The organism is uncultured Kordia sp. (assembly GCF_947496985.1).
GTDB lineage: Bacteria > Bacteroidota > Bacteroidia > Flavobacteriales > Flavobacteriaceae > Kordia.
On sequence record NZ_CANMEZ010000011.1, the window covers coordinates 1 to 167,926 of the forward strand.

A 167,926-nucleotide genomic window follows, 5' to 3' on the forward strand; every position below is an offset into this window, starting at 1 on the left:
TAAATCCTAAATAAACAACAACTCCTAAATAAACTCTACATTCCAATTATGAACTACTATATATTGTAATCAAAATCGCTATTACATATGTTTTGAGTTTCTAAAAAGGGAAATAAAGCTACTATTTTTTATTGAACCGTGCAACTATTTCTTTTTCTGATCTTTAGCAGACCATTTATCTGTTAATTCTAGGTATGAGAATGGTAATGCAGAAGCTTGCCGCTCCAATTGTTTTTTAGAAAAAGCACGTTGTAGTATGTCTTCTATTAGATAATCTTCATGATTTGACTCTGGTTTAAACTCTCTTTTGAGCGATATATCAAATAAATTTGCAGTCGTATTGTACCAAAATGCTTTCCAACCACTTCGTAAACGCTTTATTAAGTTAAATGCAGTGTCTCCTGTTTGACGGTGAATTAACTTTATGAGTATTTGCCCTTCCGTCTTCGTTAGTTTTTTGAGTTTTGCAGAAAGTTCACCTTCTATAAACTTCTGCACTCTTTTAGTGTATCGTCTTCGTTTCGATTTTGAATCTATTTTATTTAATCTTTCATTTAATACTACTAAACGTTCAGCCGCCATTTTTGCATATGGATATACTTTTAATGTTTTCCTCCTTAATATAAGGTATCGAATGCGTTCTTCTTTTGACGTGAATTTTAGTTTATTGAATAGAATGACTTCTTCAAGATCGATGTGTGAGCGTGGAATTGAATCTCCTTCTATTAGAAACTTTTTTGTAGTAGTTGTATCTTGCGGCATTATTTGCGCATTTCCAGCATACGATATAAGTACTATTAGTATTAGGTAGACTTTTTTCATCTAGTAAAGATTCTTCAATTTTTATTCCAAAAATAACAATTCGTTCTATTATAACTATTAAATCTATTTTAATATTATTATTTTCGTTTGAATTAAATTAAAATTATGGCAAAAAAGAAGATTATTAATAAAAAGTCTATGGCTTTTTTAGAAAAATATTTGAATAATCCAGCTCCTACAGGTTATGAATGGAATGGACAAAAGATTTGGATGGATTATTTGAAACCTTATGTTGATGAGTTTATTACAGATTCATACGGAACTGCCGTTGGTGTTATTAATCCAAAAGCAAAGTATAAAGTTGTTATTGAAGGGCATGCTGATGAAATTTCATGGTATGTAAATTATATTACAGATAATGGTTTATTGTATGTAATTAGAAATGGAGGAAGTGATCATCAGATTGCACCTTCTAAATGGGTTAATATTCATACGAAGAAAGGTATTGTAAAAGGTGTTTTTGGTTGGCCAGCTATTCATACTAGAAATAGAGCTAAGGAAGAACCTCCAAAGATGGATAATATTTTTATTGATGTTGGATGCAGTACAAAGAAAGAAGTTGAAGAACTCGGCGTGCATGTTGGTTGCGTGATTACGTATCCGGATGAGTTTCATGTGTTAAATAAAGATAAGTTTGTTTGTAGAGCTATTGATAATAGAGCTGGTGGATTTATGATTGCTGAAGTTGCACGTTTATTACATGAAAATAAAGTGAAGCTTCCGTTTGGATTGTATGTTACAAATTCTGTGCAGGAAGAAATTGGATTACGCGGAGCGGAAATGATTACAGAAACGATTCAACCAGATGTTGCTATTGTTACAGATGTTTGTCATGATACAACAACTCCTATGATTAATAAGAAAACACAAGGAGAAACTAAAATGGGCGACGGACCTGTGATTTCATATGCGCCAGCCGTTCAGAATAAGTTGAGAGAACGTATTATTGATACTGCTGAAAAGAACAAAATCCCTTTTCAACGTATGGCTTCAAGTCGATCTACAGGAACAGACACAGATGCTTTTGCTTATAGTAATGGTGGTGTTCCTTCTGCATTAATCTCACTTCCACTACGTTATATGCATACAACTGTGGAAACTGTACATAAGAATGATGTCGAGAATGTGATTCGTTTGATTTACGAAACATTACTTACTATTAAAGAAGGAGAAACGTTTAGCTATTTTGAATAAATCGGTTCTTTTTCCAGATTATAGAATTTAGATCGCTTTGGAGATAGATTATATAGAAATAAAACCATTTATCAACACATATAATAGAAGGAAGACAATTAAACCGAACTTGATTCAATATCTAGTTCGGTTTTTCTATAAGAATTGAAAAGTAGTTTGATGAAATGTTGGATCAAATCCAATAAGACGCTTTTCAAATAACGTACTATTTTCTACAAAAAGAACTCCTCTTCATATTACTACAAAAGAGAAGTTCTAACTAAAAAAACTAAATAATGTTTCTCTACCCTAAGCTACGCATCAGCAATTCTAATTTAATTGTAAATTTATTTTTAGATAGATCGTTATCACCTTTACCTCATCATTATAATAATCGTATGATGTATGAAAAAATGTCCTTTTATTAAACTCATCAATCTTTTATGAATTACCAACACGTAGCTAGGGATTAATATCCAGCATTTTGTTGTGTATCGGGGCATGCATTGATTTGATTTTGCGGAATTGGAAATACCAATTCGTCCGCATCAAAAGAAAAACCTTCAATTGCAAATTGCCTTCTTTTGAAGTCATGCAAATATTGTCCTTCAAAAGCTAATTCAGCGATTCTTTCTGTCAATATATTATTCATTGTCGCTTGTACACTAGGCAGACCTACTCTGTTTCTGACGGCATCTAAATCTTGTTGTGGTGTTGCTCCCACAGAGGTTCCTTCTTCTAAATTAGCTTCTGCTCTAATCAATAATAATTCTGGCAAACGCATCAATTGAACATTTCCAAATTGATTGTACCATTTAGTAGTATATCCATCTATGATCATAGCAACATTCGGGTTTGCATTTACCCCTCTATTTTGAGAAGTCAAAAAGCTGGTAAACCCATCCGTTACTCTTACATCTCCTCTACCACCTTGTATACTTGGTGCCCAAAAAGTATTCATTCCGTTAGCTCCATCTATTTCTGAAACTTGTATAGAGAAAATATCTTCTGATGTATTTGCATCTTGTGCAAAAGCAAATCGATACGTAGGAACCATACTTGCTCCTGAATTATTGATAGCTTCGTTAGCCGCATCTCGAGCACCTTCATAGTTTCCTGTTTGAAGATATACTCTTGCCAATACTGCATTCACCGTTGCTTTGTTTGCGTAGATTCCATTACTTGAAGGCACTAAAGCACTTGCCGCAATTAAATCTGCTATAACTCTATCATATACTTGTTGTACAGTACTTCTCGATTCACAATTTGATGAGATATCACCACCATTAAAAGGACTTGCCTCTGTTTTTAATACAATACCAAGGTTTGAACTTGCATTTCCATCGCTATATGGTTTTGCAAATAGTTTTACCAATTCAAAGTGAATTAATGCTCTTGCAAATAATGCTTCTCCTTCTACTCTATCGCTGTTTGCATCGTTTACAAAATCAATAGCTTCTAATACTAAATTTGCTCTGTTTATAGTACTATATCCAGTATTGAATATATTATTGATTCTACTATTTGTTGTAAGTATTTGTTTGTTTATAATTTGTTGCGGATCATTAAATGTTCCGCCAAATGTTATTTTCCCGTCTGCACCTAAGAGTTCTGACACAAAGATTAAATCGCCGCCAAGCAAACGTGTACTTGACATTGTATTGTAAACTCCATTGAGTGCTCCAATTACCTTTTCATTACTGTTTAATGCGTTACTTGCATTAAGCGTGTTTAAAGGCTCAACATCCACATAGTCTTCACATGAAAATGATAGGTATGCAATGATGATTACGATATATTTTATATATTTATTTTTCATCTGTTTATTTTTTAAAATCCAACTTTTACTCCTAATGTTACTGTTTTCGCTTGTGGTGCTGAATAGAAATCTACACCTTGAAATATATTATTTCCATTCGCCAAAAAGTCTGTACTTACTTCTGGATCCCATCCATCATATTTTGTAAATGTTAATAGATTTTGTCCAGTTATATAGATTCGTAAATCTGTTAGCTTAATTTTTTCTAATAGTTTCGGACCAAAATTATATCCTAATGAAATGTTTTTCAATCGTATGTATGAACCATCTTGCAAAAATCTACTTGATGCCGCTGTTCCATTTCCTCGTAATAATCTTGGTTGCGGAACATCTGTATTTGGATTTTCTGGTGTCCAATAGTTTAATTCACTTGCTAATTGATTGTCTATGAAACTACCTCCAACCATAAATCCGTCAGCCGCTTTGTGTATTTTGTTTCCTTGAACTACATTGAATAAAAAGCTTACATCAATGTTTTTATATCGTAATTGATTTGTGATTCCTGCAATCCAATCTGGATTTGGACTTCCTAATACTTTGAAGTTTGCTGCATTCGGATTGTTTGTCGTTCCGCCTGTTCCGTCATTTAAGTAATACAGTGCATCTCCATTAGCTGGATCAACACCTGCATATTCTCTTCCATAGAATACACCAATTGGTTCTCCTTCTATCAAAGCATTCATATAACTATCATTCGTACTTAAAATTGGTTGTCCATTGATCAATTTTGTCACTCTGTTTTCATTTTTTGAAAAATTGACATTCGTTTCCCACGAAAAGTCTTTACTATCTACATTTACGGTGTTTAGCGTAATTTCCAATCCTTTGTTTTCCATGTTTCCAACATTTGCAGAGAATCCTGTAAAACCAGAAGTTGCATCGATAGGTCTCCTTTGAATTAAATCTTTTGTTTGTTTTTTGTAATAGTTCAATTCAAGATTAATTCTATTATCAAAAAAACCTAGTTCTAATCCAACATCAAAAGTTGCTGTTGTTTCCCAAGACAAATCGTTGTTTGCTAACTGCGTTGGGGACAATCCTGCTAATTTATTGTAAGCTACTGGCGAGAATAGAGCCAAACTAGGAAAACCATTAAAGTTGTTACCGTTGATTCCGTAACTACTTCTTAGCTTCATGAAGCTGATAATTTTTGAATCTTTTAGAAATGATTCTTCTGAAATTTTCCAAGCTGCAGAAACTGCTGGAAAAAATACGCCGCCATCAAATGCCGAACTTTCATCATACCTTCCTGTAAAACCTACAATATATTTATTGTTCAATTTATAGGTTGCTCTACCAAAGTATGAGTAGAAACCATTATTGGCTGTAGAACCCAAAACGCCAGTAGGAACAGCGCCAGTCCCCGTTTGGTCTAACCCTGAAATAAACCCTGTAGCCGTTCCTCCAGCAATTTCTGTTCTAGTTTTTTGTGCTTCTGTTCCAATAACTACATTGATGTCATGCATTTCATTAAACTTTTTATCTATGGTTGCATAGATTTTTGGGGAGAAGGTTTGAAACTTTGTGATCCTTGTTGAACCAAATCCTCCAGTAACTCCATTTCCTTGTGTATTTGCATTTTGAAATACAAATGCTCTTGTTGATCCTCTATCTAAACCGAGTTCTCCTCGAATATTTAGCCAATCCGTAAATTTATAATCTGCATATAAGTTTGCTAAAATTCTATCTGAAGTTGTATTTCTGGTAGAATTGGCATCTTCTATTAGCGCACTATAATATCCATTCACGATACTTCCTACTTGATCATAGCTAATTAAGTTTCCATCTTCATCTCTTATTGGCGAAATTGGTGCTTGTGCCACTAACTGAATTGGCGTTGCAAATGCATTATCTCCTGCTACACTATTGGTTTCCAATCTACTTAGTGTAGTACTAATTCCAACACTAGCACGCTCATTCACATCGTGTTCAAAGTTTAGAATTCCGTTGAGTTTTTTTAAATCGTTTCCAATCAAAATACCTTCTTGATGATCGTATGATAAGTTTGTGTAGAATCTACTTTTTTCACTTCCGCCAGAAGCGCCAACATTAAACTGCACCAACTTTGCATTTCTAAAAGCTAAGTCTTGCCAATCAGTATTTACATCTTGCCCTTGCGCTAAATCTCCAAGAATGATATCTGAAAATAAATTTCCTGTGTCTTCCCCAAATCTATTAATAGCTGCAACTCTGAAAAAATCTCGATATTGTTCAGCATTCATGAAATCTCTAAGATTTGTAGGTTCACTAAAACCATTTTGAAAATCAACTCTGAATTGTGTTTTTCCTTGTTTTCCTTTTTTTGTTGTGATAAGAATTACGCCATTCGCACCACGCGAACCGTAAATCGCAGTTGCTGCAGCATCTTTTAACACTTCAATTGATTCAATATTATTAAAATTGATATCTCTGGTTCCACCAGCAATTACCAAACCATCTACAACATATAAAGGTTCGTTGTTTCCTCCAATAGAGTTAGTACCACGAATTCTCACTTTAATAGCACCATCAATTTTACCGCTTTGACTTTCAATAAAAACACCTGAAGCTTTACCAGATAATGCTTCTTGCAGAGAAGCTACCGGAGTATTGTCCAATTCTTCCGATTTTATCTTGGTAATAGCTCCTGTGTTGTCTACTTTGCTCGTTTTTCCATATCCAACAACTAATACTTCATTGAGCAAAGTAGCATCTTCTTCCATGGTAATATTTATAATCAACGTATCCGCTATTATTTTTTCTTGATTTTTAAATCCTATATACGAAAACACTAATACATCACTTTTTTTACAACTGATGGTATAGTTTCCGTCAAAATCTGTTTGTGTTCCGGTAGTTGTTCCTTTGACAATAATGGTAACTCCTAATAATGGTGTTCCTTTGTCATCTACAATGTTACCTGTAACCTTTTTTTCCTGAGCTAATACTATATTGATATGAAACAGTAATAGTAAAAGCATTGTAATGTGTTTCTTTTTCATTGAAATAATTTTTTTAGTTTATACTCCTTTAAATGCTAAAAAAAGTGCTCATGAAATTGATACATTGTTAATGCAATTTTTATACGTGTAGGGAATACAGTTTTAGAGAGAGTATACAGAAATCACGTTACTTTTTTTGCTATAATAAAAGAACTATACATTTCTATTTTTTCAGGGAATCCCTATAGATATTAACGCTTCCGAAGAAGGCTTACCTTTTATTTACACATACATGCTTGATTTGTGATAGCAGCTGTGAAAAGAATAGTATTGATACTGTATTTTTAAATACGGTTGTTGATTTTGATATGAAGTAAGATTCATATAGTTTTAACTTTTCCAAGCTTATACTATATATTATAGGTTTACATATAAAGGAAATGACAAAGGTTCTTGTTGTATGATCACTAATTACAAAACAACTAATGAAAATAATAATTGGAATTTTAATTGGCTTATTATTAGTAAGCTCATGCACAAACAGTAATGAAAAATCAAAATCCTCACAAATGAGTACTTCTAAAATTGTGTTCACAGATTCTTTAGGAAATAAAATATCAAAAGAAGAATTAGCTAAATCAACTGGTTCTTTTAATTATGCGGTTCTCGGAATTGGAAGTATTTCTAAATCTGCGAAATTATTACACAATACTGCAAGACAACATGGACAAAACGGCGAGTATGAAAAAGCTATTACTACTTTAAAATTAGCCAGAAAAGAAGCTCCAGATTGGGCATATTCTGTATATGATTTGGCATATACGTATTTACTAAAAGACGATTTTGAAAAAGCTCTTACATATTATCGTTTAACTGATAGTTTGGCTCCTGAAGGTTTTTATACTTCTAAAGTAGCACTACATACACTAGAAAAAGAGAAGAAAGGAGATTTTAAACAAGGACTTTATAAAATGTATATGTCACTTGAATGGATTACAGATCCTAAAGAAAAGTTACAAATGACAGAATTATTAGTTTCTAACTTCCCAACATTTGCTCCTGGTTGGAAAGATTATTCATCTCTCTTAGAAGGTGAAAAAAGAAAAAAAGCTATCGAAAAAGGATTGTCGTTAAATCCTGACGTGGAAACAAAAGGAATTTTGTTAATCAACAAAGCACTAACAATAGCAAATGAAGAAAATAAGGAACAAGCAATTAAAATATTGACGAACCTTATTTTCGATTCAACTACTACTCTCGGAAATAGAGAACTTGCAAAATTTGCACTTAATACTATTTCTAAAGAATAATTTTTCTTAAAAATTATGCCACGCGAACTGATTTAAGGTATTGCGAAGGCGTTTGTGCAAAATGCTTTTTGAATGATTTGTTAAACGTTACTTTGTTATTAAAACCAACTTCATAGGCAACATCAATAATATTTAAGTTGTGATGTATATCATTTCTCAATATTTGAGATGCTTCCATAATTCTATATTGATTGATTAATTCAAAGAAATTCAATTGAAAATGTTCATTAATGACTTGCGAAGTATTATGTCGCGTCGTATTCAACATTTTAGAAAGTCGTTCTAAATTAATGTCGTTCATTTTATAGATTTTCTGATCATTCAATAAATACAACAATTGTTCTTTAAGTTCATACGATAAACTCTTTGTCAATCCTGAGTTTTTGTATTTGCTATATACTTTCTTGATATAGCTATTTGTAATAATTTTTGGCTGTACATATGCCATATAACCTATATATAACATAGTTGAAATCATTACCAATATTTGAATATGGTATAAAAACTCATGATTATTTTCTCTTGGAATCACTTTTACAACCATTAATCCATATATAGAATAGAATAATATATATGCACATATTAGTATAACTAAATTTCGTTGCCACCTTTTTACACGTTGACTGATTTTTGGTTTCTTTCGAATCTTTTTCATGTATATGTTAACAGCAACACACACATATATAATAAGTGATGTAAGTTTTACTACAAACAATGGTTTCAAAAATGATTCATATACCACAGTACTTGTTCCTAAAGCTATTTTTAATTTTTCTTCTCCAGGAAGTGTCAACAAAGGCATTAAAAAAACAATAACAACAATTGTTGGTATCAAATGCAATAAATGTTTTTTACGAAACACATATTTACTCGTGATACTTTTAAAATAGAAATAAATTAAAGGTCCATACATATATGAAAATATGGTTGACATAAACAAAACATGCGGATATCTGTAATTGAAATTCGATTTATGCAGAAACAAATGAAGTGTAAAAAAGGAATGTATAAAGATAAACGCGCTCATAAACATGATCGCTGTCTTATTTTTATTCCGTTTAAAATTCATAAGAATCGCAATAAAAAATCCAATTAAAGCAGAAAACAAATACAGCAAATTGAATTTCGAAAAGTTCAAACAATACTTTTTGGCTATTTTTTCAAATGGCGCAGCATGTTGTAATGCGACAAATTCACTGTCATGGATAAAGTTAAAATCGTAACTTGTCTTAATATACTTATCTGTATAAAAAGACGCTTTTTCCACTTCATGATTTTGCGCATGTTGGATCGCTAGCTCTTTATAAATAGGAATGCTATCTATAAGACTAGTACTTTCTTTTAAATTAGCTTCATCATTAGAATAGGGAAACTCCTTTGATGTAGCATTTGACAATTTTGTAAACTCCGTTTGATGGTTAGGGTTATCTAGGTTGTGTCCAAAGACACACACATCAGGGTTGAAAAAAATAAGAACAAATACCATCAAACGTGTTATTTGATTTAATTCTTTCATAGCAATACGGTTTACTTAAAGATACAAATTAATTCCAGAAATTTAGATTTTTTTGGTATCTCCCGATAAAGCTTTACCCATTTTTAGATGATTTATGACACTCATTATTAAGTTATTTCCTATTATAATTATGTTAATTGCAATATATTTTTTGATGTAGTCTAAAGGTGAAATAAAAAATAAGCGCTTTATTTTCAAATTTTTAAACGGCATTTATAAATACTATACTGCTATTTATAAATCACGATTGTATCCTTTTTTAATCACAATTCTTTTTTGATAGCTTTAAACTCAGTTATTAACTATAAACTATATATTATTATGAAAAAAAGAGACTTAAAAGGATTGAAATTAAATAAAAAATTAATCTCAAATCTTAACGAAGATCAAATTATTGGTGGTTTATTTACTGCTGGTTGTAGCGATGGATGTACACCCTTTCAAACCGCTTGGAATTGTACACGTACAGAATGTTCTGATGATTGCGGCGGCGGTATTTCTTTTATAGGAATTTGTGTTACCACAAAGAAATAAATTACATTCCTTATTATTTTATATAACATAATTTACGAAAAAGAGTGATATTATAATGTCACTCTTTTTTACTCATAAAAATGTCCCTCCTTAGAAAGAAAACAATCATAATCTACTATTTTACAAATACTTAAAACAACTCACACTATCTATTCTTTTTCTTACAATTCATAAATACCGATTACGATTCTTTTTATTTAACTCAATCATTCTATAGCTTTAATATATTATTAACTATAAACTATATATCATGAAAAAAAGAGATTTAAACGGGTTAAAATTAAACAAGAAGTCAATTTCTAATCTTAATCCAGGTTTAATAATTGGTGGTAAGTTTACTGCTGGTTGTAGTGATGGATGTACTCCTTTTCAAACTGCTTGGAACTGTACACGTACAGAGTGTTCTGATGATTGCGGTAACGGTGCTTCGTTCATAGGTACATGTATCACAACAAACAATGATTTACAGCAACCACAGGATTAATCTCCTCATAACTAACTCAAAAACGAAAGCGATACACATGTATCGCTTTTTTAGATTCTATCGATATTACTTCTAAACGTTATTTATAAATACGATACCATTATTTGTAAATCACGACTATATAGACTTTTTTCAAGTGTTGGTTTTCAATAGTTTTACTCTGTTTTATTAACCTAAACACAAATATATTATGAAAAAAAAGAATTTAGATGGATTGAAGTTAAACAAGAAATTAATTTCTAACCTTAATGAAGATTTAATTGTAGGAGGTTTATTCACAGCTGGTTGTAGTGACGGATGTACACCTTTTCAAACTGCATGGAATTGTACACGTACAGAATGTTCTGATGATTGTGGTGGAGGAGTTTCTTATATGCCAATTTGCCATATAGATAAAAAATAGTATTTTTTTAAAAGCCAAGCGACATGAAAATGTCGCTTTTTTTATGCTTTCTTTTTTAATTGTACTTGCGGTGTTGGAATAGATTTTTCAAAAGGTACAATCTTAGTTCGCATACTTGCCTTGTCATTGAAATGACGCGATATTTCATAAACTGTGTTTGTATATCCTTTTATACCGTTATGATAGAATATTTTAATGGATTTGCAATTGTCGTGTTCAAAAACATGATTTAACAAGGTTCGGTCTGAAAGTCCGCAGGAATGTCCAAAGATATAAATTTCGTAACCTTCAATACTTCCTTCTGAAAAACGAATTAAATCTTGATAGTTAGCTGTTTTTAGGTATTGAAAAGATTTGATGTGTTCAAAATAAGCATTGTTGTTTAACTCTTCTATTTCCTGATAATTCTTGTCCATTTCGTCCCCGAAACCAAAAATGATAGGATTTTCAACACTTTCCAGTTCTCCATGAATGTAATTCACCTCAGGATTCCCTAAATGATGTATGATTTCTGGCTGAATGAGATAATCTTCAATATTTGTTGTATAATTAAAATTTAGGAAAACTGTTTTTTCAGGAAAATCACTGTATTTTGACTTACCAAAAATTTCTTTCTTATATCTAGTAGTCTTGGTTAAAAAAATGTTTAGAAACTCTTCGCTTGGCATGAAATTATATTTTTCTTCAACCTCTTTCTTTAAATAAGATTCTAAAATTGATTTTAATGTTTCAAAGTCTTTGTTTAATTCTTCAATAGCGTTTTTATCATTTCCTTTGTAACATTCTTTCAAAAGTCGATAATATTCAGCTTCAATATCTATCCAATTGTTTTTATTAAAATCTCTAACTAAACAAGATAATAATTCACTTTTATACATATAAGGAACTATATCTGCTCTTAAATTAATATAACTAAACAACTCTTCAATACTATCTATTTCATCAATAGACTCTTCCCATTTGTCATGAAAATAATTTGTCTTTATAACTGACATCAAACCAGAAGCATCGTGCTTTTTCTTAAAAACATCTTTTAAGTAATGCAACATAAAATCCTGATAACGCGTTGGCAAACCATGTGCTAAATCAAAACCATTTCCGAGAATTATAAGTCTGTTCATGAATATTTATTCTTTTTCTTGACTATAAAAAATCCTGCTGTAAGAAGCAGGATTTTTTATAGTCAATATTATTTAAAGGGTTATCCTTTTATTTTCTTTGGTTTTACCGTTCCGTATTTATCAAATAAATACACTAGTGATGTCATAGTTGCTGCACCTAATTCTAATTCACGTTTGTTAACCGCGTCAAATGTATCATTTGCTGCATGATGATGATCAAAATAACGTTGTGAATCTGGTCGTAAACCAGCCAATACTATTTGATCATCTTTTAGCGGACCAATATCTGCGCCACTTCCTCCTTTTTCAAAGTAATGAATTAAATACGGTTTGAATAGCTTTCTCCAACTTTCTACCATCGCAAAGTTTTCATCTGAACAATCAAATGAAAAGCCTCTTGGCGTAAATCCACCAGCGTCACTTTCTAACGCAAAAATGTGTTTCTCTCCTTTTTCTTTGGCTACTTCAGCATATTTATTTCCACCACGTAATCCGTTTTCTTCATTCATAAATAGCACAACTCTAATCGTACGCTTTGGTCTGTATCCACTTTCTTTTAGTAATCGTAATACTTCCATGCTTTGTACAACTCCAGCTCCATCATCATGAGAGCCATCACCTAAATCCCAAGAGTCTAAATGTCCACCTACGATCATAATTTCTTTTGGAAATTCGCTTCCTGTAATTTCTCCAACTACATTATATGATTGTACATCATCGAATTGCTGACAATGTTGCGAAAAATTGAATCTTGTTTTCGGATTTTTCTTTAGTAGCATACTTAACAACTCTGCTCCATTCGTACTAATAGCAGCTGCAGGAATTCTATCTTTCACAGCCAAATCCTTATAACTCATCGATCCTGTATGTGGTAAATCGTCTAAACGTAAACTCATAGAACGTACTAAAACACCAGCAGCTCCAAACTTTGCAGCTTCAAAAGCACCTGCATAACGTTGATCTACACAACCGCCATATGCTTTAAATGTACTAATGAGTTCTGCTTGCATTGGTCGATTAAAAAATACAATTTTTCCTTTTATTTTTTCAGTGCCAAGTGCTTCTAGTTCTTTTATGCCCTGTACTTCTATAATATCAGCCGTTAATCCACCATCTTTTGTTGCTACAGATCCGCCTAATGCGCAGATAGGAACCTCTATTTTTTTCTCTCCATTAATGATAAAAGCTTCTTCGGCTTTTCCACGAACCCATTTTGGAACCATTACTGGTTGCAACCAAACTTTGTCCAATCCTAAAGCTTCAAGTTCTGCTTTTGTGTATTGTACAGCTTTTTCCGCATTTTCAGATCCTGACAATCTTCCACCAATTTTATTTGATAAATGATCCAGCCATTCATAGCTTTTCCCATTGGTTAGTGATTGTGTATATACTTCTCTAAGCTGTTTTTCATCTGCATTTTGTGCAAAACCAATAGCTGTTGCCAAGAATAGTAATAATGATAGTTTTTTCATTTCGGGTAATGTTAGGTATTGGATAATTATTCAGATTCTAGTTGTTTTTTATACGCTTCAAGATTTGCTTGGATGTCATCGTCCAATTCTGGTTCATCAATATCTGAGTATTCTTTTAAGGTATCATAAATTGTTTTTGCAACTATGTAACGTGCTGTTGGTTTATCATCTGCTGGAATTGCATACCAAGGTGCATGTGGTTTGCTTGTTCTGTTTAATGCATCTTCGTAACATTCTTGATATTTGTCCCAAAGTTTACGTTCTTTTAGATCGCCAGGTGAGAATTTCCAATTCTTTTCTTTCAATTCTAAACGACGTAAGAGTCTATTTTTTTGTTCTTCTTTTGATATATTAAGGAAAAATTTGAAAATAATCGTTCCGTTATCAGCAATATGCTTTTCAAAATTATTGATTTGTTCAAAGCGTTTCGACCAAAATTCATCATTTATAGCATCAACATTGTCAACTCCAGGAATATTTTCTCCCATAATATAATAAGGATGTACACGTGTTACCAATACATTTTCATAATGTGTTCTATTAAATATTGAAAATTTCCCTCTTGCTGGTAACGCAATATAATGTCTCCATAAATAATCGTGTTTTAATTCTAATTCCGTTGGTACTTTAAAACTATGTACTACAATTCCGCGTGTATTGAAATCCTTAAATACTTCACGAATCAAGCTATCTTTTCCTGCCGTGTCCATTCCTTGTAAACAAACCAATACACTATATTTTCCATGTGCATACAAGGTATCTTGTAATTTCCCTAAATCTTCACGAATATCTTCCAGTTCTTTTTTGATTTCTTTTTTAGATTCTCCAAGATCAAATTTCGTACTCGTTTCACTTAATTTTATAGATTCTGTGACTTTAAAAGTGTTTGTATCAAAATGCTTCATGCGTTACTATTTTTCTTTGAATGCTAAATATACGGATTGTCGCTCACTTTTTTTGTAGTTTAGCCGCTTCAAATTATCAGTATTGCCACATGAAGTGTAAAAATTTAATTTTCGTATTGTGTTTATGTTTGAGTTCTATTGCTTTCGCGCAAAGCGATCAAGATTCAATTCCTGCATTTGCTAAAAATGGAATTTCAAAACCAAGTATTGTTTCTACCAATCCGTTCGGAATTTTCATTTCACGTTTAAATCATAACTTTAAATTGAAAGCTTCTAAACGTACCGAAGTTAGTGTCAATTTAGAAAGTGGAAATGTTTGGGGACCTAATGTAAAAACGTTTATTCCTGCTGATGAAGCGTTTCGTGAACAAATGCGCGGAATTGCGTGGTTTAGTCGTCAATTTTATTTTGATGAAGAAACAATGGAAGCTGAATCCTTTGAGATTGAAACGGATGGAGTTATTAAAGGTTTACGTGCAAACATTACGATTCCGACAACTAAAAATCAAGAATTAGTAGTTGGATTCAGAGCTTTTATGTTAACGAATGGAAAGTTTCCTTTTTCTACATTTACTAATGATAAATTTATTGAGTTTTTCCATGATAATATTGCTGGTGGAAGCGATCCTTTTGATAGAAAAGTTTTCGGATTGGACAAAGCTAGTATTAATTACACCGATAGAAACGGACGAAGATTGAATGCTGGAAATGGTGATTTTTTAACTGCCGGAATTGAAACACATTATTATTATTACCCAACATTTTTAAATGATAAGAAGATTTACATGAATCTTGGAGCGCATTTAGGAACAAATCTTTCTAAATATAATATGTCTATGGATGTTGGTGTGTCTGTAGCAGGTGTGAAACAGTTTGATATTAACGATCGAAATTTTATTCTTTTCGGATTGGGAACGAATGTTCTTCGTAAAAACGCTGTTGATTTACAAAATGATAATCTTGATTTTGGCACGAATGATTTTATAGGAAGTTTAGAATCGGATATTGAATATACGTTTATATCAAAAGGAAAAACCTATCATTCTTTTGGTTTGAGTTTTTATATTCAAACTAGTTTACATCAAAAAGATGAAGATGAGTATAATGTATATATTCGAGATGATGAAGCGTTTAATTCTTGGGGACATGGAACGCGTCATTTGTATAAAAACAATGATTATTGGAGTTTGATTTATACATTTACTCGAAAAATTTCTACTTCAATTTATATTCAACAAGATTTTACCGTAAATAATAACCCTGATTTACAAACAGGTGTGAGCGTTAAGTTTGGAATTTGATATTTTTTAGAATTACAGATAACATTCGATTTTTAAATAAAAAAGCCAGCTATACAAGCTGGCTTTCATGTTATTTTGAAGCAAAGAGTTTTACATCTTCTTCTGTAACTTCTTTACCTCCAAGAATAATAAGTCGCTCAATAACATTTCGGAGTTCCCTAATGTTTCCTGTCCAATCATATTCTTGCAAAAGTTTAATCGCTTTGTCTGAAAATTTCTTTGCTACTGTTCCTTGTGCTGTCGCAATCTTTTTGGCAAAATAGTTTACCAATAAAGGAATGTCTTCTCTTCTATCATTTAATGCAGGTACTTTTATTAAGATCACTGCTAATCTATGATATAAATCCTCACGGAATTTTCCATCTGCAATTTCCTTTTTCAAGTCTTTATTTGTTGCTGCAACTACACGAACGTTTACTTTTATATCTTTATCACTTCCAACACGTTGCACTTTACTTTCTTGTAATGCACGTAACACTTTCGCTTGCGCTGAAAGGCTCATATCTCCTATTTCATCTAAGAAAATTGTTCCGCCATTGGCAGCTTCAAATTTTCCAGCTCTATCTTTGTTTGCACTTGTAAATGCACCTTTTACATGTCCAAAAAGTTCACTTTCAATCAATTCACTTGGAATTGCTGCGCAGTTTACTTCTATCATTGGTCCTTTACTACGATCACTTTTTTGGTGCAACCAATGTGAAACTAATTCTTTTCCAGTTCCGTTTGGTCCTGTAATCAATACACGTGCGTCTGTTGCTGCTACTTTTTCAATCATGTCTTTGATTTGTTGAATCGCATCAGATTCACCAATCATTTCATAATTTTTACTGACTTTCTTTTTCAATCGTTTGTTTTCAACAACCAATTCTTTTTTGTCAAGCGCGTTTCGTACCGTATTTAGCAATCTATTTAAATCTGGTGGTTTTGATATGTAATCAAAAGCTCCTAAACGCATCGTATTTACGGCTGTATCTAAATCTCCATGACCAGAAATCATCACAAAAGGTGTTTCAGGCTTTATTTTTTTAGCGGCTTCTAATACTTCAACGCCATCCATTTTTGGCATTTTTATGTCACACAATACCAAATCATAGTCTTCTTTTTTGACCAATTCTATACCAACTAATCCATCTTCCGCTTCTGATACTTGATAGGTATCATTTTCTTCCGATAGTATTTTTACTAATACTCTTCGGATTGCCGACTCATCTTCTATTACTAATATTTTAGGCATATTATTCTATTTTTGAATTATAAACATGTACATCACGTTGCGGAAATGGAATGCTTATATTGTTTTCGTTAAAGGTTTTATATACTTTATAACGCAATTTGCTTTGTACTTCTGGTAGATGAAAACTATCACCTATATAAAAATGCAATTTAAATTTTAGTGCGCTATCACCAAAATCTGTAAAAAATACTGTAGGTTTTGGTTCATTTAATATTGCAGGCTCTTGCATAACAATTCCGAGCAATAATGCTTTTACTAAATCAACATCCGTACCATACGCAACTCCAATGTCGATTGATTCACGCGTCATGACATCATTTTGTGTCCAATTGTATAGTATTTCTGACAAAAATTTATGATTTGGAATGACTAAAATTTTCTCATCCTGTGTAACTGCTTTTGTAGTACGCAATCCAACTTTGGTTATTTTACCAATTTTTCCGCTTATTTGAATGATATCATTAACCGTAATTGTTCGATCTATTAAAATAAAAATTCCAGAAATAATATCTTGAAACAACTTTTGCATTCCCAAACCTAAACCAACAAATAATGCTGTAGAAGCTGCTAGTATGGCTGTAATTTGCACACCTGTCGCGTCAAGCGAAGTAATAATAACAATAGAAAATATAAAGTACTTCAGAAATGTAAAGACCGTTTTGAAACGTGCTTTTCCTTCATCCTCAAGATTTCTTGTTACAATAATACGGCTATAGCGTAAAAATAAATGCGTAGCAATTAGTACTGAAATTAATACAACAACAGCGCGTACCGTAACTTTTACTTCGTCACGATTAATTAAGATATAATCTAAAAAAGAATTTATATATTCCATTTTACTAGTACTTCAACCACTTGAATATTTCTTTGTAGCTTGGTTTTTTACCGTACATTAAAATTCCGACACGGTATATTTTTGATGCAAACCAAACGGTTCCAGTAAAGGTAATATATAATATGAGAACTGAAATCAATTGTTGCCAAATTGGCACTCCAAACGGAATTCGCATCAACATTACAACTGGTGATGTAAATGGAATGTATGAAAATACCGTTGCTACAGTTCCATGCGGATCTTCTAATACGGTAAAACCTCCAACATATACAGCCAATACTAATGGCATTATGATTGGCATCATAAATTGTTGTGTATCTGTTTCATTGTCTACTGCAGCACCAATAGCTGCATATAATGAACTGTATAATAAATATCCACCGATAAAAAATATGAAGAAAGCTACAACTAAGTTCCCTAAAGGCAAGCTTTGAAATATTTCAGCAATTTTCACTTGAGTAGAGATGTCTCCAGCATCTGCTAATAATGCTTGTTGCTCTATTGCTTGCGCTTGCGCTCCCATTAAATCAATACCAAAAACAGCTGAAAAAACTAGGATGGCAATTCCTCCTAAAGTAACCCACATTAAAAACTGTGTGACACCAGCTAAAGAAGTTCCAATGATTTTACCCATTAAAAGTTGTACTGGTTTTACCGAAGAAATGATTACTTCAATGATTCGATTTGTTTTTTCTTCAATCACACTTCGCATAATCATATTTCCGTAAATGATGATAAACATGAAGAGTAAATATCCTGCTGCCAATCCAAAACCAAGCTTGGAATAGTTTACGTATTTTGAAGAACGTTCACCTGTAAAGCTTTCTTGTACAATAGTTACGTCCATCTTAGATTTATCAACTAATTCTACATCTACACCGTTGCTTACAAAAGCATCTCCTGTTAGTTTTTTACTTAGTTTTCGCTCCAAGCGAGAAATAAAAGTAACCGAAGGAGAATCTTCAGAATAAAACTTTATATGAGTAGAAATATCTTCTATAGCTTCCTTCTTTTCTATATACAACAAACCGTATTCTTCCGCGGCTTCTACTTGCTTTTTTGCTTCTTCTAAAGTAATTCCCTCAAGAATGTTATATTTTGTATTAGAATCTTCATCAACGTTTTCAGTAAACACCTTAGCTATACTTCCTGTTTCGTCTAAGATAGAAATAGTACGTTCGGTATTACTGTTTAATTGTGTTAGGTAGAAGATCAATGTTCCGAGTCCAATCATGATTAATGGACTTAGAAAGGTCATGATGATGAATGACTTGTTTCTAACTTTCGTTAAATATTCTCGTTTGATAATTAGTGGTAAGTGATTCATAGCCTAATTATTGTTTTCTACAGTTTGAATAAAAATATCGTTTACACTTGGAATAACTTCTACAAAGTGATTCACGTTTCCTTTTGATGTTAGAAAGGATAGAAGATTGTTAGAAGTATCACCATTTTTAAGCTTGATATTTACTTTTAAATCGTCATCAATTGATTTGAAGCTTGCGTCTGTTAGTTCAAACTTTTCATTTAATGTTTTTCGAAGTTGCGCATTGTCTGAAGCAGCAACTCCTACTTGATATGTATTGCTTTTATATTGACGTTTTACATCAATGAGTTTTCCGTCTAATACTTTATTAGATTTATGAATTAACGCAATATGATCGCACATTTCCTCTACGGATTCCATTCGGTGTGTTGAGAAAATAACCGTTGCACCTTCATCACGAAGTTGTAAAATTTCATCTTTAATTCTATTTGCATTGATTGGATCAAAGCCACTAAATGGTTCGTCAAAAATTAACAATTTTGGTTGATGTAACACCGTTACTACAAATTGTATTTTTTGCGCCATTCCTTTGGAAAGTTCTTGAATTTTCTTGTTCCACCAATCTGTGATTTCAAATTTTTCAAACCAATATTCCAAACGTTTTTTAGCTTCAGATTTACTCAATCCTTTTAATTGTGCTAAATACAAGGCTTGTTCTCCCACTTTCATCGATTTGTACAAACCACGTTCTTCGGGCATATAACCAATATCTTTGATGTGAAATTGTTGCAATGCTTCGCCGTCTAGTAATACTTCACCTGCATCAGGCGCAGTAATTTGATTGATTATTCTAATTAGTGATGTTTTTCCTGCTCCATTTGGACCTAGAAGTCCAAAAATACTTCCTTTAGGAACATCAATAGAAACATTGTTTAAAGCAGTATAATCGCCATATTTTTTTACGACTTCTTTGGCTTGTAAAATTGAACTCATGAAAGTTTTTTTATATAAGTAAGGTACTTGTATATTTTGTTACAATAAATGTTTTAAAATATTAATGTGTGTAACGACTGGAATTTTGTTTTTTAGTGAAATTAGTACAACTATATTTTGAAAATTTCATTAAAATAATGCAAATCCAAGTTGTATTAAATGCAAAACCCACCCTTAATAGGTATCAAGGATGGGAAAAAATTGCTATGAAAAAGAAAAAATTACCGGTCAGTTACGACCAGTAACTTATCAAAGATAGTTTTTTTTTCGTAATACCAAAAGAATTACGAAAACATGTCTTTTACTTTTTCAAAAAATGATTTATCACTTTTTTCTGGACTAGGCACAAAATTTTCCTCTTTTGCCATTTTCTCAAAGAAGTTTCTTTGTTCTTTTGTCAATGTTTTCGGGGTCCATACGTTGATATGAACTAACAAGTCTCCTTTTCCATATCCATTAATACTTGGAATTCCTTTTCCGCGCAAGCGTAATATTTTTCCAGACTGAACTCCAGATTCTACTTTGATTCTGACTTTTCCAGTCACGGTATCGATCTCTTTTGAGCTTCCAAGTGCTGCTTCAGAGAAACTGATGTATAAATCGTAGTGTAAATTATCTCCTTCACGTTTTAATGCTTCGTGTTCTTTTTCTTCAATGGCTACTAATAAGTCTCCAGAGATTCCATTTCCAGGTGCTTCATTTCCTTTTCCTGCAACTTTTAGTTGCATACCTTCCTCTACTCCAGCTGGAATTTTGATCACTACTGTTTCTTCCGAAACTTTTAAACCATGCGAATCTGCATCTGCAGGCTTTTTACTAATTGTTTGTCCTGTTCCTCCACAAGTGCTACATGTAGTTGAAGTTTGCATTCTACCAAGTATTGTGTTTGTAATTCGTGTCATTTGACCAGAACCATTACAAGTTTCACAAGTTTTATAACTTACACCAGGCGCTTGTACTTTTCTTCTAACTTTTACTTTCTTTTCAACACCATTTGCAATTTCTTCTAACGAAAGTTTTACACGAATTCTTAGATTGCTTCCTTTTACACGTCTTTGTCTTCCGCCGCCTGCGCCACCAAATCCACTGAATCCGCCGCCGCCGCCGCCGCCGAAAGCGCCACCAAAGATATCACCAAATTGACTAAAGATGTCGTCCATATTCATACCGCCACCAAAACCGCCGCCGCCGAAGCCACCGCCGCCTTCAAAAGCTGCATGTCCGTACTGATCATAACGTGCTTTTTTGTTGTCATCACTTAGTACTTCATAGGCTTCAGCTGCTTTTTTAAACATTTCTTCAGCGTCCTTATCGTCAGGATTTTTATCAGGATGATATTGAATCGCTTTTTTACGATATGCTTTTTTTATTTCTGCAGCGGAAGCACCTTTGCTTATACCTAATATTTCGTAATAATCTTGTTTCATTTTACTTAGCTTGTTTCAAAAGATTGCGCGTTGTAGTCAACAACTTGTTGTCTTTTTTAAATTATTGTCCAACAACTACTTTAGGATAACGAATTACTTTATCACCTAACGTATACCCTTTTTCAAGAACGTCAATGATTTTTCCTTTCATGTCATCTGTTGGTGCAGGAATTTGCGTTACAGCTTCATGATCTTCTGCATCAAACTTATCTCCTGCTTTTACTTGAACTTCTCCTAAACCTTTTGCTTTTAGTGTTTCTCTTAATTTATTGCTAATTAATTCAACACCTTTTTTCACGTCTTCAGCATCTGTTTTAGCAATTTCTGCCAAAGCTCTGTCAAAATCGTCTAAAACTGGCAACATGGCAACTACCACATCCTTACTTGCAGTTTTGAATAACTCTACACGTTCTTTACTTGTTCTTTTTTTATAGTTTTCAAACTCAGCAAATAGACGTAAAAATTTATCTTTTTCTTTTGCTAAATCTTCTTTTAGTTGTTCTTCAACAGATACTTCTTCTGTTGCTGCCGTAGTGTCTTCAACAGTTGTTTCTTCTACCTTTGCAGTTTCTGGCTGTACAACTTCTTGCTCTTTTTCTACTGTATTATCCTTTTTTTTGCTCATGATGATATGTCCAAAAAATTTTTATTATTTTCTCTTAATGGTTTGCAAAAGTACTGCCAATTATGGAAAAATGTCAAAATGTCACCAAAAATATTTTTATTTATTTAGTCTATTTAAATTCAAGACATTTTAGTAGTTTTACATTTCGATTTTAATCTATAAAAACCAATAGTAATGAGAAAGAAATTTTTAAGCCTACTAGTTTTGGTAGCCGTAACAACATTTGCTGTTTCTTGTAAAGGAGAAAAGAAGAATGAAACTGATGCAGAAGCTGCAAAAACAGAGAAGACAACAACAGTTGAAGCTGTAAAATATAAAGTTGATACTGCAAAAGCAATTGTTACTTGGAAAGGTTCAAAAGTAATTGGCGGTGGTCATGACGGAACGATGAATGTTTCTTCTGGTACGTTTGCTTTGAAAGATGGCAAATTAGAGAGTGGTAATTTTATTATTGATATTGCATCATTGAAAGTGTTAGATATTCCTGCTGAAGCAGAAGGAAATGCGAATTTAAAAACACACTTATTAGGACCTGATTTTTTTGATACTGAACAACATGCAAGTGCTGCTTTTTCAATAACTAACGTAAGCGAGAAAGAAGGTAAAACAATGATTGAAGGGAATTTGACATTGAAAGGTGTAAAGAAGAATATTTCGTTCCCTGCTACAGTTTCTCAAAACGGAAATGAAGCAACAATCAAAAGTGAAGTGTTCACTATTAATAGAGCTGATTTCGGCATGACGTACGGATCATCATCTTTGGCAGATACTGTAAAAGATAGAGCTATTAGTGATGATGTAGAGTTGTCTGTAGATTTGACAGCTACTAAATAAGACTTTTTAATATGTATATTGAGATAAACCGGCTTAGTGCCGGTTTATTTTTTGAGTAAGTTTTCTAAAGCAAGATTGAGTTGTTTGTATTTGAATACAAATCCTGTTTTTTCTATTTTTTCTGCGCTTACTTGTTGACTTGAAAATAGTAATGTACTCATTTCACCTAAAATTAATTTCATAACGAATTTTGGCACATTTGGTAAAAAAAATGGTTTTTTGAGAACAGTAGCAATTTCTTTTGTGAGTAATTTATTTGTGGTTGGATTTGGTCCAACTGCATTGAAAACACCAGTTATTTTTTGTGTTACGATATGAAGGTACATGTTAATCATATCATCTATATGAATCCATGATTGCCATTGTTTTCCTGAGCCAATTGCAGCGCCAACTCCAAATTTTACAGGTTTAGCCATTTCTGCTAAAGCGCCTCCTTCATCAGAAAAAACAAGTCCTGTTCGCAATATAGTAACAGGAATTTCAAGTGATTTGAATTGATTTGCGTGTAATTCCCATTGTTTTACAACTTTTCCTAAGAAATCTGTTGCTTCTTTTTCAGTGTCTTCTGTATAGTTTTCTGTGAGTGAATCTGGATAAATTGCAATTCCAGAAGCTGAAACATATTGTTTTATGGTATGATTTTCCATGTTTCGAAGCGATTTGAACAATATGTTAGCCGTATCTACACGACTGCTCATGATTTCTTCTTTGTACGCTTCTGACCAACGCTTTGCAATATTAGCGCCTGATAAATTTATGATGACATCTACATCTTTTAAACACGCTGTATCAATTTCTCCTTCAGCTGGATTCCAATGGAACCCTTTTTTAAATTTTGATTGTTCTATTTTACTTTTACGTGTTGTTAAGTAATGTACTGTATGATTTTCCTGTATACATAATTCGGTTAATGCAGAGCCGATTAATCCAGTTGCGCCACAAATAAGTATTTTCATAGGAATTCTTTTCTTTTTCGATGTAAAAATACGCTAAAAAGAATACAATTAAGAAGTTAGGTATCCTTTAGGTTCTTAAATATTAGTTAATTTTGTTGCTCGTAGCATTTCTCGTTTTCCTGGCGGGCCTGGTAAACGCTCTACTTTGAAGCCAACTTCTTGCATAGCACGTCGTACACTTCCTTTAGCTGCATAGGTTACTAAGACACTTTTGTTCTGCATGGCTTTATACATTTTTTGAAAGATTGTAACTGTCCACAATTCTGGTTGTACACGTGCGCCAAACGCATCAAAATAGATTAGATTGAATTTTTCTTTATCATTTATTTGATCAAAGAACTGTTCACGTTTCGTCAATTTGAAATTTTCAGAAAGTACGGTTTTCTTTCCCCAATCGCACACATGCATTTTTTCAAAAATAGCCTTCTCATCTTCAGCTTTGAGCTCGTTTGTGTAATTGAGCTGATTTATTTCTGCGGAAGTGACAGGATATGCTTCTACGCCGTGATAGTTGATGTAAAAGTTATGTTTTTTTGCTTCTAAATAAGTGATAAAAGCATTCAATCCTGTACCAAATCCTATTTCGAGAATATGAATTTGATCAGGATTGAACGTATTTTGTATATAATGTAAGCCTGTTTTTATAAAAACATGAACGGCTTCTTGTATAGCACCATGCGTAGAATGGTATTGTTCATTCCATTCTTCCAGATGAATCGTAGTTGATCCATCTCCTGTGGTGATAATTTTTCGTTTCAAGCTTAGTTTTTCAATAACACACCATCCGCTACAAATGAAAGTGTCTTTTTTGGTTCTGTAATTTCAGCAATTTCTTCAGCTGATTTTCCAGCATCTTCTGCATAATGTTTTAATTCATCTACAGAAGTTTCTTGAACAAATGCTTTTCCGTTTACAATTACTTCGCCTTTCGCGTCAAGTGGCATAAAGAATCCGTAATCTTTAAATTTTACCATTACTTCTTTTTCTTCGCCCAAATCTAAACGCATCCAGCATCCTTTTTTAGAGCATACAGAGTTGATATTTGAAGTAAATTTAACATCTAACGTATCTCCTACTTTTAGATTGTTATATTTTTCATTGATTTGACCAATGGTTAATACGTTTTCAGCGTCAATTTTATCTCCAAAAGAAGCATACGCCATATCTTTACCTTTTACTTCTTTCGTTTCTTCAGCTGTTTTTTCGTTATTCTTTGCGTCTTTACATGCTACAAAAGCCAATAGGATTAATCCTAAAAATACAATTTTCTTCATTTTTATTAAATATTTCTTAAAATTATTACTGTTTTATTATGAATCTTTAATTTTACGAACGAATTTTTGTTGAAAACTAAGATTCTTTTAAAGCTAATTATTCGTAACTTTGCACAAAATTAAGAATTATATGATGAGTGACCTTTCTATTGATATAAAAATTTCCAAAGTTTCTGAGTCTAAAGTCAAAAATATAGATTTTGACAACCTAGCATTTGGGAAAGTATTCACCGATCATATGTTTGTATGTGATTATGTAGATGGCGTATGGCAAACACCAGAAATTATGCCATATCAACCACTTACTATTGCACCTTCTGCACGTGTTTTTCATTATGGACAAGCCGTTTTTGAAGGCATGAAAGCTTTTAAGGATGAAGATGATCAGATTTGGTTGTTTCGCCCGGAAGATAATTACGAACGTATTAATAAGTCTTCGCATCGTATGGCAATTCCTGATTTCCCAAAAGATTTTTTCTTTGAAGGATTGACACAGTTATTACGATTAGAGAAAGATTGGATTCAGAAAGGAAAAGGAAATTCATTATATATTCGTCCATTTGTGATTGCTACAGAAGAAGCGATTTCTGCTTCTCCATCAAATTCATATAAGTTTATGATTATTTGTTCGCCTGCACAATCGTATTATGCTGGTGAAGTGAAGGTATTGTTTGCAGAAAAGTTTAGTAGAGCTGCTGATGGAGGTGTTGGATATGCAAAAGCTGCTGGAAATTATGGAGCACAGTTTTACCCAACAAGTTTAGCACATGCAAAAGGATATCAGCAAATTATTTGGACAGATGCCAGTACGCATGAGTATTTAGAAGAAGCTGGAACAATGAATATTTTCTTTAGAGTTGGAGATACTCTGATAACTGCTCCTAATAATGATCGTATTTTGGATGGAATTACGCGAAAGAGTGTGATTCAATTAGCAGAAGATAATAATATTAAAGTTGAAGTTCGCCGTGTTACAGTTGCTGAAATTAAAGAAGCTGCTCGAAATGGAGAATTGAAAGAAATTTTTGGAGCAGGAACTGCTGCCGTAATTAATCCGATTGCAGGATTTGAACATTCAGGAGATGCGTTTGAGCTACCAAAATTAGAAGACTCGTATGCTTCTTTCTTTAAAGAGAAATTAATGGACATTCAATATAATGTTTCTAAAGACCCACATGGTTGGAGATATAAAGTTTAGCATTTCGACTTTGCTCAATGCTCAAATTAATAAAACAAAAAAGTGATTCGTAATTGAATCACTTTTTTGTTTGTCGTATTTCGTCATGCTGAACTTGATTCAGCAACTCATTCTTATATTTTTCAGTTTGTTGTGTAATCTTGAATAGAATTAAAGATGATGTAACGTTAAACCAAATACTAAATTATTTTTTATCTAATATGTTTGCAATGTTTGGTTTGAAGTAGTTTGGACCTTTGAGTACTTTTCCATCTTCACGATAGATTGGTTTTCCATCTGCGCCTAGTTTACTCATATTACTACGTTGAATTTCTTCAAAAACTTCTACTATTTTATCTTGCATTCCGTGCTCTATGATTGTTCCACATAAAATATACAACATATCACCTAACGCATCTGCAACTTCTACTAAGTCATTATTTTGAGCTGCTTCTAAATATTCTTCGTTTTCTTCTTTCATTAGATTAAAACGCAGCATATTTCTGTTTTCTCCTATGTCAGCAGTTGGTGTATCTTTCATTCCTAACCCAAATGCAGTGTGGAATTCTGTAACGGCTTCTATTCTTCTTTTCAAATCGTATCTATTTTAATTGTTTGTGTATTCAAATTCTGATTCGAAATATAGTTGAATATTTAAATCGTTTTTGAGCGATTGACATTTTATTTTGAAACTTTTATTAACAAGTTTCAAGGTTTAATTCGTAATTTTGTCAAAAATAAATCTACGTTATGTTTAGTTCAGGTCAGTTAATTTTTGCCGCTTTTTTTGTGATTGTTTTTACTGTAATTATGATCTATTCATATAGAAAGGATATTAAACTCCATAAACGTCACTACAAAGGAAGTTTACGCATTTTAGCTGTTTTTATACTCTTCATTATCACTATTGTAGTGATTAAGAAATTTATTGTTTCTTAATACTCTCCGTTTTATTTCTCACATTTTTTCGTAAATTGTAGGAAAACTAACTACAAACCACCATAATATAAATACGCATATTACCGTTTTTACAGTAATAGGGTTCCCAAATCATTAAAATTTATATTCGGCGCACATAGTTTGTTTGTAATTTTTAGAACCCGAACATATGATTACAGTCGCTATTGCAGAAGACCATCAAGCACTTATTGATGGTATTATGTCGTATTTAGAATACGAAGAAGATATCAATATTATTGGACATGCCAATGATGGAGAAGCTCTTTTAAAAATTGTCCGACGCAAACAACCCAATATTGTAATTTGTGACATCCGAATGCCAAAAATGGATGGTATTATTGCTACTTCTCTCATTAAGAAAGAGTTTCCACATATTAAAGTATTGGCATTTACGATGTATGACCAAGCGGAAGCCATTCGGCAAATGTTGGATGCAGGTGCTACAGGTTATATTTTAAAAAATTCGCCTTTGAAAGTAGTTTTGGAAGCGATTCGTACCTTATATGACAACAAATCGTATTATGATGCGAAGTTGAATATTGAGCAAGTTTCCAAGAATAGTTCGAAATCTATTTTATCACGACGCGAAAAGGAAATTTTGGCACTCATTGCACAACGAAAGACTTCACAAGAAATTGCAGATTTACTATTTATTTCAAAATCCACGATAGATACACACCGTAAAAACATGATTCAAAAGCTCAATTTAAAAGGTGCGAATGAGTTATTGGGTTATGCTATAGAGCAAAAATATGCTTTTTAAGGTTGTGGATTGTAAGAATCCCTATGTGTAGGTATGTTTTGGTTTTAGGAATTTTGAGAGGTTTGTAGTATAAATGTAAAATTGATATTATGAGTTATTATCCTAGAGAAATAGTCGATTGTTATTTAGAAAAAAAACATGAAGATTTATTAAATGTACCTAATGCAGAATCAATATATGTTGCATCCGTGCCAAAAGATTTGGCAAATAATAAATTTTACATTGAAAGAGGCATTTATTATAATGATAATACAATGAGTCGCAATAAAATTCTTCTACAAGATAATTTAGTCTTAAAAGAATGTATAAAAAAATACAATAAAACAGGCATTAGAAAAGAAAAAATTGTCATAGATGAAATTGAAAAAATCAATATAGAAAAGAAAGATACAGGTCTATTTCGACTTCAAAACTCCAAGAAGATAAGACCTATAGTTGGAGGAATAGAAATTGGTCACAGACACGACAGAAGTGGGACTTTGGGGGCTATAATACTTTGTGAAGGAACTGGAAGCAGAAAATATATTTTGTCAAATTATCATGTTATGATGTCTAGCGAAGATTTTGTTCAAGATAAATTACTTTTCCAACCATCGCTTTCATCACACGAAACTAGGTATGTAAATTATTGTAATATAATTGCAAAGGTTAGTTATGGTCATTTTGGTAAATATGCAGATGTTGCTTTGGCAGAAATTATTAACAATACTCGAAGTGCAAGAGGAATTATTAACTATAAAAAAACAATTAATGGAATTGGTGCTCCATATCTTAATCAAGAAGTTTTTTTATACGGCGCATCTTCAGGTTTTAATAAAGGAAATATAAGATCTACTAATACTTTTGTAAAGTTTAGAACACCATGGAAGGGCAATAATTTTTACACACTTAAGAATCAAATTCTAACAAATAACATGAGTAGAGATGGTGATTCAGGCAGTTTATTAATAGATAACGAAAATAATAAAGCAGTTGGTCTTTTGATTGGAGGTGATGGTAAAAGTTTTTCAATATATAATAACTTTAAATATATTTTCAATCAAGATTATGAAAATATGCCTAATATAAAATTTAAAAAATTCATTTAAACAAAGTAATAGTTATGAGTAAAGTATTTATTGATATAGAAAATGAAGGTACATACATATTGTCAGATGTAGTTTGTACTTCAGGAGGTTTTGAAGTTATAGGAACATTCAATGATTGGCAAGAAGTAAATGGTCAATATTTTGCAAACTCTATAAATTTAGGATTAGTTAATGTTAGAAGAGATAATTTGTTACATATTTCAAAAGCCAATTACTGTATACAAAAGAAAAGATTTGAAATACATGTTGAAACTGTTTATGATGCTAGAAATATAAACCATAAACTAAATTATAAAAAAGCAGGAGTAGAAGAGTTTAAATTTCCTGAAGGTATAGAAACTGAAGTAATAGTAGTAATTTTAATATATAATTCTGATATAGCTGTTAAGGAGGTTGTGTATGAAGTTTGTGGAACTTTAGCTAGGGAATGTTTAAAGTTTCCTAGACCAAAAGACGCATGCAACAACTTAGCTTCTTTAAAACGTAATGAAGGAAAGATTATTAATGAAATTGAAATAGATTGCGATAGTCCAGGTTTTGATCCAAAACGTAAAAAAGGAAATATACTCGTAGGTGGATAAAAAAACTCTAAAACATAACACAAAACAAATTTTATTACTAGTTAGTTTTTTACTAACTAGTTTTTTGCATTCTCAAAATATTGATTTTGAAAATGCTCTATCATTTTATGAAATAGAAAAATATCAAGAAAGTTTAAATGAATTAAACAAAATTGATACATTAAATATTTCTGATTATGATAAAGCCACTTGGTATTTTTATTATGCTGATGTACAATCTATTCTAGATAAACATGATAAAGCTTATCAATATAGTCGTAAAGCCGAACAAATTTTTGAATCTCTTAATGAACGAGAGGATGCTATTGATACAAAATTCCTAATTTTAAGTATCGTAGATCATCAAAATTCTTTAGGATATGATGAGCAACCAATAATTGATGATATTTTATCGTATGCTGTAGAAGAAAATGATTCAATTACATTAATGAAAATTTATTTTAGAATAGGTCACACTTTCACTCTAAATGACAATCGAGAGAAGGCTATTCATTATTATCGTACAATTCTTAAAAACACAAATGATAGCTTAAATATTGCATATGCCAATATGAACGTGGGAACTGTTTATTCAACTATAACACCTACAAATCAAGATTCTTCGTTATATTATTCAAAAAAAGCAATTACCACTTTAATCAAACAAAATGACTTAGAAATCCTAGCAGCTAACTACAATAATCAGGCTGAAGCATATTATTACAAAAAAGAATATAGGAAAGCCATTCAATATCTTTTAAAAGCTGATTCAATTAATTTGAATAAAAACGATAAAAAAACGAGAATCATTTTTTATGAACATTTAGCAAAAAATTATGATAGCATAAGAGATTATCAAAAAGCAATGTTGTATTACAGAAAAAAGATGAAGCTTTCGGATAGCATTAATGACTTGAGTCAAAATTTGAATATCATAGATATAAATGAAAAATATAAAAGCGTAGAATTAAAAGCGGAAGCTACAAAGAAAAACACGCAACTCATAATTTCTTTAATAGTTCTCGCCTTAGTTATCATCTCCGCATATCTCCTCCAAAAAAATACACGTAAGAAACAATTGCTTGCTGAACAAGCGAAAGATTTAGAAGCTCAAAAAGTGACTAACTTATTAAAAGAACAAGAACTTGCAAGTATAGATGCTATGATTGCAGGACAGGAAAAAGAGCGACAACGGATTGCAGAAGATTTACACGATGATTTGGGTGGATTGATGGCAACGATTAATTTACATCTAGAAAATATCGGTTCTGAAAATAATCCGAAAGCATTGGATAAAACGAAAACTTTACTTGGCGAAGCCTATGAAAAAATTCGAAGTATTTCACATATAAAAAATGCCGGCGTAATGGCTAGCAAAGGTTTATTGCTTGCTGTAAATGATATGGCGGCGAAAGTTAACGCATCCAACCAAATTCATATTGAAGTGATTGATTATGGGCTGAATGAACGCCTTGAAAATTCCCTAGAATTATCATTATTCCGAATGATTCAAGAATTGATTACGAATATTATCAAACATGCGGAAGCCACAAGAGCCACGATTCAATTGACACAACATTCGCAAGATCTAAATATTATTGTGGAAGACAATGGAAAAGGTTTTGACTCCAAGAATATAGAAGCAACTGGAATTGGTTTAGCAAATATTGAAAAACGCGTAATTCATCTAAACGGAAAACTTACTATTGACAGTACCTTGAAAAAAGGAACAACTATTTTGATTGATATTCCACTAGACAAGTAATTAAACTTCCAATGAAGTAAATTCAAAAGTAGTTCCGTTAAATAATCCTTTATCGCTTAGTTTTAACGACGGAATTACTAATAATGCCATAAACGATAACGTCATATACGGTGCGCGTAAAGTACTTCCCATTTGTTTGGCTAATTTATCCAACTCTGCGTACTCCTCACCTATTTCCCAACCTGTTTTTGCGCTCATAATTCCTGCAACAGGTAAGGAAACTACTTTTTCAGTTGTGCTTGAAACGGCACAAATTCCACCTTTGTTTTCAATCAGAAGGTTTACTGCTTTGCAGATGGCTTCATCGGAAACTCCAACCGCAATTATATTATGTGAATCATGCCCAACAGACGAAGCAATTGCACCTTCTTTCAATCCAAAATTCTTGATAAACGCCATTGCTGGTGCATCATCATTGTAACGATTGACAACTGTCATTTTGAGAATATCTTTTTCAGTATTTGAAACCAAATTTCCATCTTGAATCAAATTATCAAGAATCAACTCGTTTGTAACCAATTCACCATCTAATGCTTCAATGACACGAATTTGACTTTTTGTTGCTTTTACCTGAAAATCAATGATTTCTTTTTTAGATGTATTGAAATTATTCAGAATTTCGAATGGAACACTTTCTATGTGCGAATTTCCATTTGAAGCAACACAAATTCCATTGATGTACGTTTCTAATACTTTGAAATTTTTCAAATCTTCTAATACTATAAAATCAGCAACATCATTTATTTGTAATTGCCCAACATCTAAATTATAATGCTTTACAGGGTTTATACAAGCAGTCTGCAATACTTTAAACACATCAACTCCTTTTGCTACAGCACGTGCGCATAATTCGTTAATATGTCCCACTAATAAATCATCAGGATGTTTGTCATCTGAACAAAACATCATTTCATTATAATGTTCATCCAACAGAGGAATTAACGCCTCAAAGTTTTTGGCGGCACTTCCTTCACGAATGATCACTTTCATACCCTTTTGCAATTTTTCTAATGCTTCATCATAGGTAAAACATTCATGATCTGTAGAAATTCCTGCGGAAATATATTTTGAAACATCATCTCCTCGTAAACCTGGCGCATGTCCGTCCACTGGTTTATTAAAATGTTTTGCCCAAGCTATTTTTTTCATCACTTCAGCAGCATCAAATAATACTCCTGGATAGTTCATCATTTCTGCCAAATACTTTATTTCTGGCTTCGCCAATAATTCTTTTATATCATCCGAATCAATGATAGCTCCTGCAGATTCAAAACTCGTTGCAGGCACACAAGAAGGTGCGCCAAAGTTGAACTTAAATGGAACTTTTTTTCCATTTTCAATCATAAACTCTACACCTGCTTTTCCCAATACATTGGCAATTTCGTGTGGATCAGAAACCGTTGCTACTGTTCCGTGTAATACTGCCAAACGTGCAAACTCAGAAGGCACTAACATCGAACTTTCTATATGGATATGTGCATCTACAAAACCAGGAATGATATAGTTTTCTGCATTGTGATCTTTTTCTACAATACTTATAATTTTTCCAGCTTCAACGTGAATTTCTCCTTTGTAGATTTTTTTATTTGCAATATCTACGATGTTTCCTTGCTTGATCATGAGTTTATGTGGTATAAAAAAGGATGCACGAATGCACCCTTTTAAATTATATGTAAATATAGTTCTAAATTTTATTTCTTGTCAGTTAAGAAACTATAATTCTTAGTATAGTATAACATTTGATTGTCAAATGCAGCTGGTTGCTGAATTTTGATTGCTGTAATTTCTCCTTCTTCGTTTGTTTCAGGTGTTAATACAGGATTTGCAAATCCACTATATGGAGCTGATTTAAAAGCTTCATTACGCTTTAAAACCTCAGCATGAATCTTTTGATCTACTTTTACTCCGTATCCTTCTACTAAAGCACGAGCAGCTTCAAAATCTCCTTCTGATTTGATACGTTGTGTCTCACGTAATAATTGTCCGAATAATTCACGAAGTTTTACATAATCATTGATATTGAAATATGTTTTTCCATCACGAGTTACCTTTTCAATTACGTTATCTTTTGCTCCTTTTTCAAAAACCCAAGCAGAGACCCATTGTCTGTTTACCATGTGATCTTCTTCTACATCATCACCAAGATTTAAACGAATTAATTGTGTCATTAAACCATTTCTGATATAACCATCATAGGCAGCTTTCCCTACACCTTCAGTATCTTCTACTAATCCAAGTTCTTTTAGTTTTGGGTCCATTAAATAGTATAATCCAACTAAATCTGCTCTTCCTTCTTCCATTGTAGAAGCGTAGTTTTTCAATGTTTCTTTTGGCTGACCAACTCCTTTATTGATTTGTCCAGAAGCATGACCTATTACTTCGTGTAAAGCTGTGTGTAATTTATCAGCTAATTTTCCGTATTTCTCTTCTAATTGATATTCTTCATCATCATGCACAAACTCTTTTAATCTTCCAGATCCACCTGCTTGTGCATATGCATTGATTACATTCCCTAAAGAAACTGATTTTGAACCATGCTCTTGACGAATCCAGTTGTTGTTTGGTAAGTTTACACCAATTGGCGTACTTGGTGAAGCATCTCCAGCTTCTCCTGCTACGTTTACTGTTTTATAAGAAACTCCTACTACACTATCTTTTTTATGACTTTCTACTAATGGTGAATTGTCTTCAAACCATTGTGCATTTTCAGATAATACTGCCATTTTTTTAGACATGTCAAAATCTTTGATTTGTACAATTGTTTCATACGAACCTCTGTATCCTTTTGGATCGTTGTATACTTCAATAAATCCATTGATCCAATCAATATTTCCTTCTGTAGAAGTTGACCAAGAAATACAATATTTATCCCATGTATCTAAACTTCCTGTTTTGTAATATTCAATTAATAAACCTAAAGTTTCTGCTTGCTTTTCGTTTTCGGCAACACCTTTTGCTTTTTCCAACCAATAAATGATTTTATCAATAGCAGCTCCGTACATTCCGCCAGATTTCCATACTTTCTCTACTAGTTTTCCGTTTTCACGAACTAACTTAGAGTTTAATCCTGCTTCTACTGGTTGTCCTTCAGGGCCTTTGTATGCTGTTTTGTAAAACTCTTCTACATCTGCACTTGTAATATCTGGACCGTAAAAGTTAACTGCAGATACTAATACATTATCTACACCGTCTTTTTTGTTTACTTTTTTATTGTCTTTATCATTAAAGATTACCTCTAAAGCTTCGCCTTTTAGCGTTGTTTTTGTGTCTGCTAATATAGTCTCTAAGTATCCTTTTGAAAATTCAGGTGTTAACTTATCATTTGAGTAATGATGGTGAATTCCGTTTGAAAACCAAACACGTTTTATATATGTTTCAAAAGCTTTCCAATCGTCAGATTCTTTATCGCCTTCATAGTTTGCGTATACATTTTCTAGCGCTTCTCTAATCGTTAAATTATGACGATAGTTTTGATCCCACATAATATCTCTACCTGAAAGCCCGGCTTGCGTTAAGTAGTATACTAATTTTTGTTCCTTCAAAGTCAATTCATCAAATCCAGGAATTTCGTAACGTAATACTTTTACATCTGCAAATTGTTCTACTTGGAAATCCATTTTTCCGTTTTCGGCTACTTCTATAAATTTCGGTTCATAAGGATCTACCTTAACTTCTGCTGCTTTTTCTGCACAAGAAAATAACATTCCAGCTGCTAAAACTACTCCTGCAATTGATTTTAATTTCATTTGTTCGTTTTTATTGTTTTTGTTTTGGTCTGATGTTACATTCATCATCTCTTCAAAATACATGAGAGCATTTTAGTAATGAATGTTTCACTTGTTTTTTTATTTGATTTTAGAAATATGAAAAAGAAAACGCTTTTTTAATGTAAAATCGCTATTCTCTTGCCACAAATGTAATCAATTCACTAAAACATTAAAAATTTGTACATTAGCAATACTAACTAAACAACCCGAACAATATGAAAATTTTAAAATACTCACTGTTATTACTACTTGTAGTGTTAGTTGCTGGTGCTATATACGTAGCTACTAGACCAAGTGATTATGACGTAGTCAGAAGCAAAGTTATTAAAGCTCCTATACATATGGTCTTTAATAATGTAAATGATTTTAAAAACTGGGAAAAATGGGGACCTTGGCATGAAACAGATACTACTATTGTGGTAACCTATAATGAACAAACCTCAGGAGTTGGCGCTAATTATTCTTGGACAAGTAAAGATGGACCTGGAAAAATGAAAACTGTCAGCTTAACACAGAATAAATCCATAGAACAAGTTTTACAGTTTGCTGATTATTCTCCAACAGACGTTTATTGGAATTTTGAAGAAGTTCCAGAAGGAACCAAAGTGAGTTGGGGAATGAAAAACGATAAGACTGAATTTGTTTTTAAAATATTTGCCATATTAGGTGGTGGAATGGACAAAATGCTTGGTGATATGGAAGTAATAGGACTTGACAATATTGAACGCGAAGTATTAGCTGAATTGGAAAAAAATCCTCCTCAAACGTTTCGTTTAGGTGAAGTTTCTCAACAAGATGCAACAGCAAAACAATTTATTGGTTATTATCAAGAAATGAGTACTGAAGCAAGCTTAGAGGAAATGTCTAAGTTATTTATGCAAAACATGCCAAAAGCAGGTCAGTACGCTGCAGTAAATAAATTAGAAAATTATGTACCTGGATCATTGTATACGAAATGGGATGAAGAAACTAAAGAAGCTGAGTTTTATATTGGACTTCTAGTTGATAGCCAAGATGCATTACCCAAAGCAGATGGAATGATTACTACACCAATGTCAGCCGGAAAGATTGTAAAGATTTCAAAATTTGGTCAGTATGGAGTTGGAGATATGGAAGCGCATGGAAAGATTGCTAAATATATGGCTGAAAACAACTTGGTTCCTGTGGGACATGTATGGGAGTTATATGTAAATGATCCTATGTCTGTAAAACCTTCAGCTATACAAACTGATATTTACTATGCTGTAAAAACAGCTGAGTAAAAGAATATTTTTTTAAGAAGATTGTCTAAATGATCAGAATGATTACTTTTAGACAATCTTTTTTAGTTAGACCAAATTGAAAACAGTGTGTGATTGCACAAAACAAACAAATGAAACAGCTTTTTTTAGTTTTTATTGGTGGCGGATTCGGAAGTGCTTTGCGATTTCTATTAGGAAAATATCTCAATAGTACTACAACAGGAATTCCTTATGGAACCTTTGCTGCAAATATTTTAGGAAGCTTACTCATAGGAATTATTTTAGGAATGGCTGTAAAAAATGAAGCTATAAGTCAGCAACACACTTTATTACTTGCCACAGGTTTTTGTGGCGGATTCACTACGTTTTCCACATTTGCCTATGAGAATCATGTTTTTTTAAAATCGGGTGATTTTATGACATTCTTTCTTTATACAATTGCAAGCTTTATTGTAGGCTTTTCAGCTGTATTTTTAGGAATGTATGTTGTAAAATATTTTTAATGCTTTTTATATGCTTTTACTCCTGCATTAATTTCTGTAGCTAAGAAATTTACTCTTGGCGGAATTGGGCAGGAATAACGATCGTTGTATGCGCAATAAGGATTGTATGCATTATTAAAGTTAATTTCAATAGTATTTCCTGATGGGATTTTCAAATCGATATAACGTCCACCTCCATAACTGGCAAACCCATTAGTTTCATCTGTAAAAGGAAGAAACAAGTAATCTTTATATTCAGGATCTTTCTCTGGATCTTGACTTTGATATATTTCTAACGAAAATTCTTTTCCATTAATCGTAAATGTTGCAATTCCATAACATCTATACATTGGTGTTCGTGTCGTAGAAGTTGCCATTTTGAACGCTTTTGCTTCTGGTGTCAGTTTAAAACTTGCAGTTACTTTTAGTTTTTCATTTACAGGAAAAAACTCCAAAGCTTTAAATGTTTTTAAATCTTTTTTTGTCAATGGTGATGTAGATGCATCTTTATAAAAAGCATTCAATTCTTGTTGAAATTCTGTTTTTCCAATAATCTCTTTTTTACCTTGTGAACAACTCACATTAAACATCAATACACAAAGAACTACAACTATTTTTTTCATTTATTCGATTTAAATTGATTAAAACCTATTCCATTCAAAAATACAATTTGTTCTTAAAAATTATAGCATTTTTATTTTTTGTCTACATTTTTTATGTAGCTTTGAATTCAAATACGACAAAAATGAGAATTACCACAGTAAATAAGTACGTACAAAGATCTTCTTGGATAAGGAGCTCGGACGCTTATATATTGTGCTGATATAGATATCACGAATAACAATTTTAAAAGTCCGACTTCACCGTCGGACTTTTTTATTTTTGGTCTAACTCAACATTGAAACGCTAGCATTCATACTCAATATTGCAAGTTGGACTAACTCCGCTGAAGAGCAGAGTATAACAATAATACTTTTTGACTTTTAGTTAAAACAACCAATATTAATCAACCAAAAAACACGAATCATGAAAAAAATGTACTTAAATTACATTGATTCATTCAAAGGATTATCAAAAGAAATATGGTTTCTAGCGCTCATTTCACTTGTAAATAGAGCAGGAACTATGGTAATTCCATTTTTATCAAAATATTTAAAAGAATCTTTACACTTTAGCTTTGAAGACGTCGGTTGGATAATGGCTTTCTTCGGTATTGGCTCTGTATTAGGATCATACATTGGAGGAAGATTGACCGATAAGATTGGCTTTTATAAAGTAATGATTATTAGCTTATTCCTAACTGGTTTTGCTTTTATTGGATTGCAATTTGTAACCACTTTTTGGGGATTATGTATTGCGATTATGGGAATCATGACAGTTGCAGATACATTTCGTCCAGCTATTTTTGTTTCACTCAAAGCGTATAGTAAGCCTGAAAATCAAACACGCTCATTAGCATTAATTCGTTTGGCAATCAATTTAGGAATGGCAATTGGACCAACTTTAGCAGGTTGGATTATATGGAAACAAGGATATAACATGCTATTCTGGATTGATGGTATTACTTGTATTTCTGCGATTATTTTATTTAGATTTTTAGTAAAAGAACGCACTCATAAAAAGAAAAAAGAAGCTACTGAAAACACTGAAGTTACCAAAAATGTTGTCTATCAAGATACAAGTTACTGGATTTTTATTGCGATTTGTTTCATGATGGGAATGATATTTTTTCAATTGATGACAACAATGCCGTTATATCATAAAGATCAATTTAACTTAACTGAGTTTGACACTGGTTTGATCATGTGTATTAATGTGGTAATTATTGTAATTGTAGAAATGCCATTCATCAATTATTTAGAACAAAAAAGCTATAAAGACACTAAGCTTATTTTATACGCTTCTATATTGTTTGCATTGAGTTTCTTTGTTTTATACCAAAACTTCTGGATTGGAATATTAATTGTGAATATTGTGATCATTACTGTTGGTGAAATGATCGGTTTTCCATATACCAATTCATTTGCTGTAAAAAGGGCCAAAGAAGGATATGAAGGAAGTTATATGGCTTTGTATGCGATGGCGTTTTCTATAGCACATATTTTTAGTCCGAAAATCGGATTAGATATTGTAGCCGCATATGGGTATCAAATAAACTGGTTAATTACTGGTTTCTATGGAATTATCGCTATATTTTTAGCCATTTGGTTGCATAAAAGAACTCAAAAAGGGTTATAATATAAATTTGAAACTAAATACAACAACATGAATTTAAATCAAGTTACAATTTCGTCCACAGATGTTGCCCAAGCAACTAAATTTTATACAACTCTAGGATTGCGTCTTATTGTAGACGCACTTCCTAGATATGTTCGGTTTGAATGTCCTGATGGCGATGCTACATTTTCTATCCATCAAGTGGAAAAAATGTCTGAAAGTCATAATGTGACGTTGTATTTTGAAAATGATGACTTGGACGAAACCGTGACAAAATTACAAGCCAAAGGAATTAACTTTACAAGTTTGCCCGAAGATAAATCATGGAATTGGCGTGAAGCACATTTAAATGATTTAGATGGAAACAAATTAATTCTATTTAAAGCTGGTGAAGATAGAAAAAATCCGCCGTGGCGAGTTGAAGGATAATGGTTATGAGTTATGAGTAGCTATATTTTTCTTTCAAAACGCTTCTTACTTCTTTTAAACGCAGTATTCTCCCAAGTAGAATCAAAACCATTCCAAAAAACTCTAATGATAAAGTTCCCATCACGATAAATAAGTACATCCATATCTTCAAATCTAAAAAAGATGTTATTATTATCATTATCGCTTTGTAGAAACTTCTTATGTTCATCCATGGCTTGTCGTATTTTATTTAAAAATAACTTAGCCTTTTTGCTGTTCAGGTCTTTAAATGCGTATCCCTTGTATGCAGTTCCTTCATTAGTCCAATAGTTTCCATAAAAACCTAGAATCAATCCTTCTTTCCCTAAATCTTCACTTTTATAAATAAGTGTTGTTAATTCTCCTGATTTAGATGCTGCTAAAGGTTCAACAGTAAACTTTTTAACAGCTTCACTTACACCTAAAACTTCCTGAAAAAGAAATGCTTTACACCTAAAAAGAGAGATATCCTTGCTCCATTCTTTTGCCACAAAGAAATTCTGAGATCCTTGCCTTATTTGCGAAAAAGATGTTGTTACAATAAGTAAGAAAATTAAAGTTGTAATTATTTTTTTCATGATTCTTTTATTAGATATAAAATTTATAAAAAAGTTAACTCTGAAAGTTCATCTGTAAGTTATCACTGTTATGAGAAGCTGAATCAAGTTCAGCTTGACGCAGATTTCTAAAAGAGTTTTCTTAGTAGTTAACTTTCTAACAATCCAAGAGCGAAGCGATACCAAGAGTCCAGCAAGTCTATTTCAACACTGAAAACTCTATTGCAGAATCATTAAATATTGTATGTGTTTGATTTTTGAAATCTTCTTCTGTCGCTTTGTAAATGTTTGGGACAAAGGTTTGTGGATTTAAATCAATTAATGGAAACCATGTGCTTTGTACCTGAATTTGTAATTTGTGTCCTTTTTTAAAGGTATGATATACATCTTGCAATTTGATATTTACAGCCGTTTTTTGATTTGGCACAAAAGGTTCTGGATTTTCAAAACTATTACGAAAACGACCACGCATTACTTCACTACGTACCATTAAATGATAGTTGCTCATCGCTAAATGATCTTGCATGCCTTCCTTTTGCTCTTCTGTATCATGTGGATGCACATCTACTACTTTTACAATCCAATCGGCATCAGTTCCTGTGGTGGCAACTTTTAACTTTGCCATAATATCACCTGCAAGTGTAAAATCTTCTGTTAATACTTCTGTTTCATAGATTAATACATCTGGACGGCGTGCTGCAAAACGCTGATCATCAGTCATATATTTTCTTGGTGTAAATACCGTTTTAATATCTTCCGAATATGGAACAGGTCGTTTTAAATCACTTATAAATACTTCTTTTGAACTTCCTTTTTTCTCAACAGATAATTCTTGATTCGCATTTAAATACATTTCTTGTTTTGTACTATTTGCTGGTGGCCAATTTTCAAAACTACTCCACGCTTTCTTTCCTGTATCAAAAACATATGCTTCTGGCAATCCTGAATTTTTACTTCCATCACCTTTTAAGAAATGATTGAAAAACTTCGTTTCTATATCACGTTGAAAGTTTAACGAAATTGAATCGCCAAAGTAATAGTTTCCAACAAAGTTTTTCTCTCTAGTACTCGCCCATCTTCCGTGATCCCAAGGACCAAAAACCATTGTATTATAAGCATTTGGATTATTTTTCTCTATTGCTTTGTACGTTTCAAAAGGCCCGTATAAATCTTCCGCATCAAAGAAACCTCCAACAATCATTGTGGCTACTGATGATTTTGAATGCTTTAAGTTCTGAATTAAACCTTTTGGTTTCCAAACGCTGTCATAGTTTGGGTGGTCTATAATTTCTTTCCAAAATACATCATCAACTTGATCTGATTTAGAAGTGATTACATTATCTAATTTTTCATACTCAAAATAACTATTCAAATTACTTAATGGTCCAGCATCTAAAAAGAACTGGTATTGATCTTTCGTCCCTAAATCTGGTAATTTATACCAAGCTGAATCTTTCGGTACATCTTTCATCGTTCCAAATAAAGAAACCGCTCTAAAATAACTTAGTAAAAAAGCTCCATTATGATGAAAATCGTCAAAAAAGAAATCTCCAATACATGCCTGTGGAGATGCCGCTTTTAAAGCTGGATGCGCATCTATTGTAGAATAAGTGGCATAAAATCCAGGATATGAAATTCCCCAAGTTCCTACATTCCCATTATTATTTTCTACATTATTTACTAGCCATTCAATTGTATCATATGTATCTGAAGATTCATCAATTTGTGTATTATCTGTTTTGTTTGGAATGTATGCGCGCATATTATCATATATACCTTCACTCATCCAACGTCCACGCACATCTTGATATACAATAATGTTTCCTTCTTTCATCAAATGTGTATTCGGACCAATTTTTTTCCTAAACTCATTTTCTCCATATGGTCTACAACTATACGGAGTTCGCATCATTAAAATTGGATATTTTTGGCTTTTGTCTTTCGGCGAATAGATGGTTGTATGCAATTTGATTCCATCACGCATTTCTATCGTAACTTCCTGTTTGTCGTAGTTATCTTTTACATATGTATCTTCTACTTCAGTTACTTCTGTCGTTGTTGTTTTTTCGTTTTTTGAACAGGAACTTACTAGGAATGCTAGTAATAAGGTGAGTTTAAAAAAGGTCTTCATTGATTGTAGTTCGTAATTTTTAATGTCTAAATTTACAAAATATTAATCGCTATTATATTACAATGAAAAGAATCCTGCTTATTTTAACGTTTGCACTGTGTATTGTTAGTTGTGAAACGAAAGTTTCGAAAGAAATGGAAAATAATTCCCAAACTGAACAAAAAGAAAACACACCTAAAAAGCAATTTCCAAAGCTTGAAGCTAATCGTTATAATGTTGGTTTCTTAATTATGGATGGTGTATTTAATACAGAATTAACAGCGCCGTTTGATATTTTTCAACATACTATTTTTCGTAAAAATATTAAAGCGATGAATGTATTTACTGTTGCAAATACAGATGAAGCTGTTACTACTTTTGAAGGCATGCGTATTCTTCCTGATTATAATTATTTGAATGATTCTTTACCTAAGATTGATATTTTAGTAGTACCAAGTGCTGAACATCATTTAGACACAGATTTGGAAGATGAAAAAATGATTTCTTTTGTACAGAAAGTTGCTAAAAACGCTGAATTTGTCACTTCTCATTGTGATGGAGCTTTTGTTTTGGCCAAAGCTGGATTGTTAGATAATGTAGCTTCTACAACATTTCCAAGTGATATTCCAAAGATGCGTGAAATGTTTCCAAACTTAGATATTAGAGATAATACCTTGTTTGTTCATGATGGAAAGTATATTACGTCTGCTGGTGGCGCAAAAAGTTTTGAAGCTGCTTTATACTTGTGCCAACATTTATACGGAAAAGAAATTACAAAAAGTTTAGCTGGTGGATTAGTTATTGATTGGACACTGGATGGTTATCCGCATACAATAATTGAGAAGTAGTTCTTGTAAATTATGAGTTAAAACTATCATTTTTCATTCAAAATTTACAACTATATTAGTTACAAACTTTACATTGTTTTTTGTCTTTGACTTCTCCCGTAAGGAAACCTTTATCATTGAGTTTATAATCGCAACAGTCCATATAACCTTGTACAATAAGTTTTCTACCACGCTGTATTTGCGATTTCACAGTTGCTAAAGGTAAATTGAGTTGAGAAGCTATTTCTGCTTGCTTCATTCCTTTAATATCAGAAAGTAATAATGGATTCCTATATTTCTTGGGTAAATTTTTAATGATTCCGGGTAAACAATCTTTTTCTGAATGCTTGTATTCTTCTTCTCCTATAATTGTTTCTTCTTTCTCTAAAGGAATCTCTTTGTTCGATTTTCTAAAATAATCTAATACTGTATTTCGGCTTACACTTAATAACCACGATTTCACCTTTTGTTTCTCCTGAATAGTATCCAATTTTGTATGCACTTTGATAAATACTTCTTGCACTAAATCATCTGTAATCTGAGCATCTTTTACTTTACTCATAATCAAGCGTTGCACATCATTAGCGTATGTTTTCCAGATTTCTGTTGTGGTCATACTTTTTATTTTTTTAAAAGCCTACATAGAAAACTATCTAGGCTTTTTATCATATTTAACAATTACAATTTGTGCATTCACAGTTTTCACAAGTACATTCATTACATTGTCCTTTTTTACAACTTGTGCAATTACACGTACAGTTTTTATGATTTTCCATATCTTATATTTTTTAAAGTTCATCCAGTAGACGTATAATCATCTAAAAAGATGCATGTTTTTTATAAAATCATAAATAAATCACACTACAAAAAACGTATCTACATGAAAATCAACAAATAAAACTCATTAAAAACAACTACGTATAATTCCTTATTTATAGGTATTTTTTACTTTTTTGAGAAAAACCGTAATTTTTCTTACAAATCAATAAATATATTAGCTTAATTTTTTAACAGAATTTAATGACTAATTATACATTATTGTTTTTGTATTTGAAAAAAATGAATATTCATTTAGATCAAAAAGAGTTTACTTTTCAGCTAGAATCACATCCCGATTTTCCATCTTTGCTAGCTGTTAGTGATACACTTCATTTGTTCCAAATTGATAATGCAGCTTTGCATGTAGATTCAAGTGAAATAACATCGCTGCCAAACAATTTCATCACAAAACTCAAAGATACAAAAGAAGATTCTTTGATTTATGTAGAAACATATAATTCAAATCATTCATATACTGTATATCAAAATACTAAAAAGATTACTTTTTCAAAAGAAGCTTTTTTGAAAAAATGGAATGGTATTGTTTTTTTGGTTGAAGAAAATACAAAGCTTCAGAAAACATTACATCATTTTAAATTTACATATATTTTAGCAATTGTATGTTTTCTATCATTCTTATTACTTCTTAAACATTATTTTTCAACACTAGAATCACTTCTATTTTTAATATTTCCTTTTACTGGATTATTATTTTCTGTAATTGCATTAAAAGATGTTTTTAACCTAAAACATACAATTATAGATGCTTTTTGTTATAGTTCAAATTCACAACAATGTACTTCTGTTGTTAATTCTGCACATTGGAAATTTTTAGAAAAAATAAATTTTAGCGATTTGAGTATTACTTTTTTTAGTTTTCAAATTGTACTCTTCTTCATTTTAGGGTTTACAGACAATATAACTACCTTTTTTTACTTGCAAAAAATCATACTGTTTGCTTCTCTTCCTGTTTTAACACTTTCTATATACTATCAAAAATTTATTATTAAAAAATGGTGTTCTGTATGTATTTCTATTAGTGTAATTATAATGGTTGAAATAGTTTTCGTTTTAGCATTTTATCCTACATATAGTATAGAAACTAGCATATCAGATTATTATTTAACTGCCTTTATAGCATTATCTATCTTACTCTCATGGAAATTTATAAAAAGTACATTAAGCACGATTAATTATTTAAAAACTGCTGAACTCAAAGCCACACGATTTAAGAAAAATTATCCTCTTTTTAAAAACACCCTTATTTCCAATCCGATTACTGTATTACCTCAAACCGCCTTAATTTTTGGGAACAGAGAAGCAAAATTCACATTAGATTTTATCACAAATCCTTATTGTGGTTTTTGTAAAGCTCCATATTTTATGCTGAAAGACGTATTACAAAGGCATGAACGAGATATTCGCATTCGTTTTTTCTTCAATTTTGATTTAAAAAAGAATCCTTCAGAAGCTTCACAACTGGTACAACATTTAATTTATATACACCAACAGTTTGGAAACCTAGCATTCTTTACTGCTTTAGAAAATTGGTACAAATATAGTGATCTTAAAAGCTGGTTACAGCAATATTCATACACCTATAATTCTTCCGAAATTGATCAAACAATCCATAATCACCGAGCAAACTTCATTAAACAGAAACTTACGTTTACCCCTTTTTTAGGAATAAATGGATATCGATTTCCAGAGATGTATTCCATTATGGAACTCAATTATTTTATTGAAGAATTACTACATGATAATACTATACAATTAGCGTAACGTCGAAAAGCTATTAATAGAGTAGACACAATTATTTAATTATTTTTATTATGAAAATCAACCTTAAAAACTCTAAAAACCAATTAAGTAGAGATGAGATGAGAACTGTAATTGCAGGGCATTCTTTTTCAGGTGGAACATCACAAGTTTTATGTAATGATGGAACTGAGCATGAAGTTGAAAGCTGCGATAAAATGGAGGAAGCATGCAGCTCCAATGGTGGTGCAAAAATTTGTTCTGGAAGCTAAAATAATTATGAAAATTTAGCAATCATATTTTATAAAAAGAGTAGTTCTATGCAATTACTCTTTTTGTAAAATACTAATGTACAACAACATACACTTACGGTTAACCGTAATGATTATATAAATTAATATCTTACTTTCACGAAAGTTTTTAACTACAGACCTCATGTTAAAAAAGTTTATCATTCCTGCTATTCTGATAGTAGCAGCCTATTTTATGTTATCCAATACATTTTCATTTGATCCAAAAGATGTTGGTTCTTCAACGTTTGGTATTTCAAACTCGTCAAAAATTCAGATCCAATCCAATTCTCTTGAAAATAAAGAAACGCTCTTTGAAAAAAAGTTGGGTTCCGATTCAGAAAACAGCCTTACGAATACTATTGTTATTCAAGGAAAATCTGATGATTCTACTTTCGTAAAATATTTGAACCCTATAAATAATACATACCTATTTGGTAAAAAGCATTTGGATTCTGATAGAAAAGTATCAAATAGTTTATTAAAACTCGATCTTTATAATATAAATCAACCTTTATTAATGGAGTTTTCTACTAGTGATAGTAAAAAGAATTTTTATAGAGCTTATATATTTGTTTCGCCAAATGATACAATAAATTTTGAATTTAAAAATGAAGAGCTTGTTTTTACAGGTAAAAACGCTGCACAGAATAATTTTTACACTGAATTAGAGAAAAACACCAATCAATACGCAATGTCTCCCTACAAAGGAGACATTTTTATTTACAAAGAAAAAATAAAATCTATATTCAAAGAGAAAAAGAGATTTTTTAAAAAATATACCTCTTTAAATGATGTTTCTGCTAAATTTATTTCTACTGTAACAAAACATCTTGAATTTGAATATTTAAATAATTTAATTAATCCCCGAAATGTAAAAGCAACTACTCTTGATATATATTTTAACGAACCTGACGTCTTACTCAATTTAGTACAACAAGAGTCTGTTAAAAAAGATATGTTATTTAACTTGACTAATTATTTTGACAATATTTCTATAGATAAATTTAAAGACTCTACTGCATTAAGAAATAGCCATTTTTTTAAAAATAATATCAATGCCTTTATTCGCAATTATTTCAATTCCTCAGACTATCCAGCATATTCTAAAGAAACAATGATTGAAGAAGAAGCTTTCATAGTTCAAAATTTTGAAGGAGATATAAGAAATTATGCCATTGGACGCATGATTTGGGATTATTATAATAAAGGATTTGCGTATAGTTCTGAAAATATAAAATTCATGGTTTCAATGATTGATAAATATGCTGAAACTTTCAAAAAGGACTCATATAAAGAGAAAATGAAAGATATTAAAAAAGATATTTTAACTTATGATTTTAAGCTATCTGAATCTGCTTTGAATGCTAAAATGGTGAATCATTTAGGAGATACATTAACATTACAAGATATTTTTAATCGTTCCAAAAAACGTATAAAAGTAGTTGATTTTTGGGCGAGTTGGTGTTCTCCATGTGTGAAACAAATTCAAGAAAGTAAACCATTTAAAGATCGTCTTTCGGTTGAAAATAATGTAGAATGGATTTACCTTTCTATTGATACAGATCGTGAAAAATGGTTAAAAAAAGGCAACGATTTAAGCAATTATTTACATTTTAGAAATTCTTATTTATTGGTAAAAGGTAAAAGGTCTCCGCTTGCAAAAGCATTAAATGTACATCAGATTCCACGATATGTAGTGTTTGACAAACAACATAGGGTTATGGTAAATAGTGCGCCAAGTCCGTCCGATGAAACCGTTTTTGAACGTATTATTGATCATACGCAAATAGCTGCTCCTATTCAGTAGTTTCTTTTTTGTTTTTAATTGCATTTTTATAACGAATCAACTCTTCTTTTACTTTCGGTGCCAATATGAACAATCCGATCATGTTTGGAACCAACATTGAAAATACCATTGCATCAGCAAAGTCTACAACAGCTTGTAAACTTGCAGCTGCACCAATAACAACAAATATGCAAAAGATAATTTTGTAAATGTACGCTGCCTTTTTACTTCTTCCAAAAAGATACGACCATGCTTGATGTCCGTAATATGACCATGAAATCATAGAAGAAAATGCAAATAGTATTACAGCTACTGTTAAGACATATGGAAACCATGAAATTCCGCTTTCTAAAGCATTTGATGTTAACACAGCACCTTGTTCATAAGATACTTCTGTTCCTGGACTAATTTGTCCTGTTATGATTAACACCAATGCTGTCATGGTACAAACTACAACTGTATCAATGAATGGTTCCAATAAAGCAACTAAACCTTCACTGGCAGCGTATTTTGTTTTTACTGCCGAATGCGCAATGGAAGACGAGCCAATTCCTGCTTCGTTAGAAAAAGCTGCACGTTTGAATCCTTGAATCATTACGCCAATGAATCCACCTGCAACACCTTCGTAACTGAATGCGCCTGAAAATATTTCTCCAAATGCCGCTGGAATACTTTGGTAGTTAATTCCTAAGATAACTATAATTGCAAAAACGTATAGCGCAACCATCATAGGAACAACTTTATCAGTGACTTTTGCTATTTTTTTGATACCACCAATAATTACAATTCCTACACAGATTGCCATGATGATTCCAAATACCCAACCTTTTCCGTGTAAAATACTTTCTTCTCCTCCGGTTACATATTCAAATAATTGAAATGCCTGATTTACCTGAAACATGTTTCCTCCTCCAAACGAACCACCAATACACATAATTGCAAATACAACTGCTAATACTTTACCTAAACGTTGTAGCCCTTTTTCTGCTAATCCTTTTCGTAAATAATACATTGGGCCACCATACACAACACCATTTTCATCTACTTCTCTGTATTTTACGCCAAGTGTACATTCTACAAATTTGGAAGCCATTCCCAAAAATCCAACAAGAATCATCCAAAATGTTGCACCTGGTCCACCAATAGATAATGCAATGGCTACTCCGGCAATATTTCCCAATCCGACAGTAGCAGACAAAGCTGCTGTTAGTGCCTGAAAGTGTGAAACTTCACCTTCGCTTCCTTCAACTCTAATCGTATCTGGTTGATCATCATTTTCAGTTGTAGAAACTGACTCAGAAACTTCTATTTTGTGATTTTCTTCTAAATCATCATATTTTCCTTTAACAACATTAATTGCCGTAAAAAATCCTCTAATATTAATAAACTTAAAATAACCTGTGAAGTAACTTGCACCAATAATCAGCACGATTAAAACCCATGGAATTCCTACTTCATTGGTAACTGGTATTTCTGCAAAAATGGCATCGGTAAACCAACTTGTTGCATTTTTGAAATTTTCATTAATACGCGTATCTAATGTTGATGGTTCCTGTTGCGCATAACTAATGATTGGAAGTAAAAAAGTTAGACTTACTAATCGTACTGATTTCATCTGTTCGTGTTTTTGATTACTTCACGAAGATGAAATTTAAAAGTGTTTCAGAAAAGGTTACGCATTACTGTTTCTAGTGTTTTCAATAGTTAAGCATATGCTTAAGTATACTATTTAGATAAGTAAATACAATACTTGGACAGCTTATATCAATAAGTCTTTAATGGCTTGACCTTTAAAAACAGCACCAAAATATCCACCATCTTCCGATTCGTAAGAAAGCTCATGAGTAATACCATCATCTTGAAAAAAGCCAATGTATTTCAATCTGAAATCTGTTATTTTCAGGTCTTGTATTTTTTTCATATCTGAAGGTATTCCTGAAAGTAGTTCAACAATTTGAATCTTAATACTTTCTTCGTCTTTTAGTATTGACTGAGCAGTTTCTAGTTGGCTTTGAAATGGTCCTTTTGCATTTCCTAATAACATTAGAATTAATTCAGAGTTTTGTGTGGTAAATTCGATTTCTCCAGTCCAAATAATTTCTTTTGAACTGTTATTTCTGACACGTGCTTTAAATGTACCTAGTTGTGTGTTTACTGTTACTTTTTTCCCAAATAATAAGTTTCCTAATCCGAACATTACGGCATTGTATATTTTTTGAAGTTAATTTTGTTGGCTTATGCACATTCAATCGTTGCAAACTTCAACAAGTCATTTTCTATAGCGTACGAAATTAGTTGTTCTTTTCCTCCTGAACCACTTATTTTAAGTATTTTCTTGATTTGATAAATATGTGCCTGAAAACCATCAACACTGATATGCATAGCTTCTGCAATTTCTGTGTATGATTTTTTAGCGCCACAAACACCTAGGTTTGCCAATACTTCTTTTTGGCGATCTGATAATTCTGTTTTGGAAGCTTCTTTTAGTTTGGTGATTTTTTTCTTATTTCTATTTAGCTTTTTTGTCAACGATTGAATCGTATCTATATGACTTTCATTCGCTATTTTTAGCTTCTCATTTTCAGACTGTAGCGTATTACGTTCTGTTTCAAGTAACATAAATTCGGAATGCTGCTGTTCTTTCTCTGAAAGGAATTTCCAACTGTATAAAAGAATTGAGAATAGTAAGATGAAAATAAATTTGAACGAAATCGCCGCGATAATTCCGATCAAACTCCAGTTTGATAAACTTATATATTCATTAACCATTTCATGCGGAATGATTCGGTGAGAAACTGCAATAATTATTAATATAAATAATGAAAAACACGGTAAATACATGAATTTCATGTTTCTACTCGTAAATGCTTTGTTTAATTCATATAGCAATGATAAGGCAACTACTAATGAAATTGGAATATCTATCAACCAAATGAAACTGTTGTTAATGTCTTGATTATTAAATGAAGTAGCAATAAACACAAAAGCAATCATGCTAAAAATTCCACAGAATAACATAATAAATTCTTTGACAGAAAAACGCTGTACAATACGTACAATCATATTTCGTTCTTTTTGATGTTCTATAGAAGGCAATGATAGTAAAATGAATAACGAATTGATTAAAGAAATACACACACTCCAATAAACCAACCATTTAGAGTTTTTAGGAAATTCCGAGTAATTTTCTAAGATTAAAGTAATTAAAGCTCCTATTCCCCAAGAAAAAATTGCCAAACCAAACCATTTTATACCACTAATAGTATTCATGTTTTGCTGCTTTTGTTCCTTGTCATAAATTCGTTGAATCACAAAAGCAGTTACCAAACAAACAATGGCTGTAACTGTAGATTCTATGTGTGGGTACATGCGGTTTTAATTGATTGATGTTTTAAAGGTAAGTATTTTTGTGTAATTTTTGATGCAATTATGAACTCTCTAGTTCTTTCTGAAATTTGTATTGTATTTTTGTACGATGTCTGACGAAAATCTTCCCATATCAACTAATTTGGAAACCATTGATTTGCAACTACAGTTAGAACAGTTGCAAAAAGAGTTTGCTATTGCTGATCAAAAAGTACGTGAATTTGAAATCCTTTTGTATAAACATTTAGGAGACGATATTATTGAAGTACAAGAATTGACATCGGTATATAAAGAATTAAAACGTACCAAGAAACAGAAACGTCAGTTACAAAAGCAACGCGGGAAGAATTATGTAGCGCCAAAAGGGTTAAAAGTAACTGAAGATACTTTGCATACAAAAATTGTAACAGATGATTTACAAGAACGAAAACGTTTGTATAGAGAAGCCATGTTTCATGTACATCCTGATAAATTTTCTATAAATTCAATAGAAATTGATTTAGCTACAGAAGTTACAACAAAACTGATTCAAATTTATAAAGAAGGTGACTTAAAAGCATTGCAAGCATATCATGCGCACATTTTTAGTGATGTATCTTTTTCAGAACTTACTAAAACAGCTAACGTTCAAATTCAAACGAATCCGCAAACATATATTTTAGCAGAAATTGAAACTACCAAAGAACAATTAAATCAACTAAAAAACAAGTCAACTTATATAGTTCTAATGACCTACGAAAATCCGTATACGTTTATTGACGAATTGAAATTGTATTATAAAGACAAGCTTGCCAAACTTCGAAAGCGTACTAGAAAAGCATTCAAATAAAGAAATCATCTTTTTTTCATGATTTAAGATACAACATAAAAAGGAACGCTTTAAAACGTTCCTTTTACTTTTATAATTCTATTACTTTTTTAACAGAAAGGATGTGTTTCACAACCTTCTGTAAATATTTCAAGACAACGAACACAAGCACTTATACCTGTTGGCTCTAAACAGCCAGGATTTCTGGACTCACATTCTTCTTTTGATTCACATCTTGTAAAATTGTCTGAATATTCACAAAGATTTGTTTCAAATCCTCCTTTAATAGATGTACTGTAATCTAATTTTGAAATTGTTTTTTTACTTAATGATAAGATTTTCATTTTTTGCTTTTTCATAAAAATATAGTTTTAATTAATAATGAAACTAACTTAAAAAATGATTTATAAGAAAAGGTATGTTTACACACATACATGTATGATTGTTCACTTTAGTACATTATTAAAATACAGGAAAAAGATATCTATTTAAAAAAGTTAATTATAATTTTTAAGATATTACTTACAATTAAACTTATAATATCATGTTAAAAATCACTCATTTTGCTTTTCTATTGGTACTAATGTACCCAAACGTACGATTAGCAATAAATTCTAAGTACCTTTAATAGAAAAAAAATTGATGTTATTTTCTTTCTTAGACCTAGTACTATTCACTGGAATTGTTCAAGGAATATTCCTTATTTTTTCTTTACAGTTTATTTTTCGAAAAAACCGAGTCGCCAATAGAATACTAACTGTTATTATTGGATTAGCCACTTTTATTTTTGCAGGTAAAATGGCGCTTTTTCAAATCACAGTTGAATGGATTTGGCGTCCTGCATTACTTTCCGATTGTTCTATTTATTTATTTGGACCATTATTGTATATGTATTTTAGAGCGTTGGTTTTTAAAGAGAGTCCTAAAAACATATTAACTTTTAAACACTGCATTCCTTCATTATTATTGTTTCTTTTTTTCTGTTGGACATTAACATTAACTATGGAAGAGTATACAATGATGACTTATTCAATAGGCATGCAAATCACCTATTTAATAATGGAACTTACGGGTTTAATTTCATTAATAGTATACACTACATTATCTTATAAAATAATGCAGAAAATTAAGAAATCTGAAAAGTATTTTTCTGTTTATGAAAGTAAAATAACTCGTTACATGCAATTTATTTTAATAGGATTCTGTATTATTATTTTATTTTGGGCATTTGGAATTTTTAGAACATACATTATGCATAGTTATGATTCATATATTATTTATAAACTTGTTTGGATTAGTATGTCTACTTTTCTTTTTATTGTAGGATATTTTAGCTTTACGCAACCTGAAGTTATTCGGCTTCCTGTTGAAAAAATGAGCTCTAAAAAAGATAGATTAAACAAAAAAGAAATTGAGGAGATTACCAACAAATTACAATTTCTAATAGCAGAAAAACAAATTTATATGCGTTCTGATTTGAGTTTAAAAATACTTGCTAAGAAAGTAGATACATCTGCAAATAATCTTTCCTGGTTGCTAAATTCAGTGTATGGAAAAACCTTTTATGAATTTATTAATGAATATAGAGTAAAAGCTTTTTTAGAAAAAGTAAAAGAAGGTGAGCATAAGAAACAAACGATTTTAGGAATTGCGATGGATGCTGGTTTTAATTCGAAATCTACATTTAACAAATCGTTCAAAATGATGATGAATGATACACCTTCACGATATATTGAGAAGAATTTTTCTTAATATTATCTTGAATTCCCCATTGATTTTGTACTTTGATTTAAAGTTACAGAATTCATTAAGAGTATTATATGTACTTAAATTTGAAAAACGAAATGTATTTTTTACATTTATATAAATCTCTATTACTTCATCAGTTTTAACCTTTTTTAATAAAACCCGACTTATGAAAAAATTATACAATATTGCCTATATATTATTTATTTGCACTGTAATTTCTAGTTGTTCGAGTAGTAAAGTAACTTCTGATCAGAATGAACTGAGCGCATTACAAACGCTTATGACAGGTTCTTTTGACAGTAGTGAGCAAGCAGCGAACGACGAAAGTTATTATAGTATTTCATTGCATATGTATCCTATTTGGAAATCAAAAGATGGATATTGGTTGTATGTAGAACAAGCGCTTAGTACGAATCAATTAAAACCGTATCGTCAACGTGTATATCAGTTAGAAAAACTAGAAGACGGTTCGTTTTCAAGTAAAGTATATACATTAGCAAACCCTAAAGATTTCATTGGAAAATGGAAAACTCCTGCATTCTTTGATCAATTTGATCTTTCTTTGTTAAAAGAGCGTGAAGGTTGTGCCGTTATTTTAAAGAAAGAAGGAAATATGTATACAGGAAGTACGAATGAAAAAGATTGTAAAAGCACGATGCGTGGCGCAAGTTATGCAACTTCAGAAGTAACGATAAAAGCAAATGTAATTGAAAGTTGGGATCGTGGTTTTGATTCTAACGACGAGCATGTTTGGGGAGCTGAGAAAGCTGGATACGTTTTTAAACGCTTATAATAATTTCCTTTGTAAAATAAAAAATCCGTTGATTTTAATCAACGGATTTTTTATATCTATGCTTCATTTATTCTGCTGCTCTTGAAGGACAAATAAAGAACATTGTAAATGGGCAAGCGTCTCCTAAACAGGTTTGTGGCCAAGCTAATGGTGCATCATGTGCATCTTGCATTCCACCTTTAATATTTTCTAATTTAGATATTTGAGCTTTTTTAAATATTAGTTTTTTCAAAGTTTGTTTTTTCATGATTGGTATTTTTTAAAATTAATTTATAGTAGTTTTTTATTGTAAAATTGGAATAATTACATTCTTGCTGGACAAATAAGAAACAATGTATTTGCACAGATAAGTCCGATACATGTTTGTGCATGCACTCCACCTTTTACGTTTTCTAATTTAGAAATTTGTGCTTTCTTTAATGCCAGTTTTTTTAATGTTTGTTTTTTCATAAGTATAGTTTTAAAGATTATTTAATTTTCATTTGATGATGTAAAATAATCTCAAAAAAATAGTCTTTACAAGAAACGTATATCTGTATTTATAAATTCGTATTGATAATTTTTAGCATTAAAAAAGTGCCACATGAAGCATATAACTTCCTGTGACACTTTCGCTTAGTATCAGATTACCAAATTATTTTAAAACAATTCGCCTTATTGTTTTGTTGTTGTTGTGTAAAACTCTCATGAAGTATAATCCTGCTTGATAGTTTGTTAAATTAAGCGATTGATCGTTTTCATTTAATTGATTAAATGTAGTCTGATAAATAACTCTTCCAGTCATGTCAAATATGTCTATATGCACATTTGTTAGGTTTGAATTTGATTTTATGTTTACAATTCCGTCCGTTATTGTTGGTGAAATCATTATTCCTAATGTATTGTTTTCGTTTGTTGGAACACTTAATGTTCCACTTAGGTTGGTTGATGTTGGATAGAATACTGAGAAGGAATTTGTAGTGAATTGAATGTAATAATCATTCAGATATGAAGTTCCTCCCGAGTTGATAAAATCGCCTCCTGAAACATATCCAGCCGTACACGTATTTCCGTTAACTTTCATTAATTCTAAACCATTGATTGTTGTTAGATTGTCATCTGCAAGAATTAAATCATCAACCTCATCACCTAACATATACAAACGTACATTCACGTTACTTGAAGGTGCATTTGTTGTACTGATAGAGACTTCTCTCCGTGAATACGGTTGCCCTGAGAAGTCTCGTGTATCAGCATTGTCAATGAATAATGTTGTTGTTATTGTGCCTAAATTGTTTCCGTTTGCGTTTATCGCTGCTACAATGTTTCCGCCAACATTTAAGATTGGAACCCATTCGTTCGTATTTGCTTGTGCATTTGATATTTCTACAGTCGGAATATTTTCACATATTCCTGCTGTTCCTGTTGCTACAATTGGCGCACCTTCTAGACAGAAAGTGACTTCTGAAAAATTTGAATCTATTCTAGAAACTTGCAAGTAATAGATGTTTCCAAATACAACTGGAATAACACCATCGTTAGTAATACAGGCAACTTCTGTTCCGCCACAAGCGTCATATACTGCAAAGTTGTTAAAAACAGAATTACTCGTAAGTGAAATGTTTCCTGTCAATGGTGCTTCAAACGTGTACCAAGCGTCCAACCAGTCTTGTGTAGCATTCTGGCAACTTCCTACCGTAGTTGCAAAACTCGTTGACCCGCGTAACTCTAGCGTCACGTTTTCTGTGCTACATTCGCCAATTGCCGCTACTTGAATCATTTCTGCGGAAGCGCAATCATCATTAGCAATTGTTTCATATGCTGTGATGATAAAACTATCTGCATCGGCAAAATCACTTGTACTTACTACCCGAAGTGTATATGTACCTGCGGTGAGTCCTGTAATTATTTTTTCGCTATAAAAACAATCTATTTCCGTTGGAATGTCTCCACAACTATCATATAAGGTGAAGCCGTCAGCAAAGTTGACACCCGTAATTGTGAGATTTCCATTGACTGGCATATTGAATTCATACCATACATCAAGATTTTCTAACGTTCCGTTATCACAACTACTTGTAAGACTTTGTGTGGCAGCAGCATTGTTATAATTGATTGTTGTTGGTGTTGTAATATCATTCATAATTACAGTTGCGTTTGCACATTGGTCATTTGCTATCGTTTCAAACGCTTGAATTATAAAACTATCATCTCCTGCAAAACTGGCTGTACTTACCACACGTAGTATGTATGTTCCTGCTGCTAAGTTGTATGTGAAATTGTCATTGTAAAAGCAATCGAGTTCAGTAGGAACGCTTCCACAATTATCATACAGTGTAAAACCATCTGCAAAGTTTACTCCTGAAATTCTAAGGTTTCCAGTAACTGGCATTGTAAATTGATACCAAATGTCTAAATAATCTTCTGTTGTACTTGTATCACAACTACTTTCTAAACTTTGTGTTGCGTTGGCGTTATTGAAATTGATGGTTGTTGCCGTTGTTATATCATCCATGATGACTTCGGCATTAGCACATTCATCATTAGCTACAGTTTCAAAAGCCTGAATAACAAAGCTGTCAGTTCCTGCATTGCTGTCTGTACTTGTTACGCGAAGTGTATATGTTCCTGCTGTTAAACCAAATGTAAAATTATCATCGTAAAAACAATCCAATTCTGTGGGAACGCTTCCGCAATTGTCATATAGTGTAAAACCATCTGCGAAATTTACTCCTGAGATTCGTAAATTTCCGTTTACTGGCATCGTGAATTGATACCATAAATCAAGATAATCATTACTACCTGTATCACAACTACTTACTAAGCTTTCCGTTGCTGCTGCATTGTTAAAATTAATCGTTCTTGCAGTTGTAATATCATCCATGATGACTTCGGCATTAGCGCATTCATCATTGGCAGCCGTTTCAAATGCTTGAATTCGAAAACTATCGGTTCCTGCATTAGTATCTGTACTTACAGCACGTAATATATACGTTCCTGCTGCAAGATTATATGTAAAATGGTCATCATAGAAACAATCCAATTCTGTAGGAACACTTCCGCAATTGTCATATAATGTAAATCCGTCTGAGAAATTCACTCCAGTAATTCGCAAATTCCCTGTTACTGGCATTGTGAATTCATACCATAAATCAAGATATTCATCGCTACTTGTATCACAACTACTTACTAAACTTTGAGTAGCTTCGGCGTTGTTAAAGAAAATGGTTCTTAAGGTTGTAATATCATCTGTGATGACTTCGGCATTTACACATTCGTCATTTGCAGCTGCTTCAAATGCTTGAATCATAAAACTATCGACTCCTGCATTTGATGTAGTACTTACGGCTCTTAGTTTATAGGTTGATCCATTTGTAAGCCCATAAAAAAATCCGTCATCGTAAAAACAATCTATTTCTGAACCTCCGCATGTAGTGTATAATGAGAATCCGTCTGCAAAATTCACACTTGTAATTCGAATGTTTCCGTTGACTGGCATGGTAAATTCAAACCAAACATCAGGATACGTGGTTGCGGCTGTATCACAACTACTGAGTAGACTTTGTGTTGCCATTCCATTATCAAAATTTACAGTTGTTGTTCCTGCGGTAGTTATCGTAATAACCTCTGCATCAACACAATCGTTGTTTACTGGCACTTGTGCATAATTTTGATATGTAGTGAAAAAAATCACTAGGAATAGTAGTTTTGCCCTCATGTATTTACCCCTTATTAGTTTTACGGATATGAAAATACTTCCTTTTGAGTAAGCACATAAAAAAAATGTATAAACCGACACGATTTATACATTTTTGGTATGATATACTTTCTGTTTAGATGAACTACATATTTCTTCGATATTGTCCTCCAACTTCAAACAATGAAGCTGTTATTTCACCTAACGAACATACTTTACATACGTCCATTAAAGCTTCAAATATGTTTTCGTTATTCACAGCTTTTAGTTGTAAGTTATGAAGTAACTCTTTTGTATCATGTGCATTGTGAAGGTTTTCTAATATTTTGATTTGATATTGTTTTTCTTCTTCCGTTGCTCGAATGACTTCTTTTGGCACTACCGTTGGCGAACCTTTACTGCTTAAGAATGTGTTTACACCAATAATTGGAAATTGTCCGTTATGTTTCAACGTTTCGTAGTATAAACTTTCTTCTTGAATTTTAGAACGTTGATACATAGTTTCCATTGCTCCTAAAACACCTCCACGTTCTGTGATACGATCAAATTCTAATAAAACAGCTTCTTCTACTAAGTCTGTTAATTCTTCTATGATAAACGAACCTTGAATTGGATTTTCGTTTTTCGCTAATCCTAATTCTTTGTTGATAATCAACTGAATCGCCATTGCTCTACGAACTGATTCTTCCGTTGGTGTTGTAATTGCTTCATCATATGCGTTTGTGTGCAATGAGTTACAGTTGTCATAGATTGCATATAATGCTTGTAACGTGGTACGAATATCGTTGAAGTCAATTTCTTGTGCATGTAAACTACGTCCAGAAGTTTGAATGTGATATTTCAACATTTGCGCTCTCGAGTTTGCCCCGTATTTATGTTTCAAGGCTTTCGCCCAGATTTTACGTGCTACACGTCCAATTACTGCATATTCAGGATCAATTCCATTTGAGAAGAAGAATGATAAGTTTGGACCAAATTTATTGATGTCCATTCCTCTACTTAAATAGTATTCTACGTATGTAAATCCATTAGATAACGTTAATGCTAACTGTGTAATTGGGTTTGCGCCTGCTTCCGCGATATGATATCCAGAAATAGAAACCGAATAGAAGTTACGTACATTATTTTCAATGAAATACTCTTGTACATCTCCCATTAATCGTAATGCAAATTCTGTTGAGAAGATACATGTATTTTGTGCTTGATCTTCTTTTAAGATATCTGCCTGAACTGTTCCGCGTACTTGTGCTATGGTTTTTACTTTGATGTCATTATAGATGTCTGCTGGCAATACTTGATCACCTGTAACTCCTAATAGCATTAAACCTAAACCGTCGTTTCCTTCTGGCAAGTCTCCATTATACTGTGGACGTTCTTTTCCTTTATAAATTTCAGCAATTTTTGCTTCAACTTCTGCTTCAAGCTCATTTTCTTTAATGTAAATTTCACATTGCTGATCAATGGCAGCATTCATAAAGAAACCTAATAACATTGGTGCAGGACCATTTATGGTCATACTTACCGATGTCATTTTATGTGCTAAATCGAAACCAGAGTATAATTTTTTCGCATCATCTAAACAGCAGATAGAAACTCCTGCATTTCCAATTTTACCATAAATATCTGGTCGTAGATCCGGATCGTTTCCGTACAACGTTACACTATCAAACGCCGTAGATAAACGTTTTGCTGGCATTCCTTGACTTACATAATGGAAACGTTTGTTGGTACGTTCTGGTCCGCCTTCCCCTGCAAACATACGTGCTGGATCTTCTCCTGTACGTTTGAAAGGATATAATCCTGACGTATATGGAAATTCTCCTGGAACGTTTTCTTGCAAACACCATTTTAAGATGTCTCCCCAAGCTTGATACTTTGGCAATGCTACTTTTGGTATTTGTAGATGTGATAAAGATTCAGTGTGTGTATTAATTTTGATCTCTTTGTCACGAACTTTAAACGTGTAGATCGGGTTTTTATATTTGTTTACTTTCTCGTTCCAACCGTTGATAATTTCCCAGTTGTATGGATCAAGATTTAGCTTAACGCGATCAAACTCTTTTAGTAATAATTTTACCAAATCGATATCTGCTTCTTCGTCTAATCGTTCTAAAATGATGTTTTCATCTAAACCTGTTTTAGACATAAACTTCATTTCAATTTCGTTCGATTTTACATTCGAGATAGAACCGATGGTTTTGTAGATTCCGTATAGTTTTTGAGCAACTTCAACTTGTGCTTCTGCTTTTTTGTCGTAGGCTCTGTTGTTTTCTGCTATTTCAGATAAGTAACGTGTTCTTGATGGTGGAATTACGAATATTTTTTCGCTCATTTCACCAGAAATTTTAGAAGTCGACTGTAAATCTGCTTCTGTTTTTTCCACTAATTTATCCATTACCGCTTTGTACAAGGTATTCATTCCTGGATCATTGAACTGAGAAGCAATGGTTCCGTATACTGGTAATTGATCTTGTGGAATGTCCCAAAGATTGTTGTTACGCATGTATTGTTTTTTTACATCGCGCAAAGCGTCTAACGAACCTCTTTTGTCAAATTTGTTGATGGCAACTAAATCCGCAAAATCGAGCATGTCAATTTTTTCCAATTGCGTAGCTGCTCCAAATTCTGGTGTCATTACGTATAAAGCGACATCACTGTGTTCCATGATTTCTGTGTCTGATTGTCCAATTCCTGATGTTTCAAGAATAATTAAATCGTACTCAGCTGCTTTTAATACTTGAACCGCTTCATTTACATATTTTGATAAGGCTAAGTTTGATTGACGTGTTGCTAAACTACGCATGTATACTCTTGGCGAGTTAATCGCGTTCATACGAATACGATCTCCTAGTAAAGCACCACCAGTTTTACGTTTTGATGGATCAACTGAGATTAATCCGATCGTTTTTTCTGGAAAATCAATTAAAAATCGACGAACCAATTCGTCCACTAAACTTGATTTACCAGCTCCACCAGTTCCTGTAATTCCTAATACTGGTGTTGTTGATGTTTTATTTTTTTCGTGAATTGTATCTAGAGCATCTTTAGCAACTTCTGGAAAGTTTTCTGCTGAAGAAATCACACGTGCAATTGCTTTTGGATTTTTTTCGTGTAATAAGTTTACTTCTCCGTTTAGTGAATCGCCAATAGCATAATCAGATTTTTGTACTAAATCATTAATCATTCCTTGTAATCCCATCTCACGTCCATCATCTGGAGAATAGATACGTGTAATTCCATACTCCATTAAATCTTTAATTTCTTCTGGAAGGATTACACCGCCACCGCCACCAAATATTTTGATGTGTCCAGCGCCTTTTTCTTGTAACAAATCGTACATATATTTAAAGTACTCATTGTGTCCACCTTGATACGAAGTCATTGCAATAGCATTTGCATCTTCTTGAATAGCTGTATTTACAACTTCTTCCACACTTCTATCGTGTCCTAAGTGAATGACCTCAACACCAGTTGACTGAATAATTCGTCGCATGATATTGATAGCGGCATCGTGTCCGTCAAAGAGTGATGCAGCAGTTACGATTCGTACTTTATAGGTTGGTTTGTAGGGTTGCGCTTGTTCCATCTGTAATGAAGTCTATATTTTAGGCGTGCAATTTACGGAATATTCAAAAAAATCGAACATTTTTTAAGAAATATATAAGAAATGAAGGTTTTGAAATTTTAGAGTCCAACACGCATTCCTTCTTCTGCAAATTGGAAACCTTTGTTTTTCAAACTATCTTTTAATGAATTTGATTCTTGCAAAGCAGGATTGGAATGATTGAAGTGAATGAAAATAACTTTATTTTTTGTCGCTTTATCTTCGTTTTCAAACAGTTTTGCAGTTTCTACAATAAACGGATGTGGCACTTCGTTCATGGGTCTTGGAATTTCTCCATTTTTGAAAAATGTAGCGTCCAAAAAAGCATAATCTACTTTTTTGACTTCTTCCACAATATCTTTTTCCCAAAGTTGCCATTTGTTAATGTCTGGAATGAACAACGCTGATTTATGTTTTCCTTTAATTTTATAACCAACCGTTTCTGAGAATTCGTCACGATGTGGTACTAGAAATGGCGTGATTTCGATTCCATTTGTCAAATCTACAGAAGTATTATGCTGTAATTCTTTTAGCTTTATATTTTCTAAAGCAACTAGTTGATTCCAAGGTCCATTTGTTTCTAAGAATGTTTTCATTTTTGGCATTGTATAGACAGGAACTTGTTTTGCTCCCATAGCTTCTCTTCCAAAATACATGAGTCCTGTGTAATGCCCGATATGTGCATGTGTGAGAAATACGCCATCTATTACACTTCCTGTTTCAAGCTGATTGGAAAGGTTTTGAACTTGCTGTGTGATATCAGGTGTAGCATCAAATAACCATTTTTTCTTCGATTCGAGATCTAGTAAACCCAAACAAGAAATCAACTTCTTTTCTACTTTTCCTTCATGATAAAGTTGACAACATGATTTTGTACAATTGATTTGCGGATAGCCAGCATCTTGTGCAGTCCCTAATATTGTAAGGTATTGTGTGTACGTTTTATTATTGGAAACAGCTTTCTTTTCTTGTTGACAATTTATAAAGAAAAGTGGAATAAGGAATAGCCAAACTTTTTTCATCTGCTTAATTTTTAGAAAGATATTACTTTTTTAATATTTTCCAGTTACATGATCATGCATTAGTTTGTAGTAAAAATCACTAAGTCGTTTAGCTTTGTGTTCTTTTTCGATAACTGCTAAGATTTGTTTGTAATATTTTCTGTCTGAATGTCTAAAAATCAGCCAAATATTCAACTTTGTACAATAGATGCGTTCATCACTAATCCAACCATATTTTTTTGTTAGTTTGATTAGTTTTTCTGTGTTTGTATTATCTAGTTTTTTTTGTAATTTTCTAACTGAGTCTTGCACTTTTTGTGGATACGTACTTTTTTTACCGAATGTTTTATCGTCTAAAATTTCTCCACCTCTGTACATTCGATCATTTGTAATCATTTTTTTGAGTGTATTGCACATCTCAGTTTTATTTGTAATGGCTTCTTGCCCAAAACTTTGAAATGCAGTATAGAGTATAATTAAAAATAAGATTTTTTTCATCTATTAGGGATCTATTTGAAGGATAAGATACATTTTTTATTGAGATTAATGATCATTAAATTTCATTTCAAACAAAGGACTTGTTCTAATTATTCGTGTATTTTTGTAATGTCCATTTTGGTTTTAATTAAACCTTTTGTACTTTTTACTGTCTAAAAAATCTTAAATATATACTCATGAAAAAAATCATTATTGCTTTTGTCGGATTGTTGATGTTGAATTCTTGTGCAGAATTGCAGCAAGTTGTAAATCAATTGCCACAGGGCGGCACACTTGGAAACGCTGATATTGCAGCAGGATTACGTCAGGCATTAGATTTTGGAATTGATAAACAAGTACAGAAGCTAACTTTAAAAGATGGTTTTTATGGTAATAATTTGGTAAAGATTTTAATGCCAGCAGAGTTACAGAAAGTAGATAAAGCATTACGTGACATTGGCTTAGGAAGCTTGGCTGATGATGGAATTAAGCTATTAAACAGAGCTGCTGAAGATGCTGTAAAAGAAGCAACTCCTATTTTTGTGAATGCTGTAAAAGATATTACGTTTGCCGACGCAAAGAATATTTTGTTAGGGAATAATGATGCCGCAACTCAGTATTTACAAGGAAAGACAAATACAGCTTTGTATGGCAAGTTTCAGCCTGTCATTCAAAATTCGTTTGCGAAAGTTGGAGCAGATAAAATTTGGACAGATTTAATTAATAAATACAATAAGATTCCTTTTGTAAATAAGGTAAATCCAGACTTAACAGATTATGTTACTACAGAAGCTTTAAAAGGTGTGTATAAAATGATTGCTGTTGAAGAAGCTGAGATTCGCACCAAAGTAGGTTCAAGAACAACTGCTTTGTTACAGAAAGTATTTGCTTTGCAAGATTAGATTCAGTTGACAACTTGTCGGTTGGCAGTTTTCAGTTTAAAATATATACATAACGTCGTGATGAGATTTAAAATGCTTGTTACGACGTTTGTGTTTTTACGGTAAACCGTAAGTTAGTGTTATTTGGTTTAGATAGTTTTGGAAATTATTCTCAAATCAAAACTATGATACTTAAAAACTACATTTTCCTTTTTATTACTTTTATTTCTTTTCAACTAAGTTTATCCCAAGAATATGATGTTACCTATGAAACTATTGAAGTAATTAAAACAAGAAGTATATATTTAAATGGCGGGCTTAGGTCTCAATTCGGAGGGAAATCTAGAATATACATTCCTATTGATTTGCCAAAAAATACTGTTAAATGGTATTATAGCTTTTCTACAAAAAAAGGGAAAAGTGGTATTCAAAATTTAAATCTAGCGCTTCAACTTTCTTCAATGATTCTTGATCCAAGTACTTTAACTTCTCAAGTAACTTCACAACTAAAAATACCTGAGGGGTCTTCATCTGTAGACATCTATCTTACTGACAAAGAAAATATTGATAAATTTATTAGAAAAGAAGATAATGACGGTGCTGTTCTTTACTATTATGAAGAAGGTACAATTAGTAATACTAAATCAGCAATAGTTGAAATTGATGATACAAATTCAGGCACTGTATATTTAGGGTTAAAAAATCCAAGCGCTAGCAGTGGAGTTAATATTAGCATTGAAGTTGTAGCTATTATTGAGAATAGAGTTTTAATAGAAAAATCTGATGGTCAACAAAAAGCTGAGTTATATGGAGACTTAGGTTGGACACAATTTGAAAAAGGAAATTATCAAAAATGTATTGAATATTCTGACAAAGCTAATAATGAATTTGAATTAGGTTGGGTTTTAGCTAATAAAGGTTTAGCACAGTTAATGTTAAATAAAGAATCAGACGCAATGGAAACCTATATTAATGCTATAACATTGATAAAAAAGCAACCACAATCTGATTATGTATTTAGTGAAGTTATAAAGGACATTAATAATGCTTTGAAAATTAAACCAAATTTATCTGGAGCCGAAGAAATAAAACAGTTAATAGAAATACAATAGCTTCAATTAAAAAATGAAAATCTTTGTTGCCATATTCTTATTTCTATTTTCTCTTCAATCTTACTCACAAGACGTTTACAAAACACCTTCAGGAAAACGATATCATTTGAGTACCTGCAGAATGGTAGAAAACGTTTCGAGTAAATTAGTTGGATTGAAAAATATTGAACGCTCTAAATTAACACCTTGCAAAATTTGCAAGCCACCACCAAAACATAAATTACAAAAACGTTTCACTTCTGAAAATAAAGCAGTTGGTACTGCTACTTCGGTTCGCTGTAAAGGGTATACACAAAAAGGAACACGCTGCAAACACAAAACTAAACTTGCGAATGGCTATTGTTATCAACATACCAAACAAAATGGTAGTGTTAAAATTACTCCTAGAAAATCTTCAACTACTTCAACAAGAAGGTGCCTTGGAAAAACAAAATCAGGTAAACAATGTAAACGAAAAGTCAAAAAAGGCAATTATTGTTATCAACATAATTGATGGGTTTTGAGTTTTGGGATTTAAAAAAATATAATTCAATATTCATCCTTTAAAATCCACTAAAATCTTCCTCTATTTTGTATCTTAATACAGAACTTTAATAAAAAACTATGGATAAGGTAAAAATATACACTAGTACCAAACATATTGAAATCATGGATGCTAAAAATATTTTGGCTGAAGCTGGAATTAAGTATTTCGAAATCAACAAAATGGACACAGCACACGCTGGAATTCTTGGTGGAAGCATTGAGTTACATGTTGCGACAGGAGACGCTGAAGAAGCAATAAATGCGCTTGCAGATTTGAAATGATATTCTATTCAATCATGATCATAGTATACGTTTTACAAGCATTATAGTACTTATATTCTGCTTTTCACCTCATTTCATTGCGATTTTATAAATTGTAAATTACAATGTTTTCACGGTATCTCGTGTTTAGATACTTTTATTTCATGTTTAATTAAAAAATCAAATTATGAAAAAAAGAAGTATCGAACTTAGTACATTGAAATTGAATAAGGATAGTATTGCGAGTTTACAACATACTATTCTTGGAGGTCAAGAACAAAAGCATAAAGAAACCGCTCAAGGTTATGATACTAAACTACAATGTAGATCAGTCCTTACAGAAGTTACTTGCCCTACAACTTCTTGTATTGCTTGCCCTATGCCTGGTAGTGCTACAGATTAAAATAATAAAGGTCTGGAAGTATATTATTTCCAGACCTTTTATTTATTATTATTAATTAACGATTTAATCTCCTCCGCCAATATGAGAAGCGCAGCCTTTACGTGCATTACTCAAAGGGTCATCAGTAGAACTTGTACATGATGGTTCTTTTGTTGTACATGTACCTCCATGTTGTGATTGACATGTAACTGGATCTGCTGACCTGCAAATAGCTGGGTCAACTGAAGTGCCACACTCTACACCTGTTGTTAATCCAGCTCCAATGATTTGATGATTTCCACGAACAGATGCTATTGTATACTTTTTTAGGCTGAGTAATAAACTTTTTCTTTTCATAATTTTGAGTTTTGTATTTACGTTAGTGTATCTCAAAGCTACGATTATTTATAACTATATATCACTGTAAAACAATGTCATATACGGACAATTGATCTATTGTCACAACTAAACACAGCTTTCATGCATGTATAAATGAAAAGAACTCCAGATACTTTAAAAAAAATGTATTTTCGTATGTATATCATTTACATGAGATTAAAGCATTTTTATATTATTGCATATTTTCTACTAATTAGACTTCCTATATGCAGTCAAGAACAATCTTTAAAGAATTTAGATTCTCTACTAAGAAGAGAGTTTAAAGAATTACGCACACAGTTTTATGACACAGATTCTGATAAGGACGCAAGTTTATATGCAGCTGCATATTTAAAAAAAGCCAAACAACTTCAAGATTCAAAAAAAATAATTGATGGTTATTACTATAAAGCCTTACTCAATTCTGATTCATTACGAACAATATATATAGACAGCCTTATTCAACTTTCTTCAAAACGTACTGATCATTACTTTATGGAAAATGCGTTAGTAATAAAAGCTGGAGATTTTTTTCAAATTCAATCCTATAAAGAAGCCTTAAACTTATATGTAAAAGCTCAGGAATACGCTAAGAAAAGTAATAATCATCTTATGCTATTTAATATTAATTATAATATTGGGATTATTCATAACTTAATTGGGAATTATGAAAAAGCACTAAAAACACTGAAAAGATCACTAGTAAATTCAGAAACATTAGGATTTAAAGATAATTGGCGTCGCTTAAAAATAATATCAAGTATAATTACTTCATACAGGCAACTTAACATGAATGATTCTGTAACAATATTAGCTTCAAAAACTATTAAGGAAATTTACACAAATCCAAAGTATAAAAATTTATACCATAAATTGGTTTTAAAACAAGGTATGAACTTATATGCACAACAAAATTATTCAGCTGCAAAAGATAGTATTCAAAAAACCGTTCATTATTTCAAAAATATACAAGATGATTCAAACTTGGCATATGCCTATTTTTATTTAGGTAAAACATATGTAGCTACTGAACAAAGAGAAAAAGCAATCAACTATCTAAAAAAAGTAGACTCTATCTTTCTAAAAGTAAATTATTTGTTTCCAGAAACAAGACCTACATATGAAATTTTAATTGACCATTACAAGAAGAAGAAAGATTCAGAAAAGCAACTTTTGTATATAGAACGCTTGTTAAAATTGGATAGCATTTTACATGATAAAGAATTATATCTAACCAATCGAATTTCAGAAGATTACAACACACCTAGACTGCTAGCGAATAAAGAACAAATTATAACTTCACTTCAAAAGAAAGAACGTTCTTATTTCCTGGGTATTATTGGAGCAATCATCATTATTTTATTGATTGGCGGATTTCTGATTTATAATTATATCCAGAAAAAAATCTATAAAAAACGTTTTGAAGAACTCTTAAAAGCACAACAAACCAAGAAGCAACATACTATTATTGATGTATCAGATGCTAAAAAAAATGAACTCAATATTCCAGAAGATATTATTAAAACGGTATTAAATAGTTTAGCAGTTTTTAAAGAAAATAATGAATTCTTATCATCAAATATTAATTTACAAAAATTAGCCAAACGTTTAAAAACCAATCATACTTATCTGTCAAAAATCGTAAATGTATATGAAGGAAAAAGCTTTAATACGTTTATGAATGATTTACGCATTGATTATACGATAGAACGTTTGCAAAACGATGCTGTTTTTAGAAAATATACCATTGATGCGATTGCGGAAGAATCAGGTTTTAGTAATACACGAACATTTTCAAGATCTTTTCAACGAAAAACGAATTTAAATCCTTCCTATTTTATCAAAAACTTAAACGCTTCTTTCGAAAAATAGATAGATTTTTTACTAATTTTCACCTAAAAAAGGACAATAGATCTATTGTCATACACACCATTTCACATTGTAAAGATTACTTTTTAAATTTGAACATCAATGTTTTAAAACTTAAACAAAAACAATTTTAAATTATTAAAAATCAATATTTTACACTTAAAACAAAATCTAAATCCATATGAATTACTTAATCATAAAACAGCAACTGTCATTATATAAACTGACATAATAACCGTTTTTTTGACGTTATGTGTTTGTATAGTTTTACTTCAAGTTTAATCAAAACACATATTATGAAAAAAAACAAATTACAACACGGAACATTAAAACTAAACAAAGGCCGCATTGCAACATTGCAAGCTGGAAACATCTTTGGTGGACAAGATAAAGGTGGAAGAGATAAAGTCACAGAAAACAATTGTATATATACAATAGACTGTACAGCATCTACTACGGTATATACAACTTCATATATTGCATGTCCTAGCCACAGTAGAGAAAATTGTACGCATTAAAAGAAGTTAGGTTATGAAAAAACAAAAATTAGGCTTTCATAAATTAAGTTTGACCAAATCAAGAGTAGCTGAATTAAATAGACTAAGTGCTACAGGCGGCGAACAATCTACAAATCCACAATGTATCTTTACAGGAGTTATTGATGGATGTGATATTACCAAAAATTGCAACACAAACGATTGTGGAAGTAATAACGGTACTGTGGGATGCAATCCTACAGCTACAAAAGCATTTCTTTCCTGTTACTATCCTTGTTAAGTTGACTTAGTTACAATACAATATTTTAAAAGAAATATATAATTCAATAATTATATATCATTTGGTGGAATCGTTCGGATATTTTCTGGACGATTCCTTGGTTTTTTATTTAAATTAAAACTACATGTTTTCACTCTTTCATGTATTGCGTTTTTTTTCATAATTTGTTAGACATAAAACTACACTCCATGGAATGTTCAAATTTACTCGAAGCTGCTTTAAAAAAAGGTGATATTAGCAAGTCATTATTTCAAGGTTCCTCCGACAAGGAATTAATTATTGATTTACAACGTACACTTTTTGAATTGGGTTTCGAAAAAGAATTGAAGCTGTATAATTACGAAGCTGATGGAGATTATGGCCCAGCAACCGTAAAAGCAGTTGCCGCTTTTGCAACTAAAAACAATTATACAAGTGATGGAACTTCAGTTCCTAATGAATTATGTGAATTAATTGTACAACGCCATAACTTTCTTCCTGAGATGTATTTGTTATGGGCTATACATTCTGCTGATTTACGAACCAAAAAATATATCTCTAAAGGAACACGTACGAGTATTTCTGCCATTCAAACATTTTTGAATACTATTGGTTACGGAGCACAACTCAATTTTGCAAAGTTTGGTGCTGACGGATTTTATGGAAATAGTACACGTAACGCTGTTATAGCCTATACTAAAGATAATAATATTAGTTCTGATGGTGATTGGTTATCGCGCCCAGTTGTTGATCTATTTTTAAAGGATATTAATGTGTTTTACGGTCGCAAATGGATGGATCATGCTCCGAAAAATTTACCTAGTGGAAAATCTCCATTAGTATTATTTGAAGCGTCAAATTTTCAAGGAAAACCTTGTAGAGCCGATGTTGAATTTATTCCTGCTTTAGAAAAAATTAATGGGTATGCTGTACAAGCAAATGTAAAAATACATGTAACAAGTTCGTTTCGAACAACTACAAATGTAAAAGGAGCCATTGTAAAACCTGCCACTTACTCCAATCACTTAGCAGGTCATGGAATTGACATGAATATTGTATATGGAAATAATTCATGGGCAAATTCATCTGTATTGACAAAGTATCCTAATGTGCCGCAACCTGTAAAATACTTTTTAAGCTTAATTATTGACGATCCAGAATTACGCTGGGGCGGAAATTTTAATACAAAAGATCCTGTTCATATTGACGATCATTTAAACAAAGATCGTGCAGTGTGGAGAAAACGCTATGAAGTTATGCAAAAAGCTGTTCAACTTGGAGAAGTATAGTTAATTTAAAAATCTATGACAGAAGAATCTGAAGATCAAAATACAGAAGACAAATTAATTAAAATTGAGGCGCGTTTATTAGAGCAAGAACACAGACCTATACAATTAATTTTAAATTTTCTCAAACGAAGTAAATATCAAAAAAATGACCCTAGACGAAAAGCGGTCACAAGAGCTGTTATTTGGCGACTTTTTTTCTCTCCAACTACATTAGCCGTTGCAAGTAGTGGTATTTTAGCTATTGCGACTGTTTACTTTCTCAGCAAACAAAATGATATTTTGGATGCTCAGACAACATTGGTTGAGCAACAAGTTGAAATTTTGGGAAGCCAAAATAATATGATTGATCAGCAAATTCATATAGCAGAAGCTACACGCAGATCTTCTCAAATGATCATTTTAGATGGTATCTTAAGAGATATTAATATTGAATTAAATACTGGAAAGAAAGAGCTTTCAAGCAACTTAACTGCCCGAATAATTAGCTTGAGTCATTCCATAAAACCTTATAAATTTTTTGATTATCAAATTGACTCAATATCTAAACTACTAAGTCCCGAAAGAAGCCAATTATTATATTCTATTTCATATAATGATTTAGAAAATTCATACGTATCCAATCAACTATTCAAGAAAACTAATTTTGAATATGCCGATTTGGACAGACTTGATTTGAAGAATAAGAAATTAAACAATGTCAACTTGCGCTATGCTAGTTTAAAGAAAACATTATTACATAAAGCTGAGCTAAAAAAAGCTATTTTAAGAGAAGCGTACATTGTAAATGCTGGTTTTCCTAATGCTATTATGAATGGTATAGATTTAAGAAACACATATCTTGAAGATGTAAATTTGAGCGGCGCCATTTTGACAAAAGCTAATTTAGAAAACACCATTTTTAAAAATTTAGACCTCAGTAAAATCGATTCATTAGATAATGTGAGAGTTGGTCGCTATAATTGGTTTCAATATGTAAAAGATTCTATGATCGCTGTAAAAGGTGTTGATGAATTAATGAAAACGTATCGAGTTGATAGTGTTTATTATAGTAGTATGAAAAAGAAGTTACCGACATTAGTAAGGAAAGAACAACAATAAAAACTCCCTTATTCGCTACTTTTCTTTTATATACAAACCATCAAAAACTGTAGTCCACGTTTTTTGATCAGGAGATGTTTCCCAATGTTGACGAACGGAACCATCAGTATTCAATGTCCAAGTAACTCTATTGACATATTTTTGTCCTTTCGCAGAAGTTACCTCATCGCTTTGTAAAATCATTTGGTTGCCTACTCTATTTCCCTTTAAATGTAGATTTCCACCTTGATTGTCTACCCAAATTTGTTCCCACTGTTTCTTTTGCGCATTATAAAAGTTGTAACTCGTTCCTGTATAATTTGCTTTGGCGCTTGTCCAGTTTTCACGTAATACACATTCGTTTTCAATTTTAGTAATTCTATTTTTACCTGCTGGCGTTCCGTCTGCATTGGTAACATTCCAAGTTCCAATCCAAAAATCAAAGGCTTGATGATTTTCTGTACAACATGCACATGGCTTTTGCTGAGCGTTAATTGATGTTGAAATTAAAATTGCAAATAACAATACAAGTTTTTTCATCTTTTTAGGGTTTTATTAAGAATATACAATATAGCAAAAAACCAATTTAAAAATCGTTAATCAATTATTAAACAGAATCTTAACTCTGAAACAGAAAAGCTTTTTGTCTGCATATCAAGAAGTAAATTTTCACAATTCTTAACATTCTTTAATCTATTTCTAATATTCTCTTAACATACCGAATGTGGTTTTCGACATATATTTGCACTGTTGTAAAAATCTAATACGACAAATTTGGGTTAGTTAAAGAAATTAAATCGGGTCTCATTGCCCGATTTTTCTTGTTTATAGACTTTCGTGAAGTTTTTTGAAATAAGCAAATGCTTTTGCCAAACGTGAGCCATACCAACTAAAATATTCTCCATCTACAAAAACGGTTTTAGCATGATGTGTACAACGTCCTAATTCAAACGCATGTTCTGACTTAAACGGATACGGTTCTGATGATAACATCACAATATCAGGATCGCCTTGCAAACGTATTTTTTTAATTTCTACTTCAGGATATCTACCATGTGATTCATAGATGTTTTCAAACTTGCACAAATTCAATAAGTAATTGATAAATGTATCTTTTCCGGCTACCATCCAAGGCTTTCGCCAGATAAAATATGCTGCTTTTTGAACAGGAATATCTTTTACAAACTCTTGAAAGTCTTTTAGATGAAATCGAATTTTATCATTAATTTTAGAAGCTTCTGTATTGCATTTAAACAGTTTTCCATATTGTGAAATCATATCTAATGATTCTTCAATATTTTTCACATCAGAAACATGCACTGGAAATAACTTTTCTAAAGTTTCTACAATTTCTTTTGTATTCTCTTCTTTGTTACACAGAATAATATCTGGTTGCAACTCTTTTATTTTTTCTAGTTTGATGTTTTTGGTACCACCAACAATCTTTTTCGTGCTTTTTAAATGATATGGATGTACACAAAACTTCGTGATTCCTACAATATGATCTTCTAAACCTAAATCATATAGTAATTCTGTTTGAGACGGCACTAACGATATGATTCGTTTTGGAGGCGCTTCAAAAAAAAGTTCTCTATTTAATTGATCTTTGATTTTCATATGTGAGATTCTGAATCAAGTTCAGAATGACGAAAAGTTACTTTGTTAAAATCTCTGCCATTTGTGTTTGTAAGTCTTTAGCATTTTTGGCTGCAGCCGAAGCAAAATCTTCTTGATTTGATGCATAAATAATTCCACGAGAAGAATTAATTAATAAACCAACATCCTTTGTCATTCCATATTTGCAAACATCTTGCAGATTTCCTCCTTGCGCTCCAACACCAGGAACTAATAAGAAACTTTCTGGAATTATTTCTCTGATTTCTCCTAAGAAAGAAGCTTTTGTAGCACCAACAACATACATTAGATTCTGGCTATTTTGCCAATTTTTAGAAGTTTCTAATACATGTTTGTATACTTCTTTGTTATCAATAGTTTTCGTTTGAAAATCAAATGCACCTTGATTGGAAGTCAACGCCAATAAAATAGTATGTTTTCCTTCAAACGCTAAAAACGGCTCTACAGAGTCTTTTCCCATATATGGAGCAACTGTTACCGAATCAAACGCTAAATCATCAAAGAATGCTTTTGCGTACATTGTAGACGTGTTTCCAATATCTCCACGTTTTGCATCAGCAATGGTAAATATTTCTGGGTGATTTGTATTTAAGTATTGAATTGTTTTTTCTAACGCTTGCCAACCTTTTATTCCGTAGGCTTCATAAAATGCAGTATTAGGTTTGTAAGCCACTGCTAAATGATGTGTAGCATCAATAATTGCCTTGTTAAACTCAAATATAGGATCTTCCATTTCAAGTAAATGCGTTGGAATCTTTTGTAAATCAACATCGAGTCCAATACAAAGGAAAGATTTCTTTTTGTGTATTTGTGCAATCAGTTGTGTTGTGGTCATTCTTTTTTGGGTGTTGGGTTGTTGTTGGATATTTTGTGTAGTTTATTAGATATAGTATTTAAAAAAAGCCTCAAAATTGAGGCTTGTATGCTTTACATTATCTCGCTAGCATCTTTCAGCTTCTGCGTATTTTCAACGAGCATTAATTCATCTAATATTTTTTGAATATCTCCATTGATAATATTTGACAAATCGTATAATGTTAAACCTATTCGGTGATCTGTTACACGACCTTGTGGATAATTGTATGTTCTAATTTTCGCACTTCTATCACCTGAAGAAACCATACTTTTACGACGTTCAGAGTCAGCTGCAAGTTTCTTTTCAAGTTCTTTTTCGTATAAACGAGAACGTAATACTTTTAAGGCTTTTTCTAAGTTTTTATGTGATGATTTTTGATCCTGACAACTTACTACCAATCCAGATGGTCCGTGATGTAAACGAATTGCTGAATAGGTTGTATTTACAGATTGTCCTCCAGGACCTGTAGAAGTTGTTCGTTCAATACGAACATCATTCATATCTAATTCTACATCAAATTCTTCTGCTTCAGGCAATACCATTACCGTAGCAGCACTTGTATGCACACGTCCTTGAGTTTCTGTTTGTGGTACACGTTGTACACGATGTACTCCAGCTTCAAACTTCATTGTCCCATATACATCTTCACCTGAAACTTCAAATATAATTTCTTTGAATCCACCAGAAGTTCCTTCACTGTAATCAACAACACTTACACTCCATCCTTTTCCTTCGCAATATTTTGTATACATACGGTGTAAGTCACCTGCAAAAATACTAGCTTCATCTCCCCCAGTTCCTGCACGTACTTCTACCACCACGTTTTTACTATCTTCCGGATCTTTCGGAATAAGTAAAAACTTGATTTCTTCTTCTAGTTTTGGAAGTTCTTCTTTAGCTTCTTCCAATTGCATTTTTGCCATTTCTACCATTTCTGCATCGCTTCCATCGGCAAGGATTTCTTCTGCTTCAGAAATGTTGTCTAGCAATTCTTTATAAATGTCTCGTTTTTCAACAAGCGTTTTTAAATCTTTATATTCTTTATTGAGTTCAACATATCGTTTTCTATCTGCAATAATATCAGGTTGAATGATTAAATCATTTACCTCATCAAAACGTTGTTTTACTATTTGTAATTTATCTAACATGTAACTTTCTTCTTTTCAGGTTTGCAAATTTACAATTTTTATTGATTGTTTCAGATTTTATGTGTGACATCTAAAACTACTTCTTGCAAGAAAATCATTTTCTTTATATTTTTTTCGATTTATCTTACTTTTTAATTGTATTTAAATGCTATTACTTAACCAAGTAAAACTTTCACACATGAAAAAAAGAGGAATTAATTCATTAAAACTAGTATTTCATCATTAAAAGAAATCATAAAAGATGGATTACATAAACCAATAGATGAAAATGGACAGTGCGATGAAACATATTGTAATTGTGAGACTAAAAAGTAGTTTCATAAAAAATATCAATCTTTTTTTACTGCCTCATTTTTATAAAAATGAGGTAGTTTACTTATGCAAACATTACTAATACTACGGTATAGCCTTATTTATTTAAAGTCTGTTTTGACTAATTTTATCCCTTAACTAAAACCTATAATCATGAAAAAACAAAAGTTAAACCTAGGGAAATTGAGCTTAAAAAAGTCGAAAGTAGCTTCATTAGAATCTGAAAGTGTTACTGGTGGATTCCAGTCATGGACAGGAACTGCTGAGCCTTGCTTTACAGATTTTTTCTGTGGACCGGCTACTCAGAACTGCCCTACTAATGGTTGTGTAACTAATGGTTGTCCTCCACAAACAGGAAACTGCCCTACTAATGGTTGTCCACCTGCAACATTATTATGTGGATCGCATTCAGTATGCCCTCCAGGAGTTTATTGCTACTAAGAATTTATAGTTTATACTATTAAGAATAGAAAGGCTTTCAAACATTTGAAAGCCTTTTTTGTTTGTATATAAAACTTACTATTTATATGGTTTTCACAGATCAGTATACGTAACTGTTTTGTTATTTTTAATCTTTAACCATAAACCATATATCATGAAAAAAAAGAAAATAAATTTAAAACAGCTAGCCTTAAACAAGTCTAATGTAGCATCATTTGAAGTTAATAGTGTAACTGGTGGATTTCAGTCATGGACAGGAACTGCCGAGCCATGTTCCTATTCAGATTTTAATTGTAACCTAACTGACGATTGCGTTTCTGCTGCTTGCCCACCACAAACAGGGAACTGTCCTACAAATGGATGTCCACCTCCAACTCAAAATTGTGGTACTTTGTATGGCTGTCAAACAGCGCTTTATAGCTTCTGTAATGGACTTCAGTGCTACTAATTATACACATAGAAGAAATTAATAAGAAAGGCTTTTAAAATAATTAAAAGCCTTTTCTATTCTTAACACCGTTTATAAAACTTACTATTTATAAGGTTTTAACACCATATTTCAGAATGTTGTTTTTTTACTTTTGATAGTTAACCAAAATCAAAATATCATGAAGAAAAAAAAGATCAATTTGAAAAAATTAGTTTTTAATAAATCAAATGTAGCATCATTTGAAGTTAATAGTGTAATTGGCGGATTTCAATCGTGGACAGGAACTGCGGAACCTTGTTCTTTTTCAGATATTAATTGTAATGATACTGATACTTCTGGCGATTGTATTACTGGAAATGGATGTGTAGCTCCAACAGTATTTGGATGCCCTTCAAACCATTGTAATATAACAATCATTGGTTGTAATTCAGATTCTATTTGTCCTCCTGGCGTTTATTGCTACTAAGAATACATAATCTATAAAATTTAAAAAAGCTTCCAGTCAGGTATTGGAAGCTTTATTTTTACCATCTATTTACATTTTTATACCATCTATACAGTATTATTTATGATTCTTTTTTTCATACTTCTCTTTTTTTAGATTTGAGTTTTATTCAACAATAATTCACATTATGAAAAAACAAAAAGTATCATTAAAAAAATTAAATCTTAGTAAATCAAAAGTAGCCTCTGTAAATTCAAATCACGTTGTTGGTGGTTATTTATTCTTTTTAACAGATAATGGTTGTGGATCTGAGTATTCAGTTTGGCCAGATATCTGTCCTATTTCACATAATTGTCCTCCTGCACACACAGACGGTTGTCCTCCAAATCCAAATACTTCTGATTGTAATCTTTCTTTTGATTGCCAAACAGTTGTTGGATGCACTACCGTAGGAACTCCAACGTTTGCTTGCTAGTATTTTTAAAAAAAATGTTTTACATAAAAAAAGGCTTTCAAAATATACTTGAAAGCCTTTTTAGTAGGTTACGTTCGTACTTTATATGTTTAGAATACACGTACAATATTGAATCCAAAAAAGATATCTCCATCTCCCCAATCGCCTTCTGCATTGCTTATGAAGCCTGGCTCGTTAGTTGATTGCGCATTTGAAAATAACAATTGAAATACATGTCCACCAGTTTCAATATCGACTCCTATTGTTAATGGATTTTTGAATGCCGAATTGTCTGCTCTGCTAAAATTGTATACATAATCTAAGTTAATTGACATACGCTTGCTTACTTTTAAACGTCCTCCTGCTCCCATAGCAAACTGATCATGTTTTTGACTTGCTTCCAATGTAAGGTTTTGACGTACGTATGATGGCGCTAATTCAAGAGAAAAATTGTTATTGAATCTTCTTGAGATTAATAACTGTGTTGCGTAGCTTAATCGATCTTCGAATGTTAAAAATGGAAAACGATCTTTACGAACTTGCGTATTAATGTTTGCTGTTGCATATCCTACAAGGTTTACAGGAAAGCTACTTGATTGACTTTTCAATTTCATCTTTGTAGATAATGCATAGGTTTGACGCAATGATTCTCTACTGACTCCAAATTGCCAGCCATCAAAAAGTCCATACACTAATTGTATTTTCGTATTTGCATTATCAAACCCAAAAAAGGTAGATAATCCGTCGTCTAATGTTCCAAATCGGTGAGAAACATAAAGGTATAAATCTCCTTTGGCTGCTACTTTCGTTGATTGTAAGTTTCCAATTTTCATTGCTTTGAATGCTGGTGATTCAAAAGTTTCTGGCGTTGCTTCTCCTTCTAATTCGTCTAGTAAATCATCTTGCGCGTGCAAACTGCCTAGGCTACATAAACATAGTAGTGCTAGTATATAATAGTGTTTCATTTTATTGTTTAGTTAGTTTTGATAAAGTAGTCTTCTTACTTATTTTAGGATGATTGATTTATCTAGCTTTAGCTCTTCTAATAAATCATCATATCCAATGATTCTACCTTTTATTTTTGTTTTTATTCCTTCTGATAATAATTTCGTTGATGCGCCTTCTTCTAATTGAAAATAGATACTTTCATTGATAGAAACACCTTTTTCATCTTTTGCAGTGATAACACCTGTGAGTTCTACTACTTTTTCACCTTGTGTCCAACTTTCTGGATTTTCTTTGACTTTTTCTAAGAAATCTTTCGCACTCCCTGTAAAGGCAACTTCCATATCTTCAATTGCTGTATGCGGTTTATAGGCATAACTGTAACCTACATACACACCAATTGCAATAATTAATATTAAGCCTATAAGGAATTTACTTTTTTTCGACAAGCTCATAGTTCAAGGTTACATTAATTTCTTTTGCTATTTTGTTTCGTACGATACTTGGAATTTCAATACCAAAATCTTGTGGTTTTACAGAGAATTTTGATTTGATAATGATCTTATCTCCATCTTTGGAAATCATAGCTATTGTCTCAATGTCTTTTGCTTTTCCTCGCACAATTAATGTTCCTGACAGTTTAAATTCTTTAGCCGTACTTGACAAATCAGCCATATTGAAATCTTTTAATTTCCCTTTAAAAGTAGCTTTTGGGAATTTATCAGAATCCATATAGTTTTCATTGAAATGCTCTTCCATCAAAGCCACTTTAAAGTGAAATGATTTGATAAATAAAAGCGCTGCTAAGTCACCTGAATCTGTTTTTAAGATTGCTGTTGTACTATTACTTTTAGCTTCTACAGGTTCAAAAGCTTCTACAGAGGCTTTAAAATCTGTTTCTCCTGTTTTAGTGTAATATTTTTGTGCAGAAACACTTCCTGCTACAAAAAGAAAACATAGTATTAACATTCTTTTCATATTGTTATTATTTTAAGTTGTTAGGCTATTCTTTTAGTTTTCAAGATATCCGTCTGCAATCCATTGGTCAATGATTTGACGTGTTTCTGGAGGTAGTATTCCACTTGGCGGCATCGGATTTGATCCATTATTGATACGATTTACAAGATTTCCTTGTTCTGCTGCAGCTCTTACGTTTGCATAACCTGTTAGTTCTAAGCCTGCATTTGCATTAGGACCACTGTGGCAACCTATACAATTATTTGTAATAATAGGCGCTACATCATCATCATATGTGACTGTCTCTACAATTGGTGGCAAATCTGTAATATCGCCTTCATCAATTGTGTTTGTGGTACAATTATACAAGAACAATACCATTCCTGTTAAAAAGAAAAGAGCTAGTTTTTGATACGTGTTGTTTTTGGTCATTTTTTTATTGTTTATCTTTATTTCTGTTGTTTTATTGTTTGAATAATTCCTGGGTAAACTATTTCTTTTGGGATTTACAACAAGCTAAATTTAATCAAAATTAATTAGTCATAACTATTAGTAAATTCTTTCTGTTTTTAAAAGCAAACATTTCAAATATTTTTTTTAGACTCTTTTTTCAAAAAGAAAACTCAAACACATTTTTAATATTTTCTTATAATTTGATCAATTTCAATAATGATGTAAATTAAGCATAAAACTAGCTACACATACAAAGGAAATAGTGTGAAACGGAAAAACAAGCCTTAAAAAGGAACTATTCTACCTTGCATACATTTCGTTTTACATATTGTATTTACTAGGTTTGTTCAAAATATATAGTTGTATCTCTAAAAAATAGTTTGACATTGTAAAAGTAGTTGTGTTTTGATTATTTAACTGTAACGATGCCGCTTTTTACTAGCAATTTCCCGACACACTGACGTTTTTTTAACAGTAACATATGATAATTCCTTATTGAATTTTCCAAGAATTACTTTGAGCTAAACACTTCTGTAGGACGTATTCCAAATTCTTTTTTGAAACATTTAGAAAAGTACGATGGACTCGAAAACCCAAATTTGAATGCTATTTCCGCTACCGTATCATTGTTCGCTAATAATGCTGTTCTTGCCTTATTCAATCGTATAAATAATATTAATTGGCTTGGCGATTTACTTGTTGCTTCTTTGATTCGTCGTTGGAGTTTTCGTTCACTTACGCCTGTTTCTCTAGTTAACATTTCTACACCAAATGAATTGTTGTCTAAATGCTCATCAATAATTTTCAGAACATCTTCTAAAAAAGAATCATATTTTGAAAAACCATACGGATATGATGCTTTTTCTTTGGTATTTGTTTTATCAGTAACACTATATAGTTTGCATATTTCATGTGTTTTATAGGTTAGAATTGAAGTCTCCTTTGAAAAATTAAAAGCGGCGCCTGATAATAGATGCTTGATTGCTTGTGTTACTAAAATTTTATTGGGTTTTATCAACGAAAGAATCGATGTAACTATATAATTGTCTCGATTTGTTAATGGATCATCGTGTTTTTCAGCACTTTCTCTTAGGTAGATTCCTGCCGAAAATGATACGCCGCTACTTTGCAAACTTCTTTGTAACTCTATTCCAAAACAAATGGCCTTGCTTGGAATTTCAAATGCTATAGTGAAGAACTGCTTATCATTATTGATAATTGTAGCATTATATTCTTTTAAAAGCTCTACCATAATATCTGAAGCCAAACTTATACCTACAGAAGTTATTATTTGTCCAAAAAGAATGGTCGATAAATGTTTCTTATAACAACCATCACAAGGCGCTAAGTCATATATAAAACCTTTCATTTCATCCAATACTTCTTTTGTATTTCCTGCCCAAAAAAGATGATCGTTTCCATCAAATTCTACAAATTTTGAATCTTTGATACGTTCTGCTATAAATTTGCCTTCTTCTATTTTCACATCAATATCATTGGTGCGTTGCATTAATAAAGTAGGAACTTTTATATATCCTAAAATATCAATGATGTTTACTTGCGTATTCATTCTGGTTAGTTTCAAAGCTGCCCTAGGGCTGGCGCCAGATCGAAAATAACTTGCCAACCAACTCATAAACTGCTGATCATTCGCTTTGGAAGGCACTAAACTTTCAAGGTTCATTTCACCACTTCCCCAATTGTTTTCAATCATATCGTACACCTTTTGCCGTTCTTCATCGGTTGGCGCCCATGGATAATCTTCTGAATATCTTCGCTTAGCGAAAATTCCAAATGTAATTAATGCTATGACTCTATTTGGATATGTTGCACTAAATAAAGCCGAAACACTTCCTCCTTCTGAATGCCCAAATAAAATGGCTTTTTTAGAATTTGTGGCATCCATGACAGCTTTGATATCTTCCATACGTTCTTCTAACGTAGAAAGTTCTACAATACGATCTGAAAGCCCTGTGCCTCTTTTATCAAAAAGAATAATACGTACCACTTTACTTAGTTCCCTAAAAAAGGCTACTAATTCTGGACATGCCCACATCCAATCAATATTAGAAACCCAACCAGGAATGTATACCAAATCTACAGATCCTGAACCAAAAACCTGATAGGCTATGCTCAAATTTCCGCTTTTTGTGTATTGTATTTTAGGTGTCATGTGAATTGTTTTTGGTGCTAACTATACTTTTTAATTGCAATCGATTTTTAACATAAATATATAAAATTAACACAGTTAAGATTCTATTCTATTTATTTCTCCACTGCATTCAAAGTGTTAAGTTTGATAGTTAATCTTTATGAAATGTACTCAAAATCGTATTTATTTTTATAAAATGATTTGAAAAATTGCTATTGTCGAATGAATTTTACGATTTTGCTTGCATTGGTTGCATACAATTTCATTAAATACATTCCGCTTTTCAAATTAGTAACTTCTATACTCTTTAGATTGTTATTTTTTGAAAGTAGCAATTGTCCATTTACTGTGTAAATTTCAATTTTCTCTATTGGAATGTCACTACTTTCAATGTTTAATATATCAACTACTGGATTTGGATAAATTGAAAGATTTTTTAGCGCTATGTCATCTACAGAAAGGGTAGAAAAGTCAAACGAAGGATTTCCAGATAAAGCAGAAGTGTCTGGGGCTACTACATTGGTAAATGTGGCCGAACCATCATCAATCATATCTGCTTGCATAAAACTTTTTAAAGGCGCTAACGTGTTGGCTAAGGCAGAATCATTTGCTAGTATTTCGATAATTCCGCTCGTCGGCGAACCATTTATTTGTATTGTTACTATCGGCGTTATGGTTCCTGCAGAAGGCGCTGGTAACGACACTGGACTTCCTAAAGTTTCCGTAATTAAGTATCCATCAATAGTAGGTTGTCCTACATCGGTTCCGTTAAAAAAATTAGCTCCAGCTGCGCTTCCTAAAGAAGAAATAACTGTTGCAGTAACACCATCTGGAACAAGAATTGTAAATCCATAACTCTGTACAGACGTCGCAAAATTTGATGTACTTGTGTTTGGTACAGCTCCTATAGAAAAGTTATAATTTCCGTTGTCTATTAGTGTATATGTATATCCATCTTGCGCATTCATTTGCATTGTGAATAGGCAATAAATTGCCATACATAAATTTGTAAAAGTAATTTTGTTCATAATTTTAGTATTTAGTTATCTGGTAATTGAAATATGTTCATGTTAAAAGTGCTGGTAAAAACTATCGCATATGATGTTTCTTACTTTATTGATAGCGTAAGCAAAGTCAATTGTCGTTATGACAGGTGACAATCGCTTTGCATTCGCCATCTAAATTCAATTCATTGATCATGAAAAGAAAGTTATTATTGTTTGTTCTATTTTCATTACTTGCATTAATGATACAATGCTACCCATTTGTTGTTCTGATATCTATTAAAACTCCTTGAGAAGGAAAAAAGAACCGTTAAAAAGGAAAAAAAAGTTTTATTTTTAATGCCCTTTAGGCTTAATCTGGTAATTGTTCTTGTATTTGAAATGTGCTAAAATTTAGAAAGTTACCAGGATGTGCTAGTACATTTTGTAGTATAAATGGTGCATCTGGTGAAATGCCTTCATATTGCACACTTCCATTCATATCTAAATCGTTCACATCATAACCATTTACACTAAAGGTAGAGAAGTTTAAAAAGTTTCCAATATCATTTAAGACCAATGATAAGATTGCTGGCGCATCAGGAGCGACACCAGAATATTGTACAATGTTGTCTCCGTTTACATTTCCAGACCACATTCCAATAGTATCAATTGGCATACTTGCATCTGTTTGTGCATTGCTTCCAAACGTAATTTGGCTACTTGCATTGGTAAAATCAACATTTACACGACTACCATCCAACTGTAATGGCGTAGCAGTCATAATTGCTAAATGATTTCTATGATGTATTGCCACAAAGTAGTTATCATTTGCTGCTTCAAACTTTAATATAGATCTTCCGTTATTTCCTACTACATCTCCATCTCGTTGTAGTAATGCCGATTGTCCTTCTATCACAATAGTATTGTCTATGGCATCACGTAATTCCACAAAAACCCAATCAACAATTGCGTCATTTCCTGTGGTATTCAATACCGAACTATTTATAGTTAGTCCATCTCCATAAGGTGATGTGGTTGGAATAATTCCTGCCACACGCAAATCGTCACGCATTAAATTTTCTTCTCCTGTATTTGAATTGAAAAATGCACCTTGTAAAAATACTTTTGGTTCTACAATTGTAGTTTCTTCTTCTATGATCGATTTAAAACCTGTCCAATTGGCATCTATATATACTTGTGTTGTTCCTGTAGGAATGAATAGATCTGTTATAGTACGATTTCCAAATGTTCCATTGCTTATAGTAGGTGGATTCACAATTTCTGAGATAATCTCTGTTAGACCATTATCAAAAAAAGCTTCACTTCCAATACTTGTAACGTTTGCTGGAATAGTAATACTGGTAAGATTTCCATTGTCTCGAAATCCTCTAAATTCTATCGTTGTTAATGTGCTTGGTAAACTGATCGTGCGTACACCTTGATTTCTAAACGCAGAATTTCCAATTGCTGTAATCGTAAAATCGACCCCATTTTTAGTCAGTAATTCTGGAAAAATATAATCTCCATTCGGAACATTTCCACTTTTCCCAATTGCTTTTACTGTATTTGGTGACAATGTGAGTATTTGATAGCGAATTCCACCTACAGAAAACGCACTTCCGATATCAGGTCCGCTTCCATTTACAGAGAAAAAACCTGCCCAACCTGCATTTTCATAGTCCGTTTCACTATCTACAGGAATGGTTAAGTTTATATTTTCAGTATTTCCAAAAGAATTGGTTTCAATTGTTGCTGGTGTTGTTCCTAAAGCGATAACTTCTATCAAACTGATGGTTGAAAAAGCATTGACACCAATACTTGTAATGCTTGCAGGAAGTGTAACATTAGTTATTGGATCATTTTGAAAAGCGCTTGCGCGGATTGTTTTCACCGAAAAATTAAAGGTCTCAAAACTTGCTTGCTCAGGAATGATAACATTTCCTGTTATTGAACCGCCGAAAACTTCTACCTCGTTTGAATTGATTGCTGTAATTTGAAAGTTGATTCCATTTTCTACGAAAGTAGTACCAATAGCACCATCTGAAATTTGATCATTTACACTAAAAAAATCGGTCCAACCTGCATTCATATAAGAAGTTTCTAAACCAAATGGTATCGTTAGCTTAATCACAGATCTATCTCCAAAACTAGAAGTATTAATTGTAGCTGGCATTGCTCCTTGTGCATTCACTGCAATTAAGTTACTTCCTTGAAAAGCATTATTTCCAATAGACTGTACATTGTTTCCTATGGTAACATTGGTGATATCTGTATTTTGAAAAGCATTTGCTTCTATTGCAGTTACATCAAAACTAGTACCTGAATTTGTTTCTGTAACAACAGCAGGAATCACAATATTTTGTGTAGTTGTCTCTCTATTGAGTACTTTTACAGCATTCGGATTAATAGCTGTTACTTCGTATCGTAAATCTCCTTCTGTAAATCGTGCACCAATTTGAAATTCTCCATTTACACTGGCAAAACCTGTCCAACCTGCCGTAATATAATCGTCAATGATTGTTTCTTGGTTTGGAATGATGTTTAAATTTATAGTACTTCGAGTTCCAAAACTTGAAGACGTAATACTTGCTGGAGTAGCGCTGTCGGCAATGACTAAAGCAAGTGGGTTTCCTGTAAAAACATCATTTTCAATACTTGTTATCGTAGAAGGAATCGTAATCGTAGTCAATTGATTCTCTCTAAAGGTGTTTGAACTAATTACTGAAATTCCAGCTGGAATTGTTACCGATGTCAATCTATTATTTCTAAAAGCAAAACCTTCTAATATTGTTAAACTCGCTGGGAAATCAATATTTTCAATTTCATTATCACGAAACGCATCATTTCTAATGGTTTGTATATTCGAGGGAAGTGTAACAGTAACTAAATTATTATTTCTAAACGTTACCGATTTTATCTCAGTAACACCATCAGGAATTACGACACTTGTTAATTGATTATTTCTAAATGCGCCTGCTCCCAAAGTTGTTAAACTGTTAGGCAGATTTATACTTTCAAGTTCATTAGAAAGAAAAGCATCCGTATCAATAGTTTCTACTGTATTAGGAATTACAACCGTTACAAGGTTATTATTTACAAAAGCTTCTCTACCAATGGTAACGACTCCTGTAGGAATTATAACACTACTTAATTGGTTGTCACGAAAAGCTTCACGATCAATCAAATCTAGTGTATTTGGGAGACTTATATTTGTCAATTGATTGTTAAAAAAAGCTCCTTGACCAATAGTGACAGTTCCGCTTGGAATAACTATACTTGCCAATTGATTTCCTCTAAACGCATTGCTACCGATCGTTTCTGGTCCAGAAGAAAATGTAATTTGTGACAAACTATTATTTAGAAATGCATCACTTCCAATCGTAATAACTGAAGCTGGCAGTGCAATTGTCGTTAAATTATTAAGTTCAAAAACCTCTGCACCAATCGTTACTATATTTGAAGGTAATATGACACTATTGATACCTCTATTTATAAACGCACGATTTCCGATTGCTGATACCGTAAAAGAAATACTATTTTTAGTAGTTACAGAAGGCAATACCAAATCAAGAATTCCTGTTCCTCCACCTCTTAATTCTACGGTATTTGGATTTACTCCATTAATTCGATAATTAAAACCATCTGCAGAAAAGTCTGCTCCAATAATTGGAGTCCCATTTATACTAAAAAAACCTGTCCAACCTGCATTTACATAGATTGTTTCTGAACTACTCGGAACCGTTAAACTGATATCTCCGCGATTTATAATACTATTTGCTTGAATTGTAGGTGCTACCACTGCTTGTGAGATAACTTCTGTGAGTGGATTGAGATTAAATGCTTCGTTAGCAATTGTTGTTACAGATGTTGGAAGTGTAATTGTAGTAAGATTATTGAGTTCAAAAGCTTCGTTTTTAATCGTTTCTATGGTATTTGCAAAAACCACGCTATTTAGACTTCCATTTCTAAAAGCGCGATTCCCAACAGCAGTAACAGTATAGGTTATACCAAATTGTGGTTCTACAACTGTTGGCGGAATTACAACATCTACAATTCCATTTAAACGATTAGAAACTTCTACTTCTCTTGGATTTTGTGATGTAACTCTATAACGCAAATCATCTACATTAAAACTTCCTCCAAGAGGTATATCTCCGTTAACTGTATTAAAACCAGTCCAACCCGCTAAACGATATGTTTCCTCTAAATTATCTGGAACTATTAAATCCACATTACTACGCGTTCCAAAAGAGCTATTTGAAATAGATGCAGGAACGCTTCCTAAAGCAATCACTTCATTCAATCCACCTCCAAAAAAGGCTTCTCCTCCAATATTGGTTACACTTGCAGGAAGTGTAATGCTCGTCAATCCGCCATTATCTCTAAACGCACGAAAATTAATCGTAGTAATGGTATTTGGTAATACTACGTTGCTCACACTATTTCTGTATGCTGAATTCCCTATTGCGGTTACAGTATACGTAATTCCATTGTCAGTTACTATACTACGAATGGTTAGCGGACTGCTACCATCCGTTCCACCAGTTACCTCAACTTCGTTCGGGTTCGTTGAAATGACGTTGTAATTAAATCCGTCAACAGTAAAAGTTTGTGCAATTCCTAATATACAAAATAGATTTGCTATGAGAATGCTTAGTTTTGTTTTCATAATTTACTCCTTTTAGTATTACTTGTTGTTTTTATTTTGATTAAGCCATCTGGTAAATAGCTAAGTGTTATTGTTCTATTAATTGAATTTTATTAAAGTTTAAAAAGCTCACTAATTACATTTACTAATTTCTTTTATATCATGCATTTACACCTATTAAACTCCCTGAAAGGGAAAAATGAATTCCAAAAAGAAAAAAAACAGTTTAAATTTTTAAGCTATTTTCATATTATTTAGGCTTTATCTCTAATGAGTTATTATAGTATTCATGTATCATATTTCTATTTTTAGTTTTGCGGTAATTGTTCTGGTATTTTACGATAGAAAAGTTTCAATTAGAAATTGCTTATTTACATCATTTCAATTCTAATCTCACAATCTAAAAACAAAGAAATGCGGATGCTTTAGTAGATGCAAATTTTACGGGGTATCAAAAAGGTATCAACACTACAATTGACTGATTTTCAAAATTTTAAATTTCAAAAAAGTCACATAAAAGAGATGTAAAAACTTATATTTTACTATGATTAAAAAGGCGTTTTAATCGTGTTTTTTAGGAATTAGAATATGTAGTGTTTTTGCTTTCTATAAAAGCAATAATATTATCGTTCGATGTTAAGTTTAATTTTTTACGAATGCGATATCTTGACGATTTTATTGAAGCTAATGTTGTATTGAGTAACTTACTTATTTCTGTTGAACTCAATCCTAATTTCATCATGCACAATAATTCTTTTTCTTTTGGTTTTAGTTCGGCATATTTTTTATCTAATAGTATTTTAAAGTCAATACTTACCTCTTCTAAATAGTTTTGTAAACTTGATGTAGAACTTTTAGCACTTGTTTCAGATAACAATGAAGCGGATAATGATTTTAGTGCAACTTGTCGTTCTTGTTCATTTTCAAATGTGATGATTTGTTTGATATCATCTAAGGTTTTGTTCAATACTTCTTCCGTGATGGAGTTTTCTATGACTACTTTTTTGAGTTCTTTTTCTCTATTTGCTAACGCTAAATCTGTTTTTAGCTTTTCAACTTCCTTTAATTGTAATTCATTTTTGGTTATTTGTAAACATTGCTTGTTGTTTTTTCTAATTAAATAAATTAAAACACAAGCTGCCAATGCAGTAACAAATAACAATATAAAATAGAGTGTTTTTTTAGATTTTTCACTTTTAAGTTCAACCGCTGCAAGTTCTTTTTCTTTGTCAAACTTGTAGTTCAGTTCTAACTCTATGAAGCGTTTTGCTTCTGCTAAGTCATTAACAGAGTCATAGTAAATTTTATAGAATTCAAAGTCTTTAAATGCGGCTCTATAATCTTTGAAATGAAAATTAATATTACGCCGTGATGCATATTGAGATACCAAAAAATCTTTATTTCCTAAAACTTTCGAATATACAATAGCGCTATCTAGTGCTTGTAATGATTTCTCCTTTTGATTCAAAAAAGCATAAACACTACCAAGACTTTGATAGCAACTACTTAACCCTATATACTTTTTAAGTTTTTTATGAGGCGTAATCAACCCTTCGTAGGTTATTTTAGCTTTTTTAAAATCTCTATCATACAAAAAAAACGCTGCTAAGTTCGCATCAGCATTTATCTTAGTTTCCAAAGAATTGTCATACGTTTTTGCCAATTTCGTATAATATGGCATCGAATCTCTATCTTTAGCATCGTAAAAAAATGATACTCCTAAATAAATATACGATTTTGAAATTCCTACTGAATCATTTATTTTTTTACGAATATCAATCGACTTTTTTAAATATTTTCTTCCAGTGATCGTATCTCTGTTTTTTATAGATAATGAACCCCTAATTCGATACGATTTCCCTAAACTTAAAGAGTCATTAATTTTACTAGAAATTTCAATAGATTTTTGCAAATTCACTAAAGATGCTACAATATTATCTTGCAACTCATCACATATAGCAAGTGTTTGAAAAAGTTTTGCTTTTTGTTTTTGATAATGTACACTTTCATCAGTATAAGTATCAATGATCCTTTGAGCACTCAAAGCAATCTGACGTGCTTCATCAACATCAAATGTACTCGTATAATCTGCCAATTTTAACATCAATGGCACTTTTACAGTATCTGTATCTACTTCTTTTATCTGTGTTTTAATTGCATCTATTATACTAACCTTTACCTGTGCAGTACTAGATAAAAAATACAAAAGAAATAGAATTACTGTGATTATAGTTTTCATTCTTTAATAATTAGGACGCTTTAACTCTATAAAAACACTAAATAATTTACTTGTAGATTTTACTTTAGTTTGAGTCATAACTTAAGCTTAAAATACTACAGTAACAAAAGTAACTGTAACTTCCATGTATGTCTGTAACAATACCGTATAATACTATTACATTTCCGACGTATTGTCGGTTTTCTACACAAAACAAAATATTCGTAAAAAATTAATATTAACCTAATTAATCTTTTTTTAATGTAAATCTTATAGTGTTGAAGCTACTGACTTTAGTTTGCTTATTTTTGTATATGATTCAAGAAATTGCATTAGGAGGCGGTTGTCATTGGTGTACAGAAGCAGTGTTTCAATCATTGATTGGTGTACAAGATGTGAAACAAGGTTGGGTACAATCTACGGAAGTGAACAACACGTTTTCGGAAGCCGTAATTGTACAATTTGACTCAGAGATTATTCCGTTGAAGATTCTTGTAGAAATTCACCTGCACACGCACAAGTCTACCGTGCAGCATAGCATGCGGAAGAAGTATCGTTCGGCTGTTTATTTTTACAATCAGCCGCAACAGGAAGAAGTTTTAAAACTTTTGTCTGAGTTACAAGTAGGTTTCAATAATGCTATTATCACCCAAGTGTTGCCATTTATTGCTTTTAAAGCTTCGCGTGAGGAAATTACCAATTATTATTATTCTAATCCTAAAAAACCGTTTTGCGAACAGTTTATCAATCCGAAATTGAAATTGTTGTTGAATGCTTTTTCGGAATATGCGAATTCAGACTTGCTTAGACATCTTTGATTGTTAGATTCTACATCATATAATTAAGAATACTCAAAAGTCCCATACGTACTTGTAATCGTCAGCTTTTTACTTTCGGAAGCTTCTACTCTACCAACAATTTTCGCGTCTACATTGTATGATTTTGAAATAGCAATGATATCTTCGGCAACTTCTGGAGCAACATAGATTTCCATACGATGTCCACAATTGAATACTTGATACATTTCTTTCCAATCCGTATTTGATTGTTCTTGAATGAGTTTGAATAATGGTGGGATTTCAAACATATTGTCTTTGATAATATGTAAGTTTTCCACGAAGTGTAATATTTTAGTTTGTGCGCCACCACTACAATGAACCATTCCGTGAATATTTTCAGAAGTGTATTTATCTAAAATACTTTTAATAATTGGCGCATATGTTCGTGTTGGCGATAATACTAGTTGTCCAGCGTCAATTGGTGAGTTTTCAACTGCATCTGTCAATTTTGTATTTCCTGAATACACCAAATCACTTGGTACAGCATTGTCAAAACTTTCAGGATACTTTTCGGCAAGATATTTATGGAATACATCATGACGTGCAGATGTTAATCCGTTACTTCCCATTCCTCCATTGTATGATTTTTCGTAACTAGCTTGTCCAAAAGATTCCAATCCAACAATGACATCACCTACTTTGATGTTTGCATTATCAATAACATCTTTTCGCTTCATGCGTGCCGTTACCGTAGAATCTACAATAATGGTACGTACTAAATCTCCAACATCTGCTGTTTCACCACCTGTAGAATGAATGGTTACGCCAAATTCTTTCAATTCTTGTATCAGTTCTTCACTTCCGTTGATAATTGCCGAAATTACTTCACCTGGAATTGCATTTTTGTTTCTTCCTATCGTAGAAGATAACATGATATTATCAGTAGCACCAACACATAACAAGTCATCAATATTCATAATTAATGCGTCTTGCGCAATTCCTTTCCAAACTGAAAGATCGCCTGTTTCTTTCCAATACATATATGCTAACGACGATTTTGTTCCAGCACCATCAGCATGCATGATCAAACAGTATTCTTCATCATTTGTTAAATAATCAGGTACAATTTTACAGAAAGCTTTCGGGAATAGTCCTTTATCAATGTTTTTGATAGCATTGTGTACATCTTCTTTTGATGCAGAAACGCCGCGCATTGCATAACGTTTTGATACTTCTTGACTCATAGTTGTGTTGTTGTGCTGCAAATATACTTTTATTGTTTAAATTTTATTTTCAGTGAACGTTTTTTTTATTGTTTTTATCAAACAATCGTTCTTAATTATTCTTCATTTTGGTATTTACATCTTGAATTTAATCAGAAAAGTAATTTTTTGTTTACCATTTATAAATCATCAATTACTATTTTTCTTTTTCATGCTGTTTATACTTTCCTTTAGTATTCTTAATTTTTAAACCATTTAACCATGAAAAAAAAGAATCTTAATTCGCTACATCTGAGCAAAAAATTAATTTCAAAATTGAATTTCAATTCATTACTAGGAGGCGCTGAAGGGAATACTACAATTATAGGTAATACCTGTAATTCATGCCCAGATATGTATTGTCCGACTACCGGAGATCTTTACACTTCAAATGACCCTGCAAGATGCCCTAAACCAAAACCGCCAATCAGAAATGGTGCTTCAGCTCCGCATGAAGAAAGTACTCTATAAAAGAGTTTGTCAACTTCAGTTTGTTTTTTTATACTATTATTTTACTATGGCTTTCCCGTAAAGCATTTAGAATTAATTTTTATACATTTTATACTTAACCAAAACTTTATATCATGTTAAAAAATCTTAAGAATTTAAAAAACGCAAAGACACTTAACAAACAAGAACAACAAGCTATCAATGGAGGAAGATTACAATGTGCTCCTTTTGGTGTTTGCATTGATTTTGGCTGGAGATGTTCAGAATTAAAATGTAGAATACTTCTATAATTTTTTTGAAGGCGATCTTCGGATCGCTTTTTTATTCACATATAACAACCTAGTTTTCTTTATGATAATTAAAAAATACGGCATCTGCCGAATGTTTTCACTTTTGATTATTCAGCACATTTGTTGAGTAATTTAAAAGTAATTCTCATGAAACGCCTTTTTATTGTTTTTTTTGGTCTTTTAACTAGCTTTTCTTTTTCACAAGAAGTACGAACACAGAAAGAAATTTTAGAGCTTCCCAATACGGATTTAGTCCTAGATTTTAATTTACATATTGGAAATGGAAACATTGTTCCTATCACAGTTTCAAAAGCTACGTATAAAGACATTGGTTTTTCTTTTATAGGACACAAGTTTCAATACATGAAAGATGATTATAGCTTAAATATTCACACGTTTAAAGATAAAAAGTTGCTTCAAACTAAAACTACTTATAATTATGGAACCTTTATGAAACCACAAGGGTTTGTATTTAGTTATACATATGATGCAAACGGAAATCTTTCAAAAAGAACTAGCACTTCTACTTCAAGTACTTATACTAACGAAACTTTCTATAGTTATTCAAGCAATAAAATAAAACAAGTACGGGAAACTGGAACTTTTACAGATGGAAAAAAGTATGATAAAACGCGTAATTTTATTTATAAAGGAACTACTATTTCATACAATTTTGAGAATGGAACGAAAGATCTTGAACTTAAAAACAAGTTAATTCACACAGAAAAAACATTTAATAAAAGTGCTAACAAAAATTACGTTTACAACTTCAAATACAATACAAATGGTTTCATGATTGCGCAAGATAGAGGTGCATATCAAGCTACATATACATTGAATGATAAAAACTTAATAGCAAAAGAAGTAAACAAAACATATACACAAACTTTCAAATATGTGTATGACAAATACGGAAATTGGATTATTGCATATCCTTTAGCAACCAATAATAAAAAATTATATGGTTCGCAGTTTTCATACTATATCCGACAAATAAAGTATAGTAATGGTGATGTTACAGGTAGTATAAACCCTGATGACACCATGACAAAAACTTATATAGTGAAGCTGCGATCTGAATTGTATGATAGTTTGGTGGTACCAAATGTAACTTTCAGAAAAACAGCAAATTCTAGTTATTTATTTAAAATTAACAATCAACAAGAAGCTAAAAATACTACTTCTGTTTTTATGGGACGAAGTTTATTGGTTTTTCACAAACCATCTAAACAATTATATATTCTTGAAGGTTTTGAAGACAAGAAAGTTGGAAAATATTTTCCCGTAAAAGAAGTATCAATAGACCTTAAAAATGGTTTTTGGTATAAAACTCAAAAAGGTGGTGTACACGTGTTTAGAAAGGATGGAAGTTATATTAAAAAAGTTGCCGTATATGAATTTGCGCCAAATAATATAGATGCTATTTTTCAAGGCGAAGGCGAACCTGAGAAAGTGGTTTTAGAAAACTATAAAAACGTAAATATATATACTCCATATCCTGTTACATTACATAGTAATTATAAAAATGGTTCTTCTGGAAATATGACTAAAAATGCAAAAAAACTAGCTAAAAGTTTAGATGAATATGCTGAGTATTATACTGGAGAATGTGTAAAAGGAGATTGTGAAAATGGCTATGGAGAAAAAAAGTTTAAAGACGGAAAAAGAGCAGATGGTTTTTTTAAAGATGGAAAACCGTATGGACCGGCACATACATCAGATGATAACACCAAAGGTAGTTTTCTTTCTGTCTACAAAGGTTCATATCAAAACCGTGAAGGATTTGTGTATGAATTTAATGGTGATAATTTGATGATTTTTTATGATAAATCTAAAGATATTGGTTTTTACAACGATTATAAAACGAAGAAAACATACGTATTGAATTATAAAAATGGTAAAGTAATTTCTAAAACAGAACTTCAATATAACAACTCAAAAACCTGCGTGGTTGGTAATTGCAGCAATGGTATTGGAATTTACGAATACAGCAATTCTACCTACATGGGAACATTTAGAAATGGTAAAAGAGAAGGTTTTGGCTATTTGTTTTTTAAAGAAGGTGGCACTTATATCGGAGAATTCTATAATAATAATTACCACGGATTAGGATCATATTCTAGGTCTGAGTTTGATTATTATATGGGATATTACCAAAACGGAAAACCACATGGACAAGGCGTTCAATATTATTCAAAAGATAATTACAAAGCTGGGAATTGGGTACATGGACAATTGGCAGGAAAAGGAACAAGTAACAGCGTTTCTTTAAGTTCAAACTCAACAACAAACACAACTGCAAAGACTAGCTTTTCGGAAGCACAAAAGAACAAAATATTAGCTTGTAAAAATGATTCTGAATGTGTTTCAAGATATCTTACAAGTTTGTATGTTGAAGAACGAAAAAGTCTATCCGGAGAAGCATTGATCAAGAAAACAACCGATTATTTTCATAGTGTCTACATTATGAATCCGAAATTGGCTTATGACACTTTATTTAAAATGGACATCAGCTTGATTGATCTTAAAATGTTACCTCAAGCTGTTCAAGTAGATTTAAGAGCTAGGGCACAAAAACTCTCAGAGGCCTATCAAAAGCATCGAAAAAAGCAAGGGTATTAATTTTTACAATTGCTTTTCAAAGCACACACTTTCTGCTACGTCAATATATTGATCGTAATTAGGAATACGTATATAATTATTCTTTTCATAAAAGCGAATAGCTTCTGGCAACATCGTTCCTGTTTCCAGAATACAACGTGTATTTCCAAGTTCTTTTGCCCAGATTTCTAATGCGGTTAAAATATGAATTCCTAAACTTTTTCCTTGGTATTGCTTACTTATATACATTCTTTTGATTTCAACTGTTGTCGAATTGTATTGTTTGATAGCACCACAACCAATTGGAGTTGCTCCAACATAAATTACAATCGCATGATTTAGATCTTCTAATCCATTAAACTGACTAAAAAAATCATCGCTTTCACCATTTCGGATCGTTAGAAAATCATCTAATTCTTTAACCAAGTTTATAAAGTTTTGATCTGATGAATTTGTTCTTTTAATTTGAATAGTCATAAGTGTTACGAATAATAAAAAATCCCACTCGCGAGCAGGATTTTTTCAGTTGTGTTGCAGTTATCTAGTAAATAATAATTCTCTGTATTTTACCAATGGCCAAATATTGTCATCAACTAACAATTCTAACTTGTCACAGTGGTAGCGAATTTCGTCAAAATATGGTTTTACTTTAGTACAATATGCTTCTGCAGCTTTTTGTCCTTCTAATTGATTTGCTTTTTTACGTTCTTGCGTCATTGCATTAACTTTTGAATTGATCCCTGCAATATGTTCAGAAATACGTTCGATTAAATCAATTTGTTCTGTTGCTAATTTTTTGAAATCTTTTCCAAAAATATCTTTTAATCCACTTACATTTTCAATCAATGTATTTTGGTAACGAATTGCGATTGGAATCACATGATTTCTAGCAATATCACCTAATACTCGACCTTCAATTTGAATACGTAAAATGTATTCTTCCAATTCAATCTCATGACGTGCTTCTACTTCAACTTTGCTCATTACATTCATTTCTTCGTATAATGAGATTGTTTTTTGTGAGATTTGTGCTTTTAATGCTTCTGGAGTCGTTTTATTATTACTCAATCCTCTTTTGGCAGCTTCCTTTTCCCAAGCGTCTCCATATCCATTTCCTTCAAAACGAATCTTTTTAGAATCTTTAATATATTCTCTTAAGATATTGAAAACAGCTTCATCTTTCTTTAAATCTTTCTTTGCTATTAAGGCGTCAACTTCAATTTTAAAATCTTTTAATTGTTTTGCAATGATGGTATTTAAAACTGTCATTGGCCCTGCACAGTTAGACCATGAACCGACTGCTCGCAACTCAAATTTGTTTCCTGTAAAAGCAAAAGGAGATGTACGGTTTCTATCTGTATTGTCTAATAAGATTTCAGGAATCTTCCCAACAATATTCAGTTTTAAATCTGTTTTTTCCTGTGGAGATAGTTTTCCTTTAGTTACATTTTCTAATTCATCTAAAACTGCTGATAATTGTGAACCTATAAATACAGAAATAATTGCTGGCGGTGCTTCATTTGCTCCTAAACGATGATCGTTACTTGCACTTGCAATGGCTGCTCGGATCAATTCTTCATTATCATGAACTGCTTTGATGGTATTTACAAAGAATGTTAAAAACTGTAAGTTTTTCATCGGTGTTTTCCCAGGACTTAATAAATTAACGCCTGTATTGGTTGCCAATGACCAATTGTTGTGTTTTCCTGAACCGTTGATTCCTGCAAATGGTTTTTCGTGAAATAATACTTTAAATTGATGGCGCTGTGCTACTTTTTCCATCACATCCATTAATAGAGAATTGTGATCAACTGCTAAGTTTGCTTCTTCAAATATTGGCGCCAACTCAAATTGATTTGGCGCAACTTCATTATGGCGTGTTTTTACAGGAATTCCTAGCAACATACATTCGTTTTCCAAATCGCGCATAAAACTCATTACACGCGTTGGTATGGAACCGAAATAATGATCATCTAGTTGTTGTCCTTTTGCTGATGAATGTCCTAATAAGGTTCTTCCGGTAAGTGTGATATCTGGTCTAGCTGCAGCCAAAGCAGAATCAATTAAGAAATATTCTTGTTCCCATCCTAAAGACGCATTTACTTTCGATACGTTTTTATCAAAATATTTACAAACTGCCGTTGCTGCTTGATCCACTGATTGCAATGCTCTTAATAATGGTGCTTTATTATCTAATGCTTCTCCTGTGTATGCCACAAAGATGGTTGGAATACATAAAGTTGTTCCATATACAAATGCTGGAGATGTTGGATCCCAAGCTGTATAACCTCGTGCTTCAAATGTATTACGAATTCCTCCATTTGGAAAACTTGACGCATCAGGCTCTTGCTGTACTAATTGTCCTCCATCAAATTTTTCCATGGCACGACCACTACCTATAGTTTCAAAAAATGCATCATGTTTTTCAGCAGTTGCTCCTGTAAGTGGCTGAAACCAATGTGTATAATGTGTAGCGCCTTTACTTAGCGCCCATTCTTTCATTCCTGTAGAAATATGATCTGCTATTTTCCGATCGATCTTTGTTCCAAATTCAATAGCATTCATGACACTCTTATACGCATCTTTTGTTAGATGTTGTAACATTGCATGTTCATTAAATACATTTTGTCCAAAAATTTCTGAACGACGACCATTTTCTTGAATTTCAACAGGTTTTCTGTTTAATGTTTCTTTGAGTGCATGAAATCTAAGCATAGTGAATTTGTTATTTTTTACAAATATATCAATTTTAGACTTATTTTTCATCGATAAACAACATTACCCCTAAAAAATAGGGGTTGTTGATAAATATTTAATAATTTACACAAACTTAACCTTATTTTTTTACAGGTAATCTCAAAAATAAATTATATTTGCCAACGAATTTATTAATGTGAATTACTATTATTATGAGTAAAATTAAACTTGAATACATTTGGCTAGACGGTTATAAACCAACTCAAAACTTAAGAAGTAAGACCAAAGTTGAAGAACATGAAAATTTTCAAGGAACTGTAGAGGAACTTGATAATTGGTCCTTTGATGGTTCATCTACTCAACAAGCTTCTGGTGGAGCTTCTGATTGTTTGTTAAAACCTGTTGCTATTTATCCTGATCCTATAAGAAGAAACGGTTACTTAGTAATGACTGAAGTTTTAAACGCTGATGGTACGCCACACGAATCTAACGGAAGAGCTGCAATTGAAGATGAAGATAATGATTTCTGGTTTGGTTTTGAACAAGAGTACTTTATTATGGATAAAGAAACTCAATTACCACTTGGTTTCCCTATTGGTGGATATCCAGGTCCTCAAGGAATGTATTATTGCTCAGTTGGTGGAAAAAATACACATGGTAGAGATTTCGTTGAAGAACATGCAGATTTATGTATTGATGCAGGATTGAATTTTGAAGGAATTAACCAAGAGGTTGCTTCTGGACAATGGGAGTTTCAATTGTTTGCAAAAGGTGCTAAGAAAGCAGGAGACGAAATTTGGATTGCACGTTATTTATTAGATCGTTTAACGGAAAAGTATGGTTACTATATTGAATATCACCCGAAACCTGTAAAAGGAGACTGGAATGGTTCAGGAATGCATGCTAACTTCTCTAATACTGTATTAAGAACTTGTGGTTCTAAAGAAACATACGAGAAAATTTGTGAAGCATTTAGACCAGTTACGGCAGAACATATTGCGGTGTATGGAGAGTTTAATGATCAACGTTTAACTGGTGATCATGAGACTGCATCTATTAATGACTTTAGTTATGGAGTTTCTGATAGAGGAGCTTCTATTCGTATTCCTATTATTACAGTTGAGAAAGGTTGGAAAGGTTGGTTAGAAGATAGAAGACCAGCTTCAAACGGTGATCCATACAAAATTGCAGGAAGAATTATTAAAACTGTAAAATCAGCTAATATTAGTTAATTAGCTTTGATTTTTTTAGATATAAAAAGTGCTTACAACATGTAAGCACTTTTTTTTGTCTTGTAATTTTTTTTCAAAGAAACTTCGCGTTTTTTTGAAAACCGACTTTATTCTTTTTTGATGATTGCTGGTAATATATATTCCTCCATAATTTTATCTACATTAGGATGAGCTCTTGGATTATTATATGCTGAAGAAGTAATAACAACAACAAAAGGAATATCTTTAAATATGAAAATTTTATTTCCTCCTCTACCACTACAGAAAGAAACTTGGTAATCTTTGCCATTTACAGTATACGTTTTATTCCAGAAAAGGTAACCGTAGTAACCATCTTTTATACCTGCATAAACTTGAGATACTTGTTTTGATAAACTTTTTTCTACCCATTTTTCTGTTATAATTTGTTTACCATTCCATCTTCCTTTGTTTTTGTATACTTGTCCGTACTTAGCAAAATCAATGGCTCTTAGTTGTATTCCTCCAGCAGTATTAGCAACTTTTTGAGGAGTATATTGCCATTTATAATTGGTAATATTAAGTGGCGCAAATAATTTTTCATCTGCATAAGAAACGAACCCATCGGGAACAGATTTATGAATGATGTCTCCCAATATCACTACTCCTGGGGTAAAATAAGTAAAATCTTCTCCTATTCTTTTAGTTTTATGCATTGGTAAATCCAGTGAAAACTTGACCCAATTACCTGTCGGATACATGTTTTCTTCATTTCCTGGATTACTATAATCGCTATCATCTCCAACAAATCCTGAACTCATGGTTAGAAGGGATTCTAATGTTACAGAATCTTTCTTTCTACTATAATTCTCAAATGATTTTAGATTGTAAAAATCGCTTAAAAGAACTTTTTCATTAGCTATATGATTTTCTTCAATGGCAATTCCTAGCATTGTAGAAGCAAATGATTTTCCAACTGATCTTGAATCGTGTAAGCTATTTCTATCTTCACCATTAAAGTATTCTTCAATTAAAAGTTTATTTTCTTTTACAACGATGATACCATTAATGTTTTCAAATCTTTTTTCAGCAATTTTCCTATTTAGTGCTTCTATTTTGTGAACATCAAAACTATCATTAGATAATTGCCAATCACTTCCTGTCTGGATTTTTTGAACAGGCACTAAACTTTCATCTACAGGAATCTTTGCTACCTCTATTGCTATATTTCCTTTGGCTAAAATAGAGCCTACTTTTAATGTTTTTTCTTTTATATAAGCTCTTATTTCTATAGTTAAAGAATGATTGCCTTCTGTTAACAAATCTTCCCCTCCGTTTAATTTCATAAACTTAAGCCACATAAACCAGCCCCAAAAATCAATTTGTTCAGGATATGCTAAAGGTATAGTATGATTAAGCCTAGTTATTTTAGAATCTTTAGTTCCAGCTCCATTATTTAAATTTTCTATGTGAATTTTTTCGCCATCAACCAAAATTGAAAATTGAAAATTTCCTTTACTTAGCAATTCTTCTTCCGTAAAACTAGGCTCTAATAATTTAAGACTTTCTACAAGAGGTTTATCTAAGGTAAAGTGAATATTTAAAAACGCATCTTTGTTTAGTGTAAAACTAGTGACGTAATCATCTGGCGTAACTTTATTTTTTTTGAAGTCAACTTTAGAAAAATATAGGTTTTCAGTTTCTGGTATTTGAGATGTATCTGATGTTGATTTTTTACTGGTATTGCAAGCTATTAAGAAGCAAGCAATAAGTAATAGATAAATTAATTTCATATTAAATTTTATATTTGATTGATAATTGAATTATTCGGCAAACATAAAATTATAAGGGCTTCCAAAAGCTCCATGTTATATATTGGGACTTATTTAAGAGGTTTTGACGTCATTTTTTATTGACTTTTTATAGTGAAGAGGAGTAACACCTTTGATGTTTTTAAAGACTCTATTAAATGTTGTTTTTGAATTAAAACCACATTCAAAAGACAAACCTAATAAGGTGATGTGATCATGATTGTTACTATGCATTTTTTCGATAATAGCATTTACACGATATTCATTTATAAAATCTGAGAAATTTTTGTTTAAACCTTCATTAATTACTTTTGATAAAATATTAGGATGCATATCAAGGTTTTCTGCCAACGATTTTAATGTCAATTCTGAGTTAAGATAAAAACGATTGATTACCATTTGTTCTTTTAGCCAAGAGGCTTTTTTTAAGATTTCTTCTGATGGCTTTTCTTTTTCGACACTATTTTTTTTATTGGTTTCCAATAAAATTATTTCTGGTCTTAAAAAAGCTTCAGCACTAATCCAGATAGTAATAATTGAAAGTAATACATATATTGGGTAATAATCAGCTATGCCTAATTGAAAATCAAATAGTACATAATCAATAATAGTATATGGTGTCCATAATAACCAAAGCATAGCAAATATGATGATTAATCTATATAGCCATCTTAAACTGTAGGCGTCATTGTTGCTATAATTTTTGTTTAACCATGTATGATAAGTTCTAATTTCTTTTAGCGCATATACACAATAGGTTACAATAGATACTATGGCAATAAACTGTACTATAGGCATCCACTGAAGATACATATTCGACTCGATACCAATAGTTTTATTTGTAAATGCCTCACGACTTATCATGAAATGTAATGCGAGTTCTATTATTAAAGGTAAAAAATGAAGAGCATCTTTTTTGGAAAGACGATAACTAAAGTTGGTTATTTTTTTTACATATAAATACAATAATGGTCCAAGAGCTAAAGAGTAATTTAATGGTATTAAATAAAAATGTGGAATATAATCGGTTATTTGAAAATCTAAACTCAATATCCAGATATTCCATAAAACAATAATGAAAGTAAGCAAACCAAGTAGCACATTAGCTTTTCTATTTATCCGTCTAGCAAAAATTAGTAATAACCCAAATGTAGTTCCTATAAATACAGATGCTATTATAATAAGGTTAAAAATATTTAAATTGAATTCGCACATTAATTATATTTAATATCTGTTATTTTACTATTATGAGACCTGTCTTTCTGTTAAAAACTCAGCTATATTTAATAACCATATTGTTCGTATCTAAAGCGTTTTTAAGATCTTCAGATATGCTTCAAAAAAAGCAAAAATCACTCTTGTGTTTTATATTGAATTGATTACTATATATTTTTTATTAAAAGACAAGGTATATAAACAAAATATAGCTTAAGAATAATAAAACGCCTTCATACCGTTCAATTCCGAATTTCTTTGGTATAAATGCTAACGGAAATAATACAAACGCAAAACCTAACATCCAAAAGATGTCTCTGGAAAGTATTTGTGCCTCTACTACTGGAATTTCTGTAATCATTGCTGTAATTCCTAATACAGAAGCAATATTGAATATATTGGAACCTATTAAATTTCCTAACGAAATTGCTTTTTCTTTCTTAATCGCTGCAATTACAGAGGCTGCTAATTCGGGTACACTTGTTCCTATGGCAATCATGGTGATAGAAATTACACCTTCACTTACTCCTAGGTTTTGAGCAACAGCTTTTGCACCTGTTACTAAAAATTCTGAACCAAAATATAACGCTGCTCCACCTATAGCCAACCAAATAAATATCTTACCATATGATACGGTTGCTACTGCATCATCTACTTCTTCAACATCTATTTCTTCTTTGTTTTTTCTCGCTGAGCGAATTAAAACAACCAAAAAAATTATTAAGCCAACAAATAGAATGATTCCTTCTATTAAGGTTAAGACATTGTCATTCCATAAAAAATAATAAATTAATATGGAAAATACCATTAAAACTGGCCATGTAAAATTATAAAACGTATTATTAACCGCAATGGGGCCAATAATGGCTGTAATTCCTAACACCAAACCTATATTAGCTATATTAGAACCTATAACATTGTTAATTGCAATTGCTGGCGAATCGTTTAATGCAGCATTGATACTTACTAATAATTCTGGTGCAGACGTTGCAAATGAAACAACCGTTAGTCCAATCACCATTTTAGAAATGTTCAATTTAAAAGACAAACCTACTGAAGCACGCACTAGAAATTCTCCTCCTGCCACAAGTAGTATTAATCCTAAAATTACATATCCAATATTTTCCATGAATGTATTTTTTTTGCGAAGATACTATTTCCTTTTAGATGTTAAATAAACTATAATTTTCGTTAACTAACTATTTTTATAGTTTCATAACTGTTTTTTTAGTTTATATTTGTATTGAAATTAATTCACAGTCTATTTAATTTATATTGAATCATGCAAAAATTAACAAACAAGGAAGAAGAAGTAATGCATATTATCTGGCAGCTGGAAAAAGCTTTTGTAAAAGATATTATGGCAGAAATTACTACAAAAAAACCTCACTACAATACATTATCTACCATTGTTAGAAATTTAGAAGAGAAAGGTTATGTTTCACACAATGCTTATGGAAATACACATCAGTACTACCCTGTTGTAACCAAAGAAGCATATCGTGAAAAGTTCATGGCATCTGCAATTCAGAATTATTTTAATGATTCATATAAGAATGTTGTTTCCTTTTTTGCAAAAGAAGAAAAGATTAGCGTAGACGATTTGAAAGAGATTATTAACCTCATTGAAAAAGAAAAGTAATGGACGAATTAACCTTATATTTTGTTAAGAGCTCAGGCGTACTCCTGCTCTTTTTGAGTTTATATTATGTGTGGTTACGAAAGGATACATTTTTTCATGGAAATCGTTTTTTCCTGTTAGCAGGAATGATTATTTCTTTGGTTTTACCATTCTTGGTGATTACAAAATATGTAGAAATTCCTTTTGTTGAAGAAACATTAGGTTCAAACATGTTTGTATATACAGAAACTGGAAATGAAGTGATTGCTCCTATCTTTTCCTGGACAGATATTTTAATGTATACATATGTCGCTGGAGTTTTATTTTTTCTCTCAAAATTTTTAATAGAATTGGCTTCTCTGTGTAAACTGTTATGGACATCAACCGTTACAAAACGAGATGGGCAATTTATTTATATTGAAACAGCAACTTCTTTTACTCCTTTTTCATTCTTCAACTACATCGTATACAATCCAGAATTGTATTCGGCATCAGAATTAGAAGCTATTTTAATACATGAAAAAGCGCATAGCCGTCAATTACATTCTATAGATGTTTTCATTTCTAAACTATACTGTATCTTCATGTGGTTCAATCCGCTTGCATGGGTGCATCAAAAATACATTTCACAAAATTTAGAGTTTTTAGCTGATAGCGCAGCTATTAAACAAACACCATCTAAAAAGGAATATCAACTTACATTATTAAAGGTCTCTGGAAATGCATATTGCCCTGCATTGACCAACAATTTTTATAATTCATTAATCAAAAAACGAATCGTTATGTTACAAAAAAATCAATCTACACGTTTACACAAGTGGAAACAAGTACTTATTTTACCATTATTAGTTGCTTTTGTGATGCTGTTTAATACAGAAGTAATTGCAAAAGAAGTTAGCACTACAACAACTTCTACTCCATCATTAGAAAATACAATTGTTAAAGAAATGTATGGAGATGTAATGGTAACTATTAACAAAAATACAACTGTAAAAGAGTTAAAGGCTATTCAAAAAATGTTCAAAAGCTTTGATATTACTTTGAATTATGATATTAAAAAATTTAATAGTAGAGATGAAATTGTAGCTATAAAACTTGAATTAAAGGATAAAGCAGGTGCAAAAGCGAGCGCTACTTTTGAATCTCAGAATGACAAGCCAATTCCAACTGTTAAGTTGGGAAAAAAGGATGGTACACTTATCGTGACTTCTTCTAAGGCAAAACATTATGTGACAAGCACAGCATATGAATTTCATTCAGATGAAGATCATGATGGTAAAGACGGAAAAAACAAATACGTTATAAAATCTAAGCACACAAATAAAAAAGGTGGAACTACAAAAACATGGATTCAGAAAGATGATGTAGAAACAATTAACATTAAAAAAGTAGATGGAAAAGAGGTAATAATTGTGAATGGAAAAAAAATAAATCCAGATGAAATCATTGAAGAAGAGATTGAAATTAAAAAAGGGGATGGAAAGCATTTTGTTGTTGTTGGAAGTCATATTGACTCAGAAAATGAGGATGTAGAAGTTGAAGTAAACAATGGGAAAGACAGTAAAATTGTTATTAGAAATTCTGGAAGTAAAAAGCCACTATTTGTTATGGATGGAAAAATTATTAAAGAAGACCAGATTAGAGGGTTAGATCCTAATAAAATTGAAGGTATTTCAGTTCTCAAAGGCGATAATGCAACTGCATTATACGGAAAAAAAGGAGAAAATGGAGTCGTTGTAATTACTACTAAAAAGAAATAGGTTCAAAAAAATATTAGATACCGTAAAGGCAAGTTTTTATCGACTTGCCTTTACTTTTATACAACAATCATTTTTTTAGTATCTTTCTTTACATTTTAGATGATTTCATCATGAAAAAACAAATTTTTAAAATCTTAGCGAAGCTCAACAAAGTGCTATTACCTTCATTTTCAAAACGAAGACTCGATTTGGCAAACGCTTCAAAATTGCAATTGGCAATTATTGGTTGGCGTTATTTTGTAACGACAAATGCTTTAAATTAGAAAGCGTGTTTTAATAGATCCTAAAAAAAGCAAAAAAACTTATTTATTTTTCTTTGTAATCTTTGTATTTGTAACAAAAAGAAATATATTTGCACCCGCAATAAGCAATAGGCCTCGTAGCATAACTGAATAGTGCACTTGATTACGGCTCAAGAGGTTGCAGGTTTGAATCCTGCCGAGGTCACAACAAGCAAGAACCACGTCAAATTGACGTGGTTCTTTTTTTTATAAAAAATTCAACCGCGTTTGAGCTTTTTGGAGAAATGGAAAACTAGAGTGATAGCTAGTGGTTTCCTATTTTGCAGCAGTAAGTTCCAAAGGATTATAAAATAGTTCTGACAAGGTCACAAATAAATAAAAAAGCAAGCTAAAGTTTTAGCTTGCTTTTTTATTTTGGCATAGTTTTCATACTAAAAATGGAGTTTTAAGGAACTATAATTCTGCTCCGAATCCACAACAAGCAAGAAGCCACGTAAAATGATGCGGTTTGATTATATCTCTAATTTTTCTATATATAGGTTTAAAATAAGCTAAAATTATTGAAACTAAGTTGCAATAGTGAATTTCTTTTGTAGTTTTGCAACTTAGTTGCATTAATTAAATCAAACAAAGAGAAATGATTGATAAAAAACTTCCCGTAACCGTATTAAGTGGCTTTTTAGGAGCTGGAAAAACTACTCTTCTAAATCATATTTTACATAATAAAGAAGGGTTAAAAGTAGCTGTCATTGTTAATGACATGAGTGAAGTAAATGTAGATAGTGAACTGGTAAAAAGTCAAAATACATTATCTCGTACTGAAGAAAAACTGGTAGAAATGAGTAATGGTTGTATTTGTTGTACACTACGTGAAGATTTAATGCTTGAAGTAGAACGGCTAGCAAAAGAAAATAGATTTGACTATCTACTTATTGAAAGCACAGGTATTAGTGAACCTATTCCTGTGGCGCAAACTTTCTCTTTTGTTGATGAAGAAAATAACATCGATTTATCTCGCTTTAGTTATGTAGATACTATGGTTACTGTTGTAGATGCCTATAATTTTTTTAAGGATTTTGGTAGCCCTGAAAAGTTGATAGATAGGGAGTTGACGGATATAGAAGGTGATTATCGTACCATAGTGAATCTGCTAACCGATCAAATAGAGTTTGCTAATGTCATTATTTTGAATAAAACTGATTTGGTAAAAAAAGAGCATCTAGGAGTTTTACGAGCGACTATCCAGAGATTAAATCCATCTGCTAAAATTATTGAATCGGCTTTTAGTAAAGTCAATCCAAAAGAAATATTACATACTAGTTTATTCAACTTTGAAGAAGCAGAACAAAGCGCTGGTTGGATTGAAGAACTCAATAAAGATGAACACACTCCAGAAACAGAAGAATACGGTATTAGTTCATTTGTATATCGAAGTAAAAAACCTTTTGATCCTGTACGATTTTGGAAATATGTTGAACAAAGCTTCCCTAATACCATTATAAGAAGTAAAGGGTTATTCTGGATTGCATCGAGACCTGGCCAAGCATTAGTTTGGGGACAAGCAGGAGGCTCTTTACGTGCAGATAATGCAGGCGTATGGTGGGCTAGTATGCCTTTTGAAGAACGTTTTCAATATGGTCCTTTCATTAATAATCAAGAAGAAATTGAAAGTGATTGGGATATCACTTTTGGCGACCGAAAAAATGAAATTGTTTTCATTGGTCAAAGTATGAATGAACCGCTTATTCGATTGAGTTTAGATTCATGTCTGGCTACTGATGAGGAATTGTCAACTCAAAAATGGGAAAAAGGATATGAAGATAATTGGCCCGTTCAGAGAGCTTATCCAATTTAAATAAAACACGAACTTTAAATTATAATAAAATGATTACAAAAGAGCAAGTATTAAGTGCCCAAGAAAAGTGGGGCAATGGCGTAGTAAAAATTGGTTCGCTAAAAGATAGCAGAAAAGAATGTGAAGCATATACAAATGACTTTCTAGATAGTCGTTATGCATTTGAAATTGGTCCAGTTTTATTTAAACCTACCAAATGTGAGCACGAACAATTTAGACCTACCAAGCTAGATGCTTTATCTTACTTTATAGCTGGAGACGACAGAGCCCATGATGAAGATAAAGGCTTTGCTTTAGCACCTTGGATAAAGGTTAAATTTAAAAATGACGGAGGAATCATTTTAGAAGAAAATCGTGCAATTGCTATGGGGAATTACTTTTTTACGGATGAAAAAGGGAATATAGCAAAAGTAGAATATACATTTGGTTATAAATTAATGGATGGAGAATTAAAAATTGATGTACATCATTCATCTTTTCCATTTTCTCATCCTGAACCAGTAGCCTAATGAATAAGACTCTTTTTCTTTTATGTCCAACAGATTGTTTAGAAACAGCTGTCAATGATGCCTACGAGAACGAAAACTACTTTTACACTTCTCTTGGAAATTCATTTGCAGCTGATAATTCAACTTTAAAGAGTATAAAAGAACTGATTCTGAAACATGATATTAAAAACATTTATTTTGTACTTTCCAATGACAATAAAATAATTTTAGATGCATTGGAAAGGCAATCTTTCTCTGAAATTATAGGTCTTGAAAATTTTTATAGCGAAATCATCAAGCAAAAAGAAGATTCAGAAATCATGTGGCTCACTACTAATAATAAAGATTTAATTATTTCTTATTTTCTTAACCATAAGATAAAAGAACTACAATTAGAATTAGGTAATTTATCGCTCAATTCAATTAAAGTTAGAGGTAAGATTTATGATATAAATAATACTTATTTTAAGAATATTTACTCTAGTCTAATTTGTTTGAAAAGTCATTGTTTAAATTGAAAAAATGAAATATAGTCGTAGAAAATTCATTTCTTTTTTAGGAAAAGCTAGTATTGGAGTGTTGGTAACACCGCCGTTTTTAATAAGCTGTGGAAATACTACAAATCCTGCCCCTGAATTTAAAAATACCTCAGAAGAAGTATTAAAAAAGCTTAAAGACTTTGTGTTAGAAGCGATTGATCCTTCAGATAAAGATGATTTATTACTAGCCAACGGGTTAAATTACAAAGTGATCATAAAATGGGGAGATAAAATCAACCTGACAGATACTTTTGGATATAACAATGACTTTACTTGTTTTATTCCGCTAGACGAAAAAAATCCAAAAGATGGTTTACTTTGGGTAAATCATGAATATGTAAATCCGCTGTTTGTTTCAGGTTATAATTATAGAAACTCAGGAGAAATTAGAACAAAGGAACAAGTAGATAAAGAAATGTACGATGTTGGCGGCACCATTGTTAGAATAAGAGAAGAAAATGGGCAATGGAAAGTCGTTGAAAATGATCCGCACAATAAACGTATTACTGCTCATACTCCTATTAAATTAAATTGGGACTCACCTATTGCAGGACAAAATGTGGCAATTGGTACACTCAGTAATTGTTCTGGCGGAATTACTCCTTGGAATACATTTCTAACTTGTGAAGAAAACTATGACAATTGTTTTGGAGAAATTAAATATGATGAAAATAACAAACCATCAAGAATACCGAGTCGAAATGGTTGGGAGCAATTTTACAATTATTCACCAGAACACTATGGTTGGGTTGTAGAAATAAATCCAAAAGATGGCTCTGCTCAAAAACATATTGCGCTAGGACGTTTTGCACATGAATGTTGTACATTATATGAATTGGCAGATAAACGAGTAGTAGCATATACTGGAGATGATAAAAACAATGAGCATTTGTATAAATTCGTTTCTTCTAAACCTAGTTCCTTAAAAGAAGGAACGTTATATGTAGCTGATACAATCAATGGCAAATGGCTTGCGCTTGATTGGAAAAATCAGCCTTTACTGAAAGAAAAATTCAAAGATCAAACAGAAGTTTTAATAAGAGCAAGAGAAGCTGCAAAAATACTTGGAGCGACTGAGTTAAATCGTCCTGAAGATATAGAAATTGATCCTATAACAGGACACGTTTTAGTGTCTTTAACCAACAATAAAAATAAAAATGACTTCCATGGTTCTATTCTTAAAGTGGAAGAAACTGATGGGAAATACGATGCATTAACGTTCAAAACATCTACTTACATTGCTGGAGGTAAAGAAACTGGATTTTCTTGTCCAGATAATTTAGCATTTGATATGTCTGGAAATTTATGGATCACGACAGACATATCAGGAAGCTCCATGAACAGAGCAGATAAGCCTTATATATCATTCAAAAATAATAGCTTATTCGTAATTCCTAGATATGGTAAAAATGCAGGTGAAGTTATTCGTGTCATATCTGCACCAACAGATGCTGAATTGACAGGACCTTGGTTTTCTCCAGATGGAAAAACCCTATTTTTAAGTGTTCAACATCCTGGAGAACAAACAAAAGATATTAAGTCACCAACAAGCATTTGGCCTTTTGATAAAGACAACATTCCAAAATCTAGTGTTGTCGCTATTACTGGAGATTTAATTGAAAAAATGAATAAATTACGACAGATAGAAAATATAAACTAAGATATTTTTATATCCTAAATTGCAAAATTATCAAAGCCTGTAATTTTTGAAATTACAGGCTTTGCTATAAATACTTTTTAAGATATCTTATTCTGTATTATTCTGTATTATTCTGTAAGTGTTACAGTTCTGGTAACTTTATTAAAAGCTCCTGGGATTAATTTTCCGTTCTCATCTACTAGTTCTAATTGAATCACCACTTTTCCCTTTGGCAATCCTTTTATGATATGTGGAGCCCATTCTGTGATCATGAATTCTTCACCATTAATAGTAGCTTTTACCTTATGACCAGTTTTAGAAAGTGTCGTGTTCAAAACAAAGAAGTCTAATAATAAGTTTTCCGTGTCTTTTCCTTTATATGTTCCTTTAGGTCTGCTGTAAATCAATGTAGGTGCATCCATATCTAAACCGTGTGTATCTTGTGGATTTTTACCAACTTCTAACTTTTTTACAACTACAGAATTTTCATTTTTAACTGACTCATGGAATGAACGACTTAAAAAAGCAACTAAATGATGTACACCTTCTGGAATTTCTTTTTTAAATGTCGGAGTATAATGAGCAGAATACGGCTGATTATTTAATATAAAATGAATATGTTGCCCTTTTCCAGAATTGGCTAATAATTTAGCATTTGGACCATCTGTTTGTTCTCCAAGATTGTAGTTATTAACAGTGAAGTTAAAATCAACTTCTCCAACATTCTCTATTTTAGTATTCGTAGGAGCTTCCATTGCCAATACAGCATCTGTATATGCAGGAGAACCTTCTAATTTTTCAAGTGTGATTTTTACCTTTTTAGTCTCAACAGATTTTTTCACCTCTGTATTCTCAGGAGTTTTTTGGGTAGAATCTTTTTTTTCCTCTTTACAAGAAGATATTCCTGCAATAAGAAATAGCATTATTATAAATACGCGTGCTGTTTTCATTTGTAATAGTTTATATGGTTATTAATTTTTTAATAAATAGTTTTATTTAAATTTTTAAAACTCCAGGTGGATTCATTTCCCTCATTAGTAATTGTTACGTTTCCTAATTGTATGATTCTATTATCTAGAGCATTTAGTCTACATTTTATCTGTGTAATATGACTAAATTTAATCGTATCTGTAGGATGAATACGGATCAATATATCACCACTGAGAATAGTAAGTTTTTTGTTTTCTTCTTTTAAAAGTTGACATCCTAAATGCCGCATTTCTTGTGCTATACGATTGTAATCATTTACAGTACAACTCATAGAAATACTTTTGATATCTTTAAAAAGGCATTCCTTTTTGTATGATTTTTTTAAAAAAGCTTTACGCGAATATCGCTGCTGTTTTAATTGATGTAAACTATTTAAAAAAAGAGGATTATAAAATGCATACCAAGTATGTAAATTAGTGTTTTTAGTAGGAGAATAAAATGCCTTAAACCAAGTAATTTCCTGTTGATTTATTGGCATATTAACAGTTTCAGAGGCACTTAAATAAGGAGTCTCGTTCTTTTTTAATTTAGGCTTTACACCCACATGAAAATGTTCTCCTTTATTACTAAGTGAAAAGCCAATACCACTCTTTCCAATTGGTTCTTGATATTGGTTGTTAGGTCCTAAAACCTCAATGTAATGAGTATGACCTCTTAAATAACAGGAAGATGTCTTTTTATCAATAGCTTCAAAATTAGGGAAGCCTTTATCAATAGCTACGTAGCTTTTATGTAAAAATGTATTTTGCGTTAGTTGCGCATATGAAACACTATCTAGTACTACATACAAATGGTCAAAAAGTACCTGAGAAACATCATCTCCAAAAAAAGCATCTACTTGATCATAATTCACAGAAGAATTGCGTTCACTTTGCTGTTTTTCAGCACATGAAAAAAAAAGAACAAGCATTAAAAGTAGTATTACTTTATACATTCGGAAATAACGCTCTTTGTAAATTCTAATTTGCACTATGATCAATTTTCAGTTTTAAATAGAAGTTTTTGCAATCATATCAAACCCCAAACAATAACATTAAAAATGCTAATACATTTGAATTGCAAAATTAAGAATAATTTATTAATGCAACTAAGTTGCGTTGTATTTATTTAAAGATTCTAAAAGAATATAGTAAACTCAGCGTGTATTTCATTTTCTAAGCAAAGCTTTAAGGAACTACACTTATTACTTCAGCTATAGCACTTATATCCTCTTCTCTTACAAATATGGATTTGCTATTTTTTTATGCGTTAGTATGTGTTATTTTCATCAAAATACGTTTTAAATAATACAAAGGCAATTTCTGCTTCTAATTTAAAAATCAATACATTTAACATTTCCAACGGCATCTAATCAAACATTGATACTTTATGATTTTTATCAAAAAACACATTCTATTTTCCTTATTAGTTCTCAGTTTTACTATACACATACACTCACAAAATAAAGTTATTGATAGCCTAAAAATAGTATTACAAAATCATCCTGAAAAAGATTCTACAAAAGTGGATATCCTAAATGATATTGCTTTTAAGTATATTGGAATTGATCAAAATCAACTAAAAGAATACTCACAAAAAGCAAATATTTTAGCACAGGAAATAACATATACAAAGGGACATGCTAGAAGTTTATATGTAATTTTTATCAGTCACATCTCTAAAGGTGAAATGGAAAAAGCTGAAACTTCTATTCATGAATCATTAAACCTTTACAAAACAATTAAAGATGAACTTGGAATTTCAAATTGTTATGATGCAATTGGAAAATTAAATCAATACCTAGGCAACTATGATAAAGGTATAACATATCATCATAAGGCTATTGAAATTGCAAAAAAAGGAAAAGATCGAGAAAAAATTGCAGATTTTTCAAATGGTCTTGGGAGTGCTTACTACAGAAAAGGAGAATATGACAACGCACTGAAAGCCTACGAAAAATCATTAATTATTTATGATAGTTTAAATGTAAAAAAGATCTATGGTATTCTAAACAATATTTCACTCATTTATAATCGCCAAGGCAGGTATTTAGAAGCCTTAAATACATATCAAAAATGTTTATCAAACTTTAGAGAAAAAGGTGATAAAAAAGGGATTGCAATTACTTTAGCGAATATTGGTGCTATTTATATAAATATGGAAGAATATGAAAAAGCACGACCGTATTTTTTAGAAGCTATTGAAATAGATACAGAATTAGCAAACAAAAGAAGAATTCCAAAAAGCATGATAAGTATTGGTAAGATCTTAAAAAATGCAGAAGAATATGAAAAAGCTATTGATTATTATAATGATGCTTTATTATTATTTGAAGAAAATAACGATAAACAAGGCATATATTCAACTTACTCTAATTTAGGAAGTTTATACTCAGAACAAGAAAAATATGACCTCGCTTTAAATTATTTAAAAAAAGCACTAGAGCTAAGTATTTCTTTAGGCAGAAAACGAGCTATTGGAGAATCTTATATTGATTTAGGTTTTAATTATTATAACTTAAAAAAGTATACAAAAGCGTTTGAAAATGTCAAAAAAGGTAAAGAAATCGCTGATCAATTGGCACTATTAGAAGCTCAAAAAGATGCTAATTTGCTATTATCTAAACTTTACAAAAACAAAGGAGCATATAAAAAAGCATTAGAGAGTCATCAACAATTTAAAATAATGAGTGATAGTCTATTCAATAAAGAAAATATTCAAAAAATAACAGCCTTAGAATATGACTATAAATATAAACAAGAGTTAGATTCTGCAAAGATTACAGAATTAGAACTAAAAAAAACGGTGCAAATTACGACTCAAGATTTAAGGAAATCACAACAAAACTTACTACTTGGTATCATTGTATTTTTAGTCGTTGCTTTACTTATGGGAGCAATTATTTTCTTTTTACGATTGAGAAGTGAAAAAGCAAAAACACAAAATGTTATTGTGGAACAAAAACTATTACGCTCGCAAATGACACCGCATTTTATTTTTAATTCACTATCTGTTTTACAGGGCATGATTTTAAATAAAGAAGAAAAAAACTCTGTTTCGTATCTCTCCAAATTTTCAAAACTTTTACGAACCATTTTAGAGAACTCGCGGCATAAAGTTGTTTCGCTTGCTGACGAACTCACAGCAATTAATGAATATATGGCACTTCAAAATTTGGATGTAAATCCTCCATATAAATACAATCTTACTGTAGCTTCTGAGATAGATACGGATGCATTGAAAATTCCTCCAATGTTGATACAACCGTTTATAGAAAATGCTGTAGAACATGCATTTCCAAATCAAAAAGAAAACAAACAAATTGAGGTATCACTTACGTTTGAGACTAAAAAACTAACGTGCACAATTGTAGATAATGGAATTGGCATCAATCTAGAAAAACAAAAAGCGGAAAAAGATAAAAACTCGTTAGCTACAAAAATTACGGGAGAGCGTTTAAAAGTATTGTCTAAAGATTTTAAAGCACAAGGAAGTCTTAGCATACAAAATAGAGCTACTATTGGAGAAAAAGGAACATTGATTACTTTAGTTATTCCTTATAGAATAAAAGAATAATGAAAAGTTGATCTAAGTAAATCACAACTAATGAAATATCTCTACACAAAAGTCTTTTTCTTACTCATTTCAATGCTTTTTGCGATAAATACCTCTGCTCAAAGTAGAGTAATTGATAGTCTAGAAACGATACTACATAATCACAAAAAAAATGATTCTACAAAGGTAAATCTATTAAATAAGTTAGCCTTTAAATACAAAAGTAATGATATTAATAAAGCTGAAGTTACAGTACAGGAAGCGAACAAACTAGCCAAAGAATTAGGTTTTATAAGAGGTGAAGCAAGAAGTTTTTTGGTATTGAGTTTTATGCATATAACTAAAGCTGAGTATGATGAAGCTGAAAATGATGCGCTACAAGCACTTAATTTATTTAAAAGTATTGACAATAACTATGGAATTTACTCAGCATACAATGAATTGGGTTCTATTGCTGCATATAAAAATAATCTTGAAAAAGCATTAGCATACTACAAAGAAGCATACTTTATAAATGAAAAAAGAGGAAACCTAAAAAACAAAAGTGTATTAATGGCTAACATGGGAAATATTGCTTATGCTAGAGGTAATTTTAACCAAGCTATTGCATATTATAAAAAAGCTATTATTTCAAGTGAAAAAGGAGGTTATGTAAGTTATACATTATCATACCAAAATAACTTAGCTGTAATTTATGGAAATCAAGGCAGAACATTAGAGGCATTAAAGTGTTTCCATAAAAGTTTAGACATCTATAGAAAAGAAGAGAATAAAAAAGAAGTTGCTTCTTTAACTAATAATATTGGTCTTACTTATGGAGAAAGAGAAGAGTTTGATAAGGCACTACCCTATCTTGAAGAATCTTTAAAGTTAAATAGAGAGTTACAGGATAAACTAGGCATTGCTAGAAATTTAGCTGGCATAGGAGCTATACTTATAGGTAAGAAAAAATATGACAAAGCATTAGAATATTTTGATGAAGTTATTCCTATATATGAAGCTATTGATAATAAAGCTGGGCTCATGAATGTATATAATCATATTGGAGGTATATATATATCAAAAAATCAACCTAAAAAAGCCTTGGAGAAATATAAATTATGTCTTGAATTAAGCTTATCACTTGGAGATCAAAAGAAAGAAGGGTATTCATATGTAAGTCTTGCGGAAGCATATCTTATGTTAAAAAAGTATGATAAAGCGATAGAATATGGTCATAAAGGACAAATGATTGCTCATTTATTAGATATCTTAAAGCAACAAAAAGATGTCAGTATCACACTATCTAAAGCTTATGAAGCAACAGGACGCTATAAAGAAGCATTGGCAGATTATAAAATTCACAAAAAAATAAATGACAGCCTTTTTAATAAAGATAACATTGAAAAAGTAACACAATTAGAATATGACTACAAATACAAACAAAAATTAGATTCTGCAAAAATCACAGAACTAGAACTTAAAAAAACAGTACAAACCACGACTCAAGATTTAAGGGAATCACAACAAAATTTACTACTTGGGATCATTGTATTTTTAGTCGTTGCTTTACTTATGGGAACAATTATTTTCTTTTTAAAATTAAAAAGCGAAAAAGCGAAAACACAAAATGTTATTGTCGAACAAAAATTACTACGCTCGCAAATGACACCTCATTTTATTTTTAACTCGCTTTCTGTATTACAAGGCATGATTTTAAATAAAGAAGAAAAAAGCTCTATTTCTTATTTGTCTAAATTTTCAAAACTTTTACGAACTATTTTAGAAAATTCAAGACATAAAGTAGTTTCACTTGCTGATGAACTCACGGCGATTAATGAATATATGGCACTTCAAAATTTAGATGTAAATCCTCCCTATAAATACGATCTTAAAGTAACTTCAGAAATAGATACGACTGCATTGAAAATTCCACCAATGTTAATGCAACCTTTTATAGAAAATGCAGTAGAACATGCATTTCCAAACCAAAAAGAGAATAAACAAATTGAGGTAACACTTACGTTTGAAGCTAAAAAACTAACGTGCACGATTGTAGATAACGGAATTGGCATCAATTTAGAAAAACAAAAAAATCAACGAAATAAAAACTCGTTAGCTACCAAAATTACGGAAGAGCGTTTAAAAGTATTGTCCAAAGATTTTAAAGTACAAGGAAATCTTAGTATAAAAAATAGAGTAACTTTTGGAGAACAAGGAACATTGGTTACTTTAGTCATTCCATATAAAACAGATTTAATAGCATGAAAGCAATAATTGTAGAAGACAAAGAGCATATTCGTAAAGCATTGGTACATATATTAGCTTCTATAGATGCCGAAATTATGGTTATTGGCGAATGCGAATCTGTACAAGAAGCCGTTGTGGTTTCCAATGCTTGTAAGCCCGATTTAATTTTTTTAGATATCAATCTGACTGACGGGACAGGTTTTGATTTTTTAGACAAAACCGAACACCTCAACTTTAAAGTTATCTTTATTACAGCTTATGAAGAATATGCATTGCAAGCACTAAAAATTGGCGCTGTAGATTATCTTTTAAAACCTGTAGATGTTGAAGAACTCAAAATAGCTTTAAAAAAGGTAAGCAAATTGTCTGTTGACACACAAAAACAACAAATAAAGACTGCAAAAAAAGTGTTAGATAATGATGGAAATACGCTAATTTTATCACTTCAAGATTCGTTTCATGTCATTGATTTAAAAGATTTAATGTATTGTGAATCTGATAAAGGGTATACTACTTTTTATTTAAACAATGGTAAAAAACATCTTGCTTCGAAATCAATAAAGGAATTTGAAGAACAATTGACTAAACACTCGTTTACAAGACCACATCAATCATTTATCGTTAATCTGAAATTTATTGAAAAATATGATAAATCAGGAACGATTCACTTAAAAAATGGAAAGAAAATCCCCGTTTCTTCTCGTAAAAAAGACAACTTCATAACACGTCTTTTCTCTTGGAATAAAGGATAATACAGATTCCTTTATTTTTTCTTCTTTACGCTTATCAATCTAAACACAACACATATAACTTGAACGTATTCAGAAATGGATTTGCTATTTTTTAATAGTTAAATGCTCTATACTTTTATCTCATGATTAGCATTACAAACAACAATAAAAATGCTTTACACAGAGATAAAATACATGAAAAGAATTACACTACAACTACTAACTATTATTTCAATCTTCACTTTAATTTCTTGTGGAGAGAATTCTGCAAAACAACCAGCAACTGAAAGTGGTTTTTTTAACATTGAAAAAGACATTAAAAAGCAATTTGGAGACAATGCCTATTTCACAAACTTGTCTATTATACATGATGCATCCATAGGAAATATAATCTCATTGACGGTTACAGATAACCCTGAATCTTTAAAAATGGGCGAATGGAATCAAGCACAAGGAACATGGAAACAAAACGCTGAAGTTACACTTGAAGTACCAGAAGGAACAAAAGCTGCTGATTTTATGTTTCAGTTAAATTATCAAATAAACTTAAGCAAGTTAGGTGCTTTAATTGAACAATCTAAAAAACAACTTCAGGAAGAGAAAAATCTTGATAATCCAACGCTATCTATAGCGTCAATCATTTTCCCTAAAAACGGTGACATTTCTAAAACGGAATACTCCATAAACTTAAAACCAGAAAATGGCGGTACTACATTTCGCTTTTACTATACACGCAACGGAGAATTACGAAAAATGGATTATTAAAACAAAACGAGTATAGCTATATCACATATATATTAACATTTAAATTAAAACCACAAATTATGAAAAAACAAAATTTGAAAAATTTGAAATTAAACAAAAACTCTATTTCAAGCTTAGAAGTAACAACTATTTCAGGAGGAAGATTCACATGGATTAATAATACTGAATGTTGCGATAGCAGAAATCCACGCATTTGTGAAGTGCCAAAATCAGCTGAGTGTATTCCAGTTACAGCAGTTGGATGTGTAACAAACCAAGTAAATACGAATACAGTTCCTATTTGCTAACTATTAGAAGTTATTCAGGTATAAGAAATCGAACTTAGGTTCGCTTTCTTATCTCAATATTATAAAAATCATACATTATGAAAAAACAAAATTTAAAAAGTTTAAAACTAAACAAGAACTCTATTTCTAATATTCAATCAAAAGAGAATACTGGAGGTCATAGACCAAACACTTGGACTTCTTACTGGGCATATTGTGAAACAAACAATCCTATTCAATGTAGATCAATGAAACATACAGGTTGTTTTTGTAATGCTAATAGTTAATTAAACATTCGAATTCAAATAAATGATGGCTGGAAGAAATTCCAGTCATTATTTTTTAATAACATTTTTAAAATAAATAATACTTAACATACTATTACTTATTCCTGTTTTTCTGTTGAGTCAACATAGTTGCAATAAATCTGGAAAAATAGAAATTTAAATATGTAAGGATATGTTTTTCAGACAAAAAAAATTTACTGATAAACTTGAAGTAGATTTCAATCTAAAAGAATTAAGACCAGGAATCTATTTTATGAAATTCTATACTGGAAAACAAATAGTAAAGTATTAGTAACAGTATATCTTATCTTTTTGACCTAGTTTTTCTTAAAAGTCCATTTCAATAATATAAAAAACACATAAAAACCCTAACACAAACGGCTAGGGTTTTTACATAACTAATCATTTTAATAAATATGTAATTACTCCAAAATAATTACATCATCCGCACGGATAAGACGCGGTTTGTCCTTATCAAATGCTGGAAACTGACTGGTAAAGGTTGATTCGTCCGTGATGGTTTCTTCATCTACAGAATCACCAAATGTGTATCCTAAACCATATTCTGTTAGTAGTGTTTTTATTTCTGCAAACGTTCTTTTATCTGTATCATTTTTATAGATAAGATTCGGTAAAAAACGAATAATTTGTGCATCTGTCGGTGGCACAGGAACAATATCAAATTGTATTTCTGCCGTAGCATTTAATCCTAAATTGTATTTATTTGTGTTTGATGCATTTACAGGTGTAGCATACATTTTTGGTCGAAATGCTCTCCCGTTTTGAATAGTACTTCCTGTGCTTTGTTGCGAAATTGACAATGAAATTTTTGCTTTTGCTGTTGTTTTCGGAATGGTATAAAATGTAGGTTGATACCCTACTTCTCGTAGCATTTTTAAGGTTTCAGAACCTTTATTCGGATCACTATTATATATTTCTAATGTTTGTCTTAACGAACCTTCGTCAAGTGCTGCTTGCGCTTCTCCAACGCCTTCTCCTATAGAAGCAATAAAATCTCCTAGTGGCGCCGCAAAGGCATCTTTTACATAATCATATGAATTGCTTGACATATCTTTTTTAGTTTATTGGTTTTGCAAAAATTACTATTACTTCTTGTCCTTCTTCCACTCTTTCTTTTGGTGCTGGCGATTGTTTAAATGACTGTCCAGCAATCAGATTCGTGTCTTTTGTAGAATGATAAATTGCATCTAGTTTTAATCCGTTATTCGTTAATACTTTTCTAACGGCAGTTTCTGTTAATCCAAGAATATTTGGCATTTTTTGACCTTCATTTATCGTTGTTGTAGCTGTTGGCACAATATCAATACTAATATCACTAATGGCCGCACTATTCACATCTTTGGCGGATTCATAATCTAACAAACCAAACACAGTTCCTTCCGGACCTTTTTCAACAGTAGTTTTCAAATTTAAAGACACATTGGCTAGTTTATATTTTGAATTGCCCAACTCTTCATCTGCTTTTATCACATCTTTTACAATACTTCCGTAGACTTTACTCGCCGATAATTTATTAGGATGAGCAGTTACTGTAAAATCTTTTACTTCCTCCAATTCTCGTTGCAAAACTTCTTTATCTTTCTTTAACGTTTTAATGAGTAATTCTTTGTTTTGTAATTCTTTGTTTTTTACGGTTACCAATGCTTTTTCTTGCTTTACTTCATTTTGTAACTGAGAAATACTTGTTAGAAACGCTGTCTTTTCTTGGTTTAAATTGTCTCGCTCTATGGTAATATCTACGACTTGCTGTTGCAAGCTGTTTTTATCTATATTGATACTGACAACTTCTTGCTGTAAATCGTTATATAAAACTTCAAAATTACTTCCATTTACATTTACTGCTTCCATTGCTTCAATTTGCTCGCGTTGTGCTGCCAATTGTGTTTCTAAAGTAGTTTGGTTTGCCTGAAGCGTTTCTATCTGTAGTTTTTCATTAGCTAAATTAGCCTGTAATGTTTGCATGTTCGCATTCAAACTTGAAACTTCTTGATCTCTAATCGTAATATCATTTCTTACAGTTGCAAGTTCATTACTCAATGTTTCACGATCATTAGACAATGACGCAATTGTAGTATTCAAACCTGCAATTTGTGCTGTTGCTTCGTCTTTTTGTGCCGCTATTTCTTTAATTGAATTTGCCAATTCAAACATTGGAACTTCTGAAGCAATCACTACATGATCTTCTTTCGTTACATATGACTCTTTTTTGAGCAACCAACTTTTACCAAAATCAATTACAAGTTTGTCTTCTCCTGAAATTGTTGTTTTAAAGTTAGATGCAATGACTTCTGGAATTCGACTTTCTTTACTGTCTTTGATAATTCTGAATGAAGGTGTTCCTCCAGATTTTAAAACTTCACGTACAATACGAATAGTCTGATCTTTTGTAGAAATTCTAGATGGAATTGTCAATTGATGCGCTAATTTTCCTTTTGTTAATGTCAATGAATCTGTCAATGACATCCACGATTTTACATTTACATTGTAAAACTGTACAATTACGGATACATTCTTCACTGCCGTGTTTGACGCATCAAGTAGCGAATGTCCGAATTGAATATATTTTATACTTACTGCCATGACTTATTTTTGAATTGAGATTTTAGTGAGTACATTTCCAACATTTACTTCTATAATAAGAATGTTTCCGTTTGCAAAGTCAACACCATCAACTTGCACTTGTATTGTTGCTTTTCCATCTGAATCTGTGCGAATTTCGCTTGTGCCTAAAAATGATGTGCCATGATTTAATGTTGCGCTCGGATTTAGCAACTCTGTCTTTGTTTGATTGTAATTGAATTCAACCAACGCATCCGATATTTTTTCGCCGGCAGCGTTAAATACCTCAACATCTATATCATAAATGTGAATATTTGATGTTGCTTTTGGCGTTGCATTGATAATCATTTGTGGTAAACCTTCATTAGGAACCACTGCAATGAATCGCCCAGAAATTGTACTCGTTACTTTGTTTGTTTCTTTCGTATCCGTTGTGGTGTTTGCAACTGGTTTAAAGGCTAAAGCTCTTTCATATCCTTTTTGATATGAACGTGCATACGGAAGCGATTCTGGACTTTGAGAAGTCTGTATTTCTGAACTTATTTCTTTTTCAAATTCGGCTTCTACTTGCAAGTTAAAATCCAAATATGGTAAGGTATATAATGTGTTTGGTCTTCCAAATTCATCATAAGGTTTTACATTCCTGAGATGATTTTGTGCTTCATTCAAACTATCGGAAATTCCCAATAGGATTTGCTTTAGCGTTAATGCGTTATTTGCTGTGCTCATTGTGTATATTTTTAAAATGAGAAACTGTCTTTTTTATTCTTTGCTTCATTCAAAATCCCAATACCCTTTTTGATATTTTTAATGGTTTTGATCGCATTGATTGCAACATTTAACTTCTTGTTGGCAACATTAAAGTTTGTTGTTTCTTCTTTTTTTGTTTGTTGTTTTTGAATAAAATCAAAATCGAAAGCATCTTTCGTTTTGGCATCTTTTATGCTGATAAAATCGACTGCTTTGAGTTTTTTCTGAAATAGACTCGTTACTGCTTGTGTTTTTTCCAAATGCTTATTGGCAGTATTAAATACTTTATCAACTTTTTTTATTTTGTTACCAACTTTATTGACAATTTCAGTTCCTTTGGTTAGTTTTTTACTCAATGATTTTAATTCAGGAGAAGCAACTACGGAGTTTAGTTTTTCAATTCCAGTTTGAACATCATTTCCAGTTTTCTGAATGGTCTGAAACGTATGGTTTGCTTTTTTTGCTTTTTTGGTAACTTTTTGAAAATTTTCAAGGTGTTCTGAAGCTTTTTTAACGACGGGTTGTACAGTTGCAATCGGCTTTGACTTTGTTGTATTCGTCACAAAATCATGTAATTTTTCTTTGCTTTTTGTAACTACTTTAGCAACCTCTTTCTTGCGTTTTTGTTGTGCGCCAATTACATCAGTAACTTTGCGTTTAGCGATTGTTTGTAAACCTGTTTTTTCTTGCCTTTTTGGGTTTTGCTTTTTTTCCTTTTGGGTTGATTTTTTTGGTTTTTGTATAAAATCGTCTATACTTTTAGCTGCTTTTTGAATCTTTTCACCATATTCAATAATCGTTGTCGGTTGATTTTTTTTCTTGGCAACTCGATTTGGTTGTTGAACTTTTTTTTGAGTTTTCGGAAGTTTCGGAAGCGTTACAACAAGATTTTGCGTTTTCTTCTTATGTAATAATTCTGTGTTAGGTTTTGCTTTTTTCCTTTGTTCAGCAATAGAAGGAACTGTTGATTTTTTTTTCTTTTTTTGCGTAAAAGAAGGTGTTACGTCCCAACGTTCATCTTGTTTTTTTCGATGATTTTCCTTTCGTTTTTGTCGCTTTGCTGCGGCTGCTTTTTCTTCTTTTTTCTTCTGATCAATCGTTTTTATATCATTCTCATACCTTTTATCAGTATTTGATGCTGTCCTTTTCCCTGTCAGTTCTGCCATTTGATCTTCAAGCTGTTTTTGCTCTTCAATCAATGACTTCAAACTCGAATTAAATTCGGCTACATCTTCTAAAGACTTGTCAGATGATTTTCTTTCCTGAGAAAGTAACGAACCAATATCTTCTAGTTCCTTATCTTCCTTTTTCGGAGTTTCTTCTTTTTTAACAAAGCTTTTCCAATGTTTAGCCATCTTTTATTGATTTGAAGTTGTTGCTTGTCTTTTACTTTCCAATTCGTTTTGAATCATTGCCTGTAAACGTTGTTCAAAAACTGGTGGATTTGGAACGGTTACTAGTTTGGTTCTAACTAATGAACTTGCTTCTGCGGAGTACTGATATTTTTGTGAATAGCTTGCCGAAACGGAAGCACTTACGGCTGCAAAGCCTACATTAAATCCTGCACTTACCGAAACGGAAGCTCCAAATTCTTTAGATTCCATCATGGAAACAGACATTTTACATTCAAAAAATGTATCTACAAATTGGTAAAAGGTTGGTGTAAAGCCTAATGATAGTAAGCTATATTCTTCACCGCCCATTTCTACTTTGGTATTTACGAGTTCTTTTGCCAAGTCCATTGAAACTCTGTCCAAAGCCTGTTGCGCTTTCGCGATCCCTACACCCAGAGATTGGATCATCTCTGGTAAGGGTGCGTTTTGTATTTCTCTGGTGATTCTACCCATGGATACTAGTTTTCAGCTTCTTCTCTAGCAATTTCCATTTGTTGCTGAATACGTTCTTCCAACGCTGCTGGTGGCGGAATTGGAACAAGCTTCGTTTGTAACAAACTCGATCCTTCTGCTGAATAACTATATTTCTGAGAAAAATTAGCATTCACCTGTGAAGTGGTTACTGTATTATTGGCTTTTAAACCTCGTCTCCAACTAAAACCAATACTTCTATCCGTGCTTTTAGTATTTCGCTTGTATTCATGAGAAGATGAACCCTCTCTTGTAAACTTGATCGTAATTGCCACTTTTATGATCGTATCTACAAATTGATAAAAAGTTGGAGCAAAACCAAGTTCTAGCATTGATAGACGTTGAGGAAGAAATATTGTTCTTTCAGTGGTACCTGGCACTAACATTTTTTTCCCAGCAATTGTTTCTGGTATTTCCTTTCCCGGAGTATCATCTAACCTTACATATGCACTATTTTCTGAATCATATTTATAAAACGTAGTAGTTGGAGATTGCCCTGAGGTTACATGTCTATAATATACACCCGCATTTTTTTCATTATCAGGTGTAAACTTTGTATTTGCATCACTTGGTGCCCCAGTAACTTTTACAATTGGTCTATCAAAAGCTGGCTCTGTTTCTCCATCTTGAAGTTTAGATTCAATAGATGCTCTATACGCTTGATCCGTGTTTGAATTGTATAATTCGACAGCATCTGATAATTGTAATTTTTCCTTTCCGAAAAATACACGACTGTCTTTGAAGTTGATAAATTCTTTACCGTTAATTTCTGATTTGACAGGACTTAATCCGCCCATCATTTCTGCTACTTCGATTGAGTTAGAGTCTAACGCCATTTGTGCATTGGCAATAGATGTTGCCATACTCTCAATCATTTTTCCCATAGGTACATTTAGTAATTCCTGTCCTATTTCTGGATTTTTATGAAACATATTTTTTGTTTTTGTTTAATTTGTTAATCTTATTTTTCTATGGTTGATTTTAATATTTCAAAATAAATATCAGGTGCTGGCAAAGACACTATTTTTGCCGCAATTGATGATGAGCCTTCTGCCGATGTTGAATATTTACGTGCATAATGTGCTGATATAGAAACTCCAAACATTTGTGTAGATTTGGAATCTTTACTCGTACTAATAGCACTTGTAGTACTGCCCGAAGTATTACTCGAAGTGTTGCTATTGCTTCCACTTATGTTGCTACCTGAGCTACTGCCTTTTCCAAAGCTGAATCCTAATGCGCCTCCGTAGCTTTCAGATTCAGCCATAGAAAATTCCATTTTCATTTCTACAGAAGCTTCTGTAAAAGCATAAAATGTTGGTGCAAAACCAAGGCTTAATAAATTATATTCTTCATCGCCTATATTAATTTTTACCGCAGCCAATTCATTTGCTAACCGAATAGAATTTGCATCTAACGCCGATTGCGCATTCGCAATTGACATTCCGAGCTTTTCCAACATCATCGGCAATGGAGCATTGGTAATTTGTTGTATTACTTTAGGCGTTGTACTCATCAATAATTAGTTTGAAGTTGTAGTATTATTTGTCAAAGACTGAATGTAGTTTTCTAATGCTGTTGGTGGCGGTACAGAAATCATTCTAGCTGACACTGAAGCGTTTCCTTCTACAGACATGTTAAACTGACGCGCATATCGTACATCTAATGAACCACTAATTGCTACCGATCGATCGCCTTTAAAATCTTGAGAAGATTGTTTTAGCTTGGAAAGGTCATTTTGTGTTTCACCAACATAAATATCTGTTGATTCTTTGTCCATTTCGGTAGAAGACTCATCATTCACCTTTACATTTACTTCTTTATTTTCTTTAGAATGAATGAAGTAATTAACTTTTGTTTCTTCATGTAATAAGTAATATGTTTCGTTTACTTTTTCAATGAATAATTCCTTGAATTTACTATTTACTAAAGAAGTTAATTCATTTATAGAAGCCTCACGTAATATATATTCCTCATCACCATAAGTGAAAACAATTTCAATATCTCCCGCCGCAGGTGTGTTATCAGCTTCTACGTATACAAAGTAATCTGGCGGATTAGGGTTTGCATTTGTTATTTTAGGGCTTGCCGAAACTCCGATAAGTCCTCCGTTGAAAAGAATATAATCTGAAGCACTAGCTGGGAATTCAACCGTAATTTTACGAATAGTCTCATCTTTTGTAGTACTTCCATTTGCTAAAAACTCACCTTCTGTTTCGGTTTTTACACGTGTATTTGTAAATGCTACACCTGCTATTTTGCTTAATTCACTTCTAAATGCATCCGCCCTTTTTTGTCCAAGTTTTTGGTTGTAATCCGCATTTGCTTGGCTTGAACTTCCACTGCCATCAGTAAATCCTTTTACCGTTACATTTAATGAAGTATCTCTTTTGAGCAACATTGCTAAAGCGATCATGTCGTCTTGATTCGTTGCATCTGATTTTACTCCTGTGGAATAGGCATAATCAATATCAAATTTATCCCAACCAAAGTAGAATTCAAATACTTTTAGTCCAGCAACTCTGTGAATTCCCTGCGAATTGATTCCAACTACAGTTCCGCCATTTTTAGCTCTAGCATTACTTAACGTTTTCGTAAAATCGTTTTCTTTGTTAAAATCATTAGTTGGACTACTTGGAGTTTTTAGTGTAATTTGTGCAGTTGATGCGTACGTAGCATCTAATTTTAGCAAACCTTCTACATCTGTATGAATATATGGTTCTCTAATGACTACATATCCGCCTTCTTTTGCGATGTATACTTGTGTGGTTTTAATGTTTTCAAGTTTTCTTTCGTCTTTGACTACACTTTCTACACGCAATTCATTCGTTTCATCACGCATTTGCTCTTTCGTTTTTTCTATTTTAGAATACGAACCTTCTTCTTTGTGAACCTTAAACGTTTTTTTGTTAATACTGATGGTTTCAGATGTTTTTGCTTCTAACGAAATGTCTTTTTGCGTTTTGGAATACTTACTTAAAGAATTGCTTTTGTTTTCTTTTAAGTGATCAAAAAAGTTTTGGTCAAAAGTTTTGTTGTTTTTGTAATCAACTGCTAAACTAAAGTCAACTTCTACTTCTTCTTTGACGCCCATTTTTAAGCTAATGGACGCTGAAATATCAGCATAATCAAAGGCATAAAATGCAGGTTGAAATCCTAGTTCTAATAATGATCTTCCGGCTACTTTACTTTCGGAAAGCCGAATGAGCTGCGATACGGAATTCGTGTCGAGTCGCTCTTGTGCTTCTGCTATTCCTAGAGCAAGCGCTGTTACCATACTACTCACGTCTACGTTTTGCAGTATTTTTGATCCTTGATCAAATGTTTTAATGTCTGCCATTTTTTGTTTCTGTTTTTAAGAGTTAGAAAGGAGAAACGCCCTCAGGTAAATCCATGGCAATTTTTGGATTCACTGATTCTTTTCTCACAATGAAATAATTATGTTTTTTCTGTAAGCGTGTTAATTGATCTCTACTGACTTTATATCCTCTTTGCAACCAGCCTAAAAGCTCGTCGGTAATTGGCTGTTTCCCTTTTCCTAAATCTTTTTGAATTTCTTGCAATAATTCTTTTGCTTCCTCTTGTTCTTCTTTGAGTACATGTTGTATTGCTTGGCGTTCGCTCACAAAAGCATTGTGTTTTCGTACCAATACATCTTGTTCTTTTTCTTGGAGAAATGATCTGTAATTTTCACAGAATGAAATTACTTGATCATATGCTCCTGAAAGTTCTAAGGATTCCATTACACATTGACTGTAATGTTGGTAAAACAATTCGCTGTCTTCTCCTTGTTGAGCAAGTTTCATTGCTTCTTTGTAATGACGTAATGCTTCTTTATGATTTTTGTCAATAGCGTGCATTTTTCCACGTTCTGCAATTCTGTAGTGTAACATATTTACTTCCATACTAGTTAATGATTTCAGGGTTACACGTTACTTGTTCTAATTGCGCTAAGAGATATCTAGCGATGAGCGGTGGTACTTCGTCTTTACTTGTCCAATTGGTAGTTTTTGCTTTTGGGAGGTTTTTTTCGACAATAAATTGTCCTAAGATTTTAGTGACTTTTTCAAAATCTTCAATGGCTGAAACCTGTAGTTTTTTCTTGAAGTTGAAATCTTTTTCGAGAGTAGTTGTTAATTCAATTGAAGCGCAGTCTGCGAGTAAAGCTTCTGCATCTTTTCTATTTAAACTTTCAAATAATACAATTGGAAGCGCTACATGTACATCTTCTAAAATTTCTCTTGGCATTCCTACTTTTTCAACTAAAAAGTTTGCATGTGCTTCGTTAGTAACATCAAAATCTTGCAACATTACTGTGACCAATTGATGACTTTGATTTATTAGTTTTATTGCTTTGTTAGACTGGTATTGTCTCCATAATAATTGAGAATTATCATAAGAAATATCTTCAATTACATACGCATCTGCTGTTTCATAAGCTCTTGTTTTTAATACTTTTTCAATACTTCGCAACTGTGTATTTTCAGCTTCTTTGCTAATCAGTATTGTATACACATCTTTTCGAGGATTTGAAAAATGCACATTTGCATCGGTACGTTTTTGAAGTGCTTTTGCTGTAGCTACAGATACATTTCCAAGTACAATACTTGGCTCGTTTAGCATTAAAGTTAGTACTTCAGATTGTTTGCAACCTAAAAATTCCGAGAGTTGTTCCGTTACTTTTGGTAAAAGTAAAACGTTATTTAAACTCACGCTGATATCGATTAATTCTGTCTTTAAATCAATCTCATCTTCTGCTGTGCAAATTGAAACATCCAAGCCTAGTTTTGTAAGCGTATCTTCTGCTTTTTGCGCGGTGTCTTCATCTACTTTTTGAAATAATACTGAAGGAGCGTTGTACAATAGTTTTAAGATGTAATCTTGTGGAATTTTTAAAGCATCCGATAGTACTTTGGATGCGCCAGGAGTTGCATTTCCAATAGAATTGATAATTACTGTGTTTTCCATGTGGTATGAATTTTATTAAAATGATTTTGTAAAATTATATCGCTGACGATGGAGAAACGTGTGTGGAATTCCTTTTTATGACACGGTGTTTTTACCTTTTTTAAAAAGGTGCTTTTTGGAAGAAAACCTTTTTTTATACCGTATACTGAATGAGAACACTTACAGATAAAATGACGTTTTTTAAACTGAAAACAATAAAAACATCATAACTAAATGAAATAATGAAATTTGAGTGAATACATTCTTTTTGAGGAAGTGTAAGAACTTTTACTTGGAGAAGGTATTAAAGCATTTTTTAGAAATAATACTGCATAAAAAAAGTGACCCGAAGTTCACTTTTCAAATTTTATGTATCTAGCTTTTATAGACATTTACATACAGCAGCAGCAGCATCTGTTGGTACCACTCCTGTAGTTTCACATTCACCTTGTAATGAACAAAACACTGAGCATAAGTTGATGTTCTTGTTCCTACTGTTAACTCATTTGATGTTAAGCTAGAGATTTTTTTTCTAATGCTAATTTTAAGATTTTGTTTTTTGAGAATTTATGTTAAATATTACAATCACACATCGTTAACTATTAACAATCAGTATTTTAAAATAAAGTTAGTACGGGTTTTTATATCCATAAAAATCTTCTAAATGTGTCTTTACTTTTTCTAACGGAATATGAAATAGTGACTCAGAAAGTACTATTGGTGTTCCAAATCGTTTTACATTAACACGCATTATTTTTGTAACAATACTCGTTTTATCTTCAAAGAAGCGCTCTTGATGTGTTATCATAATGACGATTGCAGTAAAATTTATGCCTTCTTTAATTTCAAAACCTGTGATGAATTCCCAAGGGATAAATCCCATACCATTTCCACTACTTTTTATTCCTTCATCAGTAACAGTAACGGTTGGTTTGCGTAATGCTAAACGAAGCAATCCGTAAGTACCCAAGAAAAATAAAAATCCAAAAAAAACGTAACATAGAATTCCTGGAAGAAAGAACATCATGCTTCCCGATACGAATAGCACCGCTATTGCAATGAAAATTTGTCGTATAGTATGCTTTCGCTGTTGATAAAAAAGTAATGGCTCCATTGATTTATTTTTTTAATCCTTGTCTTCTAAAATAGAGATAATTTTGAATAGATTGTTTATAATTTATAACCTAGATTTCACATGAAAGTACTTTTTTATGTTGAAATTTGCACTTTAATTTATTTTATATGATAAAAAATATAGTATTGTCGTGTTTGTTTGTAGTATGTTCTTTTGTAAGTTTTGCACAAGATTCATTATTAAAATCAGGTCCTATGGTTGGATATTCAGATTTTAGAGAAGCGCTCATTTGGGTTCAAACTACACAACCTGCAGTTGTAAGAATTGGTTATTTTACCACTGGAGAAAATGAAAAGTTCACTAATTCTGTACAAACAACCCTTGAAGGTGATTTAATTGCAAAGTTAACTCCTAGTGATGTTGAATATGGAAAAACATATACATATAAATTATATATCAATGATGTATATGTAGCTCGAGATTATAAATTAGAGTTTCAAACACAGACTTTATGGCAATTTAGAACAGATCCACCGGATTTTAAAATTGCACTTGGTTCCTGTAGTTTTATTAATGAAACAAAAGATGATCGTCCAAAACCATATGGGGGAAAGTATCAAATTTTCAATTCTATTTTAGCCAAAAATCCAGATTTAATGTTATGGGTTGGAGATAATATGTATTTACGAACGCCTGATTTTATGACAGATAGAGGAATTCGTCATCGGTATAGACACACACGCGCTACACCAGAACTTCAAGCTTTACTAGGAAGTGTACATCATTATGCAACTTGGGATGATCATGATTTTGGTCCAAATGATGCAGATCGTAGTTATGTGAATAAAAGAATAACCGAAAAAACTTTCAATGATTATTGGGGAAATCTAAATACAAACGCTGCTGGAAATGGTGGTGTTACACAACATTTTTCATGGAATGATATTGAGTTTTTCATGCTAGACGATCGTTATCATAGAGCGCCAAATAGAGATCCAAATCAAGATAAAGCCTATTTAGGAAAACAACAACTTGATTGGTTAGTCGATGCATTAACCAAAAGTAGAGCCACTTTTAAAATAATTATTAATGGTGGACAGGTTGTAAGTGATGTAGCTAAGTTTGAAAATTATATAACCTATCCAACTGAACGTGCCGAGTTGTTCAAGCGTTTACACGATGCCAAAATAGAAGGTGTTATTTTTATAAGTGGTGACAGACATCATACAGAAATTTCACGTTTAGAACGCAAAGACGCATATCCATTAATTGATATTACGTGTTCTCCTTTAACTGCAGGAACCCACTCTGCAAGAGATGAAGGCAATACTTTACAAGTAAAAAACAAAACATTTTACAACCGTAATTTTGGTATTATTGAAGTTTCTGGGAAACGAAGAGATCGTGTTTTATTATTGAACATTTATGATTCTGATGGAAACAAAGCATTTGATTACGAGATTAAAGCGAAAGATTTACGCTATCCAAGAAAGTAGTTTCAAAATACAAATTAGTATACCAAAACCGTCAATAGCTTATATTGGCGGTTTTGTTTTTATTTATTAGTTTTATCTTATGATTATAGCCACAGATATTCATTATAAAGAAACCTACGCAAAAGCCGTTTGTGTGGCTTTTCAATGGGAAGATGCTATTCCTAAAAAAGTATATACCGCAACAATTGATGACGTTGCGCCGTATGTTCCTGGTGAATTCTATAAACGAGAACTTCCTTGTATTTTAAAAGTTTTGGAACAAGTTGATCTGGAAACAACAGAAGCTATTATTGTTGATGGACATGTGTTTGTGCATGACAATAAAAAATATGGTTTGGGAGCTTATTTGTGGGAAGCGCTTGATAAAAAAGTTCCAATCATTGGCGTTGCAAAAAAATCATTTATTAATACTAAAAACGTTTCTACACCCGTTTTACGTGGATCAAGTGAAAAACCATTATTTGTTTCTTGTATTGGTATTGATAAAGAAAATGTTTTGGAAAAGATAAACCTTCTACATGGCGAACATCGCATGCCAACTATTTTGAAACTTTTAGATGCAGTTACAAAAACTGAAAAAGAATAAAAGCACGTTTTTAGCTATAAATCAAACCTTTATGATTTAAAAACGTTTTATGCATCACGGCCTCTTTAGCAGAATTTTACTATCTTTTTGTAATGTAATATAGATTTTTAGGTTAAATCAAGTATTTATACGCTAGTATACCACTACTTTTTTATTGATTTTTGAATTATAAATTACACCAAACAACAAACCTAACCATATTAACAATTAAAGAAATGAAAACCTCAACCTTATTAAAAACCGCTATGCTATTATGTGTAGCTATTTTATTCTTTCACTCTTGTGAAGAAAAAAAGAAAGAAAAACAAAATGAAAACACCGAAACATCATCAACTGCAGCCGAAGCGCAAACTACGTACGAGTTAGCTGATGCTAGTGAAACTACTCCATGCGAATGTGAATCAGATTGGTTTCCGCATACGCAAACTCCAGCACCAGCTGAAGGAGACGGAAGTCCATTTGATACTAGCTCTACAACCAACTGTATATTTCACCAATGGTCTTGGCAAAAATTTTTATGGGTAACACAACCTGATGCTAATCAAACTCCTTTATTTCTTAGAGAGCTTAAACAAGTAGATGCGCAAATGACACCTGTTACAGTACCTAGTGATGTATCATTAGTTTTGACTGCTGATGAACAAGCAAGTACAGACGCTATCTTAAAGACGAATCCAAACTTTGATACACAAAATGGAGCATCAGCAACTATTTATTATGGAATTTATGTAAACAATACCTTAGAAGCTGCTGCTGAAAAATATAAAACACAAATCCTAGATGGAACTTTACCGCATGATAATACGCAAACATTTCCTGTAGGATCTTTAGAAGTAAAAACATCATGGGTTTCTACAGATATTATCCCTTCTGACGAATTAGATAAGTATTATACAACAGAAGCTAATATTGGAACTACCAAAACTACAGTTGCGCTTTTAGGAGTTCATGTTGTAGGTATTGTAAAAAATCATCCTGAATTTATTTGGGCAACTTTTGAACATCAAAGTTTAGCTCCTGCATTCGATTGGTCAAAAGGAACAGCAAGTACAGATACTGAAACATTATTATTTAAAAAAGGAAGTGTTTCTACTATTGATGGAATTCAATGGAATGGCTCTGCTCCAACGACAGCAAGTGAAGCCTATATTTTATTTCAATATGGGGTCCCAAGAGTGAAAGGGAGTAATAGTAACAACTTCATGAATACTAGTCAAAAAGAACCTAAAAATTATAATAACATAGTTAATATTAATAATTGTGTTGCGACAAACTTGAAAGACGTTTGGAATAATTATCAATATAGCGGATCTATTTGGATGAACACAGATAAATTAACTCCAGAGCAACAAGCTGACACCATTGTAAAACTTGGTGGTAAAATTGCTAGTGCTACGCCAAAATCTATAGCAAGAGGTTCTTTAAATGCTTCTAATATTACTATGGAAACATATGCGCAAACTTTTGAGCCAAGTATAGATAAAATTGATGTTAGTAATTTAGCAAATTGTTTTTCTTGTCATAATGCTGTAAACTTTCAGAGCCAAGATTCTATAAAGCCAAGTTCACCTTTATACTTAAGTCACCTTTTCAACGGGTATCTAGCACTCGAAAGCGGAAAAACAATAGATGAAATTAATCAAATGAAGATTAAAGAGTTTAAGGAAGATTTCTTAGATAAAAAGAAATAAGAATTACAAAACATATATAAATAAAAAAAGAATCCTCAGGGCAAAGGATTCTTTTTTTATTTTTAATACAATTTATCAGATTGTTAACACTAGTAATACTAAATATTAATAGCACTAAAATAATGTAGTAAAACTTCTTATCGTTACAAAGTCGATGAAATTGTATCTACATATAGATAAATGGTCGTTTTATATCGATAAGCTTACAAAAGCTTTTTGATTTTTTTAATCATAACAAATATCTACAAACAAAAAAAAGAACTTTTGGGGGCACAAAAGTTCTTTTCATATATACAATTTACCAGATTGTAATATTATCGTAATACTAAATATTCTGCATCAAATATAAGCCTATCAATAAAATACACTGATAAAAGTCGATCAACCTAGTCTATAGTGTAGACGAATGACGTTATTAAGACGATTAACATTTTACCTAAATTTCTTTCTATCAGAAAATCAGGCATTTAAGAAAATTAATGTAACAATATTTTAAGATAGTACATCTAAACTTATGTAAAAAGCAAAAGGAGTGTTCCCCAACACTCCTTTCTAATTGTAGAATAATAAACCTCAACAAATACTCATTGAAACTTGTTTCGAAAGTAGTAAATCATATCGATGTAAGACGTACGTTTTATATAAGCGTAGCAAAAAGTTAATAAGCGTTGAAAAAATGTATAAAAAGCAAAAAAGGAGTGTCCCCCAACACTCCTTTTGCATAAGAAATATATTCTTCTTTTCATGGAATAAAATACCCAGTTTGAAATTTTATTGAAGAATAAATAACCTAAAAAACCTGTGGTAAACTTAGCTATTGTGAAGAGAATATAAAAGAAATACAGTACGTAATTTATAAATTACGTATTAAAAAAAACACTCATAAACAACTAAAAATCAACACTAAACATGTTTTTACATTCAAAAAAAGCTGAAACTTTATAGCAATCCTATTTCAACTAAAATACACTCGGTATTTATAAAAAACGTATAAAAAAAGCGAGCATTAGCTCGCTTTATATTCAATATTTTATATTTTTTAATTGACTTCTTGAATTTCTTTAACTTGTAATTTATCAATCAATGTTTTGTACATGTCTTTTGGAAGTCCACATGCAATTAAGTATTCTTTCATTAGTGCTTCTTCTGCTTTATCAATGACTCCATCTGCTAATAATACAACTCCAGCTTGCGCTAAAATATTCATAATAGCTTCCGCAGATAATTCAGCTCTAGCTTCATTTAGTAAATTAAATACAAAGTTATCTTTATTCTGATCGCGTTTAACACGTTCCATAATTTCAATTAACTCTGACTTAACATCATCAAATTGCTCAATAGCATCTTTAATTTCACGCTCTTCTTCTATCGCAAAATCATTATCAATAACAGACATATGCGTCATAGTAGCTATAAGTGCTTTCGCATAAATATAACGTGCCTGATGCTGTGCATTATCTCTCACAGATTGCGACTGACCTAAAATATCTTTGATCTTTTCATTATAGGCACTTTTACAATTCGTACATTCATAAAAACGATCTACAACGTCCAATGGAATTACAGGAATAAAAAATAGTGTAAACCAACGTCTGTATAACTTATTCACTAAACTTCCGTTGTCACAATTAGGACAACTATTATCTAACACAGGACTCTCACTTACTGTATGCTTGATTCCTCTTGTTCCAAAAATTATAAACATATAAATTCCTTTTTTGTAAATATAGCATATTTTATGAGGTAAAACATAATTGTTATTTACATAAGTTCTTATACTATTTCATGAACAGATACTTCTTTTACTCTGTCCCTTTATTTTACCTAAAAAGCTAGTAATCATTAAAATGTTCACAATAAACTGCTAATATTTTAACAAATAAATACAATGCAAGCACAGTATATATAATAGCAATCTTTGTTATATTTGTACCGCAAATACAGCATTATGAAGATTGAACAAATTTATACAGGTTGCCTTGCACAAGGTGCTTATTATATAGAATCCAATGGAGAAGTTGCCATTATTGACCCTTTGCGGGAAACCAAAGCTTATATTGAAAAGGCTAAAACAAATAATGCAACGATCAAATATGTTTTTGAAACTCATTTTCATGCAGATTTTGTTTCTGGCCATATTGATTTAGCCAAAGCAACTGGTGCAACAATAATTTTTGGACCAAATGCAACTACAGATTACGATATATATACAGCAAAGGATAATGAAGTTTTTACAGTAGGAAACATCCAAATAAAAGTATTACATACGCCTGGCCATACATTAGAATCTACAACGTATTTACTAATTGATGAAAACGGAAAAGAACATGCTATCTTTTCAGGTGACACTTTATTTTTAGGTGATGTAGGAAGACCAGACTTGGCTATTAAATCTGACTTAACAAAAGAAGATTTAGCAGGAATGTTATTCGATTCACTACGAACGAAAATTATGCCGCTTGCAGATGATATTATTGTATATCCTGCTCATGGCGCTGGTTCTGCTTGTGGAAAAAATCTTAGTAAAGAAACTGTCGGTATTCTTGGAGAGCAAAAGAAAACAAATTATGCTTTGCGTGCTGACATGACGAAAGAAGAATTTGTAAAAGAAGTGTTAGATGGTATCGCACCACCACCACAATATTTTTCAAAAAACGCCATGATGAATAAATCTGGATATACTGCTTTTGAAACAGTATTAGAAAAAGGAAATGTTCCATTAACTCCAGAAGCTTTTGAAGCTATTGCTAATGAAAACAATACATTAGTATTGGATGTTCGTCCGCAGAAAGATTTCTTATCAGCACACATTCCAAATAGTATTTTTATTGGTTTAAATGGAAGTTTTGCTCCTTGGGTTGGTGCCTTAATCACTGATTTACAACAACCAATTCTATTAATCGTTCCTAAAGGAAAATCTGCGGAAGCAGTTACACGTCTTTCACGTGTTGGATACGACAATACGCTTGGATATTTAGAAGGCGGAATTGACACCTGGAAAGCTTCTGGGAGAGAAACTGCTAGTATTACTTCTATCTCAGCAAATGAGTTTGCAAATCGTTTTAAAAAGAATACTTTAAACGTATTAGATGTTCGTAAAGATGGAGAATACAAAGCAAAGCATATTGAAAACGTACAACATTTCGCACTAGATTATATAGACAAAAACATGAGCGAAATTGATCCTAATAAAGCATATCATATTCATTGTGCAGGAGGTTATCGTTCTGTAATTGCTGCTTCTATACTAAAAGCACGCGGCTTTCATAAAGTAACAGATGTTGCTGGCGGATTTGGAGCTATTAAAAAAACTGATTTACCGTTAACGGAATTTGTTTGCCCTTCTACCCTTTCATAAAGTAGGCAAACTATAGGTATAAGATCCTTTTCATTTCAATATGGAAAGGATTTTTTTATAATTAGATTCAACTTTCCCAAAATTACCATTCATTTTCTTTTCTGCACTATTTATCAAATGTGACACACCATACTTTTGTTCTGTTCAAAAAAAGTATCACAAATAAAAACATATAAATATGAGCAAAAGAGCATTAATTATAGGCGGAAGCAGTGGAATTGGTAGAGCAACTGCACAAAATTTATTAAACGAAGGTGTAGAAGTTCACGTTGTAGGAACCAACCCTTCAAAATTAGAAGCTTTTAAAAATGAAGTTTCAGGAAATTTGCATACACATCAAGTAGATATTACTAATACAACACAGGTAAATGCATTAAACGAAAAAATTAACGGACTCGATAATTTAGATTATTTGGTAAATGCCTCAGGTATTTTTGGTCCAAAACCATTTTTAGATCATACGGTTTCAGATTATGACTCGTATCAAGATTTAAATAGAGGTTTCTTCTTTATCACACAAGCTGCAGCTAAAAAAATGAGTACCTCCAATGGCGGAGCTATTGTAAATGTAGGTTCAATGTGGGCTAAGCAAGCTGTAAAAGCAACACCATCTTCTGCATATTCTATGCAAAAAGCTGGTTTACATTCATTAACACAACATTTAGCAATGGAATTGGCAGATCATAAAATTCGTGTAAACGCAGTTTCACCTGCTGTTGTAGAAACTCCTGTGTACGAAAGTGTTTTTGGTGGAAAACAAGAAGCTCATGATGCGTTGCAAAATTTTCATGGCTTTCATCCTATTGGACGTAATGGGAAAGCACAAGATGTTGCGGATACTATTTCCTATTTACTTTCAGATAAAGCTGGTTGGGTTACTGGTGCTATTTGGGATACAGATGGTGGTGTTATGTCAGGTAGAAACTAAACTTCTAAAATTTATATCGAAAGCAAAGTTTTATAGGACTTTGCTTTTTTTACACTCAAAAAATAAGTACTTATGTATGATATGAAAAATCTAAAGCAATTAGGTGCTTTAGGAAAAAATGCAGCGCCTGCTATGAAAGCATTTCAACAACTAGATCAGGCTGCTTTAGGTGATGGAGTCATCCCAAAAAAATATAAAGAATTAATGGCAATAGCAGTCGCATTAACAACACAATGTCCGTATTGCTTAGAAATTCATAAAAAACATGCTGCTGAAGCCGGAGCTACACAAGAAGAACTTGCCGAAGTTACTTTTATTACTGCCGCTTTGCGCGCTGGTGCAGCTGTAGTACACGGTACACATTTAATGGAACACTAATGAAACAAATAACTGCAACATATATTATTGTTGGTGCAGGCTTATCAGGTCTCACTACTGCTTATGCGCTTCATCAGCAAGGTGAGACTGATATTATTATTTTGGAAGCCAGAGATCGTATTGGTGGACGAATTTTAACAAAAGATGGAATTGATTTTGGAGCAACTTGGTTTCAGAATCATCATGAGCATGTTACTACAATTTTAGACCATTTACATATTAAAAAGTTTCATCAATATAGTGAAGGAAAAAGTGTGTTGGTATACAATTCAATGGCGCCAGCTCATTATTTTGAAAATGATCCAAGTTATCCTGCCGCATATAGAATTGCAGGTGGTTCACTTGCAATGATTCAAGCTTTAGCAACAATTCATCAAGAGAGAATTTACACAAATACCAAGGTTTCACATATTGAAGAAATAGAAAATCAAATTGTATTAACGACAAATCAAGGCGAATTTAAAGCTGCAAAAGTTATTGTCACAGTACCACCAAGAATTGCTTCACAAATTACATTTACACCAAAATTATCAAACTCTTTAATGAAAAGTATGGAAAATACGCATACATGGATGAGTAATGCAATGAAAGTTGGTTTGACATTTAAAAAACCTTTTTGGAAAGCCAAGCAAATGTCGGGCACTTTAATTGGTCAAATTGGTTGTGTTACTGAATTGTATGATCATTGTTGCGCTAAAGAAGAAACTTTTGCTTTAATGGGTTTTGTAAATGAAGCGTTGCGCGATGTTTCTCCCGAAGAACGTAAATCGCGTATTTTAGAGCATTTGCAAAAATATTTAGGCAATGAAGTTTTAGAATACCTAACCTATGAAGAAAAAGACTGGTCGCAAGATGTATTTACAAATACTGATGCGGTAAAATCTATTTATATGAGTCCGAGATACGGAAATCCTGCATTTCAAGAAACATACCTTAATAACAAACTACTGTTTTCAGGAGCCGAAACCTCTCCTATTCATGGCGGTTATATGGACGGAGCAATATATAGCGGTTTTAATGCGGCAAAGAAATTTATAGCACAAGATTAAATATTGAAAAGTTATTGTATTTTTAAAATGAATTCGAAACGTATCATTTGAAAGATTTTAAAACCAGAATAGAAAAATATCATCTTCATAAAGCGCATCCTGAAAAGCTTCAATTTGAAATTTATGATTTGCATGAATACCGTAAACGAAGTGCTGAAAAAGCTGCCGTTGCACATTCACATAGTTATTATCAAATTATTTGGTTTTTTGATAATGAAGGCACGCATCATGTTGATTTTGAATCGTATAAAATTCAAAAGAATATGATCTTTTTTATTTCTAAAGATCGCGTACATGCTTTTGATGATAATTTAGATATAAATGGTTGGCTTATTCATTTTAACGAAAGTTTTTTTATGCACACAGATGTTGATGTATTTTTGAAGCATAACATTTTTAACGCACAAGAAAATCCTTGTTATAGCATTGATGATGAAACTGCCGAAACTGCAAGTTTATATATGAAATTGATGCGAAAAGAATTATTGCAAAGGCATCAGTTTGGTTATGAAGATACCATTCGGTTTTCATTAAAATCATTGTTGATCAATTTGGAACGTGTTCATCAAAAGAATCTACAGAAACAATTATCATTTACAAATCATTACGAATTACAATTTGTACACTATAAAGAGTTGGTAGAAGAAAATTATAAAAAAGGACTTTCGGTGAAAGCATATGCAGATTTACTCCATATTTCATCTAAAACTTTGAATACAATTACAAAAAAAATGGCTGAGAAATCTGCTTCACAAATCATTACAGATCGTGTTATTTTACAAGCAAAACGATTGTTGAAGTTTACCTCACTTCAAATTGGTGAAATTGCTTTTAGAATAGGTTTTGAAGATCCTTCATATTTTGTAAAATACTTCAAACGACAGGTTGGCTCTGCTCCTAATCATTATAGAAATGAGATTTAAAAGCTCCACATTTCTGTGAAGCTAAATTATATGAAGAGCGAATCTATAGTACGCTTTTTTATGGTTACTATATTATTTCCAATAATTATTTGCTGCGGAAACAGTCTGAAAATTAACGGCTATTACATGAGAAGCCATCGTAAGACCTGTTGTATTATTTGCATATTCTGGACGTAATTTTTTTAAAACTTCCATATCTGGCTGTATTGATTTTACGCCCATTCTTGAGAGTTTTATGGCAAGTTCATATCCTTCTTGTGGTGTTACTGTTTGTAGGCTATGTAGCCATATTTCTTTTTGTTCCATAGTATTATTTTAAAGTTTAAAACAAAACTACTATGCACATTACTTTGTATTTAAGGACGATTGAACCAAAACATGGACAATTAAACCAATCTGTTGTTTTTTAGTTGTTTCCGAAATTCTTTAGGAGAGATATTCGTATGTTTTTTAAAGACTCTACTAAAATATAAAGGATCATTATAACCTACTTCATATGCAATATCTTTAATAGAAATATTGGTTAGGAACAGCTTGTTTTTTGCACTTGCAATACGTTTCAGGTTAAGCAATGTTACAAAGCTATTTTGAAAATATTTTTTACATAATCTATTAAACGTAGAAATCGAGACCTCAATTTTTTTTGCGTAAAATTCTACAGATGATTCTTTTATAAAATATATTTCAATCAGTTTTTCAATTTGATAATGTATATTTTCTTTTTTTACTGATTCAATTTCTTGCTTTCTCTTTTTACAACGAACTGCTTTTATTAAAAACATTTTTAATTGACTGGACACCATATCTAATTGCCCAATTTCTTTATTAAATAATTCAGATTGAATATTTAAATGGAACGTAGATAAATTATTAAATTCGCTTTGAGAACATCGCAATAAAGCATCATTCATAAAGTTATTGAATAATAATCCTTAGCAACCAATATCTTTTGCATGGATATCTATACAGAAAAAGTCAGGGTGAAATTGAATGAACACACATTCAAAACTTCCTTCTAGTTGTAACTTTTGATAGGGATAATAAAATAATATATTTTTATCTATAACTTTTATCTCTTTTGTATCAATAGTCAATTTAGCGTCAGCTTTATTAAAGAAGAAGACTCCATAGAAATTCGGATTATCAGGCAACAAAGGAAATGTATTATTAACGAGAGTAGTAACCGTTATTATTTTCTCATTCTTTTTATTGTAGAGTGCATGTGTCATTTGTAACTAGTTGTTACACAAATTTATTTCATTTATATATATGATAATTATTTTTCAATTGTTTTCATCTATATATAAATAGCAAAAAGGCGCTGGTTAGGCGCCTTTTCTATGTTAAAAATCTCTCTGACTTTTTATTTATTATTATATATACGGTACTATATTCTTATTAATATAAGTACTCTAACGCAATTCTATCGTTATTATTAAACTCTCCGTCAACACCTGAGTTGAAACAAGCTAACATTAATGAAGTTGGGTCATATCCTGTTGGAGTTCCTGGAATGTGAACTGCTCCATCTGGATTTGCACTTTCTCCTGATTGTCCACAACTTTGTCTGCTGAACCAGTCAGTGTGACGTAACCCTACTGAATGTCCTATTTCGTGTCCAATAACGTGCTCATTTACGTTAGTATTATAGTTATCCATTCCTGAGAAAATTTGAACCCACTTGTATGGATTTCCTCCTGAAGGGAAACCAGCTACACCACCAGCTTGTCCGTTAGGAACTCTGTATACTACGATATCATATGATTGATAGTTAGTTCCAAATGTAAGCGTGAATGTTAAGCTAATATTTAATGCATTGTAATTGTTAATTGCCCATTGAAGTGCTGTTTGCATGTTACTTGACAAACCGTATCCACCTCCACCAGTGTAACCAATTACACGGATAGTTCTATTTTGAGATACCAAATTGTTTGTTCTGTACTGCTCACTACCAGTTCCATCTCCTAATTCCATGTTCATTAATTGATCATGAGACATTACAATATCTCCTTCAATTAAATACGCTTGTTCTTCAGTTCCGTCTGGTTTTATGATGTTTGATTCTTGTAAATCATCTGTGTTAAAATAAAGAGAGCTTGCTTTTTCTAAAACGTCTTGTGAAATTCCAACTGCTTCTGCTTGCTCCTCATCTACAACACTAGCTGTATCTTTTGTACATGATACAACCGTAATACCCATAGCTAGGGCTAATACTAAGGTTAAGTTTTTAAAATTTTTCATTTTTAAAAGTTTTTGGTTTATGTTAATTAAAGTTTGGAGCGATTTTTAACACATGCCAAAAGTAAGAATTAGATTGATAAATTGCCAACAAAATGTTAAAAAAACTAAAAATGCTTAAGAAATTAACACATTTTATAGGTTTTGTTAAATATTTTTCAAAAAAAAAGAGCACTCTTAAAAAGCGCTCTTTTTTCTATTGTACTAAAAATCTTTATGTTGTACTAAATAATTTCTGCTGAAAGTCCAGCTTGTAATAATTTACTACATCTTGGTTTCAATTCTTCATATTGTCCAGTTTTTACTGTACATTTCCCTTTGTAATGAACAATTATTGAACATTGTTCAGCTTGTTCTGCCGTATGGTCACAGGCATATATTAAGGTCTGAATCACATGATCAAATGTATTTACATCATCGTTATACAAAACAATTTCATTATTCTTTTGTATATCTTCTAGTGTTAATATTTGTTCTTCAACTTTCTCTTGCGTACTCATAGTCAATATTTTACTGCGAAATTACAAATTTTAAAGCAACCCAATTATTTTTTTCGAGCTTATCCACTAATTTTAACTTGTTTTTAGCACATTCCTCCGTAATAATTGGAATATCTTCTGTGTAAAATCCGCTTAGAAATAAAACACCATCCGAAGGTAAACATGCCGTATATTGATGTATATCATTTAGTAGAATATTTCTATTAATGTTCGCTATAATAATATCATACTTTTTATCTTTTAATAAAGACACATCACCTTCATAGGTAGAAATGTGTTTGCAATTGTTGCGTTCTACATTTTCCAATGTATTTAAGTAACACCAATTATCAATATCAATAGCATCTAATGGTTGCGCTCCTCGCATCTCTGCCAGAATAGCTAAAACACCTGTTCCGCAACCCATATCGAGTACTTTTTTGTTCTTCACATCTGTTTTTAAAATGTGCTGCAACATCATATGTGTAGTTTCATGATGACCTGTTCCGAAACTCATTTTAGGTTCTATGATGATATCATATGTTACAGATGGTTTTTCATGAAATGGTGCACGAACTACACATTCTCCATCAACTTCAATGGCTTCAAAGTTCTTTTCCCATTCTTCATTCCAATTGACTTGTGCAATTTCTTCGTGTTGATAACTGATTTGAAATTCTTTGTTTTCTAATATTTGAATGTTTTCTAAAATAGAAGCATTCCAGTCATCTTTTTGGATATATGCATTTACACCGTCTTCATTTTCTACAAAGCTTTCAAATCCTGCATAGCCCAATTCGGCAATCAGTATTTCTACGCCAGGTTGTAGCGGTTGTACTTTAAATGTATATCCTATGTATGTTGTTGACATTTAATTTATATTGCATTTATAATTGCTACAAAATCTGCAGCTTTTAACGCTGCTCCACCGATCAATCCACCATCAACATCTTCTTTAGAAAAAATTTCGGCAGCATTTGCAGGTTTTACACTTCCTCCATATAATATAGAAACGTCATTTCCAACCTCATCTCCAAAAGCTTCAGAAACTATTTTTCTGATGAATGCGTGCATTTCTTGTGCTTGTTCAGGTGATGCTGTTTCTCCAGTTCCGATTGCCCAAACTGGCTCGTATGCTAATACAATGTTTTTCCAGTTTTCTACTTTTAGATGAAATAGTGCATTTTTTAATTGTGCTTCTACTATTGCAAAATGATTTTCTGCTTTACGATCTTCTAATTCTTCTCCAAAACAGAAAATAACTTCCATATCGTTTGCTAGAGCTGCATCAACTTTTGCTGCTAATAATTCGTCTATTTCGCCAAAATATGCTCTACGTTCACTATGTCCTAGAATTACCGTATTTACACCTACGCTTTTTAGCATTTGTGCAGATACTTCTCCTGTATAAGCACCTTTTTCAGCTTGATGCATATTTTGTGCAATTACTTCTATATTGTGTCCTTTTAATACAGTAAATGCTTGAAAAAGGTTTACAAACGTTGGTGCAATCATCACACTAGCATCGGTGTTTGGCACTTGTGCTATTAAGTCGTTTAGTAATGCTTCCGTTTGTGAAAGATCATTGTTCATTTTCCAGTTTCCTGCAACTATTTTTCGTCTCATGTCCTTTATTTTTATAGTTTAATTGCTGCTAGCAATGCTTTATCGTTTGTTTTTATAGCTTCAAAGAGTTTGATACTTCCATCAGGGTTGATAACCATATATCTTGGAATCCAATCGAGTCCAATGGCTTTTCCGAAAGCGCCTTTAAAACCTGTTTTCACATAATAATGTTCTCCAGTAAGATTATGTTTTTTCATTCCTGCTTTCCAGCCTGCTTCATTTCGATCCAAAGATAGAAATAGGTATGTTAACTGTTGATTATTTTTTTGAATTTCTTTTACACCTGGAATTCCCTTTAAACAATCGCCACACCATGAAGCCCATATATCTACAAAGATTGTTTGTCCTTTGTATTTGGTTAAAACTTCCTCAAAAGTGATATCTTTCCCATCAATTGTTCGCATACTTTCTTGTAGCGCTTCTGATGGAAATTTTGTAAGAATTTCTTTTTTACAACTTGTAAACAGCAATCCGATAATACATATATATATGAGATTTCTCATTATTTTTGAATTGTAATTTTTGTTTGTTTTGTGATGTACGGATATAGCTCGTTTATGGCTGCGTTTTTCATAGAAATACAACCTAATGTCCAGTTACGTTTTTCATCAATCATATGATCCATTCCATCAGGAACACCGTGAATTCCAACTTCACCACCAATGGTTTCACCTTCTTTGATGATTCCAGCAGCTTTACGCTGATTGAATTTTGTCCAAGATGCTTCATTTGGGTAATCTATCCAAATAAATTTTGTCCAATTGCGATGCGGATATTTGTCTCGCATTCCAAAAACACCTTCTGGTGTACATTTATCACCTTCTTTATGCTTATCATCAATTGGATTTCCTCCAAAAACAACATCATATTTTTTTACCAACGTATCTGCTGCAAATACAGAAAGAGTATAATCGCTTTTATCAATCACTATATTTATAGATGTATTAGTTGGTAATACGAATGTTGAACTTTCTTCTTTTACCGCTTTAGATTTTTCATTTTCACATGATTGCATCATGAAAAATATACACATACAGACGAAATATAATGTTGTTGCTTTCATCCAGATTGTTTTTATTGTAATCGTATTTTAGGATCGAGCCAACCATAAATGATGTCTACTAAAATATTGATAATGACAAACATGCTCGCTATAATTAGTACAGAACCCATGATTATTGGTAAATCTTGACTATTTAAAGCATCAACAATTTCTTTTCCAAGTCCATTCCAACCAAATATATATTCTACAAAAACGGCGCCTGCTAACATGGAAGCGAACCAACCTGAAATTGCTGTAATTACAGGATTTAATGCGTTTTTGATAGCATGTTTTTTTATGATTTGAAATTCACTTAATCCTTTAGCTCTTGCTGTTCTGATATAATCTTGATTGAATACTTCTAGCAACGAATTTCTCATTAATTGAATAACAACCGCTAACGGACGAATTCCTAATACGATGGCTGGTAAGATGAGATTTTTCCAGCAAATGCTAGTAGATTCACCAAAATCGTCTACTTCATACAAGCTTCCAGTCATGTTCAAGTTTGTGAATTCATGCAATAGAAAACCAAAAATCCATGCAAATAGTATCGCACTAAAAAACGAAGGAACACTCATTCCCAAAGTACTTATAATTTGAATAAATTTATCTATAAATGTGTCTTTATATAAAGCTGAAATTACTCCAAAAATAATTCCCAACAACATTGCAATACTAATAGCTGCAACCGCTAATACAATAGTATTTGGTAATGTTTCACTTATGACTTGCGACACACTTTTCCCTGATTTTTGAAACGATTCACGTAAGTAAGGTAATTTTAAAACTGTTGTTGTATTTCCTATTGTAAATAGTTTCGCTGCACTGTATTTATTGTTTCTTAAATAGGTATAATCATTCTCTTTTGTGGAATGAAAAGATAGTGGTAACAAATCGTTTATATAGTATGCATACTGCGTTAGCAAAGGTTTATCAAAACCATATTTCTTTTTTACAATTGCAACTTGTTCTTCTGTTTGATTTTGCCCAAGCATCATTTTTGCGGGATCGCCTGGTAAGATATTAAACAAGAAAAAAATTACCGTAACAACTCCAAAAAGTGTTAGAAATGCATATCCGATTTTATGTATGATATATTTCCCCAAAGAGTATTTTCTAAAATTTTACGTCCTCAAAATCATTGTAATGCGCTTTGTCTACTATCGTTCCTTTTTCAAGTTTTAAGACACCTGGATTTGAACGAATGATTGTTTTTAGGGCAGTTTCATCTGTAAGGTAGAACTCAAAGTTATAGTTCATTATGGTTGCTAAATCTTTTAAACTTTCTGGATCTGACGATGATAACCCGATGACTTTGTAACCCGCTGCGGTAGCTCTATCAGTGAGTTCTTTTACTTTTAACAATCCTTCTTCTTCTGTTTTATCTAGATTATACATAACAATGATAGCTAATTTTTCTTCTGCCATCATTGCTTCCGTTACATCGCCATCTTCGATACTTTCTATAGAAAAATCATGAATTGGCGGTTCGTATCCTTCTTCCAATATTTCACTTGTAACACTTACATAGGTTCCTCCTTCCACTACTGGATAGTTTGCAGAATTTGTTATAATTTCTTTGTCTTCTCCATTTACGTTAAAAATCCATTTGTATTGAAATACTGGCAATGGTGCATCTGGTGGAACCGACATTCCTTCCATAATGTTTGCAGAAATTTTATACGGTCGGAAATCAAATGTTGGTAAATGATTTAGTACGTGTTTTCCAAAAAGTATACATGCTAGTAAACTAACAACTGTAATTCCTAAGTTAATTTTATTGGAGAATAATGGTTTTATATGTTTCTGTCCAATGATTAGTATGATAATAAATACTAGTAGAAATACATCTTTTCGGAAACTTTCCCAAGGTGTTAACTTCCAAAAATCGCCAAAACAACCACAATCGGTTACTTTGTTATAATATGCTGAATAAAAGGTGAGAAACGTAAAAAATACTATTAAACCAAATAACATGGCTAAAACTGGCTTTTTAAAATAGCCTACAAGAATCATTACTCCAAGTATTACTTCAAGTATTACAATAAATACAGCAAGTCCTAAAGCATATGGTGATAAGAATTCCATATTTAATACATCTTCTGCAAAGTAATCTGTAAGCTTAAAAGAGAATCCTACAGGATCATTTAGTTTTATGAATCCTGAGAATATAAATAATCCACCTACGATTATTCTTGAAAGTGCTACAAGGTATTTCATCTGTTATTTCGTTTTTGCCAGTTAACTGTGAGATTTTATGTAAATTTCGTCCAAAATTACCAATTTATAAAAAGAAACGGACATAACTTTGTTTTAAAGGTATATATGTATGAAAAGTATCAACTGTAAAGGTCGTTTGGTGAGTTTAGATACTCCAAGAGTGATGGGGATTTTAAATGTAACACCTGATTCTTTTTTTGATGGTGGAAAATACAAAGACGAAGTTTCTATTTTGTCGCAAGTAGAAAAAATGCTGAACGATGGCGCTACTTTTATCGATATTGGCGCATATAGCTCACGACCAAATGCGCCGCATGTAACCGAATCTGAAGAAAAACAACGTTTATTACCTATTGTTTCTTTGATTTTGAAACAGTTTCCTGAAACTATTATTTCTATTGACACCTTTAGAGCTGCTGTTGCTAAGGAAGCCATTGAAGTTGGTGCTTCTTTGATTAATGATATTTCTGCTGGAAATTTAGATCCTGATATGATGAAAACTGTAGGCGAACTTGGTGTACCTTATGTGATGATGCATATGCAAGGAACACCACAAACGATGCAAGAAAACCCTAACTATGAAGCTATTGTAAAAGAGTTACTTTATTACTTTTCGAGTAAAATCGCGGAAGCGAAATCACATAAAATAAATGATATTATTATTGATCCAGGATTTGGTTTTGGAAAAACGATTGCACATAATTATAAAATTTTAAAACAATTAGCGTTATTTCAATTGTTAGATTTCCCAGTATTAGCAGGTGTTTCTAGAAAGTCTATGATTTATAAAGTATTAGAAATTTCTCCGCAAGACGCTTTAAATGCAACATCTGTATTGCATACTATTGCATTGCAAAATGGCGCTTCTATTTTACGAGTTCATGATGTAAAGGAAGCAATGGAATGTGTAAAATTAGCAGAAATGATAACAGATTAATTTTTACTTAAAAAAACAAAAGTTGCCTGAAATTATTTCCAGACAACTTTTTAATACTTTCTAGTTTACGGTATTCTAGAAATCATCACAGTAACAACATTGAACTTCTGCACAATGATGTCCACAACTTGTACAAATACCTCCATTGAAACATTTTGCACGTCCTCCATTGATTTTTTGTTGTTGTTCTTTCTCGATTTCTTCTACACCTTTTAGGTTTAAAATTTTGTGTAACATATTATTTGTTTTTTGATTAATAAATTAAATGTACTAAAAATAGCAGCTGAGACAGTAAGGTTTTACCTTACAAACAGGTAGTTTAATTGTAAAATTGAAAAAAAACAGGTTTTAGCTTTACATTCTATAATATTTGCTATTTTTACTCCAATCGTTTACCCAACTCATTTTGGATTTTTTAAGCTTTTTAAATTTTGGCTGGTTAGATTTCATTGAAATCATTTTAGTTGCAGTGCTTTTGTATTATGTATACAAGCTTGTAAAAGGAACTGCTGCCATTAATATTTTTATAGGAATTGTTATTATTTTCATTGTTTGGAAAATAACAGAAGCACTTGAAATGAAAGTGTTAAGTAATATTTTTGGCGGATTTATTAATGTTGGAATTATTGCTTTGTTTATTGTTTTTCAGCAAGAAATACGAAAGTTTTTATTGATGGTTGGTTCTACTAATTTTGCTGCCAAACGTAGTTTTGTAAAACATTTTAAGTTTTTGAAACAAGATATTAATACTGAAACAAATGTGGAAGCTATAGTAACTGCCTGCGCTAAAATGTCTACCACAAAAACAGGTGCTATTATTGTTATTGAACGTAATAACTCTTTAGATTTTGTAAAAGATTCTGGTGATACAATGAGCATGGAAGTAAACATTCCGACCTTAGAGAGTATCTTTTTTAAAAATAGCCCATTGCATGATGGTGCTATCATTATTGAAGGAAATCGTGTGACTGCCACACGTGTTATTTTGCCTATTTCTAAAGAAACAACTATTCCACAACGCTTTGGATTACGACATAGAGCTGCCGTAGGAATTACAGAAAAAACAGATGCTTTGGTGTTAGTGGTTTCAGAAGAAACTGGACAAATTTCATATATTAGAAATGGTGAATTTGTATTGTATGAAGATATTCCAACACTGCAAGAAATGGTTCAGAATGACTTGAGTTAATTCCCGCCAAGGGTAACATCTTTAATATAATACAACTAATAAAAAATACACCAACAACTAGATTCTCCTATAAATAATTTAGGCTAAAACCAAAGCTTATGAATTGTAAAAATTGTACATACCAACTAAAAACAGAGAATAAGTTTTGCCCAAATTGCGGTGCTAAAGTAATTCACGACCGACTGACTTTAAAAAACTTATGGAGTGAATTTTCACAACGATTTTTAAACTATGACAATACATTTTTTAAAACGGTACGTCATATGTTTACACAACCCGAAGTAGTGATTGACAGTTTCATTAGTGGGACTCGAAAAAAGTATTTAAATGTTTTTAATTATTTTGCTATATCAATTACTATTACTGGTTTTTTTACCTTTATTTTCTTCAAGTTTTTTCCTGATATTTTTAAAAATGCAATGGATGTATTAAATACATCTCAACAATCCGAAGCGCAAAAAGAAATGTTTTCTAAGGTAATGTCTGCAATTTTTGATTACCAATCATTGATGTATTTCATGCTGATTCCGCTTTTAGCATTAATTTCTAAAATTGTATTTTACAATTACAAAAAATACAATTACACCGAACATGCAGTTATTTATTTATACGCATATTCACATACGGTTGTGCTTATTAATGTATTGTATTTAATTTTTATTATAATTTATCACCCTTTTTTAAATTATATAACAGCTTTATCTATACCTCTTAGTGTTTTGTATGTAGCATACGTATTGAAACGCTTATACAAATTAAGTTTCAAAAAAATATTTTTAAAGACATTACTTTTTATAGTCGTTGGACTTGTTTTTTATATTGGAATTTCCTTAGTTCTTGGAGCTATCATGCTTATTTTTATGATATTCGATGGAAGTTTTATGGAAATGGTGCATGAACAACAGAGACTGAAAGGAAAATAATTATACAGTTTCTTGTTGGATGAATTGTACTTCGTATCAGTTTTTGTAATATCTTTTTTTCAATTTGAAGTAATTAATGCGTTGTCGTGACATATTTATTAAATAATTCTTGAGCAGCTTCGCAAGAAGGTGCATAGGTCTTATTACAACTATCTATTGCTATTCTTGCATTTTTTAATTCTTCTTTTAAAAGATGATATGCACATATTTGATACACCATAATTTGTAATTTGGTTTCATCATTTACATATTTCCCAGCAGTTTCTATGTAATGACTTTTCATTATTTCTCTACCATTCAATAAGTTTATGTAGGAAAGTAATCCTAAAGACTTGAAATTATTGTATTCTAAGCTTAAAGCTTTTTTCACCCATTCTTTTGCAGATTTCCAATCATCATTTTCCAACAAAAAAGACATTCCTATATTATTATAAGCTTCAGCTATGTTGATTTCATTCTTACGTTTTTCGATTTTCATTTTTATAACCTCTCGATACTTGTCATAAGTTTTATTTCTTTTATATATAAATGCTAACAATGTATAGGGTTCATTTATATCCATCATAGGTGTTTGTTTTTCCTTTGGTATGATGTCTACAATTTTTTTTAAATGCATAATTGCTTTCTCGTCTTCTTCCATCAACAAATGTATTATTCCTAAAAATCGATGATACGTATATGTATTTAACTGCTTTTCTTTATAAAGCGGAGTTAGCCAATTTTTAAACTTTTTTGCTCTCTCAGCATCTACTTTTGGCAACACTCCTTTGAAATTAGAATGATCAATGGATGTTAAATAATTCATCATAATTGCAAGAAAGTGGAAAAAGTTTTGTGCTTCACTAATTTTAGCTTCCTTATTTTTCAATTTTTGGGCATATTCATCTATTGAAGACAAATCAAAAGTTTGATTATAATTTTTATGCTTTTCTTCAGAATTTGTCTCTTCCATTACCTTCTCCATTTGCGAGATTAAGTCAAAAAAACTATAGAAAAAGTAAGCGTTAAAAAAATTTTTATCTGTTTTCTCGATGAAATTTTTATATATGTCTTTTGCTTTTTTCGGATTTCCTTCCATAAATAAGCCCATAGGGTACGTTAAAATAGCAATAGAATCTAACGGATTTATCTTTAAAGCTTTTTCAAAGTCAGCTCTAACATCTTTTTCTTTACCTAATTTATGATGTAAAACTGCTCTGAAAGAGTAAAACTTTGCACTATCGTTTTTAAATTCGTTTTTGTTTAATCCTTTTAAAGACAACTCATAATAGTTTTTTGCTTCTTGAAGGTCTTTTTTATTTTCATAATACTCTCCTTTTTGATGTAAGTAGTACACATTAAGTGTGTCATCTTTAAATTTTTCTTTTAGTTCATGCAAAAAGTTATCTCTATTGAAAATATTTTCCTGAAAATCTGAAATACTGCTTTTTAAGTCATTTGTAGTAAGAGCAAAGGTGAATAATCTATTGTTATATTGTTTCAGAATTAAACCTTTAATTTCTTTTTTATCGTCGGTAGTAAGTTTACTTTTTAACTCATAGGTTTGCGCATTCATTAGATTGAAAATCATTAAAAAGAAAACACTAGATATTCTTGTACTCATATGATAGGTATTTTTTTATTGTAAAAAAATTAGTAAAGCAGGTATAGTTTTTAAAACTCATTGTTGAGTATCAAAAAATATACCAGTCTTCTTTATTCAATATATGAGTGTAGTGTATTTAACTAAAGTGTTTCTTGCTTTATAAACTGTACTTCGTATAAGTTTTTGTAGTAGCCGTTATCGATTTTCAGTAATTCTTCATGTGAACCTTGTTCTACAATGTTTCCAGCATCCATTACAATGATTGTATCTGCTTTTTTAATCGTTGCCAACCTATGTGCAATTACAATAGAAGTTCTTCCTTGTGTAATGGTATCTGTTGCATTCTGAATTAATTGTTCTGAATGTGAATCTACAGAAGAAGTTGCTTCATCTAAAATTAAAATTCTAGGATTGGTTACATATGCACGCAAGAACGAAATCAATTGTCGTTGCCCTGAAGAAAGCATGCTTCCGCGTTCTTTTACATTGTAATCATAATTATTAGGCAAACTCATGATAAAATCATGCACTCCAATTTGTTTAGCTGCTTTTTCAACAGTTTCACGTGTAATTGATTCATTTTGTAATGTGATATTGTTCAAAATAGTATCCGCAAACAAAAATACATCTTGTAAAACTACCGCAATTTTAGTTCGTAAAGCCTCTAATTTGACGTTGTTTATGTCTGTTTTATCAATACAAATAGTTCCTTCATCAATTTCGTAAAAACGATTCAACAGATTGATAATTGTAGATTTTCCTGCTCCTGTAGCACCAACAATTGCTACAGTTTGTCCTTGTTTCACTTCAAAGGAAATTCCATGCAATACTTCTTCATCTTCAATGTAAGAGAAACGTACATCTTTAAAACTAATATCTCCTTTTATATCAAATGATGTTATTTTTCCTTCATCAGGAATATTACTTTCAGTATCTAAAATTGTAAATACACGACCTGCTGCAACCATTCCCATTTGTAAAGTATTGAACTTGTCTGCAATTTGTCGTAAAGGTCTAAACAGCATTCCAATCATCATAATAAAAGCAATCACTTCTCCTAAAGAATCTGTAGAGTTCTCAGTAGCTGCCATTAATCCTCCATACCAAACAACTAAACCAACAGCAATAGCATTTGCTAATTCTGGAATTGGAAAAAAGATAGAGTTATACCAAACCGTACGTAACCAACCTTTTTTGTGTTTTTCGTTAATTTCTTTGAAGTTTTTGTATTCTGTTTCTTCTCTTGAAAATAATTGTACAATCTTCATTCCTGTTACACGTTCTTGCACAAAAGAATTAAGGTTAGAAATTTGTGTACGTACTTCTTCAAATGCAGATTTCATTGCTTTTTGAAATACACGCGTTGCATAAATAATCAACGGAAGTATTGCAAAAACAATAAGTGATAATTTCCAACTCATATACAACATAACGCCCATAACTACGAACATTTTTAATAAATCGGCAATAATAACAAACAGTCCTTGACTAAAGATACTTGCTATGGTTTCAATATCACTTACAGCTCTTGTAACCAAGCGTCCAACCGAAGATTTATCATAATATGCCATTTTAAAATTGAGCATATGATTGAATAACTTTTGGCGAATATCTTTTATAATACTTTGTCCCAACCAGTTTGCATAGAACACAAATAGAAACTGAAAAACAACTTCTAGCACCAATACACCAAGCATTAATAGTATGAAGATTAATAATCCATGAGAATCTTTTGTTAGAATATAATCGTTGATTGTAATTTTTAATAATATTGGTCGCGTAACCGCAAAAACAGCTAATAGTATTGCTGAGATTGCTACAAAATATAAGGTGATTTTATAGGGATTGGTATAGACCAATAATCTTTTAAAAAGACCTACGTCGAATACTTTTCCTGTTACTTTAGCCATGTGTTATAAATGTTTCTGCAGGATATGTTACCGCGGTTAAATATAATGCTTTTCCAGGTACAGAAGTTCCTGCTTTGTTTCGATTTCTCGATTCTATAATTTGTTTAAATTCTTCTATTGATAATTTTCCCAATCCAACTTCTAATAGTGTTCCTACTATTGCACGCACCATATTTCTAAGAAAACGATCTGCACGAATGGTAAATACCAACAATTCATTTCGTGTTTCCCAAAATGCTTTTTCAATTTTACAGATATATGTTTTTACATCTGTATGGGTTTTTGAAAAACATTTAAAATCCTCATAGTTAAACAATTCTTTGGCAGCTTCATTCATTAAATCAATATTTAATTCTTTGTAAACTAAATGTGCTGACTGATTATGAAACGGACTTTTTTCAGTTACAATTAAATATTCATATGTTCTTCCTGTTGCGTCAAATCGTGCATGCGCGTCATCTTTTACAGCATAAATATGTTGAATAGCAATATCTTTTGGTAAAAATGAATTGAGTTTAAACCTTAATTCCGTTGTATCTATTGCTCTTTCTATATCAAAGTGTGCAAACATTTGCTTTGCATGTACACCAGCATCTGTTCTTCCTGCTCCTAAAATTGAAATTTCTTTTCGCACTAATGTTGATAAGGATTTTTCGAGAACTTCTTGTACTGAGATAGCATTTGGCTGATTTTGCCAGCCATGATATTTTTCGCCATTATAAGAAAGTTCTATGAAGTATCTCAAGGTAATATTTGCTACTTTTGTTACAGACTCACAAAGATAAGTTTTAATTCATTATTTTACTTGAATTCATACTTTTTTAGCAAAGTTTTAAGGAAGCCTTTTTATGAAAAAAATTTTATTGTTATCAGATACACATAGTCATATTGATGATCAGATTTTAAAGCATGTAAAGAACGCTGATGAAGTATGGCATGCTGGCGACATTGGCGACTTATCTGTAACAGATACAATTAAACAATTGAAACCATTGCGCGGCGTATATGGTAATATTGATAATGACAAAGCTCGTATGGAATTTCCTGAACACAACCGATTTATGTGTGAAGGTGTAGATGTTTGGATAACACATATAGGCGGTTATCCGAATAAATATAATGTGCGTGTACGCGAAGAAATTCAGCAAAATCCACCGAAACTTTTTATTTGTGGGCATTCACACATTTTAAAAGTAATGTTTGATAAAAAATTAGATTTACTTCATATGAATCCTGGCGCTTGTGGAAAACATGGGTTTCATAAGGTTAGAACTATGCTTCGTTTTGTGATTGATAAAGGCAAAGTCAAAGATTTAGAAATTATAGAGCTTGCCAATAGACATTAGATCGAAAATTACATTCAAAATAGAATTTATGGATTACAATAAAGAATTAATCATTGCTGCCGAAAGTGGCAATTTAGAAACTGTACAAAACTGCATCACTAATGGTGCTGATGTAAATTTTATGGGTCCTAACTCCAGCGCTTTGCATTGTGCAGCATTTAATGGGCATAATGAAATTGTAAAAGTTTTACTAGAGAATGATGCCAATGTAAATGTAACTGACAACCAAGAATTCTATCCTCTACAATTAGCCGTTTCAAAAGAAAACTTAACTGTTTGCAAAACACTCATTGAACATGGTGCTGATGTTTTGGTAAAAACAGATAAGCAAGGAACTTTATTACATTTAGCTGCAGCTATAGATTTCAATTATATTTTCAAAATAGAGGAAATCAAAGAAATTGATTTAGAAGCGAAAGATATTTACGGGCAAACACCTTTAAACGTTGCTGCTTCATCTGGAAGTTATTCCATGATTGGGGATTTACTTAGAATGAAAGCCGATATAAATACAAGTGACAACTATGGCGCTTCTCCACTATTGAATAGTATTATGCATATGGATAATACAAAAGTTAGAGAATGGGAAAGTATTGGCGAAAATGATGGTGTACCAGTGAAATATAAAATCACAAATGGTTGGATGCAATACATAAAACCGTACACTGGAAATGTAAATGATTCAAGCACGGATATAGAAATGTGGGAACAAGATGAAATTAGTGAATATGCTTGGACGCCAGACGGACTTAAAAAGTATGTAAATGCAGAAAGATGTATTAGCCTTTACACGAATAGAAGTAATTTAGATAGAAACCATGTAGATAATGCTGGAAATTCGGCAGTATTGCATGCATGTTCTTTAGGAGAACCAGAAATTATTGAAGATTTATTCTCAAATAAGTTTCCATTTGATATCAAAAATGAACAAGGCATTCATTGTTTGCATTATTTAGCAAGAAGTAAACGCTTAGATGGACTAAAATCTTATTTTAAAATTAACAAAGATGCCGATCCAAATGTTGTTGATAATAACGGTTGGACACCTGCTCATTATTTAGCAGATCAAGGTGGACATCCAGATATGGCAAAGATTCTTGTAGAAAAAGGTCTGGATATCAATATTGGAAGTACAAAAGTTTTTGCTAGTTTTGACAAAAACACTAAAGCATCTGATGTAGCAAAACATTGGAACGATGCTGAAATGGTTCGTTTATTAAGTTAAATTCAATATAAAAATAACAAGCCTCAACATAGTGTTGAGGCTTATCATTTTATTTACAATAGATAGATTTTTAACTTAATCCACTTAAAATAGCATTTGCATAGTCCTCTGGATTGTTTCCACATTTTTCAATATCATCATACAACCAGATAAATCCACCTGTAATATTATCTTTTTTCCACTTTATGAATTGACTATTTATTTGCTTTGGATCCATTCCTTGTGTGCAACCATCTCCATTTTTACACCACAACCCTGGATCTATAAACCCTGCTGCATCAAAATCTTTCCCCATAGCCAATTGTAAAGGTTGAATCCAAAGTTGCTTAACGTTTCCTATATTGTACGAACCTCCTGCATAACATTGCAAATTGAATCCAGTAACTAAACCTGGGTTGGTTTTTTCTAATGATACTAAACAATTAATCCAAAACTGTTGATTTGAATATGGACAGAATGTAATTTCCTTATATCCTATATTTGCTAGCATACGACTGAATCTTGTAATTGTATTGATATTATAGTTTCCTTCATCATCATAATCAATTCCATCAATAGCAGGAATTTCGTGAAGTAATGTCTCAAAATTTCTGTATAAAATACTCGAAGAATCATCACCTTGTGTATTTAGTAATGTCATGATGTGATAAAAATCATTTGTTTCCCAACCTCCTATAGAGAAAAGTATTCTATTAACACTTCTGCCTTTCTTTACTTCTTCTAATTCTACTCCCCAAGATGAGTCGCCCACATATGATCCGTTCGTTATGATAAGTTTATCATTATAGGCAATATCTCCATTTGGACGTACGTGAAGCGCCCAACATACTACTGTTGTAAATCCTGATTCTTTAATTGTTGGTAATGCAGAGTTCTCACTTGGATAGAAAGGTCCACCTCCATAAATTGATGCTGTAAGTTCCATAATTAATGTTGTATAGATTGTTTTTTCGTAAACTTACGATTGAATTACCTCACATTTAAACGTAATTTTCTTGATTTTAAAATTCACGTATTTACACTTGGTTCTATCTTAAACTATTAATTATTAATAAATTACATAAAAAAAACTCCAAAGTTTTCACTTTGGAGTTTTTCACGCACTAATATTACTAAGATGTTAGGGTTATCGTAATCGATCTACAGATTTTACAAGATCTTCATCCTTTTTAATTGCTCGATTTGCGAGCACTAATAAAACGATAGAAATAATAGGTAGAATGATCCCAATACCTTTCTCTGAGACTTCCATCTCTCCAGATAAATTTAGCATTCGATATACAAATACTCCTAATAAAATAAGGTTAAATATGTTGTTGAAACGATTCAACACAAATTGTAATTTTCTATTTTTAAACATAAAGATAGTGATCAACGCTAATACAGCCGAAGCCATAAACAAACCTAGAAACAAAGGATCGTCTTTTGCAAACACAATAGTTTTGTTTGCCATCGTATACAAACTAAACAAAAATGTTAGTCCTCCACTAATTGCGGCGACTAATAGCATGTAAAGAGTTTGTATTCTTTGGATCATATCTTGTAATTGGATCACAAAAATAATAGTTCTTTTCATAAAATACTATTTTGTTTATTAAAATAAATTTGTATTATTGCATAGACAATTCATAATCTATTGTTACTAATAGATTTACACACTTCATACGAGTATTTTATCACTCATTTTTTTCAAACTATAATTCATTACAGTCACATAAATGTTAGAAATTTCAGAATTAAAGAGCAAAAAGCTCCCCGAATTACAGGAGATCGCAAAGACTTTATCTGTTCCAAAATACAGATCTTTAAAAAAATTAGATTTAATTTATAAGATATTAGACCTTCAAGCTAGCAATCCTGAATCGGTAGCACCAATTACAAAATCTGAACCTAAAGCTGCTGAAAGTTCAGCTCCAAAACAACGAAAGCGAATCAAAAGAGAGCCTAACCAGCGAACTGAAAAAAAGCCTTCTACGCCAAAAGCTGCAGCTCCTAAGCAAAACAAACCAGAGACTAAAGCTCCTGAAAAGTCTACTCCATCACAACCAGCTGCTAAACAGAACAAACCTGTTCATAAACAATCTGACAAAAATCAAAAGAATACAGTGCAACATCCTAAAAAGGATGATACAAAAAAAGCTGAAAATGATCAGTCAGACAATAGTAATAATAATACTAGCAACAACAATAACAAGAGCAACAAACAACAGAATAACAATCATAAACACAACAAGAAAGATCACTCTAAACACAATAAGAAAGATCATTCCAACAAAAATAATGGAAATAAAGACCAGCGTAATCGCTATCGTGAGCCTGATTTTGAGTTTGATGGAATTATAGAAAGTGAAGGTGTTTTAGACATCATGCAAGATGGATATGGCTTCTTAAGATCTTCAGATTATAATTATTTATCATCTCCTGATGATATTTACGTATCGCAATCACAAATTCGTTTGTTCGGATTAAAAACTGGAGATACTGTTTTAGGAATCGTAAGACCTCCAAAAGAAGGCGAAAAATACTTTCCTTTAATTAAAGTTAGTAAAATTAACGGTCTAGATCCTCAAGTAGTGAGAGATCGCGTTGCTTTTGAGCATTTAACTCCTCTATTCCCAGATGAGAAATTTAACTTAGCAGAGCGTCAAAGTACAATTTCTACACGTATTATGGATTTGTTTTCTCCTATCGGGAAAGGACAAAGAGGAATGATTGTTTCGCAGCCAAAAACTGGTAAGACGATGTTATTGAAAGATGTTGCCAATGCAATTGCTGCAAATCATCCTGAAGTATATCAAATCATTTTACTAATTGATGAACGCCCAGAAGAAGTTACTGACATGCAGCGTAATGTTAAAGGTGAAGTAATTGCCTCTACTTTTGACAAAGAAGCTACTGATCATGTAAAAGTTGCTAATATTGTATTAGAAAAAGCAAAGCGTTTGGTTGAATGCGGCCATGATGTGGTAATTTTATTAGATTCTATTACTAGACTTGCCAGAGCATACAATACTGTACAACCTGCTTCTGGTAAAATACTAAGTGGTGGTGTTGATGCAAATGCACTTCACAAACCAAAACGTTTCTTTGGAGCTGCCAGAAATATCGAAGGTGGTGGATCATTATCAATTATTGCAACTGCATTAACAGAGACTGGATCTAAGATGGATGAAGTAATTTTTGAAGAATTTAAAGGGACCGGTAATATGGAACTTCAATTGGATCGCAAGATTTCTAATAGAAGAATCTTCCCTGCTATTGACCTTACCTCTTCAAGTACACGTAGAGACGATTTACTACTTGACGAGAAAACGATTCAACGTATGTGGGTAATGCGTAAGTACCTTGCAGACATGAATCCTGTAGAAGCTATGGAATTCATTAATCAACGTATTAAACAAACTAGAAATAATGAAGAATTCTTACTTTCTATGAATGCATAGAAGTAAAAACTAAGTGAATTATATACACTTAAAAAGCTGCTTACGAGTAAAATTGTAAGCAGCTTTTTATTTTAGGTTTTTTAGGTAAAATGTAAGCATAAAAAAAACTCCAACTGAGTTGGAGTCATTGTATATCTTAATAAACGTATTATCTTATTATAATGCGCTTACGTGCTTAGCAAGTTTCGATTTTAAGTTTGCTGCTTTATTATTATGAATAATATTACGCTTAGCTAACTTATCAATCATAGAAGCTACACTAGAAAATAAAGTTTCAGCTTCTTTTTTATCAGTAACGCTTCTTAATTTCTTAATTGCATTACGAGTAGTCTTATGCTGATATCTATTTCTTAGACGCTTAGTTTCGTTGCTTCTAATTCTTTTTAATGCTGACTTGTGATTTGCCATCTCTCTTTTTAATTATCTTTTTTAAACATTATGTTTAGTAGCCCGTAGGGGATTCGAACCCCTGTTACCAGGATGAAAACCTGGCGTCCTAACCCCTAGACGAACGGGCCATCATTTTTCAATGAGGATGCAAATTTAATTTAATAATTAATATTTGCAAATAAACTGACAGAAAAAATTTAGTAGCCCGTAGGGGATTCGAACCCCTGTTACCAGGATGAAAACCTGGCGTCCTAACCCCTAGACGAACGGGCCATTATTTCTGTTAGCGGATGCAAAAATACAACTATTTTTATATGCTCCAACTATTTTTAAAAGTTTTTTTCTTTTTTTTTAATATGCCTTCGCAAATAAAACTCTTTTAGTTGAATTCTGACCCGAATATACACATTTTCCTTCTTCTTCCAAAGCATCTAACGGAATACATCTAATTGTTGCTTTGGTAAGCTCTTTAATCTTGTTTTCAGTCTCAGCTGTTCCATCCCAATGTGCAGACACGAAACCACCCTTAGTATCAATGACTTGCTTAAATTCTTCGAACGTATCAACGCTTGTAGTGAACTCCGTTTGATAGTTTTTTGCCTTGCTAAATAATTTTTCTTGAATTGTATCTAAAAGGCTTAAAACAGTTTCTACAGCATCATCTTGCGCCACAGATTGTTTTTCAAATGTATCTCTTCTTGCTATTTCTAATGTTCCATTTTCTAAATCTCTTGCACCTAAAGCAATTCGTAACGGAACTCCTTTTAATTCCCATTCTGCAAATTTAGCTCCTGGACGCAAAGTATCTCTTTTATCAAACTTAACCGATACACCTTTTGCTTTTAACTGAGCTCCTATTTCATTTACTTTCTCAGCAATAGCGTCAAACTGTTCTTCATTTCTATATATAGGAACAAAAACAACTTGTATTGGTGCCAATTTTGGAGGTAATACAAGTCCGGCATCATCACTATGTGTCATAATCAAACCACCCATTAATCGTGTTGAAACTCCCCAAGAAGTTGCCCAAACCAATTCCTGTTTTCCTTCTTTCGTTACATATTTTACATCAAAAGCTTCTGCAAAGTTTTGACCTAAAAAGTGTGATGTTCCTGCTTGTAATGCTTTCCCATCTTGCATTAATGCTTCTATTGTATATGTTTCAAGTGCTCCTGCAAAACGTTCACTTTCCGTTTTTGAACCTTTTACTACTGGCATTGCCATAAATTCTTCTGCAAACTCAGCATACACTTTTTGCATTAGTTTTGATTCTGTCACAGCTTCTTCTTTTGTAGCGTGAGCCGTATGCCCTTCTTGCCATAAAAATTCTGCAGTTCTTAAGAATAAACGTGTACGCATTTCCCAACGAACAACATTAGCCCATTGATTGATTAAGATTGGTAAATCTCTATACGATTGAATCCAATTTTTATATGTATTCCAAATAATAGCTTCACTAGTAGGACGAACAATTAGCTCTTCTTCTAGTTTTGCATTTGGGTCAACCATGAGTTTCCCCTCTTTATCTGGATTTGTTTTTAACCTATAATGTGTTACTACAGCACACTCTTTTGCGAAGCCTTCTGCATTTTTTTCTTCAGCTTCAAAGAGGCTTTTTGGCACAAATAATGGAAAATAAGCATTTTCATGTCCCGTTTCTTTGAACATTTTGTCTAATTGAGCTTGCATTTTTTCCCAAATTGCATACCCATATGGCTTAATTACCATACAACCTCTTACGGCTGAATTTTCAGCTAAATCAGCCTTTACGACCAATTCATTATACCATTTTGAGTAATCGTCACTTCGCTTCGTTAATTTCTTGCTCATTCTTAGTAGTTTGGCACAAATATTGTGAATATGTTAAATAAAAAATAGTTTCGACAAAACTAACTATTTTTGTACTGTTCAACAATTAATTTTAGGAGATATGCGAGTTATTTACTATTTACAAAACAACATAAGGGCTATACATATTTTAGCTATCACATTTTTAACATTAACATCATGCGGAACCTATCAACAGGCTTACGGTGATGATGATGGAATTTACGGCTCTAATCAAGAACGTAAACAAACCACAGAAGTTGCCACTACAAATAAAAATGGCGCATATCAAAATTACTTTGAACAAAAATCTCTAGAAGCAGATGATCGCTATGGAGATATTTTTACAGATGTAGATTCATATTCTAGTCAAGAAAACCTTGACCCAAACACAGATACAGAAGCAGTTGGTTACTCAGAAAGTTATTCTCCTTGGGGAGATACAACTGATGATGTAGTCATTAATGTATATACAAGCTCTGCTGGCTTTGGAGGCTGGGGAGTTGGTGGATGGGGCTTTAACCGATGGGGATTCAACCGTTGGGGAAACAACTATGGCTATAACTGGGGACTTGGTTTCGGAGGAGCATTTTGGGATCCATTTTGGTCACCTTACCCACCCTATTCAGGATTTTGGAGCCCTGGGTTTTTCAATCCATATTTTGGTTATGGAGGATTCTATGGATACGGACATCCATATTTTAACAGATTCAGATATGGAAGCCCTTACGGTCGTGGAGGCGTAGCTTATAATAGAGGAAGAAGAGGAAACTATTACAGAAGCAATCCAGATTTAGGAAGAGGCAACAACACTTCATATTCAAGAAGAGCAAACAATAGCAGAAGATACAGTGCTTCTCGCTCTTCTAGAAGAGCTAATACTCGTGCAACTCGCTCAAATACACGAACTATTAGATCTACTCAAAATACAAGAACAAGAAACAACACTAGAGTTACTAGAAATAATAATACACGAGTTCGATCAAATACTCGTTCTACCAGAAATACAAGAAATAGTTCTTTTAGAAGCAATCGTTCATCAAGAAGTTCTTCATTCAGATCATCCGGCGGAGGAAGATCAGGTGGTGGAAGATCTAGTGGAGGACGTGGAGGAAGAGGTTAAACCAAACAACACTCCAATTAAAGCATCTTTTAAGAAATAGGAATATCAAAAAACAAGTTATGAAAAAAGTATTAATGCTATTCATAGGTGTGCTATCTATGCAGATTGGTAACGCCCAGAATATAAATGATGTAGTTCGTTTTTCAACAGAAAACATTAACGGTACAGCCCGTTTTAGAGCTATGAGTGGAGCTTTTGGAGCTCTAGGAGGTGATTTCTCTGCCTTCACAATAAACCCTGCAGGATCAGCCGTTTTCTCAAATAGCGAAACTGCCATCACATTGAGTAATTACAATAATGACAATGACACTTCTTATTTTGGAAGTTTTGCAAATAGAAATGAATCAGAGTTTGATTTAAATCAAGCAGGTATTGTTTTTGTTTTTAAAGATCTAAATGATAGCAATTGGAATAAAATCACATTAGGTGTGAATGTTCAAAACAATGACAATTACTACAATAATTATTTTGCCTCTGGGCGAAATACCTCAAGTGGAATTGGTGATTACTTTAACTTTTATGCCGATGGACAACAATTAGGAAATATTGCTCAGCTGCCTGGAGAAACCGATACAGATACGTATTTAATTTTAGGTGAAGACTTTGGTTTTGCAGCGCAACAAGCATTTTTAGGGTATGAAGGTTTTGTAATTAATCCTGATGATCCAAATAGTAATAATAATATTGGATACAGTCCCAATGCAAATTATGCAGCTGGAGCTGATCATGATTATATTGTACAAACTTCTGGCTTTAATAGAAAATATACATTTAATATTGGCGCACAATTCAAAAACAACTGGTACTTTGGATTAAACGTAAACTCTCATGATGTTGACTATAGAGAACGTAGAGTTTTAATTGAAACACCAGTAGATATTGATTCTGGACTACAATATGCAGAATTTTCAAATGAATTATATACATACGGATCAGGTATTTCTTTCCAAGTTGGAGCTATCTACAAAGCTAAAGGGCTTCGTATCGGAGCATCTTACCAATCACCTACTTGGTACACTTTAAACGATGAATTAATTCAAGGTTTAAGTACAGATTTTAGAGATCCAAATAGCACAGATGACATTCTAAGAAGAGATATCTTCCCAAATGTAGTAAACGCATATAGAGAACATCAAATTACAACTCCCGCAGTTGTTACAGGTAGTTTAGCTTATATATTCGGAAAAAAAGGATTAATTAGTTTTGACTATTCTGTAAAAGACTTTGCGAATGCAAAATTACGTCCTGACAATGATTTTTTTACAGCAAATAGCAATATTAATAATGATTTACAGGCTGCCGCTACTTATAGAGTAGGTGGAGAATACAGAATAAAGAAATTTAGTTTACGTGGAGGATATAGATTTCAAGAAAGTCCATATAAAAATGGGGCTACCGTTGGTGACTTAAATGGTTATTCTTTAGGTTTAGGATACAATTTTGGAAGTATGGCACTAGATTTAGCATATGATAGAAGTGAACAAACAAATAATCCACAACTTTTTCAAGTTGGTTTAATTGACACTGTTGCAATAAATAACATTAACACAAATGTTACATTATCACTTTCTTTCAAGCTATAAGAAATATAAATCGTAACTGATTAAAAAAACACAAAGGTCTCATTAGCAAACAGCTTAAAATGAGACCTTTTTACTTTTCAAATAATTCAAATACTCTTTCTTATTATATTTTTTTATAACTCAAAAGTATGTTTAAAGGTTACAATACAAAAAGTTGCTTTTCGAAACATTAAATTAATGAGCTTGATGTAAATTTTCAAATACTCCAAAAACTATTTTCACTATACTTTTTCACCCAAGAAAACACTCAAATTGACATTTTCTGAGCCAGAATTCCATCAAGTAGAATGAAACTCTCGAAAACTTTGTATCGAGATTAAGTATCAAACCCACATTAAATAATAACATCTATTTAAAATAATATTGTTTCATAGTATGACATAAAAAAAACCGAAGCTACTTTCTGCTTCGGTTTTTTGTTGTTGTTTTTTCTTTCTGTGTAAATTATCTCTTTAGCGTAAAATGATTGATGAACTCTTTTGGTGTTCCATCAAATGGATCTATATATTCTACTCTAAACCAATAATCTGCCGATGGCATTACATTCCCATTGAAAGTTCCATCCCATCCTGGTCCTGCTGGACTGATCTGTTTTAGAAGTTTCCCATACCTGTCAAAGATGTAAATCTTCGCAGCTGGTTGGTTTTGTAATCCTATGATATTCCATGTCGCATTATAAGCATCTCCATTTGGTGTGAAGAATTCCATAAAATCTATCAGTCCAAAGGTTCTTACCAGTTCTCCACATCCATTGGTATCTCTCACAGTAATGGTATGCTGTCCTGGTTTTAAATCAGTAAAGATTCCATCTGTTTGCCACTGTCCATCATCTAATTGGTATTCATAACTTCCTGAGCCACCTGAAGCCGTTGCTGTTACATTATGTGAATCTGCAAAGGCAGGTGTGTTTACAGCAATGTCTAATACACTTGGCGCAGAAGAAGCCTGATAGGTTACACTATCATCAAATGTACAATTGGTTGGATGATTCATATCGGTTACCGTTACACTATACGTTCCTGCTTCGGTTACTTGTACCGTTGCAGTAGTAGCCGTTCCACTTGGAGTGGTCCACTGATAGGTAAATCCGGCTCCAAAGTCAACACCAATGGTTCTAACATCCAAGGCTTGTCCTGTGGCTGCATCTACACACAGAATATCATCTGCTGGTAGTGTAAAGACCGGTAATGGATTTACTTGTAAGTTTACCAATACGGGATCTGATAAACATCCCGTGATGGTTTGTCTAACTCTAGCATACAATGTTTGTGGATTGGATGTATTGCTATACGTACTTGGGTTTGCAATAGCATTTATATCCATATCAGCATCCGTAGCAGTTTCATAGTAAGATACTGCCATGTCTGTCTGTCCATTAATAATAGCTGTATCCAAACTAGTGAGGTCAAACACAGCGGTATCTTGATCCGCTTGATCATCTGCACACAACTCATAGGTATTTGGAGCTGTTGCTGATGGAATTGGCTCTACACTAAGTTCTAGACTAGCAATGTTATTGGTATTCAAACAACCTGTAACAGTATGCTCCACACGGATAAATACAGTTTGTGGATCGGTTGTATTCTCAAATCCATTGACAAGAGCAGCTGTTCCCGCTACAGCATCTGCCACTGTTGGGTGATAACTTACGGTAAAGTCTGCAACATCCTGTGGCGCCTCTAATAAATCTAATGAAGCTGTTACCACATCCCATTCAAACTGTCCTAAATTATCATTGTCATATTCACAGAATACATACGTAAAGGCGGTATCGGTAAGTGCTGGTAGTGGATGTACAATCACAGGTAATTCTACCACCTTATAACAAGGAAGCATATTACTATCAATCTGTAAATCACTCTCTACACGTACATAGATGATCACTTGTCCATTCATATTGGCTGTTGCCATGTCTACAGAATGCATCGTTGGATCAACAATGGCATTGGTGTTATCCATTGCATCAGTCGCTGTAGTATGGTAACTCACCGTTACATTATTCTCATTGTTTACAATCTCAGCCTGTGATTGTGTGAGATCGAA

Annotated in this window: 158 protein-coding genes and 3 tRNA genes; 72 read left to right on the forward strand and 89 right to left on the reverse strand. The window is 32.0% G+C overall.

Annotated features, from left to right (window positions below):
• Positions 1-144: 144 nt before the first annotated feature.
• Positions 145-822, reverse strand: a complete 678-nt coding sequence (locus tag Q0828_RS20750; protein WP_298425973.1) for a DUF4294 domain-containing protein — start codon at positions 820-822, stop codon at positions 145-147.
• Between the two features lie 105 nt (positions 823-927).
• Here Q0828_RS20750 and Q0828_RS20755 point away from each other — a divergent pair, with 105 nt between their 5' ends.
• Positions 928-2,016, forward strand: coding sequence for a M42 family metallopeptidase (locus Q0828_RS20755; protein ID WP_298425976.1), 1,089 nt, complete (start codon positions 928-930; stop codon positions 2,014-2,016).
• A gap of 448 nt (positions 2,017-2,464) precedes the next feature.
• Here Q0828_RS20755 and Q0828_RS20760 read toward each other — a convergent pair whose 3' ends face one another.
• Complete coding sequence (locus tag Q0828_RS20760; protein ID WP_298425979.1) at positions 2,465-3,814, reverse strand: RagB/SusD family nutrient uptake outer membrane protein; 1,350 nt, start codon at positions 3,812-3,814, stop codon at positions 2,465-2,467.
• An 11-nt stretch (positions 3,815-3,825) separates the two neighbouring features.
• Entirely contained in the window at positions 3,826-6,795 is a 2,970-nt protein-coding gene (locus Q0828_RS20765) for a TonB-dependent receptor (protein ID WP_298425983.1), read from the reverse strand.
• Between the two features lie 425 nt (positions 6,796-7,220).
• On the opposite strand from Q0828_RS20765, the gene Q0828_RS20770 reads away from it, so the two are divergent.
• Complete coding sequence (locus Q0828_RS20770) at positions 7,221-8,045, forward strand: hypothetical protein (protein WP_298425986.1); 825 nt, start codon at positions 7,221-7,223, stop codon at positions 8,043-8,045.
• Positions 8,046-8,058: 13 nt separating this feature from the next.
• Here Q0828_RS20770 and Q0828_RS20775 read toward each other — a convergent pair whose 3' ends face one another.
• Positions 8,059-9,561: a helix-turn-helix domain-containing protein gene (locus Q0828_RS20775; RefSeq protein WP_298425989.1), complete on the reverse strand. Its 1,503-nt coding sequence runs from the start codon at positions 9,559-9,561 to the stop codon at positions 8,059-8,061.
• 321 nt (positions 9,562-9,882) lie between these two features.
• Between Q0828_RS20775 and Q0828_RS20780 the strand changes: the two genes are divergently transcribed.
• The 3 genes from Q0828_RS20780 to Q0828_RS20790 all read left to right on the forward strand — a co-directional run bounded on the left by Q0828_RS20780 (position 9,883) and on the right by Q0828_RS20790 (position 10,982).
• Entirely contained in the window at positions 9,883-10,095 is a 213-nt protein-coding gene (locus tag Q0828_RS20780; protein WP_298425993.1) for a hypothetical protein, read from the forward strand.
• A gap of 250 nt (positions 10,096-10,345) precedes the next feature.
• Complete coding sequence (locus Q0828_RS20785; protein WP_298425996.1) at positions 10,346-10,579, forward strand: hypothetical protein; 234 nt, start codon at positions 10,346-10,348, stop codon at positions 10,577-10,579.
• A 190-nt stretch (positions 10,580-10,769) separates the two neighbouring features.
• A complete protein-coding gene (locus Q0828_RS20790; RefSeq protein ID WP_298425998.1) occupies positions 10,770-10,982 on the forward strand; it encodes a hypothetical protein in 213 nt (70 codons plus the stop codon).
• A gap of 41 nt (positions 10,983-11,023) precedes the next feature.
• Here Q0828_RS20790 and Q0828_RS20795 read toward each other — a convergent pair whose 3' ends face one another.
• The 3 genes from Q0828_RS20795 to Q0828_RS20805 all read right to left on the reverse strand — a co-directional run bounded on the left by Q0828_RS20795 (position 11,024) and on the right by Q0828_RS20805 (position 14,480).
• The gene (locus Q0828_RS20795; protein WP_298426001.1) at positions 11,024-12,103 is read right to left on the reverse strand and encodes an AbiH family protein; all 1,080 of its coding nucleotides are present in this window, start codon (positions 12,101-12,103) and stop codon (positions 11,024-11,026) included.
• Between the two features lie 80 nt (positions 12,104-12,183).
• Entirely contained in the window at positions 12,184-13,575 is a 1,392-nt protein-coding gene (locus tag Q0828_RS20800; protein WP_298426004.1) for a M20/M25/M40 family metallo-hydrolase, read from the reverse strand.
• A gap of 26 nt (positions 13,576-13,601) precedes the next feature.
• On the reverse strand, positions 13,602-14,480 hold the full coding sequence (locus Q0828_RS20805) for a PPK2 family polyphosphate kinase (RefSeq protein WP_298426007.1): 879 nt from the start codon (positions 14,478-14,480) through the stop codon (positions 13,602-13,604).
• A gap of 89 nt (positions 14,481-14,569) precedes the next feature.
• Here Q0828_RS20805 and Q0828_RS20810 point away from each other — a divergent pair, with 89 nt between their 5' ends.
• Complete coding sequence (locus tag Q0828_RS20810) at positions 14,570-15,781, forward strand: hypothetical protein (protein ID WP_298426010.1); 1,212 nt, start codon at positions 14,570-14,572, stop codon at positions 15,779-15,781.
• 70 nt (positions 15,782-15,851) lie between these two features.
• On the opposite strand, the gene Q0828_RS20815 is transcribed toward Q0828_RS20810, so the two are convergent.
• The 6 genes from Q0828_RS20815 to Q0828_RS20840 form a co-directional block, all read right to left on the reverse strand.
• Positions 15,852-17,015, reverse strand: coding sequence for a sigma-54 dependent transcriptional regulator (locus Q0828_RS20815; RefSeq protein WP_298426013.1), 1,164 nt, complete (start codon positions 17,013-17,015; stop codon positions 15,852-15,854).
• Position 17,016: 1 nt separating this feature from the next.
• The gene (locus Q0828_RS20820; protein ID WP_298426016.1) at positions 17,017-17,850 is read right to left on the reverse strand and encodes a mechanosensitive ion channel domain-containing protein; all 834 of its coding nucleotides are present in this window, start codon (positions 17,848-17,850) and stop codon (positions 17,017-17,019) included.
• Between the two features lie 4 nt (positions 17,851-17,854).
• Positions 17,855-19,177 (reverse strand): ABC transporter permease, encoded by a 1,323-nt coding sequence (locus Q0828_RS20825; RefSeq protein ID WP_298426019.1) that lies wholly within the window; start codon positions 19,175-19,177, stop codon positions 17,855-17,857.
• A gap of 3 nt (positions 19,178-19,180) precedes the next feature.
• The gene (locus Q0828_RS20830; RefSeq protein ID WP_298426021.1) at positions 19,181-20,110 is read right to left on the reverse strand and encodes an ABC transporter ATP-binding protein; all 930 of its coding nucleotides are present in this window, start codon (positions 20,108-20,110) and stop codon (positions 19,181-19,183) included.
• A 284-nt stretch (positions 20,111-20,394) separates the two neighbouring features.
• On the reverse strand, positions 20,395-21,537 hold the full coding sequence (gene dnaJ, locus Q0828_RS20835; protein WP_298426024.1) for a molecular chaperone DnaJ: 1,143 nt from the start codon (positions 21,535-21,537) through the stop codon (positions 20,395-20,397).
• A 61-nt stretch (positions 21,538-21,598) separates the two neighbouring features.
• Positions 21,599-22,162 carry a nucleotide exchange factor GrpE gene (locus Q0828_RS20840; RefSeq protein ID WP_298426026.1) on the reverse strand — a complete coding sequence of 188 codons (564 nt, stop codon included), beginning with the start codon at positions 22,160-22,162 and terminating at the stop codon, positions 21,599-21,601.
• A 174-nt stretch (positions 22,163-22,336) separates the two neighbouring features.
• Between Q0828_RS20840 and Q0828_RS20845 the strand changes: the two genes are divergently transcribed.
• Positions 22,337-22,996, forward strand: a complete 660-nt coding sequence (locus Q0828_RS20845; protein WP_298426029.1) for a YceI family protein — start codon at positions 22,337-22,339, stop codon at positions 22,994-22,996.
• 44 nt (positions 22,997-23,040) lie between these two features.
• Here Q0828_RS20845 and Q0828_RS20850 read toward each other — a convergent pair whose 3' ends face one another.
• The 3 genes from Q0828_RS20850 to Q0828_RS20860 form a co-directional block, all read right to left on the reverse strand.
• Positions 23,041-23,952 carry a TIGR01777 family oxidoreductase gene (locus tag Q0828_RS20850; protein ID WP_298426032.1) on the reverse strand — a complete coding sequence of 304 codons (912 nt, stop codon included), beginning with the start codon at positions 23,950-23,952 and terminating at the stop codon, positions 23,041-23,043.
• Positions 23,953-24,027: 75 nt separating this feature from the next.
• Positions 24,028-24,711 carry a tRNA (5-methylaminomethyl-2-thiouridine)(34)-methyltransferase MnmD gene (mnmD, locus tag Q0828_RS20855; RefSeq protein ID WP_298426035.1) on the reverse strand — a complete coding sequence of 228 codons (684 nt, stop codon included), beginning with the start codon at positions 24,709-24,711 and terminating at the stop codon, positions 24,028-24,030.
• A 2-nt stretch (positions 24,712-24,713) separates the two neighbouring features.
• Complete coding sequence (locus tag Q0828_RS20860; RefSeq protein ID WP_298426038.1) at positions 24,714-25,226, reverse strand: DUF4920 domain-containing protein; 513 nt, start codon at positions 25,224-25,226, stop codon at positions 24,714-24,716.
• A 133-nt stretch (positions 25,227-25,359) separates the two neighbouring features.
• Here Q0828_RS20860 and Q0828_RS20865 point away from each other — a divergent pair, with 133 nt between their 5' ends.
• On the forward strand, positions 25,360-26,424 hold the full coding sequence (locus Q0828_RS20865) for a branched-chain amino acid aminotransferase (RefSeq protein WP_298426041.1): 1,065 nt from the start codon (positions 25,360-25,362) through the stop codon (positions 26,422-26,424).
• 184 nt (positions 26,425-26,608) lie between these two features.
• Here the strand turns inward: Q0828_RS20865 and Q0828_RS20870 are convergent, their stop codons facing one another.
• On the reverse strand, positions 26,609-26,998 hold the full coding sequence (locus Q0828_RS20870) for a nucleoside triphosphate pyrophosphohydrolase family protein (protein WP_298426043.1): 390 nt from the start codon (positions 26,996-26,998) through the stop codon (positions 26,609-26,611).
• A 513-nt stretch (positions 26,999-27,511) separates the two neighbouring features.
• On the opposite strand from Q0828_RS20870, the gene Q0828_RS20880 reads away from it, so the two are divergent.
• The 4 genes from Q0828_RS20880 to Q0828_RS20895 all read left to right on the forward strand — a co-directional run bounded on the left by Q0828_RS20880 (position 27,512) and on the right by Q0828_RS20895 (position 31,539).
• On the forward strand, positions 27,512-28,126 hold the full coding sequence (locus tag Q0828_RS20880; protein ID WP_298426047.1) for a response regulator transcription factor: 615 nt from the start codon (positions 27,512-27,514) through the stop codon (positions 28,124-28,126).
• A gap of 89 nt (positions 28,127-28,215) precedes the next feature.
• Positions 28,216-29,214 carry a hypothetical protein gene (locus Q0828_RS20885; protein ID WP_298426050.1) on the forward strand — a complete coding sequence of 333 codons (999 nt, stop codon included), beginning with the start codon at positions 28,216-28,218 and terminating at the stop codon, positions 29,212-29,214.
• A 14-nt stretch (positions 29,215-29,228) separates the two neighbouring features.
• Positions 29,229-29,795, forward strand: coding sequence for a hypothetical protein (locus Q0828_RS20890; protein WP_298426053.1), 567 nt, complete (start codon positions 29,229-29,231; stop codon positions 29,793-29,795).
• Positions 29,796-29,859: 64 nt separating this feature from the next.
• A complete protein-coding gene (locus tag Q0828_RS20895) occupies positions 29,860-31,539 on the forward strand; it encodes an ATP-binding protein (RefSeq protein WP_298426056.1) in 1,680 nt (559 codons plus the stop codon).
• Here Q0828_RS20895 and ade read toward each other — a convergent pair whose 3' ends face one another.
• Entirely contained in the window at positions 31,540-33,159 is a 1,620-nt protein-coding gene (gene ade, locus Q0828_RS20900; RefSeq protein ID WP_298426059.1) for an adenine deaminase, read from the reverse strand.
• A gap of 71 nt (positions 33,160-33,230) precedes the next feature.
• Positions 33,231-35,285 carry a dihydrofolate reductase gene (locus Q0828_RS20905; RefSeq protein ID WP_298426062.1) on the reverse strand — a complete coding sequence of 685 codons (2,055 nt, stop codon included), beginning with the start codon at positions 35,283-35,285 and terminating at the stop codon, positions 33,231-33,233.
• A 236-nt stretch (positions 35,286-35,521) separates the two neighbouring features.
• Between Q0828_RS20905 and Q0828_RS20910 the strand changes: the two genes are divergently transcribed.
• Together Q0828_RS20910 and crcB are read left to right on the forward strand one after the other, a co-directional pair.
• Positions 35,522-36,568: an SRPBCC family protein gene (locus Q0828_RS20910; RefSeq protein ID WP_298426065.1), complete on the forward strand. Its 1,047-nt coding sequence runs from the start codon at positions 35,522-35,524 to the stop codon at positions 36,566-36,568.
• Between the two features lie 110 nt (positions 36,569-36,678).
• Complete coding sequence (crcB, locus tag Q0828_RS20915) at positions 36,679-37,050, forward strand: fluoride efflux transporter CrcB (RefSeq protein ID WP_298426068.1); 372 nt, start codon at positions 36,679-36,681, stop codon at positions 37,048-37,050.
• Here the strand turns inward: crcB and Q0828_RS20920 are convergent.
• Positions 37,047-37,652, reverse strand: a complete 606-nt coding sequence (locus tag Q0828_RS20920; protein WP_298426071.1) for a DUF1684 domain-containing protein — start codon at positions 37,650-37,652, stop codon at positions 37,047-37,049. The genes crcB and Q0828_RS20920 overlap by 4 nt on opposite strands.
• A 403-nt stretch (positions 37,653-38,055) precedes the next feature.
• Here Q0828_RS20920 and Q0828_RS20925 point away from each other — a divergent pair, with 403 nt between their 5' ends.
• Positions 38,056-39,267: an MFS transporter gene (locus Q0828_RS20925; RefSeq protein ID WP_298426073.1), complete on the forward strand. Its 1,212-nt coding sequence runs from the start codon at positions 38,056-38,058 to the stop codon at positions 39,265-39,267.
• A gap of 27 nt (positions 39,268-39,294) precedes the next feature.
• Positions 39,295-39,675: a VOC family protein gene (locus Q0828_RS20930; RefSeq protein ID WP_298426076.1), complete on the forward strand. Its 381-nt coding sequence runs from the start codon at positions 39,295-39,297 to the stop codon at positions 39,673-39,675.
• 20 nt (positions 39,676-39,695) lie between these two features.
• Here Q0828_RS20930 and Q0828_RS20935 read toward each other — a convergent pair whose 3' ends face one another.
• The gene (locus tag Q0828_RS20935; protein ID WP_298426079.1) at positions 39,696-40,271 is read right to left on the reverse strand and encodes a hypothetical protein; all 576 of its coding nucleotides are present in this window, start codon (positions 40,269-40,271) and stop codon (positions 39,696-39,698) included.
• Positions 40,272-40,449: 178 nt separating this feature from the next.
• A complete protein-coding gene (locus tag Q0828_RS20940) occupies positions 40,450-42,381 on the reverse strand; it encodes a CocE/NonD family hydrolase (protein WP_298426082.1) in 1,932 nt (643 codons plus the stop codon).
• Positions 42,382-42,515: 134 nt separating this feature from the next.
• Between Q0828_RS20940 and Q0828_RS20945 the strand changes: the two genes are divergently transcribed.
• Entirely contained in the window at positions 42,516-43,208 is a 693-nt protein-coding gene (locus tag Q0828_RS20945) for a DJ-1/PfpI family protein (RefSeq protein ID WP_298426084.1), read from the forward strand.
• A gap of 55 nt (positions 43,209-43,263) precedes the next feature.
• On the opposite strand, the gene Q0828_RS20950 is transcribed toward Q0828_RS20945, so the two are convergent.
• Both Q0828_RS20950 and Q0828_RS20955 read right to left on the reverse strand, forming a co-directional pair.
• Positions 43,264-43,803 carry a sigma-70 family RNA polymerase sigma factor gene (locus tag Q0828_RS20950; protein WP_298426087.1) on the reverse strand — a complete coding sequence of 180 codons (540 nt, stop codon included), beginning with the start codon at positions 43,801-43,803 and terminating at the stop codon, positions 43,264-43,266.
• A 33-nt stretch (positions 43,804-43,836) separates the two neighbouring features.
• Positions 43,837-43,986 (reverse strand): hypothetical protein, encoded by a 150-nt coding sequence (locus Q0828_RS20955; RefSeq protein WP_298426090.1) that lies wholly within the window; start codon positions 43,984-43,986, stop codon positions 43,837-43,839.
• Between the two features lie 260 nt (positions 43,987-44,246).
• On the opposite strand from Q0828_RS20955, the gene Q0828_RS20960 reads away from it, so the two are divergent.
• The 3 genes from Q0828_RS20960 (at position 44,247) to Q0828_RS20970 (ending at position 47,864) form a co-directional block, all read left to right on the forward strand.
• On the forward strand, positions 44,247-45,788 hold the full coding sequence (locus Q0828_RS20960; protein ID WP_298426093.1) for a vitamin K epoxide reductase family protein: 1,542 nt from the start codon (positions 44,247-44,249) through the stop codon (positions 45,786-45,788).
• A gap of 50 nt (positions 45,789-45,838) precedes the next feature.
• A complete protein-coding gene (locus Q0828_RS20965) occupies positions 45,839-46,036 on the forward strand; it encodes a hypothetical protein (protein WP_298426096.1) in 198 nt (65 codons plus the stop codon).
• Between the two features lie 163 nt (positions 46,037-46,199).
• Complete coding sequence (locus Q0828_RS20970; RefSeq protein ID WP_298426099.1) at positions 46,200-47,864, forward strand: thioredoxin-like domain-containing protein; 1,665 nt, start codon at positions 46,200-46,202, stop codon at positions 47,862-47,864.
• Here Q0828_RS20970 and Q0828_RS20975 read toward each other — a convergent pair.
• The 3 genes from Q0828_RS20975 to Q0828_RS20985 form a co-directional block, all read right to left on the reverse strand.
• Complete coding sequence (locus Q0828_RS20975) at positions 47,854-49,458, reverse strand: alanine/glycine:cation symporter family protein (RefSeq protein ID WP_298426102.1); 1,605 nt, start codon at positions 49,456-49,458, stop codon at positions 47,854-47,856. The two genes, Q0828_RS20970 and Q0828_RS20975, sit on opposite strands and share 11 nt — an antisense overlap.
• A 144-nt stretch (positions 49,459-49,602) precedes the next feature.
• On the reverse strand, positions 49,603-50,040 hold the full coding sequence (locus Q0828_RS20980) for a hypothetical protein (RefSeq protein ID WP_298426105.1): 438 nt from the start codon (positions 50,038-50,040) through the stop codon (positions 49,603-49,605).
• A 38-nt stretch (positions 50,041-50,078) separates the two neighbouring features.
• Positions 50,079-51,212: a hypothetical protein gene (locus Q0828_RS20985; protein ID WP_298426108.1), complete on the reverse strand. Its 1,134-nt coding sequence runs from the start codon at positions 51,210-51,212 to the stop codon at positions 50,079-50,081.
• Between the two features lie 106 nt (positions 51,213-51,318).
• Here Q0828_RS20985 and Q0828_RS20990 point away from each other — a divergent pair, with 106 nt between their 5' ends.
• The gene (locus Q0828_RS20990) at positions 51,319-52,038 is read left to right on the forward strand and encodes a hypothetical protein (protein ID WP_298426111.1); all 720 of its coding nucleotides are present in this window, start codon (positions 51,319-51,321) and stop codon (positions 52,036-52,038) included.
• An 89-nt stretch (positions 52,039-52,127) separates the two neighbouring features.
• Here the strand turns inward: Q0828_RS20990 and Q0828_RS20995 are convergent, their stop codons facing one another.
• Positions 52,128-52,376, reverse strand: a complete 249-nt coding sequence (locus Q0828_RS20995) for a hypothetical protein (RefSeq protein ID WP_298426114.1) — start codon at positions 52,374-52,376, stop codon at positions 52,128-52,130.
• Between the two features lie 283 nt (positions 52,377-52,659).
• Here Q0828_RS20995 and Q0828_RS21000 point away from each other — a divergent pair, with 283 nt between their 5' ends.
• Positions 52,660-53,769, forward strand: coding sequence for a helix-turn-helix domain-containing protein (locus Q0828_RS21000; protein WP_298426117.1), 1,110 nt, complete (start codon positions 52,660-52,662; stop codon positions 53,767-53,769).
• A gap of 163 nt (positions 53,770-53,932) precedes the next feature.
• On the forward strand, positions 53,933-54,559 hold the full coding sequence (locus tag Q0828_RS21005; protein WP_298426120.1) for a chromophore lyase CpcT/CpeT: 627 nt from the start codon (positions 53,933-53,935) through the stop codon (positions 54,557-54,559).
• A gap of 67 nt (positions 54,560-54,626) precedes the next feature.
• Here Q0828_RS21005 and Q0828_RS21010 read toward each other — a convergent pair whose 3' ends face one another.
• The 6 genes from Q0828_RS21010 to Q0828_RS21035 all read right to left on the reverse strand — a co-directional run bounded on the left by Q0828_RS21010 (position 54,627) and on the right by Q0828_RS21035 (position 63,338).
• A complete protein-coding gene (locus Q0828_RS21010) occupies positions 54,627-54,806 on the reverse strand; it encodes a hypothetical protein (protein WP_298426123.1) in 180 nt (59 codons plus the stop codon).
• A 56-nt stretch (positions 54,807-54,862) separates the two neighbouring features.
• Complete coding sequence (locus tag Q0828_RS21015; protein WP_298426126.1) at positions 54,863-55,009, reverse strand: hypothetical protein; 147 nt, start codon at positions 55,007-55,009, stop codon at positions 54,863-54,865.
• 184 nt (positions 55,010-55,193) lie between these two features.
• Complete coding sequence (locus tag Q0828_RS21020) at positions 55,194-58,256, reverse strand: T9SS type A sorting domain-containing protein (RefSeq protein WP_298426130.1); 3,063 nt, start codon at positions 58,254-58,256, stop codon at positions 55,194-55,196.
• A 124-nt stretch (positions 58,257-58,380) separates the two neighbouring features.
• Positions 58,381-61,821, reverse strand: a complete 3,441-nt coding sequence (locus Q0828_RS21025; RefSeq protein ID WP_298426133.1) for a methylmalonyl-CoA mutase family protein — start codon at positions 61,819-61,821, stop codon at positions 58,381-58,383.
• Between the two features lie 98 nt (positions 61,822-61,919).
• Entirely contained in the window at positions 61,920-62,861 is a 942-nt protein-coding gene (locus tag Q0828_RS21030) for an MBL fold metallo-hydrolase (RefSeq protein WP_298426136.1), read from the reverse strand.
• Between the two features lie 30 nt (positions 62,862-62,891).
• On the reverse strand, positions 62,892-63,338 hold the full coding sequence (locus Q0828_RS21035) for a hypothetical protein (RefSeq protein WP_298426138.1): 447 nt from the start codon (positions 63,336-63,338) through the stop codon (positions 62,892-62,894).
• Positions 63,339-63,514: 176 nt separating this feature from the next.
• Between Q0828_RS21035 and Q0828_RS21040 the strand changes: the two genes are divergently transcribed.
• From Q0828_RS21040 to Q0828_RS21060, 5 genes are all read left to right on the forward strand, one after another.
• On the forward strand, positions 63,515-64,219 hold the full coding sequence (locus Q0828_RS21040) for a DUF4197 domain-containing protein (RefSeq protein ID WP_298426141.1): 705 nt from the start codon (positions 63,515-63,517) through the stop codon (positions 64,217-64,219).
• A gap of 116 nt (positions 64,220-64,335) precedes the next feature.
• Positions 64,336-65,310: a hypothetical protein gene (locus Q0828_RS21045; protein ID WP_298426143.1), complete on the forward strand. Its 975-nt coding sequence runs from the start codon at positions 64,336-64,338 to the stop codon at positions 65,308-65,310.
• 13 nt (positions 65,311-65,323) lie between these two features.
• Positions 65,324-65,803 carry a DUF5763 domain-containing protein gene (locus tag Q0828_RS21050; RefSeq protein WP_298426146.1) on the forward strand — a complete coding sequence of 160 codons (480 nt, stop codon included), beginning with the start codon at positions 65,324-65,326 and terminating at the stop codon, positions 65,801-65,803.
• A gap of 110 nt (positions 65,804-65,913) precedes the next feature.
• Positions 65,914-66,117 carry a DUF2007 domain-containing protein gene (locus tag Q0828_RS21055; protein WP_298426149.1) on the forward strand — a complete coding sequence of 68 codons (204 nt, stop codon included), beginning with the start codon at positions 65,914-65,916 and terminating at the stop codon, positions 66,115-66,117.
• Between the two features lie 166 nt (positions 66,118-66,283).
• A complete protein-coding gene (locus Q0828_RS21060) occupies positions 66,284-66,499 on the forward strand; it encodes a hypothetical protein (RefSeq protein ID WP_298426152.1) in 216 nt (71 codons plus the stop codon).
• Between the two features lie 63 nt (positions 66,500-66,562).
• On the opposite strand, the gene Q0828_RS21065 is transcribed toward Q0828_RS21060, so the two are convergent.
• Complete coding sequence (locus tag Q0828_RS21065) at positions 66,563-66,835, reverse strand: hypothetical protein (protein ID WP_298426154.1); 273 nt, start codon at positions 66,833-66,835, stop codon at positions 66,563-66,565.
• A gap of 192 nt (positions 66,836-67,027) precedes the next feature.
• On the opposite strand from Q0828_RS21065, the gene Q0828_RS21070 reads away from it, so the two are divergent.
• The 5 genes from Q0828_RS21070 to Q0828_RS21090 all read left to right on the forward strand — a co-directional run bounded on the left by Q0828_RS21070 (position 67,028) and on the right by Q0828_RS21090 (position 71,868).
• Positions 67,028-68,728, forward strand: coding sequence for an AraC family transcriptional regulator (locus Q0828_RS21070; protein WP_298426157.1), 1,701 nt, complete (start codon positions 67,028-67,030; stop codon positions 68,726-68,728).
• 293 nt (positions 68,729-69,021) lie between these two features.
• Positions 69,022-69,243, forward strand: a complete 222-nt coding sequence (locus Q0828_RS21075) for a hypothetical protein (protein WP_298426160.1) — start codon at positions 69,022-69,024, stop codon at positions 69,241-69,243.
• A gap of 13 nt (positions 69,244-69,256) precedes the next feature.
• The gene (locus tag Q0828_RS21080; RefSeq protein ID WP_298426163.1) at positions 69,257-69,502 is read left to right on the forward strand and encodes a hypothetical protein; all 246 of its coding nucleotides are present in this window, start codon (positions 69,257-69,259) and stop codon (positions 69,500-69,502) included.
• A 188-nt stretch (positions 69,503-69,690) separates the two neighbouring features.
• Positions 69,691-70,770: a peptidoglycan-binding protein gene (locus Q0828_RS21085; RefSeq protein ID WP_298426167.1), complete on the forward strand. Its 1,080-nt coding sequence runs from the start codon at positions 69,691-69,693 to the stop codon at positions 70,768-70,770.
• Between the two features lie 15 nt (positions 70,771-70,785).
• A complete protein-coding gene (locus tag Q0828_RS21090; protein WP_298426170.1) occupies positions 70,786-71,868 on the forward strand; it encodes a pentapeptide repeat-containing protein in 1,083 nt (360 codons plus the stop codon).
• 15 nt (positions 71,869-71,883) lie between these two features.
• On the opposite strand, the gene Q0828_RS21095 is transcribed toward Q0828_RS21090, so the two are convergent.
• The 4 genes from Q0828_RS21095 to prfA form a co-directional block, all read right to left on the reverse strand.
• Positions 71,884-72,387 carry a hypothetical protein gene (locus tag Q0828_RS21095; protein ID WP_298426173.1) on the reverse strand — a complete coding sequence of 168 codons (504 nt, stop codon included), beginning with the start codon at positions 72,385-72,387 and terminating at the stop codon, positions 71,884-71,886.
• 285 nt (positions 72,388-72,672) lie between these two features.
• Positions 72,673-73,464, reverse strand: a complete 792-nt coding sequence (locus tag Q0828_RS21100; RefSeq protein WP_298426176.1) for a helical backbone metal receptor — start codon at positions 73,462-73,464, stop codon at positions 72,673-72,675.
• Between the two features lie 37 nt (positions 73,465-73,501).
• On the reverse strand, positions 73,502-74,317 hold the full coding sequence (gene pyrF, locus Q0828_RS21105; protein WP_298426179.1) for an orotidine-5'-phosphate decarboxylase: 816 nt from the start codon (positions 74,315-74,317) through the stop codon (positions 73,502-73,504).
• A 92-nt stretch (positions 74,318-74,409) separates the two neighbouring features.
• Complete coding sequence (gene prfA / locus Q0828_RS21110) at positions 74,410-75,486, reverse strand: peptide chain release factor 1 (protein WP_298426182.1); 1,077 nt, start codon at positions 75,484-75,486, stop codon at positions 74,410-74,412.
• A gap of 465 nt (positions 75,487-75,951) precedes the next feature.
• Here prfA and Q0828_RS21115 point away from each other — a divergent pair, with 465 nt between their 5' ends.
• From Q0828_RS21115 to Q0828_RS21130, 4 genes are all read left to right on the forward strand, one after another.
• Positions 75,952-76,239 (forward strand): hypothetical protein, encoded by a 288-nt coding sequence (locus Q0828_RS21115; RefSeq protein WP_298426185.1) that lies wholly within the window; start codon positions 75,952-75,954, stop codon positions 76,237-76,239.
• A 154-nt stretch (positions 76,240-76,393) separates the two neighbouring features.
• The gene (locus Q0828_RS21120) at positions 76,394-76,687 is read left to right on the forward strand and encodes a hypothetical protein (RefSeq protein WP_298426188.1); all 294 of its coding nucleotides are present in this window, start codon (positions 76,394-76,396) and stop codon (positions 76,685-76,687) included.
• 160 nt (positions 76,688-76,847) lie between these two features.
• Positions 76,848-77,135 carry a hypothetical protein gene (locus Q0828_RS21125; protein ID WP_298426191.1) on the forward strand — a complete coding sequence of 96 codons (288 nt, stop codon included), beginning with the start codon at positions 76,848-76,850 and terminating at the stop codon, positions 77,133-77,135.
• A 166-nt stretch (positions 77,136-77,301) separates the two neighbouring features.
• Positions 77,302-77,589 (forward strand): hypothetical protein, encoded by a 288-nt coding sequence (locus tag Q0828_RS21130; protein WP_298426193.1) that lies wholly within the window; start codon positions 77,302-77,304, stop codon positions 77,587-77,589.
• An 89-nt stretch (positions 77,590-77,678) separates the two neighbouring features.
• Here Q0828_RS21130 and Q0828_RS21135 read toward each other — a convergent pair whose 3' ends face one another.
• The 8 genes from Q0828_RS21135 to Q0828_RS21170 all read right to left on the reverse strand — a co-directional run bounded on the left by Q0828_RS21135 (position 77,679) and on the right by Q0828_RS21170 (position 89,948).
• Positions 77,679-78,533, reverse strand: coding sequence for a DUF5777 family beta-barrel protein (locus Q0828_RS21135; RefSeq protein ID WP_298426196.1), 855 nt, complete (start codon positions 78,531-78,533; stop codon positions 77,679-77,681).
• 39 nt (positions 78,534-78,572) lie between these two features.
• Entirely contained in the window at positions 78,573-78,962 is a 390-nt protein-coding gene (locus Q0828_RS21140; protein ID WP_298426199.1) for a hypothetical protein, read from the reverse strand.
• On the reverse strand, positions 78,946-79,491 hold the full coding sequence (locus Q0828_RS21145; RefSeq protein ID WP_298426202.1) for a YceI family protein: 546 nt from the start codon (positions 79,489-79,491) through the stop codon (positions 78,946-78,948). Before Q0828_RS21145 ends, Q0828_RS21140 begins: the two co-directional genes overlap by 17 nt.
• A gap of 33 nt (positions 79,492-79,524) precedes the next feature.
• Positions 79,525-79,902 carry a cytochrome c gene (locus Q0828_RS21150; protein WP_298426205.1) on the reverse strand — a complete coding sequence of 126 codons (378 nt, stop codon included), beginning with the start codon at positions 79,900-79,902 and terminating at the stop codon, positions 79,525-79,527.
• A gap of 532 nt (positions 79,903-80,434) precedes the next feature.
• Positions 80,435-82,096: an alpha/beta fold hydrolase gene (locus Q0828_RS21155; RefSeq protein WP_298426208.1), complete on the reverse strand. Its 1,662-nt coding sequence runs from the start codon at positions 82,094-82,096 to the stop codon at positions 80,435-80,437.
• A gap of 191 nt (positions 82,097-82,287) precedes the next feature.
• Positions 82,288-83,103, reverse strand: coding sequence for a T9SS type A sorting domain-containing protein (locus tag Q0828_RS21160; protein ID WP_298426211.1), 816 nt, complete (start codon positions 83,101-83,103; stop codon positions 82,288-82,290).
• A 328-nt stretch (positions 83,104-83,431) separates the two neighbouring features.
• Positions 83,432-87,730 (reverse strand): leucine-rich repeat domain-containing protein, encoded by a 4,299-nt coding sequence (locus tag Q0828_RS21165; RefSeq protein WP_298426214.1) that lies wholly within the window; start codon positions 87,728-87,730, stop codon positions 83,432-83,434.
• 553 nt (positions 87,731-88,283) lie between these two features.
• The gene (locus Q0828_RS21170; RefSeq protein ID WP_298426216.1) at positions 88,284-89,948 is read right to left on the reverse strand and encodes a LuxR C-terminal-related transcriptional regulator; all 1,665 of its coding nucleotides are present in this window, start codon (positions 89,946-89,948) and stop codon (positions 88,284-88,286) included.
• Between the two features lie 293 nt (positions 89,949-90,241).
• Between Q0828_RS21170 and Q0828_RS21175 the strand changes: the two genes are divergently transcribed.
• A complete protein-coding gene (locus tag Q0828_RS21175; protein ID WP_298426219.1) occupies positions 90,242-90,745 on the forward strand; it encodes a peptide-methionine (S)-S-oxide reductase in 504 nt (167 codons plus the stop codon).
• Between the two features lie 23 nt (positions 90,746-90,768).
• Here the strand turns inward: Q0828_RS21175 and Q0828_RS21180 are convergent, their stop codons facing one another.
• Positions 90,769-91,950, reverse strand: a complete 1,182-nt coding sequence (locus Q0828_RS21180; protein WP_298426223.1) for an AIR synthase related protein — start codon at positions 91,948-91,950, stop codon at positions 90,769-90,771.
• A gap of 240 nt (positions 91,951-92,190) precedes the next feature.
• On the opposite strand from Q0828_RS21180, the gene Q0828_RS21185 reads away from it, so the two are divergent.
• From Q0828_RS21185 to Q0828_RS21195, 3 genes are all read left to right on the forward strand, one after another.
• A complete protein-coding gene (locus Q0828_RS21185; protein WP_298426225.1) occupies positions 92,191-92,439 on the forward strand; it encodes a hypothetical protein in 249 nt (82 codons plus the stop codon).
• Positions 92,440-92,552: 113 nt separating this feature from the next.
• Positions 92,553-92,708 carry a hypothetical protein gene (locus Q0828_RS21190; protein ID WP_298426228.1) on the forward strand — a complete coding sequence of 52 codons (156 nt, stop codon included), beginning with the start codon at positions 92,553-92,555 and terminating at the stop codon, positions 92,706-92,708.
• A gap of 147 nt (positions 92,709-92,855) precedes the next feature.
• The gene (locus tag Q0828_RS21195; protein ID WP_298426231.1) at positions 92,856-95,330 is read left to right on the forward strand and encodes a hypothetical protein; all 2,475 of its coding nucleotides are present in this window, start codon (positions 92,856-92,858) and stop codon (positions 95,328-95,330) included.
• A gap of 3 nt (positions 95,331-95,333) precedes the next feature.
• On the opposite strand, the gene Q0828_RS21200 is transcribed toward Q0828_RS21195, so the two are convergent.
• Positions 95,334-95,786 carry a GNAT family N-acetyltransferase gene (locus Q0828_RS21200; protein WP_298426234.1) on the reverse strand — a complete coding sequence of 151 codons (453 nt, stop codon included), beginning with the start codon at positions 95,784-95,786 and terminating at the stop codon, positions 95,334-95,336.
• Between the two features lie 60 nt (positions 95,787-95,846).
• A complete protein-coding gene (locus tag Q0828_RS21205; protein WP_298426237.1) occupies positions 95,847-98,024 on the reverse strand; it encodes a glutamine synthetase III in 2,178 nt (725 codons plus the stop codon).
• A 194-nt stretch (positions 98,025-98,218) separates the two neighbouring features.
• Here Q0828_RS21205 and Q0828_RS21210 point away from each other — a divergent pair, with 194 nt between their 5' ends.
• Positions 98,219-99,238 carry a glutamine synthetase beta-grasp domain-containing protein gene (locus Q0828_RS21210; RefSeq protein ID WP_298426240.1) on the forward strand — a complete coding sequence of 340 codons (1,020 nt, stop codon included), beginning with the start codon at positions 98,219-98,221 and terminating at the stop codon, positions 99,236-99,238.
• Positions 99,239-99,345: 107 nt separating this feature from the next.
• Here the strand turns inward: Q0828_RS21210 and Q0828_RS21215 are convergent, their stop codons facing one another.
• From Q0828_RS21215 to Q0828_RS21225, 3 genes are all read right to left on the reverse strand, one after another.
• On the reverse strand, positions 99,346-100,989 hold the full coding sequence (locus tag Q0828_RS21215; protein ID WP_298426243.1) for a serine hydrolase: 1,644 nt from the start codon (positions 100,987-100,989) through the stop codon (positions 99,346-99,348).
• Positions 100,990-101,082: 93 nt separating this feature from the next.
• Positions 101,083-102,222: an AraC family transcriptional regulator gene (locus Q0828_RS21220; protein ID WP_298426246.1), complete on the reverse strand. Its 1,140-nt coding sequence runs from the start codon at positions 102,220-102,222 to the stop codon at positions 101,083-101,085.
• Positions 102,223-102,403: 181 nt separating this feature from the next.
• The gene (locus Q0828_RS21225) at positions 102,404-103,351 is read right to left on the reverse strand and encodes a calcium/sodium antiporter (RefSeq protein WP_298426249.1); all 948 of its coding nucleotides are present in this window, start codon (positions 103,349-103,351) and stop codon (positions 102,404-102,406) included.
• Between the two features lie 153 nt (positions 103,352-103,504).
• Between Q0828_RS21225 and Q0828_RS21230 the strand changes: the two genes are divergently transcribed.
• The 8 genes from Q0828_RS21230 (at position 103,505) to Q0828_RS21265 (ending at position 110,387) form a co-directional block, all read left to right on the forward strand.
• Positions 103,505-103,864, forward strand: a complete 360-nt coding sequence (locus tag Q0828_RS21230; protein ID WP_298426251.1) for a BlaI/MecI/CopY family transcriptional regulator — start codon at positions 103,505-103,507, stop codon at positions 103,862-103,864.
• Positions 103,864-105,603 (forward strand): M56 family metallopeptidase, encoded by a 1,740-nt coding sequence (locus tag Q0828_RS21235; protein ID WP_298426254.1) that lies wholly within the window; start codon positions 103,864-103,866, stop codon positions 105,601-105,603. The genes Q0828_RS21230 and Q0828_RS21235 overlap by 1 nt, the downstream gene beginning before the upstream one ends.
• A 110-nt stretch (positions 105,604-105,713) precedes the next feature.
• Complete coding sequence (locus Q0828_RS21240; RefSeq protein ID WP_298426257.1) at positions 105,714-105,866, forward strand: SsrA-binding protein; 153 nt, start codon at positions 105,714-105,716, stop codon at positions 105,864-105,866.
• 110 nt (positions 105,867-105,976) lie between these two features.
• Positions 105,977-106,050, forward strand: a tRNA-Arg gene (locus Q0828_RS21245).
• Positions 106,051-106,482: 432 nt separating this feature from the next.
• Positions 106,483-107,700 (forward strand): GTP-binding protein, encoded by a 1,218-nt coding sequence (locus Q0828_RS21250; protein ID WP_298426261.1) that lies wholly within the window; start codon positions 106,483-106,485, stop codon positions 107,698-107,700.
• A 29-nt stretch (positions 107,701-107,729) separates the two neighbouring features.
• Positions 107,730-108,209, forward strand: coding sequence for a hypothetical protein (locus Q0828_RS21255; protein ID WP_298426264.1), 480 nt, complete (start codon positions 107,730-107,732; stop codon positions 108,207-108,209).
• The gene (locus tag Q0828_RS21260) at positions 108,209-108,706 is read left to right on the forward strand and encodes a hypothetical protein (RefSeq protein ID WP_298426267.1); all 498 of its coding nucleotides are present in this window, start codon (positions 108,209-108,211) and stop codon (positions 108,704-108,706) included. The genes Q0828_RS21255 and Q0828_RS21260 overlap by 1 nt, the downstream gene beginning before the upstream one ends.
• A 4-nt stretch (positions 108,707-108,710) precedes the next feature.
• The gene (locus Q0828_RS21265) at positions 108,711-110,387 is read left to right on the forward strand and encodes an alkaline phosphatase PhoX (RefSeq protein WP_298426270.1); all 1,677 of its coding nucleotides are present in this window, start codon (positions 108,711-108,713) and stop codon (positions 110,385-110,387) included.
• A gap of 107 nt (positions 110,388-110,494) precedes the next feature.
• Here the strand turns inward: Q0828_RS21265 and Q0828_RS21270 are convergent, their stop codons facing one another.
• Positions 110,495-111,316, reverse strand: coding sequence for a hypothetical protein (locus Q0828_RS21270; RefSeq protein WP_298426273.1), 822 nt, complete (start codon positions 111,314-111,316; stop codon positions 110,495-110,497).
• Between the two features lie 29 nt (positions 111,317-111,345).
• Complete coding sequence (locus Q0828_RS21275; protein WP_298426276.1) at positions 111,346-112,290, reverse strand: DUF5829 family protein; 945 nt, start codon at positions 112,288-112,290, stop codon at positions 111,346-111,348.
• Positions 112,291-112,724: 434 nt separating this feature from the next.
• Here Q0828_RS21275 and Q0828_RS21280 point away from each other — a divergent pair, with 434 nt between their 5' ends.
• The 6 genes from Q0828_RS21280 to Q0828_RS21305 all read left to right on the forward strand — a co-directional run bounded on the left by Q0828_RS21280 (position 112,725) and on the right by Q0828_RS21305 (position 119,168).
• The gene (locus Q0828_RS21280; RefSeq protein ID WP_298426278.1) at positions 112,725-114,911 is read left to right on the forward strand and encodes a tetratricopeptide repeat protein; all 2,187 of its coding nucleotides are present in this window, start codon (positions 112,725-112,727) and stop codon (positions 114,909-114,911) included.
• A gap of 30 nt (positions 114,912-114,941) precedes the next feature.
• Entirely contained in the window at positions 114,942-117,137 is a 2,196-nt protein-coding gene (locus Q0828_RS21285) for a tetratricopeptide repeat protein (protein WP_298426281.1), read from the forward strand.
• Positions 117,134-117,871 carry a LytTR family DNA-binding domain-containing protein gene (locus Q0828_RS21290; RefSeq protein WP_298426284.1) on the forward strand — a complete coding sequence of 246 codons (738 nt, stop codon included), beginning with the start codon at positions 117,134-117,136 and terminating at the stop codon, positions 117,869-117,871. Before Q0828_RS21285 ends, Q0828_RS21290 begins: the two co-directional genes overlap by 4 nt.
• Positions 117,872-118,045: 174 nt before the next feature.
• The gene (locus Q0828_RS21295) at positions 118,046-118,615 is read left to right on the forward strand and encodes a hypothetical protein (protein ID WP_298426287.1); all 570 of its coding nucleotides are present in this window, start codon (positions 118,046-118,048) and stop codon (positions 118,613-118,615) included.
• Positions 118,616-118,674: 59 nt separating this feature from the next.
• Entirely contained in the window at positions 118,675-118,902 is a 228-nt protein-coding gene (locus tag Q0828_RS21300) for a hypothetical protein (RefSeq protein ID WP_298426290.1), read from the forward strand.
• 77 nt (positions 118,903-118,979) lie between these two features.
• Positions 118,980-119,168 (forward strand): hypothetical protein, encoded by a 189-nt coding sequence (locus Q0828_RS21305; protein WP_298426293.1) that lies wholly within the window; start codon positions 118,980-118,982, stop codon positions 119,166-119,168.
• 422 nt (positions 119,169-119,590) lie between these two features.
• On the opposite strand, the gene Q0828_RS21310 is transcribed toward Q0828_RS21305, so the two are convergent.
• The 11 genes from Q0828_RS21310 to Q0828_RS21360 all read right to left on the reverse strand — a co-directional run bounded on the left by Q0828_RS21310 (position 119,591) and on the right by Q0828_RS21360 (position 130,424).
• Entirely contained in the window at positions 119,591-120,238 is a 648-nt protein-coding gene (locus Q0828_RS21310) for a hypothetical protein (RefSeq protein ID WP_298426296.1), read from the reverse strand.
• A gap of 7 nt (positions 120,239-120,245) precedes the next feature.
• Positions 120,246-121,769, reverse strand: coding sequence for a PASTA domain-containing protein (locus Q0828_RS21315; RefSeq protein WP_298426299.1), 1,524 nt, complete (start codon positions 121,767-121,769; stop codon positions 120,246-120,248).
• Positions 121,770-121,772: 3 nt separating this feature from the next.
• Positions 121,773-122,477, reverse strand: coding sequence for a hypothetical protein (locus tag Q0828_RS21320; protein ID WP_298426302.1), 705 nt, complete (start codon positions 122,475-122,477; stop codon positions 121,773-121,775).
• 11 nt (positions 122,478-122,488) lie between these two features.
• On the reverse strand, positions 122,489-123,853 hold the full coding sequence (locus Q0828_RS21325) for a hypothetical protein (protein ID WP_298426305.1): 1,365 nt from the start codon (positions 123,851-123,853) through the stop codon (positions 122,489-122,491).
• A 3-nt stretch (positions 123,854-123,856) separates the two neighbouring features.
• Positions 123,857-124,345 carry a hypothetical protein gene (locus tag Q0828_RS21330; RefSeq protein WP_298426307.1) on the reverse strand — a complete coding sequence of 163 codons (489 nt, stop codon included), beginning with the start codon at positions 124,343-124,345 and terminating at the stop codon, positions 123,857-123,859.
• Between the two features lie 5 nt (positions 124,346-124,350).
• The gene (locus tag Q0828_RS21335) at positions 124,351-125,295 is read right to left on the reverse strand and encodes a hypothetical protein (protein WP_298426310.1); all 945 of its coding nucleotides are present in this window, start codon (positions 125,293-125,295) and stop codon (positions 124,351-124,353) included.
• Between the two features lie 29 nt (positions 125,296-125,324).
• Positions 125,325-125,879: a hypothetical protein gene (locus tag Q0828_RS21340; RefSeq protein ID WP_298426312.1), complete on the reverse strand. Its 555-nt coding sequence runs from the start codon at positions 125,877-125,879 to the stop codon at positions 125,325-125,327.
• Between the two features lie 6 nt (positions 125,880-125,885).
• Positions 125,886-127,703, reverse strand: a complete 1,818-nt coding sequence (locus tag Q0828_RS21345; RefSeq protein ID WP_298426315.1) for an OmpA family protein — start codon at positions 127,701-127,703, stop codon at positions 125,886-125,888.
• A gap of 22 nt (positions 127,704-127,725) precedes the next feature.
• On the reverse strand, positions 127,726-128,268 hold the full coding sequence (locus Q0828_RS21350) for a hypothetical protein (protein ID WP_298426318.1): 543 nt from the start codon (positions 128,266-128,268) through the stop codon (positions 127,726-127,728).
• A 1-nt stretch (position 128,269) separates the two neighbouring features.
• Complete coding sequence (locus Q0828_RS21355) at positions 128,270-129,331, reverse strand: hypothetical protein (protein WP_298426321.1); 1,062 nt, start codon at positions 129,329-129,331, stop codon at positions 128,270-128,272.
• Positions 129,332-129,938: 607 nt separating this feature from the next.
• Positions 129,939-130,424 (reverse strand): STM3941 family protein, encoded by a 486-nt coding sequence (locus Q0828_RS21360; RefSeq protein WP_298426324.1) that lies wholly within the window; start codon positions 130,422-130,424, stop codon positions 129,939-129,941.
• Between the two features lie 128 nt (positions 130,425-130,552).
• Here Q0828_RS21360 and Q0828_RS21365 point away from each other — a divergent pair, with 128 nt between their 5' ends.
• The 3 genes from Q0828_RS21365 (at position 130,553) to Q0828_RS21375 (ending at position 134,158) form a co-directional block, all read left to right on the forward strand.
• Positions 130,553-131,881 carry an alkaline phosphatase D family protein gene (locus Q0828_RS21365; protein ID WP_298426326.1) on the forward strand — a complete coding sequence of 443 codons (1,329 nt, stop codon included), beginning with the start codon at positions 130,553-130,555 and terminating at the stop codon, positions 131,879-131,881.
• A gap of 79 nt (positions 131,882-131,960) precedes the next feature.
• Entirely contained in the window at positions 131,961-132,467 is a 507-nt protein-coding gene (locus Q0828_RS21370) for an endonuclease V (protein WP_298426328.1), read from the forward strand.
• Between the two features lie 215 nt (positions 132,468-132,682).
• The gene (locus tag Q0828_RS21375) at positions 132,683-134,158 is read left to right on the forward strand and encodes a hypothetical protein (RefSeq protein WP_298426330.1); all 1,476 of its coding nucleotides are present in this window, start codon (positions 132,683-132,685) and stop codon (positions 134,156-134,158) included.
• 1,039 nt (positions 134,159-135,197) lie between these two features.
• Here Q0828_RS21375 and Q0828_RS21380 read toward each other — a convergent pair.
• On the reverse strand, positions 135,198-135,863 hold the full coding sequence (locus Q0828_RS21380) for a zinc-ribbon domain-containing protein (protein ID WP_298426333.1): 666 nt from the start codon (positions 135,861-135,863) through the stop codon (positions 135,198-135,200).
• Between the two features lie 243 nt (positions 135,864-136,106).
• On the opposite strand from Q0828_RS21380, the gene Q0828_RS21385 reads away from it, so the two are divergent.
• From Q0828_RS21385 to Q0828_RS21405, 5 genes are all read left to right on the forward strand, one after another.
• Complete coding sequence (locus Q0828_RS21385) at positions 136,107-137,516, forward strand: MBL fold metallo-hydrolase (protein ID WP_298426336.1); 1,410 nt, start codon at positions 136,107-136,109, stop codon at positions 137,514-137,516.
• 178 nt (positions 137,517-137,694) lie between these two features.
• A complete protein-coding gene (locus tag Q0828_RS21390) occupies positions 137,695-138,444 on the forward strand; it encodes an SDR family oxidoreductase (RefSeq protein WP_298426339.1) in 750 nt (249 codons plus the stop codon).
• Between the two features lie 72 nt (positions 138,445-138,516).
• A complete protein-coding gene (locus tag Q0828_RS21395; protein ID WP_298426341.1) occupies positions 138,517-138,822 on the forward strand; it encodes a carboxymuconolactone decarboxylase family protein in 306 nt (101 codons plus the stop codon).
• Positions 138,822-139,871 (forward strand): NAD(P)/FAD-dependent oxidoreductase, encoded by a 1,050-nt coding sequence (locus tag Q0828_RS21400; RefSeq protein ID WP_298426344.1) that lies wholly within the window; start codon positions 138,822-138,824, stop codon positions 139,869-139,871. The genes Q0828_RS21395 and Q0828_RS21400 overlap by 1 nt, the downstream gene beginning before the upstream one ends.
• A gap of 47 nt (positions 139,872-139,918) precedes the next feature.
• On the forward strand, positions 139,919-140,794 hold the full coding sequence (locus tag Q0828_RS21405) for an AraC family transcriptional regulator (protein WP_298426347.1): 876 nt from the start codon (positions 139,919-139,921) through the stop codon (positions 140,792-140,794).
• 72 nt (positions 140,795-140,866) lie between these two features.
• Here the strand turns inward: Q0828_RS21405 and Q0828_RS21410 are convergent, their stop codons facing one another.
• The 11 genes from Q0828_RS21410 to Q0828_RS21460 all read right to left on the reverse strand — a co-directional run bounded on the left by Q0828_RS21410 (position 140,867) and on the right by Q0828_RS21460 (position 148,402).
• The gene (locus Q0828_RS21410; protein ID WP_298426350.1) at positions 140,867-141,100 is read right to left on the reverse strand and encodes a hexameric tyrosine-coordinated heme protein; all 234 of its coding nucleotides are present in this window, start codon (positions 141,098-141,100) and stop codon (positions 140,867-140,869) included.
• 80 nt (positions 141,101-141,180) lie between these two features.
• Positions 141,181-141,705: an AraC family transcriptional regulator gene (locus Q0828_RS21415; RefSeq protein ID WP_298426353.1), complete on the reverse strand. Its 525-nt coding sequence runs from the start codon at positions 141,703-141,705 to the stop codon at positions 141,181-141,183.
• Positions 141,706-141,726: 21 nt separating this feature from the next.
• Positions 141,727-142,023: a hypothetical protein gene (locus Q0828_RS21420; protein WP_298426355.1), complete on the reverse strand. Its 297-nt coding sequence runs from the start codon at positions 142,021-142,023 to the stop codon at positions 141,727-141,729.
• 169 nt (positions 142,024-142,192) lie between these two features.
• On the reverse strand, positions 142,193-143,035 hold the full coding sequence (locus Q0828_RS21425; protein ID WP_298426358.1) for a M57 family metalloprotease: 843 nt from the start codon (positions 143,033-143,035) through the stop codon (positions 142,193-142,195).
• Between the two features lie 221 nt (positions 143,036-143,256).
• Entirely contained in the window at positions 143,257-143,532 is a 276-nt protein-coding gene (locus Q0828_RS21430) for an ATP-dependent Clp protease adaptor ClpS (protein WP_298426360.1), read from the reverse strand.
• Positions 143,533-143,542: 10 nt separating this feature from the next.
• Positions 143,543-144,382: a 50S ribosomal protein L11 methyltransferase gene (prmA, locus tag Q0828_RS21435; RefSeq protein WP_298426363.1), complete on the reverse strand. Its 840-nt coding sequence runs from the start codon at positions 144,380-144,382 to the stop codon at positions 143,543-143,545.
• A 5-nt stretch (positions 144,383-144,387) separates the two neighbouring features.
• On the reverse strand, positions 144,388-145,137 hold the full coding sequence (gene tpiA, locus Q0828_RS21440; RefSeq protein ID WP_298426366.1) for a triose-phosphate isomerase: 750 nt from the start codon (positions 145,135-145,137) through the stop codon (positions 144,388-144,390).
• A gap of 11 nt (positions 145,138-145,148) precedes the next feature.
• On the reverse strand, positions 145,149-145,640 hold the full coding sequence (locus Q0828_RS21445; protein ID WP_298426369.1) for a TlpA disulfide reductase family protein: 492 nt from the start codon (positions 145,638-145,640) through the stop codon (positions 145,149-145,151).
• Entirely contained in the window at positions 145,640-146,200 is a 561-nt protein-coding gene (locus tag Q0828_RS21450) for a L,D-transpeptidase (protein WP_298426372.1), read from the reverse strand. The genes Q0828_RS21445 and Q0828_RS21450 overlap by 1 nt, the downstream gene beginning before the upstream one ends.
• 11 nt (positions 146,201-146,211) lie before the next feature.
• Positions 146,212-147,288 (reverse strand): ABC transporter permease, encoded by a 1,077-nt coding sequence (locus Q0828_RS21455; protein WP_298426375.1) that lies wholly within the window; start codon positions 147,286-147,288, stop codon positions 146,212-146,214.
• A gap of 10 nt (positions 147,289-147,298) precedes the next feature.
• Complete coding sequence (locus Q0828_RS21460; RefSeq protein ID WP_298426378.1) at positions 147,299-148,402, reverse strand: BT_3928 family protein; 1,104 nt, start codon at positions 148,400-148,402, stop codon at positions 147,299-147,301.
• 109 nt (positions 148,403-148,511) lie between these two features.
• Here Q0828_RS21460 and folP point away from each other — a divergent pair, with 109 nt between their 5' ends.
• Positions 148,512-149,339, forward strand: a complete 828-nt coding sequence (gene folP / locus Q0828_RS21465) for a dihydropteroate synthase (RefSeq protein WP_298426381.1) — start codon at positions 148,512-148,514, stop codon at positions 149,337-149,339.
• Between the two features lie 75 nt (positions 149,340-149,414).
• Here the strand turns inward: folP and Q0828_RS21470 are convergent, their stop codons facing one another.
• Positions 149,415-149,576 carry a hypothetical protein gene (locus Q0828_RS21470; RefSeq protein WP_298426384.1) on the reverse strand — a complete coding sequence of 54 codons (162 nt, stop codon included), beginning with the start codon at positions 149,574-149,576 and terminating at the stop codon, positions 149,415-149,417.
• A gap of 169 nt (positions 149,577-149,745) precedes the next feature.
• Between Q0828_RS21470 and cdaA the strand changes: the two genes are divergently transcribed.
• Together cdaA and Q0828_RS21480 are read left to right on the forward strand one after the other, a co-directional pair.
• Positions 149,746-150,528, forward strand: coding sequence for a diadenylate cyclase CdaA (gene cdaA, locus Q0828_RS21475; RefSeq protein WP_298426387.1), 783 nt, complete (start codon positions 149,746-149,748; stop codon positions 150,526-150,528).
• A 98-nt stretch (positions 150,529-150,626) separates the two neighbouring features.
• Entirely contained in the window at positions 150,627-151,451 is an 825-nt protein-coding gene (locus tag Q0828_RS21480; protein ID WP_298426391.1) for a DUF3667 domain-containing protein, read from the forward strand.
• 73 nt (positions 151,452-151,524) lie between these two features.
• On the opposite strand, the gene Q0828_RS21485 is transcribed toward Q0828_RS21480, so the two are convergent.
• The 3 genes from Q0828_RS21485 to truA form a co-directional block, all read right to left on the reverse strand.
• Positions 151,525-153,054 carry a hypothetical protein gene (locus tag Q0828_RS21485; protein ID WP_298426393.1) on the reverse strand — a complete coding sequence of 510 codons (1,530 nt, stop codon included), beginning with the start codon at positions 153,052-153,054 and terminating at the stop codon, positions 151,525-151,527.
• A gap of 122 nt (positions 153,055-153,176) precedes the next feature.
• The gene (locus Q0828_RS21490; RefSeq protein ID WP_298426397.1) at positions 153,177-154,946 is read right to left on the reverse strand and encodes an ABC transporter ATP-binding protein; all 1,770 of its coding nucleotides are present in this window, start codon (positions 154,944-154,946) and stop codon (positions 153,177-153,179) included.
• Positions 154,939-155,691 carry a tRNA pseudouridine(38-40) synthase TruA gene (truA, locus tag Q0828_RS21495; protein ID WP_298426400.1) on the reverse strand — a complete coding sequence of 251 codons (753 nt, stop codon included), beginning with the start codon at positions 155,689-155,691 and terminating at the stop codon, positions 154,939-154,941. The genes Q0828_RS21490 and truA overlap by 8 nt, the downstream gene beginning before the upstream one ends.
• Before the next feature lie 103 nt (positions 155,692-155,794).
• Here truA and Q0828_RS21500 point away from each other — a divergent pair, with 103 nt between their 5' ends.
• Positions 155,795-156,292 carry a metallophosphoesterase family protein gene (locus Q0828_RS21500; RefSeq protein ID WP_298426404.1) on the forward strand — a complete coding sequence of 166 codons (498 nt, stop codon included), beginning with the start codon at positions 155,795-155,797 and terminating at the stop codon, positions 156,290-156,292.
• Between the two features lie 28 nt (positions 156,293-156,320).
• On the forward strand, positions 156,321-157,517 hold the full coding sequence (locus Q0828_RS21505) for an ankyrin repeat domain-containing protein (protein WP_298426407.1): 1,197 nt from the start codon (positions 156,321-156,323) through the stop codon (positions 157,515-157,517).
• 70 nt (positions 157,518-157,587) lie between these two features.
• On the opposite strand, the gene Q0828_RS21510 is transcribed toward Q0828_RS21505, so the two are convergent.
• Positions 157,588-158,442, reverse strand: coding sequence for a hypothetical protein (locus Q0828_RS21510; RefSeq protein WP_298426410.1), 855 nt, complete (start codon positions 158,440-158,442; stop codon positions 157,588-157,590).
• Positions 158,443-158,643: 201 nt separating this feature from the next.
• Positions 158,644-159,054, reverse strand: coding sequence for a DUF4293 domain-containing protein (locus tag Q0828_RS21515; protein ID WP_298426430.1), 411 nt, complete (start codon positions 159,052-159,054; stop codon positions 158,644-158,646).
• A 181-nt stretch (positions 159,055-159,235) separates the two neighbouring features.
• Between Q0828_RS21515 and rho the strand changes: the two genes are divergently transcribed.
• The gene (rho, locus tag Q0828_RS21520) at positions 159,236-160,960 is read left to right on the forward strand and encodes a transcription termination factor Rho (protein WP_298426412.1); all 1,725 of its coding nucleotides are present in this window, start codon (positions 159,236-159,238) and stop codon (positions 160,958-160,960) included.
• 156 nt (positions 160,961-161,116) lie between these two features.
• Here rho and rpsT read toward each other — a convergent pair whose 3' ends face one another.
• The 4 genes from rpsT to proS form a co-directional block, all read right to left on the reverse strand.
• Positions 161,117-161,368 carry a 30S ribosomal protein S20 gene (gene rpsT, locus Q0828_RS21525; protein ID WP_298426415.1) on the reverse strand — a complete coding sequence of 84 codons (252 nt, stop codon included), beginning with the start codon at positions 161,366-161,368 and terminating at the stop codon, positions 161,117-161,119.
• 38 nt (positions 161,369-161,406) lie between these two features.
• Positions 161,407-161,478: transfer RNA gene (locus Q0828_RS21530), tRNA-Glu, on the reverse strand.
• Positions 161,479-161,551: 73 nt separating this feature from the next.
• Positions 161,552-161,623: transfer RNA gene (locus Q0828_RS21535), tRNA-Glu, on the reverse strand.
• 78 nt (positions 161,624-161,701) lie between these two features.
• Positions 161,702-163,180 carry a proline--tRNA ligase gene (proS, locus tag Q0828_RS21540; RefSeq protein WP_298426418.1) on the reverse strand — a complete coding sequence of 493 codons (1,479 nt, stop codon included), beginning with the start codon at positions 163,178-163,180 and terminating at the stop codon, positions 161,702-161,704.
• A 100-nt stretch (positions 163,181-163,280) separates the two neighbouring features.
• On the opposite strand from proS, the gene Q0828_RS21545 reads away from it, so the two are divergent.
• Both Q0828_RS21545 and Q0828_RS21550 read left to right on the forward strand, forming a co-directional pair.
• Positions 163,281-164,300: a hypothetical protein gene (locus Q0828_RS21545; RefSeq protein WP_298426421.1), complete on the forward strand. Its 1,020-nt coding sequence runs from the start codon at positions 163,281-163,283 to the stop codon at positions 164,298-164,300.
• Positions 164,301-164,359: 59 nt separating this feature from the next.
• A complete protein-coding gene (locus tag Q0828_RS21550; RefSeq protein WP_298426424.1) occupies positions 164,360-165,883 on the forward strand; it encodes a transporter in 1,524 nt (507 codons plus the stop codon).
• 444 nt (positions 165,884-166,327) lie between these two features.
• Here the strand turns inward: Q0828_RS21550 and Q0828_RS21555 are convergent.
• Positions 166,328-167,926 (reverse strand): T9SS type B sorting domain-containing protein (locus tag Q0828_RS21555; RefSeq protein WP_298426427.1); only part of this gene is annotated, 1,599 nt, incomplete at its 5' end.

Coding starts and splice junctions, on each gene's coding strand:
- Q0828_RS21485 (WP_298426393.1), bottom strand. CDS start 153,054: ATGAGTACAAGAATATCTAGTGTTTTCTTTTTAATGATTTTCAATCTA.
- Q0828_RS21210 (WP_298426240.1), top strand. CDS start 98,219: ATGAGTAAAATTAAACTTGAATACATTTGGCTAGACGGTTATAAACCA.
- Q0828_RS20970 (WP_298426099.1), top strand. CDS start 46,200: ATGTTAAAAAAGTTTATCATTCCTGCTATTCTGATAGTAGCAGCCTAT.
- Q0828_RS21150 (WP_298426205.1), bottom strand. CDS start 79,902: ATGACCAAAAACAACACGTATCAAAAACTAGCTCTTTTCTTTTTAACA.
- Q0828_RS21270 (WP_298426273.1), bottom strand. CDS start 111,316: ATGAAAACAGCACGCGTATTTATAATAATGCTATTTCTTATTGCAGGA.
- Q0828_RS20845 (WP_298426029.1), top strand. CDS start 22,337: ATGAGAAAGAAATTTTTAAGCCTACTAGTTTTGGTAGCCGTAACAACA.
- Q0828_RS20925 (WP_298426073.1), top strand. CDS start 38,056: ATGAAAAAAATGTACTTAAATTACATTGATTCATTCAAAGGATTATCA.
- Q0828_RS21200 (WP_298426234.1), bottom strand. CDS start 95,786: ATGACTATTCAAATTAAAAGAACAAATTCATCAGATCAAAACTTTATA.
- Q0828_RS21415 (WP_298426353.1), bottom strand. CDS start 141,705: ATGAATGATGCTTTATTGCGATGTTCTCAAAGCGAATTTAATAATTTA.
- Q0828_RS20790 (WP_298425998.1), top strand. CDS start 10,770: ATGAAAAAAAAGAATTTAGATGGATTGAAGTTAAACAAGAAATTAATT.
- crcB (WP_298426068.1), top strand. CDS start 36,679: ATGAAACAGCTTTTTTTAGTTTTTATTGGTGGCGGATTCGGAAGTGCT.
- Q0828_RS21390 (WP_298426339.1), top strand. CDS start 137,695: ATGAGCAAAAGAGCATTAATTATAGGCGGAAGCAGTGGAATTGGTAGA.
- Q0828_RS21010 (WP_298426123.1), bottom strand. CDS start 54,806: ATGAAAAAACAAACTTTGAAAAAACTAATATTTAAAAAAGCTCAAATA.
- Q0828_RS20830 (WP_298426021.1), bottom strand. CDS start 20,110: ATGAGTTCAATTTTACAAGCCAAAGAAGTCGTAAAAAAATATGGCGAT.
- Q0828_RS21015 (WP_298426126.1), bottom strand. CDS start 55,009: ATGAAAAAACAAACATTAAAAAAACTGGCATTAAAGAAAGCACAAATT.
- ade (WP_298426059.1), bottom strand. CDS start 33,159: ATGATCAAGCAAGGAAACATCGTAGATATTGCAAATAAAAAAATCTAC.
- Q0828_RS21190 (WP_298426228.1), top strand. CDS start 92,553: ATGTTAAAAAATCTTAAGAATTTAAAAAACGCAAAGACACTTAACAAA.
- Q0828_RS21515 (WP_298426430.1), bottom strand. CDS start 159,054: ATGATCCAAAGAATACAAACTCTTTACATGCTATTAGTCGCCGCAATT.
- Q0828_RS21510 (WP_298426410.1), bottom strand. CDS start 158,442: ATGGAACTTACAGCATCAATTTATGGAGGTGGACCTTTCTATCCAAGT.
- Q0828_RS20810 (WP_298426010.1), top strand. CDS start 14,570: ATGAAGTGTAAAAATTTAATTTTCGTATTGTGTTTATGTTTGAGTTCT.
- Q0828_RS21375 (WP_298426330.1), top strand. CDS start 132,683: ATGAAAACCTCAACCTTATTAAAAACCGCTATGCTATTATGTGTAGCT.
- Q0828_RS20960 (WP_298426093.1), top strand. CDS start 44,247: ATGAATATTCATTTAGATCAAAAAGAGTTTACTTTTCAGCTAGAATCA.
- Q0828_RS20910 (WP_298426065.1), top strand. CDS start 35,522: ATGAAAATTTTAAAATACTCACTGTTATTACTACTTGTAGTGTTAGTT.
- Q0828_RS20865 (WP_298426041.1), top strand. CDS start 25,360: ATGAGTGACCTTTCTATTGATATAAAAATTTCCAAAGTTTCTGAGTCT.
- Q0828_RS21410 (WP_298426350.1), bottom strand. CDS start 141,100: ATGGAACAAAAAGAAATATGGCTACATAGCCTACAAACAGTAACACCA.
- Q0828_RS21350 (WP_298426318.1), bottom strand. CDS start 128,268: ATGGAAGTAAATATGTTACACTACAGAATTGCAGAACGTGGAAAAATG.
- Q0828_RS21230 (WP_298426251.1), top strand. CDS start 103,505: ATGCAAAAATTAACAAACAAGGAAGAAGAAGTAATGCATATTATCTGG.
- Q0828_RS20805 (WP_298426007.1), bottom strand. CDS start 14,480: ATGAAGCATTTTGATACAAACACTTTTAAAGTCACAGAATCTATAAAA.
- Q0828_RS21505 (WP_298426407.1), top strand. CDS start 156,321: ATGGATTACAATAAAGAATTAATCATTGCTGCCGAAAGTGGCAATTTA.
- Q0828_RS20765 (WP_298425983.1), bottom strand. CDS start 6,795: ATGAAAAAGAAACACATTACAATGCTTTTACTATTACTGTTTCATATC.
- Q0828_RS21215 (WP_298426243.1), bottom strand. CDS start 100,989: ATGAAATTAATTTATCTATTACTTATTGCTTGCTTCTTAATAGCTTGC.
- Q0828_RS21185 (WP_298426225.1), top strand. CDS start 92,191: ATGAAAAAAAAGAATCTTAATTCGCTACATCTGAGCAAAAAATTAATT.
- Q0828_RS21420 (WP_298426355.1), bottom strand. CDS start 142,023: ATGACACATGCACTCTACAATAAAAAGAATGAGAAAATAATAACGGTT.
- Q0828_RS20975 (WP_298426102.1), bottom strand. CDS start 49,458: ATGAAATCAGTACGATTAGTAAGTCTAACTTTTTTACTTCCAATCATT.
- Q0828_RS21180 (WP_298426223.1), bottom strand. CDS start 91,950: ATGAGTCAAGAAGTATCAAAACGTTATGCAATGCGCGGCGTTTCTGCA.
- Q0828_RS20785 (WP_298425996.1), top strand. CDS start 10,346: ATGAAAAAAAGAGATTTAAACGGGTTAAAATTAAACAAGAAGTCAATT.
- Q0828_RS21000 (WP_298426117.1), top strand. CDS start 52,660: ATGTTATTTTCTTTCTTAGACCTAGTACTATTCACTGGAATTGTTCAA.
- Q0828_RS21060 (WP_298426152.1), top strand. CDS start 66,284: ATGAAAAAAAGAAGTATCGAACTTAGTACATTGAAATTGAATAAGGAT.
- Q0828_RS21325 (WP_298426305.1), bottom strand. CDS start 123,853: ATGGCTAAACATTGGAAAAGCTTTGTTAAAAAAGAAGAAACTCCGAAA.
- pyrF (WP_298426179.1), bottom strand. CDS start 74,317: ATGACCACAACACAACTGATTGCACAAATACACAAAAAGAAATCTTTC.
- Q0828_RS21250 (WP_298426261.1), top strand. CDS start 106,483: ATGATTGATAAAAAACTTCCCGTAACCGTATTAAGTGGCTTTTTAGGA.
- Q0828_RS21235 (WP_298426254.1), top strand. CDS start 103,864: ATGGACGAATTAACCTTATATTTTGTTAAGAGCTCAGGCGTACTCCTG.
- Q0828_RS21280 (WP_298426278.1), top strand. CDS start 112,725: ATGATTTTTATCAAAAAACACATTCTATTTTCCTTATTAGTTCTCAGT.
- proS (WP_298426418.1), bottom strand. CDS start 163,180: ATGAGCAAGAAATTAACGAAGCGAAGTGACGATTACTCAAAATGGTAT.
- Q0828_RS21090 (WP_298426170.1), top strand. CDS start 70,786: ATGACAGAAGAATCTGAAGATCAAAATACAGAAGACAAATTAATTAAA.
- Q0828_RS21450 (WP_298426372.1), bottom strand. CDS start 146,200: ATGAAAGCAACAACATTATATTTCGTCTGTATGTGTATATTTTTCATG.
- Q0828_RS21155 (WP_298426208.1), bottom strand. CDS start 82,096: ATGACACCTAAAATACAATACACAAAAAGCGGAAATTTGAGCATAGCC.
- Q0828_RS20885 (WP_298426050.1), top strand. CDS start 28,216: ATGAGTTATTATCCTAGAGAAATAGTCGATTGTTATTTAGAAAAAAAA.
- Q0828_RS21340 (WP_298426312.1), bottom strand. CDS start 125,879: ATGAGTACAACGCCTAAAGTAATACAACAAATTACCAATGCTCCATTG.
- dnaJ (WP_298426024.1), bottom strand. CDS start 21,537: ATGAAACAAGATTATTACGAAATATTAGGTATAAGCAAAGGTGCTTCC.
- Q0828_RS21285 (WP_298426281.1), top strand. CDS start 114,942: ATGAAATATCTCTACACAAAAGTCTTTTTCTTACTCATTTCAATGCTT.
- Q0828_RS20945 (WP_298426084.1), top strand. CDS start 42,516: ATGGAAAATAATTCCCAAACTGAACAAAAAGAAAACACACCTAAAAAG.
- Q0828_RS21355 (WP_298426321.1), bottom strand. CDS start 129,331: ATGGAAAACACAGTAATTATCAATTCTATTGGAAATGCAACTCCTGGC.
- Q0828_RS20940 (WP_298426082.1), bottom strand. CDS start 42,381: ATGAAGACCTTTTTTAAACTCACCTTATTACTAGCATTCCTAGTAAGT.
- Q0828_RS20950 (WP_298426087.1), bottom strand. CDS start 43,803: ATGACCACAACAGAAATCTGGAAAACATACGCTAATGATGTGCAACGC.
- Q0828_RS21320 (WP_298426302.1), bottom strand. CDS start 122,477: ATGAGCACAGCAAATAACGCATTAACGCTAAAGCAAATCCTATTGGGA.
- Q0828_RS21175 (WP_298426219.1), top strand. CDS start 90,242: ATGATTCAAGAAATTGCATTAGGAGGCGGTTGTCATTGGTGTACAGAA.
- Q0828_RS21265 (WP_298426270.1), top strand. CDS start 108,711: ATGAAATATAGTCGTAGAAAATTCATTTCTTTTTTAGGAAAAGCTAGT.
- rpsT (WP_298426415.1), bottom strand. CDS start 161,368: ATGGCAAATCACAAGTCAGCATTAAAAAGAATTAGAAGCAACGAAACT.
- Q0828_RS21305 (WP_298426293.1), top strand. CDS start 118,980: ATGAAAAAACAAAATTTAAAAAGTTTAAAACTAAACAAGAACTCTATT.
- Q0828_RS21345 (WP_298426315.1), bottom strand. CDS start 127,703: ATGGCAGACATTAAAACATTTGATCAAGGATCAAAAATACTGCAAAAC.
- Q0828_RS21025 (WP_298426133.1), bottom strand. CDS start 61,821: ATGGAACAAGCGCAACCCTACAAACCAACCTATAAAGTACGAATCGTA.
- Q0828_RS21095 (WP_298426173.1), bottom strand. CDS start 72,387: ATGAAAAAACTTGTATTGTTATTTGCAATTTTAATTTCAACATCAATT.
- Q0828_RS21125 (WP_298426191.1), top strand. CDS start 76,848: ATGAAGAAAAAAAAGATCAATTTGAAAAAATTAGTTTTTAATAAATCA.
- prfA (WP_298426182.1), bottom strand. CDS start 75,486: ATGTTAGATAAATTACAAATAGTAAAACAACGTTTTGATGAGGTAAAT.
- tpiA (WP_298426366.1), bottom strand. CDS start 145,137: ATGAGACGAAAAATAGTTGCAGGAAACTGGAAAATGAACAATGATCTT.
- Q0828_RS20980 (WP_298426105.1), bottom strand. CDS start 50,040: ATGTTCGGATTAGGAAACTTATTATTTGGGAAAAAAGTAACAGTAAAC.
- Q0828_RS21020 (WP_298426130.1), bottom strand. CDS start 58,256: ATGAGGGCAAAACTACTATTCCTAGTGATTTTTTTCACTACATATCAA.
- Q0828_RS21075 (WP_298426160.1), top strand. CDS start 69,022: ATGAAAAAAAACAAATTACAACACGGAACATTAAAACTAAACAAAGGC.
- Q0828_RS20750 (WP_298425973.1), bottom strand. CDS start 822: ATGAAAAAAGTCTACCTAATACTAATAGTACTTATATCGTATGCTGGA.
- prmA (WP_298426363.1), bottom strand. CDS start 144,382: ATGTCAACAACATACATAGGATATACATTTAAAGTACAACCGCTACAA.
- Q0828_RS20985 (WP_298426108.1), bottom strand. CDS start 51,212: ATGTACCCACACATAGAATCTACAGTTACAGCCATTGTTTGTTTGGTA.
- Q0828_RS21365 (WP_298426326.1), top strand. CDS start 130,553: ATGATAAAAAATATAGTATTGTCGTGTTTGTTTGTAGTATGTTCTTTT.
- Q0828_RS21055 (WP_298426149.1), top strand. CDS start 65,914: ATGGATAAGGTAAAAATATACACTAGTACCAAACATATTGAAATCATG.
- Q0828_RS21160 (WP_298426211.1), bottom strand. CDS start 83,103: ATGAACAAAATTACTTTTACAAATTTATGTATGGCAATTTATTGCCTA.
- Q0828_RS20775 (WP_298425989.1), bottom strand. CDS start 9,561: ATGAAAGAATTAAATCAAATAACACGTTTGATGGTATTTGTTCTTATT.
- Q0828_RS21500 (WP_298426404.1), top strand. CDS start 155,795: ATGAAAAAAATTTTATTGTTATCAGATACACATAGTCATATTGATGAT.
- Q0828_RS21120 (WP_298426188.1), top strand. CDS start 76,394: ATGAAAAAAAAGAAAATAAATTTAAAACAGCTAGCCTTAAACAAGTCT.
- Q0828_RS21300 (WP_298426290.1), top strand. CDS start 118,675: ATGAAAAAACAAAATTTGAAAAATTTGAAATTAAACAAAAACTCTATT.
- Q0828_RS21040 (WP_298426141.1), top strand. CDS start 63,515: ATGAAAAAAATCATTATTGCTTTTGTCGGATTGTTGATGTTGAATTCT.
- Q0828_RS21335 (WP_298426310.1), bottom strand. CDS start 125,295: ATGTTTCATAAAAATCCAGAAATAGGACAGGAATTACTAAATGTACCT.
- Q0828_RS21445 (WP_298426369.1), bottom strand. CDS start 145,640: ATGAGAAATCTCATATATATATGTATTATCGGATTGCTGTTTACAAGT.
- Q0828_RS21330 (WP_298426307.1), bottom strand. CDS start 124,345: ATGGGTAGAATCACCAGAGAAATACAAAACGCACCCTTACCAGAGATG.
- Q0828_RS21165 (WP_298426214.1), bottom strand. CDS start 87,730: ATGAAAACAAAACTAAGCATTCTCATAGCAAATCTATTTTGTATATTA.
- Q0828_RS21100 (WP_298426176.1), bottom strand. CDS start 73,464: ATGAAAATCAAAGATCAATTAAATAGAGAACTTTTTTTTGAAGCGCCT.
- Q0828_RS21490 (WP_298426397.1), bottom strand. CDS start 154,946: ATGGCTAAAGTAACAGGAAAAGTATTCGACGTAGGTCTTTTTAAAAGA.
- Q0828_RS20860 (WP_298426038.1), bottom strand. CDS start 25,226: ATGAAGAAAATTGTATTTTTAGGATTAATCCTATTGGCTTTTGTAGCA.
- Q0828_RS21470 (WP_298426384.1), bottom strand. CDS start 149,576: ATGTTACACAAAATTTTAAACCTAAAAGGTGTAGAAGAAATCGAGAAA.
- Q0828_RS21360 (WP_298426324.1), bottom strand. CDS start 130,424: ATGGAGCCATTACTTTTTTATCAACAGCGAAAGCATACTATACGACAA.
- Q0828_RS20930 (WP_298426076.1), top strand. CDS start 39,295: ATGAATTTAAATCAAGTTACAATTTCGTCCACAGATGTTGCCCAAGCA.
- Q0828_RS20825 (WP_298426019.1), bottom strand. CDS start 19,177: ATGAATCACTTACCACTAATTATCAAACGAGAATATTTAACGAAAGTT.
- Q0828_RS21220 (WP_298426246.1), bottom strand. CDS start 102,222: ATGTGCGAATTCAATTTAAATATTTTTAACCTTATTATAATAGCATCT.
- Q0828_RS21460 (WP_298426378.1), bottom strand. CDS start 148,402: ATGAAATACCTTGTAGCACTTTCAAGAATAATCGTAGGTGGATTATTT.
- Q0828_RS21145 (WP_298426202.1), bottom strand. CDS start 79,491: ATGAAAAGAATGTTAATACTATGTTTTCTTTTTGTAGCAGGAAGTGTT.
- Q0828_RS20815 (WP_298426013.1), bottom strand. CDS start 17,015: ATGCCTAAAATATTAGTAATAGAAGATGAGTCGGCAATCCGAAGAGTA.
- Q0828_RS20995 (WP_298426114.1), bottom strand. CDS start 52,376: ATGAAAAAGCAAAAAATGAAAATCTTATCATTAAGTAAAAAAACAATT.
- Q0828_RS21135 (WP_298426196.1), bottom strand. CDS start 78,533: ATGAAACACTATTATATACTAGCACTACTATGTTTATGTAGCCTAGGC.
- Q0828_RS21370 (WP_298426328.1), top strand. CDS start 131,961: ATGATTATAGCCACAGATATTCATTATAAAGAAACCTACGCAAAAGCC.
- Q0828_RS21395 (WP_298426341.1), top strand. CDS start 138,517: ATGTATGATATGAAAAATCTAAAGCAATTAGGTGCTTTAGGAAAAAAT.
- Q0828_RS21195 (WP_298426231.1), top strand. CDS start 92,856: ATGAAACGCCTTTTTATTGTTTTTTTTGGTCTTTTAACTAGCTTTTCT.
- Q0828_RS21260 (WP_298426267.1), top strand. CDS start 108,209: ATGAATAAGACTCTTTTTCTTTTATGTCCAACAGATTGTTTAGAAACA.
- Q0828_RS20755 (WP_298425976.1), top strand. CDS start 928: ATGGCAAAAAAGAAGATTATTAATAAAAAGTCTATGGCTTTTTTAGAA.
- Q0828_RS21425 (WP_298426358.1), bottom strand. CDS start 143,035: ATGAAAAATTTTAAAAACTTAACCTTAGTATTAGCCCTAGCTATGGGT.
- Q0828_RS20820 (WP_298426016.1), bottom strand. CDS start 17,850: ATGGAATATATAAATTCTTTTTTAGATTATATCTTAATTAATCGTGAC.
- Q0828_RS21035 (WP_298426138.1), bottom strand. CDS start 63,338: ATGAAAAAAATCTTATTTTTAATTATACTCTATACTGCATTTCAAAGT.
- Q0828_RS21550 (WP_298426424.1), top strand. CDS start 164,360: ATGAAAAAAGTATTAATGCTATTCATAGGTGTGCTATCTATGCAGATT.
- Q0828_RS20850 (WP_298426032.1), bottom strand. CDS start 23,952: ATGAAAATACTTATTTGTGGCGCAACTGGATTAATCGGCTCTGCATTA.
- Q0828_RS21255 (WP_298426264.1), top strand. CDS start 107,730: ATGATTACAAAAGAGCAAGTATTAAGTGCCCAAGAAAAGTGGGGCAAT.
- Q0828_RS20880 (WP_298426047.1), top strand. CDS start 27,512: ATGATTACAGTCGCTATTGCAGAAGACCATCAAGCACTTATTGATGGT.
- Q0828_RS20840 (WP_298426026.1), bottom strand. CDS start 22,162: ATGAGCAAAAAAAAGGATAATACAGTAGAAAAAGAGCAAGAAGTTGTA.
- Q0828_RS20920 (WP_298426071.1), bottom strand. CDS start 37,652: ATGAAAAAAATAGTTGTAGTTCTTTGTGTATTGATGTTTAATGTGAGT.
- Q0828_RS21170 (WP_298426216.1), bottom strand. CDS start 89,948: ATGAAAACTATAATCACAGTAATTCTATTTCTTTTGTATTTTTTATCT.
- rho (WP_298426412.1), top strand. CDS start 159,236: ATGTTAGAAATTTCAGAATTAAAGAGCAAAAAGCTCCCCGAATTACAG.
- Q0828_RS21115 (WP_298426185.1), top strand. CDS start 75,952: ATGAAAAAACAAAAGTTAAACCTAGGGAAATTGAGCTTAAAAAAGTCG.
- Q0828_RS21430 (WP_298426360.1), bottom strand. CDS start 143,532: ATGAGTACGCAAGAGAAAGTTGAAGAACAAATATTAACACTAGAAGAT.
- Q0828_RS20955 (WP_298426090.1), bottom strand. CDS start 43,986: ATGAACTTTAAAAAATATAAGATATGGAAAATCATAAAAACTGTACGT.
- Q0828_RS21385 (WP_298426336.1), top strand. CDS start 136,107: ATGAAGATTGAACAAATTTATACAGGTTGCCTTGCACAAGGTGCTTAT.
- Q0828_RS21205 (WP_298426237.1), bottom strand. CDS start 98,024: ATGCTTAGATTTCATGCACTCAAAGAAACATTAAACAGAAAACCTGTT.
- Q0828_RS21225 (WP_298426249.1), bottom strand. CDS start 103,351: ATGGAAAATATTGGATATGTAATTTTAGGATTAATACTACTTGTGGCA.
- Q0828_RS20760 (WP_298425979.1), bottom strand. CDS start 3,814: ATGAAAAATAAATATATAAAATATATCGTAATCATCATTGCATACCTA.
- Q0828_RS20890 (WP_298426053.1), top strand. CDS start 29,229: ATGAGTAAAGTATTTATTGATATAGAAAATGAAGGTACATACATATTG.
- Q0828_RS21380 (WP_298426333.1), bottom strand. CDS start 135,863: ATGTTTATAATTTTTGGAACAAGAGGAATCAAGCATACAGTAAGTGAG.
- Q0828_RS21545 (WP_298426421.1), top strand. CDS start 163,281: ATGCGAGTTATTTACTATTTACAAAACAACATAAGGGCTATACATATT.
- Q0828_RS21005 (WP_298426120.1), top strand. CDS start 53,933: ATGAAAAAATTATACAATATTGCCTATATATTATTTATTTGCACTGTA.
- Q0828_RS20905 (WP_298426062.1), bottom strand. CDS start 35,285: ATGAAATTAAAATCAATTGCAGGAGTAGTTTTAGCAGCTGGAATGTTA.
- Q0828_RS21310 (WP_298426296.1), bottom strand. CDS start 120,238: ATGTCAAGCAATTCATATGATTATGTAAAAGATGCCTTTGCGGCGCCA.
- Q0828_RS21085 (WP_298426167.1), top strand. CDS start 69,691: ATGGAATGTTCAAATTTACTCGAAGCTGCTTTAAAAAAAGGTGATATT.
- Q0828_RS21070 (WP_298426157.1), top strand. CDS start 67,028: ATGAGATTAAAGCATTTTTATATTATTGCATATTTTCTACTAATTAGA.
- Q0828_RS20965 (WP_298426096.1), top strand. CDS start 45,839: ATGAAAATCAACCTTAAAAACTCTAAAAACCAATTAAGTAGAGATGAG.
- Q0828_RS21030 (WP_298426136.1), bottom strand. CDS start 62,861: ATGAAAAAAGTTTGGCTATTCCTTATTCCACTTTTCTTTATAAATTGT.
- Q0828_RS20770 (WP_298425986.1), top strand. CDS start 7,221: ATGAAAATAATAATTGGAATTTTAATTGGCTTATTATTAGTAAGCTCA.
- Q0828_RS21050 (WP_298426146.1), top strand. CDS start 65,324: ATGAAAATCTTTGTTGCCATATTCTTATTTCTATTTTCTCTTCAATCT.
- Q0828_RS20935 (WP_298426079.1), bottom strand. CDS start 40,271: ATGAAAAAAATAATTACAACTTTAATTTTCTTACTTATTGTAACAACA.
- Q0828_RS20780 (WP_298425993.1), top strand. CDS start 9,883: ATGAAAAAAAGAGACTTAAAAGGATTGAAATTAAATAAAAAATTAATC.
- Q0828_RS21130 (WP_298426193.1), top strand. CDS start 77,302: ATGAAAAAACAAAAAGTATCATTAAAAAAATTAAATCTTAGTAAATCA.
- Q0828_RS21275 (WP_298426276.1), bottom strand. CDS start 112,290: ATGTATAAAGTAATACTACTTTTAATGCTTGTTCTTTTTTTTTCATGT.
- folP (WP_298426381.1), top strand. CDS start 148,512: ATGAAAAGTATCAACTGTAAAGGTCGTTTGGTGAGTTTAGATACTCCA.
- Q0828_RS21080 (WP_298426163.1), top strand. CDS start 69,257: ATGAAAAAACAAAAATTAGGCTTTCATAAATTAAGTTTGACCAAATCA.
- Q0828_RS21290 (WP_298426284.1), top strand. CDS start 117,134: ATGAAAGCAATAATTGTAGAAGACAAAGAGCATATTCGTAAAGCATTG.
- Q0828_RS21295 (WP_298426287.1), top strand. CDS start 118,046: ATGAAAAGAATTACACTACAACTACTAACTATTATTTCAATCTTCACT.
- Q0828_RS21480 (WP_298426391.1), top strand. CDS start 150,627: ATGAATTGTAAAAATTGTACATACCAACTAAAAACAGAGAATAAGTTT.
- Q0828_RS20795 (WP_298426001.1), bottom strand. CDS start 12,103: ATGAACAGACTTATAATTCTCGGAAATGGTTTTGATTTAGCACATGGT.
- Q0828_RS21065 (WP_298426154.1), bottom strand. CDS start 66,835: ATGAAAAGAAAAAGTTTATTACTCAGCCTAAAAAAGTATACAATAGCA.
- Q0828_RS21240 (WP_298426257.1), top strand. CDS start 105,714: ATGAAAAAACAAATTTTTAAAATCTTAGCGAAGCTCAACAAAGTGCTA.
- Q0828_RS21315 (WP_298426299.1), bottom strand. CDS start 121,769: ATGGCAGTAAGTATAAAATATATTCAATTCGGACATTCGCTACTTGAT.
- Q0828_RS21400 (WP_298426344.1), top strand. CDS start 138,822: ATGAAACAAATAACTGCAACATATATTATTGTTGGTGCAGGCTTATCA.
- Q0828_RS20800 (WP_298426004.1), bottom strand. CDS start 13,575: ATGAAAAAACTATCATTATTACTATTCTTGGCAACAGCTATTGGTTTT.
- Q0828_RS20990 (WP_298426111.1), top strand. CDS start 51,319: ATGTCTGACGAAAATCTTCCCATATCAACTAATTTGGAAACCATTGAT.